This is a genomic window from Pseudomonas sp. L5B5 (genome assembly GCF_020520285.1).
Taxonomy (GTDB): Bacteria; Pseudomonadota; Gammaproteobacteria; order Pseudomonadales; family Pseudomonadaceae; genus Aquipseudomonas.
In genome coordinates this window covers 1,075,645-1,305,206 of sequence record NZ_CP084742.1, presented here as the reverse complement: position 1 = coordinate 1,305,206, position 229,562 = coordinate 1,075,645, and the positions used below count along the sequence as shown (strand labels likewise).

General features: G+C 62.7%; 193 protein-coding genes and 8 pseudogenes (2 of these 201 only partly in view). 107 read left to right on the top strand and 94 right to left on the bottom strand.

Going from position 1 to position 229,562, the window contains the following annotated elements; translation table 11 throughout:
- The 6 genes in view from LGQ10_RS05920 to LGQ10_RS05895 are tightly spaced (at most 49 nt apart) and all read left to right on the top strand, a layout consistent with a single transcriptional unit that may run on beyond the window.
- On the top strand, positions 1–6,360 hold the 3' portion of the coding sequence (locus tag LGQ10_RS05920; protein ID WP_226524936.1) for a type I polyketide synthase. The gene continues 1,008 nt to the left of window position 1, outside the view; 6,360 of the gene's 7,368 nt are visible here — the last part of the coding sequence; its start codon lies off the left edge, out of view; its stop codon occupies positions 6,358–6,360.
- A gap of 49 nt (positions 6,361–6,409) precedes the next feature.
- A complete protein-coding gene (locus LGQ10_RS05915; RefSeq protein WP_226524935.1) occupies positions 6,410–11,749 on the top strand; it encodes a type I polyketide synthase in 5,340 nt (1,779 codons plus the stop codon).
- A gap of 49 nt (positions 11,750–11,798) precedes the next feature.
- Entirely contained in the window at positions 11,799–13,433 is a 1,635-nt protein-coding gene (locus tag LGQ10_RS05910; protein ID WP_058434706.1) for an NAD(P)/FAD-dependent oxidoreductase, read from the top strand.
- 1 nt (position 13,434) lies between these two features.
- A complete protein-coding gene (gene pltE, locus LGQ10_RS05905; protein ID WP_058434705.1) occupies positions 13,435–14,577 on the top strand; it encodes an L-prolyl-[peptidyl-carrier protein] dehydrogenase in 1,143 nt (380 codons plus the stop codon).
- Positions 14,574–16,070, top strand: coding sequence for an amino acid adenylation domain-containing protein (locus LGQ10_RS05900; RefSeq protein WP_226524934.1), 1,497 nt, complete (start codon positions 14,574–14,576; stop codon positions 16,068–16,070). The genes pltE and LGQ10_RS05900 overlap by 4 nt, the downstream gene beginning before the upstream one ends.
- Before the next feature lie 2 nt (positions 16,071–16,072).
- Positions 16,073–16,855, top strand: a complete 783-nt coding sequence (locus LGQ10_RS05895; protein WP_058434532.1) for a thioesterase II family protein — start codon at positions 16,073–16,075, stop codon at positions 16,853–16,855.
- A gap of 5 nt (positions 16,856–16,860) precedes the next feature.
- On the opposite strand, the gene LGQ10_RS05890 is transcribed toward LGQ10_RS05895, so the two are convergent.
- Positions 16,861–17,496: a TetR/AcrR family transcriptional regulator gene (locus tag LGQ10_RS05890; RefSeq protein WP_226524933.1), complete on the bottom strand. Its 636-nt coding sequence runs from the start codon at positions 17,494–17,496 to the stop codon at positions 16,861–16,863.
- Between the two features lie 111 nt (positions 17,497–17,607).
- Between LGQ10_RS05890 and LGQ10_RS05885 the strand changes: the two genes are divergently transcribed.
- The 9 genes from LGQ10_RS05885 to LGQ10_RS05845 all read left to right on the top strand — a co-directional run bounded on the left by LGQ10_RS05885 (position 17,608) and on the right by LGQ10_RS05845 (position 27,657).
- On the top strand, positions 17,608–18,621 hold the full coding sequence (locus tag LGQ10_RS05885; protein ID WP_226524932.1) for an HlyD family efflux transporter periplasmic adaptor subunit: 1,014 nt from the start codon (positions 17,608–17,610) through the stop codon (positions 18,619–18,621).
- Positions 18,618–20,387: an ATP-binding cassette domain-containing protein gene (locus LGQ10_RS05880; protein ID WP_226524931.1), complete on the top strand. Its 1,770-nt coding sequence runs from the start codon at positions 18,618–18,620 to the stop codon at positions 20,385–20,387. The genes LGQ10_RS05885 and LGQ10_RS05880 overlap by 4 nt, the downstream gene beginning before the upstream one ends.
- 9 nt (positions 20,388–20,396) lie before the next feature.
- Positions 20,397–21,539: an ABC transporter permease gene (locus LGQ10_RS05875; protein WP_058434536.1), complete on the top strand. Its 1,143-nt coding sequence runs from the start codon at positions 20,397–20,399 to the stop codon at positions 21,537–21,539.
- Positions 21,540–21,543: 4 nt separating this feature from the next.
- On the top strand, positions 21,544–22,662 hold the full coding sequence (locus LGQ10_RS05870) for an ABC transporter permease (RefSeq protein ID WP_226524930.1): 1,119 nt from the start codon (positions 21,544–21,546) through the stop codon (positions 22,660–22,662).
- A gap of 21 nt (positions 22,663–22,683) precedes the next feature.
- Positions 22,684–24,180 carry an efflux transporter outer membrane subunit gene (locus LGQ10_RS05865; protein ID WP_226524929.1) on the top strand — a complete coding sequence of 499 codons (1,497 nt, stop codon included), beginning with the start codon at positions 22,684–22,686 and terminating at the stop codon, positions 24,178–24,180.
- 64 nt (positions 24,181–24,244) lie between these two features.
- Positions 24,245–24,850 (top strand): LysE family translocator, encoded by a 606-nt coding sequence (locus LGQ10_RS05860; protein ID WP_226524928.1) that lies wholly within the window; start codon positions 24,245–24,247, stop codon positions 24,848–24,850.
- A gap of 148 nt (positions 24,851–24,998) precedes the next feature.
- Positions 24,999–25,436, top strand: a complete 438-nt coding sequence (locus tag LGQ10_RS05855) for an HIT family protein (RefSeq protein WP_058436418.1) — start codon at positions 24,999–25,001, stop codon at positions 25,434–25,436.
- A 129-nt stretch (positions 25,437–25,565) separates the two neighbouring features.
- The gene (locus tag LGQ10_RS05850; protein ID WP_058436419.1) at positions 25,566–26,393 is read left to right on the top strand and encodes an AraC family transcriptional regulator; all 828 of its coding nucleotides are present in this window, start codon (positions 25,566–25,568) and stop codon (positions 26,391–26,393) included.
- A 187-nt stretch (positions 26,394–26,580) separates the two neighbouring features.
- Positions 26,581–27,657 carry a polyamine ABC transporter substrate-binding protein gene (locus LGQ10_RS05845; protein ID WP_058436420.1) on the top strand — a complete coding sequence of 359 codons (1,077 nt, stop codon included), beginning with the start codon at positions 26,581–26,583 and terminating at the stop codon, positions 27,655–27,657.
- A gap of 68 nt (positions 27,658–27,725) precedes the next feature.
- Here LGQ10_RS05845 and LGQ10_RS05840 read toward each other — a convergent pair whose 3' ends face one another.
- From LGQ10_RS05840 to LGQ10_RS05830, 3 genes are read right to left on the bottom strand one after another with little or no spacing between them, the layout of a single operon-like run.
- Positions 27,726–28,157, bottom strand: a complete 432-nt coding sequence (locus LGQ10_RS05840) for a hypothetical protein (RefSeq protein WP_226524927.1) — start codon at positions 28,155–28,157, stop codon at positions 27,726–27,728.
- Positions 28,154–28,624 (bottom strand): DUF6896 domain-containing protein, encoded by a 471-nt coding sequence (locus tag LGQ10_RS05835; protein ID WP_226524926.1) that lies wholly within the window; start codon positions 28,622–28,624, stop codon positions 28,154–28,156. Before LGQ10_RS05835 ends, LGQ10_RS05840 begins: the two co-directional genes overlap by 4 nt.
- Positions 28,614–29,000, bottom strand: a complete 387-nt coding sequence (locus LGQ10_RS05830) for a hypothetical protein (protein WP_058436422.1) — start codon at positions 28,998–29,000, stop codon at positions 28,614–28,616. Before LGQ10_RS05830 ends, LGQ10_RS05835 begins: the two co-directional genes overlap by 11 nt.
- A 432-nt stretch (positions 29,001–29,432) precedes the next feature.
- On the opposite strand from LGQ10_RS05830, the gene LGQ10_RS05825 reads away from it, so the two are divergent.
- From LGQ10_RS05825 to LGQ10_RS05775, 11 genes are all read left to right on the top strand, one after another.
- Complete coding sequence (locus LGQ10_RS05825) at positions 29,433–30,044, top strand: transposase (RefSeq protein ID WP_226524925.1); 612 nt, start codon at positions 29,433–29,435, stop codon at positions 30,042–30,044.
- 32 nt (positions 30,045–30,076) lie between these two features.
- On the top strand, positions 30,077–31,765 hold the full coding sequence (locus LGQ10_RS05820; RefSeq protein WP_226524924.1) for a ShlB/FhaC/HecB family hemolysin secretion/activation protein: 1,689 nt from the start codon (positions 30,077–30,079) through the stop codon (positions 31,763–31,765).
- Between the two features lie 21 nt (positions 31,766–31,786).
- Positions 31,787–33,604 carry a DUF2341 domain-containing protein gene (locus LGQ10_RS05815; protein WP_226524923.1) on the top strand — a complete coding sequence of 606 codons (1,818 nt, stop codon included), beginning with the start codon at positions 31,787–31,789 and terminating at the stop codon, positions 33,602–33,604.
- Positions 33,605–33,615: 11 nt separating this feature from the next.
- Positions 33,616–34,038: an ExbD/TolR family protein gene (locus LGQ10_RS05810; RefSeq protein ID WP_053129146.1), complete on the top strand. Its 423-nt coding sequence runs from the start codon at positions 33,616–33,618 to the stop codon at positions 34,036–34,038.
- A gap of 3 nt (positions 34,039–34,041) precedes the next feature.
- Positions 34,042–34,755 carry an energy transducer TonB gene (locus LGQ10_RS05805; protein ID WP_058433490.1) on the top strand — a complete coding sequence of 238 codons (714 nt, stop codon included), beginning with the start codon at positions 34,042–34,044 and terminating at the stop codon, positions 34,753–34,755.
- 39 nt (positions 34,756–34,794) lie between these two features.
- The gene (locus LGQ10_RS05800) at positions 34,795–36,492 is read left to right on the top strand and encodes a putative porin (protein WP_058433489.1); all 1,698 of its coding nucleotides are present in this window, start codon (positions 34,795–34,797) and stop codon (positions 36,490–36,492) included.
- A gap of 17 nt (positions 36,493–36,509) precedes the next feature.
- Positions 36,510–37,157 carry a DNA repair protein gene (locus LGQ10_RS05795; RefSeq protein WP_226524922.1) on the top strand — a complete coding sequence of 216 codons (648 nt, stop codon included), beginning with the start codon at positions 36,510–36,512 and terminating at the stop codon, positions 37,155–37,157.
- A gap of 20 nt (positions 37,158–37,177) precedes the next feature.
- Positions 37,178–37,654 (top strand): YbjN domain-containing protein, encoded by a 477-nt coding sequence (locus tag LGQ10_RS05790; protein WP_226524921.1) that lies wholly within the window; start codon positions 37,178–37,180, stop codon positions 37,652–37,654.
- Positions 37,651–38,607, top strand: coding sequence for a peptidylprolyl isomerase (locus LGQ10_RS05785; RefSeq protein WP_226524920.1), 957 nt, complete (start codon positions 37,651–37,653; stop codon positions 38,605–38,607). The genes LGQ10_RS05790 and LGQ10_RS05785 overlap by 4 nt, the downstream gene beginning before the upstream one ends.
- Before the next feature lie 178 nt (positions 38,608–38,785).
- Entirely contained in the window at positions 38,786–39,763 is a 978-nt protein-coding gene (locus LGQ10_RS05780) for a LysR family transcriptional regulator (RefSeq protein WP_058433485.1), read from the top strand.
- 72 nt (positions 39,764–39,835) lie between these two features.
- Complete coding sequence (locus LGQ10_RS05775) at positions 39,836–40,348, top strand: GNAT family N-acetyltransferase (RefSeq protein ID WP_226524919.1); 513 nt, start codon at positions 39,836–39,838, stop codon at positions 40,346–40,348.
- A 155-nt stretch (positions 40,349–40,503) separates the two neighbouring features.
- Here the strand turns inward: LGQ10_RS05775 and LGQ10_RS05770 are convergent, their stop codons facing one another.
- Positions 40,504–43,596, bottom strand: a complete 3,093-nt coding sequence (locus LGQ10_RS05770) for an efflux RND transporter permease subunit (protein WP_226524918.1) — start codon at positions 43,594–43,596, stop codon at positions 40,504–40,506.
- 9 nt (positions 43,597–43,605) lie between these two features.
- Positions 43,606–44,760 carry an efflux RND transporter periplasmic adaptor subunit gene (locus LGQ10_RS05765; RefSeq protein WP_058436313.1) on the bottom strand — a complete coding sequence of 385 codons (1,155 nt, stop codon included), beginning with the start codon at positions 44,758–44,760 and terminating at the stop codon, positions 43,606–43,608.
- Between the two features lie 205 nt (positions 44,761–44,965).
- Here LGQ10_RS05765 and LGQ10_RS05760 point away from each other — a divergent pair, with 205 nt between their 5' ends.
- The 5 genes from LGQ10_RS05760 to nudC all read left to right on the top strand — a co-directional run bounded on the left by LGQ10_RS05760 (position 44,966) and on the right by nudC (position 49,618).
- Positions 44,966–45,667 carry a response regulator transcription factor gene (locus tag LGQ10_RS05760; protein ID WP_058436312.1) on the top strand — a complete coding sequence of 234 codons (702 nt, stop codon included), beginning with the start codon at positions 44,966–44,968 and terminating at the stop codon, positions 45,665–45,667.
- Positions 45,668–45,671: 4 nt separating this feature from the next.
- Positions 45,672–46,985: an ATP-binding protein gene (locus LGQ10_RS05755; protein ID WP_058436311.1), complete on the top strand. Its 1,314-nt coding sequence runs from the start codon at positions 45,672–45,674 to the stop codon at positions 46,983–46,985.
- A gap of 74 nt (positions 46,986–47,059) precedes the next feature.
- Positions 47,060–47,836 (top strand): class I SAM-dependent methyltransferase, encoded by a 777-nt coding sequence (locus LGQ10_RS05750; RefSeq protein ID WP_226524917.1) that lies wholly within the window; start codon positions 47,060–47,062, stop codon positions 47,834–47,836.
- 131 nt (positions 47,837–47,967) lie between these two features.
- Positions 47,968–48,780 (top strand): crotonase/enoyl-CoA hydratase family protein, encoded by an 813-nt coding sequence (locus tag LGQ10_RS05745; protein WP_226524916.1) that lies wholly within the window; start codon positions 47,968–47,970, stop codon positions 48,778–48,780.
- A gap of 7 nt (positions 48,781–48,787) precedes the next feature.
- Positions 48,788–49,618 (top strand): NAD(+) diphosphatase, encoded by an 831-nt coding sequence (gene nudC, locus LGQ10_RS05740; RefSeq protein WP_226524915.1) that lies wholly within the window; start codon positions 48,788–48,790, stop codon positions 49,616–49,618.
- On the opposite strand, the gene LGQ10_RS05735 is transcribed toward nudC, so the two are convergent.
- Together LGQ10_RS05735 and LGQ10_RS05730 are read right to left on the bottom strand one after the other, a co-directional pair.
- Entirely contained in the window at positions 49,586–50,365 is a 780-nt protein-coding gene (locus LGQ10_RS05735; protein WP_058439113.1) for a TSUP family transporter, read from the bottom strand. The two genes, nudC and LGQ10_RS05735, sit on opposite strands and share 33 nt — an antisense overlap.
- 126 nt (positions 50,366–50,491) lie before the next feature.
- The gene (locus LGQ10_RS05730) at positions 50,492–51,727 is read right to left on the bottom strand and encodes an acyl-CoA dehydrogenase family protein (protein ID WP_226524914.1); all 1,236 of its coding nucleotides are present in this window, start codon (positions 51,725–51,727) and stop codon (positions 50,492–50,494) included.
- A 333-nt stretch (positions 51,728–52,060) separates the two neighbouring features.
- Here LGQ10_RS05730 and sfnG point away from each other — a divergent pair, with 333 nt between their 5' ends.
- Positions 52,061–53,146 carry a dimethylsulfone monooxygenase SfnG gene (sfnG, locus tag LGQ10_RS05725; RefSeq protein WP_226524913.1) on the top strand — a complete coding sequence of 362 codons (1,086 nt, stop codon included), beginning with the start codon at positions 52,061–52,063 and terminating at the stop codon, positions 53,144–53,146.
- Positions 53,147–53,309: 163 nt separating this feature from the next.
- Here the strand turns inward: sfnG and LGQ10_RS05720 are convergent, their stop codons facing one another.
- Together LGQ10_RS05720 and LGQ10_RS05715 are read right to left on the bottom strand one after the other, a co-directional pair.
- Entirely contained in the window at positions 53,310–53,789 is a 480-nt protein-coding gene (locus LGQ10_RS05720; protein ID WP_058439107.1) for a DUF1348 family protein, read from the bottom strand.
- A 59-nt stretch (positions 53,790–53,848) separates the two neighbouring features.
- A complete protein-coding gene (locus LGQ10_RS05715; protein ID WP_058439105.1) occupies positions 53,849–54,412 on the bottom strand; it encodes a TetR/AcrR family transcriptional regulator in 564 nt (187 codons plus the stop codon).
- A gap of 181 nt (positions 54,413–54,593) precedes the next feature.
- Between LGQ10_RS05715 and pssA the strand changes: the two genes are divergently transcribed.
- On the top strand, positions 54,594–55,937 hold the full coding sequence (gene pssA, locus LGQ10_RS05710) for a CDP-diacylglycerol--serine O-phosphatidyltransferase (RefSeq protein ID WP_226524912.1): 1,344 nt from the start codon (positions 54,594–54,596) through the stop codon (positions 55,935–55,937).
- A 183-nt stretch (positions 55,938–56,120) separates the two neighbouring features.
- Here the strand turns inward: pssA and LGQ10_RS05705 are convergent, their stop codons facing one another.
- The 8 genes from LGQ10_RS05705 to LGQ10_RS05670 all read right to left on the bottom strand — a co-directional run bounded on the left by LGQ10_RS05705 (position 56,121) and on the right by LGQ10_RS05670 (position 64,668).
- On the bottom strand, positions 56,121–57,314 hold the full coding sequence (locus LGQ10_RS05705) for an MFS transporter (RefSeq protein WP_226524911.1): 1,194 nt from the start codon (positions 57,312–57,314) through the stop codon (positions 56,121–56,123).
- 149 nt (positions 57,315–57,463) lie between these two features.
- Positions 57,464–58,288 carry an iron uptake system protein EfeO gene (gene efeO / locus LGQ10_RS05700; protein ID WP_058439098.1) on the bottom strand — a complete coding sequence of 275 codons (825 nt, stop codon included), beginning with the start codon at positions 58,286–58,288 and terminating at the stop codon, positions 57,464–57,466.
- 36 nt (positions 58,289–58,324) lie between these two features.
- Entirely contained in the window at positions 58,325–59,638 is a 1,314-nt protein-coding gene (efeB, locus tag LGQ10_RS05695) for an iron uptake transporter deferrochelatase/peroxidase subunit (protein ID WP_226524910.1), read from the bottom strand.
- An 18-nt stretch (positions 59,639–59,656) separates the two neighbouring features.
- Positions 59,657–60,856 carry an iron uptake system protein EfeO gene (gene efeO / locus LGQ10_RS05690; protein ID WP_226524909.1) on the bottom strand — a complete coding sequence of 400 codons (1,200 nt, stop codon included), beginning with the start codon at positions 60,854–60,856 and terminating at the stop codon, positions 59,657–59,659.
- An 8-nt stretch (positions 60,857–60,864) separates the two neighbouring features.
- Positions 60,865–61,713: an iron uptake transporter permease EfeU gene (gene efeU / locus LGQ10_RS05685; RefSeq protein WP_226524908.1), complete on the bottom strand. Its 849-nt coding sequence runs from the start codon at positions 61,711–61,713 to the stop codon at positions 60,865–60,867.
- Positions 61,714–61,972: 259 nt separating this feature from the next.
- Complete coding sequence (locus tag LGQ10_RS05680) at positions 61,973–62,878, bottom strand: AraC family transcriptional regulator (RefSeq protein WP_058439092.1); 906 nt, start codon at positions 62,876–62,878, stop codon at positions 61,973–61,975.
- 65 nt (positions 62,879–62,943) lie between these two features.
- Positions 62,944–64,236, bottom strand: a complete 1,293-nt coding sequence (locus tag LGQ10_RS05675; protein ID WP_226524907.1) for a glycosyltransferase — start codon at positions 64,234–64,236, stop codon at positions 62,944–62,946.
- A gap of 72 nt (positions 64,237–64,308) precedes the next feature.
- Positions 64,309–64,668: a response regulator gene (locus LGQ10_RS05670; protein WP_226524906.1), complete on the bottom strand. Its 360-nt coding sequence runs from the start codon at positions 64,666–64,668 to the stop codon at positions 64,309–64,311.
- 253 nt (positions 64,669–64,921) lie between these two features.
- Between LGQ10_RS05670 and LGQ10_RS05665 the strand changes: the two genes are divergently transcribed.
- The 5 genes from LGQ10_RS05665 (at position 64,922) to LGQ10_RS05645 (ending at position 71,535) form a co-directional block, all read left to right on the top strand.
- A complete protein-coding gene (locus LGQ10_RS05665; protein WP_226524905.1) occupies positions 64,922–68,413 on the top strand; it encodes a response regulator in 3,492 nt (1,163 codons plus the stop codon).
- Positions 68,413–69,228 carry a CheR family methyltransferase gene (locus LGQ10_RS05660; RefSeq protein WP_058439084.1) on the top strand — a complete coding sequence of 272 codons (816 nt, stop codon included), beginning with the start codon at positions 68,413–68,415 and terminating at the stop codon, positions 69,226–69,228. The genes LGQ10_RS05665 and LGQ10_RS05660 overlap by 1 nt, the downstream gene beginning before the upstream one ends.
- On the top strand, positions 69,225–69,830 hold the full coding sequence (locus LGQ10_RS05655; RefSeq protein WP_226524904.1) for a chemotaxis protein CheB: 606 nt from the start codon (positions 69,225–69,227) through the stop codon (positions 69,828–69,830). The genes LGQ10_RS05660 and LGQ10_RS05655 overlap by 4 nt, the downstream gene beginning before the upstream one ends.
- Positions 69,824–71,032 (top strand): hybrid sensor histidine kinase/response regulator, encoded by a 1,209-nt coding sequence (locus tag LGQ10_RS05650; RefSeq protein ID WP_058439082.1) that lies wholly within the window; start codon positions 69,824–69,826, stop codon positions 71,030–71,032. The genes LGQ10_RS05655 and LGQ10_RS05650 overlap by 7 nt, the downstream gene beginning before the upstream one ends.
- 125 nt (positions 71,033–71,157) lie before the next feature.
- Positions 71,158–71,535 carry a response regulator gene (locus tag LGQ10_RS05645; RefSeq protein WP_058439080.1) on the top strand — a complete coding sequence of 126 codons (378 nt, stop codon included), beginning with the start codon at positions 71,158–71,160 and terminating at the stop codon, positions 71,533–71,535.
- 9 nt (positions 71,536–71,544) lie between these two features.
- Here LGQ10_RS05645 and LGQ10_RS05640 read toward each other — a convergent pair whose 3' ends face one another.
- From LGQ10_RS05640 to mexE, 7 genes are all read right to left on the bottom strand, one after another.
- Positions 71,545–73,215: an ATP-binding protein gene (locus tag LGQ10_RS05640; protein ID WP_226524903.1), complete on the bottom strand. Its 1,671-nt coding sequence runs from the start codon at positions 73,213–73,215 to the stop codon at positions 71,545–71,547.
- Positions 73,212–74,714, bottom strand: a complete 1,503-nt coding sequence (locus LGQ10_RS05635) for an ATPase domain-containing protein (protein WP_226524902.1) — start codon at positions 74,712–74,714, stop codon at positions 73,212–73,214. Before LGQ10_RS05635 ends, LGQ10_RS05640 begins: the two co-directional genes overlap by 4 nt.
- Before the next feature lie 270 nt (positions 74,715–74,984).
- Positions 74,985–76,040 carry a tetratricopeptide repeat protein gene (locus LGQ10_RS05630; RefSeq protein ID WP_226524901.1) on the bottom strand — a complete coding sequence of 352 codons (1,056 nt, stop codon included), beginning with the start codon at positions 76,038–76,040 and terminating at the stop codon, positions 74,985–74,987.
- A 72-nt stretch (positions 76,041–76,112) separates the two neighbouring features.
- Complete coding sequence (locus LGQ10_RS05625) at positions 76,113–77,012, bottom strand: bestrophin family protein (protein ID WP_226524900.1); 900 nt, start codon at positions 77,010–77,012, stop codon at positions 76,113–76,115.
- A 361-nt stretch (positions 77,013–77,373) separates the two neighbouring features.
- Positions 77,374–78,795, bottom strand: coding sequence for an efflux transporter outer membrane subunit (locus LGQ10_RS05620; protein ID WP_226524899.1), 1,422 nt, complete (start codon positions 78,793–78,795; stop codon positions 77,374–77,376).
- Entirely contained in the window at positions 78,792–81,971 is a 3,180-nt protein-coding gene (locus tag LGQ10_RS05615; RefSeq protein WP_226524898.1) for an efflux RND transporter permease subunit, read from the bottom strand. Before LGQ10_RS05615 ends, LGQ10_RS05620 begins: the two co-directional genes overlap by 4 nt.
- Positions 81,972–81,986: 15 nt before the next feature.
- Positions 81,987–83,234, bottom strand: a complete 1,248-nt coding sequence (gene mexE / locus LGQ10_RS05610) for a multidrug efflux RND transporter periplasmic adaptor subunit MexE (protein WP_226524897.1) — start codon at positions 83,232–83,234, stop codon at positions 81,987–81,989.
- 313 nt (positions 83,235–83,547) lie between these two features.
- Here mexE and LGQ10_RS05605 point away from each other — a divergent pair, with 313 nt between their 5' ends.
- On the top strand, positions 83,548–83,991 hold the full coding sequence (locus LGQ10_RS05605) for a CopD family copper resistance protein (protein WP_226524896.1): 444 nt from the start codon (positions 83,548–83,550) through the stop codon (positions 83,989–83,991).
- A 105-nt stretch (positions 83,992–84,096) separates the two neighbouring features.
- Positions 84,097–85,440 carry a coproporphyrinogen III oxidase gene (locus LGQ10_RS05600; protein WP_226524895.1) on the top strand — a complete coding sequence of 448 codons (1,344 nt, stop codon included), beginning with the start codon at positions 84,097–84,099 and terminating at the stop codon, positions 85,438–85,440.
- Positions 85,441–85,461: 21 nt separating this feature from the next.
- Here the strand turns inward: LGQ10_RS05600 and LGQ10_RS05595 are convergent, their stop codons facing one another.
- The 11 genes from LGQ10_RS05595 to nirS all read right to left on the bottom strand — a co-directional run bounded on the left by LGQ10_RS05595 (position 85,462) and on the right by nirS (position 94,343).
- The gene (locus LGQ10_RS05595) at positions 85,462–86,949 is read right to left on the bottom strand and encodes a cytochrome D1 domain-containing protein (protein ID WP_226524894.1); all 1,488 of its coding nucleotides are present in this window, start codon (positions 86,947–86,949) and stop codon (positions 85,462–85,464) included.
- On the bottom strand, positions 86,946–87,776 hold the full coding sequence (gene cobA, locus LGQ10_RS05590; protein ID WP_226524893.1) for a uroporphyrinogen-III C-methyltransferase: 831 nt from the start codon (positions 87,774–87,776) through the stop codon (positions 86,946–86,948). The genes LGQ10_RS05595 and cobA overlap by 4 nt, the downstream gene beginning before the upstream one ends.
- 70 nt (positions 87,777–87,846) lie before the next feature.
- Positions 87,847–89,025, bottom strand: coding sequence for a heme d1 biosynthesis radical SAM protein NirJ (nirJ, locus tag LGQ10_RS05585; RefSeq protein WP_226524892.1), 1,179 nt, complete (start codon positions 89,023–89,025; stop codon positions 87,847–87,849).
- A 15-nt stretch (positions 89,026–89,040) separates the two neighbouring features.
- Positions 89,041–89,544 carry an Lrp/AsnC family transcriptional regulator gene (locus LGQ10_RS05580; protein WP_058433173.1) on the bottom strand — a complete coding sequence of 168 codons (504 nt, stop codon included), beginning with the start codon at positions 89,542–89,544 and terminating at the stop codon, positions 89,041–89,043.
- Complete coding sequence (locus tag LGQ10_RS05575) at positions 89,519–89,962, bottom strand: Lrp/AsnC family transcriptional regulator (RefSeq protein WP_226524891.1); 444 nt, start codon at positions 89,960–89,962, stop codon at positions 89,519–89,521. The genes LGQ10_RS05580 and LGQ10_RS05575 overlap by 26 nt, the downstream gene beginning before the upstream one ends.
- Positions 89,955–90,461 carry an AsnC family protein gene (locus LGQ10_RS05570; RefSeq protein WP_226524890.1) on the bottom strand — a complete coding sequence of 169 codons (507 nt, stop codon included), beginning with the start codon at positions 90,459–90,461 and terminating at the stop codon, positions 89,955–89,957. Before LGQ10_RS05570 ends, LGQ10_RS05575 begins: the two co-directional genes overlap by 8 nt.
- A complete protein-coding gene (locus LGQ10_RS05565; protein WP_226524889.1) occupies positions 90,458–90,916 on the bottom strand; it encodes an Lrp/AsnC family transcriptional regulator in 459 nt (152 codons plus the stop codon). Before LGQ10_RS05565 ends, LGQ10_RS05570 begins: the two co-directional genes overlap by 4 nt.
- Before the next feature lies 1 nt (position 90,917).
- Positions 90,918–92,096, bottom strand: a complete 1,179-nt coding sequence (locus LGQ10_RS05560) for a cytochrome D1 domain-containing protein (protein ID WP_226524888.1) — start codon at positions 92,094–92,096, stop codon at positions 90,918–90,920.
- The gene (locus tag LGQ10_RS05555) at positions 92,093–92,416 is read right to left on the bottom strand and encodes a c-type cytochrome (protein ID WP_058437399.1); all 324 of its coding nucleotides are present in this window, start codon (positions 92,414–92,416) and stop codon (positions 92,093–92,095) included. The genes LGQ10_RS05560 and LGQ10_RS05555 overlap by 4 nt, the downstream gene beginning before the upstream one ends.
- Positions 92,417–92,435: 19 nt before the next feature.
- Positions 92,436–92,750: a c-type cytochrome gene (locus LGQ10_RS05550; protein ID WP_058437398.1), complete on the bottom strand. Its 315-nt coding sequence runs from the start codon at positions 92,748–92,750 to the stop codon at positions 92,436–92,438.
- A gap of 24 nt (positions 92,751–92,774) precedes the next feature.
- Positions 92,775–94,343, bottom strand: a complete 1,569-nt coding sequence (nirS, locus tag LGQ10_RS05545) for a nitrite reductase (RefSeq protein ID WP_226526094.1) — start codon at positions 94,341–94,343, stop codon at positions 92,775–92,777.
- Positions 94,344–94,658: 315 nt separating this feature from the next.
- Here nirS and LGQ10_RS05540 point away from each other — a divergent pair, with 315 nt between their 5' ends.
- The 6 genes from LGQ10_RS05540 to LGQ10_RS05515 all read left to right on the top strand — a co-directional run bounded on the left by LGQ10_RS05540 (position 94,659) and on the right by LGQ10_RS05515 (position 100,139).
- Positions 94,659–95,453 carry a CbbQ/NirQ/NorQ/GpvN family protein gene (locus LGQ10_RS05540; RefSeq protein ID WP_058437621.1) on the top strand — a complete coding sequence of 265 codons (795 nt, stop codon included), beginning with the start codon at positions 94,659–94,661 and terminating at the stop codon, positions 95,451–95,453.
- Entirely contained in the window at positions 95,437–96,009 is a 573-nt protein-coding gene (locus tag LGQ10_RS05535; RefSeq protein ID WP_226524887.1) for a cytochrome c oxidase subunit 3, read from the top strand. The genes LGQ10_RS05540 and LGQ10_RS05535 overlap by 17 nt, the downstream gene beginning before the upstream one ends.
- 10 nt (positions 96,010–96,019) lie before the next feature.
- Positions 96,020–96,262, top strand: a complete 243-nt coding sequence (locus LGQ10_RS05530; RefSeq protein WP_226524886.1) for a cytochrome C oxidase subunit IV family protein — start codon at positions 96,020–96,022, stop codon at positions 96,260–96,262.
- A 90-nt stretch (positions 96,263–96,352) separates the two neighbouring features.
- Positions 96,353–96,793, top strand: a complete 441-nt coding sequence (locus LGQ10_RS05525; RefSeq protein ID WP_058437612.1) for a c-type cytochrome — start codon at positions 96,353–96,355, stop codon at positions 96,791–96,793.
- Between the two features lie 3 nt (positions 96,794–96,796).
- Entirely contained in the window at positions 96,797–98,224 is a 1,428-nt protein-coding gene (locus LGQ10_RS05520; RefSeq protein ID WP_226524885.1) for a cbb3-type cytochrome c oxidase subunit I, read from the top strand.
- Positions 98,225–98,300: 76 nt separating this feature from the next.
- Positions 98,301–100,139: a nitric oxide reductase activation protein NorD gene (locus LGQ10_RS05515; protein WP_226524884.1), complete on the top strand. Its 1,839-nt coding sequence runs from the start codon at positions 98,301–98,303 to the stop codon at positions 100,137–100,139.
- A 22-nt stretch (positions 100,140–100,161) separates the two neighbouring features.
- Here the strand turns inward: LGQ10_RS05515 and LGQ10_RS05510 are convergent, their stop codons facing one another.
- Together LGQ10_RS05510 and LGQ10_RS05505 are read right to left on the bottom strand one after the other, a co-directional pair.
- Positions 100,162–100,353 carry a protein DnrP gene (locus LGQ10_RS05510; protein WP_226524883.1) on the bottom strand — a complete coding sequence of 64 codons (192 nt, stop codon included), beginning with the start codon at positions 100,351–100,353 and terminating at the stop codon, positions 100,162–100,164.
- On the bottom strand, positions 100,350–101,033 hold the full coding sequence (locus tag LGQ10_RS05505; protein ID WP_058436880.1) for a Crp/Fnr family transcriptional regulator: 684 nt from the start codon (positions 101,031–101,033) through the stop codon (positions 100,350–100,352). The genes LGQ10_RS05510 and LGQ10_RS05505 overlap by 4 nt, the downstream gene beginning before the upstream one ends.
- Positions 101,034–101,524: 491 nt before the next feature.
- Here LGQ10_RS05505 and LGQ10_RS05500 point away from each other — a divergent pair, with 491 nt between their 5' ends.
- Positions 101,525–102,715 (top strand): NnrS family protein, encoded by a 1,191-nt coding sequence (locus LGQ10_RS05500; protein ID WP_226524882.1) that lies wholly within the window; start codon positions 101,525–101,527, stop codon positions 102,713–102,715.
- 16 nt (positions 102,716–102,731) lie between these two features.
- Positions 102,732–103,169, top strand: a complete 438-nt coding sequence (locus LGQ10_RS05495) for a hypothetical protein (RefSeq protein WP_226524881.1) — start codon at positions 102,732–102,734, stop codon at positions 103,167–103,169.
- Between the two features lie 62 nt (positions 103,170–103,231).
- Here the strand turns inward: LGQ10_RS05495 and LGQ10_RS05490 are convergent.
- A pseudogene (locus LGQ10_RS05490) lies at positions 103,232–103,666 on the bottom strand (hemerythrin domain-containing protein); the annotation flags it as partial.
- Positions 103,667–103,846: 180 nt separating this feature from the next.
- On the opposite strand from LGQ10_RS05490, the gene norR reads away from it, so the two are divergent.
- The 7 genes from norR to ubiT all read left to right on the top strand — a co-directional run bounded on the left by norR (position 103,847) and on the right by ubiT (position 110,496).
- Complete coding sequence (norR, locus tag LGQ10_RS05485) at positions 103,847–105,367, top strand: nitric oxide reductase transcriptional regulator NorR (RefSeq protein ID WP_226524880.1); 1,521 nt, start codon at positions 103,847–103,849, stop codon at positions 105,365–105,367.
- A gap of 80 nt (positions 105,368–105,447) precedes the next feature.
- On the top strand, positions 105,448–106,095 hold the full coding sequence (pdxH, locus tag LGQ10_RS05480; RefSeq protein ID WP_226524879.1) for a pyridoxamine 5'-phosphate oxidase: 648 nt from the start codon (positions 105,448–105,450) through the stop codon (positions 106,093–106,095).
- Between the two features lie 99 nt (positions 106,096–106,194).
- Positions 106,195–106,749: a molybdenum cofactor biosynthesis protein B gene (gene moaB / locus LGQ10_RS05475; protein WP_226524878.1), complete on the top strand. Its 555-nt coding sequence runs from the start codon at positions 106,195–106,197 to the stop codon at positions 106,747–106,749.
- A gap of 29 nt (positions 106,750–106,778) precedes the next feature.
- Positions 106,779–107,981, top strand: a complete 1,203-nt coding sequence (gene glp / locus LGQ10_RS05470) for a gephyrin-like molybdotransferase Glp (protein WP_413247607.1) — start codon at positions 106,779–106,781, stop codon at positions 107,979–107,981.
- 130 nt (positions 107,982–108,111) lie between these two features.
- A complete protein-coding gene (gene ubiU / locus LGQ10_RS05465) occupies positions 108,112–109,107 on the top strand; it encodes a ubiquinone anaerobic biosynthesis protein UbiU (RefSeq protein ID WP_058435903.1) in 996 nt (331 codons plus the stop codon).
- A gap of 10 nt (positions 109,108–109,117) precedes the next feature.
- Positions 109,118–110,008 carry a U32 family peptidase gene (locus LGQ10_RS05460; protein ID WP_226524876.1) on the top strand — a complete coding sequence of 297 codons (891 nt, stop codon included), beginning with the start codon at positions 109,118–109,120 and terminating at the stop codon, positions 110,006–110,008.
- On the top strand, positions 110,002–110,496 hold the full coding sequence (gene ubiT, locus LGQ10_RS05455; RefSeq protein ID WP_058435901.1) for a ubiquinone anaerobic biosynthesis accessory factor UbiT: 495 nt from the start codon (positions 110,002–110,004) through the stop codon (positions 110,494–110,496). Before LGQ10_RS05460 ends, ubiT begins: the two co-directional genes overlap by 7 nt.
- Here ubiT and LGQ10_RS05450 read toward each other — a convergent pair.
- From LGQ10_RS05450 to LGQ10_RS05440, 3 genes are all read right to left on the bottom strand, one after another.
- Positions 110,484–111,161 carry a Crp/Fnr family transcriptional regulator gene (locus LGQ10_RS05450; protein WP_226524875.1) on the bottom strand — a complete coding sequence of 226 codons (678 nt, stop codon included), beginning with the start codon at positions 111,159–111,161 and terminating at the stop codon, positions 110,484–110,486. The two genes, ubiT and LGQ10_RS05450, sit on opposite strands and share 13 nt — an antisense overlap.
- Before the next feature lie 81 nt (positions 111,162–111,242).
- Entirely contained in the window at positions 111,243–111,890 is a 648-nt protein-coding gene (gene narL / locus LGQ10_RS05445; protein WP_226524874.1) for a two-component system response regulator NarL, read from the bottom strand.
- Positions 111,887–113,677, bottom strand: coding sequence for a HAMP domain-containing protein (locus tag LGQ10_RS05440; RefSeq protein WP_058436686.1), 1,791 nt, complete (start codon positions 113,675–113,677; stop codon positions 111,887–111,889). The genes narL and LGQ10_RS05440 overlap by 4 nt, the downstream gene beginning before the upstream one ends.
- 314 nt (positions 113,678–113,991) lie before the next feature.
- Here LGQ10_RS05440 and LGQ10_RS05435 point away from each other — a divergent pair, with 314 nt between their 5' ends.
- From LGQ10_RS05435 to LGQ10_RS05385, 12 genes are all read left to right on the top strand, one after another.
- Positions 113,992–115,287: an MFS transporter gene (locus LGQ10_RS05435; RefSeq protein WP_226524873.1), complete on the top strand. Its 1,296-nt coding sequence runs from the start codon at positions 113,992–113,994 to the stop codon at positions 115,285–115,287.
- Positions 115,274–116,671, top strand: a complete 1,398-nt coding sequence (locus tag LGQ10_RS05430) for a NarK family nitrate/nitrite MFS transporter (RefSeq protein ID WP_226524872.1) — start codon at positions 115,274–115,276, stop codon at positions 116,669–116,671. Before LGQ10_RS05435 ends, LGQ10_RS05430 begins: the two co-directional genes overlap by 14 nt.
- A gap of 70 nt (positions 116,672–116,741) precedes the next feature.
- Complete coding sequence (locus LGQ10_RS05425; protein WP_226524871.1) at positions 116,742–120,509, top strand: nitrate reductase subunit alpha; 3,768 nt, start codon at positions 116,742–116,744, stop codon at positions 120,507–120,509.
- Between the two features lie 11 nt (positions 120,510–120,520).
- Positions 120,521–122,059, top strand: coding sequence for a nitrate reductase subunit beta (gene narH, locus LGQ10_RS05420; RefSeq protein ID WP_058435213.1), 1,539 nt, complete (start codon positions 120,521–120,523; stop codon positions 122,057–122,059).
- 2 nt (positions 122,060–122,061) lie between these two features.
- Complete coding sequence (gene narJ, locus LGQ10_RS05415) at positions 122,062–122,817, top strand: nitrate reductase molybdenum cofactor assembly chaperone (protein WP_226524870.1); 756 nt, start codon at positions 122,062–122,064, stop codon at positions 122,815–122,817.
- A complete protein-coding gene (gene narI / locus LGQ10_RS05410) occupies positions 122,810–123,490 on the top strand; it encodes a respiratory nitrate reductase subunit gamma (protein ID WP_058436504.1) in 681 nt (226 codons plus the stop codon). The genes narJ and narI overlap by 8 nt, the downstream gene beginning before the upstream one ends.
- A gap of 10 nt (positions 123,491–123,500) precedes the next feature.
- The gene (locus LGQ10_RS05405) at positions 123,501–124,424 is read left to right on the top strand and encodes a peptidylprolyl isomerase (RefSeq protein ID WP_058436505.1); all 924 of its coding nucleotides are present in this window, start codon (positions 123,501–123,503) and stop codon (positions 124,422–124,424) included.
- 10 nt (positions 124,425–124,434) lie between these two features.
- A complete protein-coding gene (moaA, locus tag LGQ10_RS05400) occupies positions 124,435–125,427 on the top strand; it encodes a GTP 3',8-cyclase MoaA (protein ID WP_058436506.1) in 993 nt (330 codons plus the stop codon).
- A gap of 341 nt (positions 125,428–125,768) precedes the next feature.
- The gene (locus LGQ10_RS05395) at positions 125,769–127,781 is read left to right on the top strand and encodes a ribonucleoside triphosphate reductase (RefSeq protein ID WP_264194090.1); all 2,013 of its coding nucleotides are present in this window, start codon (positions 125,769–125,771) and stop codon (positions 127,779–127,781) included.
- A gap of 32 nt (positions 127,782–127,813) precedes the next feature.
- Positions 127,814–127,981 (top strand): anaerobic ribonucleoside-triphosphate reductase, encoded by a 168-nt coding sequence (nrdD, locus tag LGQ10_RS31345; RefSeq protein WP_058436837.1) that lies wholly within the window; start codon positions 127,814–127,816, stop codon positions 127,979–127,981.
- Entirely contained in the window at positions 127,978–128,673 is a 696-nt protein-coding gene (locus LGQ10_RS05390; protein WP_058436838.1) for an anaerobic ribonucleoside-triphosphate reductase activating protein, read from the top strand. The genes nrdD and LGQ10_RS05390 overlap by 4 nt, the downstream gene beginning before the upstream one ends.
- 194 nt (positions 128,674–128,867) lie before the next feature.
- Positions 128,868–130,781 (top strand): acetate--CoA ligase, encoded by a 1,914-nt coding sequence (locus tag LGQ10_RS05385; protein ID WP_058436839.1) that lies wholly within the window; start codon positions 128,868–128,870, stop codon positions 130,779–130,781.
- A 133-nt stretch (positions 130,782–130,914) separates the two neighbouring features.
- On the opposite strand, the gene LGQ10_RS05380 is transcribed toward LGQ10_RS05385, so the two are convergent.
- Genes LGQ10_RS05380 through fabG form a run of 3 tightly spaced genes read right to left on the bottom strand, consistent with a single transcriptional unit; the run spans position 130,915 to position 134,611 of the window.
- Entirely contained in the window at positions 130,915–132,246 is a 1,332-nt protein-coding gene (locus LGQ10_RS05380; protein WP_226524869.1) for an aspartate aminotransferase family protein, read from the bottom strand.
- An 11-nt stretch (positions 132,247–132,257) separates the two neighbouring features.
- Positions 132,258–133,808 carry an APC family permease gene (locus LGQ10_RS05375; protein WP_226524868.1) on the bottom strand — a complete coding sequence of 517 codons (1,551 nt, stop codon included), beginning with the start codon at positions 133,806–133,808 and terminating at the stop codon, positions 132,258–132,260.
- A gap of 29 nt (positions 133,809–133,837) precedes the next feature.
- On the bottom strand, positions 133,838–134,611 hold the full coding sequence (gene fabG, locus LGQ10_RS05370; RefSeq protein ID WP_058436770.1) for a 3-oxoacyl-ACP reductase FabG: 774 nt from the start codon (positions 134,609–134,611) through the stop codon (positions 133,838–133,840).
- 214 nt (positions 134,612–134,825) lie between these two features.
- On the opposite strand from fabG, the gene LGQ10_RS05365 reads away from it, so the two are divergent.
- Both LGQ10_RS05365 and LGQ10_RS05360 read left to right on the top strand, forming a co-directional pair.
- Positions 134,826–135,842 (top strand): phosphotransferase enzyme family protein, encoded by a 1,017-nt coding sequence (locus tag LGQ10_RS05365; RefSeq protein WP_226524867.1) that lies wholly within the window; start codon positions 134,826–134,828, stop codon positions 135,840–135,842.
- A gap of 184 nt (positions 135,843–136,026) precedes the next feature.
- Positions 136,027–137,097 (top strand): AraC family transcriptional regulator, encoded by a 1,071-nt coding sequence (locus LGQ10_RS05360; protein WP_226524866.1) that lies wholly within the window; start codon positions 136,027–136,029, stop codon positions 137,095–137,097.
- A 253-nt stretch (positions 137,098–137,350) separates the two neighbouring features.
- Here LGQ10_RS05360 and LGQ10_RS05355 read toward each other — a convergent pair whose 3' ends face one another.
- From LGQ10_RS05355 to LGQ10_RS05345, 3 genes are read right to left on the bottom strand one after another with little or no spacing between them, the layout of a single operon-like run.
- On the bottom strand, positions 137,351–138,805 hold the full coding sequence (locus LGQ10_RS05355; protein WP_226524865.1) for an efflux transporter outer membrane subunit: 1,455 nt from the start codon (positions 138,803–138,805) through the stop codon (positions 137,351–137,353).
- A complete protein-coding gene (locus LGQ10_RS05350; protein ID WP_226524864.1) occupies positions 138,802–141,939 on the bottom strand; it encodes an efflux RND transporter permease subunit in 3,138 nt (1,045 codons plus the stop codon). Before LGQ10_RS05350 ends, LGQ10_RS05355 begins: the two co-directional genes overlap by 4 nt.
- A gap of 14 nt (positions 141,940–141,953) precedes the next feature.
- Entirely contained in the window at positions 141,954–143,102 is a 1,149-nt protein-coding gene (locus LGQ10_RS05345) for an efflux RND transporter periplasmic adaptor subunit (protein WP_058438139.1), read from the bottom strand.
- 196 nt (positions 143,103–143,298) lie between these two features.
- Between LGQ10_RS05345 and LGQ10_RS05340 the strand changes: the two genes are divergently transcribed.
- Positions 143,299–144,081 (top strand): IclR family transcriptional regulator, encoded by a 783-nt coding sequence (locus tag LGQ10_RS05340; RefSeq protein WP_058438141.1) that lies wholly within the window; start codon positions 143,299–143,301, stop codon positions 144,079–144,081.
- 8 nt (positions 144,082–144,089) lie between these two features.
- A complete protein-coding gene (locus LGQ10_RS05335; RefSeq protein ID WP_226524863.1) occupies positions 144,090–144,707 on the top strand; it encodes a TetR family transcriptional regulator in 618 nt (205 codons plus the stop codon).
- 63 nt (positions 144,708–144,770) lie between these two features.
- Here LGQ10_RS05335 and LGQ10_RS05330 read toward each other — a convergent pair whose 3' ends face one another.
- The 6 genes and pseudogenes from LGQ10_RS05330 to LGQ10_RS05305 form a co-directional block, all read right to left on the bottom strand.
- Entirely contained in the window at positions 144,771–146,123 is a 1,353-nt protein-coding gene (locus tag LGQ10_RS05330; RefSeq protein ID WP_226524862.1) for a hypothetical protein, read from the bottom strand.
- The gene (locus LGQ10_RS05325) at positions 146,120–152,467 is read right to left on the bottom strand and encodes an AAA domain-containing protein (RefSeq protein ID WP_226524861.1); all 6,348 of its coding nucleotides are present in this window, start codon (positions 152,465–152,467) and stop codon (positions 146,120–146,122) included. Before LGQ10_RS05325 ends, LGQ10_RS05330 begins: the two co-directional genes overlap by 4 nt.
- 14 nt (positions 152,468–152,481) lie before the next feature.
- Entirely contained in the window at positions 152,482–153,117 is a 636-nt protein-coding gene (locus tag LGQ10_RS05320; protein ID WP_058438661.1) for a 4Fe-4S single cluster domain-containing protein, read from the bottom strand.
- A gap of 2 nt (positions 153,118–153,119) precedes the next feature.
- Positions 153,120–154,993, bottom strand: a pseudogene (locus LGQ10_RS05315) (AAA family ATPase).
- Between the two features lie 400 nt (positions 154,994–155,393).
- Positions 155,394–155,750 (bottom strand): type II toxin-antitoxin system RelE/ParE family toxin, encoded by a 357-nt coding sequence (locus LGQ10_RS05310; RefSeq protein ID WP_226524859.1) that lies wholly within the window; start codon positions 155,748–155,750, stop codon positions 155,394–155,396.
- 2 nt (positions 155,751–155,752) lie between these two features.
- A complete protein-coding gene (locus LGQ10_RS05305; protein WP_058438655.1) occupies positions 155,753–156,043 on the bottom strand; it encodes a type II toxin-antitoxin system ParD family antitoxin in 291 nt (96 codons plus the stop codon).
- Positions 156,044–156,734: 691 nt separating this feature from the next.
- Here LGQ10_RS05305 and LGQ10_RS05300 point away from each other — a divergent pair.
- Positions 156,735–157,130: pseudogene (locus LGQ10_RS05300) on the top strand (TrbI/VirB10 family protein); the annotation flags it as partial.
- Positions 157,131–157,139: 9 nt separating this feature from the next.
- Positions 157,140–157,361, top strand: coding sequence for a DUF2274 domain-containing protein (locus LGQ10_RS05295; protein WP_226526092.1), 222 nt, complete (start codon positions 157,140–157,142; stop codon positions 157,359–157,361).
- 122 nt (positions 157,362–157,483) lie between these two features.
- Here LGQ10_RS05295 and LGQ10_RS05290 read toward each other — a convergent pair whose 3' ends face one another.
- From LGQ10_RS05290 to LGQ10_RS05275, 4 genes are read right to left on the bottom strand one after another with little or no spacing between them, the layout of a single operon-like run.
- Positions 157,484–158,002 (bottom strand): hypothetical protein, encoded by a 519-nt coding sequence (locus LGQ10_RS05290; RefSeq protein WP_226524858.1) that lies wholly within the window; start codon positions 158,000–158,002, stop codon positions 157,484–157,486.
- Positions 158,003–158,005: 3 nt separating this feature from the next.
- Positions 158,006–158,509: a GIY-YIG nuclease family protein gene (locus LGQ10_RS05285; protein WP_226524857.1), complete on the bottom strand. Its 504-nt coding sequence runs from the start codon at positions 158,507–158,509 to the stop codon at positions 158,006–158,008.
- Between the two features lie 18 nt (positions 158,510–158,527).
- Positions 158,528–159,451: a phage exclusion protein Lit family protein gene (locus LGQ10_RS05280; protein WP_226524856.1), complete on the bottom strand. Its 924-nt coding sequence runs from the start codon at positions 159,449–159,451 to the stop codon at positions 158,528–158,530.
- A complete protein-coding gene (locus tag LGQ10_RS05275; protein WP_226524855.1) occupies positions 159,441–160,877 on the bottom strand; it encodes a hypothetical protein in 1,437 nt (478 codons plus the stop codon). The genes LGQ10_RS05280 and LGQ10_RS05275 overlap by 11 nt, the downstream gene beginning before the upstream one ends.
- 246 nt (positions 160,878–161,123) lie before the next feature.
- Here LGQ10_RS05275 and LGQ10_RS05270 point away from each other — a divergent pair, with 246 nt between their 5' ends.
- Complete coding sequence (locus LGQ10_RS05270) at positions 161,124–162,215, top strand: DUF3800 domain-containing protein (protein ID WP_226524854.1); 1,092 nt, start codon at positions 161,124–161,126, stop codon at positions 162,213–162,215.
- Between the two features lie 72 nt (positions 162,216–162,287).
- Here the strand turns inward: LGQ10_RS05270 and LGQ10_RS05265 are convergent, their stop codons facing one another.
- Positions 162,288–163,889, bottom strand: coding sequence for a hypothetical protein (locus LGQ10_RS05265; protein WP_226524853.1), 1,602 nt, complete (start codon positions 163,887–163,889; stop codon positions 162,288–162,290).
- 153 nt (positions 163,890–164,042) lie between these two features.
- A complete protein-coding gene (locus tag LGQ10_RS05260) occupies positions 164,043–167,027 on the bottom strand; it encodes a TrlF family AAA-like ATPase (protein ID WP_413247606.1) in 2,985 nt (994 codons plus the stop codon).
- Between the two features lie 598 nt (positions 167,028–167,625).
- On the opposite strand from LGQ10_RS05260, the gene LGQ10_RS05255 reads away from it, so the two are divergent.
- The 4 genes from LGQ10_RS05255 to LGQ10_RS05240 all read left to right on the top strand — a co-directional run bounded on the left by LGQ10_RS05255 (position 167,626) and on the right by LGQ10_RS05240 (position 170,980).
- Positions 167,626–168,021: a hypothetical protein gene (locus LGQ10_RS05255; protein WP_226524851.1), complete on the top strand. Its 396-nt coding sequence runs from the start codon at positions 167,626–167,628 to the stop codon at positions 168,019–168,021.
- Positions 168,022–168,035: 14 nt separating this feature from the next.
- The gene (locus tag LGQ10_RS05250) at positions 168,036–168,995 is read left to right on the top strand and encodes a hypothetical protein (RefSeq protein WP_226524850.1); all 960 of its coding nucleotides are present in this window, start codon (positions 168,036–168,038) and stop codon (positions 168,993–168,995) included.
- On the top strand, positions 168,982–169,662 hold the full coding sequence (locus tag LGQ10_RS05245) for a hypothetical protein (RefSeq protein ID WP_226524849.1): 681 nt from the start codon (positions 168,982–168,984) through the stop codon (positions 169,660–169,662). The genes LGQ10_RS05250 and LGQ10_RS05245 overlap by 14 nt, the downstream gene beginning before the upstream one ends.
- A 103-nt stretch (positions 169,663–169,765) precedes the next feature.
- Positions 169,766–170,980 (top strand): HEPN-associated N-terminal domain-containing protein, encoded by a 1,215-nt coding sequence (locus LGQ10_RS05240; RefSeq protein ID WP_226524848.1) that lies wholly within the window; start codon positions 169,766–169,768, stop codon positions 170,978–170,980.
- A 50-nt stretch (positions 170,981–171,030) separates the two neighbouring features.
- Here LGQ10_RS05240 and LGQ10_RS05235 read toward each other — a convergent pair whose 3' ends face one another.
- Positions 171,031–172,149 (bottom strand): XRE family transcriptional regulator, encoded by a 1,119-nt coding sequence (locus LGQ10_RS05235; protein WP_074909455.1) that lies wholly within the window; start codon positions 172,147–172,149, stop codon positions 171,031–171,033.
- Entirely contained in the window at positions 172,142–172,762 is a 621-nt protein-coding gene (locus tag LGQ10_RS05230; protein WP_005737903.1) for a hypothetical protein, read from the bottom strand. Before LGQ10_RS05230 ends, LGQ10_RS05235 begins: the two co-directional genes overlap by 8 nt.
- Before the next feature lie 127 nt (positions 172,763–172,889).
- Between LGQ10_RS05230 and LGQ10_RS05225 the strand changes: the two genes are divergently transcribed.
- On the top strand, positions 172,890–173,990 hold the full coding sequence (locus LGQ10_RS05225; protein ID WP_226524847.1) for a DUF4062 domain-containing protein: 1,101 nt from the start codon (positions 172,890–172,892) through the stop codon (positions 173,988–173,990).
- Positions 173,991–174,036: 46 nt separating this feature from the next.
- Here LGQ10_RS05225 and LGQ10_RS05220 read toward each other — a convergent pair whose 3' ends face one another.
- The 5 genes and pseudogenes from LGQ10_RS05220 to LGQ10_RS05200 form a co-directional block, all read right to left on the bottom strand.
- Entirely contained in the window at positions 174,037–174,417 is a 381-nt protein-coding gene (locus tag LGQ10_RS05220; RefSeq protein WP_226524846.1) for a hypothetical protein, read from the bottom strand.
- A gap of 1,206 nt (positions 174,418–175,623) precedes the next feature.
- The gene (locus LGQ10_RS05215; RefSeq protein WP_053139068.1) at positions 175,624–175,980 is read right to left on the bottom strand and encodes a type II toxin-antitoxin system RelE/ParE family toxin; all 357 of its coding nucleotides are present in this window, start codon (positions 175,978–175,980) and stop codon (positions 175,624–175,626) included.
- 2 nt (positions 175,981–175,982) lie between these two features.
- The gene (locus LGQ10_RS05210; RefSeq protein WP_027616368.1) at positions 175,983–176,273 is read right to left on the bottom strand and encodes a type II toxin-antitoxin system ParD family antitoxin; all 291 of its coding nucleotides are present in this window, start codon (positions 176,271–176,273) and stop codon (positions 175,983–175,985) included.
- A 91-nt stretch (positions 176,274–176,364) separates the two neighbouring features.
- Positions 176,365–176,650, bottom strand: a pseudogene (locus LGQ10_RS05205) (DUF6124 family protein).
- 662 nt (positions 176,651–177,312) lie between these two features.
- A complete protein-coding gene (locus tag LGQ10_RS05200) occupies positions 177,313–177,750 on the bottom strand; it encodes a hypothetical protein (RefSeq protein WP_174395348.1) in 438 nt (145 codons plus the stop codon).
- Between the two features lie 415 nt (positions 177,751–178,165).
- Here LGQ10_RS05200 and LGQ10_RS05195 point away from each other — a divergent pair, with 415 nt between their 5' ends.
- Complete coding sequence (locus LGQ10_RS05195; protein ID WP_319003944.1) at positions 178,166–178,528, top strand: DUF1652 domain-containing protein; 363 nt, start codon at positions 178,166–178,168, stop codon at positions 178,526–178,528.
- Positions 178,529–178,952: 424 nt separating this feature from the next.
- On the opposite strand, the gene LGQ10_RS05190 is transcribed toward LGQ10_RS05195, so the two are convergent.
- Together LGQ10_RS05190 and LGQ10_RS05185 are read right to left on the bottom strand one after the other, a co-directional pair.
- Entirely contained in the window at positions 178,953–179,366 is a 414-nt protein-coding gene (locus tag LGQ10_RS05190) for a CBS domain-containing protein (protein ID WP_027616370.1), read from the bottom strand.
- Between the two features lie 1,231 nt (positions 179,367–180,597).
- Positions 180,598–181,107, bottom strand: coding sequence for a DUF4142 domain-containing protein (locus LGQ10_RS05185; RefSeq protein WP_174395349.1), 510 nt, complete (start codon positions 181,105–181,107; stop codon positions 180,598–180,600).
- Positions 181,108–182,930: 1,823 nt separating this feature from the next.
- On the opposite strand from LGQ10_RS05185, the gene tnpA reads away from it, so the two are divergent.
- The 3 genes from tnpA to tnpC all read left to right on the top strand — a co-directional run bounded on the left by tnpA (position 182,931) and on the right by tnpC (position 185,269).
- Positions 182,931–183,263 (top strand): IS66-like element accessory protein TnpA, encoded by a 333-nt coding sequence (tnpA, locus tag LGQ10_RS05180; protein ID WP_217438409.1) that lies wholly within the window; start codon positions 182,931–182,933, stop codon positions 183,261–183,263.
- Positions 183,260–183,595, top strand: coding sequence for an IS66 family insertion sequence element accessory protein TnpB (gene tnpB, locus LGQ10_RS05175; RefSeq protein ID WP_174395351.1), 336 nt, complete (start codon positions 183,260–183,262; stop codon positions 183,593–183,595). Before tnpA ends, tnpB begins: the two co-directional genes overlap by 4 nt.
- 81 nt (positions 183,596–183,676) lie before the next feature.
- Positions 183,677–185,269: an IS66 family transposase gene (tnpC, locus tag LGQ10_RS05170; RefSeq protein WP_226526091.1), complete on the top strand. Its 1,593-nt coding sequence runs from the start codon at positions 183,677–183,679 to the stop codon at positions 185,267–185,269.
- Here the strand turns inward: tnpC and LGQ10_RS05165 are convergent.
- Positions 185,250–185,873: a TetR/AcrR family transcriptional regulator gene (locus LGQ10_RS05165; RefSeq protein WP_174395466.1), complete on the bottom strand. Its 624-nt coding sequence runs from the start codon at positions 185,871–185,873 to the stop codon at positions 185,250–185,252. The genes tnpC and LGQ10_RS05165 overlap by 20 nt on opposite strands.
- A gap of 127 nt (positions 185,874–186,000) precedes the next feature.
- On the opposite strand from LGQ10_RS05165, the gene LGQ10_RS05160 reads away from it, so the two are divergent.
- Both LGQ10_RS05160 and LGQ10_RS05155 read left to right on the top strand, forming a co-directional pair.
- Complete coding sequence (locus LGQ10_RS05160; protein WP_174395352.1) at positions 186,001–186,441, top strand: hotdog fold domain-containing protein; 441 nt, start codon at positions 186,001–186,003, stop codon at positions 186,439–186,441.
- Between the two features lie 122 nt (positions 186,442–186,563).
- A complete protein-coding gene (locus tag LGQ10_RS05155) occupies positions 186,564–187,121 on the top strand; it encodes a thioesterase family protein (RefSeq protein ID WP_174395353.1) in 558 nt (185 codons plus the stop codon).
- 306 nt (positions 187,122–187,427) lie between these two features.
- On the opposite strand, the gene LGQ10_RS05150 is transcribed toward LGQ10_RS05155, so the two are convergent.
- The 3 genes and pseudogenes from LGQ10_RS05150 to xth all read right to left on the bottom strand — a co-directional run bounded on the left by LGQ10_RS05150 (position 187,428) and on the right by xth (position 189,367).
- Positions 187,428–187,652 carry a hypothetical protein gene (locus LGQ10_RS05150; protein WP_174395354.1) on the bottom strand — a complete coding sequence of 75 codons (225 nt, stop codon included), beginning with the start codon at positions 187,650–187,652 and terminating at the stop codon, positions 187,428–187,430.
- Positions 187,653–188,124: 472 nt separating this feature from the next.
- A pseudogene (locus LGQ10_RS05145) lies at positions 188,125–188,530 on the bottom strand (DNA polymerase ligase N-terminal domain-containing protein); the annotation flags it as partial.
- A 24-nt stretch (positions 188,531–188,554) separates the two neighbouring features.
- Positions 188,555–189,367: an exodeoxyribonuclease III gene (gene xth, locus LGQ10_RS05140; RefSeq protein WP_174395355.1), complete on the bottom strand. Its 813-nt coding sequence runs from the start codon at positions 189,365–189,367 to the stop codon at positions 188,555–188,557.
- Positions 189,368–189,598: 231 nt separating this feature from the next.
- Here xth and LGQ10_RS05135 point away from each other — a divergent pair, with 231 nt between their 5' ends.
- On the top strand, positions 189,599–190,231 hold the full coding sequence (locus LGQ10_RS05135; RefSeq protein WP_078828202.1) for a LysE family translocator: 633 nt from the start codon (positions 189,599–189,601) through the stop codon (positions 190,229–190,231).
- 81 nt (positions 190,232–190,312) lie between these two features.
- Here LGQ10_RS05135 and LGQ10_RS05130 read toward each other — a convergent pair whose 3' ends face one another.
- The 4 genes and pseudogenes from LGQ10_RS05130 to LGQ10_RS05115 form a co-directional block, all read right to left on the bottom strand.
- The gene (locus LGQ10_RS05130; RefSeq protein WP_226526243.1) at positions 190,313–190,732 is read right to left on the bottom strand and encodes a hypothetical protein; all 420 of its coding nucleotides are present in this window, start codon (positions 190,730–190,732) and stop codon (positions 190,313–190,315) included.
- 65 nt (positions 190,733–190,797) lie between these two features.
- A pseudogene (locus tag LGQ10_RS05125) lies at positions 190,798–191,001 on the bottom strand (Gfo/Idh/MocA family oxidoreductase); the annotation flags it as partial.
- 30 nt (positions 191,002–191,031) lie between these two features.
- Positions 191,032–191,418 (bottom strand): Gfo/Idh/MocA family protein, encoded by a 387-nt coding sequence (locus tag LGQ10_RS05120; RefSeq protein ID WP_226524845.1) that lies wholly within the window; start codon positions 191,416–191,418, stop codon positions 191,032–191,034.
- Between the two features lie 105 nt (positions 191,419–191,523).
- On the bottom strand, positions 191,524–191,949 hold the full coding sequence (locus LGQ10_RS05115; protein ID WP_226524844.1) for a low affinity iron permease family protein: 426 nt from the start codon (positions 191,947–191,949) through the stop codon (positions 191,524–191,526).
- A 203-nt stretch (positions 191,950–192,152) separates the two neighbouring features.
- Here LGQ10_RS05115 and LGQ10_RS05110 point away from each other — a divergent pair, with 203 nt between their 5' ends.
- The 10 genes from LGQ10_RS05110 (at position 192,153) to LGQ10_RS05065 (ending at position 201,255) form a co-directional block, all read left to right on the top strand.
- Positions 192,153–192,659 carry a CinA family protein gene (locus LGQ10_RS05110; RefSeq protein WP_174395356.1) on the top strand — a complete coding sequence of 169 codons (507 nt, stop codon included), beginning with the start codon at positions 192,153–192,155 and terminating at the stop codon, positions 192,657–192,659.
- On the top strand, positions 192,659–193,177 hold the full coding sequence (locus tag LGQ10_RS05105; protein WP_174395357.1) for a hypothetical protein: 519 nt from the start codon (positions 192,659–192,661) through the stop codon (positions 193,175–193,177). The genes LGQ10_RS05110 and LGQ10_RS05105 overlap by 1 nt, the downstream gene beginning before the upstream one ends.
- 7 nt (positions 193,178–193,184) lie before the next feature.
- Complete coding sequence (locus LGQ10_RS05100; protein ID WP_174395358.1) at positions 193,185–193,631, top strand: DUF421 domain-containing protein; 447 nt, start codon at positions 193,185–193,187, stop codon at positions 193,629–193,631.
- Positions 193,632–193,727: 96 nt separating this feature from the next.
- Positions 193,728–193,955 (top strand): PLD nuclease N-terminal domain-containing protein, encoded by a 228-nt coding sequence (locus tag LGQ10_RS05095; RefSeq protein WP_174395359.1) that lies wholly within the window; start codon positions 193,728–193,730, stop codon positions 193,953–193,955.
- A gap of 98 nt (positions 193,956–194,053) precedes the next feature.
- Positions 194,054–194,983 carry a ZIP family metal transporter gene (locus LGQ10_RS05090; RefSeq protein WP_174395360.1) on the top strand — a complete coding sequence of 310 codons (930 nt, stop codon included), beginning with the start codon at positions 194,054–194,056 and terminating at the stop codon, positions 194,981–194,983.
- Between the two features lie 153 nt (positions 194,984–195,136).
- Entirely contained in the window at positions 195,137–195,637 is a 501-nt protein-coding gene (locus tag LGQ10_RS05085) for a ferritin-like domain-containing protein (RefSeq protein ID WP_078828204.1), read from the top strand.
- A 157-nt stretch (positions 195,638–195,794) separates the two neighbouring features.
- Positions 195,795–196,811 carry a M42 family peptidase gene (locus tag LGQ10_RS05080; RefSeq protein ID WP_226526089.1) on the top strand — a complete coding sequence of 339 codons (1,017 nt, stop codon included), beginning with the start codon at positions 195,795–195,797 and terminating at the stop codon, positions 196,809–196,811.
- Between the two features lie 942 nt (positions 196,812–197,753).
- A complete protein-coding gene (locus LGQ10_RS05075; RefSeq protein WP_174395363.1) occupies positions 197,754–199,133 on the top strand; it encodes an iron-containing redox enzyme family protein in 1,380 nt (459 codons plus the stop codon).
- A 19-nt stretch (positions 199,134–199,152) separates the two neighbouring features.
- Positions 199,153–200,130 (top strand): methyltransferase, encoded by a 978-nt coding sequence (locus LGQ10_RS05070; protein WP_174395364.1) that lies wholly within the window; start codon positions 199,153–199,155, stop codon positions 200,128–200,130.
- Positions 200,131–200,136: 6 nt separating this feature from the next.
- On the top strand, positions 200,137–201,255 hold the full coding sequence (locus tag LGQ10_RS05065) for a carboxylate-amine ligase (protein ID WP_413247586.1): 1,119 nt from the start codon (positions 200,137–200,139) through the stop codon (positions 201,253–201,255).
- Positions 201,256–201,293: 38 nt separating this feature from the next.
- Here LGQ10_RS05065 and LGQ10_RS05060 read toward each other — a convergent pair whose 3' ends face one another.
- Together LGQ10_RS05060 and LGQ10_RS05055 are read right to left on the bottom strand one after the other, a co-directional pair.
- Entirely contained in the window at positions 201,294–201,548 is a 255-nt protein-coding gene (locus tag LGQ10_RS05060; protein ID WP_174395366.1) for a metallothionein family protein, read from the bottom strand.
- 204 nt (positions 201,549–201,752) lie between these two features.
- Positions 201,753–201,926 (bottom strand): annotated as a pseudogene (locus tag LGQ10_RS05055) (general stress protein); the annotation flags it as partial.
- Between the two features lie 269 nt (positions 201,927–202,195).
- Between LGQ10_RS05055 and LGQ10_RS05050 the strand changes: the two are divergent.
- From LGQ10_RS05050 to LGQ10_RS05035, 4 genes and pseudogenes are all read left to right on the top strand, one after another.
- A complete protein-coding gene (locus tag LGQ10_RS05050) occupies positions 202,196–202,456 on the top strand; it encodes a hypothetical protein (protein WP_174395368.1) in 261 nt (86 codons plus the stop codon).
- Positions 202,457–202,622: 166 nt separating this feature from the next.
- Complete coding sequence (locus LGQ10_RS05045) at positions 202,623–203,507, top strand: manganese catalase family protein (protein WP_174395369.1); 885 nt, start codon at positions 202,623–202,625, stop codon at positions 203,505–203,507.
- Between the two features lie 65 nt (positions 203,508–203,572).
- On the top strand, positions 203,573–204,082 hold the full coding sequence (locus LGQ10_RS05040) for a ferritin-like domain-containing protein (RefSeq protein WP_174395370.1): 510 nt from the start codon (positions 203,573–203,575) through the stop codon (positions 204,080–204,082).
- Between the two features lie 132 nt (positions 204,083–204,214).
- A pseudogene (locus tag LGQ10_RS05035) lies at positions 204,215–205,711 on the top strand (histidine kinase famiy protein); the annotation flags it as partial.
- Here the strand turns inward: LGQ10_RS05035 and cyoE are convergent.
- Genes cyoE through cyoA form a run of 5 tightly spaced genes read right to left on the bottom strand, consistent with a single transcriptional unit; the run spans position 205,644 to position 210,478 of the window.
- Positions 205,644–206,663: a heme o synthase gene (gene cyoE, locus LGQ10_RS05030; protein ID WP_413247585.1), complete on the bottom strand. Its 1,020-nt coding sequence runs from the start codon at positions 206,661–206,663 to the stop codon at positions 205,644–205,646. The pseudogene LGQ10_RS05035 and the gene cyoE overlap by 68 nt on opposite strands.
- On the bottom strand, positions 206,621–206,959 hold the full coding sequence (gene cyoD, locus LGQ10_RS05025; RefSeq protein WP_138449684.1) for a cytochrome o ubiquinol oxidase subunit IV: 339 nt from the start codon (positions 206,957–206,959) through the stop codon (positions 206,621–206,623). Before cyoD ends, cyoE begins: the two co-directional genes overlap by 43 nt.
- A gap of 1 nt (position 206,960) precedes the next feature.
- A complete protein-coding gene (gene cyoC, locus LGQ10_RS05020; RefSeq protein WP_174395372.1) occupies positions 206,961–207,575 on the bottom strand; it encodes a cytochrome o ubiquinol oxidase subunit III in 615 nt (204 codons plus the stop codon).
- Positions 207,576–207,578: 3 nt separating this feature from the next.
- Complete coding sequence (gene cyoB / locus LGQ10_RS05015; RefSeq protein WP_174395373.1) at positions 207,579–209,552, bottom strand: cytochrome o ubiquinol oxidase subunit I; 1,974 nt, start codon at positions 209,550–209,552, stop codon at positions 207,579–207,581.
- 2 nt (positions 209,553–209,554) lie between these two features.
- Positions 209,555–210,478, bottom strand: coding sequence for a ubiquinol oxidase subunit II (gene cyoA, locus LGQ10_RS05010; protein WP_174395374.1), 924 nt, complete (start codon positions 210,476–210,478; stop codon positions 209,555–209,557).
- A 418-nt stretch (positions 210,479–210,896) separates the two neighbouring features.
- On the opposite strand from cyoA, the gene LGQ10_RS05005 reads away from it, so the two are divergent.
- Together LGQ10_RS05005 and LGQ10_RS05000 are read left to right on the top strand one after the other, a co-directional pair.
- Positions 210,897–211,211, top strand: a complete 315-nt coding sequence (locus LGQ10_RS05005) for a hypothetical protein (protein ID WP_174395375.1) — start codon at positions 210,897–210,899, stop codon at positions 211,209–211,211.
- A 133-nt stretch (positions 211,212–211,344) separates the two neighbouring features.
- Positions 211,345–212,676, top strand: a complete 1,332-nt coding sequence (locus LGQ10_RS05000) for an APC family permease (protein WP_217438410.1) — start codon at positions 211,345–211,347, stop codon at positions 212,674–212,676.
- Positions 212,677–212,766: 90 nt separating this feature from the next.
- Here the strand turns inward: LGQ10_RS05000 and LGQ10_RS04995 are convergent, their stop codons facing one another.
- Positions 212,767–213,936 (bottom strand): zinc-dependent alcohol dehydrogenase, encoded by a 1,170-nt coding sequence (locus tag LGQ10_RS04995; RefSeq protein ID WP_174395376.1) that lies wholly within the window; start codon positions 213,934–213,936, stop codon positions 212,767–212,769.
- The gene (locus tag LGQ10_RS04990) at positions 213,936–214,769 is read right to left on the bottom strand and encodes an SRPBCC family protein (RefSeq protein WP_174395377.1); all 834 of its coding nucleotides are present in this window, start codon (positions 214,767–214,769) and stop codon (positions 213,936–213,938) included. The genes LGQ10_RS04995 and LGQ10_RS04990 overlap by 1 nt, the downstream gene beginning before the upstream one ends.
- A gap of 449 nt (positions 214,770–215,218) precedes the next feature.
- Between LGQ10_RS04990 and LGQ10_RS04985 the strand changes: the two genes are divergently transcribed.
- Positions 215,219–215,488, top strand: coding sequence for a DUF6555 family protein (locus tag LGQ10_RS04985; protein ID WP_174395378.1), 270 nt, complete (start codon positions 215,219–215,221; stop codon positions 215,486–215,488).
- Between the two features lie 48 nt (positions 215,489–215,536).
- Here LGQ10_RS04985 and LGQ10_RS04980 read toward each other — a convergent pair whose 3' ends face one another.
- The 8 genes from LGQ10_RS04980 to LGQ10_RS04945 all read right to left on the bottom strand — a co-directional run bounded on the left by LGQ10_RS04980 (position 215,537) and on the right by LGQ10_RS04945 (position 223,106).
- Positions 215,537–215,752, bottom strand: a complete 216-nt coding sequence (locus LGQ10_RS04980; RefSeq protein WP_174395379.1) for a hypothetical protein — start codon at positions 215,750–215,752, stop codon at positions 215,537–215,539.
- Between the two features lie 196 nt (positions 215,753–215,948).
- The gene (locus LGQ10_RS04975; protein ID WP_174395380.1) at positions 215,949–216,188 is read right to left on the bottom strand and encodes a DUF2934 domain-containing protein; all 240 of its coding nucleotides are present in this window, start codon (positions 216,186–216,188) and stop codon (positions 215,949–215,951) included.
- Between the two features lie 29 nt (positions 216,189–216,217).
- Positions 216,218–216,769 carry an ATP-dependent Clp protease proteolytic subunit gene (locus LGQ10_RS04970; RefSeq protein WP_174395381.1) on the bottom strand — a complete coding sequence of 184 codons (552 nt, stop codon included), beginning with the start codon at positions 216,767–216,769 and terminating at the stop codon, positions 216,218–216,220.
- Positions 216,770–216,822: 53 nt separating this feature from the next.
- The gene (locus tag LGQ10_RS04965; RefSeq protein ID WP_174395382.1) at positions 216,823–217,107 is read right to left on the bottom strand and encodes a general stress protein; all 285 of its coding nucleotides are present in this window, start codon (positions 217,105–217,107) and stop codon (positions 216,823–216,825) included.
- A 331-nt stretch (positions 217,108–217,438) separates the two neighbouring features.
- Complete coding sequence (locus tag LGQ10_RS04960) at positions 217,439–217,612, bottom strand: general stress protein (protein WP_027616405.1); 174 nt, start codon at positions 217,610–217,612, stop codon at positions 217,439–217,441.
- Between the two features lie 572 nt (positions 217,613–218,184).
- Positions 218,185–218,388 carry a hypothetical protein gene (locus LGQ10_RS04955; RefSeq protein ID WP_174395383.1) on the bottom strand — a complete coding sequence of 68 codons (204 nt, stop codon included), beginning with the start codon at positions 218,386–218,388 and terminating at the stop codon, positions 218,185–218,187.
- Positions 218,388–218,687 (bottom strand): hypothetical protein, encoded by a 300-nt coding sequence (locus LGQ10_RS04950; protein WP_174395384.1) that lies wholly within the window; start codon positions 218,685–218,687, stop codon positions 218,388–218,390. Before LGQ10_RS04950 ends, LGQ10_RS04955 begins: the two co-directional genes overlap by 1 nt.
- 273 nt (positions 218,688–218,960) lie before the next feature.
- Positions 218,961–223,106, bottom strand: a complete 4,146-nt coding sequence (locus LGQ10_RS04945; protein WP_174395385.1) for a CheR family methyltransferase — start codon at positions 223,104–223,106, stop codon at positions 218,961–218,963.
- Between the two features lie 300 nt (positions 223,107–223,406).
- On the opposite strand from LGQ10_RS04945, the gene LGQ10_RS04940 reads away from it, so the two are divergent.
- The 4 genes in view from LGQ10_RS04940 to LGQ10_RS04925 are tightly spaced (at most 59 nt apart) and all read left to right on the top strand, a layout consistent with a single transcriptional unit that may run on beyond the window.
- Positions 223,407–224,264, top strand: a complete 858-nt coding sequence (locus LGQ10_RS04940) for an SDR family oxidoreductase (RefSeq protein ID WP_174395386.1) — start codon at positions 223,407–223,409, stop codon at positions 224,262–224,264.
- Positions 224,265–224,281: 17 nt separating this feature from the next.
- On the top strand, positions 224,282–226,075 hold the full coding sequence (locus LGQ10_RS04935; protein WP_174395387.1) for a thiamine pyrophosphate-requiring protein: 1,794 nt from the start codon (positions 224,282–224,284) through the stop codon (positions 226,073–226,075).
- Positions 226,076–226,134: 59 nt separating this feature from the next.
- The gene (locus LGQ10_RS04930; protein ID WP_226524842.1) at positions 226,135–226,791 is read left to right on the top strand and encodes a cytochrome c3 family protein; all 657 of its coding nucleotides are present in this window, start codon (positions 226,135–226,137) and stop codon (positions 226,789–226,791) included.
- Positions 226,788–229,562 carry the 5' portion of a TAT-variant-translocated molybdopterin oxidoreductase gene (locus LGQ10_RS04925; protein ID WP_226524841.1) on the top strand. Its footprint extends 99 nt past the window's final position, so the window shows 2,775 of its 2,874 coding nt (coding positions 1–2,775); its start codon is at positions 226,788–226,790; the stop codon falls past the right edge of the window. Before LGQ10_RS04930 ends, LGQ10_RS04925 begins: the two co-directional genes overlap by 4 nt.

The following is a 229,562-nucleotide window of genomic DNA, read 5'->3' as shown; positions in this document are numbered from 1 at the left end:
TTCCAGGCGCGCGAGCGATCGCTGCTGGTCGGTTCGGTCAAGGCCAACATGGGCCACCTGGATGCGGCAGCCGGCATGGCCAGCGTGATCAAGGCCATGATGGTCCTGGAGCATGCCGAGGTGCCGCCGCAACTGCACCTCACACGACTGAATGAACTGGTGGACTGGAAGCGATCCAGGCTGTCCATTCCCACGGCGCTCGAAGCCTTGCCCGGGCGTACGCGCCTGGCCGGGGTCAGTGGCTTCGGGCTCAGCGGCACCAATGTGCACCTGATCCTCGAGGATGCCAGCGCCTATCGCCAGGCCTCGGCGCAACAGGTACCCGCGATGGGCCACCGTCCCTGGATCCTCCCGGTGTCGGCCAAATCGGCCCAGGGCCTGGTCGACCAGGGCCGCGCCTATGCCGAACACCTGCCGGAACAGGATGACGGGCAACTGCAGGCTTTCGTTGCCAGTGCCCTGCATCGTCGTGGTCATTTTGCCTGGCGCCAGGCGGTGGTGGGCACCAGTGGCCCGCAGTTGAAATCCCGCCTGGCGCAACTGACAGCGCCTCGCGCGGCTTGCGTGACAGACGAGGACGTCGAGCTTACACCGGTCTTCGTGTTCACCGGCCAGGGCGCCCAATGGGTCGGGATGGCCCAGGACCTGCTGGAGCGCGAACCGGCGTTCCTGTCGATGATCAGGCGTTGCGATGAGGCCATGGCCGCCTGGGCGTCCTGGTCGATCGAGGCCGAATTGCGCAGCCCCCAGGAGGTTTCCCGGTTGCACCTCACCGAGGTGGCCCAGCCGTGCATCTTCGCGATCCAGGTGGCGCTCGCCGAGTGCCTGCGCCAGTGGGGCGTGACCCCGGCCGCAGTGGTCGGGCACTCGATGGGTGAGGTGGCTGCGGCCTACTGTGCCGGGGCGCTGGACCTGGAGTCGGCCGTGCGGGTGATCCACCACCGGGCCCAGGCCATGCAACATACCCGGGGCCAGGGCCGCATGCTGGTGGTGGGCTTGCCTGCACAGACGCTCCAGTCACGCTTGGCGGCCGAACCGCAGCTGGAGCTGTCGGTGGTCAACAGTCACAGCAGTTGCGCGGTGTCCGGCAGCCCGCAGGCGGTGCTGGAACTGGATCGACAGCTGCGCAACGAAGACATCTTCACGTACCTGATGCCAGCCGAGTATGCCTTCCACTCCTATCAGATGGATGCCTGCCTGGAGGCCATCCACGCGGGGCTCGAGGGCCTGCAGGCCTTGCCGGCCGCAACGCCGTGGGTGTCCACCAGCGCGATGCCCGATGCCCAGGTGACGGCGGATGCCCAGTACTGGCTCGACAACGCTCGGGGGGCCGTGCGCTTCGACCGCGCCATCGACTATCTGGTCGACCAGGGCCACCGGCTGTTCGTCGAGCTGGGCCCGCACCCGGTGCTGGCGTCGTCGATCAATCAGGCCCTGGCCGACAAGGGGGTCGAGGGGCTGGTGTGTGCAGCCCTGCACAAGCAGGGCGACGCCACCACCGGGCTGGCCGAGGTGCTCGCCCGGCTGTATGAGCAGGGTGTGAATCCGGATTGGCAGGGCTACCAGCCCAGGGAGCAGGCGTTCGACCTGCCGGCCTATCCTTGGCAGCGTGAGCGTTTCTGGTTCACCCCTGCATCGCCCTCTGCGCTGGCCCAGCCACTGTCACAGCTGCGTGCGCAAGTGCTGGTGTACGACGCACAGGGCAACCTCCGGGCCCAGGCCAACGATGTGCTGCTGAGCCAGGCCGGACAGCCGGCGCCCGTTTTGCAGGCCAGGGTGCAGGAGCCGGCCAGGGCACGGGCCAGCATTGATGTGCGCGGCCAGATCCAGGCGTCGCTGACGCAGATCATCGGTGCGAGCTGTGTCGACCCGGACCCGGACCGCGGGTTTTTCGAGCTGGGCCTGGATTCCATTTCCCTGGTGGAGTTCAAGCGCAAGCTCGAGCAGCAGCTGGGCCTCAAACTGTCGGCGACCGTGGGCTTCGACCATCCCACGGTCAACCGGTTGAGCCATTACCTGGAGGGGTTGCTGTCCAGCGAACCGCTGGCCGCGCCGCCGTTGGCCCAGGTTCAGGCCCCAACCGAGACCGCGACACAGATCGCCGTCGTGGCCATGGCCTGCCGGTTTCCCCAGGCCGACACTCCCGAAGCATTGTGGACGCTGATGCTCGAACAGACCCCGACGGTGGTGCCGGTGCCCCCGTCGCGCCTGGCCGGTGCGACGGCCGCCGATGAGGGCGCGCGTTTCGCCAGCCTGATCGAGCGTCCCTCGGGTTTTGACGAAGGTTTCTTCCGTATCTCCCCCAAGGAGGCCCGGAGCATGGACCCCCAGCAGCGCCTGTTGCTGATGGTGGCCTGGGAGGCCCTGGAGCGGGCGGGCCTGAGCCAGGAAAAACTGCTGGATCGGCGGGTCGGCGTGTTCGTCGGGGCCAACTCCCACGATTACGAAACCCGGGTCCTGAACGGCCCCGACGGGGTGGATGCCCATTACGGCACGGGCAGTTCGTTTTCGGCAATCTGCGGGCGTCTTTCGCATTTTCTTGGCGTCCGCGGCCCCAGCCTGACCGTCGATACCGCCTGTTCGTCATCGCTGACCGCCATTCACCTGGCTTGCAACAGCTTACGGTCGGGGGAGTGCGACGTTGCCATCGTCGGCGGCGTGAACGTCATCGCCTCGGCATCGATTTTCCAATCCATGGGGCAGGCCGGTGCATTGTCGGCGGATGGCATCAGCAAGACTTTCGATGACAGCGCCGACGGTTATGGCCGGGGCGAAGGCTGCGGCGTGGTCATTCTCAAGCGCCAGGCGGCTGCCGAACAGGACCGGGACAGGATCGTGGCGACGATCCTGGGGTCGGCGGTCAACCACGATGGCGCCTGTGCCGGCCTGACCGTTCCCAACGGACCGGCACAAGAAGCCCTGATCATCGATGCGCTGGCCAACGCCGGCGTGGACGCGGCACAAGTCGGCTATGTGGAGGCCCATGGCACCGGGACCGTGCTGGGCGATCCCATCGAGCTCAATGCCTTGCACAATGCCTACCGCCAAGGCCGTGCCGAGAGTGCGCCGGCGCTGACTGTCGCCTCGATCAAGGCCAATATCGGCCACCTCGAGGCCGCCGCCGGCATCGCCTCACTGATCAAGGCCTGCCTGGTGGTGGAACACGGCCTGATCCCGCCGCAACCTCACCTGCACACCGCCAACACCCGCGTGGCCTGGGACACCATGAACCTCCGGCTGGCGCGCCAGGCGGTGACCTGGCCCGAGGCCGTCGAGGCGCGTATCGCCGGGGTCAGTGCCTTCGGCTTTACCGGGACCAACGTGCATGTGCTGCTCAAGGGCCATCGGCCATTGGCGGCCACGTCGCTGTCGGACAGCGCCGGGCCAGTGGCCTTGTGCCTGTCTGCGGCGAGCCCGGCAGCCTTGTCGGCATTGGCCAGTCGTTATGTCGCATTCCTCGACACGACCGGGCACTGCCCCGAGGTGATCTGCTACAACGCGCTGGTGCGCCGCACCTGGTTCAAGGAGCGCCTGGTGGTCCACGGCCACACTTGCCGCGACCTGGGCGAAGCGTTGCAGGCCTGGCTTGCCGGTACTGCGGTTGATGCCGGCCAGGCACCGGCCGGCGATGGGCCCTGGTCACGGCTGGGCACGGCCTTCATGGACGGGGACCGGGCGTCCTGCCCGGATCGCTTGCCGGCAGGTTGCCAGGCCATCGAGCTGCCCACCTATCCCTGGCAGCTCAATGACTACTGGATCGACGTAGCCAGCCCGGCACTGCCCGGCCAGGCGTCCCGCCTGCGCCCCGGCCATCCTTGCCTGCAATCGCTGGCCCGGCCGGCGGACGACACCTGGTACTGGTCCGGTGTACTGGAGCCCCAGGCGAGCTGCTTCACGCCACTGGATGCCCAAGGGCACGGGGTCAAGCCCGGCTGGCTGCTCGACGGCGTGCTCCAGGCCATGGGGGAAACCCCGCGGGGCCTGCAACAGATCCGCGATGTGCAGATTGCCCAGGTGCGCTTGGGCGCCGGGCAGCTTGTGACCTCGCACCTGACCTTCCAGGCACAAGGGCACGGCGCTCGGTTCGAGCTGGCACTGCAAGGCGCCGATGACCCGGTTCGCCATGTCTGCATGAGCGGCACGCTGGTCGACTGCCAGGGGCAAGCACCGGAAGACCTGGCGGTGCCTGGCGAGGGCCTGCAGGAACTGGCGGACGCCGACGTGTCCAGCCTGTCCGGGTTGTCGGCCACGGACGCTCGACAAGCCTTGAGCAGCTTTGCGGCGCAGCTCACGCCGGAGCAACGCCAGGGCGAACTGCTGGAGCACGTGGTGGCGCTGTTTGAGGGCGCCCATGCCGCCGCGTTGCTCGGGTTCGCCCGGGTCCAGGTCCTTGGCGACCTGCCGACCCGCTTCAGGGTCGTGCTGTCCGATGACGACCATGGCAAGCCGGGCTGCCTGCAGGTGCTTGATCTGCAGGGATGCCAGGTTGCGCTGTTCGACGGGCCGCAGCTGGCAGAACCTGGTTCGTTGTACCTGCCCGATGCCAACGATCAAGCCTTCGACTTACCGATGATTGGCCAGGAGTGGCGCAGCTATCCGCTGCCGGAGCTCGCCGCGCAGGTTCCGGGCCACTGGACGGTACTGGCCTGGCAGGCCGAGGACGCACACGGGCTGCAAGCGGTGTTCGCCGCCGGGCATTGCCCGGTCAAGGTCATCGAGTTGCAGTCCGGCGCCGAGCCGTTGTCGCAGTCACTCACCCAGGCGTTGCGTCTGGCGAGCACCGACGATGCCTGTCGTGGGGTCTTGGTGCTCGGTACCGATCGAGCCACAGCGGCGAGTGACGCGGGTATCGGCCCATCGCTCATGGCGTGTTCCGGGTTCATGCAGGCCCTGGCCACTGCGGTCTCGAGTATCGCAACAGCGCCCCGGCCGGTCTGGTTCGTCGTGCCGACAGGGCAGGGCTCGCCGCTGTCGGCAGTTGCCGCCCAGGCGGCCTGGCAGGGCGCTGCGCACACCTTCGCCCTGGAACAGCCTGCCTGGTGGGGCGGCCTGGTCCGTCTCGATGACCGTGACCGCCGAAGCTACGCCAGCCTCTGCCAACTGCTGCAGGGGCAACCGACCCATGACCACTTCGCGATCAACGGGACTCGGCTCGAGGCCCAGTATCTGGTCGAGGCCCAGGCCCCTGGCGCGCGGTTGCTGAACCCGCCGCCGCTGCAAGGGACGGTGCTGGTCCATGCCTGTCCCGGAAGCGACCTGGAGCCTGTCTTGCTGGCCCTGGCCCAGCGTGGCGCTCAACGGGTGCTGCTGCTCAGCGAGGCGCCGGAAACGCTGCACAGGCCGTCGTCACTGCCGTTGGCATTGTCGGTCAGCCGCCTGCAAGGGGAGGGGCGCGCGGCCCTGGCAGAGCTGCTCGGAACATTGCGGGCAGAAGGCCCCATCAGCGGGTTTGTCCACCTGGGCAGCGACTGGCACACGGCAGCCCTGGCCGAGCCGGAATTCACGCTCCAGGTCCAGGCGCTCACCCGCCATCTGGAAGTCCTGGAGCAGGTTCACCAGGCGCTCGACGACCCCCGGGCGTTCTTCCTGATCATGGGCAGTGTCACCTCATTGTTGGGTGGGGCGGGTTTTGCTGCCTGCGCCATCGCCGATGCCTTTGCCGCCCGGATCCAGGCCCAGCGTCGCCATCAGGGCTTGAGCTGCCAGCTGCTGCACGTGACCCAAAACGAACGCGAGCTGGAGCACGATCCTTCCGCCAGGGCGGGGCTGCAAGCCAGCGGCCTGCAGCCGTTGCGCTTGGCCCAGGTCGAGCAGGCCATCGTGCACCTGCTCGGGCGTGGCCAGGAATCGTGTGGGCTGCTCAACGTCGACTGGCCGCAACTCAAGCGCCTGTACCTGAGCGTGCTGCCCTGGCCACTGCTCGACCACATCGGCACCCAGGACACCGGGCAGGGACAGCGCCTGGACGAGCTGCGCGGCCTGCCGCCGGTACGGCAACGGCGGGCCATGCAGGCCCTGGTGTGCGAGGTGGTAGGGCAGGTGTTCGGTGTCGTCGATGACCAGGACCTGGATGTGCGCAAGGGGTTCTTCGACATGGGCATGTCCTCGGTCATGTCGCTGGACCTGCGCTCAAGGCTCAACCGTGCGCTGGGTATCGACCTGCCGTCGACCTTCGGCTTCGAGTACACCTCTATCGAGCAAGTGACGAACTACCTGATGGACCAGTTGCTGGAGCCCGCAACGGCCGTTGCACCCGATCACGGGGTGCCGGCGTCGGCGCCGCAGAACCTGAATGAACTGTCACGGGCCGAGCTGATCGGCGCACTCGAGGACGAGTTGCGCGATCTCGCCAACTACTAGCCCGGCAGGTGGGCGACCACTGCCGGAGAATCACCGATCGAGGCCTTTTATGGATAACGATATCCGCGATGTAAGCAAGGATCAGCTGCAGGAAAGCCTGGCTCAGGCCATCACCACCATCCGTGCGCTCAAGGACAAGGTTGCGGGCAAGTCCCAGGCATCCAGCGAACCCATCGCCATCGTTGGCCTGGGATGCAGGCTGCCGGGCAATGCCGACACCCCCAAGCGCTTGTGGAATCTGCTGAAGAACGCCACCGATGCGGTGGGCGACATGCCCAGCGATCGCCTGTACGGCACCGATTACTACGACCCCGACCCGCAAGCGCCCGGCAAGGCCTATGTCATGCGTGGCGGGTTCATCGACGCGGTGGACCAGTTCGACCCGACCTTCTTCGGAATCTCGCCGAAGGAAGCGCAAGGCATGGACCCGCAGCAGCGGCTGGCCCTGGAAGTCGCCTGGGAGGCCCTGGAGCATGCCGCGATTGCCCCCGACAGCCTGCATGGCAAGAAAATGGGCGTGTTCATGGGCGTCAGCACCAACGACTACGTGCGCCTGCGCCAGCAGCTGGGGGCTGCCGAGGACGTCAACGCCTACCAGTTCTATGGCGAGACCAGCTTCGTCGCCGGGCGCATCGCCTACACCCTGGGTTCCAGAGGCCCGGCGGTGGTGCTCGACACTTCATGTTCATCGTCCCTGGTGGCCTTGCACCAGGCGTGCGCCAGCCTGCGCAATCGCGAGAGCGACGTGGCGCTGGCCGGCGGGGTCAACCTGATCCTGTCCCCCTACGGCTTCATCCTGGTCAGCAAGCTGCGGGCGGTGGCGCCCGACGGGCGCTGCAAGACCTTCGATGCGGCGGCGGACGGCTATGGGCGTGCCGAAGGTTGCGTGATCCTGGCCCTCAAGCGCTTGAGCGATGCGGTGCGTGATCAGGACCCGGTCATGGCGGTCATCGAGGGCAGTGCGGTCAACAACGACGGGGCCAGCAGCGGGATCACCGTGCCCAATATCCATGCCCAGGAGGACGTCATCCGGCTGGCACTGGGCCAGGCCGGCATCGCGGGGCACGAGGTGGATTATGTCGAGGCCCACGGCACCGGGACGGCACTGGGCGATCCGATCGAGTTGCGCGCCCTGCATGCGGCCCTGGGTACGCAGCGCGAGGCCGATGCCCCACTGCTGGTCGGTTCGATCAAGGCCAACATGGGGCACCTGGAGCCTGTCGCCGGCATCACCGGGCTGGCGAAGATCCTGTTGTGCATGCAGCAGGAAACCCTGGTGCCCCAGGTGCACTTCCATACCCCCAACCCGCGAGTGGAGTGGGATCGCCTGGCCCTGAAGGTCGTGACCGAGGCGACCGCCTGGCCCCGCCAGGGCAAGGCGCGGCATGCCGGTGTCAGCTCGTTCGGCGTTACCGGCACCAATGCCCACGTGGTGGTGGGCGATCCGCCGCCCAGGGCGCGTGGCCAGGGGCGTGGCAATCCCTGGCAACTGCTCACCCTCTCGGCCAAGGGCGAGACCCCGAGGCGGCAGATTGCCGGCCGCTACGAACGCTTCATCGCCGACAACAGCCAGCTCGAACTGCGGGACCTGTGCTACACGGCGAATGTCGGTCGCTCGCACTTCGGCCATCGTTTCGCGGCCGTTGCCGACAGCCGCGAAGGGCTGCGAGAGCAACTGGCGGCCTATGCCTCGCGCAAGGTGATTGGCCAGGTATTCGACGGACGCTGCCAGGGGGCACCCGAGGCGCTGGTGATGCTGTTCCCGGGGCAGGGCTGCCAGTACCGGGGCATGGCCCAGGCGCTGTATGAGCACGAGCCGTTCTTCAAGGCCCGGATCGACGAATGCCGAGCCCTGTTGAGCCCGATGATGGAGGTGGACCTGCTCACCCTGGTCCTGGATGGCGACCCTGCCAGCGAAGGTTACCTGGAGCAGACCCGCTACGCGCAACCGGCCATATTCGCTGTCGAGTACGCGCTGGCCCGGCTCTGGATGCACTGGGGAATCACCCCCGACGCCGTGTTCGGCCACAGTTTCGGTGAAATCAGCGCGATCTGCGTGGCCGGGGCGATCTCCCTGGCCGATGCCTTGCGCATGGTGGAGGCCCGTGGTCGGCTGGCGCAGCAACTGATGACCGCAGGCGGGGCGATGTATGCCCTGGGCATCAGCGAGGAGCGGCTCAAGGCCGAGCTGCAAAACCTGCCGGGCACCTGCATCGAGCTGGCTGCGGTCAACAGCCCGCAGGATGTGGTGATCGCCGGCCCAGAGGCCGAGGTCCAGGCGCTGGCCGAGCAACTGCGCGCCAGCGGCAGCAAGGTTCGCCAGCTGGCCGTGTCCCATGCCTTCCATACCGCTGCCACCGAGCCGATGCTCGAGGCCTTTCGCCAGGTGGTGGCGCAGTTGTCGTTCAATGAACCGAACCTGCCGGTCATCGCCAGTGCCACGGGGCAGGTGCATACGCTGTCGAGCCTGAGCTCGCCGGACTACTGGTGCCTGCACACCCGGCAGGCCGTCCGGTTCAGCGACGGGGTCGCGACCTTGCGCAAGGAGCTGGCGGTGAAGACCTTCTTCGAAGTCGCTTGCGATGCGGTACTGACGCCCCTGATCGGGCGCCACGAGGAGACGGATGACGTCGTCGCCATTGCCTCCATGCGGCGTGCCGGCGACCCGTGCCGGGACCTGCGCCTGGCGGCCGCGCAGCTGTATGTCGCCGGGCATGATCTTGACTGGGCGCGGATGCACGAGCACGACGGTGCGTTGCGCCAACCCCTGCCCAGCTATGCGTTCCAGCGCCAGCGCTACTGGTTCGATGCACCCTCTGGAGCATCGGGCAAGGGTGCTTCGGCCCCGCACAGTGCTGGCACAGAAGGGGGGGCGCTGCTGGGCCATCCGGTCAATGCGCCAACCCCGGCATTCGAAGCAACGCTGGACAGCGCACAGTTGCAGGCACTGGGCGCCGAATCCCTCGACGATCAGGTGGTGTTGCGTCCGGCCCGGCTGCTGGCGGTCCTGGCCGAGGAACTCACCGGTCAACTGCAGTTGGCGTCCTACACGATGAGCCTGGCCAGCCTGCCGCGTTCCCTGGCCATGCATCCAGAGGATCGGCTCAACCTGTTCACCGAGCTCAAGCCATTGCCTGGCGCTGGCTGGGAGGTGCGCTGCTTCGCCTTGAGCGATGCGGCAAGAGCGGCCGGCGCCGAATGGCAAGCGGTCTTGTCGATGGCCCTGGATGCGCTCCCCGCAGCCAATGACGAGCAGTTGGCGGCGGTGGACCCGGCAGCGATGCAGGATCGGGCCTTCGTCTATCACATGCAGTTGCCGGCTGAGGCTGACCGTCACGGCAACCGGCTGGCCCAGGTCCTGGAGTACCTCGGGCAGGCCGTGCCGGACCAGGCGGGCGGGACGGTGACGGGCATCCGCCGCTGGAGTGCCGACCGCGCTGCCATGGACGAAGTGCAAAGCCTGGCCTTGGCCGTCAGCCAGGTGGACCCGCAGCAGTTCGATTGCACTTTGTACAGTGGCGCTGGCCAGCCTGTGGGCCGGCTGGAGGGCGTGAGCCTGGGGGCCTCTCCCGATGACGCGGCCTCGGGTGGCACGCTGTACCAGCCGAACGTGCTGTACAGCCTCGATTGGCTGGAGCGTCCCCGCAAGCCTGCCGATGTGCCACGCTCGGATCGGCTGTTCACCCTGGTCAGCGGTTCGCAGGAACTGGCTCGTCCACTGGTCGAGCAGTTGCAGCGGGCCGGGCATCGGGCGCAGGTCCTGAGTCCGCAGGCGCTGCTCGAGGCCGCGCGGATCGCATTGGCCCAGGCCCCGGGGCAGCCGCTGTCGGCGCAAGGGCAGGCGCTGGCCGCCGATATCATCGTGCTCGATGGCATGGACGTCATGGATGCCAGCGCCACCACCTTGCAGGGCCTGTCGAGCTTGCCGGGACAACTGTTCCACCCGTTGCTGGAGATGATCCGGGCAGTCATCGCCCTGGGCGGACGCGGCGGCCGGTTGTGGCTGGTCACCCGGGGGGCGAATGCGGTGGGCCTGGACCCTGGCCAGCCCATGCAGGTTGCGACCGTGCCCCTGTGGGGGATCGGCAAGACCATTGCCCTGGAACACCCCGAGCACTGGGGCGCCCTGGTCGACCTGGCTCCCGGCGACAGTGACTGGGCCCGCGCGCTGGCCGAAGAAATCATCGACCCGGACGCAGAGGACAAGATCTGCCTGCGCCCTGGCAAGCGGTATGTCCAGCGCCTGAACGCCTTCAGCGAGACGCGCCTGCCCACCCGTGCCTATGCCCCTTGCGCCCGGGGCAGCTACCTGATCACCGGCGGCATGGGCGGAATCGGCCTGGCCATGGCCCAGTGGCTGCTCGACAAGGGCGCGGCCCAGGTGGTCATCACTGGCCGCCGCCCGCTGGAGCGGGTCGGTGCCGAGCTGCAGCGGTTCGGCGAGTTCGCCTCGCAGGTCCGCTACGTCCAGGCGGACATCACCTCGCGCCAGGACATGCAGCGGGTATTCGCCGACCTGGCAGCCGCGGGCCACAGGCTGAAGGGGATCTTCCACGCGGCGGGCATCTCCATCCCGCAAGACCTCGAGGAAGTCGACAACGACAGCTTCGACCAGGTCATGCGCCCGAAGGTCGAAGGCACCTGGCTGCTGCACGAACTCTCCCTGGGCCTGGACCTGGACTTCTTCGTCATGTGCTCGACCATCGCCAGTGTCTGGGGCTCGCAGCACGTGGCCAGCTACGCCGCAGCCAACCAGTTCCTCGATGGCCTGGCCTGGCATCGCCAGCGCCTGGGGTTGAGCGCGCTGGTGATCGACTGGGGGCTCTGGGCGGGAGGCAGCCACCTGTTCGACGAGCAGGTGCTGGATTTCCTCACCAGTGTCGGCCTGAAGCAGATCGCCCCGGCGCAGAACATCGGCCTGTTGTCACGGGTCCTGGCCAGCGACCTGACCCAGCTAGTGGTGTCGGGCGTGGACTGGAACCGCTTCAAGCCGCTGCTGGAATCGCGCGGCCCCCAGCCGCTGCTGGAATACATCCGCACCCAGGCGCCGGCAGCCAGGCCTGCCGACAGCATGAACGTCGACATCCTGGAGCAACTCTCGGCCGTCGATGAAGCCGGCGCGCTGGCCTTGCTCGATGACTACGTCTGGGAACAGTACGCCCAGCTGCTGGGGGTCAAGACCGAGCAAGTGCGCGCCAAGCTCGAAGATGGCGGCAGCCTGATGGACTACGGCCTGGATTCATTGCTGGTCATGGACATGGTTGCCCGCTGTCGCCGCGATCTGAAGCTGGAGATCAAGGCTCGCGAGTTTCTCGAATGCCCGGGCCTGATGTGGCCGGATTTCCTGGCCCGCTCGATAAGGGAGCAGGGCTGCCTGGCCGAGGCCTGACCGGCCTGTGACCCGGATACCTGACGAATGATCTGCCATTGAGGTGGTTATGAATGATGTGCTGTTTGGCCAGGTGCCAAACCATTACGACGTGCTTCTGGCAGGCAACAGCATCAGCGTGACGATGCTCGCCGCCTGCCTGGCCAGAAACGATGTGCGTGTCGGCTTGCTGCGCAACCGCCACATGCCGCCCGACCTGACGGGGGAGGCGACGATTCCCTACACCTCGATGATCTTCGAGTTGATTGCCGACCGGTATTCGGTGCCGGAAATAAAGAACATTGCCCGTACCCGCGATATCCACCAGAAGGTCATGCCCTCATCCGGGGTGAAGAAGAACCTGGGTTTCATCTACCACCAGTGCACTCGGGCCGTGGACATGGGCAAGGCGTTGCAGTTCAACGTGCCCTCCGAACATGGCGAGAACCACTTGTTCAGGCCGGACATCGACGCCTACCTGCTGGCGGCGGCGGTGCGTTACGGGGTGCAACTGGTGGAGATCGAGGATGCCCCCCGGGTCGTGCTCGATGATGCCGGGGTCAAGGTGGCAGTGGCACAGGGGGGATGGGTCAGTGCCGATTTCATCGTCGATGGCAGCCTTGCCGGCCAGGTGATCGCCCGCCAGGCAGGGCTGGAGTCGCTGGCCTGCCCGCTGCAGACCCGGACCCGGGAGTTCTCCACCCACATGCTCGGGGTGGTGCCGTTCGACGAGTGCGTGGACGACGATTTCCCCGGCCGGTGGCATGACGGCACGCTGCATCACGTCTTCGCGGAGGGCTGGGTCGGCATCATTCCTTTCGACAACCACGCGCATTCGCGCAACCCGCTGGCCAGCGTGCTGGTGTCATTGCGCGAGGACGCCTGCCAGGGCAAGGACGGCGATCAGGTGCTGGCCGGGCTGATCGACAAGTACCCGGGGCTGGGCAAGCACCTGTCCGGCGCCAGGCGAGTACGCGAATGGACGGTTCGCGAGCCGCTGAACCAGGTCTATCCCTCGGTGCTCGAGCGCCGCTGCCTGATGTTCGATGAAGGGGCGGCGACCAACGACCTGCTGTTCTCGCGCAAGCTCTCCAACGGAGCGGAGCTGGTCCTGGGGCTGGCCCATCGCTTGATCGATGCCGTGCGCAGCGGTGATTACCGCAGCCGTGCCCTCAACGAGTTCATCGTGACCCAGGACAGCATCATCACCCTGAGCGATCGCATCGCCGCAGGAGCCTATGTCGCCTTTCGCGACCCCGAACTGTGGAATGCCTTTGCCCGGGTCTGGCTGTTGCAGTCGATCGCCGCCACGATCACCGCGCGCAAAGTCAACGATGCCTTTGCCAAGTCCCTGGATCCACATGCGTTCGATGAGATCGATCGACTCGCCGAGGATGGTTTCTGGATGCCCCTGTACCAGGGGTACAAGGATATTCTCAACACCACGCTGGGGCTTTGCGATGACGTCAAGAACACCCAGGTTTCTGCTGCGCAAGCAGCAGCCAGCATTTTTGCGGAGCTGGCCAAGGCCAGTTTTGTGCCGCCTATTTTTGATTTTGCTAATCCTCACGCTCGTGTCTATCAGCTGACCACCTTGCGCAAGCTCAAGGCCCTCTGGTGGGGCCTCATGCAGGTGCCTTCAGAGGTCGGGCGGCTGATCTTCTATCGATCCTTCAGAAAACCTTCCATGCGCAAGGAGAGTTGAAATGGACTTCAGCTATGACGTCGCCCAGACCCAACATGCAGCAATGATTGCCCAGGTGTGCGCCGGCCCGCTGGCCGAGGCCCGCAACCGGCATTCGAACTATTTCACGGCTCAGCAGTGGGCGATCTGCGGTGAGGCCGGACTGCTGGGGCTGTCGATTCCCCGGGAATACGGCGGCCAGGGCCTCGGGGCCCTGTCGACGGCCATTGCGATGCATGCATTCGGCCTGGGCTGCAGCGACATGGGGCTGGTGTTTGCGGCGGCGGCGCATCAGTTCGCCTGCGCCATGCCCATCGCCGAGTTCGCCTCGGAGCAGATCAAGCGCGAAGTCCTGCCCAAGCTGGCCAGTGGCGAGTTCATCGGTTCCAACGCGATCACCGAGCCCGAGGCCGGGTCGGATTCGAGCAACCTGAAAACCCGGGCCTGGCTACAGGCCGACGGCAGTTATCGCCTCAGCGGGCACAAGAGTTTTGCCGGCAATGCGCCGATCGCCGACATCTTCGTGACCTATGCCACCAGCAACCCCGAGTACGGCGCGCTGGGTGTCAGCGGTTTCGTGGTGCAGCGCCATACGGCGGGCATCCGCGTCAGCGATCCGCTGAGCAAGGTGTGCCTGAAGAGCTGTCCGGCCGGTGAAGTGTTCTTCGATGATTGCCCGGTACCTGCAATCAATCGCCTGGGCGAGGAAGGGCAAGGCAGGCAGGTATTCCAGAGTTCGATGGGGTGGGAGCGTGCCTGCCTGTTCGCGGCATTCCTCGGAATGATGGAGCGCCAGTTGGCCCAGACCATCGAACACGCCCGTACCCGTCGCCAGTTCGGCAAGCCAATTGGCGACAACCAGGCGGTTTCCCATCGCATCGCCCAGATGAAGCTGCGCCTGGAATCGGCCCGACTGCTGCTGTTCAGGGCGTGCTGGGGCATGGACCAGGGTGAACCGGGGCAACTGAACATCGCCCTGTCGAAGCTGGCGATCAGCGAAGGGGCACTGGCATCGAGCATCGATGCGATCCGGGTCTTCGGCGGCAAGGGCTGCCTGGATGCCTTTGGCATCGAGTCGATGCTGCGCGACTCCATCGGCACCACGATCTTTTCCGGCACCACCGACATGCAGCACGAGATCATCGCCCGGGAGCTCAAGCTATGAAGCTGATACATGAACGGGTAATGCACAGCATTGCCCGCTATCCCCAGCATCTGGCGGTGGTGGACGAGCAGCACGGGCTGAGCTACGAAGCACTGGAAGCGCGGACCAGGGAATTCGTCGCGATGTTCTGTGCCCTGGGGGTGAAGCAGGGGCAGCGGGTCCTGCTGTGGGCGCACAAGTCGGCGGAACTGGTGGCGGTGATGCAGGCGGCCCTGCGGCTGGGCGTGGTGTACGTTCCCATCGATCCGATGAGCCCGGTGGCGCGCCTGGAAAAGATTGCCCATGACTGCCAGGGCGTGCTGGTCATCTGCACCGCCGCGCGGCTGCCGGAACTGGCCACTCCCGAGCTGCAACCGCTTCGCTGCGTGGTGCTGGACGACCCGACCTGCACGCACCACTGGCGCAACATCGATGTCGCTGCCAGCCCGGTGCCGCAGGTGCGGATCCAGCCGGATGACCTGGCCTACATCCTCTACACATCGGGGTCCACGGGGGTGCCCAAGGGGGTGGCGCTCAGCCATGGCAACGCCCTGGCGTTTGTCGACTGGGCGTGCCAGCGCTACGCCTTCGCGCCTGGCGATCGTTTCGCCAACCACGCGCCGTTTCATTTCGACCTGTCGGTGCTGGACCTCTATGGCGCGCTCAGTTGCGGCGGCACGGTCTACCTGGTGCCCGAGTCCATCGCGTACTCGCCCCGGTTGTTGACCGACTTTGTCAGGTCCCATGAAATCACGGTCTGGTACTCGGTCCCGTCGGTACTCATGATGATGATGCAAGACGGCGGCTTGCTGGCGGATCGGCAAGCGACCCTGCGGGTCCTGCTGTTTGCCGGCGAGCCGTTCCCGATCAAGCATCTGCGGGAACTGCGTGGGGCCTACCCCGACGTGCGCCTGGCCAATCTTTTCGGGCCTACCGAAACCAACGTGTGCACCGCGTTCGACGTGGTTGCCGTCGATCCCCAGCGCCTGCTGCCGGTGCCGATCGGCACGGCGGCATCGGGCAACCGCGTCTGGGCGCAAAAGGACGATGGCCGTCGCTGCGGGATCGATGAAGAGGGCGAGCTGATCGTCGAGGGACCCACGGTCATGCTGGGTTACTTCGGCAAGTCGCCGCAGCAGGGCCCGTACCGGACCGGTGACATGGTCAGGCAACTGGCCGACGGCAACTACGAATACCTGGGGCGGCGCGACGATATGCTCAAGCTGCGCGGCAACCGCATTGAGCGTGGGGAAGTCGAAGCGGCCTTGCTCGCCCACCCGCTGATCAGCGAGGCCGCGGTCCTGGTGACGGGGGAGGGAATGAACGCCCAGTTGTGGGCCGTGCTGGTTCCCCAGGGCGAGGCCACGTTGTCGATCATCGATCTCAAGCGCCACTGCGCACAACGCCTGCCGCGCTACATGATCATCGACAAGATGCTGTGCCTGGACGCGCTGCCGCGCAATGCCAATGGCAAGGTCGATCGTTTTGCCCTGGCTCGGCGAGTGGAGGAATGAACATGCAGACGCCGTCACGCCTGGATCAGGACCTGTGGTTTCCCTATGCCAGCCGACCACGGGGCAAGATGCGGCTGTTCACCTTTCCCTATGCCGGAAGCGGGGCGTCGGTGTTCCATCGCTGGTTCCTGCCGCTCTACGACCAGGTCGACCTGTATGCCTTGCAGTTGCCAGGCCGGGAAGGGCGCAGCCGGGAAACCCCGTATGTCGACCTGCAGGTCGCGGCCAATGCCGTAGCCGATTGCCTGGAGCCGTTCAGCGATGACATTCCCTGCTGTTTCTTCGGACACAGCATGGGGGCACTGCTGGCGTTTGCGGTCGCCGAGGTGCTGCAGCAGCGCCAGCGCCGCCTGCCCTTGCAGCTGGTGCTGTCGGGCATGGTCGCGCCCCATGTGCCGCAACGGGTTGCCCCGCTGCATCGGATGCCGGCGCAGCAGGCCACGGCCGTCCTGCAAGCGATGGGGGGCGTGCCTGCGGTGGTGCTGGCCGAGGAGGACCTGATGCAGATGTACCTGCCCATCATCCAGGCGGATATCGCGATGGTTCATTCCCATGTCGGCGCGCGCGTCAGCGCCCTGGACACCGACATCACCTGCCTGAGCGGCACCGATGACCTGATCGCGCCGCCCGAATTCATGCAGCCGTGGCGCAACTACACCCGCTGCGGTTTCGAGCAGTTCGTGTTTCCCGGCGGGCATTTCTTCCTCGACGGGCCTGTCATGTCCCGGGTCAAGTCCGTGCTGGGTGCTGCCATGCGCCAGCGGGCCGGCAGCCTGGCAAGTTGAGGGGGTTATCGGGCAATGGCCGCGAGCCCGGATCTGGCAAACAGCTTGAAATGGGTCTTCAGGGCATCCGCATCGTGCTGCAGCACGGCCTGGAGCGGGCTGGCTTGCTGGCGGTCGATCACCGCGAGCATGAGGCAGGGCGCAATGATGCTGATAACGCAGCGCGCCAGTGCCGGATCGCCCGGTGCGAAGCCGGTGATCTCGCTGATGATCGCCCCCAGCAGGCGAAACTTGGGCATGACTTCTTCCTGGACAAGGCTGGAAAAATGGATCGTAGGCGACAGGATTTCCCGTGCACAGACCTTGCTTTGCCAGCTTTGCTCATCGAGCACCCGGCTGACGATGGTATCGATGAACACATCGAGCTTGGTCTGCGCCGGTTCATCGCTGCCAGCGAGCTGCGCCAGGGTGTCGACGTTGACCAACTGCTGGTGTCCTTCGATCAGCACGGCCTTGTACAGCTCTTCCCGGCTGCCGAAGTGATAGTTGATGGCCGCGAGATCGGCGCCGGCTTCCTCACAGATGAGCTTGCTCGCGGTGGCGGCATAGCCATGCAGGGCAAACAGCCGGGCAGCCACCTCGAGGATGCGGATTCTGGTGTGTTCGCCGTCGCTTCTGCTGGTTCTGCGTCGAGTGCTCATGGGGTTCCTCGTTCTCGGGCCTAGGGGTTGCTTCATGGCCAGTATCTGTTATTTTCCAATTTCAATTCAAATTGAATTTTAATTAGGATCTGGCAAACAAAGGACTCATGGATGAAGAAGCAGTTGATTGCAGGGGTTGTCGTGTTGCTGGCGGTAACGGCAGGGGCTTGCTGGTGGTTCCTCGGTCCCGAGGAAGAGGACGATCGCCTGAAGCTGTATGGCAACGTCGATATCCGCCAGGTCTCCCTGGCTTTTGAAGGGAGCGAGCGCATTGCCGCGCTGCATGCCGAGGAGGGCGACCTGGTGCAGGCCGGACAGGTGCTGGCCGAGCTCGACACGCGCACGTTGCGCCTGGAAATAGCCCGCTCCAAGGCCCGGATCAGCGCCCAGGAACAGGCGCTGCTGCGCCTGAAGAATGGCTCCCGGCCCCAGGAGGTCGAACAGGCCAGGTCGCGCTTCGATGCCGCCCAGGCCGAAGCGCAACTGGCCCAGCTGGAACAGCAGCGCCTGCGTCGAATCGCCGACGAGACCCAAGGCAAGGGCGTGAGCCAGCAACGCCTGGACCAGGCCGCTGCCCGTCTGCGGGTGGCCAAGGCCCAGGTCCAGGAGCAGCGCGAGTCCTGGAACCTGGCCAAGATCGGGCCGCGGGACGAGGACATCGCCCAGGCGACGGCCGACCTGCAAGTCTCCAGCGCCGATCTCGACCTGTTGGAGCATTACCTCGCACGGGCCCAGCTCAAGGCCCCGACCCAGGCGCGGGTACGCTCGCGCCTGCTCGAGCCTGGCGACATGGCCTCTCCTGCGCGTGCGGTATTCGCCCTGGCGCTGACCGATCCCAAATGGGTCCGGGCCTATGTCAATGAGCGTCAGCTGGGCCAGGTGCGGCCGGATCAGCCCGCGCGGGTATTCACCGACAGCTTTCCCGACCAGGCCATCGACGGCAAGGTCGGGTACATCTCCTCGGTGGCCGAGTTCACCCCGAAATCGGTCGAGACGCAGGACTTGCGCACCAGCCTGGTCTACGAGATCCGGGTGCTGGTCAAGGACCCTGACGACCGTCTGCGGCTTGGCATGCCGGCCACCGTCTACCTCGACCAGGCGCCTGGCGCGGGGGCCACGCCATGAATGCCGCAGTCGCCACGGTCCGGGCCGCCGACGTGGTCAAGCACTTCCAGGCTGGCGCCCGGCAGCAGCTGGCCCTGGACCGGATTTCCCTGGAGGTACCCAGTGGCCGGTTGAGTGCGCTGGTCGGCCCCGATGGCGCCGGAAAGACCACCTTGCTGCGGCTGATCGCCGGGTTGATGAAGGCCGATGCCGGACAACTGAGCGTACTGGGCCTGGATGTCGGCGCACAGCCACAGCAGGTGCAGGATCGCATCAGCTACATGCCCCAGAAGTTCGGGCTGTACGAAGACCTGACTGTCCAGGAGAACCTGGAGCTTTATGCCGACCTGCACGGTGTCTGCGGTCCGCAGCGTGACGAGCGGTTTTCCCGACTGCTGCAGATGATGGACCTCGAGCGATTCCGCAGCCGGTTGGCCGGGCAACTTTCCGGCGGCATGAAGCAGAAACTGGGGCTGGCCTGCACGCTGGTCCGTTCTCCGCAGCTGTTGCTGCTGGACGAACCCACGGTAGGGGTGGACCCTCTGTCGCGCCGGGAACTGTGGAGCATCATCGAGCAACTGATCGAACAGGAAAACCTGACGGTGCTGATCAGCACCGCCTACATGGACGAAGCCCAGCGTTGCGCCCAGGTGTTCGTGCTGTACCAGGGACGGTTGATCGCCCAGGGCCCACCGGCCCATCTGTGCGAGCTGGCGCAAGGCATGTGCTACGGGGTCGTCCCGCGCCACGGCACACCGGCCAGGTCGCTGCAGGCACGTTTGCTCGATGACCGCGAGCACGTCATCGACGCGGTGCCTGAAGGTGGCAAGGTTCGTTTCATTCGCGATGCCCGCGCTTCATTAGCGCAGATCGAGCCCCTGGCCGACCTGGCCGAGCCCCGGGCCCTGGCAGCACGCCTGGAAGATGGTTTCATGGTGCTGCTCAGGCAACAGGTCAAAGACGCCGTCGTGGTGACTGCAGAACCGCCGCCGGCGGCCAACGACAGCGCGGATGACATCGCAGAGGAGCGTGCGGTGGTGATCGAGGTCCGTGACCTGGTGCGCAAGTTCGGCGACTTCACCGCGGTTGCCAACACCTCGTTCCAGGTCCTGAAGGGCGAGATCTTCGGTTTGCTGGGCCCCAACGGCGCCGGCAAGACCACGACATTCCGCATGCTCTGCGGTTTGCTTCCAGCCTCCAGTGGCTACCTGGAAGTCGCCGGCGTCAACCTGCGTACCGCGCGGGCGGCCGCGCGACGCAAGATTGGCTACGTATCGCAGAAGTTCGCCCTGTACGCCAACCTGTCGGCCGTGGAAAACCTGCGTTTCTTCGGCGGCGCCTATGGCCTGCATGGGGCCCGGTTGCACGAGAGGATGGCGCTGATGCTCGAGCAGTTCGACCTCGACGAGCACAAGCATGCCCGCAGCGGCGAGTTGCCCGGTGGCTACAAGCAGCGCCTGGCCATGGCGGTCGCACTACTGCACGAACCGCAGATCCTGTTCCTCGACGAGCCCACCAGCGGCATCGATCCCCTGGCCCGCAGGGCCTTCTGGCGACGGATCACCGCCCTGGCACAAAGCGGCACCACGATCGTCATCACCACCCATTTCATGGAAGAGGCCGAGTACTGCGATCGCATCGTCATCCAGGATGCCGGACGCCTGTTGGCCCTGGGCACTCCTGAGCAAGTGCGCCAGCAGGGCAGCGAGGCGCTGGCCGACATGGACAGTGCGTTCATTGCCGTTGTCGAGCGAGCCCGGGCACAAGCCCGTGCCACAGGGCAGTAAGGAGCCGCCATGTCCGAACTCAATGGATCTGCATCAGGTTTCAGGCGCCGCTTGGTGGCGCTGACCAAGAAGGAGTTCCGCCAGTTGTTGCGGGACAAGAGCAACATGGCCATAGGCGTGATCCTGCCCATCGTGCTCATCCTGATATTTGGCTACGGCCTGTCGCTGGATATTCGCAATACGCCACTGGCCGTGGTCCTGGAAGACAGTTCGCCCGTCGCCAGGGAGGTGGTGGCCAAGCTCGAAAGCTCCGCCTACTTCGCGGTCACCCGAGTCACCAGCATGGCCGAGGCGCAGGCACTGATGGACAAGCGCCGGGTCGATGGCATCGTGCGGGTGCCGGCCGACTTTTCCAGGCGGCTCGAACAGCATGACGCGCGCTTGCAGTTGTTGCTGCATGGCGCCGATGCCAACAGCGCGGCGACGTTGGGGCGCTATGTCAGAGGCGCACTGGCGGTCTGGCAACAGCAGCGGCTGGATCGGACTCTGCAGGCACCCGCCTCGGGGCGGGTGGTGATCGTGGAACGCATGTGGTTCAACGCGGCCAACAGCAGTACCTGGTATCTGGTTCCCGGGCTGATCGCCCTGATCATGACGCTGGTGGGGGCGTTCCTGACGTCACTGGTGCTGGCTCGCGAGTGGGAGCGGGGCACGCTTGAGTCGCTGTTCGTCACCCCGGTCAAGTCGATCGAGATCCTGCTGGCCAAGATCATTCCCTACTTCGTGGTCGGCCTGCTGGGATTGCTGATGTGCCTGGTCTCGGCGCGGCTGCTGTTCCAGGTACCGATCCAGGGCTCGCTGGTGCTCTTGCTGTTCAGCTCGATGCTGTACCTGCTGGTAACCCTGGGAATCGGCCTGCTGATCTCGGCGAAGACCCGCAACCAGTTCCTGGCGAGCCAGATCGCGATCATCTTCAGCTTCCTGCCGGCGTTGATGCTGTCGGGGTTCCTGTTCGATCTGCGCAACGTGCCGACATTCATCCGCGTGGTCGGCTCGATCCTGCCGGCGACCTATTTCATGGAGCTGGTGAAGACCCTGTTCCTGGCGGGCAACAACGGGCCGCTGGTGCTGAAGAACCTGGCGATCCTCACAGCCTATGCAGTGTTGCTCCTGAATGCGGCACGTCTTTGCACGCGCAAGAAGCTGGATTGAAGCCATGGAAAAGTTGATGAATTTCGTGCGTGAACTGCTGTTCCTGTTCCAGAAGGAATGCCTGGCCATCGTCAAGGACCCGGCCAACCGAGTGATCCTGATCGCCCCGGCGATCGTCCAGTCGCTGCTGTTCGGTTATGGCGCGACCTATGACCTGAACCATGTGCCCTATGCCGTGCTGGACCAGAGCCAGGGACGTGCTTCACGGGAACTGGTGGCCCGCTTCGATGCCTCCGGGGTCTTTGCCCGGGCAGCCACGCTGACCAGTGTCGACGAGATCGCCCCGGCGATCGACCAGGGCGAGGCCTTGCTGGTGCTGCACATTCCCGCCGACTTCGAGGAACGCCTGGGGCGCCATGAAGAGGCGGGCCTGCAGTTGGTGCTGGACGGGCGCAACTCCACGACGGCGGGAATGGCTGCCGGGCACATCGCCAACCTGGTGGGCGACTTCAACCAGCAGTTCCTGGGGGCTGCCAATGCTCCCGTGCGGCTGGAGACCCGCGCCTGGTTCAATCCCAACCTGCAGACGCGCTGGAACATCGTGCCTGGCTTGATCGCGGCCTTGAGCATGATCCAGACCTTGATGATGGCGGCCCTGTCGGTGGCCAGGGAGCGCGAGCAGGGCACGTTCGACCAGTTGCTGGTCACGCCGCTCACGCCCTTCGTGATCCTGCTGGGCAAGGCCATGCCCTCGGTGCTGATCGGCTTGCTGCAATCGAGCCTGATCCTGTTGGTCGGGTTGTTCTGGTTCGAGATTCCCATGATCGGCTCCGTGCTCGACCTGTACCTGGGGTTGTTCGTCTTCACCAGCGCTTGCGTGGGCATCGGTCTGTCCATCTCGGCGCTCTCGGCCAACATGCAGCAAGCGATGGTGTACACCTTCGTGCTGATGATGCCGCTGATCCTGCTGTCCGGGCTGATCACTCCAGTGCACAGCATGCCGCAGGCCCTGCAGCTTTTGACCTACCTCGACCCGCTGCGCTTCGCCATCGACCTGGTCAGGAGGATCTACCTGGAAGGGGCGACCCTGGCCGATGTCTCCTGGAACCTGGTGCCCATGTTTGCCGTCGCGCTAGTGACCCTGCCTCTGGCGGCCTGGCTGTTTCGCAATCGTTTGGTTTGAATTGGCTTGATAAGGAATGTCATGAAAACGACTCATTCTGGATACCTGCTCGGTGGACTGGCAGCGGCATTGATGATGGCGCTCTCGGCCTGCACCGTTGGCCCCGACTTCAAGGCGCCCGAGGTGCAAAGCCCGCAGCGATGGGAGGACTGGCACAGCGGCCCGACGGCCACACCGGGGCCCGGGCAACCCTCCGTGGCGACGTCAAAGGGGGTCGCCGGTCACTGGTGGCAGGTTTTCAACGATCCGGTGCTGGACCGGCTGCAGGCCCAGGTGCAGGCGGACAACCCGGACCTGCAGACGGCCTTGCTGCGATTTGCCCAGGTGCGCCTGCAACGCCGGATCGTCGCGTCCCTGGAGACACCCGAGGTGTCTTTCTCGGCGGCGGCTACGAGAAACCGGCAAAGCCGCTATGCGCCGAACAATCGGATGCTCGAAGCCCTGGGGGGCGACCGCGATGCCCTGGAAAAGGCCCTGACCGACCCCTACAGCCTGTACCAGGCCGGTTTCGACGTTTCCTGGGAGCTGGATATCTGGGGCCGGGTGTCGCGCCTTGGCGAAGCGGCCCAGGCCGACGTCGATGGCGCCGCCGCAACCCTTGACGATGTGCTGCTGAGCGTGTCCAGCGAGCTGGCCAGGAACTACCTTGAAGTGCGCACGGCTCAACGCCAGACCAGCCTGCTGGAACAGGAGGCGCGGATTCTCGAGGCCCATCTGCAAGTGGTTGCGGTACAGGCCCGCGAGGGCGAGGAGGACGGGTTCGCGGTGGAGCGCCAGCAAGCGCGCCTGGCGGCGCTCAATGCCCAGATTCCGGGCTGGAAGACCTTGCACACCCAGGCGGCCAACCGGATCGCTCTGCTGCTGGGCCAGCATCCGGGCAGCCTGGACACCTTGCTGGCCGATACAGCCGATAACGCCCTGGGCAGCCCGCTACCCAACCTGCAGCTGGGGGTGCCTGCCGAGCTGGCGCGCGAGCGCCCGGATATCCGCGCCGCTCAAGCCCGGTTGCACCGGGCCACGGCCGGTATCGGCGTGGCCGAGGCGCAGCTTTATCCCAGCGTGATGCTGGGGGCCGACGTGGGTTTCGAGTCCTACAAGAGTGGCCAGTTCGCCGACTGGAGCAGCCGAAGCTGGTCCGTGGGGCCTCGCCTGGACCTGCCGCTGTTCGACCGCGGGCGGCGCAGCAATACCGTGGTCTTGCGCAAGCTCGAACAGCAGGAGGCGGCCGTGGCGTTCCACCAGACCGTGCTGGCAGCCTGGCAAGAGGTGGACGACGCCTTGAGCCGTTATCACAACGAGTACCAGCGTGCCGAGCATCTCAAGGACAGCTACGACAGCAAGGCCCGCACCTACGAGTGGACTCGCGCCAGGTACGCCGCCGGCGATGCCAGCTACCTGGACGAACTGGATGCCCAGCGCACGTTGCTCGAGGCCCAGCGTGACCTGGTCAACAGCGCCAGCCAGCTCAGGACGCACTTGATCAGCATCTACAAATCCGTGGGCGGGCACTCCACCTGACCCCGGGCCATACAGCGACCCAACCTCAGCCTCCAGACCGACTTTCCTGACGGAATAGGAAAACATGCAAATGGACGACTTCTACAAGATCGCGTTGTTCTCATCCCTGATACTGATCGTTCCGGGGCCTTCGAATACGCTGCTGCTGGCTTCGGGCTTCAAGTTCGGCGTGCTGCGGTCCTTGCCCCTGGCGCTGGTCGAGATGCTCGGCTACACCGTTTCGATCTGTACCTGGGGCTGGGGGCTGGTGCTGCTGTCCCAGGACCATCCGTGGCTGATCCACCTGATCAAGCTCTGCTGTGCGTGCTACATCGCGGCGCTGGCCCTCAAGACCTGGAAGACCTCGGGTATCGATGCCCACCAGGCGGATCGGTTTGAAAACTGGCCGCGTCATCTGCTGATCGCGACCCTGCTCAATCCCAAGGGGTTGATCTTCGCCAGCGTGATCTTCCCGGCCAGCTCGTTTGCCAGTGTCCCGGGGTTCGCGGGGTCATTGGGCGCATTCTTCGTGGCACTGGCGCCCATCGCCTTGCTGTGGATTTCGCTGGGGGCGGGCATCCGGGCGCAATACTTCGGACGAGTGTCTGGCCCGTTGTTCTCAAGAGTCACGGCCATCGTGCTGGCGCTGTTCTCGGCAACGCTCACCTACACCGTCGTTCGGGCGGTATAGGACCATCGGCGCACAGCGACCCTGGAGCATCGCCCGCTGCGTTGGCAAACCCCGTGCTTGCAGGTGATAGAGTGGCCGCGGTGCCGACCGGCACCTGGACACTGTCTGCCTGGCAGCGCTTGCCGGGCACGCCATCAAGGGATAATGAATGTCGCTGATTTCGCAACGTGTCGAGCTGGCCCGCCAGGGTGCCAACGACAAGGTGATTTGCCGCATGGCCTCGGGCTGGGCGGTCATGGGGGATGTGCAGTTCCTGCCGGGCTACTGCCTGCTGCTGCCTGATCCTGTGGTACCGAGCCTGAACGATCTGGATGCCCAGGCCAGGGCGGCCTACCTGCTGGACATGGCCCGTATCGGCGACGCCGTACTGCAGGCCACCGGGGCCCTGCGCATGAACTATGAAATCCTCGGCAATTCGGAACCGGAACTGCATTGCCACCTCTTTCCCCGTTATGCCAGCGAGCCTGAAGACAAGCGCCGGATGCCCGTCTGGTTCTACGACTGGAAGACCGCGGTGGCCTACACGGAGTCCGAACACGGGGAGTTGCGCAAGCGCATCGCGCAGTTGCTCGAAGCCGCTCGCTGATCCTTTGGGGCGGCCAGGTCAATGCAATCAGGCCCAACAGGCGTGAGCTTGGCCGCCTCGCGCCAGTGGCTGGGTCGAGGCCAGGTTTCGGTTATCCTCTGAGCCTGTTCGAGTTGTGGAGTGGCGCGCATGACCCTCGACCCTCTTCTGCCTGATGATCAGGCACAGGCTGAGCACACCCGCCGGACCATCCTGCTCTATCACCAGGCCTGGAAGCAGCGTGACCTGGAGGCGGTGATGAGGCTGTATCACCCGGATGTGGAGTACCACGACTTCTCGAGCCATCAGGTGGTGCGCCTGCCCGAGCTTCGAGACTTCGTGCAGTCCAGCCTGCCGCACCTGAGCGGTGAACTGCTGGAGCATACCGATCGGATTCGCATCGACGGCCATACGGCATTCATCCAGTACCGCATCTGCCTGCGCGGTGGCAACGATCTGCTTTCGTTTCGGGCCAGTGAAGCGATCACCGTGCTCGACGGCCTGGTCTGGAGGGTCAATGAGTACGCCAACCTGGAGCGGGCCGGTGAAGTGGCCTCGACGGTTGGCCGCCCCGCACTCAGCCGCTTGGGCCTGTCAACGCGCCAGATAGGGATTCTGGCGGGCGACCTGGAAGACTATTTCCAACGCCAGCGGCCCTACCTTGACCCCGAGCTGAACCTGCAGCAGGTGGCCGATGCCACGGGTTATACCCGTAACCAGGTATCCCATTTGCTCAATCAGGTGCTGGGGCAAAGCTTCTATCGCTACGTCAATCAAGCCCGCCTGAAACACTTGCTCAATGCCCTGGAGCAGGACTGCGATAGTGCGCGGGTGGATGGGCTGGCCTTCGCTGCCGGGTTCAACTCCATTTCGGCCTTCTACAAGTGCTTCCGCGAGCATCTGGGAATGACGCCCAAGGCTTATCTGAAGCAGTTTTCTACGCGGGCCCGCAGGCAAGACACACCTCGCAGCAGTTGATTAACCTCATTCCCGTCGTTGTCGAGCCGTGTCGGCAAGTTCCTCGAACCCGGGCCCGGGAGTCGCGGGATCCCTGCACCGAAAGACGCTGCGCATGAAGCTCCCAAGGGCAATAGGGAGGTCGCCTGCAATCGGCATCCTCAAGTTTTCAGTGGTTACCTAAAACAATAATCAAAGAGGTGATGTCATGCTGAAAAAGCTATTTCCCCTTTTATTGATCGCGTCCGCGAGTCACGCAGCTGGAGAGCTCAGGGTCTACAACTGGAGTGGTTATGTGGCCGACGACACCCTGTCCGGTTTCAAGGCGCAAACTTCCATCCAGGCGCACTACGACGTCTACGACAGCAACGAGATACTGGATGCCAAGTTGATGACCGGCCGCTCCGGCTACGACGTGGTATTTCCTTCGAGTCACTTCATGGCGCGGCAAATCGAAGGCGGCGCATTGAAAAAACTCGACAAGAGCAAACTCCCCAACTGGAAGAATCTTGACCCCGAACTGCTTCAGGCCACCGCGGTGAATGATCCGGGCAACCAGTACGGATATCCGTATGTATGGGGCACGACCGGAATCGGTTACAACGTCGAGAAAGTGCGTGCGGTCCTTGGCCCGGATCAACCGATGGACAGCTGGGACCTGATCTTCAAGCCGGAGCTTTTGCAGAAGCTGGCCAAGTGTGGGGTCGCGGTATTGGACAATGCCCCGGAGATGTTGCCGATCGCGCTCCATTACCTGGGCCTTCCCCACCACAGCACCAACGTCGAGGACTACAAGAAGGCCAAGCTGTTGTTGGAGCAGATGCGCAAGAACGTCACCTACTTTCATTCCGGCAAGTATGTTTCCGACCTGGCCAATGGCGATATCTGCCTGGTGCTGGGTTTTTCCGGTGATGTGCTGCAGGCTGCCGACAGCGCTCGCGAGGCGAAGAATGGTATCCAGATCGATTATGTCGTTCCCAGGGAGGGCGCGCCGACCTGGTTCGACATGGTGGCCATGCCTGCCGATGCACCCAATGAAGAGGCTGCCTACGCCTTCATGAACTACCTGTTGCAACCTGAAGTCATGGCGGCGGTGACCAACTCGATCAAGTACGCCAACGGTAACCAGGCGGCCGGGGCGTGGGTTCATCCGGATATAAGGTCGGACAACAAGGTATATCCGTCGCCGCAGATATTCGGCAAGTTGTATGCGTTGCAAGCCGTTCCACCGAAAATCGATCGATTGCGCACGCGGATCTGGAACAGTGTCGTGACTGGCAACTGACCGCGACTATCTGCGATCGAACGTTGGTCTTGGTGTAGCCGGGTGATATCGGCCTGCACGTTCCCCGGTCATGTGCGCCTGGCACGAAATGTCTGGCCCGTGATTATCATCGCGGTGCCTGTGACATGGACGCTGGCGATGTCGTTTATAACGATCTCAAGTCCGCTGATGCTGGCAAACAGGTAAAAGAACAGCTCGAAGTAGAGATAGTCACGGATCAGGCTGGCGGCCAGGTCCGGTTCGTTCTTGAGCAATTGCCTGAAACCCGGGTAATCCAGCTGTTGCAGTGGCGCAATGTCTGCATACCCCTGCGCCTTGTCATCAATCCGGCATTCGCTGATGAATCCGTCGGCGCATTCGAGAAAGCGTGCAGGAAGTTCATCGTGGTCTATTTCCAGCGTGTAGGGGGTCGTTTCAAGGATCGAGGTCTCCCCGAAGCCCAGGCTTCTATAGCTGACGGTGCCGGGTTCGACGCGCTTGCCTGCCGAAGTGAACTTCATGGGGTGGTTCCATTTCCTGCGCGGGGTGGATTGTCGTGGTGATCTTCCAGCGGGGCCTGCCAGTCGCTGTTGTCGGCAACGTAATACAGCATGTAGTTGGAATGGACCACTGATCCTGTCGTCACTGCCTGGTCGAAACATGCCTGGAGCGCCTGCTGATCGGCAAACCCGTAGTCTGCAAGCCCAGGTCCGGCAAAACCGGCCAGCCTCGAGACGGTCACTCCGTCGATCTGTGCATGCTCGCCAAAATCGAAGTCCACGATGCCTGACGGCAGGTGAACGGCGCAGCCGTAGCCATGCTTGAAGTAACGAATACCTCCGGCAAGTTCGCCCTGGTCCGCAATATCGCTTGCCAACCAGTCGACGTTGCTGACGGGCAAGGCAATGCCGGACTGGCGGATCAGCTCGACGGCGCTACGGACCCTGGCCTGGTAGTCGTGAATCAGTCGGGCGAGGTCAGGGTGCATGTCGAGGCTCCAGGCGCCCGTGCCCGTGATAGTCGAGCATTTCCCGCATGGCCGGGCAGAGCTGTTCTTGTGAGGCCATTTGCCAGAATGTTTTTTCCCCCAGCAGTGACTCGAAGCCTTCGATCAATGCCTGGGCTGCGTTGTGGTGGCCCGCGCGTAGCCATGTTCGGCATAGCTGCCGGTTCTCTTCCCTGGACAACCTGGCGCCCTGCAACAGGATCAGGGTGTAGCGCACGTTCAGCGGCCACAGCTCCTTGAGAAAATCGATTCGCTGTGCACTTGGCAAACTCGCCAGCCACTGTCGTACCGGCTTGTCGAGCTGGCTTGTGCCTGTTCGGCAGGCCAGTTGTGCGGGAGTGAACTGAAGGTGGTCCATGTTGCTTGATGCCCTGCAAAGCTGGAGGAGGGTAGGTCGATGCCTTCAAAAATATACCAGGCAGCAGCCCGATGCCGATCGGTTACCCCATAAATGCGCGTTACCGTTCACGACCATCGCGAGCAAGCTTCGCTCCTACAGTGGATCACTTTTTCTTAACTGACTGGCATTGAGGCAGCAGCCTGCCTTGGTGCTCCACCTGGCCCACCACGGCGAGCCTGCGAGGCTGCGCCCGGTCGCGCAGCGGCCGCAGAACCTCGACCCTGCGCGCCCCCTGGCGGGCGGCTTCAGGCCGTTGCTCAATTTGTGAATGAAGCTTTTATGACAAAAGTTCGGTAGCACATCGCCACGCACGTCTTGGGTATGTAACGCGCTTGAGGGGGCCGCCAGGCCACTTTTCTTAAGCCGAGGCGGGACGCCGGGAGTGAGGCTATGGGGACTATGGAACGCTACTCGAAAGTGGGCATGCAGGAGCTGGACCAGAGGCTGTCGAAGATCGTCGAGGCGGCGCGCAAGAAGCCGGTATCGGTCTATCGCTATGGGGCGCCGTGGGTCTGGATCGTGTCCCAGGATGACTGGCAGGGCGCCTTGAAGGAGGTCTCCAGCTATATCCCCGCGGGGCATTCGCTGGTGTTGCTGCGCCCGCAGATCGAGGAATTGCTGGATCGGCATGCCGAGCTGTTCGAGGCCCTCAATGCCGAGGCCGGCCTGCTCATCGCGCCACGCACGGTGATGCACATCCTGTTGTTGCAGCTCCTGTACTCGGTGCCCAGCGAACAGCAGCTCTACGAGCAGTTGAACTACAACCTGCTGTTTCGCTGGTTCGTCGGCCTGGGCCTGAACCAGAAAGTCTGGAGCTTCAGCGTCCTGAGCCGCGATATCGCCGCCCTGCTGAACAACCCGCGGGCAGTGCACTTGATCCACCAGATCATCGGTGACGTGTTCTGCAAGGCCTTGCTGCAGATGCCGGAGTTCTCGCTGAACTTCGCGTTGCTGCACACCTGGCTGGCACGCCACGACAACACCTCGATCACCAGCAATTGAATCAGCCAAACGCTGTACAGACGGCGACGGCAATGCGCGTGCGCGCGCCAATTTTCAGACTTCTAGGGGGCGGTGTGGAGCATTCGGGCAAATCAGGACGACCGGGCAGTAGCGGGCGCTGGTGGCCGTTGTGCGGCTGGTTGGCATGGCTGGCGCTGGCGCCGGCGGTGCAGGCCGAGGAGGGCGGGCCAGTGCCTGCCGAGGTAGCGCAGGAGGCCCAGGCCCCGACGCGCCTGGTGGACGTCAACGAGTACTTCGTGCGTGGCAACACGGTGCTCGATGCCCGGGCCATCGAGGAGGCGGTGTACCCGTTCCTCGGGCCGCAAAAGGCCCTGGCCGATATCGAGGGCGCCCGCGATGCCTTGCAGAAGGTCTACCAGGCCCGGGGCTACCAGTCGGTGTACGTCGAGTTGCCGGAACAGAAGGTCGAGGATGGCATCGTCTACCTGCAAGTCAGCGAGACCAAGGTCGGTCGGGTGCGAGTGGTAGGGGCCAAGCACTATTCGCCGCTGGAGATCCGCGAACAGGTGCCGGCGCTGCAGGAAGGCCAGGTGCCGGACTTCGCCACGGTGCAGAGCCAGCTGGCGGGGCTCAACCGCGGTGCCGGACGCCAGGTCATGCCCTTGGTACGCGAGGGCCAGCGCCCGGGAACCATGGATGTGGACTTGCAGGTGGAGGACAAGAACCCCTGGCGTGCCAGCGTCGGCCTGAACAACGACTACAGCGCCGACACCGAGAAGCTGCGCACCGTGGTCAGCGTCGGCTACGACAACCTCTGGCAGCTGGGCCACAGCGTGTCCCTGACCTATTTCACTGCCCCCCAGGACACTTCCAACGCCAAGGTCTGGTCCGGTTCCTACACCGCGCCCCTGAGCGATCGCTGGAGCTTGCAGTTCTCCGGTTACCAGTCCGACAGCAACATCGCCACCATCGGTGGCAGCAACGTGCTGGGCAAGGGCCACTCCTATGGGGTCTCGGCAATCTATGCCTTGCCAGCCAGCGACCAGTGGGCCAACTCGCTGTCGGTGGGCGTGGACTTCAAGGACTTCGAGGAGGAGATGCGCTTTGGCCGCAGCAGCGACCAGATCCCGCTCAAGTACGCCCCACTGACCTTTGGCTACAACGGCTACCGCTACAGCGAGAAGTCGCAGTTGGGCCTGGGCCTGAACCTGGTGATCGGCACCCGGCGCTTCTTCGGCTACGGCAGCGACGCCCGGGAGTTCCAGTACAAGCGCGACGAGGCCAGTGCCAGCTTCTCGGTACTCAAGGGCGACGCCAGCTTCACCTACACCTTCGCCAACGACTGGCAGTCGGCGTCCAAGGCGGCGTTCCAGCTGGCCTCGGGGCCCCTGGTCTCCAACGAACAGTATTCCGCTGGCGGCGCCACCTCGGTGCGCGGCTACCTGGCTGCCGAGCGTACCGGGGACGAGGGTTACCTGTTTTCCCAGGAGCTGCGCACGCCGTCCCTGGCCAAGTTCCTTGGCAGCTACGTGCAGGAGTGGCGCTTCTATGCCTTTGCCGAAGGCGCACGTCTGCGCCTGCACGAACCGCTGGTGGAGCAGGAAGACGAATACAGCCTGGCCAGCGTCGGCCTGGGCACCCGCGCCAGCTTGAGCAAGTGGCTGTCCGGCAGCCTGGACTGGGGCTACCCGCTCAAAGACGGGCCCAACACCCAGAAATACGACCCCCGCCTGCACTTCAGTGTGCAAGCCACGTTCTGATTTTTTACGGAGAACCCTTCCATGCAACGCTTATTCCTGAGCCTGTTGATCTGCCTGGGCTTCGTGCTCCCGGCCACGGCCCATGCCTGGTGGCAGGACGACTGGCACTACCGCAAGCAGATCACCGTCGACACCACCCCCCAGGGAGCGGCCATCAACGAGGCCTTGGGGCGCACTGCACTTCTGGTGCGCCTGCACACCGGCAACTTCACCTTCGACGGGGTCAAGGAAGACGGCGCCGACCTGCGTTTCGTCGCGGCCGATGACAAGACCGTGTTCAACCACCAGGTCGAGAGCTTCGACCCGTTGATGGGCATGGCGCTGATCTGGGTCGACGTACCCAAGGTCGAAGGCGGCCAGCGCCAGGACATCTGGATGTACTACGGCAACCAGAAGGCGCCGGCCACCGCCAACGGCCAGCTGACTTTCGACCCTGGCTACACAGCGATCTATCACTTCGACGGTGGCAACGGCATCCCGGCCAAGGACACCACCGCCTATGGCAACACCGCGCAGGGCGCCACCGGAGCCAGCATCGACGGAGTGATCGGTCGTGCCTTGCAGTTCAGTGGCCAGCCATTGCTGCTGCCCGCCAGCCCGTCGTTGCAGCACAACGCCGGCGGCGCCTTCACCTTCAGCGCCTGGGTGCGCCTGGACCAGGCCAGTGGCGAACAGCTGCTGCTGGCCCGCCGCGAAGGTGCCGGCAGCCTGCTGATCGGGGTCAACCAGGGCATGCCGTTCGTGGAAGTGGACGGCCAGCGTGCGGTGTCTACCCAGCCGTTGAACCCGGGTCAGTGGCAGCACCTGGCCCTGAGCGGCGAGGGCAGCCGCCTGGCGCTTTACGTCAATGGCCGGGAAACCGCGAGCCTGGCCCAGGCCATCCCGTCCTTCAATTTGCCGCTGGCCATCGGCGCCGACCTGCCGGTTGCAGCAGGGGCCGAGGCCGGCCATTTCCTGCCGTTCACCGGGGCCATGGACGAACTGCGCCTGTCCAAGGTGGCGCGTACCGCAGCGCTGATCCTGGCCGACGCCAGCGCCCAGGGCGCCGAGTCGAAGCTGGTGGCCTACGGGGTCGATGAAGAGCAGTCGGGCTTCGGTTTCGGCAGCCTGGGTTTCCTGCTCAAGGCTGTGCCCGTGGATGCCTGGGTGATCATCTTGGTACTGGTGGCGATGATGCTCCAGTCATGGGTGATCATGCTGCGCAAGAACCGCATGGTCAGCCGGGTCAGCGCCGCAAATACGCTGTTTCGCGAGCAGTTCGCCAAGGTGGGTACGCGCCTTGAGATGTTCGCCGACGACCAGGCCCTGGCCGATCGCCTGGAGCACTCCTCGCTGTGGCGCCTGTACCTGGTGGCGGTGAAGGAGATCCGTACCCGGCGCGAGCAGGGCGCCGACACCTCGTCGGTGTCGGCAGCCACCATCGAGGCCATCCGCTGCTCCATGGACGGGGTGCGCACCCGGGAAAACCAGCAACTGAGCGCCAAGCTCTCGACCCTGTCCAACGCCATCGCCGGCGGCCCGTACATCGGCCTGCTGGGCACGGTGCTGGGGATCATGGTGGTGTTCCTCGGTACCGCCATGGCCGGCGACGTCAACATCAACGCCATCGCCCCGGGCATGGCCGCGGCCCTGCTGGCCACCGCCATGGGCCTGTTCGTCGCGATCCCGGCGCTGTTCGGCTACAACCGCCTGATCACCCGCAACAAGGAAGTGGGGGCCGACATGCGGGTGTTCGTCGACGAATTCATCACCCGCCTGGCGGAGCTGCATGGCGAGAGCCAGCAGCATGAGAACGCCCATTGGCGGGTCAGCCACAGCAACGCATCCGTGCCTGCCTGAGGAGAATTGCCATGGCTTCCGTGAACGCCTCCCATGACGACGAAGACGATGCCGCTGTCGACAGCATCAACATCACGCCCCTGGTGGACGTGCTGATGGTGGTGCTGGTGATGTTCATCCTCACCGCCACGGCCCAGGTCTCGGGCATCCAGATCCACCTGCCCAAGGCCAGCGCCTCGGTGTCGTTGTCCGAGGCCAAGACCAAGGCCATTTCGGTGAACGACGGCGGCCAGGTATTCCTCGATGCCTACCCGGTGACCCTGGGCGAGCTGGAAGAGCGCCTGCGTATCGAGAAAGCCCAGAACCCGGACTTCCCGATCATCGTGCGCGGCGACGCCACGGTGCAGTACCAGAAGGTGATTGAAGTCCTCGACCTGCTGCGCCGCCTGGAGTTGTCCCAGGTCGGGCTGGTCACCGGCAAACCCCAGGGCTGAGTCATGACTGCACAACAACCTATCCAGCTCCCGCCCGTCCGGCACAAACCCGGGGTCGTGCGCCTGCTCAAGTGGGGCCTCGGGCTGCTGCTGGCCGGCGTGGCGGCCTGGCTGCTGTGGCAGTGGGCCAACGACATGGCCGGGGTACGCCGGGAAGCGCCCAAGGTGCCGACCATCATCCCGTTGCCGCCACCACCGCCACCTCCACCGCCGCCGGAAAAGCCCAAGGAACCTGAGCCAGTGGAAGAGAAGGTGCCGGAACCCGAGCCCACGCCAACCCCCGAGGAGGTCAAGCCCGAGGAAGAGGCGCCGCCATCGCCGGCGGACGATCTGGCCAACCCGATGCAGATCGACGGCGACGCCCAGGCGGGTGGCGACGCGTTCAATATCGGCGCCGGCAAGGGCGGTGGCATGGCCGGCTCCGGTGGCGGTGGCCTGGGCACCGGGACCTACAAGCAATACCTGGCAGCGACGTTCCAGCGCGCGCTGCGCGAGGACCCGGAGCTGCGCAAGAAGGCCTACGGGCTGCAGGTGGACCTGTGGCTGGGCGCCGATGGCCAGGTCACCCGAGTACTGCTGGCCAGCTCCAGCGGCGATGCCCAGACCGACGAGCAAGTACTGGCGGCGCTGCGGGCCACGCCACGCTTGAAGGAGCGCATGCCGGCTTCCCTGACCTTGCCTGTGCGCTTGTCCCTCAAGGGCCGGCGTCCGGATTGATCGAACCCCTTTTGCAGTTTCTACAGGAGTTGTGTGCAGATGATTTCCACCCTGAATCGATTGACCCTGGCGCTCGGCATGGTCGCCCTGACCCTGGCCGGCCAGGCCACGGCCGCAGCGGCCGCGCCCTCGGAGAACGCCACGATCAACCTGATCCGTCTGTTGGTGCAGCAGGGGGTTTTGAAGCAGGAGCAGGCCGACGGCCTGATCGCCCAGGCCGAGAAAGAAGCCCAGCAGGCTCGCCAGGCCAACGCTGCAGTGGCCGCCAGCGGGCCTGCGGCGGCGCCGGGGGATGTGCGGGTGCAATACGTGCCGGCCATCGTTCGCGACCAGATCCGCGACCAGGTCAAGGCCGAGGTCATGGCCACCGCCAAGCAGGAGAACTGGGCACAGCCCAACACCTTCCCGGATTGGGTGTCACGCATCACCTTCGACGGCGACATCCGCCTGCGCAGCGAGTCGCGGTTCTTCGCCGACAACAACAGCAACGAGATCGTCGACTACGCCAAGCTCAACGACAGTGGCCCCTATGACGTCAACAAGGACACCAACAGCAAGCTGCCGCCGCTGCTCAACACCCGTGAAGATCGCGACAACCTGTTCCGCCTGCGCGCACGCCTGGGGATGAAGGCGGTGATCTCGCCGGAATGGACCGCCGGAATCCGCATCGGCACCGGTTCGGACAACAATCCGGTGTCCACCACCCAGACCCTGGGCGGCGGCTTTGGCAAGAAGGACATCTGGCTCGACCAGGGCTACCTGACCTGGAAAGCCACCCAGGACCTGACCCTGACTGGCGGGCGGATCGCCAACCCGTTCTATTCCACCGATATGCTGTATTCCAACGACCTGAACTTCGACGGCGTGGCGGCCATCTTCAACCACAAGCTCAACAACGACTGGGGCCTGTTCGGCACCGTCGGCGCCTTCCCGGTGGAGTACACCAACGACACGGCCACCAGCAACGGCTTCGACAAGAACGAGAGCGACACCAAGTGGCTGTTCGGCGGGCAGATCGGCGCCAACTGGAAGATCAACCGCAGCAACAGCCTCAAGGGAGCCCTGGCCTACTACCGCTTCGACGACATCGAGGGCCAGCGCTCCAGCCCCTGCACGCCCTGGGCCGGGTCCCCGGGCTGTGACACCGACGGCTCGCGCGTGGCCTTCATGCAGAAAGGCAACAGCGTGTTCCTGCTGCGCAACATCACGCCCAACCCGGCAACCCCTGGCCTGACCCCGCAACCGCAATACACGGGCCTGGCCTCCAAGTTCGACGTGCTGGACCTGAACCTGGCCTGGGATACCGAGCTGCCGGAGGACCTGCGCCTGCGCACCCAGGGCAACTACATCCGCAACCTGGCCTATGACAAGGCCGAGATGATCAAGCGCAGCGAAGGCCAGATCGTCAACAACATCAACCGCAACGGCGAGTTCGAGAGCGGCGGCAATGCGCTGATGGTCCAGTTCACCCTGGGCAACGCCCTGGAAATGAAGAAGGCCGGGGACTGGAACCTGCTGGCCGGCTACAAGTACATCCAGCCCGATGCCTTGCCCGACGGCTTCAACGATTCGTCGTTCCATCTGGGGGGCACCAACGCCAAGGGCTACTTCCTGGGCGGCAACTACGGCATCGACAAGAACATCTACGCCACGGCCCGCTACATGAGCGCCTCGGAAGTCTACGGGCCGCGCTATGAAGTCGACGTCATGCAGCTTGAACTCAACACGCGCTTCTAAGCGCAGGGAGAAAGGTTATGAACAGTCGGACGAGGGCAGGGGCCGCAGGCCTGTTGCTGGCCTGGGGCGTGCTGGCCAGCGCGCCCGCCGCGGCCGAGGGCATGGAGGAGCGGCTGCGCACCCAGTTGCGCAGCACCACCCAGCAGTTGCAGGCCCTGCAGAGCGAGCAGGCCCAGGCTGGCGCCGCGCGGGTCGCTGCGGAGAACGCGGCCAAGGAGGCCCAGGCCCAGGTCAAGCAGCTCACCGCCGAGTTGGCCAGGGCCCGTGGCGTGGCCGAGCAACTGGCTGGCCAGCAGCAGAACCTGCAGAGCCAGGCCCAGGCCCAGGCAGCTGCCAATAGCGAACAGCTGGGCAAGTTCAAGAAGGCCTACGACGAATTGCTGGTGCTGGCCCGGGGCAAGGAGGCCGAGCGCACCCGGTTGCAGGCGCAATTGAGCGAACGTGACACACAAGTGCAGCAATGTGCGGTCAAGAATCAGCAGATGTATGGCATCGCCAAGGAAATCCTCAGCGCCTACGAGAAAATCGACGTGGCCGAGGTGGTCAAGATCCGCCAGCCTTTCGCAGGCAGTGCTAGGGTCAAGTTCGAGGAACTGGCCCAGGGCTTCGGAGATGACCTGTACCAGACCCAGTTCGACGCCCCGCGGGCGGCGAGCGCCCATTGATTACCAGGGAAGACTTACACATGACTCAAGCAACCTTGATCACCAGCGTCACCACCGACAGCCTGACCGACCTGCTGCAAGGCGCCGGTTACCGGGTCAACCAGACCGAACAGAACGGCATCGTGCAGTTGCTCAGCGCCAGCCAGGGCATCGGCTACGCCGTGCGTTTCGGCAATCCGGCGGATGAGGCCGGGCACTACGTGGATTTCACCTACAGCTGCGCGCTGCGGGTGCAGGGCGAATTGCCGGCCGGCCTGGCGGAGCTGTGGAACGCCTCGCGGCGCTTTGCCCGGCTGTCGTTACAGGGCGAGTTCCTGGTGATGGAGATGGATGTGGTGGTGGCCGGGGTCAGTGATAGCTACCTGCGCGGCCAACTGGAGCTGTGGGACCGCCTGCTCCAGGAGTTCATTGTCTACCTGCGTGAATACAGCCAGCAGGCCGCTCGCCTGCAGGCCGGAGCGCCCGAGGCGGCCAGCGCCGAAGAGGCGCTGCTGTGAAGAAGCCGACCCTGGTGATCGGTGCCGGGGCACTGACCCTGCTGGGCCTGGCAGTGGGTCTGGCCTTGCGTCCGGGGAGCGATCCGGTGGCGGCCCAGCAGCCCGCCCCGGCGGCGCTGCAGCAACTGGCCAATGCCCCGGCTGTGGCGCGCCTGGGCAACCAGCAGGTCGCGGTGCCGGAACTCCAGGACCTGTTCGCCAGCCTGCCCGAGGAGGCCCGTGAGCAACTGCGGGGCAATCGCCCGGCCCTGGAAACCTGGATTCGCTCGCGCCTGGCCCAGAAGGCCGTGCTGGAGCAGGCCGACGCCCAGGGCTGGCGACAGCGCCCGGAAGTGGAGCAGCAGACTCGCGCCGCCACCGAGCAGATCGTCTTTCGCGACTACATGCAGTCCGTCAGCCAGGTACCGGCGGATTACCCCAGCGCCGCCGAGTTGCAGCAGGCCTATGACAGTGGCAAGTCGGCCTGGCTGACCCCGCCGTTGTACCGGGTCAGCCAGATCTTCCTTGCGGTGGCCGAGCCCCAGATGCTGGAGTCGGTGCGGCGCCAGGCCCAGGAGATCGGGCGTAAGGCCCAGGCCGCTCCGGGTGACTTCGCCGCCCTGGCCGCGCAGTACTCCCAGGACCCGGACAGTGCCCGGCGGGGCGGGGACTCGGGCCTGCAGCCCCTGCAGCAACTGGTGCCGGAGGTGCGCGGGGCGGTAGCTCGGCTCAAGGTGGGGGCGGTGTCCGAGGTGGTACAGAGCGCGGCAGGTTTTCATGTGCTCAAGCTGACCGAGCAGCAGCCGGCGCGTACCGCCAGCCTGGACGAGGTGCGCGAGCGCCTGACCCAGGCCTTGCGTGCCCAGCGCCAGGAGCAGATCGCCAAGGCCTACCTGGAGGGCATGCTCAATACCGCGACCCTGAGCATCGATGGTGCGGTGCTCAACCAGGTCCTGGAGGAAAAAACCAAGTAACCGGCCCACGTGGGGCGCGAACACCGGGCGGTTCCCTCCTGCGGGGCACGGCTGCGGCCCGCTCCACGTGGTTTCTGGACAGGGCGGGGCGGGTCATGGCGCGTGCAGCCGTGGCCAGCCGGACGCCAGCAACGGCGCAAGCCAAGGAAGCAACACTCAACAAGACAGGGAGTCACCGATGTCATTTCTCGAACCTGCTCCACTCCAGGGCGTTGTCCCCTACAGCGTTCCCCAGGAACCCCGGGAAGCCTGGCTGGCACTGGCGGCCGGGATCGATCCGGAGGTCGCCCAGTACTTTCTGGTGAGTGCTCGCTGCGGGTGCTTCATGCAGGCGGCCCGCAGCCTGAACATCAAGGCCACCCTGTTGCGCAAGCAACTGGCCCTGCTGGAGGAGCACCTGCGGCGCTCATTGTTCTGCTATCAGGGCAATGCCTTGAGCCTGAGCCGCGAAGGCCTGCAATTGCAGGCCCAACTGATCGCCCTGGCCCATCAGCGGCGCTTGCCGGTGATCGAGCAGCCGCTGATTCGCCTGGCGGTGGCCGAGACCCTCCTGCACGACATCCTCGGTCGCGACCTGATCGCCTTGCTGCGGCGCAACGCCAGTGCGCGCCTGGAAATCATCTCCATCGACAGCGACCTGTCGCTGCAGGCCCTGAGCGCTGACCTGGTGCTGTGGCTGGCGGCCGAGGATTCGCCCTTGCCGGGGCCCAGCTTCGCCATCCGCGAGCCCTTGCCCCTGGCGCGCATCGACTACCTGCCGCACATCGCCAAGCGCTATTCGCGGGTGGCGGCGCGTCCCGACAGCGTCGACGACCTGGCCGACTACATGCTGGTGCAGTGGCAGCACGACCGCCAGATCGAACCCTTCCGCCCGTGGAACAGCCTGGTGGATTCGCGCCTGGCCGGCGTGGTGCACGTGCATTCCTATGAACTGATGCTGGAAATGATCCGCTGCAGCGCCTGCATCGGCCTGTTGCCGCAGTACATCAGCCGCTTCGACCGGGGCCTGACCGCCTTGCCCGGCCTGTTCGGCGAAAGCATGCAGCGCCGCGCCTGGCTGGCGATGAGTGCCCAGGTACAGCACGAGGCCGAGGTGCAGCAACTGGTGGAATTGATCATGCACACCTTCACCGAGCGTGAGGACTGGTTTGCCTGAAGGGCGGCCTCGCCAGGGCCGGGTTTGACGTCTTACACTCGGTGGCCATTCCATCGACAAGGACGACCCGCCATGCCCAGCTCACCCGCTACCATTGTCATCGAGCGTTTCAACGACATTCACCTTGATGGGGTGACGGCGCTGTACAGCGAGCCGACAGTGGCCAGCCAGACCCTGCAGATGCCTTACCAGTCCCGCGAGTTGTGGCGCAAGCGCCTGGGGCAGGACAACGAGCGGCTGGTGTCCCTGGTGGCGTTGCACCAGGGGACGGTGATTGGCAGTTGCAGCCTGGAGCAGTTCTCGCGGGTGCGGCGTTCCCACTGCGCAAGTTTCGGCATGGGGGTGGCGTCGGCCTGGCAGCGCCAGGGCATCGGCAGTCGCCTGCTGGCGGCAGTGCTGGAGGTGGCGGACAACTGGATGAACCTGCGCCGGGTCGAGCTGACGGTGTATGCCGACAACCTGCCGGCCATCGGCCTGTATCACAAGTTCGGTTTCGAGACCGAAGGCCAGTTGCGTGACTACGCCATCCGTGATGGCCGGTACATCGACGTGCTGAGCATGGCCCGCCTGCGTCACCAGGCCTGACCTGTAGCCGCTGCCGAGCCCGCGAGGCTGCGACCGGTCGCGCAGCGGCCGTGGCATCGCGGTCTGCCTGGCTCACCGCTGGCGCCCGCTGCGCGGTCGTGCGCAGCCTGCGGCAGCGGCGACACGAGGCGAGGCAGCGGCCGGTCGCTTAGCGGCTACCGCGAGCCGCGTTTCACCAGTTTCATCACCACCACGAAGAATACCGGGACGAAGATCACTGCCAGGGTCGCGGTGATCATGCCGCCGATCACCCCGGTGCCGATGGCCTGCTGGCTGGCGGAGCTGGCGCCGGTGGCGATGGCCAGGGGCACCACGCCGAGGATGAATGCCAGGGAGGTCATGACGATCGGCCGCAAGCGCAGGCGGGCGGCCTGCAGGGTCGCGTCCAGCAGGTCGTGGCCTTCGTCGTGCAGGCTCTTGGCGAACTCGATGATCAGGATCGCGTTCTTCGCCGACAGGCCGATGATGGTGATCAGGCCCACCTTGAAGAACACGTCGTTGGGCATGCCGCGCAAGCTCACCGCCAGCACTGCGCCCAGCACGCCCAATGGCACCACCAGCAGCACCGAGGCCGGGATCGACCAGCTCTCGTAGAGCGCCGCCAGGCACAGGAACACGATCAGCAGCGACAGCCCCAGCAGCAGTGGGGCCTGGCTGCCCGACAAGCGTTCCTGCAACGACAGGCCGGTCCACTCCAGGCCCAGGCCGTTCGGCAGCTGGGCCACCAGGCGCTCGACCTCCTGCATGGCTTGGCCGGTGCTGTGACCCGGTGCCGGCTCGCCCGACACGCTGATCGCCGGGTAGCCGTTGTAGCGGGTCAATTGCGCAGGCCCCAGTTTCCAGCTGGCGCTGACGAACGCCGACAGCGGCACCATCTTGCCTTCCTTGTTGCGCACGTTCAGGCGCAGGAGGTCCTCGACCTGGCTGCGCTGGTCGCCCTCGGCCTGGATCACCACCCGCTGCATCCTTCCCTGGTTGGGGAAGTCATTGATGTAGGCCGAGCCCAGGGCGGTGGACAGCAGGCTGCCGATGTCGGCGAAGGACACGCCCAGGGCATTGGCTTGCTTGCGGTCGACCGCCAGTTGCACCTGGGGCGCCTCGGCCAGGGCGTTCTCCCGGACGTTGGCCAGGATCGGGCTCTTTTCAGCCGCCAGCAGCAGATCGCTACGGGCCTGCATCAGCGTTGCATGGCCGACGCCGCCCCGGTCCTGCAGGCGGAACTCGAAGCCGCTGGATGTCCCGAGGCCGTCGATCGGTGGCGGCAGGATGGCGTAGGCCACGGCGTCCTTGATCTGGCTGAAGGCTGCGGTCGCGCGGTCGGCGATGCTCATCGCCGAGTCGTCGCGGCCCCGTTGTGACCAGTCCTTGAGCGTGGTGAAGGCCAGTGCCGCGTTCTGCCCGTTACCCGAGAAGCTGAAGCCCAGGATGATGGTGCTGTCGCCCACGCCCGGTTCCGAGGCGTTGTGTGCCTCGATCTGTTCCACCACGCCGATGGTGCGGTTCTGGCTGGCACCCGGGGGCAGCTGGATATCGGTGATGGTGTAGCCCTGGTCTTCGACCGGCAGGAACGAGGAGGGCAGGCGGGCGAACAGCAGCGCCATGACCACCAGCAGCGCCAGGTAGATCAGCAGGTAGCGTCCGCTGCGCTTGAGGGCATAGGCCACGCCGCCCTGGTAGCGGTCGGTCAGGCGCTCGAAGCGCCGGTTGAACCAGCCGAAGAAACCACTGCGTTCGTGGTGCTCGCCGGCAGCGACGGGCTTGAGCAGGGTCGCGCACAGGGCTGGGGTCAGTGTCAGGGCCAGGAACGCCGAGAACAGGATCGAGGTGGCCATGGACAGCGAGAACTGCTGGTAGATCACCCCGACGGAGCCGGGCATGAAGGCCATGGGAATGAACACCGCCACCAGCACCAGGGTGATGCCGATGATTGCACCGGTGATCTGCTTCATCGCCTTGCGTGTGGCCTCCTTGGGCGGCAGGCCTTCGTTGGCCATGATCCGCTCGACGTTCTCCACCACCACGATGGCATCGTCCACCAGGATGCCGATGGCCAGCACCATGCCGAACATGGTCAGCACGTTGATGGAGAAACCCAGGGCCAGCATGGTGGCGAAGGTGCCCATCAGCGCCACTGGCACCACCAGGGTCGGGATCAGGGTGTAGCGGATGTTCTGCAGGAACAGCAGCATCACCAGGAACACCAGGACCATGGCCTCGAGCAGGGTGTAGAGCACCTTGGTGATCGAGACCTTGACGAACGGCGAGGTGTCGTAGGGGATCTTGTATTCCACGCCCGCGGGGAAGTAGCGCGACAGCTCATCCATCTTTGCCCGGATCAGAGTCGCGGTACTCAGCGCGTTGGCGCCCGGGGACAGTTGCACGCCGACGGCGGTGGACTGCTTGCCGTTCAGGCGCGTACCGAACTGGTATTCCTGGCTGCCCACTTCCACCCGCGCCACGTCGCCGATGCGCACGGTGGAGCCATCCGGGTTGGCCTTCAGGACGATGTCGGCGAATTCTTCCGGATTGCTCAGCTGGCCCTTGACCAGGACGGTGGCAGTGATTTCCTGGCTGGAGGGGCCTGGCAGGTCGCCGATGCTACCGGCCGGCACCTGGGCATTCTGGGCGGCGACGGCAGCGTTGACGTCGGCCGGGGTCAGGTTGAAGCCGATCAGTTTCTGCGGGTCGAGCCAGATTCGCATGGCCCGTTCGGCGCCATACAACTGGGCCTTGCCGACGCCATCCACGCGGCGGATTTCGTTCAGCACGCTGCGCGCCATGTAGTCGCTGAGCGCGACCTCGTCCAGGCGCCCGTCATTGGAGCTCAAGGTGATCAGCAGCAGGAAGCCGGCGGACACCTTCTCCACTTGCAGGCCTTGCTGGGTCACGGCCTGGGGCAGGCGTGGCTCGACGGCCTTGAGGCGGTTCTGCACATCCACCTGGGCCAGTTCCGGGTTGGTGCCCGGTTGGAAGGTGGCGGTGATGGTGGCGCTGCCCAGGCTGCTCTGGGACGAGAAGTACAGCAGGTGGTCGGCCCCGTTGAGCTCCTGCTCGATCAGGCTGACCACCGACTCGTCCATCGTCTGGGCCGAGGCGCCCGGGTAGGTGGCGGACAGTTCGATCTGCGGCGGAGCGACGTTGGGGTACTGCGCCACGGGCAATTGGGGAATCGCCAGGGCGCCGCCGAGCAGGATGAAGAAGGCCACCACCCAGGCGAACACCGGGCGGTCAATGAAGAATTGCGGCATCTGTACTACCTACTGGCCTGGGTTCTGGACGTGGGCGAGGGGGGCGTCATCGATTTCCACTTGTTCGCCCGGACGGGCGTGCTGCAAGCCCTCGACGATGATCCGGTCACCGGGCTTGAGGCCATCGGTGACGATCCAGCGGTCCTGTTGCACGCCACCCAGGTGGACGGCGTGCTGCACGACGCGGTTGTCGGTATCCACCAGCAGCACCTGGGCAATGCCGGCGCCGTCGCGCTGGATGGCCCGCTGCGGCACGCTGATGCCTTGGCGGTTGACCGCCTGCTCCAGGCGGACCCGGACGAAGCTGCCGGGCAGCAGGTCCAGTTCGGGGTTGGGGAACTCGCTGCGCAGGGTGATCTGGCCGGTGCCCGGATCGACGCTGATATCGGTGAACAGCAGCTTGCCCGGCAACGGGTAGAGGCTGCCGTCGTCCTGGATCAGGGTGGCCTTGGCCTGGTCCTTGCCGACCTGTTGCAACTGCCCGGCGCGCAAGGCCCGGCGCAGCTCGTTGAGCTCGCGGGTGGACTGGGTCAGGTCGGCGTGGATCGGGTCCAGCTGCTGGATCAGCGCCAGGGGCGTGCTTTCGCCTTGGCCCACCAGGGCGCCTTCGGTGACCAGGGCACGGCCGACCCGGCCGGAGATCGGCGCGGTGACGGTGGCATAGCCGAGGTTGAGCTTGGCGCGCTGCACCGCCGCCTGATTGGCGGCGACTTCGGCGGTGGCCTGGCGCGCCGTGGCCCGGGCGTTGTCGTATTCCTGGCCGCTGATGGCCTGGTCGGCGATCAGCTTGGAGTAGCGCTGCTCCTGCAGCTGCGCCTGGAACGCCGTGGCCTCGGCCTTGCGCAGGCTGGCCACGGCGCTGTCCAGGTCGGCCTTGAATGGCGCCGGGTCGATGCGAAACAGTACGTCGCCCTGCTTGACGTCCGAGCCTTCGCGGAAAGTCCGCTGCAGCACCACGCCGGCTACTCGGGCACGGACTTCGGCGATGCGCGGCGCGGCGATCCGTCCGCTCAGCTCGCTGGTGATGGACAAGGCCTGGCTGCGCACGATTTCGGTCCGGACCTTGGCCGGTGCCGGTTTCTGCTCGCCGCTGGACTGGCCGCAGGCGCTCAGCGCCGCGGCCATGACCAGCAGGCAAAGCGGCGCAAAGAGTGTGTTCGACATACTGATACCCCAATGATGAACCCCGCATGCTAAGGGCAGGGGGGTTAAGGCGCTGTGAAGCTATGTAGCCGCTGTGTGAAAAAATGTGAAGCGCACGAGCCGGCCGGGGCTCTGTTGTATATGCTTGGCTGCCTTGCTGCTTTTACCCGGCGTATCCATTGATAACGCCGGCCTTTGGTATTTCTTCAACAAAGATTTTTCTTCCATGGCCAATATCCTGCTTGTCGAAGACGACTGCGCGCTCTCCGAACTGATTGCCAGCTACCTGGAGCGCAACGGCTACCAGGTCAGCGTCATCAGTCGCGGCGACCAGGTCCGGGAGCGAGCCCGGACCAACCCCCCGGACCTGGTGATCCTCGACCTGATGCTGCCGGGCCTCGATGGCCTGCAGGTGTGCCGGCTGCTGCGGGCCGACTCGGCCAGCTTGCCGATCCTGATGCTGACCGCCCGCGATGACAGCCATGACCAGGTGCTGGGCCTGGAAATGGGCGCCGACGACTATGTGACAAAACCCTGCGAGCCGCGAGTGTTGTTGGCCCGGGTACGCACCCTGTTGCGCCGCAGCAGCCTCAGCGAACCGCAGACCGCCAGTGACCGGATTCTCATGGGCAACCTGTGCATCGATCTGTCGGAGCGCACCGTGACCTGGCGTGAGCAACTGGTGGAGCTGTCCAGCGGCGAATACAACCTGTTGGTGGTCCTGGCCCGGCATGCCGGTGAAGTCCTGAGTCGCGACCAGATTCTCCAGCGACTGCGGGGCATCGAGTTCAACGGCACCGATCGTTCGGTGGACGTGGCCATTTCCAAGCTGCGGCGCAAGTTCGACGACCATGCGGGCGAAGCCCGCAAGATCAAGACGGTATGGGGCAAGGGTTACCTGTTCAGCCGTTCCGAGTGGGAATGCTGATTCCATGCTGCGCATCCTGGTCCGGCTGTACCTGATCACCATCGTGGCTTTCAGTGCGGCGATGTACCTGATCCCTGACCTGGTGATCAAGGTCTTTCACGAACGATTCATCGACTACAGCCTGGAACAGTCCCGTGGCTTGCAGAGGCTGATCCAGGAGCAGTTCCGCTCGGTGCCAGCGCCGCAGTGGCCTGCGCTGGCCAAGCAGCTGGACGAGGACTTCCATCCGCTGCAGGTGGCCCTGGTGCGCATCGACGATCCGGACTTCAGCCGCGACGAGCGCGCGCTCCTGCGTGCTGGCGAGAAGGCGGTGCGGGTGGGCGACTGGGGTTCGCTGACCCTGGCGGTCTCGCCGCTGGACGAGCAGTGGGCGGTCAAGCTGGTGGTGCCGCCGGACCCGCTGGACGTCAACCTGCTGTACTGGAGCATGAACGTCCTGATCGTCGCGGTACTGCTGGCCTGCCTGCTGCTGTGGGTCAGACCCCACTGGCGTGACCTGGAGCGCCTCAAGCGCACTGCCGAGCGTTTCGGCAAGGGCCACCTGGACGAACGTACGCGATTGCCCGCCAGTTCCAACATCGGCAGCCTGGCCCATGTGTTCGACACCATGGCCGGCGACATCGAAAAGCTCTTGAACCAGCAGCGCGACCTGCTCAATGCGGTGTCCCACGAGTTGCGCACGCCCCTGACCCGGCTGGACTTCGGCCTGGCCCTGGTGCTCTCCGATGAATTGCCTGCGGCCAGTCGCGAGCGTCTGCAAGGGCTGGTGGCGCACATCCGCGAGCTGGATGAACTGGTGCTCGAGCTGCTGTCCTACAGTCGCCTGCAGAACCCGGCCAGCTTGCCGGAACAGATTGAGGTGGCGCTGGACGAGTTCATCGACAGCATCCTGGGCAGCGTCGACGACGAGCTCGAATCGGACGTGGTCATCGACGTCCTGCTGCACGGCACCCTGGAGCGTTTCACCCTGGATCCGCGGCTGACGGCCCGGGCCCTGCAGAACCTGTTGCGCAATGCCACCCGCTATTGCGAGAAACGCATCCAGGTGGGGGTGCTGGTGAGTGATGCAGGCTGCGAGATCTGGGTCGACGACGATGGCATCGGCATCCCCGACGACGAGCGCGAACGGGTGTTCGAACCCTTCTATCGCCTGGATCGCAGCCGCGATCGCTCCACCGGTGGTTTCGGCCTGGGCCTGGCCATCAGTCGCCGGGCCCTGGAGGCCCAGGACGGCACGCTGACCGTGGAAGCCTCGCCGCTGGGCGGGGCGCGCTTTCGCCTGAGCCTGCCGGCGCCGTGGTCCGCAGGGCGCAACTGACAGTAATTTCATCTTGCCCCTGACCGGCACCGGTTTATCCTCGGTGGCCCAGATCCATGACCGGGAGGTGCTCCATGAACGATCAGCCCATTCATCACGCTGCGGCCGATGGCTACACGCTGGCGGCCGACACCTACGTTCGCGGTCGTCCCGGTTATCCGCCGGAACTGGCCCCCTGGCTACACCAGGTGCTGGGCCTGCAAGCGGGCAGGGTCGTGGTGGACCTGGGCGCTGGTACGGGCAAGTTCACCAGCCGGCTGTTGGCCACCGGCGCCCAGGTGATCGCGGTAGAGCCTGTGGCGCCGATGCGCGCCCGGCTCGCTCAAGCCCAGCCCCAGGTGCAGGTGCTTGATGGCAGTGCCCAGGCGTTGCCGCTGCGTGACGCTTCGGTGGATGTGGTGGTCTGTGCCCAGGCTTTTCACTGGTTTGCCACCCATGAGGCCCTGGATGAAATCCACCGCGTGCTCAAGCCGGGCGGCCAGTTGGCGCTGGTATGGAACCAGCGTGATGCGCGAGTGCCCTGGGTGGAGCGTCTGGATGGCATCGTCAATGCACTGCAAGGCGACACGCCGCGCTACTACACCGGGGCCTGGCGCGAGGTCTTTCCCCACCCCGGTTTCGGCCCCTTGCAGGAAGAGCATTTCAGCCATGGACACCACGGCCCGGTGGAGGATGTGATCTTCAATCGCGTGCGGTCCACCAGCTTCATTGCCGCCTTGCCCCAGGCCGGGCGTGAGGCCGTGGACCGGCAGATTGCCGCGCTGATCGCCAGCGAACCCCAATTGCGGGACAAGGCCGAAGTCACGGTGCCCTACGAGACTGCGGCGTTTCATGCGTTGAAGCTGGGCTGACCCGCCTCGGCACTATCCGCGGGCCAGGGCGGGCGCCAGTCCCGCTTTTGGCCAATGCGCTGCCTTACGGGGCGCGCTTGCCGCTTGCTATAGTTCGGCCCTCATTTGCTGACCAGAAAAGGATCGCTGCCATGTCCGAATACCAAGCCTTTCGCGTCGAACTTGCCGACAACATCGCCCATGTGCAGATCAACCTCCCGGAAAAGATCAACGCCATGAACGCAGCGTTCTGGCGTGAGATCGTCGATATCTTCCAGTGGATCGACGAGACCGACGCGGTGCGGGTGGTGGTGCTCAGCGGTGCCGGCAAGCATTTTTCCTCGGGCATCGACCTCATGATGCTGGCCGGGTTCGCCAACGAACTGGGCAAGGACGTGGGCCGCAATGCCCGCCTGCTGCGGCGCAAGATCCTCGAGCTGCAGGCCTCGTTCACTGCCGTGGACCAGTGCCGCAAGCCGGTGCTGGCGGCTATCCAGGGCTATTGCCTGGGCGGTGCCATCGACCTGATCAGCGCTTGCGACATGCGATATGCCGCCGCCGATGCGCAATTCTCGATCAAGGAAATCGATATCGGCATGGCCGCCGATGTCGGCACACTGCAACGTTTGCCACGTATCATCGGTGACGGCATGCTGCGTGAGCTGGCCTATACCGGCCGCACGTTCGGCGCTGACGAGGCGCGCGCCATCGGCCTGGTCAATCGCACCTACGGCGATGCTTCGAGCCTGCTGGACGGGGTCATGGAGGTTGCCCGGGAGATCGCCGCCAAGTCGCCGATCGCCGTGACCGGCACCAAGGAAATGCTCAGCTACATGCGTGACCATCGTATCGACGATGGCCTGGAATACGTGGCCACCTGGAACGCCGCGATGCTCCAGTCCAACGACCTGCGCGTGGCCATCGCCGCCCACATGAGCAAACAGAAACCCGAATTTCTGGATTGAATTGACGATGATTGCACGCTGGACCACCGCAGTACTGGATACCGACCTTCCCGGCGGCTGGGCCGTGGCCCGTGGCCCGGAAGGTTTTCTCTACGACGACAACGGCGTGCTGTTCCCTCGCCACTGGCTCAAGAACCAGGACCTGCCGGTGCTGGGCGAGCATGGCATCGGTCACCTCGATGGCGAGCCGGTGTACCTGCTCGAACTTGCGTCCCGCGCCCAGGTCCAGGGCTGCGCCTGGAAAGGCCTGCGGGCCTTCATGCTCGAGGATGACCACACCCTGTACAAGGTGCTCGGTTATGCCGCGCAGATTGGCACCTGGGCCCGGGAGCATCGGTTCTGCGGCTGTTGCGGTCGGGCCACGGTGCAGGTGCCGGGGGAGCGGGCGATGTATTGCGAACCCTGCGATCTGCGGGCCTACCCGCGGATCTCGCCGAGCATGATCGTGCTGATCACCCGGGGCGACGAGATCCTGCTGGCCCGTTCGCCGCGCTTCGTCACTGGGGTCTACAGCACCCTTGCAGGTTTTGCCGAGCCCGGCGAGTCGGCGGAGGACTGCCTGGTCCGCGAGGTGCGCGAAGAGGTGAGCATCGAGGTCAGGAACATCCAGTACATGGGCAGCCAGTGCTGGCCGTTCCCGCACTCGATGATGCTGGGCTTCCATGCCGAGTACGCCAGTGGCGAGATTGTCCCCCAGGAAGACGAGATCGAGGATGCCCAGTGGTTCAATGTGCATGCGCTACCGCCGTTGCCGGCCTCGCGCTCGATCGCCCGCTACCTGATCGACCTCTATGTGGCGCGGCGCCTAGGCCACGCTGAACCAGTGCTGCCAGGCTAGGCGCACGGTCAGGCCCAGGACCACGGTGATGAACACCGGGCGAATGAACTTGGCACCACCGCTGATGGCGGTGCGTGCCCCGAAGAAGGCCCCGACCATCACCGACAGGCCCATGCTCAGGCCGATGATCCAGTCCACCTGCCCGGAGAAGATGAACACCGCCAGCGCCGCGATGTTGCTGACGAAGTTCATGCTGCGGGCCACGCCGCTGGCCTTGACCAGGTCGATGGGGTAGAGCAGCAGGCTGCTGACGGTCCAGAACGCCCCGGTGCCCGGGCCGGCCACGCCGTCGTAGAAGCCCAGGCTGAAGCCCTGGCTCGATTGCCACTTCTTCTTGATGGGCGCGTTGCTGTCCAGCGGCGCCTTGGGCGTGCCCCCGAACAGCAGGTACAGGCCGCAGGCGAAGACGATCACCGGCAGCATCTTGTTCAGCCACTCCGCCGGCAGGTAGTGGGCGACGATGGCGCCGGCCAGCGCGCCCACCAGGGTGCCGACGATCGCATGGGTCCACTGCCGGGGATGGAACAGCTTGCGCCGATAGAAGGTGAAGCTGGCGGTGGCCGAGCCGAAGGTCGAGCTGAGCTTGTTGGTGCCCAGTACCAGGTGTGGCGGCAACCCGGCGGTGAGCAGGGCCGGGGTGGTGAGCAAGCCGCCACCGCCGGCAATGGCATCGATGAAGCCGGCGATGAAGGCCACGAGGGCGAGAACGGCGAGGGTGGTCAGGTCAACGCTGAGATCGAAGGGCATGGAGTCGGCTTATTTCGGCGGGAGCGCAAGGGGCTGCGCGAACGTCCGCCATCTTACCTGCATCCCAGGCTGCTGTGCGACTGCGACCAAGGTCCTGGCGGCCGCTGTTGCGAGCAGCGCCACGCCTCAGGTTTTCGGTCCGTTGCCGACCTTCCAGGCGAACGGCGGTTCGCTGCCGTTGATGTGCCAGTCGCCAACGATTCGCGCCTTGTAGATTGCCGGGTTGTGCGAGGACACCGTCCGCGCATTGCGCCAGTGCCGGTCCAGGGCCTTGCCCTGGCGGATGTCCGAGGCCCCGAGGGCATTGAACAGTTCGCTGGTGGCGCGCTGGATCAGCTCGGTGACCGCCACCTGGGCCGTGGCTGACTCGAGCTCCGCCGCCACGTTGGCTGCATGTTCCTGCGCCGGGGCAGCGGCAAACCGAGCCAGGTAGGCCCGCTGTGCCGGCAGGGCGGCGCGCAGCGTGGCGGCTTCGGCGATGTACACCAGGGCGGCGACTTCACCCACCACCTGCTGCACCTGGGCGTCGGCGCTGGCTTGTGGCGCGTTGCCGTGGCTGTAGACGCGCTGGCGCCCCCGGACTTCCCGGGCCACATCGCGCAGCGCCGCGCGGCCGATCCCGGCCAGGGTCGCCAGCAGTACCAGCTGATAGAAGGCGGTCTGGTACTTGAAGCGGGTGATGAAGTCGATGACGTTGCCGGCCTCGACTTGCGCCTGGGTGAAGCGCGTTGTACCGCTGCCGGTGGTGCGCTGGCCGAAACCGTCCCAGTCGTCGCTTCGCTCGACTCCCGGCTGGCGGGTGCGCACGGCGGCGATCACGTGGTCGCCCGTGTCGCTGCGCTGGGCGTAGACATCGATCCAGTTGGAGAAGAGGCTCCCGGTGCTGTAGAACTTCTCGCCGTCGAGTCGCCAGTCATCGCCGTCGGGGCTGACCTTGGTCTGCACCTGGCCGATCTCCACCGCACCGATCTCGGTCCAGGCGCAGCCGACGATATCGCCCTCGACGAACCGCTTGAACCACAGGTCGCGTCCCGGTCCCGGGGCGGCGTTGAGGCGGTCCTCGGCAAAGGCGAAATGCCCGCGCAGGGCCTGGGGGACGTTGGCATCCGCCTCGGCCAATTCGATCAGCAGCTGGAACAGCTGGGGCAGGGACGCGCCCCCGCCGCCGTACTCGATCGGCACCCGCACCGCGCCGAACCCGGCCTCCTTGAGCCAGCGGATGGGCTCGTAGGGCAGCTCGCGCTGCTGCTCGCGCTGTACCGCGCCCTCGGCGATACGCCGGAAGATCGGTCGGAAGCGTTCGGCCAGGGGTTCGTAGTCGACCCCCACGGACAATGGATTGATCACCTGGTGTTCGGTCATGGCGTGGCTCCGCAATCGGCAGGAAAAGACAAAAGGTCCCGCAGGTGATTGCACACAGCATGCCGACTGTCATGGCTCCGGTTTTGCTGGCCGGGCCCGTGCCCAGTCCGTCGGCAACTGTTGCACTGGCAACAGCCCTGCAACAAATCGTTGTCCGCGGTACTTCCCACGCGCTGTGCTGATCCGTGAAAACCACCCGTAGAGCGCGGGCTCGTGTAGCCGCTGCCGCAGGCTGCGCACGGGCGCGCAGCGGCCGCCATGCGAGGTCGTGGCGGGGTTGGCACATATGCTGCTCGAGGCCTGGATACCTTTCCCAGTCCCGAGGACCGAACCATGAGTCAGCAAGCCGTGAAATTTGCCTATTGGGTGCCCAACGTCAGTGGCGGACTGGTGGTCAGCAAGATCGTCCAGCGCACCCACTGGGATATCGACTACAACCGCAAGTTGGCGCAGATCGCCGAGGCGGCCGGTTTCGAGTACGCCCTGACGCAGATCCGTTTCACCGCCGGCTATGGTGCCGAGTACCAGCATGAGTCGGTGGCGTTCAGTCATGCGCTGCTGGCTGCCACCAGCACGCTCAAGGTGATCGCGGCGATCCTGCCCGGACCCTGGCAGCCAGCCCTGGCGGCCAAGCAACTGGCGACCATTGATCAACTGACGCAAGGCCGCATCGCGGTGAACATTGTCAGTGGCTGGTTCAAGGGCGAATTCCAGGCCATTGGCGAGCATTGGCTGGAGCACGACGAGCGCTATCGCCGCTCCGAGGAGTTCATCCGCTGCCTGCGCGGGGTCTGGAGCGAAGATCATTTCACCTTCAGGGGCGACTTCTACCGTTTCGACAACTACAGCCTCAAGCCCAAGCCCCTGGGTCGGCCGGAGATCTTCCAGGGCGGCAGCTCCCGGGCAGCCCGAGACATGGCCGCACGGGTTTCGGACTGGTACTTCACCAACGGCAACAACCCCCAGGGGATCAAGGCCCAGGTCGACGACATTCGCGCCAAGGCCGCGGCCAACCAGCATCAGGTGAAGATCGGAGTGAATGCCTTTGTGATCGCGCGGGATACCGAGCAAGAGGCGCGTGCGGTGTTGCAGCAGATCATCGACCAGGCCGATCCGGACGCGGTCAAGGCCTTCGGCGATGCGGCAAAGCAAGCCGGCAAGGCTTCGCCGGAAGGCGAGGGCAACTGGGCCGGATCGAGCTTCGAAGACCTGGTGCAGTATAACGACGGCTTCAAGACCAACCTGATCGGTACCCCGGATCAGATTGCCCAGCGCATTGTCGAGCTCAAGGCCGTGGGGGTGGACCTGGTGCTGGCGGGGTTCCTGCATTTCCAGGAAGAGGTGGAGTATTTCGGCCGGCGCGTGTTGCCCCTGGTGCGCGAGCTGGAGGCGCGTCTCGGCCAGGAAGTCGCGGCCTGAGGCGTTGGCGGCCCTGCTGGCCAGCGACCACCAATCGTGCTGGGTGTAGCCGCTGCCGCAGGCTGCGCATGGCCCGGAGGGCCACGGGGTGCGCTGGATCATTGAAGGCCTGGCGGCCTTGTCGCAGCCTCGCAGGCTCGTCAGCGGCTACAGATCGTAGCGGTTACAGGCCCAGTTCGGTCAGGCCCGGATGATCGTCCGGGCGGCGTCCCAGGGGCCAGTGGAATTTGCGTTCGCCGGCCTTGATCGGCATGTCGTTGATGCAGGCGAAGCGCCTGGCCATCAGGCCTTGCTCGTCGAACTCCCAGTTCTCGTTGCCGTAGGAGCGGAACCAGTTCCCCGAGTCGTCGTGCCACTCGTAGGCATAACGCACGGCGATGCGGTTATCGGTGAAGGCCCAGAGTTCCTTGATCAAACGGTAATCCAGTTCCCTGGCCCATTTGCGGGTAAGGAAGGCCTTGGCTTCCTCGCGGTTGTGGGCGAACTCGGCGCGGTTGCGCCACTGGGTATCCAGGGTATAGGCCAGGGATACCCGTTCCGGGTCCCGAGAGTTCCAGCCGTCCTCGGCCAGGCGGATCTTGTCGATCGCCGACTCGCGGGTAAAGGGAGGAAGGGGCGGACGCACTTGCGGGTTAGATGACATGAGCTGTCTCCAATGAAAGTTGCTGTTCCAACTAAATAAGTTGCACTTGCCTCGGGCAATCAGAGGTCCAATAACTTTCGCGCCATGCATTGCGCATTATCAGCAGCACTGTGATCGCCCATGACAAGGGCAACGGTGATGGCGCCATCGATCAGCACCAGCAGCTGTGCCGCCAGTTCTGCAGGATGCTGCACGCCATGTTCCTGGCAAAGCTCGAGCAAGTAGTCGAGCAGCTTCTGTTTGTGCCGCCTGGCCACCTGGCGCACCGGGTCCTGCGGGTCGCCGGTTTCACCGCTGGTGTTGATGAAGGCGCAGCCGCGAAAACCCTCCGAACCGAACCAGTCCTTGAGTACGCTGAACAGCGCCAGCAGGCGCTGGGCGGGGTCCCGGGCCTTGCCCACCTCGCTGCGGTACCAGTGCATCCAGCGTTCGTCGCGCCGCTCGAGGGCGGCCACCACCAATTGCTCCTTGTTGTCGAAGTAGCGGTAGATGCTCTTGCGCGAGACGCCTGCGGTCTTGACCAGAAGATCCATGCCAGTGGCGGCGATGCCACTTTTATAGATCAACTTCTCAGTGACATCGAGAATGATGTCGCGTGTTTCCGATTGGGTGATTTCGTTCATGCGGCAGAGAGTAGAACGATCGTTCTCCTTGGTCAATATTATTTTTTTGACATTCTCTGGCGGTTGTTGGCAGGCGCCTGTCGCCCCGTCGATGCCGACCTTATATGGGTCAGGCAGGGGACTGCGACCTGAGCATGGTGTAAGCTCTTGCGCTCTTTGGATCTGAGCCACCGCGAGTCCTATGCCGTTGCTTTTCAAGCGTTCCCTGCTACCCAAGCTGCGCAGCTTCCCACTGGCCGCCGAGGCCTTCACTACCCTGCGGGGTGCCGCGCAATTTCGTCATGTGCTGCTGGAGCAGATTGCCCAGGCCACCCGGCGTATCTATATCGTCGCGTTGTACCTGCAACAGGATGAGGCCGGCCAGGAAATCCTCGAGGCCCTGCATGCCGCCAAGGCAGCTCGTCCGGAGCTGGATGTGGTGGTCGTGGTGGACTGGATGCGCGCCCAGCGCGGCCTGATCGGCGCCGGCAAGCAGCCGGGCAATTCGGCCTGGTACCAGCACATGACCCGCACCCATGCCAGCGTGGTACCGATCTATGGCGTGCCGGTGCAGACTCGGGAACTGTTCGGTGTCCTGCACCTCAAGGGCTTCGTGATCGACGACTCGGTGCTCTACAGCGGCGCCAGCCTGAACAACGTGTACCTGCACAAGCTCGACAAGTACCGTTTCGATCGTTATCACCTGCTGCGCAACCGCGCCCTGGCCGACTCCATGCACCACCTGGTGCAGCATGGCCTGGTGGAGTCACGGGCCGTGCATCGCCTGGACTTGCCCAAGCTGCCGACCACCCGCAGCCTGCGCAACGACATCGGCGACCTGCGCAGCCGCCTCAAGCATGCGACCTACGACACCACCGCCGGCAGCCTGGACAAGAGCGGCCTGACAGTCAGTCCGTTGCTGGGGGTGGGCAAGGGCAACCCGTTGAACCGGGTGATCTGCGAGCTGATGGCCGGGGCCGAGCGGCAACTGACCATCTGCACCCCGTATTTCAACCTGCCGTTGCCGGTGGTCCGCGAGCTCAATCGCGCCCTGGAACGTGGGGTGACGGTGGACATCATCGTCGGCGACAAGACCGCCAATGACTTCTTCATCCCGCCCAGTGAACCGTTCAAGGTCATCGCGGCGCTGCCTTACCTGTACGAGATCAGCCTGCGGCGCTTTGCCAAGCGCCACCAGAAGTTCATCGACAATGGCCAGCTGAACCTGCACCTGTGGTGCGATGGTGACAACACCTACCACCTCAAGGGGCTGTGGATCGACGAGCGCCATACCTTGCTCACGGGCAACAACCTCAACCCACGGGCCTTCCGCCTGGACCTGGAAAATGCCCTGTTGCTGGACGACCCCAAGGGCGAGCTGCTCGAGCAGCGCCGTGCCGAGCTGGAGGACATCTATCGCCATACCCGGCGCATCGATCATTTCCAGCACCTGGACAGCCTGGTGGACTACCCCGAGGCCGTGGGCAAGTTCCTGCGTCGAGTCAGCCGGGTGCGCATCGAGCGGTTGCTGTACCGCATCCTCTGATCCGTTGCCGGGCCAAAGGCCCGCAGGTGCGCGATATCATCGCGCCCCTGTAGCCGCTGCCGAGCGGGCGAGGCTGCGCCAAGGCCCGCAGGGCCTTCAGCGTTCGGCCAGCCTGGCGTGTTGCCGGGTCGATCATGGCGACCGCTGCGCGCGCGTACGCAGCCTGCGGTAGCGGCCAGAGGATCAGCTTTTCCTGGATGGGTATGGCCACACCGCTACCAGCACCAGCAGCAACGCCGCCAGTAGGTACGGCAGGCGCGGTTCCTGGGCGTAGATCAGGGTCCCTGCCAGCGGGCCGACGACCGCGCCCAGGCCCTGGGCAGCGCCGATGCTGCCAGCGGTAGCGCCTTGTTCCGAGGCTTGCACCGAATTGGCCGCCAGGGCCGAGAACGAAGGGAATATCCCGCCCATGCCCACGGCAGACACGAAGAATGCCAGCCACAGGCTCCAGGCGCTGTCCACCAGCATGGTCCCGACAAACCCCACGGCCGAGAGCAGGGCCCCGGCCCGAATCATCCGCAGCGGTGGCCATTCCAGCTTGCGCACCACCAACTGGGCGCAGATCAGCGCCACGCCGACCATGGCCAGGGCTATCCCGGCGGTCTGCGCGGCATCGGCCGGGTTCATGTGCAGCCGGTCCATGGCATAAAAACTGACGGTGATCTGCGCGATGGTCACGCAGAGCATGGCGACGAAGGCGACGATCATCGGGCGGACCAGCCGCGGGTCGTTCAGGCGCACCCGGCCAGGGGGCTGCGCCAGGTGCAGCTCCTGGCGTGGCAACCGGTAGCGCAATACCAGGAAGGCCAGCAGCGGCAGGACTGCCATGGCATAGAAGGGCAGGCTCAGGCTGTAGCGGGCCAGTAGTGCAGCCGCTGCCGGGCCTACCACCAGGCCCACGGCATTGGCTGCACCGAGGGTGGCCATGGCCCGGGCCCGATGCCGGGGCTCGACGTTGTCGGCAATCAGGGCGAAACCGCCAACCGGCACTGCCGCATAGAAGGCTCCGATCAACCCGCGCAGCAGCACCAGGCCGGCAAAGGCCACGGCGACGCTGGGCAGGGTCTGCAGGGAAAAGTCGATGAACAGGCACAGGGCCCAGTAGGCCAGGGTGAACCCCGCCGTTCCGGCCAGCAGCACCCGGCGACGTCCATAACGATCGCTGGCCTGGCCCCAGGGGCGTGCCAGGAGGACCCAGATCACTCCGGCGACGGTCACGGCCACTCCGGCATGCCAGGTTTGCAGATGCAGTGCACGGGAGATCGGGCCGATCAGCGAGACGAACGCCATCATCGACATGGTGCAGGCTATGTAGGCGGCCATCAGTGGCAGCAGCGAGAAGGGCTTGGCGGCCAGCGGCGCCGAGGGTTGGGACATACAGGGTCTTCCATGAGGGCCATCGGGCCGTGCACGTTATCGGGATAACGCGCAACTGCCCAGGCCTATCTGCGCCAGGAGGGCGTGAGCAGGCTGGGCGGAGGCAGGAGCCGGCAAGCCGGTACCTGCCGGGCAGCAGTGCCGCCGAATCAGTTCAGGCCGAGCTTGCCACGCAGGGTGGAGAGGTCCTCGGCCAGGGTGTTGACCGGGCCGACCAGCGCCTTGCGGTCATTGTCCTTGACCTTGTCATAGGTCATGAAGCCGCCATCGGCGGTCTTGTACTTGGCCAGGATCTTGTTCACGGTGGCGAAATTCTTGTCTACCTTGGCGACGAAGGCCTGGTCCTGCTTCTCGATCTGCGGGCGGAACAGGTCGACGATCTTCTTCGCGCCATCGATGTTGCCCTGGAAGTCATAGAGGTCGGTGTGGCTGTAGCGATCTTCCTCGCCCGAGATCTTGGTCGCGGCCACTTCCTCGAGGAGGGCGGCGGCGCCACCGACGACCTTCTCCGGCGGGAAGGTCAGGCCGGCCACGCGGGTTTGCAGGTCCTTGACATCCTTGTTCAGGCCGTCGGCCAGTTCGCCCAGGCCTTCGGTGCTGTTCTGCGAGAACAGCGAGTATTCCAGGCGGTGGAAGCCGGTGAAGTCCTCCGCCTTGACGCCTTTCTCGTGATCGTCGACCCGCGAGTCGATGGACGCGTCCAGGTCACTGAAGAGCTCGGCGATCGGTTCGATCGACTCGTAGTAGACCCGGGTCGGTGCGTAGAGCTGCTTGGCCGTTGCCAGGTCGCCCTTTTTTACTGCGTCGGTGAACTGCTGGGTATGGCTGGCCAGTTCGTCCAGTTGTTCGGTGACGTAGATCTTGTAGTCCGAGATCGGCCCCACCAGCTCCAGCGGCGCAGGGGCGGCCAAGGCCGACAGCGGAACGTGGAGCAAGCCAAGGGTCAGCAACACAGCGAGAGGCGACTTTTTCATGGGACTTTTCCGTGGGGGTTATTGTGTCGGGTCAGGTCAGGCATGGGGCGTGGGTGTCGTGGCGGCGAGCAGCGAACGGCCGATGAAGTCCTGCTTGCCGGTCACCCCCGGCAGGGTGAAGAAGTACCCGCCGCCAGTGGGCTTGAGGTATTCCTCCAGGGGTTCGCCGTTGAGCCGCGTCTGCACCGTGATGAAGCCTTTTTCCAGGTCCGCCTGGTAGCAGATGAACAGCAGGCCCATGTCCAGCTGGCCATTCTTGTTCACGCCGTTGGAGTAGTTGAATGGCCGGCGCAGGATCAGGTTCTGCTGGGTCTTGGCGGTGCGCGGGTTGGCCAGGCGGATGTGGGCATCCAGCTTGGTTACCTTGCCGTGGGGGTCCTTGGCGTAGTCGGGGACCTGGCTTTCCCGGTGGCCGTCCATGGGTGCGCCGGTGGCCTTGATCCGGCCCAGGATGCTCTCCTGTTCCTGCAGCGGGGTGCGGTCCCAGCGTTCGACGAAGTTGCGGATGATGCGCACCGCTTGATAGCTGCCGTGGGTGGCCCAGGCGGGTTCGTCGCTGCCGGGCTGGACCCAGACGATCTGTTGCATGGCCTTCTGGTCGTTGGAGTCGGGGTTGGCCGAGCCATCGCGAAAACCCAGGAAGTTGCGTGCGCTCTGTGCAGGTTCACCGGGCTTGGCCGGGGCCTGGGGCGGTACGCTGCCTTCCTGTTTCCAGCGCACCAGCAACAGATCCGGCAGGTTCTTCACGATGTCGCGCAAGGCATGGATGTTGGTGTCGGCGGTGTTGGAGCAGAACTGCAGGCTCAGGTCGCCATGGCAACAGGCCGGTTCCAGGGCGTCGTTGGGAAACCCCACCATGCGAACCAGGCGCTTGGGCTTGGCCGGTGCCAGGCCGAAACGCTCGTCGAACAACGATTCGCCCACCGAGACGGTGATGGTCAGGTTGTCCGGGGTTACCACCGGGCCGAGGATGCCCGAGTCCAGCGGCGGCAGCTTCGGGTCGACATTGGGCACCGGGCCGCCCTGCATGAGGAAGGCGATGCGCTCGTCGAGGGTGCGAAACAGCCGCTCCAGGTCGTCGCGGTCGCTGGCCAGCACGTCGAAGGCCACCATCATCCCGGCAGCCGGGCGGGGAGTGACGATGCCGCTCTGGTGCTGGCCGTGGAAAGCGTTGTGCTCCTGGGTCTGGTCGCTGCTGGGGGCCACGGTGACCTGGGCCGGCGCCTGGCCGGCCAGGGCAGGGGTCGCCAGGCTGCTGCCCGCCAGGGCCATGCCGGCAGCGCCCATGCCCAGCAATACGCGCCGGCGCTGGGCGTTGAAGGAAGGGTTGGATTGATCTGAATCGTTCATTGCACAGGACTCGTGTCGTTACAGGCCCGAAAGGCCCAGGGCGGGATCGATGCCATCCAGAGCGTCAGCCAGGGCCTTGGCCTTGTCGGCGAGCTCCTTGCGTTGCCCGGCGTTGACCTGGTCGTAGTCCAGGTAACCGAAACCGTCGCGCAGGTTGTCCAGGCGTGTGCCCAGGGCATTGGCGGCGTCATCCACCCGGGCCAGCAGGGGGGCGGCGGACTTGGCCAGCAGCGGGCGCAGCAGGTCGACGACCTTGCGGGTGGTTTCCAGGTTGGCGGCAAAACCGCCCAGGTCGCTATGGCTGTAGCGTTCCTCTTCGCCGCTGCTGGCTCGCAGGTCGGCCAGGCTGCGCATGTTGCGCGCGACGCTGCTGACCAGTTGCTCCGGGGGCAGGGTCTGGGCCAGCAACTGCTGCTTGAGGCTGCTGACATCCTGCGCCAGGCGCTGGGCCACGGGGGCCAGGCCGGCCAGGTCACGATGCTGGAAGAGGCCGTATTCCAGGCGGTGGAAACCGCTGAAGCCGGGGTCTTGCTCGCGTTGTTCGAAATAATCGGCGCGAGCATTGATGGCGTTGTCCAGTTCGGCCAGGCGCTGGGCAGCAGGGGCCAGGCGCTGGTAGGCGGCGCGAGCCGGCACGTACAGGGCTTGGGCCTGCTTCAGGTCGCCGGCCTCGATGGCCTGCTGCAACCCTGCGACAGCCTTGACCAGGGCGGTGCCCTGGGTGCTCAGGTAGACGCGAAATTCCGACAACGGGCCAACAAAGGCCACCAGTGAAGGCCGGGCCTTGGCCTGAGCGTCGGACTCGGCGGTCGGCGTCACGTGCAGGGTACCGCGCGGATTGCTCAGTAGGCCGCAGGTGATGGCGTAGTCCCCGGGTTGCAGGTTGGCGTTGATCACCTGGCTCAGGCCCGGTGCGATGTTTTCCCGCTCCTCGACCACCAGTACGCCATCGAGGATTTCCCATTCCACGGCGCGTTCGGAGCGGTTGACGATGCGGAAGCTGGCGCGTCCGGCCGGCACGGTCAGGGCATTGGGTTCGCAACTGTGGGGGTGGATGGTCACGGTGATCTCGCCCTGATGGGCCTGGCGCTTGCTGGCGGCCAGCTGCGCGGCGTAGTAGAACAGCCCGCCGGCAGCGATCATCACGATCACCGAGCCGGCTACCGCCCAACGCAGAGCGCGAGGCGGCGAGGCCTGGGGAGAGGCTTGCTGGGTCATGGGGAGCCTTACTGACTGGAAACTGAGGACGACGGCCCGGGCGCCTTGGTGGGGGCGGCACCGGGCAGGAAGAACAGCACGAGGGTCACGGCCAGGTACAGCACGTAGGCACCCAGGGTGCTGAGGGTGGGGGCATCCTGGTAGCCGAACATGCCGGCCAGTACCGAGCCCAGCGGGCCATCCATGGGCAGGGCTGCGCTGAAATCGAACAGCACGGTCTGCAGGTGGTTCCACAGTCCGGCTTCATGCAGGGCCTGTACCGAGTTGGCCAGGATGCCGGCGGCGACCACCAGGATGAACAGCCCGGTCCAGCGAAAGAACGCAGCGAGGTTCAGGCGCATGCTGCCGGTGTAGATCAGCCAGCCGACGATGATCGCCACCACCAGCCCCAGCAGTGCACCGATGGGCGCACCCCGGCCTTCGCTCTGCTGGAACACGGCGAGCAGGAAAAACACGGTTTCCAGGCCTTCGCGGGCGACGGCGAAGAACACCATGGCGATCAGCGCGATGACCTGGTTGCGCGAACCGGCCAGGGCCTGGTCCAGGGAGGCTTGCAGCGAATGCTTGATGGAGCGCGCCACCTTGCGCATCCAGAACACCATGGAACTGAGGATGCCCACGGCGACGAGGCCCACGATGCCTTCGAACAGTTCCTGCTGTTTTTGCGGAAACTCGGCGCTCATCAGTTCCAGGCCGCCGCCGACCAGCAGGGCCAGGGCTGCGGCGAGAAACACACCGATCCACACGGCTGGCATCCACTGGCCCCGGCCGGTCTGTTGCAGGTAGCTGGCGATGATGCCAACGATGAGCGCGGCTTCGATCCCTTCGCGCAGCATGATCAGAAATGGAACGAGCATTCAGCACCCGCGGGCAAAATAAGATAGGGAGCTAAGTTGTAACATAATGATACTCATTACTAAATGAAGATTATTGACAACTGCTGAATGAAAGCTGAACGAGATTGTTTCTCAGCATAGCCACCTCTGCCGTCTTGCCCAGGCCGTTGGGAAGACTCTCGACAGCCGGCGCCCGGCCCGGGGAGGGGTTGCAGGTATGCCTGTAAATGGCCGGCGCCAGGGTGTCGCGTGGGGTGGTCGGGCGGGGTGGCGCGCTGGTTCAGCCGAGGTTCTGTTCGGTCAGGCGCTGTACCGCCAGGCGGCGGTAGTGGGAGGGGGTCATGCCCTTGAGTTGCTGGAAGCGTCGGTTGAAATTGGAGATGTTGTTGAAGCCCGACTCGAAGCACACCTCGGTCACGGGTTTGTCGCCATCGGCCAGCAATTCGCAGGACTTGCTGATCCGCAGGCGGTTGACGAATTCGATGAAGCAGCGCCCGGTGGCCTGCTTGAATACCCGGGAGAAGTAACTGGGCTTCATGCCCAGGTAATCGGCGACTTCCTCCAGGGGCAACTCCCGGGCGTAGTGGGCAAAGATGTAGTCCACTGCGCGGTTGGTGCGGTCGACACTGTGCTCGTCCGCCAGCTGCACGTGGGTAGCGCCGGACAGCAGCTGGTAGTCATCGCACGCCGCGAGCAGTTCCATGAGGATGAAGAAGTGGCCCAGGCGGGTGATGCCCCGGGTGTCGGCGATGCGCTGCATCAGGGGCAGCGCCTGGGTGATGGTGTGCTTGCAGCGGAACTCGATGCCGTATTGCGCCCGCTCCAGCAGCGGGCTCAGGTTCTTCAGCTCGGTGAACACCTGGCTGCCTGCGTCGAACAGCTCGTCGGTGAAGTTCACCAGCATGTCGCGCTTGGCCACCACTTCATCGACGGCTACCTGGCTGATCCAGTTGTGGGGCAGGTTGGGGCCGGTGAGGAACAGCGTCTGCGGATGGAAGTTGCCGATGTAGTCGCCGATGAATACCTTGCCCGAGCTGGCGACGATCAGGTGCAGTTCGTATTCCTTGTGAAAGTGCCAGCGCACCAGCGGGCAGGGGAAACCGTGCTGGCGATAGATGATGGACAGGCCGTTGTGGTCGTCCATCAGTTCGTAGGACGGGTCGGTGATCTTGCCGGCTCGACTCATGGCACGGGACCGTTCTGGTTGTGGGCCGGCCGATAATGCCTCGGGCAGCCCCCATGTGCCAGCGGCTATGGCCGGTTCTTGGCCTCGATCCATTGCGCCATGTACTGGGTGCTCTTGTGGTGATGGTGGCGCAGCATGGTGCCGGTGAAATTGTCCCGGCGCTCCCGGGCCAGGTGCTCGTGGCATTGCTGCAGGCGCTGGATCAGCGCCTGCCCATGGACCTCGCGCCGGTAGCGGGCCGCCAGCAAGCGGGCGCCGTCGGCCTGGGCCTGTTGCCACAAGGCCTGGTCCTGGTACAGGCGCACCGCCGCGGCGGCCAGGGCCGTAGCGGATTCAGCCACGGTGCCGGGCCAGGGCAGGCCGGGCTCGGTCATGGATTCGCTGCCGATGGGCGTGGTCACGCTGGGGGTGCCGCACAGCATGGCGTCCAGCAGCTTGCCCTTGATGCCGGCACCAAAGCGCAAGGGCGCCAGGCAGATACGTGCGGCGCTCATCACCTGCAACGCGTCCTCGGCCCAGTTCATGATGTGAAAGCCCTGGGCCGGGTTGTGCAGGGCCGCAGCCTTGGGCGGGGTATAGGCGCCATACAGGTGCAGTTGCGCGGTGGGCAGTTGCTGGCGGATCAGCGGCCACACGCGGTTTTTCATCCACAGCACGGCATCCCAGTTCGGTGCATGGCGGAAGTTGCCGATGCTCAGGAAATGCGCGCGCTGCTCGAATGGCACGAAGGTCTCGGGCCACGGGTCCAGCATCAGCGGACACCAGTGCAGCAGCGCCGGTGGCAGGCGGAACTGCTCCTGCAGCAGCTCGATCTCGACCTGGGAAATCATCAGGTTCAGGTCGCAACGGTAGAGGGCCGCGATCTCGCGCTTGGCCAGGTCGGTCTCGGCCATGTGGCAGAACTCATCCGCCCGGGCCTGGGCGAACAGCGGACTGAAATCGTCGTCATCGGCCGTGCGCTTCAGATGGTCCTTGAGCCGCTGGTGCCGGGCATGGCGCAGGCATTGCAGGTCCGAGGTCTCCAGGACGCGCAAGGCACCAGGGCAATGTTGCTCCACGCGCCAACCGAACTGTTCCTCCATCATGAACTGGTCGAACAGCACGATGTCCGGCGCCAGCTCGGCGACGAAACGGTCGAAACTGGCGTTGTTCAGTTCGATCGGGCATTCGCAGATGCCCAGGGCCGCGAGGTCTTCCTTGTGCTCGCCGGGGTTGGCCGGGCTGCTGAAGGTCAGGTCCCAGCCCTGGTCCAGAAAGCACTGCAGTATCTGCATCACGTGGCCGCTGGCGGCCGAGGAGCGGGGTTCGGGCCAGACGTAACCAATGATCAGGACCTTGGTCGCGGCGGTGAGGGGCATGGGGCGGAATTCCTGGCAGGCTGGGCAAAAAGGCCGCCATTAAACCACAGCACCCGGCGGCGGGGGCCGGCTTCAGCCGAGGATGCCGCGGACCTTGTCGCGCAGTTGATCGATGGAGAACGGCTTGCCGATCACTGACATGCCCTCGGGGACTTCGAGGGATTCGGCGTAGCCGCTGGCGAACAGCACCGGTAACCGGGGACGCAACTGGCGCGCTCGTTCGGCCAGTTCCTGGCCGTTCATGCCCGGCAAGCCGACATCGGTCATCAGCAAGTCGATGGAGGTGTCCAGGTGCTGCAAATGTTCCAGCGCTGCCTCACTGCCATCGGCCTCCAGGACTGCGAATTCCAGTTCTTCGAGCACATCGACGATCAGCATGCGCACGATGGCATCGTCTTCGACGACTAGGATGGTGGGGACGCTAGCGGGCATAGGGACACTCTCAAGGTTTGGATTGGGCGGGGCGGCGAAAGGCGGCCCTGTGCATCAGTAAGTGGCGCCTGGCCACAAGTTCCCGAAGCTGTACAAGAAAAACCGGTTGTACAAGTACCGGCAAGAATAACCGCTTCTATTGTCCTACGGCAGGTCAGATCGCGGATTCTCGATATGCAAGTTATAAAAAATAGCGGCGATAGCCGAATGTGGGGCAAACTTCCTTCTTTTTACCCGTGCCAAGGTCTACCCAATGATTCGTCCGTCCTCGGTTGATGAACAGAGTTTTCGCAAGCTGCTGACCCGCAACATCAGTCTGCCCCTTGGCGTGGGCGTGCTCAGTGCAGTTTTTTTCGTGTCCCTGATTACCTACCTGCTGTCGGTGATCCAGTGGGTGCAGCACTCTGATCGGGTGATCAACAACTTCAACGAGGCGGCGCGCCTGACCATCGACCTGGAAACCGGCATGCGCGGGTTCCTGATCACCGGCAACGAACATTTCCTCGATCCCTACGAGGTGGCCAAGCCGCGCATCATCAATGAATTGCACGGCTTGCAGGAACTGGTGGCGGACAATCCGCAGCAGGTGGAACGGCTCAAGCGCATCGAAGCCCTGCAGTTGGCCTGGAACAACTACGCCCAGGGCATGGTCGAGCTGCGTCGCCAGAACGGCGATTACCGCGAGGCGGTGCAGGCCGGGCGCGGCAAGCGCCTGAGCGATGAGGTGCGCAAGGAATACGACGATGCGGTGGCCATGGAGCAGCAACTGCGCCAGCAGCGCAACGAAAGCGTCAGCCGCACCACCATTTTCAGCGTGGCCCTGTACCTGCTGTTCGTAGTGGGCATCAGCGGCTTGCTGGCCTATGTCGGGCGCCGGGACCTGCTGGCCCTGTCCCGCAGCTACAGCGACAATCTCGAGGCCCAGTTGCGCAGTGCGCAGAGCCTGGAACGCCAGGCCTGGCTGCGTAACGGCCAGACTGAACTGGCCGAGCAGATGCTGGGCCAGCTGAACCTGAACCTGCTGGGGCGCAACATCCTGCAGTTCTGTGCCCAGTACCTGGGGTCACCGGTGGCCGCGCTGTATGTCCGCGAAGAACATGGTGGGCTCAAGCGGGTGGCGTCCTATGGTTTCTCCCGCGAGCTGGAAGATCAGGGCCAATCGTTGTACGGCGATGAAGGCCTGGTGGGGCAGGCGGCCCAGTACAAGCGCCTGATTCGCCTGGACGACGTGCCGGTCGATTACTTCAAGGTCAGCTCCGGTCTCGGCGAGGGCGCGCCGCGCAGCGTGCTGGTGGTGCCCACCCGTGACGATGATCGAGTCAACGGGGTGGTCGAGATCGGCTTCCTGCGGGCGCTGGATGAACGTGACGTCGAGTTCCTGGAGCTGATTGCCAGCAACATCGGCACTTCGATCGAGGCCGCGCGTTATCGCCAGCGCTTGCAGGAAGTGCTGGCCGAGACCCAGCAGCTCAATGAGGAGTTGCAGGTGCAGCAGGAAGAGCTCAAGACCGCCAACGAGGAGCTGGAAGAACAGTCGCGGATCCTCAAGGAGTCCCAGACGCACCTGGAGACCCAGCAGGTGGAGCTGGAGCAGACCAACGAGCAGTTGGCCGAGCAGGCCCAGGTGCTGGTCGAGCAGCGCGACGCCATGGACCTCAAGAACAGCGAGCTCAATGACGCGCAAGCCCAGCTCCAGGAGCGTGCCGAAGAACTGCAGCGCTCGAGCAAGTACAAGTCCGAATTCCTTGCCAACATGTCCCATGAACTGCGCACGCCGCTCAACAGTTCGCTGATCCTGGCCAAGCTGCTGGCCGAGAATGCCCAGGAGAACCTCAGCGACGAGCAGGTCAAGTTCGCCGAGTCGATCTACTCCGCCGGCAACGACCTGCTGAACCTGATCAACGACATCCTGGATATTTCCAAGGTCGAGGCCGGCAAGCTCGAGGTGCGGCCGGAAAACGCCAGCGTGTCGCGCCTGGTGGAGGGGCTGAGCAACCTGTTCCAGCCGCTGACGTCGCAGAAGGGCCTGGACTTCCGGGTGGAACTGCAGCCGGGGGCGCCGCAGATGCTGTTCACCGACCGCCAGCGGGTCGAGCAGGTGCTCAAGAACCTGCTGTCCAACGCGGTGAAGTTCACCGAGCAGGGCCAGGTCAGCCTGGTGGTATCCGCCCATCCGGGCTCCGGCATCGCCTTTGCCGTGCAGGACTCCGGGATCGGCATCGCCCAGGACCAGCAGGAGAGCATCTTCGAGGCCTTCCGCCAGGCCGACGGCACCACCAACCGGCGATATGGCGGTACCGGCCTGGGCCTGTCCATTTCCCGCGACCTGGCCAACCTGCTGGGCGGCTCCATCAGTGTCAGCAGCGAGCCGGGACGAGGCAGCATCTTCACCCTGGTCCTGCCGGAGCATTACGACGACACCTCGCCCGCGCTGCCTGTAGTGCCCGCCATGGCGCCGCCGGTGGCTGCGCCGCAGCTGCCGGCGGCGCAGCCCCAGGTGCCGATGGAGACCCTCGAGATCGCTCGTTTCGCCGACGATCGGGAGCAGGCGCCGTTCAGTGGCCGCTGCATCCTGGTGGTGGAGGACGAGCCCAACTTCGCCCATATCCTCTTCGACCTGGCCCATGAGCTGGGTTATCAGTGCCTGGTCGCCCACGGCGCCGACGAGGGCTACAGCCTGGCCGAACAGTTCATTCCCGATGCGATCCTGCTGGACATGCGCCTGCCCGATCATTCCGGCCTGACCGTGTTGCAGCGCCTCAAGGAGCATCCGCAGACCCGGCACATTCCGGTGCATGTGATCTCGGTGGAGGACCGGGTGGAAGCCGCGATGCACATGGGCGCCGTGGGGTATGCGGTCAAGCCCACCACTCGCGAGGAGCTCAAGGACGTCTTCGCTCGCCTGGAAGCCAAGCTGACGCAAAAGGTCAAGCGCGTGCTGCTGGTGGAGGATGACGATCTGCAACGCGACAGCATCGCGCGGCTGATCGGCGACGACGATATCGAGATCACCGCCGTGGGCCTGGCCCAGGATGCCCTGCAACTGCTGCGCGAGAACGTCTTCGACTGCATGATCATCGACCTCAAGCTGCCGGACATGCTCGGCAACGACCTGCTCAAGCGCATGTCCACCGAGGACATCTGCTCGTTCCCGCCGGTGATCGTCTACACCGGGCGCAACCTGACCCGCGATGAAGAGGCCGAGCTGCGCAAGTATTCGCGCTCGATCATCATCAAGGGCGCGCGTTCGCCAGAGCGCCTGCTGGATGAAGTGACGCTCTTTCTGCACAAAGTCGAATCCCAGTTGTCCCATGAACGGCAGAAGATGCTCAAGACCGCCCGCAGCCGCGACAAGGTGTTCGAGGGGCGCAAGGTCCTCCTGGTGGATGACGACGTGCGCAACATCTTCGCCCTGACCAGCGCCCTGGAACACAAGGGGGCGGTGGTGGTGATCGGGCGTAACGGCCTGGAAGCCATTGCAAGACTCAACGAGGTCGAGGACATCGATTTGGTGCTGATGGACGTGATGATGCCGGAAATGGACGGTTTCGAGGCCACGGCGCAGATCCGCAAGGACCCGCGCTGGCGCAAGCTGCCGATCATCGCCGTCACCGCCAAGGCCATGAAGGATGACCAGGAGCGCTGCCTGCAGGCGGGCGCCAATGACTACCTGGCCAAGCCCATCGATCTCGACCGGCTGTTTTCACTTATCCGTGTCTGGTTACCGAAGATGGAAAGAATTTAGTGGAGCGCAATACCGAGATCGAGCTGCGTCTGTTGATCGAAGCTATCTACCTTAAATACAGCTACGACTTTCGCGACTACTCCGGCGCCTCGATCAAGCGCCGGGTCAACCATGCCCTGCGCCAGTTCGAATGCAACACCATCTCCGCATTGCAGGAGCGGGTGCTGCACGACCCGACGGCCTTCATGCAGCTGTTGCAGTTCCTGACCATTCCGGTCAGCGAGATGTTTCGCGACCCCTCGCACTTCCTGGCCATCCGCCAGGAAGTGGTGCCGCTGCTCAAGACCTATCCGTCGCTGAAGATCTGGATCGCCGGTTGCAGTACCGGCGAAGAGGTCTATTCGATGGCCATCCTGCTGCGTGAGGAGGGGCTGCTGGAGCGCACCATCATCTACGCCACGGACATCAATCCCAGTTCCCTGGAAAAAGCCAAGCAGGGGATCTTTTCCCTGGAGAACGTGCGCGCCTACACCCACAACTACCAGCAGGCCGGTGGCAAGTGTTCCTTTGCCGACTACTACACCGCGGCCTATGACTATGCGATCTTCGACAAGAGCCTGCGGGAAAACGTGACCTTTGCCGATCACAGCCTGGCCACCGACAGCGTATTTTCCGAGACGCATTTGATTTCTTGTCGTAACGTGTTGATTTATTTCAATAAAAAACTTCAGGATCGGGCTTTCGGGCTGTTTCATGAGTCCCTTTGCCACCGTGGTTTCCTGGTGCTGGGCAGCAAGGAAACCCTGGATTTCTCCGCCTACGGCAAGCATTTCGAGCCCCTGGTCAAACAAGAACGGATCTACCGCAAGTCATGAACCCGGCCCTCCTCAGTTCCAGCGCCTTGCCCCGGATCGACGCCGTGGTGGTGGGAGCCTCCGCGGGTGGCGTCGAGGCCTTGCTGAGCCTGTTCGGCGGTTTCGGCCGCAGCTTCCGGCTGCCGGTGATCGTGGTCCTGCATCTGCCCGAGGAGCGTCGCAGCCAACTGGCCGAGGTGTTCGACCGGCGCCTGGCGTTGCAGGTCAAGGAGGCTGACGACAAGGAGCAGATCGTGGCGGGCACCCTGTACTTCGCCGCTCCTGGTTACCACCTGTCGGTGGAGCAGGACCGCAGCCTGTCCCTGAGCCAGGAAGACCGGCTTCACCATTCGCGTCCGTCCATCGACTACCTGTTCGAGTCAGCCGCCGATGCCTACGGCGAGCGCCTGGCCGCGGTGCTGCTGACGGGCGCCAACCAGGACGGGGCCAGGGGACTGGCCGAGGTCAAGCGCCAGGGGGGGCTGACCATTGTCCAGGACCCTGACGAGGCCCACGTCTCGACCATGCCCGATGCGGCCCTGGCCTTGCATCAACCGGACCATATCCTCCCTTTGTGCGGTATCAGCCTGCTGCTGGCCGAACTGGAACGAATCGCATGTTAAGTAATATCCAAGCCAAGCTGCTGATCGTCGACGATCTGCCGGAAAACCTGCTGGCCCTGGAGGCGCTGATCAAGCGCGAGGACCGCCAGGTGTACAAGGCGTTGTCGGCCGACGAGGCCTTGTCGCTGTTGCTCCAGCATGAGTTCGCCATGGCCATCCTCGATGTGCAGATGCCCGGCATGAACGGTTTCGAGCTGGCGGAACTGATGCGCGGCACGGAAAAGACCAAGAACATTCCCATTGTCTTCGTCAGTGCCGCCGGGCGCGAGCTCAACTATGCCTTCAAGGGCTACGAGAGCGGCGCGGTGGACTTCCTGCACAAGCCGCTGGACATCCACGCGGTCAAGAGCAAGGTCAACGTGTTCGTCGACCTGTTCCGCCAGAGCAAGGCCATGAAACAGCAGGTCGAGGCCCTGGAGCACAGCCGGCGCGAGCAGGAGGCCCTGCTCCAGCAGTTGCAGGCCACCCAGAACGAGCTGGAGCAGGCGGTACGCATGCGTGACGACTTCATGTCGATCGTCGCGCACGAGGTGCGTACGCCGCTCAACGGCCTGATCCTGGAGACTCAGTTGCGCAAGATGCACCTGGCCCGGGGAAATGCCGCGGCCTTCAGCCTGGACAAGATGCACGCGATGGTCGACCGCGACGAGCGGCAGATCAAGAGCTTGATCCGCTTGATCGAGGACATGCTGGACATCTCGCGGATCCGCACCGGCAAGCTGTCGATCCGTCCGTCGCGTTTCGACCTGGCGCAGCTGGTGCGCGGCCTGGTGGAAAACTTCGCGCCCCAGGTGGAGGCGGCGCAGTCGTCCCTGACCCTGGAGGCCGACGAGCCGGTGGAAGGCAACTGGGACGAGTTTCGCATCGAGCAGGTGGTCTCCAACCTGTTGACCAACGCCTTGCGCTACGGCGCCCGGAGTCCGGTTCATGTGCGGGTCTATACCTGCGATGGCGAGGCGCGGGTCGAGGTCCGGGATCACGGGATCGGCATCAGCGAAGACAACCAGAGGCGCATCTTTCAGCAGTTCGAGCGGGTCAGCGCCAGCCATGTGGCGGCAGGCCTGGGCCTGGGGCTGTTCATTTCCGAGCAGATCGTCACCGCCCACGGAGGCTCGATCAGCGTCGACAGCCGTATTGGCGAGGGCGCGTTGTTTCGTGTCGGGCTGCCCCTGGCGGACCCGATTTTGCCGGCCGGCGCGTAAAAGCGTCATGCACACGCAACCTCTGCGTGCGCCAATGGTCGTACAGTGGCTGCTGACATTTGCCTGCGGGTGGGTCGGCAAACGTCAACAGCCCCTTGCAGTAATTGACCGAACAAAGGTTTTCCATGAGTGAAGATGCACAAGACGTCGTCCTGATCGTCGAAGATGAACCGGTGATCCTGATGCTGCTGGCCGACTATCTGTCGGGCCTGGGCTATCGGGTGCTGCAGGCCGAGAACGGCGAACAGGCGTTCGAGATCCTTGCCAGCAAGCCGAACCTGGACCTGATGATTACCGACTACCGGCTACCGGGCGGCATCACCGGGGTGATGATCGCCGAGCCGGCCGTGAAGCTGCGTCCGGACCTGAAGGTGATCTTCATCAGCGGCTACCCCAACGAAATCCTCGAATGCGCCAGCCCCATCACCCGCAAGGCGCCGATCCTGGCCAAGCCGTTCGACCTCAACAGCCTGCACGAGCAGATCCAGCAACTGCTGGCCTGAGCCGGGGCATCAGTCCCGGAGCATCTCCTGCACCTTGGCGGTCAGCAGGTCGAAGGTGAAGGGCTTGGTGATCAGTTGCATGCCCGGGTCGAGAAAGCCGCTGCGGGCCGTCGCATGCTCGGCGTAGCCGGTGATGAACAGTACCTTGAGCTGCGGACGCAACTGCCGGCCGATTTCCGCCAACTGCCGGCCGTTCATGCCCGGCAAGCCCACATCGCTGATCAGCAGATCGATGTGTTGCGCCGAGTCGAGGATCGGCATGGCGCCCTGGGCGTCACCGGCCTCGAGGAAGTTGTACCCCAGTTCGCCGAGCACGGTGCTGACCAGCACCCGCACTGCCGGGTCGTCCTCGACGATCAGCACCGTCTCGCCGTTTTGCGCAGTGACTGCTTGCTGCTCTTCGGGGAGTTCCTCTGCCGCCGAATCACCTTGAAAACGCGGCAGGTACAGGGACACCTGGGTGCCGCGACCCGGTGTGCTGTCCAGGCTCACGTGACCGTGGGACTGCTTGCTGAAGCCATAGATCATCGACAGCCCCAGGCCGGTGCCCTGGCCGATGGGCTTGGTGGTGAAAAAGGGGTCGAATACCCGGTTGATGATGGCTTCGGGCATGCCGCAGCCGTTGTCGCTGACCCGCAGGACCACGTAGTCGCCGGGGGCAAGGTTGTCATGGGCCTGGGTGAAGTCCGGGTCCAGCGACCGGTTGAGGGTCTCCACCAGCAGGCGGCCACCGTTGGGCATGGCGTCCCGGGCGTTGAGCGCCAGGTTGAGCAGGGCACTCTCGAGCTGGTTGGGATCGGCCTCGGCCACCCACAGCTGCTCGCACAGGCGCAGCTCCAGCTGGATGTTCTCGCTGAGGCTGCGCTGCAGCAGCTCGCCCATGGCGCTGACCAGGGCGTTCATTTCCACGGGCTTGGCATCCAGCGACTGGCGCCGGGAGAAGGCGAGCAGGCGATGGGTCAGGCCCGCAGCGCGGTTGGCCGAGGTCACTCCCAGCTCGATCAGGCTGTCCAGGTCCTCGGTGCGCCCGCGAGCCAGGCGCCGGCGCAGCAACTCCAGGCTGCCGATGATGCCGGTCAGCATGTTGTTGAAGTCATGGGCGATACCGCCCGTGAGCTGGCCCACGGCTTCCATCTTCTGCGACTGGCGCAGGGCTTCCTCGTTGTGCCGCAGTTGGGCAGTGCGCTCTTGCACCTGCTGTTCGAGCGTTTCCAGGGTGCGTTGCAGGCGCAGTTCGCTCTGGCTCAGGTCGATCAGCCGGTCCCGCGCCTCGTATTGCCGGCGCCGGCCGCGCAAGGCGGTGCTGACCAGGCTGACCAGGGTGGTGGGATGGAAGGGGCGTTCAAGGAAACTGACGTTGCCCAGGGGCGCGCTGAAGCTGGCAAGCGGGTTCTGTTCCGGGCCGCCATGGCGAGTCAGCAGCACAATGGGCAGGTCCGACCAGGCCGGTTGCTGCTCCAGGTGGCGCAGCAGGGGTTCCAGATCGACTCCGAGCAAGGCCTCGGCGGCGATGATCGCCAGTCCGGCACCTCGCTCCAGCTCCTCGCACAAGGCCGCCAGGTTCAGGGTGACCAGGCTGCTGACGCCTGCCTCGTTCAGCATCATCTGCGCCAGTTGGCTATCGCGGCCATGGGGTGTGAGCACCAGCGCTCGTTCGGAAAAGGCCGGGCCCCGGCTCATGGGACCTCGTCCTTGAGCAGTGGCTTGCCTTCGCCCTGGTACTTGGGCACGCCGCGCAATACACCCTGGAACGCTTCCAGCGGCTCGCCAATGGTCAGGCCGTGGCTATTGATGCGGTATTCGCGAATGGTCGACTCGTGGCTGCCGGTGCGTTTCTTGATGATCGAGATGGCCCGGCGCACCTTGCCCAGGGCTTCGAAATAGCGCAGCAGGATCACGGTGTCGGCCAGGTAGGTGATGTCCACCGGGGCCTGCATGTCGCCCACCAGGCCATGCTGGGCGACGGTCATGAACGTCGCCGCGCCCCGGCGGTTGAGGTACAGCAGCAGTTCGTGCATGTGCAGCACCAAGGCCTTCTCTTCGGGCATGGCCGCCTGGTAGCCATTGATACTGTCGATGACCACGGTCTTGATCTGACCCTGGTCGACGAGGCGCCGGACCCGGTGCGACAGCTCGCCGGGTGTCAGTTCGGCGGCGTCCACCTGTTCGATCACCAGGTTGCCGCTGTCTTGCAACGCTTGCAGGTCGATGCCGAGCTGCTCCATGCGCTCGAACAACAGACCCAGTTCTTCGTCGAAGATGAACAGCGCGGCCTTCTCGCCCCGGGCGACGGCTGCGGCGGCGAAGCTCAGCGCCAGCAGCGACTTGCCGGTGCCGGCCGGTCCGAGGATCAGGGTGCTGGAACCGCTGGCGATGCCGCCGCCCAGCAGCGCATCCAGCTCCTGGATGCCGCTGGTCAGGGTGTCGCGTTTGTAGCGGTTGCGGTGCTCGGCAGCCACCAGGCGTGGAAACACATGCACGCCATCGCCAAGGATGGTGAAGTCGTGGAAACCACCGCGGTACTTCTGGCCACGGTACTTCATCACCCGGATGCGCCGGCGTTCGGCGCCATATCCCGGAGTGAGTTCCTCCAGGCGGATCACCCCATGGGCCACGCTGTGCACGGTCTTGTCCAGGGTGTCGCTGGTCAGGTCGTCCAGCAGCAGGACGGTGGCATCGTAGCGCACGAAATAATGCTTGATCGCCAGGATCTGCCGCCGGTAGCGCAGGGAGTTCTGGGCCAGCAGGCGGATCTCCGAAAGGCTGTCGAGCACCACCCGGGTGGGCTTGACCCGCTCCACCGCCTCGAAGATCTGCCGGGTGGCTTCCCCCAACTCCAGGTCGGAGGAGTACAGCAGGCTCTGCTGGTGCTGGGCGTCGAGCACGCTCTCCGGCGGAGTCAGTTCGAAGATGTGGATGTGGTCGTCCAGTTCCCAGCCATGGGATCGCGCGCCCTGGCGCAGTTCGCGCTCGGTTTCCGACAGGGTGATGTACAGGCAGCGCTCGCCGGCCATGGCCCCGGCCTGCAGGAACTGCAGGGCGATGGTGGTTTTGCCGGTACCGGGTTCACCTTCCAGCAGGAACACGTGGCTGCGCGACAGGCCGCCACTGAGGATATCGTCCAGGCCGTCGATGCCGGTGCTGGCCTTTTCGCTGAGCAACGCAGATGAAGTGGTCAAACAGTGCCCTCGCACAATGGATCTTGATCACTTGACCGCCTAGCGTCAGCGCGGTTCAACCTTTTGTCGCCGCCATGGGGGGGGGCCGCTGCCGATGGCGGTTGTCTGGTCGATCGCTGAAGGCCCTGCGGGCCTTGGCGCAGCCTCGCAGGCTCGACAGCGGCTACAAGGTGAAGCGGGTTCTGCGTGTAGCCGCTGCCGCAGGCTGCGCACGGGCGCGTAGCGGCCGCAATAGGTGGGGCCTGGTCGATCGCTTGGCAGCGGTTGCCGTCAGAGGCCTTGCTGCAGGGCCGGGTCGTCGGGGTTCTGCTGTTCCAGCTGGGCCAGCAGCACCTGGACGTTCTGCAGTTGGCCGCTTTCCTTCCAGTAGTTGATCAGCAGTACCCGTGCCTTGCGGTTGTAGGGCTGGCGCTGGACGATTTCCTCCAGCTGTTTCTGCGCCGCTTCCAGCTCCTGTTCGCTGTGCAGGGTGGTGGCCAGGTCGTAGCGATAGGCCGCGTTGTTGGGCTCCAGTTCCACGGCCCGGGACAGGCCGAGCAGGGCGAACTCGCCCTGGCCGTGGTGCAGCAGCCAGAGCCCCAGGGCATGTTGCAGATAGGCCGAATCCTGCTGGGCCTGCAACTGCTTGGCCAGCAACTGGCGCGCGGCGTCGCTCTGGCCCTGCTTGTCCAGGACCTCGATCTGCAGGACCACCGCCTGCAGGTTGTCCGGCGCCAGGCGCAGGGCCTGTTCCAGGGTCTGCTGGGCCTTGACCAGGTCGGCGTTGTGCAGGTACAGGCGAGCCAGCTGGTACTGGGCCTCGACGTTGTCGCCGCGGGTCTTGAGCACCTGGGTGTATTCGTCGATCACCTGTTGCAGCGGACCGAAGTACAGGCCCTGGTCATCCGGGGACAGGCCGAGCAGGGCGTCCACCGCGGCAAAGCGCACGCTTTGCTCCTGGTCGTCCAGCAATGGCCCCAGGAGCAGGCTGCGCTGGCCACTGGGCACCAGGCCCAGGACGCTCTTGATCGCTGCCTTGCGCACTTCGGCAGACGGGTGGTAGAGGTCGGCATCCGCCAGTTTCAGGGCCTGCGGGCTGGGGTAGTTGGCCAGTACCGCCAGCAGGCGGATGCGCTGCGAGTCGTCGAGGTCCGGGCGTCCCAGTTGCTGGTAGAGCGTGCGTGCTGCGCCGGGCTGGCCATTGCGGGCTTTCTCCAGGGCCTGGCTGTAGCCGTGCCTGATGGCTTCGGGCACCGCCGGCGGAGCGCTGCGCCAGAACGACCAGCCCAGGGCCAGGAGGATGACGATGGGCAGGCTGATCAGCAGGGAACGGCGGGCTTTGGTCATGGGCATGGGCAAGATGACGACGGGAAGAGGGAGCAAGCTTCGGCCAGGAACCGGCTCGAGTCAAACCCGGCTTCAGGTCAGTACATATTCCCGGGGTTCGAGCCGTGGCGGCAGCTCGGCTTGGCCCAGCGCGGCCAGTACCTCGCGCTCCAGGCCGCGCAACAGAGCGCTGCACGGCAGGTCGTTGTCGTCATAGCCGAAAGGGTCTTCGAGGTCGTCGCCGATCTCGTCTAGGCCCAGGAAGGTGTAGCTGACGATGGCGGTGAAGATCGGCGTCAGCCAGCCCAGGGGCTCGGCCATGGCAAACGGCAGGAGGATGCAGAACAGGTAGATGGTGCGGTGCAACAGCAGCGTGTAGGGGAAGGGCAGCGGGGTGTTCTGGATCCGTTCGCAGGCCGCCTGGACCAGGCTCAGGCTGACCAGGCGGGTTTCCAGCTGGGTATAGCGCCATTCGCTGATCATGCCCTGCTGGGCCCAGTGCGAACAGCGCCGGCCGATGTTCTGCAACTGGGCATCGGTGAGGTTCGGATGCGCTGGGTCCAGGGGGGCCTGGGCCCAGGGACGCAGGGCGTCGGCCTCGTCTTCATGGCGCAGGCGGGCGATCAGGCTGTGGGCGAAGCCGCACAGGTCGCGCAGCATGCTCTCGCGCTCGGGGTTGGCCTCGATCACCAGGCTCTCGCGGATCAGCGAGCGCACCTCGACAATCAGCTGCCCCAACTGCTTGCGGCCTTCCCACCAGCGGTCGTAGCAGGCGTTGTTGCGAAAGCTCATGAAGATCGACAGCGACAGCCCCAGCAGGGTGAAGGGCGTGGCGTTGACCTTGGAGAAGTAGCTCGGTTGCAGGGTTTCCACCAGCACGATGACCGAGGCCAGCAGGGTGACCAGGGCGCAGCGCAGGGCAATGCGCTTGGCGATCGAGCCCTTGAGGGCGAAGAGCAGGGCGAACAGGTTCGGTTTGGGGCGGACAATCATGAGGGACCAGGCCAGGGCTATTACGCGGCGAGCGCAGATTAGGAGCGTACCGATGGGCTGTCCAATCGCTACGATCAACCGGGTGATCGAACGCCTCTATCGTCGCCCCGTGCCCGTGCCCGTGCCCGTGCCCGTGCCTGTAGCCGCTGTCGAGCCATCGGCGAGGCTGCGCAAAGGTCCGCAGGACCTTGCTTGGCAATCTCCAGCGGTTGCAAGAGCCTGCGTCCATGGCATCGCCGCACGCAGCCTGCGGCAGCGGCTGCAGGCCGGTATCTGGGCAAAAAAAGGCCCCGCGACCGAATGATCCACGGGGCCAAACATTGGTTGGTTGCGGCCAACCAAAGGAGCTCGTTGCAAATCCTTAGTTGCTGGCCACCGTCTCGGGTTGCCAGCCACCGCCCAGGGCCTTGTAGATGGCGACGATGCCGCGGTACAGGTCGACTTCGGCCTGGGCCTGGGAGTCTTCGGCCGCCAGGCGTTCACGCTGGGCGTCCAGCAGTACCAGGAAGTCCACGGTGCCCTCGCGGTAGCGGATCTCGGCCAGGTTGGCAGCGGTGCGACTGGATTCGCTCTGGCGGATCAGCGACACCAGGCGCTGCTGGCGCTTGCCGTAGTCGCTGAAGGCGTTTTCCGATTCTTCCAGGGCCAGCAGCACCTGCTGTTCATAGTTGGCCAGGGCGCCGTCGGCATTGGCATCGGCGCCGCGCAGGCGGGCGCGCACGCTGCCCAGGTCGAAGGCCGCCCAGGTAATGCTCGGGCCCAGGGCCCAGGCGTTGGCCGCCGAGGAGCCGATCTGCGAGCCGCGTCCGGCGGTGAAGCCAAGGAAGCCGCTGAGGCTGACCCGTGGGAACAGGTCGGCCTTGGCCATGCCGATCCTGGCGGTGGCCGCGGCCAGCTTGCGTTCGGCGCTGAGGATGTCCGGTCGACGTTGCAGCAGCTCGCCCGGATCACCGATCGGCAGGGCCTTGGCAATGGCCGGCAGTTGCGCGGGCGCAAGGTCGACGCTGAGCTTGTCCGGGCGTTCGCCCAGCAAGGTGGCGATGCGGTTGCGCTGGCGCACCTGCTCGGCCTGCAGTTGCGGCACGCTGGCCTCCACTGCCGCCAGGCGGGCATCGGCGCGGACCACGTCGAGCTGGTCGCCGACGCCGGCGTCACGCAGGCTCTCGGTGATCTTGCGCGAGGCTTGCTGGTTGTCCAGGTTGGCCAGGGCGATTTTTTCCCGCAGCTGCGCGCCGCGCAGCTGGCCGTAGGCATCCACCAGCTCGGCGATCATGGTCACCTGCAGCTGGTACAGGTCGGCCTCGGCGGCCTGCTGGTCGGCGTCGGTGGCTTCCAGGTTGCGCTGGATGCGACCGAACAGGTCCAGCTCCCAGGCCATGTCCAGGCCCAGGTCGTAACGCTCGCTGTTGACCCGCTTGGTGGTCTGGCCGGGGATCTGGCCCTTGCCCAGGTTGCTGCTGGCGCGGCTGGTGATGGTCGGCATGGCGTCGTTGCTGGCGTCATCGCGGATCGCCCGGGCAGCCCGCAGGCGGGCGAAAGCCACCCGCAATTCACGGTTGCCCTTGAGCGACTGGCTCACCAGCTGGTTGAGCGTCGGGTCGTCGAACTGTTGCCACCAGATGCCTTCGAAGCGCGCCCGGTCGAAGTTCTTCTGGCCGGCCGTGGTGTCGCCGGCGGCGCTGATATGCGCCGCCTCGGTGCTCGGTGTCTGGTAGTCCGGGCCCACGGCACAGGCGCTCAAGGCCAGTACCAGCAGGCTCGGCAGGAACACTTTGGAACTCATTGTTGCGCCTCCAGTTGCAGGGCGCGGGCAGCCTTGCGGGCCTCGCTGCGCTCCACGTAATTGCGGATCAGGACATAGAACACCGGGGTCAGCAGCAGGCCGAAGAAGGTCACCCCGAGCATCCCGGAGAACACCGCGACACCCATGGCATGACGCATTTCCGCACCCGCGCCGCTGGAGATCACCAGGGGCACCACGCCCATGATGAAGGCGAAGGAGGTCATCAGGATCGGCCGCAGGCGCAGGCGGCAGGCTTCCAGTACCGCGGCCAGGGGGGCCAGGCCTTCCTCTTGCTTGTCCTTGGCGAACTCGACGATCAGGATCGCGTTCTTGCACGCCAGGCCCACCAGTACGATCAGGCCGATCTGGGTGAAGATGTTGTTGTCACCTCCGGAGATGATCACCCCGGCAATGGCCGACAGCAGGGTCATGGGCACGATCAGGATCACCGCCAGTGGCAGGCTCCAGCTTTCGTACTGGGCGGCCAGCACCAGGAAGGCCAGCAGGACGCACAGCGGGAACACGAACAGCGCGGTGTTGCCGGCCAGGATCTGCTGGTAGGTCAGCTCGGTCCATTCATAGGTCATGCCGTTGGGCAGTTCTTCCTTGAGCAGTTTCTCGATCGCCGCTTCCGCTTGCCCGGAGCTGTAGCCCGGGGCTGCCGCGCCGTTGATCTCGGCAGTGACGAAGCCGTTGTAGTGCATGACGCGGTCAGGGCCTGCGGTGTCGCTGACCTTGATGAAGGTCGCCAGCGGGATCATCTCGCCCTTGTTGTTGCGCACCTTGAGCTGGCCGATCTGCTCGGCCTCCAGGCGGAACTGCTGCTCGGCCTGGACGTTGACCTGGTAGGTGCGTCCGAAGCGGTTGAAGTCGTTGGCGTACAGCGAGCCCAGGTAGATCTGCAGGGTGTCGAAGATGTCCGAGATCGCCACGCCGTGGGTCTTGGCCTTTTCCCGGTCGATGGCGGCATCGACCTGGGGCACGTTGACCTGGTAGCTGGTGAACAGCCCGGCCAGTTCCGGTACGCCGCGGCTCTTGGCGATCACGTTCTGCACTTCTTTGTACAGTTCGTCGTAGCCCAGGCCGCTGCGGTCCTCGACTTGCAGGCGGAACCCGCCGATGGTGCCCAGGCCCTGTACCGGCGGCGGTGGGAAGATCGCCATGTAGGCATCCTGGATGTCAGCGTACTTGCCGTTCAGGGCTCCGGCGATGGCCCCAGCCGACATGCTCGGGTCCTTGCGCTCGTCGAAGGGCTTCAAGGTGACGAAGACGATGCCGTTGTTCGGGCTGTTGGTGAAACCGTTGATCGACAGGCCGGGGAAGGCCACGGCGCTTTCCACGCCAGGCTGCTTCAGGGCGATGTCGGACATGCGCTTGATCACGTCCTCGGTACGATCCAGGCTCGCCGCATCCGGCAGTTGGGCAAAGGCCACCAGGTACTGCTTGTCCTGGGCCGGAACGAAGCCGGTCGGGGTGTGGGCGAAACCGAACCAGGTCAGCACCATCAGGCCGGCATACAGGAACAGGGCGATGCCGCTGCCACGGATGACCCGGCGCACGGTGCCCACGTAGCCATTGCTGGCACGCTCGAAGAAACGGTTGAACGGCTTGAACAACCAGCCACCCAGCAGCTTGTCGAGGATCTTCGAGAAGCGGTCCTTGGGCGCGTGGTGTTCCTTGAGCAGGACCGCGGCCAGGGCTGGGGACAGGGTCAGGGAGTTGAAGGCCGAGATCACCGTGGAGATAGCGATGGTCAGGGCGAACTGCTTGTAGAACTGCCCGGTCAGGCCGCTGATGAAGGCCGCGGGCACGAATACCGCACACAGCACCAGGGCCGTGGCGATGATCGGGCCGGTCACTTCACGCATGGCGCGCTTGGTCGCTTCGATCGGGCTCAGGCCCAGGCCGATGTTGCGCTCGACGTTCTCCACCACCACGATGGCGTCGTCCACCACGATCCCGATGGCCAGTACCAGGCCGAACAGCGACAGGGCGTTGAGTGAAAAACCGAACAGGTGCATGACCGCGAAGGTGCCGATCAGCGAGACCGGTACGGCCACCAGCGGGATGATCGAGGCACGCCAGGTCTGCAGGAACAGGATCACTACCAGCACGACCAGGATCAGGGCTTCGAACAGGGTGTGCACCACCGCTTCGATGGAGCCACGGACGAAGATGGTCGGGTCGTAGACGATGCTGAAGTCCATGCCCTCGGGGAAGCTCTGCTTGAGCTCGGCCATCTTGGCCCGCACTTCATTGGAGATCTCGATGGCGTTGGAGCCTGGGCGCTGGAAGATCGGGATCGCCACGGCCGGCTGGTTGTCGAGCAGGGAACGCAGGGCGTACTGGCTCGATCCCAGCTCCACCCGGGCAATGTCCTTCAGGCGGGTGATCTCGCCGTTGTCGCCGGAGCGAATGATGATGTTCTCGAACTCGTCCTCGGTGACCAGGCGTCCCTGGGTGTTGACCGACAGCTGGAAGCTGGTGGCGTTGGGCGCAGGTGGCGCGCCCAGGGCACCGGCGGCTACCTGGCGGTTCTGTTCACGGATCGCGGCGACCACGTCGGTGGCGGTGAGGTTGCGCGAAGCGGTCTTGTTCGGATCCAGCCACACCCGCAGCGAGTAGTCGCCCATGCCGAACAGCTGCACATCGCCGACGCCGCCCAGGCGCGCCAGCTCATCCTTGATGTTGAGGATGGCGTAGTTGGACAGGTACAGCATGTCGTAGCGTTTGTCCGGCGAGGTCAGGTGCACCACCATGGTCAGGTCGGGAGAGGCCTTGTCCACGGTGATGCCGATGCGCGTCACTTCTTCCGGCAGCTTGGGCTGGGTCCGGGTCACGCGGTTCTGTACCTGGACCTGGGCGTTGTCCAGGTCGGTGCCCAGGGCGAAGGTCACGGTCAGGGTGATCTTGCCGTCGGCGGTGGATTGCGAGGACATGTAGAGCATGTTCTCGACCCCGGTGATGGCCTGTTCCAGGGGAGCGGCCACGGTTTCACCGATCACCTTGGGGTTGGCCCCCGGGAAGTTGGCGCGTACCACCACGGTCGGCGGCACCACTTCCGGGTATTCGCTGATGGGCAGCTGGAACAGCGAGATGGCGCCGGCGATCAGGATCAGCAGCGACAGCACCGCGGCGAAGATCGGCCTTGATATGAAGAACTGGGAAAAATTCATCTTGAGAGTCGTCCCTTAACCGCGCGCAGATGCAGCGGCGAGTTTCACGGCCGGAGCCGCCTTGGCAGGGGAGACCTGCGGCAGGTTGCTGGCTTCCAGTGCTTGACGTTGTTGGGCCAGGGCGGCGAGGGTTTCCTTGCTGGCCATCGGAATCAGTTCAGGGGTGACCGGTGCTCCCGGACGTGCCCGCTGCAAGCCCTTGACGATGATGGTGTCGTCCTTGCTCAGGCCGTTGCGCACGATGCGCAGGCCCTCGATCTTCGGCCCCAGCTCGACGGTGCGGTAGGCCGGCTTGTTGTCGGCATCCATCACCAGCACGAACTTCTTGCCCAGGTCGGTGCCCACGGCCTCGTCGTTGATCAGCATGGCGGAGTAGGTGCCGCTGCCCACCAGCTTCAGGCGTGCATAGAGGCCGGGGGTGTAGCTGCCGTCGCCGTTGTCGAACACCGCACGGCCACGGATGGTGCCGGTCTTGGGGTTGACCTGGTTGTCGACGAAGTTCATCTGGCCCAGGTGCGGGTGGCCATCCTCGTTGGACAAGCCCAGGTACACCGGGGTGGTCTGGCCGCGCTGGCCCTGGCGGGCGAGCTGGGTGTACTTGAGGTACACGCGCTCATCGGCGTCGAAGTAGGCATAGACCTTGTCGGTGGAGACCACGCTGGTGAGCGGAGTGACATCGGCGGTCACCAGGTTGCCGGCGGTGATCTGCGCGCGGCTGACGCGGCCGCTGATGGGCGCGATGACCCGGGTGAAGCTCAGGTTGAGCTTGGCCACGTCCAGCTGGGCCTGGATCGCATCGACCCCGGCCCGGGCTTCCTGGGCGGCGCTGGTGCGGGTGTCGGCCAGCTCGGCGGAAATCGCGTTGCTGGTCAGGAGGCGCTGGCCACGCTGGGCTTCGTTGGCGCTTCGGGTCGCGGTGGCCCGTGCCTGTTGCAGCTGGGCTTCCAGGCGTCGTACTTCGGCCTGGAACGGCCGCGGATCGATCTGGAACAGCAGGTCGCCTTTTTTCACCAGGGCGCCTTCGATGAAGGCCACCTGGTCGATCTGGCCGGAGACCCGTGGACGGATTTCCACGGTTTCCGGAGCTTCCAGGCGTCCGGTGAATTCATCCCACTCGTTGACGGGCTGCTCCAGCACCTTGGCCACGCTGACCTTGGCCGCAGGTGGGGCAGAGGCGGTTTCAGGAGCCTTGCCGCAGGCGCTCAACACCAGCACGGCAAGCGCGGCTAGTGGAAAACTTAAGAGTTTGACTGACTGGTCCATGGGTACATCCGCCAAGGTAATTTGAGATGGGCGGATGATGCTCGGCGGGTTTGTATCTCACGAATCGAATGAAGCAAAGGTGACTATCATTCGGAATGATATAAGCAGCAGGCAAGCCCTCTAGCATGCGCCTTTCGTTAGGTGGCTATCAATTCCTCCAGGCGCAATTAATTGTTGTCGCCAATGCAATATTGCCTGGGGCAAGACGGCGGGCGGTAGAGGAGCGCAACGCGGATTTGCTTGATTGGCATCAAGCGGGCCCGCGGACTTGAGCGCTAGGCTGGATTCCATACCGGCCATTCACGAGGGGATGATGATCTATCCCATGCTGCTGACCCTGCACCTGTTCGCTGCGCTGGTCTTCATCGGCACGGTGTTCTTCGAAGTGCTGTTCCTGGAGAGTATCCGCCGGCAGTTGCCGGCCAAGGTCATGGTGTTGCTGGAGCAGGCCATCGGCCGGCGGGCGCGGCAATTGATGCCCTGGGTATTGCTGGTGCTGTTCGGTGCCGGCGTCGGCATGGTCTGGCAGCGCTACCTGCCATCGCTGGAGGCGCCCCTGGCATCGTCGTTCGGCACCTTGCTGTTGTTCAAGGTCGTGCTGGCCGCCAGCGTCCTGGTGCATTTCATCGGCGCCATGCTGCTGTTCCGTACCGAGCGCATGACCGCCCGCTGGGTGAGCTTCATCCACACCAGCGTGTTCATCCACCTGCTGGCCATCGTGTTGCTGGCCAAGGGCATGTTCTACCTCACCTGGTAGCCGCGCCTTGTGCAGGCCACCCGGGGCGGGTTTGATACAGGTCAAGGCCTCGGCGCGGTTGTCGGTCGACACTGAAGTTTTGCAGCCCGTCTCGGAGCTTCTGTCATGTTCGATGTCATTCACTCTCGCAGCAGACGGGGCTCGCAGGGTCATCAGGGAGCACTCGACCCGCACTGCCATGTCGAGGCTGGCAAGTTCCACGAAGGCGTCGGTTCCCTGGATGTACTGCGGGCCTTGCGCGCCAGCCGCAACAAGCCCCGGCCCCTGGCCCTGAACCTGCAGCTGCCCGCCAGGCTGCGTGCTGCCGGCCAGCCGATCGCGGCCTATCTCGATGCCCTGTGCCGGGAAATCCAGCTGGTGGCCTGCCACCTGGGCAATGCCCAGCGGGTCGAGCAGTTCCACTTCGCCGGTGGCACTCCCGACCCCGCGCACCTGCAACGGCTGATGAGCCTGCTGCGCCAGCGCTTCAACTTCCTCGACCACGACAGCGGCGACTACGGTGTCGATGTCGACTTGCCCACCACCGACTGGGCCAGCATGGGCCTGCTCCGCGACCAGGGTTTCAATCACGTGAGCATCGGCGTACCCGACGGTGGTCATGCCTGCGAACGCGCGCCGGCCTGGCGCCAGGACCCGGCGCCGATCCAGTCGCTGCTCGATGCAGCGCGCACCTTCGGTTATCGCACGGTGAGCGTCGACCTGGGCTATGGCCATGCCTGGCAGACCCCGGACAGCTTTGCCCTGAAGCTCGATTCCCTGGTCGAACTGGAGCCCGACCGGTTGCAGGTATTCGACTACGCCCGGCCGCCACGGCGTTATGCCCATGCACCTCGGCAGGCGACGAGCAGTCCCCTGGACAAGGCCCTGATGCGCCGCTTGTGCTTCGAACGCCTGCCCCAGGCCGGTTACCTGCACATCGGCCTGGGGCTGTTCGTACGTCCCGATGATGACCTGGCCATGGCCCAGGAGCGTGGAGCCCTGAGCCGCAACTATCAGGGCTTCACCCGGCACGGCTACTGCGACCAGGTGGGCCTGGGGCTGGGCGCGATCAGCCAGTTCGATGGGCTGCATGTGCAGAACACCGAGGTGCTGGGCGACTACCTCGAACAGTTGCAGCAGAGCCAGCTGGCCACGTGGCGCGGCTGGCGCTGCGAGGCGGGAGCACAGATCCGCCAGCAGGTCATGGAGCGCCTGGCCTGCGACCTGGAACTGGATGTGCGGGCCATCGAACGGCGCCACGGCCTGATCTTCCGCCAGTTCTTCCCCGGCGCCTGGCGAGCGCTCGAAGCCATGAGCCGGGCGGGCCTGGTGGAGTTGAGCGAGGATTTCATCAGCATCCTGCCGGCCGGTCGCCTCGAAGTGGATGCCATCTGCCAGCTGTTCGAGCACCTGGCGCAGCCGGGGCCGGCCTCCAGCCTCGACTGGCTGGACCACGACGCCCGCCCTTGACGGCGGGCGACCGGGCCGACGCTAGTGCGAGGTGCCTTCGGCGAATTCGATCTTGTTGCCCACGTTGTACTTGCCCGAGGGCTTGTTCATCGGGATGCGCTTGATCTCCTTCAGCGTCTGGCTGTCGTAGACGATCAGCGCGCCGTCGTTGGCCCAGATGCTCAGCAACAGGTAGCGTCCGTCATGGCTGAACTCCACATGGGCGGCGGTCTTGCCCGGCACGGGGCGCAGGGTATGGGCGATTTCCAGGCTCTGCTTGTCGATGAGGTGGATGGCGTCGTTGTCCGGGCCGAAGAACACGTCGGTCCAGGCATAGGCCGAGTTGGCGTGGCTGCGCATGAAGAAGCCGGGGCCCAGGGTGGGGATTTCCTTGATCAGCTTCCAGGTCTTGAGGTCGATCACCGAGACCAGGCCCTTGCTGATGTTCGGCGTGGCGAACACCCATTCGCCGTTGCGCTGCCAGTAGGTGCCCGAGCCCAGGTGCGGCATGCCGGGCAGGGCGATGCTGGCCACCACCTGGCCGCTGTCCAGGTCCAGCACTTGGCCACCCTGGGCCTGGCGCGAGGTGGCCAGCAACTGGCGGTAGTCGGGTGAGAAGGAAAAGTCATCGAGCATGTCCTGGGCCAGGATCCGCCGGGGAGTGAAATCCGGGCTGCTGCCGGCACTGGACAGCTCCCAGACCTCCTTCACGTCCTTGAGGGCAACGATGAAGCTGTCACGGGGCGGGGCGGTGTACACCGCGCTGACCCGCGACGGCGTGCCGTCCTGGCCGACGGCCGGGATGCGCTTGACCGGGGTCAGGTCGCGGGCGTCCAGCAGCACCAGGTTGCCCGGCAGGTAGTTGCCCACCAGCACCCAGCGTCCGTCCTTGCTCACCGCCAGGTTGCGGGTGTTGAGCCCGGCCCGCACTTCGGCCACCAGCTTGAGGTTGTGCAGGTCGTACTGGCTGACCCAGCCATCGCGGGAGGCGAGGTAGACGAAGCGCCCGTCGGGGGAGAACTTCGGCCCGCCGTGCACGGCGAAATGGGTGGCGAAACGCGCCAGCACGGTGAAACGGTCGCCATCGAGGATGCTGATGTGATGGTCACCGGCTTCCACCACCACGAACAGGTTCAGCGGGTCGGCGCCGTGTTGAGGCGTGGCGGGCAACTGGTCGACGGGATTGAGCACCTGGTGGCTGGCGCGAATCTGCTCATCGCTCCAGGTCGGCGCGGTGGCCGGCGGTTGCTGCAGGTAGGCGGCCAGACCATCGATGCGTTGCGCGCTGAGCACCTGGGCGAAGCCGGCCATCTGGCTGGCCGGACGCCCGGCGCTGATCACCTGGCGGATCTCGGCCGGCTTGATCCGCCCCAGGCTTTCCGGCAGCAAGGCCGGCCCGGTCCCACCAAAGCGGTTGGCGGCGTGGCATTGCTGGCAATGCTCCTGGTAATCCAGGGCGGCCTGGTCAAGGACCGGGCTGCCATGGGCCGAGCTGATCCATAACAACGGCAGCAGCCACAGGGCCCTCATGGCGTCACCTCCAGTTCGAGCGCGGCGCCGGCAAAATGCGCCGGGTAGCGCACGGCATGCTGGGCGAACAATCCCACTACCTTGCCGATCACCGTCAGGGTCGGGGTGGCCAGGGAGCATTGGCTGGCAAGGACCGGCAGTTGCGCCAGGTGGCCGCGCAGCACCTGCTGGTCGCGGCAAGTGCCCCGGCTGATCAGCGCTGCCGGGGTGTCGGCGGCCAGCCCGGCGGCCATCAGGCGCTGGGTGATCAGCTCCAGGTTGGCCAGCCCCATGTAGAACACCAGGGTCTGGCTGCTGTCGGCCAGGCTCTGCCAGGGCAGGTCGAGGGCGCCATCGTGTTGCAAATGGCCGGTGATGAAGCGGCAGGAACTGACCAGGTCGCGGTGGGTCAGGGGGATTCCGGCATAGGCGCTGCAGCCGGCCGCGGCGGTGATGCCCGGCACCACCTGGCAATCGATGCCCTGTTGCAGCAGGTAGTCCAGCTCCTCGGCACCCCGGCCGAAGATGAACGGATCGCCCCCCTTGAGCCGCAACACTCGCAAGCCCTGTTGGGCCAGCTCGGCCAGCAGCCGGTTGATCCGTGGTTGCGGCAAGCTGTGGTGGCCGCTGCTCTTGCCCACGTAGTGACGCTGGCAACGACTGGGGATCAGCGCCAGCAGTTCGGCGCTGATCAGCCGGTCATGGACCACGGCGTCGGCCTGCATCAGCAGGCTCCAGGCACGCAGGGTCAGCAGGCGCGGATCGCCGGGGCCGGCACCGACCAGGGCGACTTCCCCCGGGCTGAACGGCGAATGCAGGGCGGCAGGTAGGGTGAGGGCTGAATGCATGTGGGCGATCCTTGATCCATCATCAGGGTGGCCGGCCCCGCCTGTGTCGACGGTTGCCCCGGCCAGGTTCTCAACAGGTGACGCAGGGAATGCGGGTAACCGGCGGCAGGCCGATCTCTTCGTCGCTCAGGTGGCAGCCCGGGTCCTGGCCCCAGAGGTCGCCGGCGGCCCAGGCACGGGTGCGGGTGTTGCCGTTGCAGATGTCCAGCCAGCGGCAGCTGGCGCAGCGCCCGGTGACGGCGCGCGGATGCTGGCGCAACTGGCGCAGCAGGGCGTCGGGTTGTTCCAGCCACAGGGTACGAAACGGCGTGCGCCGCACGTTGCCCACCGAGTGCTGCCACCAGTAGGTGTCGGGATGCACCTCACCGGTGTTGTCGATGTTGGCGATGCCGCTGCCCGAGGCGTTGCCGCCCCAGGCCCGGAGCATCAACTCCAGCTGGCGGTACTGGCCCGGCAGGTGGCGCCTTGCCCAGTGCAGCAGCAGGATGGCATCGGCGTCGTTGTTGCCGCTGACGAAGTCGCTGTCACGGCCCTGGACGATGTCGTCCCAGGCCCGGTCGAACAGCAGCGCCATGGTCTCGCGGCTCATCTGCAAATGGGCATCCAGGCCGCGGCTGCGCTTGCCTCGGCCACTGTAGTTGAGGTGCGAGAGGTAGAACTTCTGCACGTCGAGGTCGCGCATCAGGGCCAGCAGTTCAGGCAATTGGGTGTGATTGTCCCGGGTCAGGGTGGTGCGCATGCCCACGCGGATGCCCTGTTCGCGGCACAGGCGCATGGCCTTGAGCGAGCGGGCGAAGCTGCCCTTGAGCTGGCGAAAGCTGTCGTGGGTGGCTTCCAGGCCGTCGATGCTGATGCCCACGTAGTCGAAGTCGGCGGCGCGGATCTGCTCGATGTTGCTCTCGTCGATCAGCGTGCCGTTGCTCGACAGGGCGACGAACATGCCATGGGTCCGGGCATGGGCGCTGAGCTGGAACAGATCGTCGCGCAGCAGCGGCTCGCCGCCCGAGAGAATCAGCACCTTGACCCCAGCCTCGGCCAGGTCGTCGATCACCCGCAACGCCGCCTGGGTGTCGAGTTCGTCGCGAAACACGCTGTCGGCCGAGGTGGCATAGCAGTGCTTGCACGTCAGGTTGCATCGGCGCAGCAGGTTCCAGATCACCACCGGCGGTCGGGTACTGCCCGGTGGGCTGGTGCGCGGGGCCGGACTCTGGCCGGCCAGGGCGCGCAAGTAGTGGCTGATCCTCAACATGCAACTCTCCTTGTCTCAGTGCCGATCGGCGTGCAGGCGCAGGCCGGTCTTCTTCAGGATGCGGCTGCTCACCAGCATCTCGTCGGCTTGGCAGGCATCCCCCAGCAGGTAGCGCAGGTGCTCGCGGTAGCTGTCGATCTCCATGGCGCTGCGGCCGTGGACCATGGCGAACAGGTTGTAGCGCCAGTGCTCGCGGCGCGGACGCCGGTAGCAATGGCTGACGAAGGGCTGGGCGCCGATCAGTTGGCCCAGGCGCGGCATCTGCTCGTCGTCGACGTCCCAGACGGTCATGCCGTTGAAGCGATAACCCAGGCGATAGTGGTTGGGCACCGCGGCGACTCGACGGATGGCGCCTTCGGCCTGCAGGCGCTGGAGCAGTTCCAGGGTCGCCTCGCGGCTCAGCTGCAGCTGCTCGGCCAGCCAGCCCCAGGGGTCGTCAACCAGCGGCAGGCCGGCCTGGGTCAGGGCCACCAGGCGCAGTTCCAGCGCGCGTTCAGACCGGGAAGTACAGGCCGACATGGTAGGTCTCCTCCTTGGGCAGGTTGAGCGGCACCAGGCCGGTCTCCAGCTCGATGCGCCGCAGGGTCTCGTCCAGCGCCCGGTCGCTGGCGCAGCCGAGCACGAACCACATGTTCCAGGCGTGCTCGCGACGGTAGTTGTGGGCGACTTCGGGCATGGCCTCCAGCAGCGCCGCGACCGCCTCGAAGCGTTCCTCGGGCACGCGCAGCGCCGCCAGGGTGAACGCGCCGCCCAGGCGCTCGATGTCGAACATCGGGCCGAAGCGGGTCAGGGTGCCGTCGTCCAGCAGCCGCTGCACACGCTGGCGCAACGCCTGGCTGTCGCTACCCAGTTCCAGGGCCAGCGCCTGCCAGGGCTCGGGCACCAGGGGCAGGCCCAGTTGCAGGCGGTTGACCAGGCGCCGGTCGAGTTCATCCATGGGCCGGTGCTCCCGGGGCGAAGCGTCCGCCGCATTGCTTGAAGGCCTGGGTGCTGAACAGCACCTCGCGGGGCAGGTCGCTGAGCAAATGGCGTTCCAGCAGGTCGCGGATCTGCGCCTCGACCCGCTGGCGCTGGCGGCCGTGGATCATGCAGAACAGGTTGTAGCGCCATTGCGGCAAGCGCCGTGGCCGCTGGTAGCACAAGCTGACTGCCGGCTCGCTGCCCAGGCGCTGGCCGACTTCATCGATCAGCGCATCGGGGACGTCCAGCACCAGCATGGCGTTGGCGGTGAATCCCAGGGCGCGGTGGTTGAGCACCAGGCCCAGGCGGCGGAACAGCCCCTGGTCTTGCCACAGCTCGACCTGGGCCAGCACCTGGGCTTCCTCGGCATCGATCTGCCGGGCCAGGGCCTGGTAGGGGCGCGCCTGCAATGGCAGGCCGGTTTCCAGCAGGCGGCGCAGGGCCAGTGCCCGGCCGGCATCGAGGGTCGTGTTCATGGGGCTTCTCCCAGGGCGAAACCCAGGTCGATGCGGTAGGCCGTGAGCATCGGCAGGTCCAGCGGCACCAGGCCGGTGTCGGCCTGCAGCTCGGCGAGGATGTTCTGCAGGTGCAGGTGGTCGGGGCCGGTCAGCACGAACCACAGGTTGTAGTGATGCTCGCGGGCGTAGTTGTGATTGACCTCGGGGTAGTGGCTGATGCGCTCGGCCACCTGCTGCAGGCGCTCGTGGGGCACGGCCAGGGCCGCCAGGGTACTGGCCCCGGCGCGGCGGTGCTCGAACACCGGGCCAATGCGCGACAGGCGCCCGTGCTCGGCCATTCGTTGCAGACAGGCGATCACTTGCTCCTGGCTGCAATCCAGGGCCAGGGCCATTTCCAGGTAGGGTTCGGCGCAGACTGGCATGCCGTGCTGGAAGTGTTCGATCAGGCGCTGTTCCAGGGTGTCGAAGGGCATGTCAGTACCCCATCTGCTGGGCGCGACTGCTGAAGAAGATCCCGCTGGGCGCGGCGGCCGGCAGGCTGTGCAGCAGCTTGAGGCGGTAGGGGTCCCAGACCTGCAACTGATTGCCATCGCGCACCGACAGCCACAGCTGATCGCCCCGGGCGGTGAATTCCATGTGTAGCACCCCGGGGCCGGGCCGCAGGTCGGCGACGATCTGGTGGCTCTCGGTATCGATGACCTGCACCCGGTCGTTGTCCGGGTAGGCGAAGTTGACCCACAGCTGGCGCCCATCGGGGCGGGCGGTGACGAATACCGGCTGGCCGGCCACGGCGATGGCGGCGCTCTGCTGCCAGCTGCGGGCACCCATCACCAGTACCTGGTGGCGGCCCACGGCCGGGACGAACGCCTGGTCGCCGGCCACGGCCCAGCCTTCCAGGTGCGGCATCTTGTAGACCGGCAGTTTCTCCTGGCCACGGCCATAGTCGCCGAGTACCCGCTTGACCCCGCGCTCCGGGTGCCAGAGGTCGAGCTGGGCCATGCCGTCCTCGCCGAACAGGCCGGCCATGTAATAACGGCCGTCGGTGGTGATCAGCGCGTCGTAGGGCTGCTGGCCGATGCCGGTGTAGCGGGTGATGCGTGGCGTGGTGCCCTGGCTGAAGTCGGCGCTCCAGATTTCCCCGGTGTCGAACAGGCTGAATACGAAGCGCTGGCCGGGAGCGTCCACCAGGCCCACCACCCGTGAGCGCTTCTGGCCGTCGGCCAGCAAGGTGGCGGGGATGTCGGCCACAAGCTCCAGGGTGGCGGCGTCGAATACCTTGACCCCGCCCGGCACATAGTTGGAGACCGCGATCAGCCGGCCGTCCTGGCTGATCGCGCCGCCAATGCTGTTGCCGCCCTGGATCACCCGTCGCTCGATGCGCTGCGCGAGCAGGTCGACCTGGGTCAGGCCGCCATCGCGGCCGAACACATAGGCATAACGCTGGTCGCGGGAGAACACCGCCGAGGCGTGAGACAAATCCCCCAGCCCCTCGATGCGGGCCAGGGCCTGGCCCTGGCTGCTCTCGACGATCTGCACGCTGCCGGTGGCGCGCTCCACCACCAGGCCCAGATCGCCGCTGCCACGCAGCGGGGCCTGGGCACAGGCAGACAACAGCAGTGCGCAAGCGGCGCTGCACATCAGGGGACGGATCATGGTTGAGAGGTTCCTTGCAAGAGATGATCGACCAGCCAGCCGATGTCGTCGGCGCTCAGCAGCGCCTCCCAGGGCGGCATGGCGGTGCCGGGACGACCCAGGCGCACGGTGGCGACCAGGCCGTCCCGAGGTTTGCCGGCCAGGGCCGCGGGAGTCAGTTCCGGGCCCAGGCCGCCGGTCAGGTGCAGGCCATGGCAGGCGCCGCAGTCCTGTTCCAGCAAATGTTGCAGCTGCGCCTGGCGCTGGGCGTCAGGCGCGGCGTGAAGAGGGGGACAGAGCAGGAGGGTCGCCAGAATCACAGTACGGGGGTAGCGGTGCATGACGCCCTCCTGGGTGGTTTCATTTCAGGCTCAGGACCCACTTGGCCAACTGTGCCGCTTCTTCATCACTGACTGCGTTGGCCGGCATCGGGATCGGCCCCCAGTTGCCCTGGGTGCCGTTCTTGATGTGCCCGGCCAGGGTCTGGGCCGCGTCCGCGACGCCGGCATTCTTGGCCGCAACGTCCTTGAGCGCCGGGCCCACCAGCTTGTTGTCCACGCTATGGCAGGCCACGCAGGACTTGCTCTGGAACAGGGCCAGGCCATCGTCGGCCAGGGCGGTTTGCAGGTTCAACGCGGCGCCCAGGACGACGAGTGAAAGCAGAGTATTTTTCATGGCGATTCCTTGCGTTGATAAAACTCAATAAATGTCGTTCTGGGTGTTGTAGACATTGAACTTGCCGGTGGGAGTGATCAGCCGCTTGTCCTTGATCACCTGCTTGAGGGCCAGGGTCTTGTCATCGATCACCACCAGCGCCGACTCTTCGGTCTGGCCGTTCCACACCGAGAACCACACCTCGTCACCGGCCTTGTTGTACTCGGGCTGCACCACCCGCAGCGCGCCTTGCTTGATGCCGGAGTATTCGGCGATCGGCAGGACCTTGTAGCCGGCGTCGAGCTTGTCGATGTCGAACACCGCCACCGACTGGCTGAGCTTGGCGTCGGGGTTGAGCGTGGTGTCCACGTACAGGTGGCGCGAGGCGGGGTGGGTCTTGATGAACAGCGAGCCGCCGCCCTGGCCCTTGAGCGAGCCCACCTGCTTCCAGGCGTACTGCGGATGCTTGACCGGGTCGGTGCCGATCATCGAGATACCGGCGTCGCCCAGGTGGCTGGTGGCCCACACCGGGCCGAACTGCGGATGCTCGAAGTTGGCGCCACGGCCCGGGTGCGGGGTCTTGCCGACGTCCACCAGGGCGGTCAGGCGGCGTTCCTTGGAGTCGATCACCGCCACCTTGTTGGCGTTGTTGGCCGCGGTCATGAAGTAGCGATGGCTGCTGTCCCAGCCACCGTCGTGGAGGAACGGCGCGGCATCGATGCTGGTGATGGTGAGGTTCTTGATGTCCTCGTAGTTGACCAGCATGACCTTGCCGGTTTCCTTGACGTTGACGATGAACTCCGGCCATTCGTGGGAGGCAATGATCGCCGCGACCCGGGGCTCGGGATGGTATTCCTGCTTGTCGACGGTCATGCCTCGGGTGGAGACGATCTGCTTGGGCTCCAGGGTCTCGCCGTCCATGATGGTGAACTGCGGCGGCCAGTAGGAACCGGCGACGGTGTACTTGTCTTCATAACCCTTGAACTTCGAGGTCTCCACCGAACGGGCCTCGATGCCCACCTTGATCTCCGCGACCTTGGTCGGCTCCTTGGGCCACAGGTCGATCATGTCGATGCGCGCGTCGCGACCGATCACCAGCAGGTAGCGCCCGGAGGCCGAGATTCGCGAGATGTGCACCGCGTAGCCGGTTTCGATGAGCTTGATGATCTGCTTGCTGTCACCATCGATCAGGGCGATCTTGCCGTCGTCACGCAAGGTCACCGAGAACAGGTTCTGCAGGTTGAGCGTGTTCATCTGGCGGGTCGGGCGATCCTCGGGCTTGACCAGCAGCTTCCAGGTGTTGCGGGTCTCGGCCATGCCCCATTCCGGTGGGGTGGGCGGGGTGTGCTGGATGAAATTGGCCATGGTGGTGATCTGCGCCTTGGTCAGGGCGTTGGAGGTGCCCCAGTTGGGCATGCCCGCCGGCGAGCCGTAGGTGATCAGCGCTTCGAGGTAGGCCTGGCCACGGGCCTGGGTGATGTCCGGGGTCAGCGGCTTGCCGGTGGCGCCTTTGCGCAGCACGCCGTGGCAACCGGCGCAGCGCTGGAAGTAGATCTCCTTGGCGGCGTCGAAGTCGGCCTGGCTCATGTCCGGCGCGCCGGCGCTGGTGACCATGGCCGGTTGCGCCGCACCCGGGCCCTTGGGCTCGGCGGCGTTGGCGGGAAGGGCCAGCGCCAGCGCCGAACACAGGCTGGCGACGGACAGGGCAAAGGTTTTTCGATTACTGATCAGCATCCTTCTCTCCTCAGGCGTGACCTTTGCGATGTGCTGGGGGCCCAGGACAGAGCGCAGGTTCTTGGTGCCGCCAAGGCTATGCCGGAGCAGGGCCTGACTCGCTTGATCGCGATCAAGTTTGCGTGCCACGACGCTTGCCAGGTTGTCGCAGGGACTCTTAGCGTGATCGCGAACCCGTCGCTATCCAGGTATCCCATGGACCTCTCCGAACCCCGCTGCGAACCCTTCTACCAGGCCCAGGGCAATGAGCCGGCGCTGTTCGAACAGGCCTGGCGCCACGGCTTGCCGGTGCTGATCAAGGGCCCCACCGGCTGTGGCAAGACCCGCTTCGTCCAGCACATGGCCCAGCGCCTGCAACTGCCGCTGCACACCATCGCCTGCCACGATGACCTGAGCGCCGCCGACCTGGTGGGCCGGCACCTGATCGGCGCCCAGGGCACCTGGTGGCAGGACGGGCCGCTGACCCGAGCCGTGCGCGAGGGCGGTATCTGCTACCTCGACGAAGTAGTGGAGGCGCGCCAGGACACCGTGGTGGTGCTGCACCCACTGGCCGACGATCGTCGCGAGCTGTTCCTGGAACGCACCGGCGAAGTACTCAAGGCGCCGCCCTCGTTCATGCTGGTGGTGTCCTACAACCCCGGTTACCAGAACCTGCTCAAGGGCATGAAGCCCAGTACCCGCCAGCGCTTCGTGGCCATGCGCCTGGGCTACCCGGACGCGGCGCAGGAGGAGCGCATCGTGCGCCGCGAGGCCGGGGTCGATGCGGCCCTGGCCAGCCAGGTGGTCAAGCTCGGCCAGGCCCTGCGCCGGCTCGACCAGCATGACCTGGAAGAAGTGGCCTCGACCCGCCTGCTGATCTTCACCGCGCGCATGATCGGCGCCGGCATGGCCCCGCGCCAGGCCTGCCTGGCGTGCCTGGCCGAACCGCTGAGCGATGACCCGGTGACCGTTGCGGCGCTGATGGACGTGGTCGATGTGCACTTCCCCTGAACCGGACGCCCGCCGCTTGCCGGGGGACCTGGCGATGTGGCTGTTCATCCTCGTCGAGCTGTCGGTGTTCGCCCTGTTGATCCTGGCGTTCGCCGTGACCGCGCAGCTCAAGCCGCAACTGTTCGCCAGTAGCCGCGTCTTGCTCGACACCTCCACCGGCCTGGCCATGACCCTGAGCCTGCTCGGTACCGGGCTGCTGGCCGCCCTGGCCCTGGAGCAGCTGCGCCAGCTTCGGCCGCGGCGGGCTGCCGGCCTGCTGGGCGTGGCCTGGTGCGTGGCGTGTGTCTACGTCTGGATCAAGCTCGGCGAGTACCGGCACCTGGCGAGCCTGGGCCTGGGGCTGGAGCACGACACCTTCTTCACCCTGTACTGGCTGCTTACCGGCTTTCACTTTCTGCATGTGCTGCCGGGCATGCTGATCCTTGCCTGGCTGGCGTACCGCGCCTGGACCCAGGCTCCAGGCGCCGGCAGCGGCTTCGAGTCCGGGGTGCTGTATTGGCACATGGTGGACCTGGTGTGGGTGGTGCTGTTTCCGTTGGTCTACGTCCTGGATTGAGGAGAACCCCATGACGGCATCTCGCTTCCTGCTGCTGTGCGGGCTGGCCCTGGCCGTGCTCAGCCTGGGCACGGTGCTGCTGGGCCAGGGCGGGCTGGTCATGGCCCTGGCGGTGGCCAAGGCCTGGCTGATCACCGAAGGCTTCATGGAGTTGCGCCACGGCCCTTGGCGCTGGCGCTTGCCATTGCTGGCCTGGGCCCTGGTGGTGATGACCCTGGTGGGGCTGGTATCGCACCTGCTTGGCAAAGCCTGAGTAAAACAATCGGTCTTTCTTGATTGCCATCAAGCGGTTTCGGACCTCGCGCTTTCTATCATGGCCACGCCAAGCAATGAGGACGCAACCATGTCAGAGACCTTCACCAAGGGCATGGCCAGGAACATCTATTTCGGGGGGAGCGTGTTCTTCTTCCTGATATTCCTGGCCTTGACCTATCACACCGAACAGACCTTTCCCAAACGTAGCAACCAGGCGCAACTGACCGAGGCAGTGGTGCGCGGCAAGACGGTCTGGGAGCAGAACAACTGCGTCGGCTGCCACACGCTGCTGGGCGAGGGCGCGTACTTCGCGCCGGAGCTGGGCAACGTCTACAAGCGCCGTGGCGGCGAGGACGGGTTCAAGCCCTTCATGCAGGCCTGGATGAAGATGCAACCCCTGGGTGTGCCCGGCCGCCGGGCCATGCCGCAGTTCCACCTGAGCGAGCAAGAGGTGGACGACATCGCCGAGTTCCTCAAGTGGAGCTCGAACATCGACACCAACGGCTGGCCGCCCAACAAGGAGGGCTGAGTGATGAGCATTGCCAATCCCCATCTGAAATTCGCCTCGCAAGCCGTGGCCAAACCCTACTTCGTGTTTGCCTTGATGCTGTTCCTCGGCCAGGTGCTGTTCGGCCTGATCATGGGCCTGCAATACGTGGTCGGCGACTTCCTGTTCCCGACCATTCCCTTCAACGTGGCCCGCATGGTCCACACCAACCTGCTGATCGTCTGGCTGCTGTTCGGCTTCATGGGCGCGGCCTACTACCTGGTGCCCGAGGAGGCCGACCGCGAACTGCATAGCCCGAGACTGGCGATCGTGCTGTTCTGGGTATTCGCCACGGCCGGGGTGCTGACCATCCTCGGCTACCTGCTGGTGCCCTATGCGGGCCTGGCCAGGCTGACCCACAACGAGCTGCTGCCAACCATGGGCCGCGAGTTCCTGGAACAGCCGACCATCACCAAGCTGGGCATCGTCCTGGTGTGCCTGGGGTTCCTCTACAACATCGGCATGACCCTGCTCAAGGGGCGCAAGACCACGGTCAGCATGGTGATGATGACCGGCCTGATCGGCCTGGCGGTGTTCTTCCTGTTCTCGTTCTACAACCCCGGCAACCTGGCCCGCGACAAGTTCTACTGGTGGTGGGTGGTGCACCTCTGGGTGGAAGGCGTGTGGGAATTGATCATGGGCTCGATGCTGGCCTTCGTGCTGATCAAGATCACCGGCGTCGACCGTGAGGTGGTGGAGAAATGGCTGTACGTGATCGTCGCCATGGCGTTGATCACCGGGATCATCGGCACCGGCCACCACTTCTTCTGGATTGGTGCGCCCGAGGTCTGGCTGTGGGTCGGCTCGATCTTCTCGGCGCTGGAGCCGCTGCCGTTCATGGCCATGGTGATGTTCGCCTTCACCATGGTGCGCAACCGCCGGCGCCAGCACCCCAACCGCGCCGCCACGCTGTGGGCCAAGGGCACCACGGTCACCGCGTTCTTCGGGGCCGGCGTCTGGGGTTTCCTGCACACCCTGGCGCCGGTCAACTTCTACACCCATGGCACGCAACTCACCGCGGCCCACGGCCATCTGTCGTTCTACGGGGCCTACGCGATGATCGTCATGACCTTGATCAGCTACGCCATGCCCCGTTTGCGCGGTCTGGGCGAGGCGCCCGACGAGCGTGCACAGACGCTGGAAATCTGGGGCTTCTGGCTGATGACCTTGTCGATGGTGATGATCACCCTGTTGCTCACCGCCGCCGGGGTGGTCCAGGTCTTGCTGCAACGCTGGGCCGAGGACGGCAGCGCCTTGCCGTTCATGTCCACCACCGAGCACCTGCGCGGATTGTTCTGGGCACGGCTGGTCAGCGGGCTGGGGTTCATGGCCGGCCTGATCTGCTACTTGCTGAGCTTTCGCCAGCGGGGCCGCGCCGCCCTGGCGGCGCCGGCCCCGGTCGTAGCGTCCTGATGCCGGCCGGAGCTTGAAACCATGCGGCCCGGCTGGCACGGCGGGCCGCTTTTTTGCGTTCAGAGGAGGTGCCGCAATGGCCATCACGGTTGAACTGGAAGAATGGGTCGGCAGTCTCTGGCATCGCTTCATCACCCGCCGGGCCAGCAGTGATTTTCCCGAAGCCAGGGTCGAACTGGCGTCCCGGCAGCGGGCACTGGGCGTGCTCTATCGAGCCATGGGCGGTGCGCCCGGCAAGACCCTCGAGGCGGCCAGCGAGCGTGACTTGCTGCTGCGTCGCAACCTGCTGCAGCAGATCGCCGGTACTTGCCGGCAAGCGCCGTTGGCCTGTTGCGACGAGCAGCACCTGCGCTTGCCGGCGAGCCTGGCGGTGTTTCCCGATCCGCAGCTCAATGAAGAACTCTATCGCTGGCTGGTGCTGCTGGCGGCCCAGGCCGGGCCCATGGGCCACTGGGGCCGGGACAACCAGCGCTGGACCCAGGCACTGCTGCAGGGGTATCCGGGGCTGGCCGCTCGCTACCGGCGCCTGGTGGAGGCGCACTTGCAGCTGCGCCCCGATCCGGCCGCGCTGAAGCCGGACGAGGCGGCCCTGGAGCGCGCCCTGCGCCAGGCCCTGCGCGAGCCGGGGAGTGTGCGCGAGTTTCCCCGCAGTGAGCGGGCGGCCTGGCCGCTGCCGCTGTGGCTATACCCGCCATTGCACCTGGCCAGTCCGCAGGCGGCGGACCTTGCAGAGGCCGACGGCGACTTGCCGACCGGCACCGGTGAGCAGCAGGGTGGGCGCAAGCGAGCCACGCGCATCGACGACGCTCCGGCCAAGGGCGGGTTGCTGATCGTGCGCCTGGAAAACCTGTTCAGCTGGACCGAGCACGTCGAACTCGATCGCTGGGAGGATGACAGCCAGGACCCGGACGCCGCCCGGGTCGCCGAGGATCTCGACCACCTGACTCTGTCGCGCACCCGCATTCGCAAGGGGGGCGGCCTCAAGCTGCACCTGGACCTGCCGCCGGCGGACATCGACGATCTGCCCCTGGGCGAGGGCATCAAGCTGCCGGAATGGGACTATCGCCAGGGGCGATTGCAGGAGGGCTTCGTCAACCTGCAGCTGTTCGAGCCCCGGGAGTCCACGCCGCAACCGCTGCCGGAGCATCTGCGGGTTGCGGCGCGGCGCCTGCGTCGTCAATTCGAGCAACTGCGCGATCAGCGTCAGTGGTTGCGCCAGCAACCCCAGGGCAGCGAACTGGATCTGCAAGCCTGGCTGGATTTTCATGTCGAGCGCCAACACGGTCAGAGCGCCGCGCGCGGCCTGTTCCTGGAGCGGCGCCAGACCCGGCGCGACCTGGCGTGCCTGCTGCTGGCGGATGTGTCGATGTCCACCGATGCGCACCTGAACGACCAGCACCGAGTGATCGAGGTGATCCGCGACAGCCTGCTGCTGTTCGGCGAGACCCTGTCGGTGCTCGGTGACGATTTCGCCTTGTACGGTTTTTCTTCGTTGCGCCGCCAGCAGGTGCGAATGCAGGAGCTCAAGGGTTTCGACCAGGCCTACGACGACCGCATCCGGGGCCGGATCCAGGGCCTCAGGCCGGGCTACTACACCCGCATGGGCGCGGCGATCCGCCAGGCCACGTGCCTGCTGCAAGGACGCAAGCACCAGCGCCAGCTGCTGTTGCTGCTCACCGATGGCAAGCCCAACGACCTGGACCTGTACGAAGGGCGCTATGGCGTCGAGGACACCCGCGAGGCGTTGCGCGAAGCCCGGCGCCAGGGGTTGACCCCGTTCTGCATCACCATCGATCGCGAGGCCGGGGCCTACCTGCCGTACCTGTTCGGCAGCAACGGCTACAGCCTGATCCATCAGCCTGAACAATTGCCCCTGCGCCTGCCACAGCTGTACCGCCAACTGACCCAGCCCTGAGGCCAGGCCAGGGCCGCTCCACTTAGCGCGGCAACCACAGCACCATCGCCAGGCAGAACAGTGTCAGGGCAAGGCAGAACCCCATGAAGCGCCGTTGCCGGCGAATGCCGGCCTGTGCCGCCTTGGCCGGCAGCGGCATGCCGCAGTGCTGGCAGTGGCTGGCCTGCAGCGCATTGGGCTGCTGGCAGTACAGGCACTGGGGCAGGGCGCTCATTCGAATTGCTCCAGCCGTGGCCGGTCGAGGATGACGATGCGCCGGCCATCCTGGCTGATGATCTTGTCGTCGATCAGGCGCCGGATGATCCGCGAGAAGGTTTCCGGCTGGATCGCCAGGTGCCCGGCGATCAGTTGCTTGGCCATCGGCAGGTCGAACTGGCGCTCCACCGGTTCGCTCTGCATCAGCTGGGTGAGCAGGTAGCGCACGACCCGGTGGGTGGCGTTCTTCAGCGACAGCGTCTCGATCTCGTTGACCCGCTGGTGCAGGCGCACGCTGAGCTTGCCCAGGAGGGCGAAGGTCAGCCGGCTGTTGCTCTGCAGCAGGCGGATGTAGGTGGCATTGGACAACCGGTAGAGCTGCGCCGGGCCGACCGCCTCGGCCGAGGCCACGTAGTTGCTGGTGTCCATCAGCATCATTGCCTCGGCGAAGGTCTGGCGCGGGCCGATCACCTCGAAGACCTTTTCCTGGCCGTCGGGGGTCAGGCGGTAGATCTTCACCGCCCCGGCAATCACGAAATAGAAAGCCTCGGCCGGCTCGCCCTGGTGGAACAGCGGTTCGCCCTTGTCGATGCTGAGCAGTTGGCTGCTGGCCATCAGCTCGTCGAGTTGCTCGTCGTTCAAGGGCTCGAACAGGTGATGGCTGCGCAGGATCTGGTGATGGACTCGGTGAAGCACCATGGCTATTCATCCTCATGCGGGAAAGGGAAGGGAACGGGTTCAGACCAGGCTCAGCGAGATGCCGCTGGCGGTGGCCACCAGCGCGCCGAGGACCAGGAACCAGGCGAGGGGCTGGACGATGTTTTTCATGGGGACTCCGGGAACGAGGGACAGCACTGCCGAGCAAGACCCGGACCAGCCCCCGGCCCCCGCAATGCCTGGGGTGGGAGGGCGGCAGGGTTTAAATGACCCTGATGCAATGGGTTTTAATGACCCTGATCGGGTTGTTTTTACCCTGTTTCCGGCCCCTGGCTGCCAGCCGGCCGGTGCCGGGCGCGGGGCACGACCCTTGCAGAGTCCGATTCGACCGCCATGGGGTGTTCGCCGCTGCTTCGTCCATCCACCGCTTCATTGATGTGCAGCAGCGGCAACAGCCGGAAAAAATGGCAGAAGGTAGCGCCGGGATTCGATTCGCCGTACACGGCACCGGCAACAAGGGAAGGAGTGGTTTGATGCAAGTACTCGATCGTCGAAAGGCCCTGGCCATGGTGCCATTGCTGCGCCTGGCGTTTCGTCCGATGTTCCTCGGCGGCTGTGTCCTGGCCCTGCTCGCGGTGCCGCTGTGGCTGGCAGCGCTGCAGGGCAGGCTGGGCAACTGGCAGCCGGCCGGTGGCTGGCTGGCCTGGCACCGCCATGAACTGCTGTTCGGTTTCGGCCTGGCGATCATCGCCGGCTTCCTGCTGACCGCGGTGCAGACCTGGACCGGCCAGCCGGGGGTATCCGGCAAGCCGCTGGCGGCCCTGGCGCTGCTCTGGCTGGCCGCCCGCCTGGCGTGGCTGGTGAACCTGCCCTGGCCGCTGCTGGCCGTGCTGGAACTGGGCTTCCCATTGATGGTGGCGGTGGTCATGGCCCGGACCCTGTGGCGAGTGCGCCAGCAGCGCAACTACCCGTTGGTGCTGGTCCTGCTGTTGCTGACCGTGGTCGATGGCCTGGCCGTGTACGGCCTGGCCCGGGGCGACGATGGCTGGCAACGCCAGGCCGTGCTTGCCGGCATCTGGCTGGTGGCGGCGATCATGGGGCTGATCGGCGGTCGGGTGATTCCCTTCTTCACCCAGCGTGGGCTGGGTCGAACCGAAGCCGTCGTGCCCTGGCCGTGGCTGGACTGGCTGTTGCTGGCGGGGTCGGCCCTGGTGGCACTGCTGTATGCCAGCGGGCTGGCGCTGTCCCCGAGCCCCTGGCTCGGCGTGCTGTTCGCGGTCCTGGCAGCCGGGCACCTGGTGCGCCTGTGGCGCTGGCATGATCGCGGCCTGTGGCACGTGCCGCTGCTGTGGTCGCTGCACCTGGCTTATGGATGGCTGGCGCTGGCCTGCCTGGGCATGGCCCTGTGGCATGGCGGGGTGGCGCTGAACCCGAGCCTGGCGGTGCATTGCCTGACCATCGGCGCCATGGCCGGGTTGATCCTGGCGATGATTGCCCGGGTCAGCCTGGGTCATACCGGACGGCCGCTGCAGCCGCCGGCGGGGATGACCCTGGCGTTCATCCTGATCAACCTGGCCGGCGTCTGCCGGGTGCTGCTGGTGCCGTGGCTGCCGCTGGCCGGCCTGTGGCTGGCGGGCGTGTGCTGGGCCCTGGCCTTCGCCCTGTATGCCTGGCGCTACGGGCCGATGCTGTGGCAACCGCGGGTCGACGGCCACCCAGGTTAAGGTCCGGGAGACGCAGATGTTCTATCCCTATCTGTTGGTCATTCACCTGCTGGCGGCCATTGCCTTCATCGGCACGCTGTTCTTCGAACTGCTCATCTGGCCGGCGGTTCGCCGCCAGGTCCCCGCCACCGCCCAGGGCGGGGTCGACCAGGCGTTGTCGGTGCGCTCGCGCAAGGTCCTGCATGGGGTAGTGCTGTTGCTCTATGGCGCCGGGCTCGGCCTGGCCTGGCACCATCGCCTGGCCCTGGGGCATCCGTTCGGCAGCGCCTTCGCCAGCCTGCTCGGGCTGAAGATCGTCCTGGCCCTGAGCATCATCGGCCATTACCTGCTGCTGGCGTTCTGGTTGCTTGGCGGGCGCCTGAGCGAAGGCCGGGCGCTGGGCATCCGCCGCAGCATCCTCGGGCACATGGTGTTGATCGTGATCCTGGCCAAGGCCATGTTCTATTGGCACTGAGCGCTGTAGCCGACCCGTTCCCCGAGGGTGGGTCGGCGCTGGAGGGGGCTTGAAGGGCGGGGTTACTGCAGGGCCTGGGTGAACAGCACGTCGTTTTCCAGCTGGATGTGCTCCAGCAAGTCCTCGCGAAACTCCTGCAGGCCGCTGTACAGGGTGCGCCAGGTGTTGCAGGCAGCCTGAGGTGTGGTGATGTCCTGGGTCAGGTGCATCAGTCGCGCCAGGGCCTCGCCATGCTGGTCATGCTCCAGGCGCATCACGTGGATCGGCGCGCCGGCCTGGCGGCCCATGCCCCGTTGCAGCATCGGGAACAGCACCTGTTCCTCCTTGAGCATGTGGCTTTCCAGTTCTTGCTGCATGTCCTGCAAGTGGTCGGCCAGGCCCTCGGGGCAGTGGCTGTCGCCGGCATGCACCTGTTCGACCCGGCGCGCCAGGCGAATCAGCTCCGGCAGTTGCTGGCGGTGACGGTCGTGATAACGCGAGAGAATGTGCTCGATGAGCTCGTTCGGGGAGAGTGTCTGGTTCATCAGGGGATTCCTGGTCGGGTGCGGGGGTTTTCCTGGTGATTGCATCGCCCATGCCAGTTTTGATTGCCCGGAATCAATGGCTGTTGCCCGGCGTGTGGTGAAATCCACCTCGATACTTCAGGGTAGATATGACCATAGAGGGTGAGGACCACCATGTTGCGAGAAAGCCTGGCCGCCGACCTGATCGTCGAGTTGCCCAATGCCGTGCGGTTGCAACGACTGGTGCAGACCCTGCGCGAATACTTCAAGTGCGGTGCGGTCGGCCTGTTGCGCCTGGAGGACGACAGCCTGCGGCCGGTGGCCACCGTCGGCCTGGTGCATGAGGCCCTCGGGCGGCGTTTCGTGATTGCCCAGCACCCGCGGCTGGCGGCGATCATGGCCTCGCGCGAGCCGACCTGGTTCGAGCCCGACAGCCGCCTGCCGGACCCTTACGACGGCCTGCTCGACACGGCCCTCAGCGAGCCGCTGGCGGTGCATGACTGCATGGGCGTGAGCCTGTACGTGGAAGGTCGGATCTGGGGGGCGATCACCCTGGATGCCTTGCAGGCCGGGACGTTCGGGCTCGATGCCCGGGATGAGCTCAAGCGCTGCACCCTGCAGATCGAGGCGGCCGTGCGGGTCACCCGCCTGGAGCAGGAGAACCGCAGCCTGCGCCTGTCGCGCAGCGAGCCCCAGGATCTGCGCCGGCCGCTGGAGGAGGGCGAGATCCTGGGACGCAGCGACGTGCTGCACCAGCTGCTCAACGAGCTGGATGTCCTGGCCGACTCGGAGCTGCCGGTGCTGCTATTGGGCGAGACCGGGGTCGGCAAGGAACTGTTCGCCCGGCGCCTGCATCGCCTGTCGCGCCGCAGCCACAAGCCGCTGGTGCAGGTCAATTGCGCGGCGTTGCCCGAGTCCCTGGCCGAGAGCGAGCTGTTCGGCCATGTCAAAGGCGCTTTTTCCGGGGCCACCAGTGATCGCGCCGGGCGCTTCGACGCGGCCAATGGCGGCACGCTGTTTCTCGACGAAGTGGGCGAATTGCCCCTGAGTGTCCAGGCCAAGCTGCTCAGGACCTTGCAAAATGGCGAGATCCAGCGATTGGGGGCGGACAAGCCGCTGCATGTCGATGTGCGCATCATTGCCGCCACCAACCGCCACTTGCCCGACAGCATCCGCGACGGCCTGTTTCGCGCCGATCTCTACCACCGGTTGTCGGTGTACCCGGTGCCGATCCCGCCGCTGCGCGAACGCGGCAACGATGTGCTGATGATTGCCGGGCATTTCCTCGAGCTCAATCGCACCCGCCTGGGCCTGCGCGGGTTGCGCCTGTCGGCGGCCGCCGAGCGGGCACTGCTGGGCTACCGCTGGCCGGGCAACGTGCGCGAACTCGAACATGTGATTGGCCGCGCCGCGCTCAAGCAGCTCAGCCGCGATGGCAGCCGCAGCCGGATCATCACCCTGGAACCCGAGATACTGGACCTGGACAGCAGCCCGGCACCGCCGGTGCCGCCGGAACTGCCGGCCGAACCCGGGTTGCCTTTCACGTCCCTGGGCGATGCGGTGGATGCCTGCCAGCGCCAGTGCATCGTCCAGGCGCTGCGCCTGAGCGGCGACAGCTGGGCGGGCGCCGCGCGACTGCTGGCGGTGGACCCGAGCAACCTGCACAAGCTGGCCAGGCGCTTGCGGCTCAAGTAGCTGCGCGGCATTGATGGGGGTCAAGGTGGGCAGGTGGCGGTCCTTACAGACTGCGCATCACTTCCCAGGAGATCACCGCCATGCCGCTGTCCCTCGCCCAGATGCGCCGCAACTACACCCTCGGGGGCCTGCACGAAGCGCAGGCACTGGATGATCCGCTGATGATGTTCGGCCAGTGGCTGGAGCAGGCCCGGGAGACCGAGACCGCCCCGGTGGAGGCCAACAGCATGCACCTGGCGACCGTGGACAGTCAGGGCCGACCCCATTGCCGGGTCCTGCTGCTCAAGGGCGTGAGCGAGGAGGGGTTCACCTTCTTTGGCAATTACCAGAGCGCCAAGGGCCAGGAACTGGCCGCCAACCCCCAGGCCGCCATGACCTTCTTCTGGCCGGCCCTGGAGCGCCAGGTACGGGTCGAGGGCACGGTGGTGCGCCTGGCGCCGGCATTGTCCGATGCCTATTTCGACTCCCGGCCGGTGGCCAGTCGCCTTGGGGCCTGGGCCTCGCCACAGAGCCGGCCGCTGGCCGACCGTGATGAACTCCAGGCCATGCTCGCGCAGACCATCCGCCGTTTCGTCGAAGAACCCATGCAGCGGCCCGAACATTGGGGCGGCTATTGCTTGCGTCCCGAGCGCCTGGAGTTCTGGCAGGGCCGCGCGGACCGCCTGCACGACCGTCTCGACTACCGCTGCCAGGACGGCCGCTGGCGGCGTCAGCGCCTGGCGCCCTGAATCGCCTCCGGAGGTACCTCCAAGGAGGGATAGGTTCGCCGGGGCTTTGGGTCCAGGCTTGGGCCCATCCCCAACTCCAGACCACAGGATGCCCAAGCCATGGCCCATTTGGCGCAACGCACTTTCGAACCCTTGAACATCGCGGTGCTGACCATCAGCGATACCCGCACCTTCGATACCGACAGTTCCGGACAGACCCTGGTCGACCTGCTGCAGGCCGCCGGGCATGCGCTGGTGGACCGCGACCTGGTCCGGGACGACATCTACCAGATCCGTGCCACGCTTTCGCGCTGGATCGCCGACCCTGCGGTGCAGGTGGTACTGACCACCGGCGGCACCGGCTTCACCGCCCGGGACAACACGCCCCAGGCGGTCCTGCCGTTGCTGGACAAGCACGTGGAAGGCTTCGGCGAAGTGTTCCGCCAGGTGTCCCTGGCCGAGATCGGCCTGTCGACCCTGCAATCCCGGGCCCTGGCCGGGATGAGCAACGGCGTGCTGGTGTGCTGCGTGCCCGGCTCGCCCGGGGCCTGCCGCACCGCCTGGACGCAGATCCTGCATAACCAGCTGGACAGCCGCACCGGCCCGTGCAACTTCGCCCCGCACCTCAAGCCCCAGCCCGGACAGGCCGTCGAGGCCTGCGAGGCCCGGCCGTGAGCGCCGGACCCTGTGGTAGCGGCGCACTGATGCCGGTGGACGTGGCCATCGCCCACTTGCTCGAGCGCGCGCCACGTCCTCCGGAACTGCATTGCGTGGCCCTGGACCAGGCCCTGGGCCGGGTGCTCGGGACGGACATCCACGCCCCGCGTGCCCTGCCGGGCTGGGACAACAGCGCCATGGACGGTTATGCCCTGCGCGCGGCCGACCTGCCGGCCGCTGGCGGCAGCCTGGTCCTGTCCGGTCGCGTCGCCGCGGGCCAGGCGGCGACCACCGTCCTGCTGCCCGGACAGGCCGTGCGCATCTTCACCGGCGCGCCCTTGCCACCGGGTGCCGACACGGTAGTGCCCCAGGAGCTGTGCCGAGTCGAAGGCGCACACCTGTGGCTGCCCTCGGTGAAGGTCGGCGAGCATGTGCGCAAGGCCGGCGAAGAGGTGCGCGAAGGTCATCTGCTGCTGCAGGCCGGCAAGCGCCTGCGGGCCCAGGAGCTGGGCCTGCTGGCGGCGTGCGGGGTCAGCTGGGTCGAGGTCTACCGACCGTTGCGGGTCGGCCTGCTGAGCAGTGGCGACGAGCTGCGCGAGCCCGGCCAGCCCCTGGCGCCGGGGCAGATCTACAACAGCAACCGCTATTGCCTGTCGGCACTGCTCCAGGGCTGGGGCGTGGCTGTGCATGACTATGGGGCGATGGCCGACGAGCTGCAGGCCAGCAAGCAGACCCTGCACCTGGCGGCCCAGGAATGCGATCTGCTGCTGACCTCAGGCGGGGTCTCGGTGGGCGAGGAGGATCACCTCAAGCAGGCGATCCGGGAGTTGGGACAGGTGGACTTCTGGCGCCTGGCCATCCAGCCGGGCAAGCCCCTGGCATTTGGCGAAGTGGCGGGTAAGCCCTGGCTCGGCCTGCCGGGCAACCCGGCCGCGGCGCTGATCACCGCGCTGGTGGTGCTGCGTCCGTTCCTGCTGCGCAGCCAGGGCGTGCGCGATGTCATGCCGCAGCCGCTGGCGCTGCCGGCCGGTTTCGACTGGCGGCAACCCAACCGTCGACGTCAGTACCTGCGCGCCCGGCTGGTGCCCGAAGGCGATGGCCGCTGCAGCGTGCAACTGCACCCGCAGCAAAGCTCGGCGATGCTCAGCGCCGCTTGCTGGGCCGATGGCCTGGCGCTGGTGGAGTGCGAGCAACGGCTGCATCGCCACGACAATGTGCAGTTCCTGTCGTTCGCCGACCTGATGCAGTGAGCGCTCTTGATTATCGTCAAGGTCCTGGCGGGAGCGCTGGCTAGACTGGCAGCGCTTTTTCCAGCGCTCCGGGCCTGCTCGCGGTCTGTACGAAAGGTGGGTGGAGCAGGTTCTTTGAAGAGGAATGCCCATGCAACTGGTCTGCCCGGCAGGCAACCTGCCTGCACTCAAGGCCGCGGTACGCCAAGGCGCCGATGCGGTCTACGTCGGTTTTCGCGATGACACCAATGCCCGCAGCTTCGCCGGGCTGAACATGGACGACAAGCAGTTCGACGCCGCCGTCGCCCATATCCGCCAGCACCAGCGCCAGCTCTACGTGGCGGTCAATACCTATCCCCAGCCCCAGGGCTGGCAGCGCTGGCAGCGAGCGGTGGATCGCGCCGCGGACCATGGCGTGGATGCCTTGATCGCCGCCGATCCCGGCGTGCTCGGTTATGCCACCGAGCGCCACCCACACCTGAGCCTGCACCTGTCGGTGCAAGGCTCGGCCACCAACGCCAGCGCCCTGGCGTTCTACTCCCAGCACTACAACATTCGCCGCGCGGTGCTGCCCAGGGTGCTGTCCCTGGCCCAGGTGCGCCAGGTGGCGGTCAACAGCGCGGTGCCCATCGAGGTGTTCGCCTTCGGCAGCCTGTGCATCATGGCCGAGGGCCGTTGCCACCTGTCGTCCTACATCACCGGTGAGTCACCGAACCTGTGCGGCGTCTGCTCGCCGGCCAAGGCGGTGCGCTGGAGCGAGGATGCCGAGGGCTTGAGCGCACGCCTGAGCGAGGTGCTGATCGACCGCTACGGTCCCGACGAGCCAGCCGGCTACCCGACCCTGTGCAAGGGCCGGTTCATGGTCGAGGGCAAGCGTTTTCATGCCCTGGAAGAACCCACCAGCCTGGACACCCTCGACCTGCTGCCGGAGCTGGCGGCGATCGGCGTGCAGGCGGTGAAGATCGAAGGGCGCCAGCGCAGCCCGGCCTATGTCGAGCAGGTCACCCGGGTCTGGCGCGCGGCGCTGGACGCCCATCGCCTGGCGCCCGATCACTTTGCGGTCAAGGACCAGTGGCGGCAGGTACTGGCTGGCCTTTCCGAAGGCAGCCAGACCACCCTGGGCGCCTACCACCGTTCATGGCAATGAGGGACTTGAAATGAAGCTCAGCCTGGGACCCGTCCTCTACTACTGGGACAAGGAACGCTTGGCACGATTCTACGAACAGATGGCGGCCCTGCCGCTGGATGTGATCTACCTGGGGGAAACCGTGTGCTCCAAGCGCCGGGCGCTGAACCTCGACCAGTGGCTGGGCCTGGGGCGCGAGCTGCAGCAGGCCGGTACGGCGCAGGTCGTGCTGTCGGGCCTGACCCTGATCGAGGCCGCCTCCGAGCTGTCGAGCCTGCGGCGCCTGTGTGACAACGGCGAGTTCCTGGTGGAGGCCAACGACATGGGCGCGGTGCAGTTCCTGGTCGAGCGCCAGTTGCCGTTCGTGGCCGGCCCGGCGCTGAACCTGTACAACGGCCACGCCCTGGCCAAGCTGCAGGACTGCGGGATGATCCGCTGGGTGCCGCCGGTGGAGTGCTCGGCCACGCTGATCCGTGCGGTGCTCGAGCAGGTGGCCGGGCTGGACCGGGCGTTGCCTGAGGTCGAGGTATTCGCCTACGGACATCTGCCGCTGGCCTATTCGGCCCGCTGCTTTACCGCCCGGGCGCAAAACCGGCCCAAGGACGATTGCCAGTTCTGCTGCATCAGCTACCCCGACGGCATGGCCCTGAGCAGCCAGGAGGGCCAGGCGCTGTTCACCCTCAATGGCATCCAGACCATGTCGGCCGAGGTCACCAACCTGCTGGCCGACTATCCCGGGCTGGTGGCCTGCGGCGCCGACCTGCTGCGCCTGAGCCCCCGGGCCGAAGGCATGGTCGAGGTGGTGCAAGCCTTCGCCGGGGTCTGCCGGGGCCAGACGCCGCCGGTATTCGTCGAGGGTTGCAACGGCTACTGGCATGGCCAGGCAGGCATGCTGCGAGTAGAGGAGGCGGGCTTGTGCTGATCCCTGCGCAATGGCTGCTCAAGGGCGCGGACCGGGTGCTGCCGCTGGTGCGCCGGGTGCCGTTCGCCCTTCAGCGGCTGACCCTGGAACAGGCGCTCAACCGCTGCCTGGCCGAGCCCCTGGGCGATGGCGAATTCGACCTGCTGCGCGGACGCTGGCTGTGCCTGCGCATCGCCGACCTGGACCTGACCTGGTACCTGACCCGTCACCGCGACGGCCTGGGCATCGCCCAGCGGGCCCGGGCCGACGTCACCATCCGTGGCAACTGGCGCGAGTTCCTGCTGCTGGCCAGCCGCCAGGAAGATCCCGATACCCTGTTCTTTCGTCGGCGCCTGGTGATCGAGGGCGATACCGAACTGGGGCTGACCCTGAAGAACCTGATCGACAGCCTCGACCCGCAGGTACTGCCGGCCTGGTTGTGGCGCCACCTGGAGCGCGCCGGCAAGGGCCTGGCTGGCGCCCGCGGGCCAGAGGCTCAGCCCGGATAGTCGGCCAGGCGCTGGGCAGCGAGGATCTGGATGCTGCCGCGCTGCATGCTGATCAGGCCCTCATCCACCAGCCGGTGCAGGGTGCGCGAGAAGGTCTCCGGCTGAATGCCGAGCTTGGAGGCCACCAGGCGCTTGGACACTTGCAGCTCGACCCGACCGTCCCGGGGGTCGCATTCCTGCAGCAGAAAGTTGATCACCCGGCGGCAGGCACTGGGCAGGATCAGGGTGTCGATGTCCCGCAGGCGCTGGTGCAGATGCAGGCTCATGCTGGCCATGACCGCCAGGCACACCTGGGGCTGGTCCTGCAGGGCGTGGCGGTAGTGGGCGCCGTCGATGCTCACCAGCACGCAGTCCTTGAGGGCGCTGGCACTGACCGGAAAGCTGTGGGCCTGGCTGAACTGCAAGGCCTCGGCAAAGGTCTGGCCCGGCTGGATCACCTCCACCAGGTGTTCCTGACCCTCGACGTTGAGCCGATAGAGCTTGATCTGGCCACTGACCAGCAGGAAAAAGCGCGTGGCCGGTTCGCCCTGGCGCACCAGGGTGTCGTGGCAGGCCAGGCGCTTGAGGGTGGCCAGGGTGCAGACATCCTCGAAGACCTTGCCCGGCAGCTTGGCGAACAGGTAGTGGCGACGCAGGAGCAGGACAGTGGATGGGTGATTGAGCATGGCGTACCTCCGCTGCCGCCCATGGTAGGGCGGCGGCCGTCGGCGGCCCATGCCTCCGCCGGCCTACCTCCAAAGGAGCAGTCAGGCGTTGTGGCGCAGGTGCTCCATGGCCCAGACGGCCGCTTCGACCCGCGAGCGCAGGCCCAGCTTGTGCAGCAGGTTCTTCACATGCACCTTGACCGTGCCCTCGGTGATGCCCAGCTTGTGACCGATGACCTTGTTGCTGTAGCCGCTGGCGATGGTCCGCAGGACCTGGCGTTCGCGCTCGGTGAGTTCGACCTCGTTCTGCCGCGGTGGCGAGCGCAGCGCCTGGGCCATGACCCGGGTCAGCCCCGGACTGATCACCAGGGCACCGCCCAGGGCGTCGCGGATGTACTGGATCAGCAGTTCCGGTTCCATGTCCTTGAGCAGGTAGCCATCGGCGTCCAGGCGCAGGGCATCGCGAATGTCGTCCTCGCTGTCGGACACGGTGAACAGCAGGATCTTGCCGGCGAACTGGTTTGCCCGCAGGTGGCGCAAGGTCTCGATGCCGTTCATCTGCGGCATGTTGTTGTCCAGCAGGATCAGGTCCGGCTGCAGCGTCTGCACCAGGTCCAGGGCTTCGGCGCCATGATTGGCTTCGCCGACGATGGCGAAGTCGTCTTCCAGTTCGAGCATCTGGCGGATGCCGCGACGCATCATCGGATGGTCGTCCACCAGCAGGATGCGGTGGCGCGGGGAGGGGGTCATGAGGGATTACCTTCTGTCAGGCGCCCGAGGAACTCCGGGCGAAATTCCATCTTCACCAGGGTGCCCTGGGGCTCCCGGGAGAAAATCTGCAACTGGCCGCGCAGGCTGCGGGCCCGCTCGTCCATGATGTTCAGGCCGTGGTGCTCGCGCAGGTCGTGGTTGCCGCTGAACCCGCGACCATCGTCCTCGATCGACAGGCACACCCGCTCGCCGTGCTGGCGCAGCTGCAGCCAGGCGTTTTCTGCGTGGGCATGGCGCAGGCAGTTGGACAGCGCTTCGCGGGTGATCTGCAGGATGTGGATCTGTTCACTGGCGGACAGCTCGAAGGCCAGGCTGTCGATGTGCAAGTGCACCTGGAATTCGCCCCGGCGGGAGAACTCGTCGGCGGTGTCCTTGAGCTCCTGCACCAGCCCGGCGTCGTGGATGCGCAGGCGGAAGGTGGTCAGCAGCTCGCGCAACTGGCGGTAGGCGGTATTCAGGCCTTCGCGCAGCTCGCTGGTGACGTTCTCCAGGGTGGCCACCGGTTCGCCGCGGCGCATCAGGGTCTGCATGCGGCTGACCTGCAGCTTCATGTACGACAGCGCCTGGGCCAGGGAATCGTGCAGTTCGCGGGCGATGATCGCGCGTTCTTCCAGCAGCACCAGGCGGTGATCCTGCTCGCGCTGGCGCTTGAGTTGCAGCGACGTGCCGATCAGGTTGGCCAGGGCCTGGATCAGCTCTATTTCCCAAGGCTGGGGTTCCAGGCCGTTGTGAAAGTGCGCCTTGAGTTCACCGAAGGTGCCGCCCTGGTTGCTGATGGCGAAGGTCACGCTGTCGCTGCGCTGTTGGCAACTGGCGCAGTCGCTGCTGGCACAGATCTGCCGGTTGTCGCTGCCATGCAGGGCCAGTAGCTGCCGGGCCTGGGCCTGGCCTTGCAGGCACAGCGACAGGCGCAGGCCCGGCAGGCGTTCCTGGAAACGCCGGATCAATTCATCCAGGCCTTCGGCGTTGGCCTGGCGGGTGGCCAGGCTGCGGCTGCTCTGGTACAGCAGCTCCAGTGCGGCGTTGGCCTGTTGCAGGTGCAGGGTCTTCTGCCGGACCTGGGTTTCCAGGGTGCGGTGGGACTGCTCGATGGTCTCGGCCATGGCATTGAAGCTGGTGGCCAGTTGGCCCAGTTCGTCCTCGGACTGGTGGTTGACCCGGGCCTTGAAATCACCGCAGCGAAAGCGCTGGGTTGCGTCCACCAGCTCCTTGAGCGGGCTGATCACGTTCGACTGCAGTTCGTACAGGCCAAACAGCAGCACGATCATGGTGGTGAACAACGCGGTGCCCTGGATCAACTGCTGCCAGCCCTGCTTGTGCTCGTTCTCATGCTGCAACAGGCTGACGAACTGGTTGAGCCGCTCGACGAAAGGCTGGGTGCTGGCCTGGAACAGTACGGCGTCGCCACTCTCCAGCGCCGGTTGCAGGACCTGCCGCCAATCGTCCTGCAACTGCCGGTAGCTGAGCTGCAGGTCCAGGTTGTTGCCGTCTTCCAGCACGCCCTTGAGCGCCGGGCTGTTGAGGCGCTGCTGCAGACTCTGGCTGATGCGCTCGACTTCGTCGGCGCCGGCCCCGGCGGCCAGTTTCCAGCTCAGGTGGTAGGTCTCCATGCGCACCGAGCCTGCGGTGTTGATCGCCGCCGCGTCACCCTGGCTGAACCAGGCGATCAGGCCGGCGCTCAGGGAGCTGGCCAGGGCCAGCACGCTGATCAGGATCACCGCCAGCCCGGCGCGCGCCGGCAGCGAACTGCGCAGCCAGGCGATCATCGATGGCCGCCGAGGGGCAGGGGGGCAAAAGGGTGCATGTAGCGCTCCAGGAAGGCAAAAGGTCGTTTCGCAGCCTGTCCCTGGCGCTCTACCTCTAAAGAGTTGGTCGCTTGAGGTCATCCCGCACAGGTTGCGAGAAAACCCTCAAGGCCCTGATAAACAAAGGGTTCAGAGGTTTTTCGGCGCTACCTCCTTGGAGGTAGGCGGCGCAAGCATAGACATTCAGGCGCCTGGGCTTCTTTGATCGGAGTCAAGTTTTTGCGGGGTTTGTCTCCCTAGTCTGCAGCCATGGATCAATGGCTGGAGACTCCAAGATGACTCAACCACGATTACGCCAAGGCCTGGTGCTGGGCATGAGTACCCTGGCCTTCACCGTCTGTTTCATGGTCTGGATGATGTTTGCCGTGCTCGGCGTGCCGATCAAGGACCTGCTGCAACTCAACGAAACCCAGTTCGGCCTGCTGACCGCTACCCCGGTGCTGACTGGCTCCCTGGTGCGCCTGCCGCTGGGCATGCTCACCGACCGTTTTGGCGGGCGCAGCGTGTTCTTCCTGCTGATGCTGGCCTGCGTGCTGCCGCTGTACCTGATCAGCTACGCCACCACCTACTGGCAGTTCCTGGTGCTGGGGCTGTTCGTCGGCCTGGCCGGAGGCTCGTTCTCCGTGGGTATCGCCTATGTCGCCAAATGGTTCGAACAGGAGAACCAGGGCCTGGCCATGGGCATCTTCGGCGCTGGCAATGCCGGCTCCGCCGTCACCAAGTTCCTGGCCCCGGCGCTGATCGCCGCCGGCAGCTGGCAGCTGGTGCCCAAGGTGTTCAGCGCCATCTTGTTCATCACCGCGCTGCTGTTCTGGTTCTTCAGCGCCGACAACAAGGCCCATCGCCGGGTCTCGACGGTCGGCCTGGGCGAGCAGCTCAAGGCCTTGGCCGAGCCTGCCGTATGGCGCTACTGCCAGTACTACTCGATCGTCTTCGGCGGTTATGTGGCCCTGGCATTGTGGATGACCAAGTACTACGTGCAGGAGTACGGCTTCAGCCTGCAAAGCGCCGCGCTGCTGGCCGCCTGCTTCTCCCTGCCGGGCGGCGTGCTGCGCGCCGTGGGTGGCTGGATGTCGGACCGCTGGGGAGCCCAGAGCGTGACCTGGTGGGTGCTGTGGGTCAGCTGGGTCTGCCTGTTCCTGCTGTCGTACCCGCAGACCCAGTTGCAGGTGCAGACCGTCAACGGCCCGCTGGATTTCCATATCGGCCTGAACCCTGCGCTGTTCACCGTGCTGCTGTTTGTCATGGGCATCGCCTTCGCCTTCGGCAAGGCCTCGGTCTTCAAGTACATCGCCAACGACTACCCGCAGAACATGGGTGCGGTCTCGGGCATCGTCGGCCTGGCCGGTGGCCTGGGCGGCTTCATCCTGCCGATCCTGTTCGGCGCCCTGGTGGACCTCACCGGCGTGCGCTCTTCCTGCTTCATGTTGATGTATGGCGTGGTCTGGGTATCGCTGATCTGGATGTACTTCAGCGAGATCCGCCGGCGCCCGCTACTGGGCAAGCAGCCCCCCGTCATTCAGGCACCGTTTTCGAGCATTTCCCAAGGAGAAGAACATGTCGGTTCTTAACACGCCCGGCACAGGCCCGGTGATTCACGACTGGCGCCCGGAGGACCCGGCCTTCTGGGGCCAGAGTGGCAAGCGCACGGCTACCCGCAACCTGTGGATCTCGATCCCCGCGCTGTTGCTGGCCTTCGCCGTGTGGATGGTCTGGAGCACGGTGATCGTGCGCCTGAATGCCATCGGTTTCAGCTTCAGCACCGACCAGCTGTTCTGGCTGGCGGCCTTGCCGGGGCTCTCGGGAGCAGCGCTGCGGGTGTTCTACTCGTTCATGGTGCCGATCTTCGGTGGCCGGCGCTGGACCGCCCTGAGCACGGCTTCGTTGCTGGCACCGTCGCTGTGGATGGGTTTTGCCGTGCAGGACCTGGCCACGCCCTACAGCGTGTTCGTGCTGATCGCGCTGCTGTGCGGTTTTGGCGGCGGCAACTTCGCCTCGAGCATGGCCAACATCAGCTTCTTCTACCCCAAGTCGCAGCAGGGCACGGCCCTGGGCCTGAACGCCGGGCTGGGCAACCTCGGGGTGTCGGTGATGCAGTTCTGCGTGCCGCTGGTGATCACCTTCGGCCTGTTCGGTGTGCTGGGCGGCCAGCCCCAGGTGCTGGCCGACGGTGGTCGGCTGTGGTTGCAGAACGCCGGTTTCATCTGGGTGCCGTTCATCCTGCTGGTGACCCTGGCGGCCTGGTTCGGCATGAACGACCTGTCCAGCGCCAGGGCCTCGTTCAGCGAGCAGGCGGTGATCTTCAAGCGCAAGCACAACTGGCTGATGTGCTGGCTGTACCTGGCCACCTTCGGTTCGTTCATCGGCTTCTCGGCGGCGTTCCCGCTGCTGATCAAGACTGCCTTCCCCCAGGTCAATGCCCTGACGTTCGCCTTCCTTGGCCCCCTGGTGGGCGCCCTGGTCCGGCCGCTGGGCGGCTGGCTGGCGGACAAGCTGGGCGGTGCGCGGGTGACCCTGTGGAACTTCGTGCTGATGATCCTGATGGTCTTCGGGGTGCTGGCGTTCATCCCGCAGCCGGGGCAGGGCGGCAACTTCTACGGTTTCCTCGGCCTGTTCATGCTGTTGTTCATCACCACCGGCATCGGCAACGGTTCGACCTTTCGCATGATCCCGGTGATCTTCCGCACGCTGCACGAGCGCGCCGCCAGCGGCAAGGACAGCGCCGCCCGGGAGCAGGCGCTCAAGGACGCCGGCAAGGAGTCCGCCGCCGTGCTGGGCTTCAGCTCGGCCATGGGGGCCTTTGGCGCCTTCTTCATTCCCAAGACCTTCGGCACCTCGATGACCATGACCGGCAGCCCGGCGCTGGCCTTCTACATGTTCGTGGGGTTCTACCTGAGCTGCATCGTCGTGACCTGGTGGTGGTACGCCCGCAAGGGCGCCCAGATCCCTTGCTGACATGCCCGCCCATTCCACCTTTGCCGAGTCGGGGCACAGAACCCCGCAGCACGCCTGAGAGGACAGCATCATGAGCCATCTGCTGGATCAACTGCGGTTTTTCAACCGCAAGCAAGGCGAGTTTTCCGCCGGTCACGGGGAAACTCGCAAGGAATCGCGCGACTGGGAGAACGTCTACCGTTCGCGCTGGCAGTACGACAAGATCGTGCGTTCCACCCACGGGGTGAACTGCACCGGTTCCTGCTCGTGGAAGATCTACGTGAAGAACGGCCTGATCACCTGGGAAACCCAGCAGACCGACTACCCGCGCACCCGCACCGACCTGCCCAACCACGAACCCCGCGGTTGCCCCCGGGGCGCCAGCTACAGCTGGTACATCTACAGCGCCAACCGCCTGAAGTACCCCAAGGTGCGCAAGGCCCTGCTCAAGCTGTGGCGCGAGGCGCGCCAGACCCTGCTACCGGTAGAGGCCTGGGCCAGCATCGTCGAGGACCCGGCCAAGGCCGATGCCTACAAGAGCAAGCGCGGCATGGGCGGTTTCATCCGTTCCAGCTGGGACGAGGTGACCCAGATCATCGCCGCCGCCAACGTCTACACCGTCAAGCAGTACGGCCCCGACCGGGTGGTGGGTTTCTCGCCGATCCCGGCCATGTCGATGATCAGCTACGCCGCCGGCGCCCGTTACCTGTCGCTGATCGGTGGCACCTGCCTGAGCTTCTACGACTGGTACTGCGACCTGCCGCCGGCCTCGCCGATGGTCTGGGGCGAGCAGACCGACGTGCCGGAATCGGCCGACTGGTACAACTCCAACTACATCATCGCCTGGGGCTCCAACGTCCCCCAGACCCGCACCCCCGATGCGCACTTCTTCACCGAGGTGCGCTACAAGGGCACCAAGACCGTGGCCATCACCCCGGACTATTCGGAGGTGGCCAAGCTCACCGATCTGTGGCTCAACCCCAAGCAGGGCACCGACGCCGCGCTGGCCCAGGCCTTCAACCATGTGATCTTCAAGGAATTTCACCTGGATCGGCCCAGCACCTATTTCACCGAATACGCCAAGCGCTACACCGACCTGCCCGTGCTGGTGCTGCTCAAGCCGATGCTCGGCACCGCGCCGGGTGCCGGCTATCAGCCGGACCGCTTCCTGCGGGCCTCGGACCTGGCCGACAACCTGGGCCAGGACAACAACCCCGAATGGAAGACCATCGCCCTCGACGCCGATGGCCAGCTGGTTTCACCCCAGGGCTCGATCGGCTATCGCTGGGGCGAGCAGGGCAAGTGGAACATCCTGCCCCGTGAAGGCACCGACGGCCGCGAGATCGACCTGCGCCTGAGCCTGATCGGCGGCGACGTCGCCGAAGTGGCATTTCCCTACTTCGCCGGTGAGTCCCAGGAACACTTCCAGCATGTGGCCGGTGACGCCGTGCAGTTTCGCCGGGTGCCGGTGCACAACCTGACCCTGGCCGATGGCAGCCAGGTCAAGGTGGCCACGGTGTTCGACCTGTCGGCGGCCAACCTGGCCATCGACCGTGGCCTGGGCGGCGCCAACGTTGCCCGCGACTACGACGATGCCAGCGTGCCCGGGACCCCGGCCTGGCAAGAGCAGATCACCGGCGTCAGCCGCGAGAAGGCGATCCAGATCGCCCGGGAGTTCGCCGAGAACGCCGACAAGACCCGTGGCCGTTCGATGATCATCCTCGGCGCGGCGCTCAACCACTGGTACCACATGGACATGAGCTACCGCGGGCTGATCAACATGCTCATGCTCTGCGGCTGCATCGGCCAGACCGGTGGCGGCTGGGCCCACTACGTCGGCCAGGAAAAACTGCGCCCGCAATGCGGCTGGCTGCCCCTGACCTTCGGCCTGGACTGGAGCCGGCCGCCACGGCAGATGAACGGCACCAGCTTCTTCTATGCCCACAGCTCGCAGTGGCGCCACGAGAAGATGAACATGCACGACGTGCTCTCGCCGCTGGCCGACAAGAGCCAGTTCCCCGAGCACGCCCTGGACTACAACATCCGCGCCGAGCGCGCCGGCTGGCTGCCCAGCTCGCCGCAGTTCAGCGTCAACCCGCTGCACATCTGCCGCGACGCCGCCGCGGCCGGCATGGCGCCCAAGGATTACGTGGTCAAGGGCTGGCAGGACGGCAGCCTGCGCTTTGCCTGCGAACAGCCCGACAACCCGGCCAACTTCCCGCGCAACATGTTCATCTGGCGCTCCAACCTGCTGGGCTCCTCCGGCAAGGGCCACGAGTACATGCTCAAGTACCTGCTGGGCACCCGCAACGGCGTGATGAACGAGGACATCGGCCAGTCCGGCGACTGCAAGCCCGGGGAAGCCGAATGGGTCGAGCAGGGCCCGACCGGCAAGCTGGACCTGGTCACCACCCTGGATTTCCGCATGTCCTCGACCTGCGTGTACTCCGACATCGTCCTGCCGACCGCGACCTGGTACGAGAAGGACGACATGAACACCTCGGACATGCACCCCTTCATCCACCCGCTGTCGGCGGCCATCGACCCGGCCTGGGAGTCGCGTACCGACTGGGAAATCTACAAGAGCATCGCCAAGGCCTTCTCCGAGATGAGCGAAGGTCACCTGGGGGTCGAACAGGACCTGGTCACCGTGCCGCTGCTGCATGACAGCGTCGGCGAGCTGGCCCAGCCCTTCGGCGGCAGCGACTGGAAAACCGCCGGGGTGGCACCGCAGCCGGGCAGGAACGCGCCGAACCTGCAAGTGGTGGAGCGCAACTACCCGAACATCTACAAGCAGTTCACCTCCCTGGGCCCGTTGCTGGAAAAATTCGGCAACGGCGGCAAGGGCATCAACTGGAACACCGAGGAGGAAGTGCAGCTGCTCGGCGACTTGAACTACCGCGAGCAGGAGGCGGGCATCAGCCAGGGCCGGCCGAAGATCGACACCGCCATCGACGCCGCCGAAGTGGTGCTGTCCCTGGCGCCGGAAACCAACGGCCGCGTGGCGCTCAAGGCCTGGGAAGCCCTGTCGCGGTTCACCGGTATCGACCACAGCCACCTGGCGCAATCCAAGGCCCATGAGGCGATCCGCTTCCGCGATATCCAGGCCCAGCCGCGCAAGATCATCTCCAGCCCGACCTGGTCCGGCCTGGAAGACGATCACGTGAGCTACAACGCCGGCTACACCAACGTCCACGAGAACATCCCGTGGCGCACCATCACCGGTCGCCAGCAGTTCTACCAGGACCACCCCTGGATGCAGGCCTTCGGCGAGCAGTTGATGAGCTACCGGCCACCGGTGGACACCCGGACCATCGAGGCGGTGAAGGGCAAGCGCGCCAACGGCAACCCGGAGATCGTCCTCAACTGGATCACCCCGCACCAGAAGTGGGGGATCCACAGCACCTACAGCGACAACCTGCTGATGCTCACCCTGAGCCGCGGCGGGCCGATCGTCTGGCTCTCGGAGATCGACGCCAAGCGTGCCGGCATCGAGGACAACGACTGGATCGAGTGCTTCAACGCCAACGGTGCGGCGACTGCCCGGGCGGTGGTCAGCCAGCGGGTCAAGGAGGGCATGGTGATGATGTACCACGCCCAGGAGAGGATCGTGAACGTGCCCGGTTCCGAGACCACCGGCACCCGTGGCGGCCACCACAACTCGGTGACCCGGGTGGTGCTCAAGCCTACCCACATGATCGGCGGCTATGCCCAGCAGGCCTACGGTTTCAACTATTACGGCACGGTCGGTTGCAACCGCGACGAGTTCGTCGTGGTGCGCAAGATGGCCGAGGTCGACTGGCTCGACGGTTCCCGTGGCGATGAGCTGCCACAACCGTTGCCCACCGAGATGGAATGAGGAGTGCAGTCATGAAGATCCGTTCGCAAATCGGCATGGTCCTGAACCTGGACAAATGCATCGGCTGCCACACCTGCTCGGTCACCTGCAAGAACGTCTGGACCAGCCGCGAAGGCATGGAGTACGCCTGGTTCAACAACGTCGAGACCAAGCCCGGGATCGGCTACCCCAAGGAATGGGAGAACCAGGACAAGTGGAAGGGCGGCTGGGTGCGCAACGCCAATGGCTCGATCAACCCGCGCATCGGTGGCAAGTTCCGGGTGCTGGCGAATATCTTCGCCAACCCCGAGCTGCCTGGCCTGGACGACTACTACGAGCCGTTCGACTTCGACTACCAGCACCTGCACACCGCGCCTTCGGGCAACCACCAGCCCACCGCGCGTCCGCGTTCGCTGGTGTCGGGCAAGCGCATGGAAAAGATCGAGTGGGGCCCCAACTGGGAGGAAATCCTGGGCAGCGAGTTCGCCAAGCGCCGCAAGGACCGCAACTTCGACCAGATCCAGGCGGACATCTACGGCGAGTATGAAAACACTTTCATGATGTACCTGCCGCGCCTGTGCGAGCACTGCCTGAACCCGGCCTGCGCGGCGTCCTGCCCGAGCGGGGCGATCTACAAGCGTGAAGAAGACGGGATCGTCCTGATCGACCAGGAAAAGTGCCGCGGTTGGCGCATGTGCATCAGCGGCTGCCCGTACAAGAAGATCTATTTCAACTGGAAGAGCGGCAAGTCCGAGAAGTGCATCTTCTGCTACCCGCGGATCGAAGCCGGCATGCCCACCGTCTGCGCCGAGACCTGCGTCGGGCGCATTCGCTACCTGGGCGTGCTGCTGTACGACGCCGACCGCATCAGCGAAGTGGCCAGCACTGCCAACGAGCAGGACCTGTACCAGAAGCAGCTGGAGATCTTCCTCGATCCCCATGACCCGGCGGTGATCCGCCAGGCCCTGGCCGATGGCGTGCCGCAATCGGTGCTCGACGCCGCGCAGCGCTCGCCGGTGTACAAGATGGCCGTGGACTGGCAGCTGGCGCTGCCCTTGCATCCGGAGTACCGCACCTTGCCGATGGTCTGGTACGTGCCGCCGCTGTCGCCGATCCAGAACGCTGCCGCAGCCGGCACCGTGGGCATGAGCGGGGTGATCCCGGATGTCGACAGCCTGCGCATCCCGCTGCGCTACCTGGCCAACCTGCTGACCGCCGGTGACGAACAACCGGTCAGGCGCGCGCTCAAGCGCCTGCTGGCCATGCGCGCCTACAAGCGCTCGGAACAGGTGGAGGGCACGCCGGACTTGCAGGTCCTGGCCGACGTCGGCCTGAGCGTGGCCCAGGTGGAGGAGATGTACCGCTACCTGGCCATTGCCAACTACGAAGACCGCTACGTGGTGCCCAGTGCCCATCGCGAGGAGGCGATGAGTGACGCCTTCGCCGAACGTTCGGGCTGCGGCTTCAGTTTCGGCAGCGGTTGCAGCGGCAGTTCGGACACCAACCTGTTCGGCGCGAAGAAGGCCAACCGCCGCGACATCATCAAGACCGTCCAGTTGTGGGAGGACTGACCATGCGCATTCTCAAGGTGATTTCACTGCTGCTCGACTACCCGACCCAGGAGCTGGTCGACGGCCGTGACGAGCTGGAACAAGCGATCATCCAGGCCCGGGAAATCAGCCCGCGCCAGCGCGGGGGGTTGTTCGAGCTGCTGGAACTGATCAGCAACAACGACCTGATGGACCGCCAGGAACACTACGGCGCCCTGTTCGGCCGGGGCCGCTCGCTGTCGCTGCTGCTGTTCGAGCATGTGCATGGCGAATCCCGCGACCGTGGCCAGGCCATGGTCGACCTGCTGGCCCAGTACGAGGCGGCGGGTTTCGCCCTGGGCGTCAAGGAGCTGCCGGACTACATCCCGCTGTACCTGGAATACCTGTCGACCCGCGATGAGCTGGAAGCGCGCGAGGGCCTGGCCGATGTCGCGCACCTGCTGGCACTGCTGGCGGCCCGCCTGGAGGAACGCGAGAGCCTGTATGCCAGCTGCTTCCGTGCGTTGTTGCAGATTGCCGGCGCCGAACCGCACCAGGCCGTGGCCGACTTGCGCGAGCAGGTGGCGGCGGAGCAGCGCGACGATTCCCTGGAGGCCCTGGACAAGATCTGGGAGGAAGAGGCGGTGGACTTTCTCCAGGCCGAACAGCAGGACCGTTGTGCCGGGCAGGCCAGTGCGCCGGGCAAGCCCCGGGAGGAAAGCGCGGTGCCGCTGCACTGGGTGGATTTTCAGGATCAAGGGCTGGCCCGCAAGCCGGCCGGGGAGGTGGGTAATGTCTAAGTGGAACCTGTTGCTGTTCGGGGTGTACCCCTATGTGGCCCTGGCGATCTGCCTGCTGGGCAGCTGGGCGCGGTTCGACCTGTCCCAGTACACCTGGAAGGCCGGCTCCAGCCAGATGCTCTCCAGCCGTGGCATGCGGCTGGCGAGCAACCTGTTTCACATCGGCGTGCTGTTCGTCCTGGCTGGGCATTTCGTCGGCCTGCTGACCCCGGCCTCGGTCTATCACCATGTGATCAGCACCGAGCACAAGCAGTTGCTGGCGATGGTCTCCGGCGGCTTCTTCGGCCTCCTGTGCCTGCTGGGCCTGGTGCTGCTGATCAAGCGGCGCCTGAGCGATCCGCGGGTGCGGGCGACTTCCAGCCCTTCGGACATCCTGATCCTGCTGGTGCTGCTGGCCCAATTGGTGCTGGGCTTGCTGACCATCGTCGCCTCCACCGGACACATGGACGGTTCGGTGATGGTGATGCTCGCCGACTGGGCACAGCACACCGTGCTGCTGCGGCCGGTGGAAGCGGCGGCGGCCATCGCCCCGGTGAGCCTGGTGTACAAGCTGCATGTGCTGCTGGGCCTGACCCTGTTCGTGCTGTTCCCCTTCACCCGCCTGGTGCACATCGTCAGTGCGCCGGTGTGGTACCTGGGGCGGCGTTATCAAATCGTGCGGCAGAAAGCCTGAGGAGGCGACCATGACCAGTGGATGCGGATGTGGCGGTAATGGTGGTGGTAATGGCGGCTGTTCCTCCTCGGCGGTGCACCCGCCCCAGGCGGCTAGCCAGGACCCGGAGCTGGCGGTGGAGATCACACCGCAGCTGATTGCCAGCAGTGAGCAGGAATGGCCGGTGGTCAGTGTCAATGGCACCCTGATCGAGCCCCAGGCCATGGCCCAGGAGCTGCAATATCACCCGGCGGCCGACCGCCAGGAGGCGGTGTTCATGGCCGCCAGGGCCCTGGTGATCCGCGAGCTGTTGCAGCAGCGGATCGCCGAGCTGGGCCTGCAGGCCCGGCTCGGTGCCGGCGAGAACCAGGAGGAGGCGGCCACCCGCCTGCTGCTGGAACATGAGGTGCAGGTGCCCGAGTGCGACGAGGCCAGCTGCCAGCGCTACTTCACCAGCAACCGTGGACGCTTTCACAGCGCGCCGCTGCTGGCCGTGCGCCACATCCTGCTCGAATGTGCCCCGGACGATGCCCAGGCGCGCAGCCAGGCGTTGGACCAGGCGCAGATCCTCTGCGAAAGACTGGCGCAGTTCCCCGAGCAGTTCGCAGAACTGGCGCGCAAGTATTCGGCCTGCCCGTCCAAGGAACAGGGGGGCGAGCTGGGGCAGATCAGCAAGGGCCAGACCGTGCCTGAGCTGGAGCGCCAGTTGTTCACCCTGGCCCCGGGGTTGTCGGCCAAGCCACTGGAAAGTCGTTATGGCTGGCACGTGCTGAGCGTCGACCAGCGCATCGAGGGCCAGCCCTTGCCTTACGAGGCGGTGGCCACGGCGATCCGCACCCAACTGCAGCAAGGGGTGTGGCAGAAGGCGGTGGTGCAGTACCTGCAGACCCTGGTCGGCGCCGCGGATATCCGCGGCATTCGCCTGCAGGGTGCCGATTCGCCGCTGGTGCAATAGGAGCAGGACCATGGGCAAGCTGATGCAGGACGGCTTCGGGCGGCAGATCGACTACCTGCGCCTGTCGGTGACCGATCGCTGCGATTTGCGTTGTGTCTACTGCATGGCCAGCGACATGACCTTCCTGCCGCGCCAGCAGGTGCTGACCCTGGAGGAATTGCTGCGCCTGGCCACGCTGTTCGTCGGCCAGGGCGTGCGCAAGATCCGCCTGACCGGCGGCGAGCCGCTGGTGCGTCCGGGAATCGTCGGGCTGTGCCGGCAGATCGCTGCCTTGCCAGGGCTGCGCGAACTGGTGATGACCACCAACGGCACGCAGTTGCAGCGCCTGGCCCGGCCGCTGGCCGACGCCGGGGTGCGCCGGCTGAACATCAGCCTGGACAGCCTGGACGGCCAGCGCTTCCGGGCCATCACCCGCAACGGTGACCTGGACCAGGTGCTGCGTGGTATCGAGGCGGCGCGCGAGGCCGGGTTCGAGGGGATCAAGCTCAACTGCGTGGTAATGCAGGGGCGCAATTTCGATGAGGTACCGGCGCTGGTGCAGTACGCCATCGACCAGGGCATCGACATCACCTTCATCGAGGAAATGCCCCTGGGCGAGGTGGGGCGCTCGCGGGGCGAGGCGTTCTGTTCCAGCGACCAGGTGCGCCGCGTGATCGCCAGCCGCCATGCCTTGCTCGACAGCGCCGAGAACAGCGGCGGACCGGCGCGCTACCTGCGTCTGGTGGAGCATCCGCGAACCCGCATCGGTTTCATTTCACCCAACAGCCATAACTTCTGCGCCACCTGCAACCGGGTCCGCCTGACCGTCGAAGGCAAGCTGTTGCTGTGCCTGGGCCAGGACGACTCGCTGGACTTGCGTGGCCTGCTGCGCCGTTATCCGCTGGACGACGCGCCGCTGATCGACGCCCTGCAACAGGCGTTGCGGCGCAAGCCGCTGCGCCATGACTTCGACCCGCAAGGCGCGGTGCAACTGGTGCGTTTCATGAACATGAGCGGGGGTTGACGCGCCACGTACGCAGCCTCGGGGTGCGGGGCGGCGGCTACAGGTGGCAAATGTCTTGTAGCCGCTGCCAAGCGCAGCGAGGCTGCGACCGGCCCGCAGGGCCGTCAAGCCTGACACCTCGCAGCACCTGCAGAATCGCGTTGCCGGCCTGGCGAGTCCTGCGGCCTCGTACGCAGCCTCGCGGTGCGGGGCGGCGGCTACGGAAGGGCCTTGAGCCAGAGATAAACCAACCCGGAAAATACTTGATCACGATCAAGGGCAATCCTCCTTATGCTTCGTAAGATCACTGCATATTGTGTTTTCAATATTTAAAACATCTATATGTAGTGCCAGGAGGATGAATGCACAGCACACTGATCGAAGTGGGGCACAACCGGCTGCACAAGCGCGATGGCAGCCTGGTGGCGTTTGACGCGGACAAGATCCGCCAGGCGCTGATCGCTGCCGGCAAGGCTACCGGCGAGTACGCCGAAGCCGAGAGCGAAGGCCTTCTGGCGGCGGTCCTGGCCCATCTGGAAGGCTGTCCGCGGCTGCACGTGGAACAGATCCAGGACCGGGTCGAACGGGTGCTGATGGACGCTGGGCACTTCCTCTCGCTGCGTGCCTACATCGTCTACCGCGAACAGCATGGACGCTTGCGCCGCGATCGCAAGACCCTGGTGGAGGTGGCGGCCTCGATGAACGAGTACCTCGACCGCCAGGACTGGCGGGTACAGGCCAATGCCAACCAGGGTTATTCCCTGGGTGGGCTGATCCTCAACGTGTCGGGCAAGGTCACCGCCAACTACTGGCTCGACGAGGTCTACAGCGAAGCCATCGGCCGCGCCCACCGCGAGGCCGACCTGCATATCCACGACCTGGACATGCTCGCTGGCTACTGCGCCGGCTGGTCCCTGCGCACCCTCTTGCACGAGGGCCTCAACGGCGTGCCCGGGCGGGTCGAGGCCGGGCCGCCCAGGCACCTGGGCAGCGCCCTGGGGCAGATGGTCAATTTTCTCGGCACCCTGCAGAACGAATGGGCCGGGGCCCAGGCCTTCAGTTCCTTCGACACGTACCTGGCACCCTATGTGCGCAAGGACCAGCTGGGCTTCGAGGAGGTGCGCCAGGCCATCCAGGAATTCATCTACAACCTCAACGTGCCGTCGCGCTGGGGCACCCAGACGCCGTTCACCAACCTGACCTTCGACTGGGTCTGCCCGCAGGATTTGCGCGAGCAGATCCCGCTGATCGGCGGTGAAGAGATGCCCTTCGCCTATGGCGAGTTGCAAGCCGAAATGGACCTGATCAACCGCGCCTACATCGAGGTGATGCAGGCCGGCGACGCCAAGGGCCGGGTGTTCACCTTTCCGATTCCCACCTACAACATCACCCATGACTTCCCCTGGGACAGCGACAACGCCGAGCGGCTGTTCGAGATGACGGCCCGCTATGGGCTGCCGTACTTCCAGAACTTCCTCAACTCGGACATGCAGCCCAACCAGGTGCGCTCCATGTGCTGCCGCCTGCAACTGGACGTGCGCGAGTTGCTCAAGCGCGGTGGCGGGCTGTTCGGCTCGGCGGAGCAGACGGGCTCCCTGGGCGTGGTGACCCTCAACTGCGCGCGCCTGGGCTACCTGTACAAGGGCGACGTCGGTGGCCTGCTGCAACGCCTGGACCAGCTGATGGAACTGGCCATGGAGAGCCTGGAGGTCAAGCGCAAGGTGATCCAGCACCACATGGACGCTGGCCTGTACCCCTACACCAAGCGTTACCTGGGGACTTTGCGCAATCACTTCTCCACCATCGGCGTCAACGGCCTGCACGAGATGCTGCGCAACTTCAGCGACGACCAGATGGGCCTGCACACCGCCCAGGGCCGGCGTTTTGCCCTGAACCTGCTGGACCACGTGCGGGCCACCCTGGTGCGCTTCCAGGAAGAGACCGGGCACTTGTACAACCTCGAGGCCACGCCAGCCGAGGGCACCACCTACCGTTTCGCCAAGGAAGACCGCAAGCGCTTTCCCGGCATCCTCCAGGCCGGCTGCCATGAGGCGCCGTACTACACCAATTCCTCGCAGCTGCCGGTGGGCTACACCGACGATCCGTTCGAGGCCCTGGAACTGCAGGACGAGCTGCAGTGCAAGTACACCGGCGGCACCGTGCTGCACCTGTACATGGCCGAGCGGATTTCCTCGGCCCAGGCCTGCAAGCAACTGGTGCGCCGGGCCCTGGAGCGGTTCCGCCTGCCGTACCTGACCGTGACCCCGACGTTCTCCATCTGCCCGGTACACGGCTACCTGGATGGCGAGCATGAGTTCTGTCCGAAATGCGACGAGGCCCTGTTGCTGGCGCAGCAGCAGGGCAGCCTGCACTGATTTTTTTCCCTGAAGACCAAGGAGTTTCTCCCATGACTGCACAAGCCAACTTGCCTACCGCACAACGCCAGCGCTGCGAAGTCTGGACCCGGGTGATGGGTTATCACCGCCCCGTCGCCGCGTTCAACCCCGGCAAACAGTCCGAGCATCGCGAGCGGCAGCACTTCAATGAACGTGCGGCCATGGCCGGGCATTCGTGAACCGAACGCTGCGGGTCGGGGGCCTGGTGCCCCTGACCACCCTCGACTACCCCGGGCGGCTGGCCTGCGTGCTGTTCTGCCAGGGCTGCGCCTGGCGCTGCCGCTATTGTCACAACCCGCAGCTGATCCCGCCCCGAGGCGCCGATGAGCATCCCTGGGAGCAGGTCCTGGCGTTCCTCCAGCGGCGCCAGGGGTTGCTGGAGGCGGTGGTGTTCAGCGGCGGCGAGCCGACCTTGCAGGAGGGCCTGCCGGACGCCATGGCCCAGGTCCGGGAGCTGGGTTTCGCCGTGGGCCTGCACAGCGCCGGGATCAAGCCCGAAGCCCTGGCCCGGGCCTTGCCATTGGCCGACTGGGTGGGCTTCGACGTCAAGTCCCTGGCCGCGGACTGCCAGGCCATCACCGGTGTGCGCGGCAGCGGCGCGGCCAACTGGCGCAGCCTGGAGTACCTGCTGCAAAGCGGTGTGGACCATGAGTGCCGGACCACGGTGCACTGGCACCTGATCGATCCTTCGCGGCTCATGCTCCTGGGGCGGCGGCTGCAGGCTTACGGCGTGCGGCGCTTCGTGGTGCAGCTGGTACGCACCACCCGCATGCTCGATGTCGACTTGCCGGTGGCGGCGCCCCGGGGCTCGTTGCCCGAGTTGTGGGCGGGCCTGGGTGAACTGTTCGCCGATTTCGAACTGCGCGGTTGATCGGCCCCACGCTGGCCTGGCCCGGGGCAGCGGATCGGCTAGGCTGCCAGGAGGCTCGCGGCGCAGAGTCAAAAAACTGTGGTGCAAGGTCAAGCAGGGAAGGGGTCGCCTGCCCAGGATAGGGGCAGGCCTGCGACTGACCGGCACGGCGAGCGCGGCCTATCGAACCTCCAACAAGAACAGGACATCGCGCAATGAATGCCTACCTGACTGCCTTGGCCCACGCCCAGGCCGATCCCGTCGATTTCTGGCGCCAGCAGGCCCAGCTGCTGGACTGGACGCACTTCCCCCGGCAGATCTTCGAACAGCAAAGCCCCGAGCAGTATCAATGGTTCGCCGATGGACAGCTCAATACCTGCCAGCTGGCCCTGGACCGGCACGTCGAAGCCGGCCGTGGCGAGCGCCTGGCACTGATCTACGACTCCCCGGTCACCGGCCAGCAACGGCGCCTGAGCTACGCGCAACTGCTGGAACAGGTGGCCCGCTGCGCCGGCATGCTGCGGGCGCTGGGGGTGGAGCAGGGTGATCGGGTGGTGCTCTACATGCCGATGGTGCCCGAGGCGGTGATTGGCATGCTCGCCTGTGCCCGGTTGGGGGCGGTGCATTCGGTGGTGTTCGGCGGTTTCTCGGCGGCAGAGCTGGCGGTACGCATCGATGACGCCCAGCCCAAGGTCCTGCTGACCGCCAGCTGCGGCATCGAATACGAGCGTGTGGTGCCCTACAAGCCGCTGGTGGACAAGGCCCTGGAGCTGGTGGCCCAGCCACCGGCCCGGGTGGTGGTGCTGGCCCGGCCCCAGGCCGGCGCCGAACTGCGCGAAGGCCGGGATGCCGACTGGGCAACGCTGATGGCCGATGCCCAGGCAGTGCCGCCGGTGCCCTTGCTGGCCGGCGAGCCGCTGTACGTGCTGCATACCTCGGGCACCACGGGCAAACCCAAGGGTGTGGTGCGTGACAACGGCGGTCATGCGGTGGCCCTCAACTACAGCATGCAGGCGGTCTACGACGCCCAGCCTGGCGAGGTGTTCTGGGCCGCCTCGGACATCGGCTGGGTGGTGGGGCATTCCTATATCGTCTACGGACCCTTGATCCGTGGTTGCACCACCTTGCTCTACGAGGGCAAGCCGGTGCGCACCCCCGATGCCGGGGCGTTCTGGCGGGTGATCGCCGAGCATCGGGTCAATGTGTTCTTCACGGCGCCCACTGCCTTTCGCGCGATCAAGCGCGAAGACCCCCAGGGCCGGCTGCGCCAGGAACACGATTTGTCCTGCCTGAAGGCGGTGTACGTGGCCGGCGAGCGCCTGGACCCGGCCACCTACGACTGGCTGCGCGAATCGTTGCCGTGCCCGGTGATCGATCACTGGTGGCAGACCGAGACCGGCTGGCCGGTGGTCAGCACGCCGCGCGCCACCGGTGGCTACCCGGTCAAGACCGGTTCGGCCGGGCTGCCGGTGCCCGGCTACCAGCTGGCGGTCCTCGATGACCAGGGCGAGCCGGTGCCCTGTGGCGAGCCGGGCAACATCGTGCTGCGCCTGCCCTTGCCGCCCGGGGTGCTCAATACCTTGTGGCAGGACCGCCAGCGTTTCGTCGACAGCTACCTGGGGACCTTTCCCGGCTACTACCTGAGCGGCGACGGCGGCTATGTGGACGCCGAGGGATATGTGTTCGTCATGGGCCGCATCGACGATGTGATCAACGTGGCCGGGCATCGGTTGTCCAGCGGGAGTCTGGAGCAGGCCCTGGGCGACCACCCGGCCGTGGCCGAGTGCGCCGTGGTAGCCCTGGACGATGCCCTCAAGGGCGAGGTGCCGGTGGGCTTCGTGGTGCTCAAGCAGGATGCCCGGGTGGACCCCGGGCAACTGGAGCAGGAGCTGGTGCAGCGGGTACGCGAGCAGGTTGGGGCCCTGGCCTCGCTGCGTCGGGTACTGGTGCTCAAGCGCTTGCCCAAGACCCGTTCGGGCAAGATCCTGCGCAAGACCATCCGCAGCCTGGCCCGTGGCCCTGAAGTGGCGGTGCCGGCGACCATCGAGGATGCCCTGGTGCTCGATGAATTGCGCCAGCTGTTCGCCGAGCAGGGCTTCTACGGAGCAGGGCCGGGCCAGGTTGTTTGAGGAAATTGTAGGAGCGAGCGGGCGGCGCTCCGACTTGCCCGCGATGGGCGTCGGAGCGCGGCGTTGATCCAGTCAATACGCGCTACCGTTCACGGCCGTCGCGAGCAAGCTTCGCTCCTACATGGCGGGTTCTTCAATGCTGGCGTGGCCCTTGGAGGCGCCGCAGGACTCGTTCCAGGGCGTCGAGAAACTGCCCGGCCTGGTCCTGGCTGAAGCACAGCGGCGGACGGATCTTCAGGGTGCTGGTGGCCGCCCCGGCAACCCCGATCAACATGCCTTCGTCACGCAGCAGGTTGACGATGCGCCGTGCCGTGGCCGGGTCCATCTCGCCACTGGCCGGTTGCCGGACATCGACCCCCAGGAACAGCCCGGCCCCGCGCACCTCGGCCAGTTGCGGATGATCCGCCGCCAGGCTCTGCAGGCCTTGCATGAGCAGGCCGCCCACCCGCAGGGCATTGGCTTGCAAGCCTTCCTCCTCGATCACCTGCAGCACGGCCAGGCCCACGGCGGCCGACACCGGGTTGCCGCCGAAGGTGTTGAAGTAGCTGGCGTGCTGGCCGAAGCGCTGGACGATGTGCGGGCGCACGGCCAGGCCCGCGAGCGGGTGGCCGTTGCCCATCGGCTTGCCCATGGTCACCAGGTCCGGCACCAGGCCGTGGCGCTCGAAGCCCCACATGTGGCTGCCCGTGCGGGCGAACCCCGGTTGCACTTCGTCGGCGATGAACAGGCCACCGGCCTCGCGGATGGCCTCGACCGCCGGGGCGAGGAAACCCGGTGGATCGGCGAACACCCCGTCGCTGGTGAACAGGGTGTCCACCAGCAAGGCCGCCGGGCGGATGCCATGGCGCTGCAGGTCGGCGATGGCCGCGCGCACCTGGGCGGCGAACGCCAGGCCCACCCGTTCCGGATGCAGCGGATCGTGCAGCGGCGCATCCACCACCCGGCAGTCCCGGGACAGCGGCACGTAGTCGCCCACCGAGGGCGACAGCTCGGCAATGGCCAGGGTCATGCCGTGGTAGGCATAGCGGGTGACGATCACCCCGGTGCCGCCGCTGTAGTCGCGGGCGATGCGCAGGGCCAGGTCGTTGGCCTCGCTGCCGGTGCAGGTGAACATCGCCTGGCTCAATGCCGTGGGCAGGGTCGCCAGCAGCTTCTCGGCGTAATCCAGCACGCCCTCGTGCAGGTAGCGGGTGTGGGTGTTGAGTTGGGCGGCCTGCTCGGCCAGGGCCCGGACCACCCGGGGGTGGCAGTGGCCGACCGAGGCGACGTTGTTGTACAGGTCCAGGTAGGTGCGCCCGCTGGCGTCCTGCAGGCAGGCGCCGCTGCCGCTCACCAGGTGCAGGGGTTGTTCGTAGAACAGCTGGTAGGCCGGGCCCAGCAGGCGCTGGCGCCGTTCGACCATGGCGCGCTGGGCGCTGTCGAGGGCGTCGGCGTGTTCGGCTTGGAAGGCGTTGACTTTCAACATGGCAAGGCTCCTCAGGGCTCTTGGCGTTCATCGTCCATGACGATGCTGCCGATGATGTGGTACTTGCGCCGGTCGAAGTGCCGGAAGTACAGGGCGATGGCCGCGCCCAGGGCAAAGCTGGCGGCGACGATCCACGGGATCAGTTTGAACAGCAGCGATTGCGCGGCGCTGCCGGCGGCGAAGCTGAGGTTGGCGAACAGTAGGTAGACCACATACAGCATGCCCAGCCCCCCCAGCAGCGGTGCGAGGAAGGTCTTGAACCAGTGGCGCTGGGCCACGTGGCGAGTGCCCAGGTGGAAGTAGCAGATCACCGCGAAGGCGCAGAGGGCCTGGACGATCAGGATGCCCATGGTGCCCAGGATCGCCAGCAGGGCGTAGAGGTCGGCGTAGGGGTCCTTGCCCATGACCAGGAAGGCCAGGACGATGGCCGTGGCGATCAGGCTCTGCACGGTGGACGCCACATGGGGCGAGCCGTGGCGCGGATGGGTGCGGCCCACGCTGCGGCCGAGGCAGTCGAACAGGTTCTCCCGGCCCAGGGCATAGAGGTAACGCGAGGCGCAGTTGTGAAAGGCCATGCCGCAGGCGAACGAGCCGGTCACCACCAGCAGCTTGAACAGGCTCACCGCCCATTCGCCCAGGTACAGGCGCGTGGGACCGTAGAACACCTCGGCGGCCTGGGCCGGGTCCTGGGCCAGGCGGATGGCTTCGCTGGGGCCGGAACCGGCGATGGCCATCCACGACACGAACACGTAGAACACGCCGATGCCGATCACCGCCAGCAGGGTGGCCAGGGGAATGATCTTCTTCGGGTTGCGCGATTCTTCGCCGTACATGGCCGAGGACTCGAAGCCGACCCAGGACCAGAAGGCGAAGAACAGGCCGATGCCGGCGTTGGCGCCGATCACGCCCTGGGCCGGGGTGAAGGCCTTGAGCGGATTGATCGATTCCACCGCTAGCCCCTGGGGACCGCCACCGTGCCAGAGCACGGCGAAGGCCATCATCGCCAGCATCAGGATCTCCAGGACCAGGCAGACGCCCAGTACCTTGGCGGTCAGCGAGATGTCGAAGTAGCTGAGGATGCCGTTGGCCGCCAGCATGGCCAGGGCGAACAGGATCCAGGGCAGCTGGATGCCGCTGACGCTGGCCAGCAGGTCGACGCAGAAGAAGGCGAAGATGCCCACCAGGGCCGCTTCGAACACAATGTAGGTCAGGGTCACGGCGATGCCGGCGGCCATGCCCACCACTCGCCCGAGCCCATGGGAAATGAACCCGTAGAACGCCCCCGTGGCGGTGATGTGCTTGGCCATCTGTGCGTAGCCGATGGCGAACAGCGCCAGGATGATGGTCGCCACCAGGTAGCCGGCAGGCGCGTACTGGCCGTTGCCGCTGCCGATGGCGATCGGCACGTTGCCGAGCATCGCGGTGATGGGCGCCGCCGTGGCCACCGTCATGAACAGTACCCCCATCAGCCCCACGGCGTCCTTGCGCAAGCGCTGGACTTCCCGGGGCCGGGTCGAGTCATCGAGTTGCTGGGTCAGCTTGTCCGCGTAGATCTCGCTCATGGGGGCACTCCGTCAGGAAGGGTGAAGCCTCAGGCAAGGGCCTGGAGGGATTCGGGCAGGATCTGGCCGCCGTCGACGATCAGGCTCTGTCCGGTGATGTAGCCGGCTTCGCGGGAGGCGAAGAACAGGGCGGCGCTGGCGATGTCCTCGACACTGCCCAGGCGCCGCAGCGGCACCGAGGCGGCCATGCTGTCCTGGTACTCCTGGCCCATGCCCTGCAGGCCCTCGGTGAGGATGTTGCCCGGCAGCACCGCGTTGATGGTGATGCCATCGCGGGCCAGTTCGATCGCTGCGGTACGCATGAAGCCCAGTTGCGCGGCCTTGCTTGCGCCGTAGTGGGCCCAGCCGGGAAAACCGGTCACGGGGCCGGTGATCGACGAGGTCAGGATCACCCGCCCGTACTCCGCCTGGCGCAGGTAGGGCAGGGCCGCCTGGACGCAGAGGAAGCTGCCCTTGGCGTTGGTGGCCAGGACCGTGTCCCAGTCGTCTTCGCTCATCTGTTCGAGGCTGGCCGAGGGGAACACTCCGGCATTGCAGCACAGCACGTCCAGCCCGCCCTGGCTGGCGGCGACGTCGGCCAGCAGTTGGCGCACGGCGTCGCCCTGGGCCACGTCGGCGACGAAACCGCTGACCTGCAAGCCTTCATCGCGCAGGCGCCGGGCCACGGCTTCGACCTTGTCGGCATGGCGGGCGGTGATGGCGACCCGGGCGCCCTGGCGAGCGAAGCCATAGGCGATGCCCAGGCCGATGCCGCTGGTGGCGCCGGTGACCAGGACGCTTTTACCTTGAAGTGAAGTGAGCATGGATAAGTCCTTTTTCGTGGATTGATCTGGATGGTGGGGCGCGGACGGTGGGTTGCACTTGACCGCGCGGCACAACTTTTACCCTGAAATATCAAATCTGTGGCGACGGCCGTGCGCCTTGTGTCCTGGAGTCAAGATTTCGCCCTGGGCGGTCAAGCGATGCGCGCCGGCCGCCTCGCATCCTGTGGTGGCCTATCTACCCTGGAGCGCGCTGATGATGACTGCCTCGAACCCCGCCAACGACCTGGACGCCATTGCCCCCCTGGCCAGCCTGGCCGCCTTGCGTTATGACCCGTCGCTGCGCGGAGAACTGCGCCTGCTCAGCCATTCGGAGAACGCCACCTACCTGTTGCATAACAGCCGTCGGCGCTCGGTGATGCGGGTGCATCGCCAGGCCTATCACTCGTACCAGGAGATCGCCAGTGAACTGGCCTGGCTGCAAGCGTTGCGCGAGGAAGGCCTGCAAGTACCCAGCCCGATTGCCGGCCTGGATGGCCAGTTGATCCAGCAGGTCGAGCTGGCCGGGCTAGGCAGCCGGCATGTGGTGCTGTTCGACTGGATCGAGGGCAGCGAGCCGGCACCCCACGGCCTCAATGCCTCGTTCCGCCGGCTGGGGGCGATCAATGCCCGCCTGCACCAGCAGGCGCGGCGCTGGCACCAGCCGCAGGGCTTCACCCGCATGAGCTGGAGCCACCAGAACATGCTTGGCCCCGAGGGCTATTGGGGGCCCTGGCAGCAAGGGCCCTACCTGGACGAGGGGGCCCGGGCCCTGATCGGCGAGGTGGTCGACGTGCTCGGCCTGCGCCTGGCCGACTATGGCCAGGACCCCAGCCGCTTCGGCCTGATCCATGCCGACCTGCGCCTGGCCAACTTGCTGGTGCAGGGCGAACAGACGCGGATCATCGACTTCGACGATTGCGGGCTGGGCTGGTACTTGCATGATCTGGCGGCGGCCCTGAGCTTCTTCGAGCATCACCCCGAGCTGGCGCAGTGGATCGACAACTGGCTGCAGGGCTACAGCCGCGAGCTGCACCTGGCGACCGAGGACCTGGCCATGGTGCCGACCCTGATCATGCAGCGGCGCCTGCAATTGCTGGCCTGGGCCGGCAGCCATCGGGGCACGGCTCAGGTCGAGTGCCTGGGCCGCGAATGGGTTGAGCAGACCCTGGGGCTGTGCCGGCGCTACCTGGACGACGGCTTGCAGGGTGTCCTGGCGCACGCGAGGCATTGAGGCGATGTTACAAACCGCTACGCCCCGTCCCGGTGCAGTGCCGGTCGCTGCGACGCCGGCCGTAGCGCCGGCAGGGGCAGGCTTGAGGCCACGGAGTGGGGGCAGGCACGACAACGGGGGGATCTGGAATGGAACTTGCGTGGATCAGCTACCTGTCCATGGTGACTGTGCTAGGAGGTTCCAGGTGCCCCTCATCACGACGTCCACGACCCGCCCCCCGGAAAGCCAGATCGGCATCCTGGCTTCGGCCGCCACGGGCCTGAGCGATTTCATCCAGCTGCACGGCGGCAACCCCGAGCGCATCCTGGGCATGGCGGGCATCGACCCGGAGCAGTTGCTGCACCCGACCCTGAGCCTGGACCTGAACCAGTATTGCTCGGTGTTCGAGGAGGCCGCCCGGCAGACCGGCAACCACAACTTCGGCCTGCGCTATGGCCAGCAGTTCCGCCCCGATTCCCTGGGGCTGCTGGGGTATGTGGGGATGTGCTCGGCCACCCTGGGCGAGGGCCTGCGCAACATTGTCCGGACCTTTCCTGTGCACCAGCAGGGCAGCCTGCTGCGGCTGGTGGAGGACGGCGAACTGTGTCGGCTCGACTACCAGGTGCAGTACGGGGCCATCGTGCGCAAGCGCCAGGACGCCGAGTTGTCCCTGGGCATGTTCGCCAACCTGATGCGCCATGCCCTGGGCCAGAACTGGGCGCCGGAGCGGGTGCATTTCGAACATCCGCAGCCAGAGGCCTGGCATGAGCACTGCAAGGTGTTCGATGCCCCGGTGCTGTTCGGCCAGCGCTGCAATGCCCTGGTGTTTCGCCGCAGCGTGCTGCAGCGGCCGATGCCCGGGCACGATCCGAAACTGCTGGCGATCTTGCTCGAAAGCCTGCACCAGCTCGCCGCCGCGGACGGTGGCCAGGTGCGCCCGGGCATCGTTGCCCAGGTCCGGGCCCAGGTTCGTGACCTGCTCAGCGAGGGTTACCCGTGCCTGGAGCAAGTGGCGCAGCAACTGCGGACCCCCAGCTGGACCATCCAGCGGCGGCTGGGCGAAAGCGGCCTGACCTTCTCGGCCCTGGTGGACACCGTGCGCCAGGAGTTGGCGCTGTACTACCTGCAGCAGTCGACCCTGCCGATCTCCGAACTGGCCCTGGCCCTGGGCTACTCGGAAATCAGCGCGTTCTCCCGGGCGTTCCGCCGTTGGTGCGGCGTCAGCCCGATCCAGTGGCGCCAGGCCCATCGCGGGCCGCAGGCGCAACAGTCCTGAGCGCCAGCCCTGAAGCGTAAGCCCTGTAGGGTGGCGACCCTCCTGCTGGGTGGTGATGCCTGTGCGGAAATCTGCTCCAGCGTTACTTGAAGAGTCTCGGCGGCGCGAGTTGGCTGGGGCGGGCAATAAAAAAGACCAGTCATGCAGTGGCGACACTGCATGAACTGGCCAAGCGGGAAGAAACCTCTGGTGTCACCTGGTTCCGGGCTGCAGATGAGCGGGGCGTAGTCGCTCATCTGGCAAGCCCGCTCAACTATCTGCTGTTCGCATCCCTGGCGGTGAGTGCCAGGGGCTGCTGGCTGTCCCAGCCACCGCCCAGGGCCTTGAACAGCTTCACTTCGCTGCTGAGCTGGTTCAGCCGATCGCGGATCAGCTGTTGTTGCGCGCCGAACAGTTCACGCTGGGCGTCGAGTACCGCCAGGTAGCTGTCGACGCCTTCGTCGTAGCGTTGGTTGGCCAGTGCGTAGTACGCCTGGTCGTTGCTCACCAGGTCGCGCTGGGCCTGCAACTGTTCGCCGAAGGTGCCCCGGGCCGCGAGGCCGTCGGCCACCTCGCGAAAGGCGGTCTGGATGCTTTGCTCGTAGGCGGCGACGTTGACGTCCTTGAGCACCTTGCGGTAGTCGAGGGTGCCGCGCAGGCGCCCGGCCGTGAAGATCGGCAGGTTGATCTGCGGTGCGAAGCTCCACAGTCCCGAGCCCCCCTCGAACAGACGGTCCAGCTCGCGGCTGGTGGTACCGGCCGTCGCGGTCAGGCTGATGCTGGGGAAGAACGCCGCGCGTGCTGCGCCGATGTCGGCATTGGCGGCCAGCAAGCGGTGCTCGGCGGCGCGGATATCCGGGCGCCGCAGCAGCAGGTCGGCCGGCAGGCCCGGGGTTGGCGCGGCCAGCGGCTGTTCGAAGGCCGTGGTCCGCGACAAACCGGCGGGCAACGCGGTGCCCAGCAGCAACTGCAAGGCATTGACGTCCTGGGCGACCTGGCGGGTGTACAGCGCTTGCTGCACTCGCGCGGTTTCCACCAGGCTGCGGGCCTGGCGCACATCGAGCGCCGAGGCGGTGCCGACTTCGCGGCTCGACTGGATCAGCCCCAGGCTCTGTCGGTAGCTGGCCAGGGTCGAGCGGGCCAGCTCCAGTTGTTCCTGGTCGCTGCGCCAGGTCAGGTAGGCGATGGCCACATCGCCCACCAGGGCGATCTGCACGCCGCGTTGCGCTTCGGCGCTGGCCAGGTATTGCTCCAGCGCCGCCCGTTCCAGGCTGCGCAAGCGGCCGAACAGGTCGACTTCATAGGACAGCCCCAGGGCCATGCTGTACTGGCTCTGGATCCCGGCCTTGCCGCTGGGCGACAGGTCGGCGGGCTGGCGTTGGCGGCTGCCGCCGGCGCTGGCATCGACGCTGGGGAACAGTGCCGAACGCTCGATCCGGTGCAGGGCGCGGTAGGCCTCGACATTCAAGGCGGCCTGGCGCAGGTCGCGGTTGTTGTCCAGGGCCGTGGCCAGTACTTGACGCAGCGACGGGTCACGGAAGAACAGTTGCCAGCTCAAGGCCGCATCGCGGGCCTCGGCGGTGGCCTGATCGCCCCTGGCGGCTTGCTCGTAGGCCGGACCCTGGGGCCAGTCCGGTTGCACGGGCGCGGTGGGGCGCTGGTAGTCCGGGGTCAGGCTGCACCCGGCCAGGACCATGCCCAGCGCAATCGAAAGGCTGGTGCGCTTCATGCTGTTTCTCCTGCTGTGGCCGCCGCTGGCCTGTTGCGTTCGAACACCTTCACCACCAGTACGTAGAACAACGGCACGAAGAACAGCGCCAGCACCGTGGCGGTGATCATCCCGCCCACCACGCCGGTGGCGATGGAGTGCTGGCTGCCGGCACCGGCACCCGAGGCCAGGGCCATGGGCAACACGCCGAAGGTGAAGGCCAGGGAGGTCATGATGATCGGGCGCAGGCGCAGCCTGGCGGCCGCGATGGCGGCCTTGGCCAGGGGCATGCCTTCCTTCTCGTAGAGCTCCTTGGCGAACTCGATGATCAGGATCGCGTTCTTGGCCGACAGGCCGACCGTGGTCATCAGGCCGATCTGGAAATACACATCGGCCTCCAACCCGCGCCCCAGGGTGGCCAGCACCGCGCCGAGGATGCCCAGTGGCACCACCAGCATCACCGACACCGGCACCGACCAGCTTTCGTATAGCGCCGCCAGGCACAGGAACACGATCAGCACGGTCAGGGCGTAGAGCATGGGCGCCTGGTCGCCGGTCTGGATTTCCTCGTAGGACAAGCCGTTGTAGCTCAGGCCGATGCCCGGCGGCAGTTGCTGGAGGATCTGGGCAATGGCGACCATCGCATCGCCGGTGCTGTAGCCGGGCGCCGGTTCACCGAGGATCTGCACCGCCGGAATGCCACCGTAGCGTTCCAGTTTGGGCGAGCCGTAGATCCACGCGCCGGTGGCGAACGCGGAGAACGGCACCATCTGCCCCAGGTTGTTGCGCACGTACCATTTGTCGAAGTCTTCCGGGGCGATCCGCGAGGTGTCCACGCCCTGCAGGTACACCCGCTTGACCCGGCCCAGGTCGATGAAGTCGTTGACGTACATCGAGCCCCAGGCCGCGCTCATGGTTTCGTTGATCGCGGCGATGCTGACCTGCAGCGCACGGGCTTTCTCATCGTCGATGCGTACCTGGAACTGCGGTTCGTCGTCCTTGCCGTTGGGGCGGACCGAGCGCAACCTGGGGTCCTGCGCGGCCAGCTCGAGGAACTGGTTGCGCGCGGCCATCAGCGCTTCGTGGCCGACGCCGGAGTTGTCCTGGAGGTAGAAGTCGAAGCCCATGGCGTTGCCCATTTCGAGGATTGCCGGCGGGACGAAGGCCATCACCGTGGCATCCTTGATCCGGGCAAAGTGCTCGTTGGCACGTCGAGCCACGCTGAACACGTCGTCACCGACCGCCTTGCGCACGGACCAGTCCTTGAGCACCACCAGCACCAGGCCGGAGTTCTGGCCGCGACCTGCGAAGTTGAAGCCATTGACGGTCATCACATGCTCGACCCGATCGCCTTCCTCGTTGACCAGGTAGTCCTTGACCTCATTGAGCACCTCCTCGGTGCGCTCGGCCGTTGCGTTCAGTGGCATGCGCACCTCGGCCATCATCAGGCCCTGGTCCTCGTTGGGCAGGAACGCCTTGGGGATCTGGGTGAACAGATAGCCGGTGCCAGCGGTAATCAGCACGAATGCCAGCAAGTAGCGCCCGCGATGCTTGAGCATGCCTCCCACGCCCCGCTCGAAGCGCTGGGTGCTGCGCTCGAAGGTGCGATTGAACCAGCCGAAGAAACCTTTCTTCTCGTGGTGCGCATCGCCCTGGGGCGCCTTGAGGATGGTGGCGCACAGCGCCGGGGTGAAGATCAGGGCCACCAGCACCGACAGGCCCATGCACAGGACGACGGTGACCGCGAACTGCTTGTAGATGATGCCGGCCGAGCCACCGAAGAACGCCATGGGCACGAACACCGCCGAGAGCACCATGCCGATGCCCATCAGTGCACCGGAGATCTGCTGCATGGACTTGCGTGTCGCCTCCAGCGGCGACAGGCCTTCCTCATGCATCAGGCGCTCGACGTTCTCCACCACGACGATGGCATCGTCCACCAGCAGGCCGATCGCCAGGACCATGGCGTACATGGTCAGCACATTGATGCTCAGGCCGAACCAGGGCAGCAGGGCAAAGGCCGCCAGCAGCACCACCGGCACCGCCAGGGTCGGGATCAGGGTGGCGCGGATGCTCTGCAGGAACAGCAGCATCACCAGGAAGACCAGGGCCACGGCTTCGAAAATGGTGTGCACCACCGACTCGATCGACGCCTCGACCACCGGGGTGGTGTCGTAGGGGTAGATGATCTCCACGCCCTCGGGCAGGTAGGCCTTCTGCTTCTCCAGCACCGCCTTGACCGCCTTGACCGTCTCCAGCAGGTTGCCACCGCTGGCCAGGCGCAGGGCCAGGCCTGCCGACTCCTTGCCCTTGTACTTGGAGGAAATCGCGAAGTTGTCGGAGGACAGGCTGACGTCGCCCAGGTCCTTGACCCGCACTTGCGAGCCATCGGCCTTGACCTTGACCAGGATCTCCTGGAACTCGGCGACGCTGGTCATGCGTGTCTTGCCCAGCACCGTGGCGTTGAGCTGCACGTGGGAACGAGTCGGCAGGCCGCCGAGCTGGCCGGCGGAGACTTGTACGTTCTGCTCGCGAATGGCCTGGGCCACGTCGCCCGGGGTCAGCTGGTAGCTGTTGAGCTTGCCGGGGTCGAGCCAGATGCGCATCGCGTAGGGCGAGCCGAACAGCTGGAAGTCGCCGACGCCGTTGATCCGCGAGATCGGGTCTTGCAGCTGCGAGGCGATCAGGTTGCCGAGGTCGAAGTTGTCCAGCTTGCCGGTCTTGTCCACCAGGCCGACGATCAGGAAGAAGTTCATCTGGTACTTGACCACCCGCAGGCCCTGGCGCTGGACCTCCTCGGGCAGGCGCGGGGTGGCCAGTTGCAGCTTGTTCTGCACCTGGACCTGGGCGATGTCGGGGTTGGTGCCCTGCTCGAAGGTAACGATGATGTTCATGCTGCCATCGGCGTTGCTTTCGGCGGACATGTAGCGAAAGCCGTCAAGCCCGGCCAGTTGCTGCTCGATCACCTGGACCACGGTGTCTTGCACAGTCTTGGCCGAGGCGCCGGGGTAGCTGACCTGGATCGAGACTGCGGGCGCGGCGATGTTGGGGTACTGGCTGACGGGCATCTTGAGCAGCGACAGGGCGCCGGCGAGCATCGCGACGATGGCCAGCACCCAGGCGAAGATCGGCCGGTCGATGAAGAAACGGGACATGGATCAGTGACTCCTCAATTGGCCAGGGGGCCAGCGCCGGCGCCGAATTCGGTCACCAGTTCGACGTTGCCCGCCGCCACCGGCTTGACGGCCAGGCCGCTGCGCACGCGCTGCACACCTTCGGTGACCACGCGCTCGCCATCGGCGATGCCGGCGCCGATCAACCAGGCGTTGCCCACGGTGCGTAGCGTCTGCAGTTCACGTTGCTCGACGGTGTCGTCGGCCTTGACCACCCAGGCAGTAGGTACGCCACGGGCATCACGGCCGACCGCCTGCTGGGGAATCAGGATGGCAGCCTGTTGCTCGCCTTCCTTGAGCTGGGCATGGACGAACATTCCCGGCAGCAGCTTGCGGTTCGGGTTGGGAAACTCGGCGCGCAGGGTCACCGAACCGGTGGTGGGATCGACGCTGACTTCGGAGAACTTCAAGGTGCCCTTGAGCGGGTAGGGCGTGCCGTCGTCCAGGGTCAGGCTGACTTGCGCCTGGTCCGGGCCGCTGGCCTGCAGGCGTCCGGATTCCAGGGCCTGCTTGAGTCCCAGCAGCTTGGTGATGGGCTGGTTGACGTCGACATAGATCGGGTCGAGCTGGGTCACGGTGGCCAGGGCCTGCTGCTGGCCGTTGGTCACCAGTGCGCCCTCGGTGACGGCCGAGCGCCCAATGCGCCCGGAGATCGGTGCCAGGACCTTGGTGTACTGCACGTCGATCCGGGCCATCTGGGCGTCGGCTTGGGCCTGTTTCCAGGTGGCCAGGGCATCGTCGTATTGCTGCTGGCTGACGGCGTTGGTCTTGAGCAGGCGCTCATAGCGCCGGGCCAGGTTCTGCGCGGTCAGCAGGCTGGCCTCGGCCCGGGCCAGGCGTGCCTGGTAGGTGCGCGGATCGATCTGGTACAGCGGCTGGCCGTCCTTGACCTCGGCGCCCTCGGCGAACAGCCGGCGCTGGAGAATTCCGGACACCTGGGGCCGGACCTCGGACACGCGGTAGGCCGAAGTCCGGCCCGGCAGGTCGGTGGTCAGGGTCAGCACTTGGGCCTTGGCGGTATAGACACCGACTTGCGGCGCGGGGGCGGCGGCCATGTCCGCCTCCTTGGCGCCGCAACCGGCCAGCAGGCACAAGGCCGCCAGGGGAATGAATGGTCGCGCACACAAAGCTTGCTTGAGTCTCACGCTCGTCTCCTGTTGTGGGAGTGAATATTCAAAATCACGACTTGTGGTTCGTATTGCGGTACAGTGTACCACCATGAGATTCAGCTAATGCAAGCCGAGATTTGCCCGGCTGGCCTGATCGGCCGCTTGCCACTAGAGTGGCGGCCAATCCACAGAACCCGGCACCACGGCCTAGCGGCCGGCCCCAAGGAGTCGTATGAATGATTCGCAAGAAAGCAGCGCCAAGCACGGCGGGATACAGGTCATCGCGCGGGCTGCGTCGGTCATGCGGGCCCTGGGCAGCAACCCGCAGGGGCTGAGCCTGGGGGCCATTGCCCAGGTGGTGGACCTGCCGCGCTCGACGGTGCAGCGCATCATCAACGCCCTGTGCGTGGAGCACCTGGTCGAGACCCTGGGCCCGGCTGGCGGCTTTCGCCTGGGCCCGGCCTTCGGCCAACTGGTGACCCAGGCCCAGGTCGATATCATTTCCCTGGTCAGGCCGTACCTGAGCGCCCTGTCCGAGCAAGTGCTGGAGTCGACCTGCCTGGCGTCGCTGTCCGGCGACAAGCTCTATGTGCTGGATCGCATCGTCGCCGAGCGCGAGTTGCGCGTGGTGTTTCCCATCGGCATCCATGTACCGGCCACGGTCACCTCCGGCGGCAAGGTGCTATTGGCCGAGTTGTCGAGCGAAGCGCAGCAGGCGCTGCTGCCCGATCCATTGCCCGCCTGCACGCCCAAGAGCCTGGGGCGCGCGGCGCTGCTGGAGCAACTGCGGACCATCAGGGTCAGCGGCGCGGCCAATGACCAGGATGAGTACATCGAAGGCTTGTGTTCCTACGCGATCCTGCTGGACACCTACCTAGGTCACTATTCGATCTCCATCGTCGCCCCCAATGCCCGGGCGGCGGCCAGGGGCGAAGCCTTCCAACAGGCCTTGCAGGCGTGCAAGCAGAGCATCGAGGAGGTGATCGGTCGCGCCCCTCGCGTGGTCCAGGACTAGCCCCGGCCATGGCCAGGAAGACTGCGGCAGAGGCCGCGCGCACCCGTCGCAGGATCCTGGACGCGGCCGGCGAACTGTTCTCTCGGGAAGGTGTGTCCAGCACCACCCTGGAGCAGATCGCCCGGCAGGCCGGGGTGACGCGGGGAGCGATCTACTGGCATTTCAAGGGCAAGCAGGACCTGCTCGATGCGCTGTTCAGCGAACAGACCCTGCCCTTGGAGAACCACCGGCCGCAAGCTGTGGATTTCCACCGTGGATGGCAACGACTGCACGACGACCTGGTGGCCACCGTCAGCGGCGAGGCGCCGCGCCGTCTTTCGGAAATCATGCTCCACCAGGGCGCCTGCGGCGGCGACCCCAGTACCCATCAGCGGCGTCTGGACGGGGTCCGGGGGCTGCTCCAGCATCATTTGCGGCGGCTGCTGGAAACCGCCGTGTCCCGTCAGGAGCTGCCGCCCACACTCGATGTGCCGGGGATGCTGGAGTTCTGTTGCATCACCATCACCGGCCTGTTGTATGAATGCCTGCATGACAACCCGCACCCGCAGAAGGCGATCTGCACGACCCTGGCGGTGCTGCAGCACGTGGCCAAGGCCCCGCCCCGGCATCTGTTGCTGGAGGGGTAGGGGCTAGAGCGCCAGGAGGCGGGATACCCAGAGGCGCGCTGCAAGCGCTGCTGGGCGGTAGGCTCAAAGCGTTCTTTGCTGGAGGCTCGCTGCCTCTCGTTCCTCGCCCATGACCGTCGCTTCCTTGAGCGGCACTTCTCCCACGCCCAGGGCCCGTTCGATCAGCAGTTCGCCGCCGCTGTCCTTGAGCAGTGCTTGCAGGCGCTGGAACTCGTTGCACCAGATCGTTTCGATGTCCCGATCGCGGCCCTTGTCCCGCTGCGGGTCGAGGGCCACGGCGCGGACCTGCAGGCGGCCGTTGTCAGCCTTGCCGCCGACCTCGACGCCATATCCGGGGGTGGCGCTCTTGCGCAGCACCACCTTGCCTGATTCGGCCCAGGCGGTGGCCATGCCTTCGCGGACTTCGTAGCCAAGGCGGGCCAGGCCCTCAAGCATGGCCTGGCGCCGGGCCTGCGCAGCCTGGGCCTGCAGCAGGGCGGTGAGCGCGGCTTCGCACTCGGTCTTCAGCGTTTGCAGCATGGCCAGGTCGCTGTGCTCGTTGCACTCGGCAGCCTGGCGCAGCAGCTCCACGTGATCGGCCGCGGCGAGGGTCTGGACCTCGCTGGCCAGGTCCTGCACCTGAACAAGCAGCTCGCGCCGCTGCTGGAAGTCGCGCGCAGCCTCGGCCAGTTCGATCACCAGGCTGTCGAGCAACAGGTTGCGCTGTTGCGCCTGCTCCTGGGCTTCGGCCCGGGCCAGCCGTTGCAGGAAGGGCATGGCGGCGGGCTCGCCTTGCAGCAGTTGCAGCTCGGCGATATGCCGGTCGATCCGCTGCAGGCGTGCATCGCGGTCGGTTTGCGACGGGTGCGTGGCGATCCACTGGGCGAGGGTGGGCTCGCAGGGCTCTTCCCGCAGTTGCCGGGCTAGTTCGCGCTGGCGCTCGCTCAGGGTGTCTGCCGCGCTGGCCTTGGCCAGCTGGCTGAAGCCCCGGGCCAGGATCTGTTGCGCGTGCGCCAGGTCTGCGCCTTCGGCCAGGCGGGCGATGTCTTGCAACAGGTCGGGCGCGGCACCCGCCGGGGCGGCGCGCAGGGCGGCGAGCAGGGTCGCGGCATTTTCCCGCTGGCGTCGATCGCGCTGGCGGTGCTCGGCCGCGCGCACCACCGCGCGTTCCTCGCGCTCGTGCTGGTCGCGGCGCAGGTACTCGATCTCGATCGGCACGGCTTTTTGCAGTTCAGCGAACTGCTCCTGGCCGAGCAGGGCGCGCAGGCGTTCAGCGCGGGCGCAGGTTGCGCTGCGCTCCTCCTTGCTCAACTCGCCCAGCCTTGCGGCCTGGGCTTCCCAGCGGGCCAAGGCCTGTTCCAGTCGTCGCAGGTGCCCCTCGCACAGGGCGATGATTTCTTCGCGGGTGACGATCCGCACCACCTTCGGACCACTCATGGGCAGATCTCCGTATCGCTGGCAATGGGGGTGGCCGGTTCCGGCCGGGCGACCGACATGGCGCGTTCGATGGCCTCGCGCAGGCGTGCGCGCTCGTTGTCGCCGTCGTGATACCAGGCTTGCGACGACACCCGATGCAGGTGCGGGATGGCCCGGCGTAGCACCGAGGGGCGCCAGATTTCGCGGGCGCGGGCACGCTCGAGCAGGGTGTGGCTGGGCGCATCGCATTCGATGCCGATGGCGTAGGTGCCGGTGCCGGGGCTTTCGATGGCGAAGTCCAGGCCAAAGGCGTCGCCTTCGCTGGCTGGCGCGGCCTGCCAGCCGAGGGCCTGGATGTACTGGCCGACGATCCTGGCGAACCCGTCATGGTCCTGGCCCTGGCCACGCTGCAGGTTGCCGCGGTCGGTCTGCAGGCGGTCGAGCAGCTTGCCGGTGTAGTCGAACTCGCCAGCGCACAGCGCCCGGGCGTACTCCAGGTAACCTTGCAGGTAGTCCCTGGGGCTGGCCGGCGCGCGGTGGGTATTGAGCATGTCGGAGATATCGCCGATGGGCATGGAGGTGATCATCGCCACCTTGCGTCGTGCACGGGTGACCGCCACGTTCAGGCGCCGTTCGCCGCCGGTCTGGCCGAGCACGCCGAAGCTGCGGCGGAAGGTGCCCTGGCTGTTGCGGCCGAACGTCGAGGAGAACACGATCACGTCGCGTTCGTCGCCCTGGACGTTCTCCACGTTCTTGACGAACACCGACATGTCCTCGCCGTCTTCGCTGCGCTCGCGTTCCTGAGCGTAGGCACTGCGGAACACCTCGTCCTGCTCGGCGCGGGCTTCCAGGTGTTCCTCGATCAGCTCGGCCTGCTTGCGGTTGAAGGTCACCACCCCGACCGAGGGGCGCTGGTCGTAGGGTTGGCGCCACAGTTCGGCCAGGTACTGCACGACGCGCTCGGCTTCCTGGGCGTTGCTCTGGTTCTGGTAGAGACCGTCGACCTGGATCAGCTCCAGCGGCTTGAGTCGCTCGATGCTCGCCTGGGGGTGGCGAACCGGGACGTTCAGGCGGCTGCCATAGAACGACGCATTGGAGAAACCGATCAGCTCGCGGTAGGCGGAGCGATAGTGAATCTGCAAGGTGGTGCTGGGCAGGGCGTTGCGCGCCAGTTGCAGCAGGTCGGGGCAGTCCTTGATTTCGCGACGGTTCCAAGTGTCTTCGAAGGCGTCGCGCTGCTCCTGGTCGGTCTCCTCGTCGGGTTCGTCGCCATCGAACAGCTCGGCCTCGTCGCTTTCCACCCTACTTGAGAAGAATGCCGTCGGCGGCATCTGCTTCTCGTCGCCACTGACCACCGTGACCTGGCCACGGAACAGGGTCGGCAGGGCGAACTCCACGGGCATCTGCGAGGCCTCGTCGTAGATCACGGTATCGAACAGGCCAGCCTTGAGGGGCAGCACGCGACTGGCCACATCGGGGTTCATCAGCCATATCGGGCGCAGGTTCATCAGCCCCAGCGGGCCGCCCAGCTCGATGAATTCGCGCAGGCGCCGCGAGCGTTTGCCGGTGAGCCGGGTCACGTCTTCCCACTGTTTGCGGTTGCCCAGGCGGGCAGGATCAATGCCCCTGGCCAGCAGCTCGCGGTTGAGTTCGCGCATTCGCGCATCGGCCTGGGCCAGGCTGGCGACCTTGGCCTGGGCTTCGTCCTGGCTGTACAGCAGTTCGGGGTTGGCGTGTTCGATACGGTGCTTCCAGCCCAGCCGGGCCTCGCGGTTCAGCAGCCGGCGCACGGCAGCCTCGAGTTGCGCTGGCGCCAGGGTGTCGAGTTGCGCTTCGCGCTGGCGCAGCAGGGCCAGCAACTCCAGGTCCGCAGGGGCCAACTGGCCGGCCCGGCCACGGAAGCTCTGGTAGGCACCAAGGCATGGCAAGGCTTCCTGCAACCGGGCGAGGGGCAACTCGTTGCTCAGGTTGTGTTCGACGGCCTGTTGCAGCTGCTGGACAAGCGGCTCGCCCAGCCAGTCGCCCAGCAGCTTGAGCTGGTCGAGGCTGGATTGGCGGACACCCTGGCGCACCAGCGAGGCGTCCAGGTCGCTGAGCAATGCCTGGAGCTGCTGCTTGTCGCCCGTGAGGGCGGCGTCGTCTGCCTGGCGGGCACGGGGCGATTGCGCCAGGGCCTGGGCCAGGACCTGGATCTCCAGCAACTGGCGCAGGTCGCTGTTGACCGTCGCATTCAGCTCCGGGCCGGCCTGGGGGCTGAGTGCCTCCAGTTCCAGCTCCCGGTGCAGGGCGGCGAGTTCGCTGCGCAGCGGGCGCCATTGCCGTTCCAGGTTGATGGCCGCGTGCAGGCCGGGCAGCGCTTCTTCGACTTGGCTCTCGCCGTGTGCTTGCAGGAAGCCGCGCAGCCGACCCCGTCGCAGCAGATGCAGGGGGTTGATCCGTGACCACCACGAGCGGGCCGCCATGACCTGGCTGCAGTCCTGTGCCAGCCTGCCCAGTGCCTTGCCGTCGGCCAGGCTCAAGGCGGGCGACAGGGCTGCGAGGTAGTGGTCTTGCGGCAATGGGCGCAGTTGCAGGTCGAGCTGGCGCAACTCGCTCAGGATCGCCTCGGCGCGCGGCAGTGATTGATGTTCGTGCGAGCGGAACAGCGGCAGCCAGCGCGCCAGGCGCAACCGCTGCTCCGGGGCCAGGCCGAGCAAGGTCGCCACGTGGGTCGCCATCCACGCCCGGAAGGGCGCCGGGTCGTCGATTTCGAAGCTGGCCGGGTGCGCCTGCAGCGTGGCCAGGCGCTCGCCCTCGGCCCGGGCGAAGCTTTGCAGGCTGTCGGTGAAGGCCTGCAGGGTGGAGCGATCCGCGGCGAAGGCTTGCAACTGCGCCAATGGGCTGCCTTCGTAGCGAGCGGGCAACCAGAGGCGGATCAGGGGCGCGCAGGCTTCTTCCAGACGAGCCAGGCCGGCCAGGTCGAGGGCCGCCAGGCGCTGGCGCAGGGCCGGGAATTCCAGTGGCGCGGGACCGGTTTCCAGCTCGATCAGTTCACCCAGCAGGCGCCGATAACTCAGGCCGGTGGCATCGTCCAGGCGGTGCAGGCTGCGGTGGTAGCGGTCCAGTTCGCCTTCCAGGGTCTCGATACGCGCCGCCACCTGTTCGCGCTGGCGCAGCCAGCCCTGGTTGTCGTCGCCACCGGCGAACAGGGCCTCCAGCTGTTCGCGGATGCCACGGATGACCGGCTCGCGGTCGCGGTTGACGTCGTTGAGCATGACGATGCGCTGGCCCAGCCCTTCGGCCACCAGGCGCTTGTACACCACCTCCAGCGCCGCGTGTTTCTGGCAGACGATCAGCAGGCTGCGCTGGCGGCCAATGGCGTCGGCCACCATGTTGACGATGGTCTGGCTCTTGCCGGTGCCGGGCGGGCCCTCCACCAGCAGGCCCGGACCTTGCCGGGCTTGGAGCACCGCGGCCTCCTGGGACGGGTCGCTGGCCACGGTGAAGTAGCGTTGCAACTCGCCGGGAGCGCCGGGCGGCGACTCCGGTTCGTCGGACCTGAGCCGCAACGCCGTCTCCAGGCCCGTGCCATTGGGCGACAGCGACTTGAGTTGGCGCAGGTCCTCGCCGATGGCCTGGCCCATGAAGGTGACGTGGAACAGCACCGCGGCACTGGTCAGTTCGTCCTGGTAGGGCGCGACCTCCACGGTGCTGGCCGGCAGGCCGGCGAAGGTGCGCGAGCGTACGCTGGCGAGCATGCCGAATGCATCCATCACGTCACTGGCGCGGATGGACGAACGGCCGAGCAGTTCGTCGGCGGTCTTGCGCCAGCGTTTGCAGGTATCGGCGCCGAGCACGCTTTCCAGCGCGGGGTTCAGGCGCACTTCTTCGCGGTCGCTGTCGAACGCCACGCTGGCATTGCCACGGCTGCCCAGCTCCAGCAGCAGCTTCACCGGCCACAGCAGCAACGGGATGATGCGGGTGCGGCTGGTGCCGCGCGGATCACGGCTGAGCAGGAAGGGGAACCCCAGGTACAGGCCGTCGATGCCGGTGTCGCGCTTGTACAGGGCGCTCTGGCGGTACAGCGCGTGCAGGCGCGATTCGAGCCGGGAGTCGAGCTGGAAGCATTCCGGGTCCAGGCTCACCGCACGTTCGTTGCGCTGCAACAGGTGATCGAGCAGCGCGGCGGCGGGGCGCTGTTCGCTGTGCAATTCATGCAGGTCGACGCGGGCGGTGGTCTTGCCGATGTTCATGCGCACCAGGGGGCCACGCATCACGGCGGTGACCACCTTCTTCTCGAAGAATTCGAGGATCTGCGACACGTATTGCTGTTTCTGCGGTTCCAGCCACTGGCTCTCGGGGATGGCCAGCAGCACCAGCGCCCTGGCCAGGGGCATGCGCCGCTCCAGGCGGAACTGCTCGGCCCATTCGTCCACCGCAGTGACCCCACTGCGGGCGAAACCGCGAATGCGCTCGTCGACACTGCGGTACAGCTCCTGGCGCGGGTGCTGCAGCAGGGCGGTCGCTTCTTCGCTGCCGAACCAGCCCACCTCGATGCGGGCGGCCAGTTCGGCGGCCTCCTGGATGATCGAGTCGACCGAGCGGAACTGGTCGGTGGAGGCGCTGAGCAGCACGATCAGGTCTTCTTCGGCGATCACGCGCCGCTCCGCCAGCGATGCCAGGCCCGGGTGCTCGGTGTCCGGCAGCAGGCGCTGGCGCTCCTGCCACTCGCTGGCCAGCCTGGCCCGGGAGGTGGACAGCAGGTAGATGCGCAGCGTTTCTTCCACCAGCTCGATCTGCTGGTGCAGGGCGCGCTGGCGTACCTGTTCGGCGCGCAGCTTCAGGCGTGACAGCCAGTTGTCGGTCTGCAACTGTTCCAGCAGGTCCGGGGCCGAGCCGCTGATCAAGCGGTAGCCCTCCAGGGGGTGCTCCAGCAACCAGCCTGGGGTGACGATGTCGCCGCGATGGATCAGCGGCACTTCGGGGTTGAGCAGTTTCAAGGCGAGCATCAGGCGCCAGTCGTCTTCCAGTCCGTCGTGTTGGACCACCTGGCGCAGGCCGGCGAGCAGCGAGGAGGGCAGGCCGATCTGTTCGGCCCAGGTCACGATCACCCCGCGCAGCAGGTGGTCCAGCGCTTGCGCCCAGTGTTCGGCGTGGGCCGCGGCCAGGGCGAACACCGCCGGCTTGTGATAGCGCCGCTCACCCAACTGCACGGTGGCGCCTTCGCCGTCGTCCCGTTCCTGGAACGCCGAGGCCGGGGCCTGCACGGGGCGACCATCGAGCCAGGCCTCGACTTCGGGCCACTGCCAGCGCTGGTGCCGGTCCCGGGCCAGCAGCCCGCGCAGCAGCAGGTTGAGCCCTGGATCGAGGTGATCGGGGATCGGCACCCCGTTGGCCAGGACATGGATGAGGAAGGCGTTGGCATGGACGCCTTCGAAGCAGGCGCCCTGGGTCAACTGCTCGAGCAGGATCATGCCCAGGCTCCACCAGTCCGAGGCGGCCGCCACGCCGCCGGCGATGGCCTCCGGAGCCATGTAGCGGCTGGTCTCCAGCGGCGACACGATGTCCAGGTCGAACTCCGACAGGCGTGCCGAACCGAAGCCGCTGATCACCAGGTCCAGCGGCTCGCGAGCGCGGACCAGCAGGCTGGCGGGGCGCAGGTCGCGGTGGCGCAGGCCGGCTTCATTGAAGGCGTGCAGCGCCTGGCCCAATTCGCGGACCACATGGCGCACGCTGTCGGCGTTGTGGATGATGCTGCCCAGGTCCGCCAGGGTACCGCCGGTGAGTTCTTCGATGACCTCGTAGGCCCGGTCGTCCCAGCGCCCGGTGGCGATGATCTCGGGCACGTGCGCGCGGGGCAGGCGACGGATCACGTCGTAGATCGCCGGGTCGGGTTCGGCGCCGGGGCGGTAGAGGGTCAGTACCGCCTGGCGAGCGGTTTCCCGGTGGCTGGCCAGGTAGCGTTCGCGTACGCCGTCGGTGCTGCTGATCTGGCGGATCAGCGCCCAGCCGTCGATCAGGGTTTCCTGGGTGGCTGTGGCGGCGGGAGGCGTGACGGCAGCGGTATCGGCCGGCGGGGCATCGGGCGCTATCGCCCCGGCCGGTGGCGCGTCGCACTCGAGGCACATCAGGTCGCCGGCATCCATCGGATGGCCGTTCGTGCAAAGCAGGCCCTGGGGGGTGTTATCGGCCGGGGCACTGGTGGCCTGTGGCAGGCCATCCTGAGCCATGGTGTCTTGAGTGACGATGGCCTGGGGCCGCCAGCCGTCGGCACGGATCGGCTCGCCGGCAAGGTCCCAGTTGCAAGGATGCTGGTCGACGGTGCCTTCGCAGAACAGTTCCTGGAGCGGGCGCTCGGTCTTGCAATGGGGGCAGAAGCGAATCATGGGGCGAATTCCATTCAGTGGCGATGGGCACTGGTCTGTATTTGGTGGCCTTGCTCCTGCAGCAGGTCGCGCAGGCGCAGCAGGTCGTCACGCCGGGGGATGCCGGCCATCCAGACGCTGCCGTTGTCGTCGAACATCAGGTCCAGGGCCTTGTCGGCAGGTTCCAGGGCGCGTTCGTAGGGCGCCAGGCGCGAGCGGCCGAGTGCGGTCAGCAGGGTCAGGCGCTGGTTGTCGCTGCCGCGCAGCGCCAGGGATTGGTCGAGGTGTTCCTCGTAGGGGTCGCTGATCAGCCCGTCGATCAGGCCCGCAGCCTGGTGCAACCGGGGTTGCAGGTGTTCCAGGGGGTAGCCGCTGTAGACCAGGATGTCCACGCAGCTGAGCCGGCGCAGCCCTTTGAGCAGGAGCAGCAGGGCCTCGAACTGGTCGAACGGCTCGCCGCCGGAGAGCGTGATGCCGTCGGCTTCCTGCAACCAGGGCGCCAGTTGTGCCAGCAGCTGATCGACCTCCAGGCGTCGCTGGCCCGGTCCCCAGGTATCGGCGGAGATGCAGCCAGGGCAGCGGATGCTGCAGCCCTGGAACCAGATGCCCAGGCGCCGTCCGGGCCCCAGAGTGGTGACCGGGAAATGCACCCTCGACAGGCTCAGCTCCATGTTCAGCGGCGTTCCATGACCAGCCCGGTGGCATCCAGCGCGATGATCGCAAAGTGCTCGCCCGGCTGCGCGTCCTGGTCGAACAGCGCCCGGGACAATGGGTTGAGCAGGCGTGCCTCGAGCTGGTTGCGAATGCCCCGGCCGCCATTGGACAGGTCATGCAGGCACAGCGTGCGCAGTGCCTGGCGCGCCTGGGGGGCCAGTTCGACGAGCAGCGTCTGCTGCTGTTGCAGGTCCTTGAAGGTGGCATCGACCATCTGCTCGAAGATCTGGATCGCCACGTCCTCGCGGATGAAGTCGAAGACGATGATGTTCTCGCCGATGCGGTTGAGGATCTCCGGGCGGTTCAGCACCAGCTTGAAATAGCGGTCGATCTCACTGTGGACCTTCTCCTGCACCTGTTCGAAGGGTTCGCCGGGCAGCACATTGGCGACGCGTTCGCCGTTTTCGCCCTGGCGATAGATGCCCAGGTTGGAAGTGAACACGATCAGGGCCTCGGAGAAGTACACGCGGTCGCCGCGCCCGGAGGTCAGCACACCGTCGTCGAGGATTTGCAGGAACTTGTCGAGAATGCGCGGGTGGGCCTTCTCGATCTCGTCGAACAGCACCACGCTGAAGGGTTTTTCGCGGATTGCGTTGGTCAGTTCGCCACCCACGTCGTAGCCGACATAACCGGGCGGTGCGCCGATCAGTCGCTGGTCGGCGTGCTCGGCGCTGAACTCCGACATGTCGAAGCGGATATAGGCGCTCTCATCACCGAACAGCAGGCTGGTGATGGTCTTGGCCAGTTCGGTCTTGCCCACGCCAGTGGGGCCGGCGAGGAAGGCCACGCCGCGGGGCCGGTTGCCCTTGCGGCTGGCGCCGACCCCGGTCATGGCCCGCTTGACGATGTCGAGCATGTGGGTCACGGCGTGGTCCTGGCCCTTGACCCGCTGGTGGACCCGTTCATCGGCCTGGCGGATGAGCTGGCGGTCGATGCGCAGCCAGGGGTCCTCGGTGACGCCGATCTTGTAGCGGCGCACGGCATCGGCCACCTGTTCCATGGCCACGCCTTCGACGCGCGCCAGCTGCGCGATGGCGCTGAGGTCGAGCAGCAGCAAGCCTTCGGTGTTCTGCACGAAGGCATCCACGGCCTGGCGGGTGCTCTCTTCACTGGCGTCCTGGCTGCCGGCCAGGCTCTTGAGCAGGGCCGGGGCCAGGGCGCGACGGGTCATCTGGTCGGGCCGGGATACCGGAATGTGGCGCAGCCGCGGGTTGTCCACCAGCAGCCAGTCGGGCAGGTCGCCTTCCTTTTCCACCAGCCACAACAGGGTATTGAAGAACGGTTTGCGCAGTTCGGGGACTGGCCGGCTGCGGGCCTGGTGGGAGTGCACCAGGGCCTGGGTGAACAACTGGTGCTCGGCGGCGCTGAGCGAGTCGTTGCGCACCACCAGGCGCGATGCGAAATCGATGATCAGGGCAATGGGCGCGCCGGCGCGATTGACCAGGCGCTGCACGGTGGCGGCCAGCAGGTCGGGGCCTGCCGGCGCTGCGCCATCCACCGGGGTCAGGCCCAGCTCCTTGAGCAGGGTCTGGCCCGCTGCCGGGTCGCTGTCCGGCTTGCCGATGGCGCGCATGCCGGTCACCGGGTCCCAGCTCAGCACATGGGCATAGCCGGCATCGAGCAGGGTGTCGCAGAGGGTCTGGTTGAAGCTCAGGGCCGTGACGGTTCCCGGGGCCACTTCGCTGGCCTGCAGGTCGCGGATGTTGCCGGACAGGACAAACTGGCTCTTGAGCGGCAGGAAGCGGACCAGGTCACGCATCCAACGTGGGCTTTCAAACGGTGTATTCCCTGACATGTTTCAGCTCGTAACCTTGGGCGGTGGTGGCAGGGTATTGCCCCATGCTCAGGTTTTCCAGCTTCGGCTTAGGAAATTTCCAGTTCCTTATGGCATGCCGACCGGTGGCTGGCAGGTTCGGCTGGCCAAGCCTTGGGATGAGCAACCCGAATTTGGCAAATCCGTGGTCGTTTGGAGGAGGACATGGGGCAGGAACTGATATCCCTGGGCAACTGAAGCGTAATGCCAGGTGCCAGGCGGAGGAAAACGCCCAAGAAGCGGTTGTTCAGTATTGGAAACGGTACGCAGCATTGAACATCGTGTTTCTGGTCGTAGGTCTCGATGGTCGGTCAGACCCAGAATCTCACGCGTTGATTGGCGGCCGAGACTACTGACCGCGAGGCCCTTCGAGCTGCAATGCAGGCGGGCGTTCTTCAGTGGTAATGGCCAGTTAGCCGATCATTCATCAGGCAAGTGCACCTGCACGTCCATGGCGTCATGAAGGAGTCTGACGACCTCGATCACGCCGTCGTTTGCCACCCGATAGAACACGATATGGCGTGGACTCTTGACCGTCCTATGAGGGTGCTTGGCCTGCTGGCGTGAATAGATGAGGTGATAGCTGCGAAGGCCCGGAGTGAGTTCATCGCGGTCGTGGCTGCCAATGCGATAAGGCGTGCCGGCAAGAGCTTGCAGCGCCGCGAGGATCAGCGCCTGGTAGCGCTGGCGTGCTTGATCGCCGAACTGCGTCTGGGAGAGCCTGAGGATGTCGACAATGTCGGCGCGCGCCGCGTTGGTAATCCGATACTGCGGCATGTTCAGTGATTATCTCTCTCGGGGATAGTGGCCTCCAGGCTCAAGCCCTCAAGGTAGTGCTCCAGATCCCCTTCGTTCAACTGAGTAAAGCGCCCGTGCTCAAGATCCATGATGCCGATCGAGGTCGCCCGGCGCAGTGCCTCGATTTTGGCGTCGTCTTCGGCGATGCGCTGTTCCAATAAACGCAAACCTTCTCGCATTACTTCACTGGCATTCTGATAACGGCCGGACTGTACTAGGTCATGGATAACCTGTTCCTGGTGAGGGGTGAGCACAACGTTTCGCGTCGCCATAATGAGCTCCAGCTTTCGGCAAACAGTCTGTTTCCATCATTGGCATATTATGCCATTTTGCCGGCGAGCCCATCGTTTGGGATTTGCATCTGACGAACTGTGTCGTACCGGTCCACTGGAAGTGAATGGAGCTCCATGGTTTGTGGAAAGGCAAAAATGATCAGATAAACAGCCTGGCCGACGACCCCTAGAGACTGTCGGGGTCGCCAAAAAACATTTTGACTCCGCTCTAGCACGGTATTTACAACCAGAAAAAAACTAATTATGCCCCCAATTGTGCCCCCATTCGAACCGGGTGCGCGAGCGATCGAGAATGGCGATTTCTGATGCGGAGCATGATGGACTTCCACGGTTTTCAGTGTACGCCAGTCGGCTTGTTCGGAGCATGCCTGATGATTGGTTGCCCAGGGCAGGGCATCAAGCGCACTTTAGGACCGTACAGCGTCCTTGCGCATCTATCATTTTCAACTTGATCGCTGCTCGGCAAACCCAGGCGGCTGGTCTACGTGAGCCGTAGCTAGGCGAGCTGTGCGTCGCGCTCGTGACAGTGATGGCACCGGCTACGAATGCCGCGACAGTCATGCCGGTTGAGTGGGAATGAATCAGGCCATGCTCGGACTACGGCTCGTCACGCGGATGGCCACGGCCTTGGTGATCGTGCCTTCTGACTCGCTACATTCCGAGTTGGTCGAGCCGCGTGCAGATGGTATGGAGTCGCATCATTTTGCCGGACACTTCTTCGCTCGCGCTCGACAACCTAGCGGTCACTGATCCGGCTGGTTACGCTGGCCTTGAGGATGGTGTCGATTGGCACTGGGATCGTATCTTTGCAGGTGCCGCGTTGACGACATTGCTGGGTGTTGGCGCGGAGTTGGCCGCACTGGAGAATCGCCAAAACGGTGATCGCGTCATCGTCGCAGGGCGTGACAGCATGCAGGACAGCGTGAATGAGGTCGGGCAGGAGATGACCCGACGCAACCTCAGCATCCAGCCAACGCTGACTGAGCGTCCCGGATTGCCGGTCCGCGTCATCGTCAATCGCGATCTGATTCTGAGGCCGTATCAGCCTCTGTTCTTCGATCGGGGGGATATCAAGATGACCACATCGCGCAAGCTGCGGCTGGGGCCGCTCCCCAAGACCGAGAGCGTCAAGCTGACCATCATGTGCCCAGCGAGATTGAAAGCCGACTTGGACCGCTATGCGGCATTATACGGTCAAGCGTATGGCGAGACCGTCGATGCGGCGACTCTCATTCCGTACATGCTGGAGGCCTTTATGGCAGGGGACAGGGGATTTAAGAAGGGCGACCCGAAATAGCCGCGTAGGCCACACTAGGCTTACGGTTCCCCATTGCGCATTCGGGAATTCTGAAGCCTGGATCGAGCGCGAGGGACCGGTTCAACTTGGCTAGGGAACGGTCTTCAAGGGCGGCTGGACTGTTAGCCGAGCCGGCCATGGCGTTCGAGTATTCGCATCAAAACGCTGTTCGCATGACTGAAGTTCTCGCGCTGATCGCGAAGCTCATAGGCCCATTTTTCGCCGTGGAAGAGATTGTTGCGTAGGCGCCAGACGATCATCAGGAGAGCTAACATTCGGTCGCGTGGGGTGTCGTTCACCCCTTCAACAACCTCCTGAACGAGACCAAGGTGGTCTGAGGGCCGGAGTTTCAAGTGCGGGAAATGGTGAGTCAATTCACCGTCGGCATAGTAACGATTCCGAAAATAGGCAAGCTCCCCCTCGTAGAGCTCAGCTCCTAGCGTTCCGTCCAAAGTCCAGGCATCGATTCGATCGCGGATGCGATCAGTCCGGGCGTGGTTCTCCATGATCTGTGCCTCGAAAAGACTCCAAAGAAAGGCGAAGTCGAATATGACGCGGCGATCAAGATCTGGTAGGCGCCGAAAGCCGGGGGCTCGGGCTTCAAGCCATTGTTCACTTGCACTAAGTTCCTTGTCAGTCATGGCTCAGTCGTCCAAGTCTTCGTTGCGTGGGTCCAAGTCCGAAAAGTCCGTTAGCGTGTCGCAGTTCAGACAGTGGTACATCTGTGATGCATCTTGAAAGTGCATGCCGCACAGGCAGCCGCAGTAGGGGCAACATTCATAGATCTCAAGGTCGCCCCATTCCCATACCCCAAGATACTCCGGCACAGCGTCACGGTCATAGCCAATGACCTGGAACGCATCAGCGTTCTTGGCGACAAATCCGTCTAGGCCAGCGCGCATGAGAATGGGCAAGATCTCTGCAGGCTCGATTGCGAACCACTCGCCGCGCACATGGGTCGACTCGAAATGCTGATGAAGCTGGCGTTCAAGCTGAAAGGCATCGGCTACTTCGATCCATCCAAGCAGTTTCAGATCAAGAGGGTTACCAGTCTGGAGATTGCGCTTACGCTCCTCGATGTTCTTCGCGACCCCGATCTTGATAGGAGAGCATCCGTTTTCATCTTCACCAATGAAATAGACCGGCATCTTATTTCCCCTAGGCCTTCAACCGAGCCGGTCGAGCAGCATTTCGACCATTTCTTTGTTCGAGTAGGCGACAATGTCGAGCGGACGGTTTTCCTGCCGCATTAGCGCGATTAGGACACAGGCCGTGAAGGCCCAGAATGATGAATCGGCTGGCAAAGTGTAGCCACGGATCATTGCTGTCAGCCGTTCGTTGATCGGTGGGTATTCGCTATCGCCCCAACGTGCATGGGGCGGCGTCATCGCATGAACGACAACGGCGGCGAGCGTGATGCCCATCGCGCGCTTGTTCTGGACCTGGGCGAAATCGTGTCCGTGTACCTTCGCATAGGCGGCGAGCTCGCTTGTCATGAAAGTTCGGGCATAGGTGTCGCAGGCGATTTCCTCTTCAGGTCGCGTAGAGGGCGCGCGTTTGTCGGCGCAGAACATTACGTGCTGGAATTCGTGTAGCAGGGCGAAGGCCAAGGCGAGCGCAACAAGGTCGAATGCCGCCATGTGCTGAATGTTGCCCAGGCCATCACGGTCGGCGCTCGGCAGGGGGATGTCCATCGGCCAGGATACGTCTGAGGTCTGTTCGGCTGTGATGAGCGACTGGGCGGCGGCGATGCGCTGCTTGTAGTCGAATTCATATTGGCCGCGTTCTTCATCGACACTGAGGGCTTGGTCGAGCGGTAACCCGTTGGATGTCGCGACAACTAAGGCTGGTGCGTACACTTCGATGGCCCGCCACGAGCTGAAACCAAGTAGCCAGAACAAGTCGATCGTCTTAGTGTCGAACTGGATACGTTTCTCGTTGGCATTCATCGTCACGCCCTTTTTACTTGGCGCGATCTCGACGGCATGGCCGTATTGGCTCCAAAGACCGCTTATTTCATCGGCTCGCTCGGGCACGGCGCCGCGGAGGAGATGTAGGATGATCGTCCGGTCAGATGGCTCATTCGTCATTGTCGTTGTCTATTCTGTGCTCGTGGGGGGCAGGTGGTTGGCGACGGTCACGCGGCTTGCTCGTCACAGCGGGTTTGCCGTCCATCTGTAGATGAGTGACCGATGAGATGACTGAGTTCGCCCAAATCGTGCTGCATTCGATGTCGCCATCGCGTTCAAACCAGTGGGTCGCGCCGGGGATGAGATCAAACGGGATGGGATGTGTTGCCAATGGGTTGTGAAACACTTCCAGTTCCTGACACCAAGCTTCGCCCCACGGCCAGAGTGCTTGGTATTCGGCACTGTCGACGGCAAGGTTGAAATCGATAGGCTCTAGTGCGCCCGGAGTTCGGTCGAAGAGAATGCCGCGCCTGATCATCGTCAGCCCGGGCGGTCGCCATCCTGCCAAGAAACCCATGCGGTTGAATTTGGCAAGCGTTGCAGAATTACTGAAGATGACGGCCGAGAGGTGTGCGAAATTTGGGTCGCGGAAGAGCCCAGCAGGAATGCTGTGTTGGCCCGTCAGATTTGAGATCGGCACTCCAATCGAGCGACGATCAGTGCCATCTCCGGTGACGTCCGCGCGTAAGCCGTAAAGGTAGGTGGGAAGAGCCTCGCGGCTCCAAACCATGGAGCCGAAATCATGGAAGTCGGCGATCGCTAAGGCGAACGGCTGTCCTTTTACATGGCCCAGTTCATGATAGTTACGCTGGAGCTTGCCGCGCAGCGTCTTTGCGAATCGTTCTGCCGGGTTGCCTGTGAGCCGTTCAATGCGATCCTTTGGGGCATGAACCCATTTCCCTATGCCGCCGGCGCGTGGAAGCTCGGAGTTTGCTGTAACTGCCTCAATCCAGCATGCGTTACCTTCCTTCTCGATCAAGAAGTCGGGAGAGACATGGTCTTGTCGGACGTTCAAACCCTGCTCACGAAAGCAGCTGAAAAGGTAGAGCTCGAACAGACGGGACGCGAAGTTGTTGGTTTGAAAATCTGAGGCGAAATTGGCGTCGGGGTTGGGAAGCGCGAGGTAGCATTCGCCGACCGCCATGAGCGCCGGCAGATGGTTGATCGTGGTTGTCAGCAGCTGGAACTCTGGAGAAGTCCCACGCGGCCCCGGTTTCAGCAAATGCGGGCGACGCCTGACTCCTGGCGGCAATGGTTCCGGTGGATCACTGGCACGCATAGCGACGGTGAGTCGCTCTAGTGCAGCCTCGGGTGTGGAGTAGGGCCCGCTTTCATCTACTTTGATCCAACAGTGGTCGATGCGGCGGCGCATGGCCAGATATGTGAAAGCTCCTGTGTCCGGATCAAGAAGAATGCAGCCGGTTACGCCACCAGTTCCGGCCTGATAGGCACTGAAAATATGCGCGGGGTCGAAATTGGGACCGTGTTCGAGCGACAGGGCATAGAGCTCGAATTGGCGCTGGCTGATTGGGGAGATTTCTAGCATTGGCAGCGCACCGACCTCATGGTCAAAGACAGTTGAATCAACGGATCAGCAGGCACTTTGGCGCACTTTGATCAAAGAGTCGTTCTTCCCTGCAACGGGACATTGACGTTCTGCAGAGGTGGCAGGAAGACACCCAAAGCCGCCAGCTCAAAGGAAGGCGCAGACGCGCCCGATCCTTAACACTAGGTCGAGCGCGCGTTCAGAATGCGCTATATATCTAAAGGCGAATCATTTTAGGGACAGAAAATGACCACCGTCTATATTGATGAAAGCGGCCACAGCGGGGACATGATCAACAGCGGCAATGCTTACGACTTCAAGGGCCAGCCCTACTTTGCCCTGGCCGGCATTGGTCTTGAGGACGGTCATGACTGGGACGATCGCATCAATGAGCTGCGAAGCCGTCACCGCATTTCTGCCGGCGAACTCAAGTCTAAGTCGCTGACAGCCAAGCCAAGATTTTCGGCCGAAGTCATCCATGGATTGCTTGATCAGCGCGCTCCGCTTTTCATCGAGGTGGTCGACAAGCGTTTTTTTATCTGCACCAGCATCACCTCGTTCCAACTCTTGCCAGCATGCCTTGGCTATACCGAGTCGGTAAAGCTCCACTTCATCAAGAACACGGTGGCAGACTTCCTGTACTTTCACGCGTCCGAACGCGTCCTCGATACATTCGTCGCCTCGTGCCTGGCGCCGGGTGACACGACGCTCCGCGCCTCATTCGCCGTGCTGCGCGACATGGCTACAGATCTGGGCTACACCGGATCGGCCATGCAAATCGCGGAAGGCATTGCCCACATGGTGCAGGAGGCTGAAGCCGAATACGGCGAGCAACGTGATAACGGTAGCGAGGCTTGGTCGCGGTTTCTTCCGCCCCCCGATCTCAACAAACATGCGAAACAGGTCTGGATGTTGCCGAACCTGACGTCATTTACGAGTATCTATGCCAGGATGAATCGCTATTACAGCAAGCGCTTGGCCGGCATCCGCTTGGTACACGACCAGCAATTGGAGGTGGAGAACATTCTGCGCCAGGGAAAAATGACGGCCGAAAACCTGAGCCGCTCCGTGGATCTGCCCTACACCCCGCAGTCTGACTACCGGTTCGAGGAAGAAGCCAGCATCGAGTTTGCGCAATCGCATGAGGCCATCGGCGTGCAGCTGGCCGACATCGTTGCGGGCACCGTGATGCGCTACTTTCGCGACACGGACGCCAGCACACCCGTGTCGAGCGAACTGCGCGAGGCCATGATGCGACTCATTGACGAGGGCGATGAGCGAAGAGGCTATGGCCTCAATCAAGTAGTAGCTACAGCCAACGTCCGACATGCCGAATGAGTGATTCAACTCTGGTGTCATCCACCATCACGGCCCACCCCCGTGCGGCGGACACCTGAGCGCAGTAGAGGGTCAAGGCAGGGAGGCATCCAGCGCTGTTTCGAAGGCAGATGCGTTGCCCCTCAGAACGTGATCTAAACTTCCGAATACATTCCGAAGCTCTTGCCGGTAGGCGACCTTCGTTGGCAAGTTGGCCCCCTGGATCACGGCGGTCAGGAATGACGCCGCAACATCTGCCATCTTCGGATCGCTCTGGAGTTGCACATGGCTGCGAATGGCGACTTCTAGCAGATACGTCTTGAAGGAAGCAGATAGCTTCTCACTCGGAATGATGTCTTGCAGCATTGCGCCAAGCACCTTAGTAGCTTCTTTGGAGATGTAGTGGCGATCAAAATTACCGGCAGAAAGCGTTGCCTGCGGGATTTCAGAGTCATCCATCCGCGCGCACTGCTCAGCCCAATCCGTGGCGATGCTGACGAGGCGATAGAGGATGTAGTGAAAGGGCGTCGGCCACTCCTGATAGGCATCTTCGTCGGGTGGCCCGGACATTTGCTTGAGGATCTTTTCGGCGAAGTCGTCAAAGTAGTGCAGCCACATATGGTCTTGGAGTCCCTGATGGATGCCTTCGTGCACCATGATCTCAAAGAGCGTGATGCCGGAATTGATTGGACAGCGAAACCGCCCACTCTGCTGGTAGGAGCCCAGCGGCTGGTTAAGCTTCTCGGCCAAATTCCGGTCTTCATCCAAGCGGCGGCATACTGAGTCACCTATTGCCGCCTCCAAGCCGTTCTTCACCGCCCTGGCTGCATCAGCGAAGAAAAAGCGAAGTAACCGATTGCTTTCCGGCAGATACAAGCGGCTTCCACCATTTAGATTTTGATTGTTTTTCAGCTCGACATAGAGACGGCTTCCCGGCGCGTCCAGCAATGCTTCGATGTAATGCGCTATGAAGTCGGAGCGTATTGCTTCGTCAGTCTTCAGCAGTTTTAGGCAGAAATGTGGGTGCGCCTGTGCCAAGTGAACGATCAAGTCAGGTGAGGTGAGCAGATTCAACAGGATCTCCCGGGCATGTAGGCTGGCCTGGTCTCGCTCCGCGCATCTTGATTTCAATGTTTGAAACACGCGGCGCCACTGTTTGCGCCAGGCTGAAGGGGACTTAGGGGCTTCCCCACGCAGGAGCGCAGCCAGTTCACTCTTGGAATTGCCCCGGTTTTCGATCCAGCACACCAGCCAAGACTGTTGCTGGGTCAGGGAAATGAGTGTCGGCAGTTGGGGTTCGACCAGCAGCACCAGCTCGTCGTAGCGTTTCGTCAGGTGCAGATTTTCGATCAGCTCACGAAAGACGTGAACTCGCCCTCGGGCCAGTGTCGGAAAGCGTGTTCGCCAAAAGAAGTAGAGCGCCACCGAGAGCAGCAGCAGATACACCGCACTGGAACTGTCGAGCCCCCATTTCCAAGGCCCCAAGCTGTAGTACAGCCCAAGTTGCACCAAGGCCGGGGCGAACACCAAGTAGTGGACAAGACAAAGCACTGACCCACCCACGACCCAATCCACCCAGGTCGTGCAGAAGCGAAGCCGGAGTCGGTTAGTGGGAGAGATGAGCGCCCACACCGCGGCGATGACTCCCAATATGGTGAGCAGGCCCGTAGTGTCTATAGGAGCGGAGGCCGTCATTGGAGCTGTTGCATCCTTCCGTTGGTCGATGGGATCACACCCAGGTGCAATTTGCGTCCATACCGGTGCGCAGCATCAAGGTGAGGAAAACCGATGTTTGTTCCGAAACATCGGACAATCAATCTACGCATCGAGAGCTCAATGCCGCAGCCGTTAGCGATCCAGCCTAACCCTCAATCGACGTGCGCGTTCGCGGAAGGCCTCTTCGCCGCCCTCCAGAATGTCGCAAACCGCCTTGCGAATAGCAGTGTTCTCAAGGCCGCCAGAAGTGTATTTGAATGGGGGCAAACCACCAGCAGGATGCGGACCGGCGTCGGCGACAATGATTTGGTCCGCATCGGTGTTGATGACGAGGTTGGCATTGTGCGTGACCATGATTACCTGGCGTTTGGCCTTGGCCGCGATAAACAGGGCGACCAACTCCTCGAACACAGATTTGGGGTCCAAGTTCTCCTCTGGCTGATCGATGATGAGTGGCCGATCGTCAGCATCGTCCAGTGCCAAGTAGAGAAGGAGAAGTACGATTCCCCGCGTTCCAGGCGACAGTTTGCGGATATCCATTCCGTCATAGACTATTTCGTATCGCACCGAGATGTGATCGGTGGCGAAAAGCCAGTGCGCGAACTGCTTCAACCAGCCACGAAACTCTGCTTGTTGATTCTGGCCAAAGGGGGCCTGGCTCAGAAGGTCGCGCATGTATAGCGAAATGAAGTTCGCCATCGCTGCCTGTACGTCGGCAGCCGACCCTGTTTCCCATGCTGATCGTAGGGTTGTGTCCGCCAGAGCGATTAGTGCACCGCGTCCTTGGAATGGCCCGGCCTTCCGTCGGTCGAGAAGGTCTTCTTCAGCCACAGCTCCCCAGGTGGCAACGTCGACGACGCGGCGAACCGAGAACCCGAGCTTGCGAAGTGTGCCGGTGGACGCATTCAAGCGCGCCATCAGCGGTCCATAAAGATCGGAGAGCGAATTCTGCTCATTGATGATCGCCTGAAATACTCGGCCATAAGCCTCATCGCGCTCGCTTTGGAGTTCCTTACGACGCGCGCCAGCTCCTTGAGCGTCGGCTAGGCGTGATTGAAGGGTAATGAGCGCTGCGTTCTCTTGGGCGATGCGCTTTGACAGGGTGGAGTACTGACCGCGAATGATATTGTCGGCGCTTAGTAGGACCTCCAGCCGGGCCATTTCAGCCAACAGCGTATTGAGGGTTAATTTGGAGAGGTCAGTAGTATCTGGGAAGAGCGGCGTGTTCGGGTCGCTGGTTGGAGTGGCCGGAATGGCCGGACCTGTGAGCGCTGCGATTTGCTGATCGGACCATGTGACATAGCTGGTCAAACTCGTATCGACATCGCCTTTATAGATCAGCAGGAATTCATCCCATTGCTCCTGACTGAGGCCGCTGAGAACATGCCGCTCCTTGGCTTGGCGAAGCAGCTCGGGGGCCTTGGTATTGCGAGTGCTGACGACCTCATCCTGCAGGGCAACGAATGTCCGGCGCTGATTGCCGTAGGCCTGGATCGTGCCGCGCAGCGTCTGCACGGCCTGTCCGAGCTGGGTGTGGCGAATGGCCTGCGCCTCAGTTCCCTTTACGACAAGCTTGGCGAGATCTTCGTTGTAACTCTTGATCTGGCCGGTCTTTTGCGTGACTTGCAGCGCTAGGCCTGTGACAGCAGCTTCCTTTTCAATCTCCGTGGCAATGCGCTCGGATAAATCGGCGATTGCCTCAGCCTCCCGTTCTCTGGCCTGCTGGAAACGGGCGGTGCGAAAATCCCTTAATTCGGCAAAGTCGATAGCGCCGTCAAGATCATCGTGCGGGTGGGCATCAAAGATCACACGCTCTATCTCCGCAATAAGTCCATCGGAGACGCCAGCAGAGGAGCAAAGCTCCTCTACGAATTGCTGCGACAAGTAGCGCGCTCGGGGAAAGGCTAAATGACCGTTTGCATCGCGACCGTCGAGGAAGCGTGTGACTGAAGCACCTCCACCCCATGTCAGCGTCGCAGTCGCGTGGCCAAGCAACTGGCGGGCACGGACGAGAAATGACGGGCTGATATTTGCGCTCGCACTCCAAGTGCCTGGCGTGATTGCGTCACAGCCGGCGGCAATCATGTCAGCAAGCGCGGTCTTGCCTGAGCCGCGCGGGCCTATGATTGCGACGAGCCCAGGATTAACTGGTATGTCCGGAGTTGCTGCCCAACTGGCATCTCCAATAGTTATGTTCGAGATAACTTGGGAAGGCATGGCCGTGGACGGCGATTCGCTGCCGACATAAGCCCGACCTTCGGGGTCGATACAAGCCTGGCGGAGGGCATCGAACTCTAGACCACCCTTGATCCACGAATAACGCTCTTCAACCGGCTGGCCTACGGTTTTCTGGTCGTGGGCGTCGCTGCCGTGGAGGCAGGGCTTGCAACCGCCATATCGCTCCTTCAGTTGGTCGAGCGTCACGCCCTTACGACCAGACCAGAACTCGCGCTGTGCCGTACTACTTGAGAAGATGATGTGGGCGAACTTTTCGATCTCCTGACGCATGGTTGCGTCTGCGGCTTGGCGCAACCCCGACGTTCCGTCGCCCGTCGCGCCTGCAACCGCGATGAGGATGTTGGTCTTCGCCCAATCGCTCTCTCGCATAACGCGGCGAAGCTGGTCAAAATTTACCTTGAATTGCGTGGCACCGTGCGAAAGCGCCGCACGATCATCGAGAATGCTAGTGTCGGCTTTTTTCCCGAGCGAAATCAGATCTTGGCGGGTGCAGTTGAAGGTATCGCCATGCGCCTGGAACTGAAGGCGCTGAAGGATGCGGTGCAGTTCTGCGATGTGGTTCGGGTCTTCAGGACTGACTAGGAGATGCAAATTGACGAAGCCAGACTTTGCAGCGACATCTAAACGCAATTCGACATTGGGAAAAATGAGCTGCACATCTTGTAAACGGCCAGCCGCCTTTTGCCTTAGCACCTCTTCGTAAGTGTCAGTAAGGTAATAGTCAGTCACCGCCAGCGCCTCAATTTTCGGCGCGACTGTCTCAAGTTTTTTGAGGTAGACATCCCAAGGGGAGTCGCTGCCAAACTGATTATTTAGGACAGTTCCCGGCGCATGGATGTGCGGTTCCCAGCGACGCCATTCAGACCCACGACCAATCACTTGCTCATCCTTGGCGGCCATAGACCGTCCTTGTGACCATCTTTGAAGACCTGCTCAGCGTGACCGAAGCAGACGTATTTCTAACACGTTATAAGATTTCTGATGGGATGAGCACTTAGCTAGGCACAGCAATGCCGGCTCTCCAAGAACTAAGCCGATCTTCTGGAAGGAGGGATGAGGTATTCGTACTTCGCTTCCCGATGAAAATCAGTAGTTCTAGGCCTCGCTTACGGTGCTCCAGAATGAGGAGGTCGGTACGTCCCTTGAGCTGTCCCTCCATGTGGGGGGTGTCGTCCTCAAGCATATCAACGTCTGGGTTCTGTCGGGCGTTTTCCGCGCCGTTACAAATAGCCAAACGGATTCATGTTCTCATGGCGATGTTTATCGGCTGCCCCAGATCCTAAATCCTGATGGCTTTTGTTGCTAGCAGATTGCTATGAATCTGGTATTGTCCGGGCATTGTCGCCTTTCGCGACTCGCCGGCACAGGAGACGCCAGCTTGGGAGCTCTGCAGAAATCGTCGCCCTTTCTATCGAGATTTGCGACGCCTAGAACAGGAGAGGACAGTATCCCGGGCTTCTATTCCCCGGAGCTCCAGATGTGGGCCGTTGAGGCTCCTGATGGAGTAGTTCCAATCATCGCTGACGGGGCGCTGAATGAGCTGATGACCAAGACCAAGGTCAACGCTGAGCAGGATGACGAGGCGTGCTGGCAGGTCGAGCTGTTGACCAAAACCTACCAGAGAGTCGAAAGCGATGACGACGATCCCAGTCCTTACCGAGGCCAATCGGCTGATTCAGGCTCCCCGCATCGATTCGACTCGAGCAATCACCTGCTGCAGCTGGTTACCAAAACCGATGCGGCGACTGAGCGCGATGATCAATGCAGTGCCAATCACATCCTGGAGCTGATCACCAAGACTAATGTCGAGCTGGAGCGGGACGACAATGGTGATCCTACCTTTGGGCTAGATGCTCGTTACTACACGGACTGAACTGGAAGCGCTTCATGTTGTTGTTGGTTACAAATTGTCGTGACATCACGATGGACTACGTGGTTGGTGAGCTCCGTCGACGTGGCCAGCCTTTTTTTCGGCTGAATACCGAACAGTTGCCCCAAGCGTTGTGCTCGATGGCAGGGTTTCCCCGGGACGCGTGGTCTATTTCGCTAGACGGGGTAGTAGTCCGCGGGGCAGCGATAACAGGAGCTTATTTCCGTAGGCCGGGAGCTCCAGTTGTACCGGACACGGCAATGGATCCTGGAGAGCGGGCCTACATCGAAGCGGAGTGGAGTAGCTTCCTCAAAAGCCTTTACTCCCGTTTAGAAGGCCGGTGGCTGAACTCTCCCACCAAGATCTTCATGGCTGAGGACAAGCCGATGCAGCTCCTTCTCGCGCAGGAGATCGGCTTCCATGTACCACAGGCATTTGTGACGAACGACATCTTATGCGCTAGGGCTATCTCTGCTCGTGGCCAGGCCATTGGCAAGCCTCTTCGACAAGCGGTGTTAGCAGGCGAAACGGAGCGAGTCATCTTCACCTCTCGACTCGCTGAGATTGAGGATGAACAGGCGGAAGCCATCAGGCTGACCCCCTTCATTGTGCAATCAGAGATCTTGAAGCAATACGATGTCCGAGTGACCGTCGTGGGCGAGCGGGTTTTTGCGACGGCGATCTGGTCACAAGATAACGAGGAAACGATAACTGACTGGCGCAAGGGCAGTCGTCCTGATCTTCGCCACGAAAAGATTGTTCTTGATCGACGCGTTGAACGTCAGTGCGTGAATCTCGTCCAGCGCCTAGGTCTTCGTTACGGGGCAATCGATTTGGTTTGCGATCAATCGGGCAAATTGTGGTTCTTGGAGATAAATCCGAACGGGCAGTGGGCCTGGATCGAGAATCTCACGGGTTACCCAATCGCTGCTGCAATCGTAGACGAGCTGACGGTGAACGCCATTGCTCAAACTTAAAGACTGGCTTCATTGGGTATGGCCGACCCTCATCCCGTTGTCGCCTACTCAGCAGGCTGAAGATGTGGAATGGAAGCAGGGCATTGCTGCGTCTGTTCAGGCGGGGGATTGGTCGACAGACAGCGACGTGGTGTTGGACGAGTCACGCCGTCTTTTCGATGCAGAGGTTGACCGCCGGAAGGGAGCTGACGCGAAAGCCGGTATCTACCTAGCCGCCATTACGGCGCTGATACCCGTCCTAGTCTCACTGCTGCCCGCTCTGTGGAGCGACAAGTCGAGCAAATGGCTAGGCTGCATTGGTCTCGTCCTGTTCGGATTGGCAGTAGCCTTTCTGCTACGCGCAGGGGCGTGGGCATTCAGAACGTTGAAAGTCGCAGGGTTCGCTCAGCTTGGCCCAGGAGAGCTAGCCAATACCTGGAAAGAAAGCTCGCCTAAAGCGGGCTTAGCTAAACAGCTCGCCCGCGCCGTTCTGCATAACTACTCGCTAGTCAACGAAAAAGTGACCGGCATCAAAATGACCCATGAGTATCTGCTTCGGGCCTTTTTGACCTTCACTATTCTCCTTGTGCTTCAGGTGATGTGGCCGTTTGGCGCGTGGGTAGTCGAGAAAAGCGCCAGGTTGATCGAGGCTCCCGTCCCAGTTCCATTGATCATGTGCTACTCATGACGGTACGAATCCGAACGATCTATCTCTGAAGATGCTACGTATCCAGTACTTTTGAGATGTTTGAGCATGCATCTGAGGCGTTGCTATGGGCGGAGTCAAGAGAATGATGGAAGAGGACATGGAGCGAGGTTTCTCGCGATTCGAGGACACGTTCGTGTGCTTACGCTGCGTCGAAGATGACGGCCTCAAAGCTTTCATCAAGGATAATTCGGTGAGAGGAATCTGCAGCTATTGCGATGGAAGCCGACGCGTCGCTGACATGAATGACGTGATTGAGCACGTTTTCAACAGCCTCTCAATAGAGTGGGGCGAAGCTACGAATGAGGGGCTCGCTTACGAAACCCGTGAAGGAGGCTGGCAGGGCCGCGTATGCGGCACTTGGGAGCTTCTCTACTACCACGGCCCCGAGTGTTCGGAAGAAGTGTTCGACACTATCGCCGGATCCATACACGACGTGGCATGGTGCGAGAGAGATCCGTATTCGTTACCCATAGATCGAACGCTGGTCTACGGATGGCAGAGCTTCAGTCATTTCATCATTCACACAGCACGATTCGTGTTTTACAAAGCTGTGAACACCTCATATGCGGCTGATCAGCACGATGAGATGAACCCGGTCGACATTCTTGAAACGCTGGGGAGCGTGGCGAAAAAGCTCGACCTAATTGATACAGTGCCTACAGGACAGTCAATCTTCCGCGTTCGCATCGTCGATCCTGAGGTTCACCTCAGCCGAGCTAGTGAGCTTGGGCCGCCACCAGCCGCGCATGCGAACATGCCGAACCGGATGAGCCCCGTGGGAATCCCTATGTTCTATGGGGCGTTCGATCAAGACACCGCCATTCGTGAAACCTACGATCCTGCTGAGGGAGCCCTTAAGAAGGCAGCCACCGGCGAGTTTTCGCCTATCAGGGATCTGCGAGTGGTTGATCTGTCCCGCTCGTTTTATGTGCCGAGCCTTTTCGATCCTGAACTGCAAACGCTAAGGCCATACTTCAGCTTCATGTGTGACTTCGTCGAGGATTTCACCAAACCGATCGAGCGAAGCGATCGAGCTCACGCGGACTATGTTCCGACCCAGGTGGTGACCGAGTATTTCAGGCACGTCTACCGTACCGATGACGATCATCAAATTGATGGGATCATCTACCCGAGCTCGAAGACTGGGAACAAGGCGATCGTTATTTTTGCTGATGCTTCAGGCTGTATCGACGCTGGCGATACGTCTAGTGATCGAACGCTGTTGCGGCTCGACAGAGCATTCGACGTTGATCTGGCCGACTTCGCGGCGGGCGAAGATGACGATGAGATCTTCTGACTATCTGCAGATGCCCTGGGGAAGCAGGGCATCTGTTGAGTGGCTTGGGATTACCCCTGGGAATCGCCAGTCTTTATAAGCCTCAACGGAGAAGCAGGCACCTTGAGCATGAACTGGTTCTCGACCATCTGACTGGTCAGTCCAGCCCCTGCGAGAACCCGGCTCCAAGTAGAAAAATCCAGGAGATCGATTGCTCGTTGCACAAGCAGGGGAGACTCCATTGGGATGAGCTCGTCGAACTCCTCGTGCTTAGTAAACCCTTTCCGAGCGAGATAAGTGAAGCCGCTCTTGGCTTGGTCAGCGGTGAGAAGATCCAAAGCCCGTGCACGATAAATCAGCGCCTTGAAACTCACCTTCCAGCGAAGCTTCAAGTCTTTCAGCGCTGGCCAGTTGAGATACTTACCTCGCATTGCTGGGAACTCAGCGGCGAAGCTAGCCCTTGGCATGAGTAAAGCGCTGGCGAATTGATTAGCTTGCTCTTCCGTTTCCCGGCAGCCGGTTTCCACCCCTTGATGCATCACAAGATGACCTAGCTCGTGGGCCAGATCGAAGCGCTGCCGTCCAGGGTTCACCTTTGAGGTATTCCGGACGATCAATGGACGTTTGTTGAACAATGAAAAGGCGTCAACGCGATCGTCCGCGTCCGCCAGGTTGACGACGAGCACCCCAATCTTTTCCGCAAGCTTGGTAACGCTCGAAAGTGGGCCCAAACCTATTCCTTGCTCTCTCCTAAAACGCTCGGCCACCTGTTCAATTTTTCCGGCACCGGTGACTGGCTCCTCGATGGCATGGAAATCGACGGAGGGAAAAGCTACCTCCTTGTCCAGCTCATCAACGAGAAGCTCGAAGATCTCCACTTGGGCTGCGATTGTTTTCTTGAGCGTTTGGGTCGAGGCTCGCACGCTACGAAAGTGGCATTGTTCAAGCTCAACACCACTTTTGCGCGGAACGAAGAAGAAGCTCTCCTTGACGTTCAGGATTTCGCATAGCTGCTTCAACTGTCCAGGATTGGGAATTGAGTTGATCTCAAGCTTGTGTGCGTATTGTCTGGTCACGCCAAGGAGCTCGCCGATTTCAGCAAGGGATCGCCCCGAGGCGCACCTTGCAAGGCGGAGCTTGTCGGGTGAGAACTCATCACCCAGAGGCAGAAGGCCTGTTGTGTCATTCATCTTTCAAGTCAGCGTCTTTCGTTTCTTTCTGCGCAGCGTCCTTATCGCGACGAACTGGCAGAGAATCATCAATTTCAACAATAGGGGAAAGCTCGGTGACGCGGACAGAAACCAGAGGTTCGTAGTTATGTGTCCACTTGCTAACGACATTTCGGTTGGTGTCGAAGCCCAGGACAGACACGGTGAGAGTCGGGCCATCTGGATTTCGATCGCTGTCTACGTACAGCCGCCACGTTACGTTCCCGTCAGTAGCCGGCCCTAGAAGGCTGTCGTGGTAAAGCTCAACGACGTTCTTCTCCACTCGATAGCCTTTTTTGCGAGTGTCGGGATCATCCGTGACCACCTGCATCAAAACCCCATCAATGCTGACCGTGAAATCCAGCGTGTTGTTGACGAGCTTGAACCAAGGGAGGTCACCCTGGAGATGTAAACGCTTGAAGCGGCCATGAATGCGACCGTAAGGGAAGATCCCTCGAGTCCAGTTAGTGTCATCGTCAGTGGAGGTAGCCTCGAGCGCCTTGTAAGCAGCATCCAAGAGGTTGTTGCAGACGACATCAAGGTGAGCGCGGCTGAGCTTCGGCTCAAGCTCGCTTGGATGCTGGTAATCAGGCATGCATTTCTCCGAAAAGCGTGCAAATAATCTGTAGTGTCAACCGGGATTTTTGTGCATAATTCTGAGAATGTCAACCTCTGGCATAGTGGTCAGAGTGATCAGTAGCCATGCTAACAAGGCGTGCGCTTTGGCTGCTCAAACTCATGCGAGCTTGGCGAATCTTGGGGTGATTGGGGGTTTTATGAACGTTTTCATCAGCTCTGTCGTTCGAAACTTTGAGAGCTATCGGGCGGCAGCCAAGAAAGCTGTCACGCTGCTGGGGCATGTGCCAGTGATGTGCGAGGATTTTGGGGCGCGGCCTTATTCCTCTCAAGAAGCTTGCATGACTGAGGTCGAGCAGGCAGATGTGGTGGTGCTGGTGCTAGGTGCAGATTTCGGATTCAGAACTGCATCTGGGGAGTCAGTGACACAGCAAGAGTTCCGGCGCGCTCGTGCTGCAGACAAGCCCATCCTCGCGTTCCTGCACGATGTGGACGTGGAGGGGCCTCAGCAGGAGTTTCGCTGGGAAGTATCGGATTATGTCGACGGCCTTTTCCGCGCGACATTCGCCAATGAGCAGGAGCTTTCGGATGGTATCGTCCGGGCATTAAACCAGCTGAATACGAACCGAAGTGCAGTTAGTGAGGAGGAATTTGAGAAACAACTTCAGATTCGGAACGCCACCGGTCGGTGGGGTGGCAGAGACCACGAAACACGGATCGAGCTGGCCTTCCTCCCTCAGCCTGCTAGCCCTGGCAGTCTGCGTGCCATCCACGCGGAGCATGAATCGTATTTCTTGAAGTTTTGCCAAGCTGGACTCAGCACGGTCAAAGCCGGCTATGTGGACTTCGACAGGGATGAGCTTACTGGAATTGATGCTCCGGGCTTGATTTGGCGGCATCACGATCGTGGACTGTCCTGGTTGTCGATGTCCTTGGCAAACCCAGTCCGCACGTCTAACCACTTTGACGGGTACTACATATCGCCAACTCAAGTGAGACGCTTGGCAGAGGCTGCGCATGAGATTCTTTGCCAGGGCCGAGGAGGGTGGTTTCAACTGTCTCTCTATGGCGTTTCATACAAGGTATTTGCTGAGCCGCCTGCGGTTGCCACCAGCAGTTTCACTATGTCGCACCGGTCGGAGCAAGAGGTGGAGGAACGCCGGCTGCTCGTCCCAGCTACCCCTGCGGCTTATGGGCGATGGCTTGATGACGTGATGTTCAAGTTCAAGCGTAAACTGTCGTCATAGTCTGTCTTTGCGCCTGGCATAGGGCTGCCAGGCGCGCCTCGCGTACTTAGCTGGAAGAAATATGAAGGATCATCCCGCTCTCAGCCACCTCTTCAAGTTTGAAGAAACGGCCAGCCACCTTGAGGGCGGGGAAAACAACACAAGCGGCGTAGGGGTCACTGTATTGAGTGGATATTCCTTGGACGTCGAACACTATCTGGCCGGGTGGAAAGCCTAGGTTTTGGGCGCGCGTCAGGTTGTGAAGTGCTCCCTCCCTCTCTCCATTTGCCTCTGCAACCTCAATCACTTTCTGGCGGAGAGTGTCCACTTCGTCGTCAATCACTTCGGTGAAAAACTGCTGCCTGCGATGCCTTCCGAAGCCGAATCCTGCTGAGTTGGCAGAGCCAATACGATTGAGCACGATGCATGCAACGGTAACCAGTTCCATACCACTTCCTTGGTTTGCCTACGGTACTCATTTCATAGATGAAAAATGGTTGGAACGCCAGGAAGCTCAAGAGGTTAAGCGGAACCTTCCAATTTCTTGGCTAGCCCGCCGAACTGCTGTGCGGGCTCCACGTACCTCAACGCCGATTTCAGATCGCCCCAACCTATGAATGATTGCTATTGAGTTAGTACTTGTTGGTCGTTTGGATTTTCAATCTTCGGGGGTAGAAGGGCCCTTACGGGCTTTTGAAAACCGGCGTGATCGTGGGGCGACGGTTGTCCTGCAAGCGATGCCTGTGTCAGCCACTGCGACATCAACCCAGCAAGCGCTCAGACTGCTCCAACGGCAATGAGCACTCTGCGTATTTGAGCTGAGGTGATCCGATAGCATTCAACGGCGATAGGGAACTGTCGCAGGTGATTTTTCGAGAAGAAGATTGTTGAGCCTTAGGCTGGGGGCATCCTTTTCGAACCATCCAAAGCATGCCCTCAGATATGCCCCCAATGTAGCAATGCACTGGAGGTGGATGGATCTCCATGGTCTATGAAAAGGCAGAAATGATCAGCCGCACAGCCTGCCCAGCGACGCCTAGAGACTTTCAGGATCGCCAAAAAACATTTTGACATAGCTCTAGAACAGTACTTTCAGATTGAAAAAATAGAATTATGCCCCCAGTTATGCCCCCAATTGCACAGGGTGTACGAGCGATCGCGAATGGCGATTTCTGACATGGATCTGGCTATCCGTGGCTGGTATTCAGTGCGCCTCCGTATACTGGATGACCAACCCGAATCTGGCAAATTCTTGGTCGTTAGATGAATCGATATCCTTAATTGGAGTTGTCCGGGCTGTCTTTCAGCACCTGTCCTGAAATTGTTATCGTGAGATGCTCATGCTCTGCGAGATGTTGCAATGGCGCTGGTCGCCAGGGAGATCGATCCGCGTGTGCACCGGCAGCTGGAGGGGAATGCTAGGCGCTTGGCCACGGAAAACGCCTAGGAAGCGGTTGTTCAGCATTCAACGTGGTACGCAACGCTGAGCATCGTGCCTCTGATCATGGGTCTCAATAGTCCGGTCGGCCCCAGCACTTCTCGCTTCAACGGGGCACGGAGCCGGATGGCAGCGAGGGCGCTCAGGTTGCATATAGATGCGGGCGCCTTACCTTCGCTGTTCATTGCCAGCTAAGCCTTTGAGCTCGGTTGGCGATCAGTCGTTGGGCAGGTGCAGTTGCCCTTCCATGGCGTCATGAAGAAGTCGGACGACCTCGATCACGTCGGCGCTTGCTACACGATAAAACACGATATGGCGAGGACTCTTGACCGCCCCATGGGGCTGTTTGGCCTGCTGTCGTGAATAGATGAGGTGATAGCTGCGAAGGCCCGGTGCCAGCTCATCGCGTTCGTAGCTGCCAATGCGATAAGGCGTGTCGGCGATCGCTCGCAGCGCCGCGAGGATCAGCGCCTGATACCGCTGGCGTGCTTGATCGCCGAACTGCGCTTGGGAGAGCCTGAGGATGTCGACAATGTCGGCCCGCGCCGCGTTGGAAATCCGATACTGCGGCATGTTCAGCGTTTCTCGCGCGCGGGGAGGGTGGCCTCCAGGCTCAGGCCCTCGAGGTAGTGCTCCAGACCCCGTTCGTTCAACTGAGTAAAGCGCCCTTGCTCAAGGTCCATGATGCCGATAGAGGTCGCCAGACGCAGGGCCTCAATTTTGGCGGTGTCTTCGGCGACACGCTGTTCCAATAGTCGCAAACCTTCCCGCATCACTTCGCTGGCATTCTGATAACGGCCAGACTGCACAAGGTCTTGGATAACCTGTTCCTGGTGTGAGGTAAGCACAACGTTTCGCGTCGCCATCATCAGCTCCAACTCTGAGCAAGCATGTTTTTTCGATCGTTGGCATATTATGCCAGTTTATGTGTTGGCGTCATCCTAATCACACTGCGATTTATCGGGCTGGCGAGTTGGAGGGCTGATCATCTGCCAGGGCCGGCGCTTCGCAGTCGAGGAGATTAGCGGTGAAGAGTACGCCCCAGTTCGCTCAGTTGGTGGATGGCCAGGGAGATGTCACGGTGTTTGCCGTTGAGGTCTTCGGACAGGTCGAGCAGGAGTTTGCTGACGCTGGTGAAGATTTCGTAGCTGTTGGTGATGAGGGGGTCGTAGCTGGCGTTGAGGGCGACGATGAAGAGGGTGGCTGAATCGTTAGCCGTGGTTAAGTTCCTTGCTTGGGCCACTTTCCCATCGTTACTAAACAATAGGGGCGGTAGCTGTACGCAGGTTTATAGACCGGTGGGACCTAACAAGCCCGGGGCGTGCGAGGGCACCCTACGCATAGTCACGATTAAAAACAGACGTGAGCGTCTGATGGATGAAGCGTGTCACTTGTTAGGTCTAAAGGTGAGCTACTAGACCCGATCACTGAACAATTCAGCGACCGAACTAACTTAGATACGGCCACCCCAGCGCACAAGCCGGCTGATTCTGAGGCAGGCGTAGGCAATGGAGCAAGGTGCGGCGAGGGGATCGGATTTTGCCTTGAGGCGTTGCGTGATCGTTTGGGGTTTTCGCGAGCAAGCTCGCGCCTACAGGCGTGAGATGTCGGGGGGACGTATGCATAGCGCCAGGTCAGCGCCTTTCCAGCCAGGCAAGCCTGAGCATTTCATTTGTCCTAGTCGGTTACGAGGCCCATGGTAGCTCCCTTCAGCCATCGATATCCTGAGGCAACGCCAAGTAGAACGATCAGGCACCCAAATATACTTGCGAGCGTCTGCTTCTGGCCGAAGCACCGCCTCCGATTCAGGCGTGTTTGACCCCGTTGGGTAACATCAGCAGGCAAGCATCAGCAACGGCATGGGCAAACGGGGCGAAGTCCTCGGTATTAGCGGCTATGATGTGATCAGTCGCGTGGAATGATTTCTACAGCCTGGAAAAACTGGCCGCGCTTATTTCGGTCGGCGGGTTCCATACGTCGCAGCGCTTCAAGGCCTTGAACACTGGTTGCCCTGTCTACCTGGCCATGCACTCGATCGATGGTTTGGCTGTGCTGGAGGGCGATGAGTATCGTTAGAAGGGCGGTGGGAGCTTCGCACGTTGGCAGCAGCACATCACCGATTGGCATCGCAATCTTTACGACGGCCTTGAGCGTGCACCTGCCATCGGTGAAGGCGAGAATTTGATTGTGAGCGCAGTCGGTCCCGAGCCTCTCATCGAGATGGGGTTCACGCCTGAGCCGATGTGGGCCGTCGCATTGGAGAAATGTCCTGAAAACAGGTGGCTGGCGAAGCTGGATAGCTCCACCAGTGTCGGTTTGGGTGCGCTTGCCAAGAACGTGCAACTTTATGCTCCGATGACCGTGCAATTGACGAGTCACGGTACTGCGGACGCAGGGACAGAGTCATACCTAACCTGACGAAGCCTAGCCGGTGCCAGGTAGCGCTCTCCCAGCAACCCCGGCGCTGTGATTCTGGGCGCTACTGGCTGGCTATGAAGCCATAGGCCTGCGTGGCCGTTCTTGATCGGTTTGGGACATTGCGAGTCGTGGTGGCGTATCCGATGAAGGATGAGCGGCGATACCCAGCATTTGCATCACTTCTTTGGACCCGACCAGCACTCATCCTGTAGTTGAGCTTTCTTTTTTTCATGGGCTTCTTTTCAAAAAGTCCTTTCATAATTGAGATGGCAATATTGCCCTTAGTGGCATGCGGCCATCATTGGCGCATTCGTAGTAACGATGTGGCATACATCGGAAAATGCACAAGGTTGAACGACGTCCGTTCATGGTTTGGCTAAATTTATTAGACAGGTATGGGGGGCGGACAAACACCAAAACGTCAAACAGTACGGAGGAACGAGCGATGATTTCTCTCCTCGAGTTACGTCATATCATCGAGACAGCATTTCTCCCCACGCAGTGTGTCTGCACAATCGATGCGGACAACCGGCTTATGGTCCAGCTGATCAACCCAGTTACCCAAGTAGAGGAACTGACGGTTGCAGGAATCGATCCTGTTGACCTGTCCTCCAGTCGCGCAATAGCGAAGTTTGTAGTTGAGATCAAGGAAGAGGCAAGACTGCGGCGCGACGCGTCTGTGCGGTCTTATCGACGCGGTTAGCCTGGGCGGAGGGATAGAAAGGGGCCCGCATGTGCGGACCTGGGTCGTGGGTATTTAAGAACAGCCAGCCACGCCATGTGAGCAAGACCCTTTCGGCAGAGTCATAATAAATCCAAGGGGGTCAACCACCTGGACATGTTCGAAGTCTCCCGTGATTATTTTCCACTCTATGAGGTCACGCAGGCCTATCAAACTATCAGCGGCATTGTCAGCCAGGGAGACGGAGGACTCGGCGCAACGACCGAGAGCTGAGATATTTCGTTCTTGAGAAGGGCTGAGTGTTCCTGAATAAGCATGGCTGAGGCCTGCAGGCTGTGCATCGAAGATGTCTGGGGTGATCCAATGGTTCAGTCATACGTTCATCCAGATTGTATTAGTAGAGACAAGAAGCCCGGCGCTGGCCGGGCTTTGCAACCTATGATTGTTATCGGGGTTGTGCCACACCTTCAAGAACTGTAGCGGATGCGTTTTGAGATCTAGCGCTGGCAATATTACCGAGGGAAACCACGCCCACTAGTCGCTTCTCACGACTGAGCACAGGTAAGCGACGAAGTTGAATGTCGGCCATATTTTGAGCTACATGGTCAACTTCTTCATCCTCGAAGCAATACCGGATGTCTCCGCTCATAATTTCACTGACAGGGGTATCCGAAGCCAAATCCTTCGCGACGCCTCTAAGGGCGATGTCTCGGTCAGTAACCATGCCAATTAGGCGATCTTGATCTTCGATCAAAATGGCGCCGCTATCGATACTCTCCATCAGTCGTGCTGCGTACTTGATTGTATCGGTAGATTTAACTGTTCGTACGCCAGTTGTCATTACCTCTGAAATTTTCATAGAGAAATCCTCTTTCGGGACGGTGAAATGGGAAGCTCTCCCAATCTTTTCCGACTGTTTGAGGCGGACGGGGGTTCAGACTGGATCATGCCATCTGTCGGCGCAGATAAAACGAAGCGGTACCGGTCGTCCAAGCACCGCTGGGATAGCTGGTGTGATTGATTTGCTTCAGAAACAAAAGCCGGGCGCTAGGTTAGCTTAGCGATTGTAAAACCGTAATGGTCGAACGTGCCGCGCTGGCACGCTAGAAAGCGGCTCTTATATCCGGTTTTTCGTAGCTGTCGATCCATCCATAGCGAGTTTGCTAATACTCTTGGAAGTTGTTTCAGCTTTGCACTTATACATCGTCCATCCGGATGCATCGAGCATCTGACGCAAAAATCACCTCAACAGTCCGACTATACGTCCCAGCAGAAGCACGCCAATTTGTGTTGTAGAGCCTGTTCAAGTCTCGACGTATTTGCAGCATCACATTTTATTTTTCGGCCGTGATGGATGTAGATTGGATTGATCCGGCATTAATGGCGCAAAGCTCTGCAGCCAGGCGGGCACACTCAAGCACCTTCCTCGGGTGCGCCCGCTTTCGCTTTGTTAGTCGGCATTTGAAATTGTCCACATAACCTGCAAGCGGATCCTGAACCTAGGAAACTTTGACGTGCTTGCAATTCGCGGGTTTTATGTTCTAGCGAACTATTTGATAGTTTTACGGAAAAATGCGTCAAGTCTGCGCCCCATAAGTTGAGCGGGGCCGCAGCCTCTTTCAGGTCACGGCGCAGTTGTTGGGTTTGGCGAGAGTGGACATCCAGTCAATCCGGGGTGATTGTTTGGATACGGGATCAGGCTAGCTCAGGCTGAGTGCGTGCTCAACGAGTTAAGGCATCACAGCCGAAGGTGATTACGGATTGGTCTGCTGCGGCGTGTCAGATGTAGGCCCACAGGTTCAAAATGTCCAGCCAGTAGACTACTAGCGTAGGTCCGGGATCTGATATCCAACGCATTTTACGCAGAAGTAAGAAGTGACCGGGCAGTGCACGTTGACATCTGCCCGGTCTCCTTTCCACACACATCGCTCCTGTAAGGCCAGCCACCACGTGCACTGCATAAGTGCTCGGCAAGAGACGTATCAATAACTCATGTGGCGTAATTATCTTATACATTTCTGCCTTTATTATGGCATCTGAATTTCGCCCTCGTGTTAAACGAGGGAGGCGTTTAGAAGGCTTCCCTTCTATTAATTCGTATCGGCACCGTGAGCCTCGGACAGCGTCTTGGCATGCTCCAGATGAATCTTCAGTTTAGGAAGTGTTTCAGTGGCAAACGCTTTAATTTCAGCGTCCTTGCCCTCAGAGACTTCTTTCTCGAAGAGTGCAATCGTGGCCTCATGCTCCTTAACCTGATTGTTGGCATAGGCTTGATCGAAAGATTTAGCACTGCGCAGTTCCAAGATTGCCGCCTTAGCCTTATCCATCAACTCCGCGCTGTCTGACACTTTTAAGTTCTTCGCGTCTGCTATGGATTTTAGCTTTGCATTGGCCGCCGTGTGATCTTGGACCATCATCTCGGCAAAGCTCTTAACATCGGTGGCACTGCCTTTTTCTTGGGCGAGCTTGCCAGCCTCGACTTCAGCGACCCCCTTGGCGGAAGCTTCTTCCACAAAGTCATCATCCTGAGCTGCGAATGCACCTTGGGTGGCTACGCTGACAAATAGGGTAAGTGCGCAAGTTTTTAGTACGTTTGCCATGTTAATTTCCTCTTCATAGTTTGATGGACAGTAGCGCCCATAAACTTATGAGCGATAGCTCCGGTTTACGTTCAACGTTTCTTACGGAACGCGGCAAATAAGGTATCGCTAGCGGAACGCAGCTCGCGTCATGATGAAAAATCTGAGGTATGTATCCGCCCAAGTCATCCACCCAACCCCGCAAAGCCCGGCTAGCGAAGTCGCGCTCCCTACTCGCCCATACGGATGCACTACTATCCACCCAGCGTTTTTGTGTAGTTCTTCCGTAGTGCAGGACAGCGACGGCGACTCGATGGCCAGTTTGAAAAAGGTACGGATAAGAGGCGTTTCAAACCATTGACAGCCCGTCTTCTATGCATGCTGGTGGCCGAGATCTGAGCCGCTTGGGTCATGCTTCGGCAGCTCCAATGAGGCTCACCGATGCGTGGTTGAGTGACCTGCTCAAGGACATGGTGCACAGCGTCAAGTACGAATTTGGCTTGCGGTCCCGACTTGCTTTATCGAGCAGACCGTCGAACCGCGGATCTTGGAAACGCCGACATCACACGTGATCACAGGGATCGAAAATCTAGGCAACCGAGTAATCTTTACCCGCGTGCAGCCTTGGGCTGCCAACAGAATCATCTTAGCCCCGCGAAGATTTTTTGGTTGTTCACCGACGCGTCTCTAAATGTGGGATGACACAGAACGTGTAGCCAAGGTCGCATGAGTTAAGTCGAGACAAGCACATAGGGGAGGTTCGACACGAAGTCATTTATGACGCCGATTTAGGACGGCGGTAAAAAGCCACAGCGGAATATGCGGAAAAAGTCATCGACTCGGTCAGTGACACTCGTAGGTGGAGACTGCCCCTAGGGTAGAGCGGGTGACAGCTTTCTGGTATATCCGTTCATCGCCGTGCTTGAACCGTTTAATAGCTCTCGCCTCTACTGTTAACATTGTGGAGATGTTCATTATGTATGAAGACAGAAAAGCACAAGCGTTGACGACCTGGTACGAGCTCCTTGAGCACCCTGAGGTTCGAATGAGCGCTCCTGAACAGTATGACGAATTACTGCGCCTTGCAGAGGAGTATTGCGAGGAAGGGTTTATCACCCGTGAAGATCGTAGACGGATGATTGAGAAGGCTACTGCAAACTATAGGCGGGCAGTGGAGGGTCTAGGCCAAGGTACTTAACGTCATTTCGGGCGCGTTCGTGTCGCACGCACGTACCCGTGGAAGATTGCGCAGTCGCGTCTTTTTGACTTTCGCCTCGCAAGCTGAAATTTAGCTCAGCTCCTTGACAGGATTGTTCTTTGCAAAGCGAAGGTCTTTGACTGAATCTAGTAACCGGTAAGAGACTAGACCTTCAAGGGGGGATCATGAGGCGGAGAAAATTTGCCTGCCGAGGGCTTAAGTTTTTCCTGAAGGCTCCTAGCCGTTTGCTCTTGCCTGAGCACCTCCGGTAACTCGCTTGCGGCGAATTTTCTTCAGCTCTGGATTTTCGGGGACAGCGTCTCTTTCAGGAATAGAACACTTTCTGTTCAAGAGTCCCTGCCTCACCATCGACAGAATTGCGATCAAAGGAACCGTCCTGCGATTTAAGACGCATCTGCTTTGCTTCGCCTAGTAGAGAGAGCTCTGTGTGTAAGTCCATGCGCAGTCTGTCGCCAAGCGCCTTGAGCTTATCCTGTAGCTGCGCGTTGTTGCTGATCGTCCGATGAGCGAAGTCTTTTATTCGTATCCGTCCGGCGAAGTCATCTACCCAGCCCCGCAAAGCCAAGACAAGGTGTGCACTTAAATTTTAGTGGACACCATTTCTAGCCTTTTAAGCGGGTCTTTCATGCAGCCACAACGCCGTTCCTACTCCAAATCCTTCAAGGCCCAGGTCATTCAAGAGTGCGCCCATCCCGGGGCCTCGATTGCCAATGTTGCGCTGAGCCACAGCCTTAACGCGAACCTCGTCCATAAATGGATTCGAGTGCAAACGCAGAAAGCCATGGCGCTGCAACCTGCGTTCATTCCGTTGCCCTTCCAGCCTGCCGGAGCAAATTCACAGGCTGCGTTATCGACTATCTGTCTCGAAATCCCACATCCGCGCGGCACCGTCAAAGTGAACTGGCCGACCGAAAGCGCTGCCGCCTGCGCCACTTTTCTGCGAGACCTGTTGAGATGATTCGCATCGACACCATCTGGCTCGCCACCGAGCCCATGGACATGCGCGCCGGTACCGATACTGCTCTGTCGCGGGTGGTCGCGGTGTTCGGTGCGGCGCAGCCGCACTGTGCTTATCTGTTTGCCAACCGCCGCGCCAATCGAATGAAAGTGCTGGTGCACGATGGGTTGGGTATCTGGCTGGCGGCTCGCCGCCTACATCAGGGCAAGTTCTTCTGGCCGGCTTCTCGACACGGCTCTCAGATGGAATTAGGTGCCGAACAACTGCATGCCTTGGTGCTGGGTTTGCCTTGGAAAAGAGTCGGCCCAGGCAGCGTAATTTCCATCATATAACGCCTGCCACGACCAGCCAGGCCGTGCAATTGTCCGATGAGCCTATCGTCGATTTTAGGCTGTTCTGGCAAAATCGGCGGCATGCCTTCGCTTCCTGATCTCGACCACTTAAACCCTGAACAACTGCGTGCTCTCGCGGCGCAGTTGATGCAGCGTGTCGAGAATCTCGATCAGAAAGTCGAGACTATGGGTAAGCAAATCCACCATCACAAAACGGTAAACGAGAAACTGGCCCACGAGATCGCGCAGCTCAAGCGCTTCAAGTTTGCCAAGCGCAGCGAGCAACTAAGCCCGGATCAGGCCAGCCTGCTTGATGACCTGATCGACACCAACATCGCGGCCATCGAAGCCGAGCTTGAAGCGCTGCAACCCCCGCTAGTTTCGACCGAGGCTCGGCAAAAACCTAAACGTACCGCTTTGCCGCCGCAGTTTCCGCGCACCCTGATCCACCACGAACCCGATAACAGCCATTGCCAGTGCGGCTGCGTCCTCAAGCGCATCGGCGAGGATGTCAGCGAGAAGCTCGACTACACGCCCGGCGTGTTCACCGTTGAGCGTCACATCCGTGGCAAATGGGTCTGCGATCAGTGCGAAACCCTGATCCAGGCACCGGTTCCGGCGCAGGTCATCGACAAGGGCATCCCGACCGCCGGCCTGCTAGCCCACGTGATGATCGCAAAGTTCGCCGACCATTTACCGCTCTATCGTCAGGAGTCGATTTTTGGTCGGGCCGGTCTGGCCATTGCCCGCTCGACCTTGGCGCAATGGGTCGGCAGTTGTGGCGCGCAGTTGCAGCCGCTGGTCGATGCCATGCACGATGCTGTTCTTGAGCATGGCGTAATCCACGCCGATGAAACGCCAGTGCAGATGCTTACGCCGGGCGCAAAGAAAACCCATCGCGCGTATGTCTGGGCCTATGCCACCAGCCAGTTCTCGGACTTGGCAGCGGTCGTTTACGATTTCAGTCCGAGCCGCGCCGGAGAGAATGCACGCGACTTCCTGCAAGGCTGGAAAGGCAAGCTGGTCTGTGATGATTTTGGCGGCTACAAGGCTAGCTTCGAACTGGGCGTCACCGAGATTGGCTGCATGGCCCATGCACGGCGCAAGTTCTTCGAGCTACACGCCACGAACAAGAGCCAGCTCGCCGAACAGGCCTTGCGTTACATCCAGTTGCTTTACGAAATCGAGAGTGAAGTCCGCCACATGGAACCGGAATTACACCGCCGAGTACGCCAAGAAAAAGCCGTGCCGGTGATGGATGCCTTGCATGCCTGGATGATCTTCCAGCGTCAACTTGTGCACGATGGCTCGGCTATCGCCAAAGCATTGGATTACAGCCTGAAACGCTGGACGGCGCTGTCGCGTTATCTTGATGATGGGGCTGTACCCATTGACAATAATTGGTGCGAGAACCAGATCCGACCATGGGCCTTGGGTCGCAAGAACTGGCTATTTGCCGGTTCACTGCGCAGCGGCAAACGGGCAGCGGCGATCATGAGTTTGATCCAGTCGGCGCGACTAAATGGGCATGATCCGTATGTCTATTTGAAGGACGTCCTCACTCGCCTGCCAACACAGCGAGCTAGCAAAATAGCCGATCTTCTTCCGCATCGCTGGAGCCCGCTAATTGTCTCCGCAGGGAACTGGGATAAGCTTATACGCCAGGCTTCTTGATGGAGGCCCAAGCTGCGTTACCAAGGTGATCACGATAATCCCTAGGGCTTTTCTCCACCCGCTTCGAAAGCCAAGCTCTTGAATAACTCTCGGACTGCCCGATTATCAGTGAAGGTAAAAGCTCCGCAGGGATATGGGAAAGGAGTTCTTCTCCACCAAGATTGCTCATCCAGACGAGCAGTTTTTTGTTCCTCTGTTTGTTTCGCGCTGCCAGATCTTCCCTGAACGGCCCGGTCGCTACGGAGGAGCGTGCTTGCAGAACGAAGCGGGCCCATTCTGGTTGGCCATCCACCCAGTCGACGTAGCTGTAAACAAGCGCCCGAATGCCCCCTTCCACTGATACTGCATTTCGCAAGTATTCGTCCCTAAGGCTTTCCTGATCATCCAAAGCAGCATAGAACAACGCAGCCACCAACCCCTCCTTGCTTTTGAAGTGGTGGTAGACGGCCCCCACGCTCGCACCGCATTCAGATCGAATACTCTCAATCGTGGTGGAATCGATGCCTTCTAGGTTGAACGAGTGCAGGGCTTGGCGAAGGATGGCGCGTTTAAGATCAGCCCGCCTTCCGGGAATAACGCGATCTAGGAGGTCTGTAGCGTGCATTCTGATGCCCAAAAATTGAATGGTACGGCCCCTGCCTTGAACTAGGAAGCCGGTTGACATGTCCACTTTAGCAGAATAATGTTCTGTAACCGAATAAGGTTCTGTTTACTAATAAAAGGGTGATGTCATGAGTCAAGCTCTCAGCATGTTCAACAGCGTAGGTTCTTCTGCATTCACCAACATGGTGTGCCAGATGGCACCTTACTTCAGTACGATCAGCCCGGAAATCACTGAGTTGAAGCCAACGTATGCTGTGGTGACAGTGCCGTTTCGAAAAGAGATCACAAACCACTTGGCATCCGTGCACGCCATTGCGCTTTGCAACGCTGCGGAGCTGGCAGGAGGCATGATGACTGACGCGTCTGTTCCGACAGGTGCGAAATGGATTCCTAAAGGGATGGTCGTGGAATATCTAGCGAAGGCAAAAACCAACATCCGAGCCATCGCAGATGGCAGCACGGTTGACTGGGCCACGGCAGGGGACAAAATCGTGTCTGTCGACATTTTTGATGAGGCCGATGTGAAGGTTTTCACGGCTAAGATCACTATGGGTGTGAAGCTGGCTTGATATGCCCTCCCGATGCCCGCCTAAAGGCGGGCTGTGCGATCTTGCATCTCTCTCTGCCTGAATTACATCCACGGAAGTGACGTGTAGCACGACCGCATTGGTCTCTGAACAATGGCATCATTATGAATCTCTGGTTTCGACTCATTCTCACCCTCATACGCCGCCCCTGGCGCACTCCCATCAACGCGTTAGAAGCATCAGTCACAAGGATGCGGGTATGGCCATTGGATTTAGACCTAAACCGACATGTTACTAATGGACGATATTTCACAATGGCCGACGTCGGGCGCATGGATTTCGTCTTACGCAGTGGTGCATTCCGTGTCGCTTTTCGAGAAAAAGCAGTACCAATCGTGGGTGATGCTTGGGGTAAATTTCGCCGTGAACTGAAGCTATTTCAAACATTTGAAATCCACACCAGGCTGCTGGGGTGGGATGACAAGTGGATTTTCATGGAACATCGTTTTGTGAGCGATGGCAGGGTCGCAGGGATCGTGGTTATTCGGGGGCTGTTTCGGTCATCCAGGGGAACGGTCGCACCTACCGTGTTCGCTAGGGAACTGGGTTTAGGGGAGAAATCACCAGAGATGTCAGAATGGGTGACATCTTGGGCGGACGGCTGCGACAGCATGAGCGCCCAATTGCGAGCAGAGGAGGAGATGATCAATCCACGGACTTGAGTACATCTGTAATGACGAGCACGAAGCGTTCTGACGACGTTGCTCTAAGTACATTTGGAATGAGCGATGCAGTATCACTTTCAAGATGCCTTGGCCATACGCTTACTTTTATTCTGTATTTCTGCCATCTGGCTCTTACCCAAAGCCACTTTCGCGCTTCCGGATCTGGAGTACGCACTATTGGAGGCATCCTCCAGAAAGGCATTCAGAGTCACAGCTTGTACCACTGACCCAAAGACTGAACTCTATGTGACAAACCACTTCGCTCTGACCGGGTTCATTCTCAACGTCCTCTCCGCACGAAATTCAGGGCTGTTGATAATGCCCTGGAACATTGTCGCTTTCGTAAGGTTTGATTCTTTTTTGAACCTGTACATCAGTCATGGAGGCGCCCTTCAGTTCAGGAAAGGTTTGTTTGACCAGTGCTTCTGCTTCAACGGGCGCAAGGGTTTCGCTGTCATGCTCCAGCGTCCGGCTTTGTGGCTGATTGCCGAGAATGAAACTGATGATGAATCGTGGTTTATCAAACATGGGAGCTTCCTTTTGAAGTCATTAATAAGCGAACTATCGCCGCATTGTTTGACGTTTTTGATCTGCAGGCCCAGGCGTAACGCGCGCTCCGATCTGACTATCGGAATCTTCTCGACTTACCCGCTGGTCGTCCGTCAAGCCGATGCCTTCGTCTACGGTATGCAGCTGTTCATCCGGAGGGACGTCCAAGGGCTGAACAGAACGATTGTGTTTTTTTTCAGACATGCATTCACCGTGTGTACGTGATTTTCGAGCTAGCTGCCAAGCTGTGCCTCAAAAGAGTGACGACCTTAGAGGAAGGTTGTTCCTTTGACTTGATGAACGGTTTGCACACCATCGCCTCGTTCTTCGTACCACCATCTATGCTCTCTGCAAATGGTTTTGCTTCACCGCCTACGACTTGATTTACTGGCCCGTGCCGTCTAGATACGGTTATTTAAATTTGTTATTTGCTGTAACGTGGCGGCACATCTAATCGACCTTTAGCGTAAGCCTCAGCTGGATCCGATATGGGTATTCCAGATACCGCGGTCCCACACAATGACGTCGCCAGCACCGTACTGCCCTTCCGGTATCGTGCATTCAAAGGTTGCGTAGTCGAGAGGGTGGTCTTCGACATGCACGGCCAGGCGTTTGGATTTTGGATCGAGCGACGGCCCCTTGGGTACCGCCCAGCTTTTGATGGTACCGTCGAGCTCTAGGCGAAAGTCGTAGTGCAGCCGTGTTGCGTCGTGCTTCTGGATGCAAAACTGCAGCGCAACCGGTTCAACGGTTTTATTCTTTGCTGCCTTAGGCTTTATTGCGGCGCCCGATGGCTCTGAGGTCGCGTCGAAATCACGCTTACGATTGTACTGATCAAGGGTGTTAGTGGTGTGTATTGCTGCTTGCGCGTCGCTTGCGTTTCACTTTGACTTCCTTTTTGACTTGGTTTGTCGGGGTGAGATCTCAATCCATGTCGGGGCGTGATCACTGGCGTGCTCTTCGCCCCGAACCCATGCGTCCACGCCGGCGTCTTTCAGGTGGGGAGCAAGCACCGGGTTCAGCAGAAGATGGTCGATGCGCAAGCCAGAGTTCTTCTGCCAGTGCTGACGGAAATAGTCCCAGAACGTGTACACACGCTCTTCCGGATACAGGTGCCTCACCGAGTCAATCCAACCTTGGCTCAACAACCTTTGAAAGCACTCGCGGCTCTCAGGCTGAAGGAGTGCATCCTTGAGCCACGAGCGGGTGTTGTAGATATCAAAGTCGGTGAGCACAACGTTGTAGTCACCCGCGAGGACAACCGGGTGTTCGCTGGCTTGTAGTGTTTCGGCATGCGCTATCAGATGCTCAAACCACTTGAGCTTGTAATCAAATTTAGGCCCGGGTTGCGGATTTCCATTTGGAAGATACAGGCACCCGACGATCACACCATGGACAGCTGCTTCCAGGTATCGAGACTGCGTGTCGTCTTCAGTACCAGGCAGGCCTTTATGAATCAGGAGCGGTTCGGAATCGCGCGCAAGAATGGCCACTCCGTTCCAGGCGGCTTGGCCATGGTGCAGTGAGCCGTAGCCGGCCGCCTCTAGATCGCCTGCGGGAAAAGCTTTGTCCTGTGCCTTCAACTCCTGAAGGCATACGATGTCCGGGCGCTCTTTTTCAAGCCAATGCAGAAGGTTGGGCAGGCGCGCGCCTATGCCGTTGACGTTAAATGTGGCGATCTTGAGGTTTTGCATTACCTCTATCCTTCTATGTACCTGAGTCGTCTCATCCGATTAGTTAAGGGGGATGAGTGCTAAATTCATTCTGAAAGCACTGCAGTAGGACGCGGTTGTACAAAACATCGCTGCAGCTCAGTAGATTTTTGATCTCGTTCTTTTGGAACTGGCGGGGTGATTGAACGTTCAAGAAATGTAGCTGTGAACAATTGATGGGAAGTATCGCAAATGCTAGCCGGAGGCATAGTCATGACCCTGAACCAGCTCCTATTGTTTCTCCCCTCTGCCTTGATCGTTGCCTCGTCGCCTGGGGCGAACAATCTATTGGCATTCGCCAATGGGAGCAGGGAAGGGTTGAGGCCCGCAATCCTCGCCTTGGTAGGTCGGTGTTTAGCGTTCGTGCTCCTCGTCGGAATAGTCATTAGCGGGTTAGGGGCGGTACTCGAAGCATCCGAAACTGCTTTCCAGATCATCAAGTGGGCAGGGGTTCTTTACCTCGCCTTTCTCGGTATGAAAATGATGATGGGTGGCGAAAGATCCGAAAGTAAGGAGCCAAGTACCGTCGGCCTCGCCGGAACCTATAGCTTGGGGCGTCGTGAGTTCATCACGGCGATGATGAACCCGAAGGCCATCCTTCTCTTCACAGCGTTCGTCCCTCAGTTTGTCGTGGCTGATTCAAGTGTCTCGATAACCAACCAACTGCTTATTCTCAGTGCTATCTACATATCCGTTGAACTCATGGCTGCCACCGGTTGGGCGCTGGCGGGCAGCATTGTCCGATCCCTTCACGCTACGGCCAGGCAGCTCGCGATCTGCAATCACATAACGGGTGTCATCCTGTTGGGAGCGGCGGTGATATTAGCAACCGCCAGACGCACTTAGCGCTGGTCTTCCAACAGCTCGCCTGAGCGGCTATTCGTTTGGGCACCCTCTTTCGCCTCACCGGCAGAAGAGGGCATGCCCTTATTCGGTCGGCGACTCTGTAGCTATGTAATCGGGAACTTTAGCGAGCGCGTACCGGCGTGTTTGGTTTGCGCCTGGCACCGCCTTTGCGGGTAGTGCGTCCAGTTTTTGAGGTTGACCAGTCGCCAACGCTCGTTCTACGGCGAGCAGCACTCGAACGTCCCTGAAGCCTTCTTCCCCGCCTGGTTCTGGCATTGAGTCGCTCAAAATGCAATCTGAGAAGTACGCCGTCTCGCCTGCAAACTGGTCGAGAACAGGATGCGAGTGCTCTTTAGTCTGGTCACCGACAGTAGCGCGGTAGGTAATACCCACACCCTCGCCGTAACCGAAACAGGGAGAGGCTTCGATTTCGCCCTTGGTGCCAATGAGCTGGAAACGCTCGCTGCTTGGAAGGGTGTAGCTGATGGTGAACTGTGCCATGCGATCTCCGGAAACCTAAGGCACACGCTTACCGTATCGGGGGTTCCCAGTGTGCTGTCGGGTGCGGTCGTGCCCACCGCGCTGACCTCGATGGGCTCCTCACCCAATAGCTGTCGCACCATATTCAGCGGGTACGGCCCCATATCGAGTACAGGGCCTGCTGCAAAGCCGTTCTGCATCCGATGGTTGGTTGGTTTGACCGTCTGTGTGAATGTCGACGTGAACAGGCGGGGTTGCCCAAAGTCTCCGGCATGCACGCGCTCGATCATTTCGAGGGTGCCTGGCTCAAAATGCAGGCGTTAAGCAATCATGAACTTTGCATTCGAGCGATGCGCCGCTGCCTGCATTGCCTTGCAATCATCCTCATTGGAGGCCATGGGCTTTTCCAACAGCACATGTATGCCTGCTTCCAGGGCGGGCACTACAAATTCGCGGTGCATGAAGTTGGGCGTTGCGACATAGACGGCATCGATCTCACCGGACGCCAACAATTCGCCGTATTGCGTGTAGCTGTAGCTTTTCAGGGCGTAGCGTTTGGCTAGCTTGTCTGCCTTGATTGGATCGCTCGTTACCAGGGCTGTCAGGATGGAATTCTCGGTCTGTCCAACCCCTGGCATAAAGGCGCCTTGGGATATCGATCCGCCCCCGACCACTGCGTAACGAATTTTGCCGTTCAAATCGGGCATGTGAGCCTCCTTGTGCTTAGGCAATCAACGTGTCGCCTGCTAGATGTCGTCCATGTCGATCACCAAAGAGTTCCATTTAGATAGAGGCGAAAGCGGGCAAGAATCTCATCCGCTCAGTTCAGAATGAGGGCGAACCTCAAGCTCATGTGGGGCATCGGTATCGGACGGCTCGAGATTGCCCTGATCACTTTTACCTAGAGAACTGTACTGGTCACGAAGCTTTCTGAGCTCTTTTGAACTCATGCTTTCTAAGCAGAGACTCGCGTTTTGTGCCTCCTTGGTGGCTCGAATCAGCTCGTCAATTTTGAGATGCAAAATGTCATTGTCGCGGTTTTGCGTATTTTGGATAAGAAATACCATCAGGAACGTGATGATGGTCGTCGACGTGTTAATGATGAGTTGCCAGGTGTCGTTGTAATGGAAGTACGGCCCTGTGATCCCCCAGACGCCTATCAAAACGATAGCCAAAAGAAAGGTTTTTGAGCTGCCTGCCCAGTTGGAAAGTGCTTGGCAGAACCCTGCGAATTTCATGATTGTGGACTCCTGCTGTGTGTACGGATAGACCGCCCAAAAGCTTGAAATTCTTTCTTACATTTTAACCGTTCGTCGGCTACCGAAGTTACCGCATAAGAGGTGGGCATCCCATGGCGCCCTAAATTTTATTTGTTGGAAATCTTTGGAATGTTCGGCTTCTGTAGTGGTCGATCGAACAATACTCCCGTTGAGTTCGGCTCATGCCCATAGCAGATGAGATAGTCCAATACTTGCGTGAGCACGCCTTGGTCGTGACCACGGCTGAGTCCTGCACCGCAGGCAAAATCGTCACGCTATTGTCTGAAGTGGAAGGCAGCGGCGAATTCATCGAATGTGGTTATGTGGTCTATTCGCCACAGGCCAAGCAACGATTGCTCCATGTTAGTCCCCAGACTATCGAGAGGTTCAACCTGACGAGCGTCGAGGTCGCTAAGGAAATGGCGAAGGGGGCTTTACGAGACAGCACTGCAAATGCCGCCATTGCGACTACGGGGATACTCGGCCCCGACGATGTGGACGGTATTCCTGCGGGCACAATTTGTTTTGCCTGGGCGTTTCAGTCCGATGATGAGTGCTATCTGTTCAGTCACGAACACCGATTCTTCGGCGGACGTTGTCAGGTTCAAGAGGAAGCCACGGAATACGCATTACGCCAGCTTCCTCACTTTCATCGCCGCGCACGGCTCGGCGATACAGGTGAAGCCTGATGAGCGAAGACACCGATCATCCAGACTTGAAAAGCCGAAACCGTCCCCTTCGTGAGGACATGGCCTATCAATTGAAAGTTTGGCGTTTCGAGCGGGTCGGCTGGTACGTGTTGGTTCTAATTTTGGTGATGGCGCTCGGGGGCGTGTTTTCCAGAGGACTGCTCAGTTCGAGAGATGTGCGTAGCGACGATGGGAAGGTGAGGGTCGAATATGAAATGTTTCATCGAAACGGCTCTACCAATTCGATGAAAATCACGCTAACAGAAAGGCCAAACTCACCCGTTGAGCTGGAGCTGGCTGGGCAGTTGCTGGAAGGTTTCAGCATTGAAACATTACAACCTGAACCGTTGCGCTCACGAAGCTCCTCTCAAGGCATGAAACTCTGGATGCAAACTGATGCTGATGGACAGGCGACGCTGTACATCACTTTGCGCGGCGACGTGGTCGGTCTCTTCCGCAGCCAAATCACCTCAGCTGGCACTCGCAGCGTAAGGCTTGTTCAATTCATTTTTCCTTAGGTGTCCTATGGACTCTGTCTTGCGTGCAGGAGCAATGTATTTAGCCCTTATGGTGCTCTTCAAGATTGCTGGGCGTCGCTCATTGGCAGAGCTGACGACCTTCGATTTCGTCTTGCTGATGATGATCGGCGAAGCCACCCAGCAAGCGCTGCTGGGCGATGATTTTTCCATTACCAACGGCATGCTCGTCATCGTGACGCTGATCGCCATTGATGTTGGTCTATCGCTGCTTAAACAGCGTTCTGGCTGGGTATCAAGGCTGATCGATGGTGAGCCAACGATCATCGTCGAGAATGGCAAGCTCCTGCACAGACGCCTGCGGCACGCTCGATTAATCGAAGCTGATGTAATGGAGGCTGCGCGCTCCAGCCAAGGTATCGAGAGGCTGGAAGAGATCAAGTTCGCGATAATTGAGCGCAACGGAAAAATCTCCATCATTGCCAAAGAAAATTAAAAAATCAGATCCGTGCTTGCTGGAGGCCTGTGATTTTCTTGGAACGTCCGTATTCGAGCGGGGCCTAAGCGTTAACACCCTAAGGAGGGCTAAACCATGACTGAAGCCACCAGCTATTTTGCGATTGCTGTCGCCGTGTTCATTCTGCTTGTCGATCTATGGGCCATTGTCAGCGTGTTTCGGAGCGACAAAACCGTAGGGATCAAAGCCGCGTGGGCGCTCGGTCTGATCATTTTCCCGGTATTGGGTTTGGTCGTCTGGGGAGTCGCCGGACCACGGGGGATCAAGGAGGGGCCATCTTCGCCCGAGCACAGTAAAGGCTGACTGCAATCTTTGCGAATCAGAGCCTCTGCATTTAACGCGAAAGGTGGTTTCCCATTGCTGCGTTTCATGCTCATAACGCAGAAAGCTGTGGAGGAAAAATGTCAGAGCCCTCTCCATCGTTTGGAGCGCCTTTGCGCGCTTGGTTCGTACATATTTCCCGCTCGGGGTGGGAAGGATTGTCCTTCTGGATACTCTTGTTGTGTGTAGCTGTTTTCCTGGTCATCTCCGGTTATGGCGCATTCGTCGGTGCCAATAAGGCGAATCTCCACTTTGCTTTTCTGGGCGGACTTTCCGGTTTCGCTGCGACAGCTATCGGCGCAGCCGCAGCCATAGCATTGCGAGATATCGCCGCCCGTACGCAAGACATCATGCTTGGCTTTGCCGCCGGCATGATGCTGGCCGCCAGTTCCTTCTCGCTCATTCTCCCTGGTATTGAAGCAGCACAGGCCCTTTGCGCAAACCAGTTGCTCGCAGCATGCGTTGTTGTTGCGGGATTGGGATTGGGCGTAGCGCTGATGGTTGGCCTTGATCGTTTCGTCCCTCACGAACACGAGAAAAGCGGACGCAGGGGACCGGACGCGCAGCGTATCAATCGGGTTTGGTTGTTCGTCCTGGCAATCACGCTGCATAACCTGCCAGAAGGCATGGCTATTGGGGTGAGCTTCGCCCACGGCGATATGAAGGTGGGGCTGCCTCTGACAACCGCAATTGCCATACAGGACATTCCGGAGGGGTTAGCAGTCGCCCTGGCATTACGAGTGACAGGCATCAGCGCGCTTCGATCCGCGCTGATTGCGGTTGGTTCGGGGCTGATGGAACCCTTGGGGGCAATTGTCGGTTTAGGGATTTCCAGTAGCTTTGCCTTGGGGTATCCCATCGCTCTCGGCTTGGCAGCTGGTGCCATGATTTTTGTAGTGTCCCATGAGGTCATTCCCGAGACACATCGCAATGGTCATGAGACACCAGCGACCTTAGGCCTGATGCTGGGTTTCGGCGTCATGATGTTTCTTGATACAGCCCTGGGCTAGTTCTGAACCTTTTATCAGTCACCCCGAAAATTTTCGGAACACCTCTTAAATTGAGCAGGTCAGTTTTCATGCACGGCAAATATTGCTTGCCGGTGAATCCCATACGGACGCCGCGATTAGGCGACGCCCGACTGACCAGAAGGAAGTCTCGAAATGGCTAGAAAAACTGTCGAAGATTTGTTTATCCACGAACTCTCTGATGTTTACAGCGCGGAAAAGCAAATCACCAAAGCCTTGCCGCGCTTGGCGAAAGCGGCGACCAACCCGCTGTTGGCGGAGGCCTTTACCTCACACCTGGAAGAAACCCAGGGCCAGATCGAGCGCATTGATCAATTGGTGGAACTGACCGGGATAAAATTGAAGCGCATGAAATGCGTGGCGATGGAGGGGTTGGTTGAAGAGTCGAAAGAGCTCTTGGAAGAGATCGAGAAGGGCGCCGTTCTTGATGCAGCGTTGATTGGCGCGGCGCAGAAGGTGGAACACTATGAAATAGCCGCCTATGGCACCCTTATAGCGATGGCCAAACACCTCAAATATGACGACGCTGCAAAGTTGTTGGCTGCGACGCTCGCCGAGGAAAAAGGCGCCGATGAAAAGCTGACAAAGATCGCGGAGCAGGGTGGCAATCAGGCTGCAACGTTGGAATCCAAGTGACAGCAGTGATTTGAAACCAGGCGGCGTCGCAATGGCGCCGCTTGCCACTTATAAGTGCCTGCGCGAGAGACCGAAAATGTCTGATGCACAACGTGGAGCTATTTCCAGAGCCTCAAACCCGCAAAACACGCTTTCCGAGTTGTTAGCTCAACTCCTGATGGCTCGCGGGCCAGGTGGGCAGGAAGATGAGGTTCGCGAAATATGCTTGCAAACCATTACTCCTCTCTGCGACGAAACATGGGTTGATACCGCAGGTAACGTCATAGGACTTATTAAGGGTAAGCGGAAGGCTACCGAATCGCGCGGAGCTGTAAGGGTCATGGCGCACATGGATGAAATCGCGATGGTGGTTAAGAGCGTCAATGAAGATGGCACATTGAGAGTTATCGCCCTGGGAGGCGCGAACCCGGTGAATTTCGGTATGTGTCCGGTTGATATTCTGGGTGATAACAAAATTATTCCAGGCGTTTTGTCTTTCGGCTCAATGCATGCGACGCAGAATGCGCCTCAAGGCGCTGATGTGTTATCGGGAGATGTGCATTGGAATGACGTTCATGTGATTACGCGATCTTCACCCCCGGTCCTGCGCACTCAAGGCGTACGTCCAGGTACGCGGGTCGTGTTGAGTCGCCATTGGCGTGAACCGTTTCGAGTGGGTGACGCCATCGCGGCGCATTTTCTGGATGACCGTGCACCCTTGGCGGCCATAATTGATGCCGCGCATCAATTGAGCCATCGCCGAGATGAGCTGGCATGTGATGTATATTTTGTATTTACGACGTCGGAAGAAGAATCCAATGCAGGGGCGATGTTCGCATCCGTGTCCCTACCAGGTGAAACCACCATCGCTGTAGAGGTCGGGCCAGTGATGGATGAGTATGGAACGAAGCTGAGCGTCGATCCAATCATCAATACCGGCGACGAAAAGGGTTATTACACACGCGACATCGTGATGGCCTTAGCCGCAGCAGCAGAGCGCTGTGGTTACAGCCCTCAATATGCGTTACTCGTCGATTTTGCCTCAGATGCGAGCGCCGTATTAAGCAATGGCTCGTCGGCTAGAGCGGGGTGCGTAGCAATACCTACCGACAACACTCATGGTTATGAGCTGATCTTAGACGGCGCAGTTTGGGCTTGTTCGGCGACGCTTTGCGAGTACTTGATGACTTGCTAAAGGCAGGAAATGAACCCGGTGTGCGCTTAGATAGATTTGGTTTATCTACACAAATTCTATGCGTTTATCTTAAAGCATCGACTTACCATATGATTTACGCTTCGTTTGTTGATCGCGTCTTTCGTCGCCTTTCGTTGAAAAAATAAACCGCTGCATAGTTTTTGGTTTCTCAATACTGAGCCTGTTCACTCAGACAGCCTCTAGGTATAACTCCTTTTTGCCCGTACTCAGTGCGGGCTTTTTTTCTATGGGTTTTATATGGCTAAAGAGTTACCAGCTAATGGCGAGCGCCCATCGAGCGGTTGTAACCACCCTTATATACGTAAAGGTTATTATCTTGGCTTAAGCCCAGATGTTTATGTGTGTATGTATTGCGCAGAGCAACGAAAACCTGAGCAATGGGACAATTTTGAGCTCCGACGTCGGCCAACTACAGGAATGCTTAATGATGTGGAGCGATAATAAGCTTTCGCTGGCCGGACCCTGTATTTGATCGTTCTGTGATGGTCAACTGCGCAACGATGCCGGGGTTGCCTGCCAGCGTGTGACAGCGTCAGCCTTGGCTCAATGACGATGATCGCGTACCCCTGAGTAGATGAGGGCAAACCGATTCAGCAACTGGTGGCGCACGCTTCAGCCACCGCTTGAAGCCTTCCAGAATTGGCCGTCAAGGGTTAACCCATCACTTTGTCAGATCTTAGCGCATGCCGATGGAATTATTGCGTCGTGTGCGGCTCTTTCTGAATAGGACGCGCAAAAAAGCGCCCCCCGTAATAGGTACCGGCAGTCGCTGGCGCTTGAAAAAAACAAGCGGATGGAGCCAGTCATGCGTGCGTTCCCCGGTTACTTAGTTTTTCTGTTTTGTCCCGTTGCTCTCGGGGTGTATTTGCCTGCCGGTGGCCGTTGGCGGATATGCCTTGCATGCGACCAAAGGAGTCTCTCATGACTGTCTTTCAATCCCTGCTTAGTAGTTCTGACCAGAGGCTACGGGAAGGCCCATTGCGCAGCCAGTACCTGCGTCTCCTCACAGATTGGAACACTGAATCTTCCCAATGGGCGGCCGAGTTTTTGCAAGCGCAGTTGGAATGCCTCGGTCCCGTTGAAGACAATCCACTGCCTACGTCGCCCGACCAACTTATGGATTGGGTGGTGCTCAACTGCTCTAGCGTTGCTCAGGAGTATGCGCGTTACTTGCATGGTCGGATGCAAGGAGGCGGCCGCCGGTATTTTCTAAACAAAGCTCATGCCTTGTACTTTTTGCAATGCGTGGCACCCACCAAACAAGTGGACGGTGCCTGGCTATACGGTGTACTTGCGCACTGGCGGGACTACCGCTACGACGGGCTTTTGACCACTTATTTTGAAGAGCTCGGCGATGGTGAACCAACGCAAAATCATGTCGCGATATACCAGCGTCTGCTGGCCGAGCAAGGCTGCGACGGCGATTTCGCATGGCAAGACCAGCACTTTCACCAAGGCACCATCCAGCTGGCATTGGGTCAAAGCGCCGAGTCGCACTTGCCGGAGATCCTGGGGTATAACCTGGGTTATGAGCAACTGCCGTTGCACTTGCTCATCTGCGCCTACGAGCTCAAGGAATTGGGCATCGACCCCTATTATTTCAGTTTGCATGTGACCATCGACAACGCCAGCAGCGGCCATGCTCGCCGGGCCGTGCAAGCGGTCCTGGCATTGATGCCGCGCGGGATGGACGCAGAGGAATATTGGCAACGGATACGGCGGGGTTATCAACTGAACGACCTCGGACTGGGTTCTACGGCAGTGATCCAGGCGTTCGACTTGGAAAACGAGTTGGTGGCAATGCTTGAGCGCAAGCGACTGTTCGGCCAGCACATGCATTCGGATTACTGCCGCTTTGAAGGTAAGAGTGTCAACCAATGGCTGGCACAGCCCGGGCAGGTTCGCGGGTTCTTGCAGGCCCTTCAGGACAAAGGCTGGATCAAGCGCAACCGCGCCCCCGAAGACAGTCGTTTCTGGCAGTTGATCGAAGGCGCGGGTGCCGCCATGTTCGGCGTGTTCAGCGGTTATGAAAAACAGTTGCTGCGGGACTGGATCGCCGGTGACTGGCGCGATGCAAAAAGTACTGCGCGCACCCGCCCGGCGCGGCCCGTATCGCTGGACGCAAGCACGCAAATGTTGGATGACCCTGAAACTCAGGCACTCCGTAAGGCACTGCAGGAGCCCGACGGCGAGCAAGTGCTCTCCCTGTTATTACCGTGGCTGGGCCCCGACCGCCATCATCGGCCCGCCGGCTTGTTTGCCACCCGCCGTTTTATTGAATTACGCGCAGTTCTGCGCTGACTGACAAGGAGCCCTGCCTATGGAAGACACACTGTCCGTCACGCCTCCCGGGGCATCGGCCCAATCGCATGCCGATCGGGGTCTGCTCAATCTGGGCCGCCGCCTACAGGCGAAGGGGTATCACTTTATAACGCCCACGCCGCTGACCCATCAACGGGTCATGGCGCGTTGGGATAACGCACCGGCCAGCGATACGCGCGGGATATTCGGTTGGTCACGGCCCTTCGATGCTGAGGTTTTCGAGGCTGAAGAACGGCAGGAACTGCAACAGGCCGGAATCATCTTCAAGGCGCATGGCCGCTGGCGGAGCCGGGTGCGCTGGTCGAGCCTGGGTCCGTTGCTGCTGGCGCATTCGGCGTTTCCGACAGAAGACGCTGATGCGGTTTTTTTCGGCCCCGACACTTACCGCTTCGCCAGCGTAATCGAAGAGAGCCTGCGCCAACGCTTTGCGCCGATCCGCCGTGCCGTGGATGTGGGCTGCGGTTCGGGCGCCGGTGCCTTGCTGGTGGCGCGCGCCCGGCCTGACGCAGAGGTGCTCGCGGTGGACATCAACCCAAAGGCGTTGCGCATGAGTGCGGTCAACGCCGAACTCGCCCAAGCACCGAACGTCAGCGTATACCACAGTGATGTGCTCGACGGCGTTGATGGTCGCTTTGACCTGATCCTCGCCAATCCGCCCTACATGAAGGACAGTCAGCAGCGCTCCTACCGCCACGGGGGCGGTGAATTGGGCGAAGCGCTGTCGCTGCGTATTTTGCGCGAAGCGCTGCCACGTTTGGAGCGCGATGGCACTTTATTGCTCTACACCGGGGTCGCGATGGTCGATGGCCGCGATTTGTTCCTTGAATCCGCTCGCGCCATGTTGAGTAGCGATGCTTTTGGCTGGACCTACCACGAACTTGACCCGGACGTGTTTGGCGAAGAGCTGGAACAGCCAGGCTACGAGCGCGTCGAACGCATCGCAGCGGTGGTTCTATCCGTTACTCGACTGAGCTGAATGCCTATGGATCGTGCACAGCGCTTTGGCATTGAAGAAGAATATTTCATTACAGATTTGCGCAGTCGGTGCATGCTCGCCGAGCCGCCAGCTCAGGTGCTTGCGGCGTGCCGCGAGGTCATCGGCGATGGCTTCTCTTGTGAGATGTTCCAGGGCCAGATCGAAGTGGCGTCTCCAGTGTTTGACGACGCCGCAGAAGCGGCCACTTACCTGGGCCGGGTGCGCCGCGAGTTGAGCCAGGCGTTGGCCGGATATGGACTGGGGTTTATATGCAGCGGCGTACACCCATTGGCTGATTGGCGGGCGCAACGTGCTACGCCTCAGGTCCATTTTCAGCGCTTGTTCGAGGAGTTCCAGATCGTCGCGCAGCGCAGCGTGCTCAGTGGCCTGCATGTTCACGCAGAGATCCCGGAGGGTGTTGATCGAATCGCAGTGCTGAACGAGGTGTTGCCCTGGTTGCCGATGCTGCTGGCTCTTAGCGTTTCATCGCCGTTGTGGCAGGGGCAGCCCAGTGGGTATTGCAGTTATCGGCAAGTACTCTGCGACGAATGGCCGCGCATGGGTATCCCTGAATACCTACCGGATGAGCAGAGCTTCGAGCAATACCTGGGCTTACTGAAACGTAGCGGTGCGCTGGCTGAGGATGCAAATGTCTGGTGGGGTTGCCGGCCCTCGTTGAGCTACCCGACGCTGGAGTTGCGCATGACCGACGCATGCCCGCGATTGAGCGACGCGCTGGCTCTTGCCGGACTGTTCCGGATCATGATCAAACACGCCTGCCAGTTGCCGGCACCCGGCAGCCAATACAGCCTTGGACGTCATTGGCTGCTCAAGGAAAATCGCATTCACGCTCGTCGTTGCGGACATCATGGACGCTTCACGCTGGCGCCGGACACCGCGGCAATATCCCTTGAACAGTGGCTGGTTGTGGCAGAGCAGCAATTCGGCGAAACCGCGCGTGCGTTGGGAGAAGAGGGCGTGTTCGACCAAGCACGGCAAATGCTGCGCGACGGCAGCAGCGCCGAGCGTCAACTACGCGTCTTCAGTGCACAGTCTTCGCCCGGACTGCGAGGCGGGCAAGCAGTGATTGACCGGTTGTTGGAAGAAAGCCGGGAGAACCCATGAAAGTGCTATCCGGCGAATGAAATCTGCGCTCAAAAAAACTAAGGGGAAATAGGATCACTGGCGGGGAACGTTTCTTCGATAGCTTCATCGAGCTGGCTGTCGCTGATGGCACGCTCACGGAGGGTGACGCCCGATTCACAATGGCAGTCAGCGGCCGGGCAAGGTTGCCCGTGTGGGTGCAGGTTGGCACACGCTTGACTGCAGTAGTGCCTTCCGTCCCGTTGATGATGTGCAAGAGCGTCGCACTTACAGGCAGCGCAAGCGCATTGACCGAGATGGGTAGTGTTTGACATGGACTCTCCTTATTGCCGATCTCCTGGGTTTAAGGTGTCTGATTTTTATCAGCATCAAGTAAGTTTTAATATAAAGATTGGTCAGTAGGCATGGCCATATTATTGGTCTTGCTGTCGACGGCGCCGGTTTATCCGGTTACGCCGCTGTAATGAACACGCCGAAACGAGCCCGACAGGGCGGCGAGGCCGCCCTCTGTAAGAGCACTAAGATTCCGATTTCCGGCCGCCGCCATGGCTGTGTTGACCGCCTTTGCGTCTTGCTTCAGACGCTTTCTCGCGGTCATTGGCAAAATTTCCGCCCGATGATTGGCCGCCTTTTTTCCCGGCTTCGGAAGCTTTCTCGCGGTCATTAGCAAAGTTGCCCGGGTTTTTGTTTCCTGTAGTCATGAGAGTTCTCCATTCACTAAGGTAGCGCTTCGTTAGTTGCCCATTTTCTGCAATGGACATTTACTGGGATGTCGGCCGGCGAAAAAATGTTTTAAGAGTTTTATCGTAAGGCGACAAACGGTAGTTAGTCATGCATACCTTTGAATCTTGCACGCTTAAGTCGGCGGTCGGGAATACCTGGCCGTTCGTCTTCTACATGGCACCGCAAACTTATAGGCGATTCCAAATGGTTTCATCCATGTACACAGGAGATGCCTGCTATGAACCACGACACATCCAATGGTCAAGACCTGCCGCTGGAAAAATCGCCTGAGCCGAACGAGGACGGTTGCGTCCTGGGAACGGCCGGGCGCAACGAAGATCCGAACGCAACAACTGACTGGGACCACCCCGATGACACATCACCTGAACGGGCGCTTGAGCCGCCAACCAGCGGCAAAAATCCGTGTGTCACGCTGCCGCCCAACGGCACTCCCGGAATAGACACCGTTCCTGGCCCGCAGAACGACGACGGGAAGTGAGCCTCCAAATGCTCTGCGCCGCGGTTTCGCTTGATGCGTAACCCCCGACCGCTGGTCGCACTGCAAAGGTTTATTTTGAAATTTATCAACAGGGAAGCGCCTCACAAAAAGGTAGGCAGCGCTCCAAGCGGGCGCCGCCCCTTCTTAAGCCTGAGGAGATTTGTTCATGTTTCTACATAACAAGCGACTTCAATACACCGTACGCGTGGCCGAGCCTAATCCGGGCCTGGCCAACCTGCTGCTGGAACAGTTTGGCGGCGCTCAAGGGGAACTGGCGGCAGCGTCCCGCTACTTCACCCAGGCCTTGGCTGAAGACGATCCGGGCCGCAAGGATCTGCTGATGGACATCGCCACCGAAGAGCTCAGCCATCTGGAGATCGTCGGGTCCATCATCGTGATGCTCAACAAGGGCGCCAAGGGGCGCATGGCCGAAGGTGTGGAAGAGGAGGGCGAGTTGTATCGCTCCCTTAACGGTGCCGGCAATGACTCTCACATTACCAGCCTGCTGTACGGTGCCGGTTCGCCGTTGACCAACTCCGCCGGCGTGCCCTGGACAGCGGCCTATATCGACACCATCGGTGAGCCCACCGCAGACATGCGCTCCAATATCGCGGCCGAAGCCCGCGCCAAAATAGTCTACGAGCGGCTGATGAACGTCACGGATGATCCGGGCGTAAAAGAGGCGCTGGGCTTTTTGATGACGCGGGAAATCGCGCATCAATTGTCTTTTGAAAAGGCGCTGCATTCGATCCAGCCGAACTTCCCTCAAGGCAAGCTGCCGGGCATGCAGGAATTCACGCAGGTTTACTACAACATGTCCCAAGGCGCGGAAAGTATGCGTGGCCCGTGGAACCAGGGCGAAGAGTGGGAGTTCGTGGAAAGCCCGCAACCGGCGGTCGATGGTGGTGATGGCTTGGCCACTGTGCAACTGGATGCCGATGACGAAGCGACATTGAGCGCGATGAAAATCCGCACGGCCTCGGACGCGACGAGCGATCCCGTTACCGGCGCTGACCTGGGCTCGGGAATGCAACCTAAACCCGAAATTTGAAGCTGGGCAGCCGCACGCTTTCGGGCGTGCGGCGCCTGCCATTTTTTATCAAGAGGACTAACGACATGGCGACTCCACAGGAAAACCTGCTCGATTGGCTACGTGATGCCCATGCGATGGAGCAGCAGGCCGAAAAAATGCTCAAGGCGCAATCCGAGCGCCTGGAGCATTACCCCCAGCTCAAGGCACGGATCGACCAGCACATTGAGGAAACCCTCGGCCAGCAGCAACTTATTGACCAGTGCCTGGCGCGTCTAGGCGGCAGCTCATCGACCCTGAAAGACATGGGGGGCAAGCTGATGGCGTTCGGCCAGGCAGTCGGTGGCTCACTGATGAGTGACGAAGTCATCAAGGGCGCGATGGCCGGTTACGTCTTCGAAAACATGGAAATTGCCAGCTACACGGCGCTTATCGCCGCTGCGAAAGAGACCGGTGATTCTGAAACTCTAGCGGCCTGCGAAAAGATCCTGCCGCAGGAAATCGCCATGGCCGAGTGGCTGCTGGAGCACTTACCGGAACTGACGCAAGCGTTCCTGCGTCGCTCAGCCGACCCCGACAAAGCAGCCAAGCGCTGACGTAATGCACGGCGCCCGACCGCCTGCGGCGGGCGCCTGTTCAGCGCAGGGTGGCACTGCGCGACGTTTTCACGGTCCATGGAACACGCACCACGTAACTGGAGGTGAACCTTGGCAAGCAAGAAAAAGCCCGTGGTCGACCGTATCGATCCGGCGCGGCTCTCTTCCAGCCGCAAAGACCTGTTTTTCGCGGCGATGGAAACCAGCCAAAGCGCGATGATCGTTTGCGACCCCGCACAAGCCGACAACCCGATCATCTTCGCCAATCAGGCGTTCCTGAGGCTGACGGGGTATGAACAGGATGAAGTGATCGGGCGCAATTGCAGGCTTCTGCAAGGACCTGAAACCGATAAGCGTGCGTTGCGGCAAGTGCAGCATGCGATGACATGCCGCCATGAGGTATGTGTGGAAGTACTCAACTACCGCAAGGACGGTTCGACGTTCTGGAATGAACTGTTCATTTCGCCGTTGTTCAACGAGAGCGGCCAATTGGTGTACTTTTTTGCCTCTCAGCTTGACGTGAGCCGGCGCCACGACGCAGAACTGCGCGTGCGCCGCGTTCAGGACCTGGAGGCCCTAGGGCAACTGACCGGCGGCATCGCCCATGACTTCAATAACCTGCTGCAGGTGATGGTCGGTTATCTCGAACTGATCCAGCAGAGCGCCAAGCGCCCCGGCACCGACCCGCAGCGCATTCTCAACAGCGCCAGCCGCGCCAGGGCCGCCGCCGAAAAAGCTCAAACCTTGACCCAACAGCTACTCGCGTTCTCGCGCAAGCAACGTCTCGACAGTCGCGTAATCAACCTGAACACCTTGCTGAGCCGCACCGATTTTTTGGCGCAGACACTGCAGGATGTCCAGCTGCATGTGGATCTGGCTGAGGACCTGTGGAACTGTCGTATTGACCCTGCGCAGGCGGAGCTGGCGGTGCAGCATTTGTTATCCAACGCCCAGGATGCGCTAGGAGGACATGGCGAGCCGACCGTGACAATCAAGACGTGCAACGTTCAGGTTCCGGGCGATGCCAATGCGCAACGCGACGGGCTGGCCGAAGGCCGCTACGTGGGCCTCTCGATCAGCGATAACGGCAACGGCATCGATGAGAGCGTCCAGGAGAAAGTCATGCAGCCGTTCTTCACCACCAAGGAAGAGGGCAAGGGTTCGGGGCTGGGATTGTCGATGGTGTATGGCTTTGTCAAGCAATCGGGCGGTACTGCACGCATCCATTCCTACCCAGGCGTTGGCACGACGGTATGCCTGTATTTTCCGGCGAACGACAGCCAGCTCTGGGTCGAGCAAACGCCCGCGACTACTTCGCTTCAAGGCGACGAGCACATCTTGATTGTGGAGGACCGGCCCGAAGTGGCCGAGCTCGCGCAGGAGGTTCTGTCTGACTACGGTTATAGCACCGACATTGCACACACTGCCGCCGAGGCGCTGGATCGGCTCGCCGGCGCGACCTATGACCTGGTGTTCAGTGACTTGATCATGCCCGGCCAGATGAATGGCGCGGAACTCGCGCGCGAGATAGCGCACTTGTATCCGCATACCAGGGTGCTGCTTACGACGGGCTATGCGAAAGACTCGCTGGAGCGCGCGGATATACAGGTGCATGACTTCGAGTTGATTGCCAAACCCTACCAGCCCGCTGATTTGCCCAGGAAGATTCGCAGCTTGCTCGACACAGCGTGGACAGCGCCAGCATCAGGTTGAGGATCATCACCAACAGAATCGAGAAGCCGAAGATCGAGCGCGCCCAGCGCGCTGGATCGACCCGGCGCACGCTGCTGTTGGCCAGCGCCAGCCAGTAACCGCCTAAGGCGCTGATCACGGCGAAATACAGTATGCCCATCTGGGCCACCACTCCCAGCAGCAGGGTGCTGGCGAAGAAAGCCAGGGTGTACGCCTGTATTTGCCGGTGGGCTTGGTTCAGGGTCAGCAGCGGCAGGCGCGCCGCGCGGAAGTCCTCGCGGCGCATCACGGTGATGGCCTGTGAATGGGGCATCTGCCAGCAGCAGAACACCAGCACTAACATCATCGCCGTGGCGTCGAACCTTGCGGTGACCGCGCAATAACCGATCACCGGCGGCATTGCCCCGGAGAGGCTGCCGACCAAGGTGCCCCAGTGTGAACGGCGCTTGAGCCAGAAGGTGTAGACCCCCGCATAGATCACCAGCCCGACCAGCGCCAGGCAGCACGCCAGCAGGTTGCTGCCCGCCCAGAGCAGGCCGAAACCACTGACGCCCAGTGCGATGGCATAGCTGGCGGCGGTGGGCACCGCGATGGTTCGCAGCGCCAGTGCGCGATGGCAGGTTCGCACCATGCGCCGATCAATGTCTCGATCGGCGCAGTTGTTAATGACACAACCGCAACCGATCACCAATGCAGTGCCGAGCAGGGTGGCAACTAGGTGCGCAGGGTCTGCCAGGCGCCCGCCGCCAGCGAGGAAATAACCCCCCAGCACCGATGTGAGATTGCCAAAAATGATCCCTGGCTTGGTCAGTTGAATTCCTGCATTGAGCAGCCCCAGCCAGTACCTCAGTGCGCCAGCATGTTGTGGTGAATACTGTCCATGATCCATAGCGAGAGCCCTACCAGCAAAAGAATGATGACCGCCGAAAAAATCAGTGCAATCAGGTTCCAGCGTTGTTCCTCGGCCGTATCCAGATGCAGGAAGAACTTGAGGTGGACCACGATCTGGATAACCCCCAGCACCACCACCAGCCAGGCGGTGATGGTGCGCGGCAGCGAAGGGAACATCACCAGGGCGAAAGGGATCAGGGTCAGCAGCACCGACAGCAGGAACCCGACCAGGTAGGAACGGCTGCTGCCATGGCTGGTACCGGCGCTGCTGTGAATCGAACTTTGCTTGTACATGTCACACCACTCCCAACAGATAGATCACGGTAAACACGCAGATCCACACTACGTCCAGGAAGTGCCAGAACAGGCTCAGGCAACTTAGCCGGGTGGCGGTGGTGTTGGTCTGGCCTTTCTGGCGAATCTGCACCATCAGCACAGCCATCCAGATCAACCCCGTCAACACGTGCGCGCCGTGGGTGCCGACAAGGGTGAAAAACGCGGTCAGAAACGCGCTGCGGTCCGGTCCGTAGCCTTCTGCAATCAGATGGTGGAACTCGTTGATTTCCATGGCAATGAAGCCGGCGCCGAGCACGAACGTAAGTCCCAGCCAACGCAGCACCTGGCTTTGCTGGCCACGGTTCATCGCGAGCATCGCGTAGCCGTAGGTGATGCTGCTCAACAGCAGCAGCATGGTTTCAGCGAGCACATAGGACAGTTCGAAAATATCCACGCTCGAAGGACCGCCGGCCACGCTGTCGCGCAACACCGCATAGCCGGCGAACAAGCTCGCGAACAGGATGCAGTCGGTCATCAGGTAGATCCAGAACCCGAAGACGCTCAGCGAACCCGCGTCTTCATGTCCGTGTTCCTGAATATGAGCGACGTCTTTTTCAATCACGATATTGGACATGGATCAAGCCTCTGCCAGGTCTTTGAGACGTGCCGTTTCGATGCGCGCCACCTCTTGCGCGGACACGAAGTAATCAGTGTCTTCGTCGTAGCTGCGCACCACGAACGCGACCACCGAAGCCACCAGGCCGAACGCCGCCAGCCACCAGATGTGCCAGACCAGGGCGAAGCTGCAGATCAGCGCGAACAGGCTGATCAACAGGCCCGAGGCGGTGTTGCGCGGCATGTGAATGCTTCGGTAGTCGGTGTGGCTGAGGGTGCTCACGCCGCGCTCCTTCATGCCCCAATAAGCGTCCAGGTCATTGACCTTGGGTTGCTCGGCGAAGTTGTACAGCGGTGGCGGAGAGGCGGTGGCCCATTCCAGGGTGCGCCCGTCCCACGGGTCGCCAGTGAGGTCGCGGTATTGGTGGCGGTTGCGGATGCTGACGAACAGCTGCAGAGCCTGGGAAATTACGCCGCAGAGGATGATGAGCACGCCCAGCACTTCCAGCAGCAGCCACGGCCGCCATTCCGGGTTGTCGAAATGGTTTAGGCGCCGGGTCATGCCCATAAAGCCCAGTACATACGACGGCATGAACGCGAAATAAAAGCCGATCAGCCAGCACCAGAAGGCGATGCGGCCCAGCTTGTCGTTCAAGCGGAAGCCAAAGGCCTTGGGGAACCAGTAGGTCAGGCCGGCCATGTAGCCGAACACCGCGCCGCCGATGATCACGTTGTGAAAATGCGCGATCAGGAACAGGCTGTTGTGCAGCATGAAGTCAGCGCCCGGCACTGCCAGCAATACCCCGGTCATCCCGCCGATGCTGAAGGTCACGATAAAGCCCAGGGTCCACAGCATGGGGGTCTCGAAGCGCACCCGGCCACGGTACATGGTGAACAGCCAGGTGAAGATTTTCACCCCGGTCGGCACAGCGATAATCATGGTCATGATGCCGAAGAACGCGTTGACGTTACCCCCTGCGCCCATGGTGAAGAAGTGGTGCAGCCACACGATGAACGACAACACGGTAATCGCAATCGTCGCCCATACCAGCGACACGTAACCGAAGAGCCGCTTACTGCTGAAGGTCGCGGCAATCTCGGAAAACACTCCGAACGCCGGCAGGATCAGGATGTACACCTCCGGATGCCCCCAGGCCCAGATCAAGTTCACGTACATCATCGGGTTGCCGCCGGCTTCGTTGGTAAAGAAATGCATGCCCAGGTAACGGTCCAGGGACAGCATCAGCAGGGTGGCGGTGAGAATTGGAAACGACGCCAGGATCAGCACCGAGGTGCACAGCGCATTCCAGGTGAACACCGGCATTTTGAACAACGTCATGCCTTCGGTGCGCATCTTCAAGATTGTGACGAAGAAATTCAGCCCCGTCAGTAACGTGCCGACGCCGGATATCTGCAGTGACCATATGTAGTAGTCCACCCCGACCCCGGGGCTGTATGCCAATCCGGATAACGGCGGATAGGCGACCCAACCGGTTCGCGCAAACTCACCGATCCCCAGTGAGACGTTGACCAGCGCGGCACCGGCCACGAACAGCCAGAAGCTCAGCGCGTTGAGAAACGGATAGGCCACGTCGCGTGCGCCGATCTGCAACGGCACCACAACGTTCATCAGGCCGACCACGAAGGGCATGGCCACGAAGAAAATCATGATCACGCCATGGGCAGTGAAGATCTGGTCGTAGTGTTCCGGCGGCAGATAACCCGGCCCGCCACTGGCGGCCATGGCTTGCTGGGTGCGCATCATGATTGCGTCGGAAAAACCGCGTAGCAGCATCACCAGCGCGACGATGATATACATACATCCGATCTTTTTGTGGTCCACCGACGTGAACCACTCGCGCCACAAATAGCCCCATTTGCGTTTCCAGGTAATGGTGCCCACCATCGCCGCGCCGATCAGCCCGATGAAGGCCAGCGTGTACATCACAATCGGTTCAGTGGTTGGAATCGCATCCCATGACAGTTTTCCGAACATTGTTATTGCTCCTCGGCCAGTAAACTGGGGTGTTGATCGACGCGCTTTTCAGTACCGCTCAATGGCGCTCGCCTGGTTTTATTGGCCTTGTTCATGCCTTCGTATTTATCGACGATGTCCAGAAACAGCCGCTCCTGCACTGCCGAGTAATAGGTCACGGGGTGCTTGATGGTGGGCTTGGCCAAGTGCGCATAGCTCGTTTGGTCAAGGGCTGTGGAGGCGCCCTTGACCTTGTTCACCCAGGTCTGGAAGTCGGTGGGGCTCAATGACAGCGTGGTGAAATGCATGTCGGAAAAACCGGGGCCGTTGTAGTTGGCGGCGATTCCCTTGAACTCGCCGGTTTCGTTGGCGATCAGGTGCAGCTTGGTCTGCATGCCTGCCATCGCATAGATCTGCCCTCCCAGCGCCGGGATGAAGAAGGACGTCATGGCTGCGTCGGAGGTGATGGTGAAACTCACCGGCGTGTGCACCGGCAAGGCCAGTTCGTTGACGCTGGCGATACCCAGGTCGGGGTAGATGAACAGCCACTTCCAGTCGGTGGCCACCACCTGGACGTTGATCGGTGGCGTGTCCGAGTCGAGCGGGCGATAGGGGTCGAGGGCGTGGGTGGTTTTCCACGTCACCCAGCCCAAGGCGATGATGATCAGCAGCGGCACGCCCCACACTACCGCTTCGATTTTGTGGGAACTGGCCCAGCGCGGTGAGTAACGGGCCTTTTTATTGGTGGCGCGGTAGCGGTAGGCGAATACGAACATCAGCACGATCACCGGCACCACAACCAACAGCATCAGGCCCGTGGCGAGGATAATCAGGTCGCGCTCATCGGTTGCAATCTGCCCCTTGGGGTTGAACACCACTAAGTTGCAGCCGCTTAACAAGAAGACGCTGGCGAGATATGCCAGGCAATAGCCAATCGCTCGTTTCATGCCTTGCTCCTGTATTGAAAACGTCCGTTGTTACGGCGCCGAAAGTCCGGCGACAGTGGTCGAAAATTACTTAAGCGAAACGCTGGCGCTGCGCTTTTTAGTGCGTGGCGCAGTCAAGTGCCTGACGCCAGGCAATACAGCGCCATCAATGGACAAAACCCATCAACTGCCCGGATCTGTTGGCTTTCGCTGCTGCTCTGGGGTGCGTGTTTCACCGCGCTGCCGAATATTTTGAATAGACGTCACGGGGTTGGTTTAACAATTTGTTACTTCGCCTGACGAACGGCTTAACAAGCGAAACGGCACTAGAGCTTTATAGGTGCATGATGCAATTTCCCTTGTAAAAAAGACGGAATCCCTCTTAAGGCATTCAGGTCTTACTTGAAGACCAACCCACTAACGGTCCGGGAGAACAGTTATGTTTATTCGTGGTAATACTTATAAGGCATGGGCCCAAAAGGCATTGGAAGAAGAGTGCTTTACTCAGGAAGTGGAAAACGGGTGCCATATCGAAGTCAGGGCCCGGGAGCGCGAAGACGCCGATATCGAAGTGATGGTCAGCGTCTATACCGCGACGGGGCAATGCGTGATTGAACGCACCAGCCAGTTGCCGGGCGCCGAATGGACCGTGCACGACGCGCTCAAGCGCGGCATTGATCAGGCGGAACGGATTGCGGGCGGCGAATCGGGGCGTTTGCCCTGCGCTGACGCGCACCTGCACGAGGACGATTGACGGGGCGCCTGCGCCGGGGTTGCAGCGGAAAACGGAACTTTGGCGGCGCGTGGATTTTCCATTGTAGAGAGCCCCGCGTCAGCCGGCCCGCGCCCGCTGATTGCTGATAACAACCCCGCCGCCCGAACCGCCCATGTCCGAGTTCAGCTTCAGCCAAGCCGCACCCACAAAACCGTCCTTGCGCCGCGCCGTGACGGGCCCGATGTTGTTTCTGTTCATTCTCGGCGATGTGCTCGGTGTCGGCGTATACGCGCTGGCCGGCACCATCGCTGGCGAGGTGGGTGGGGCGATCTGGGTGCCGCTGCTGGTGGCGTTGTTCTTCGCCATGCTCACGGCAGGTTCGTACGCGGAGCTGGTGACCAAGTACCCCTATGCCGGCGCTGCTTCGGTGTTCGCCGAGAAGGCATTCAAGTCACCGCTGATTTCGTTCCTGGTCGGCTTTTGCATGCTGGCGGCCGCCGTCACCAGTGCGGCCGGGCTGTCCCTCGCATTTGCCGGCGATTACCTGGCGGCGTTCGTCGACGTATCACCGCACCTGGCCGCGCTGATATTCCTGATGGTGATAGCGCTGCTCAATGCTCGCGGTATCAAGGAGTCGTTGGGCGGCAACATGGTCATGACCTGCATCGAACTGTCCGGGCTGCTATTGGTGGTGGTGGCCGCGGCCTGGTGCATCCAGTCGGGCGAAACCAACCTCGGCCGCGCGCTGGAGTTCAAGGCCGGCGTCAACACTATGCCTGCGGTGCTGAGCGCTGCATTGCTGGCGTTCTATTCGTTTGTCGGTTTTGAAACGTCGGCTAACCTGGCCGAAGAAATACGCGGGGTGCGCAAGGTGTATCCGCGTGCGCTGTTTGCCGCGTTGGTGACGGCCGGCATCGTGTATACGGCGGTTGGTGTCGCTGCTTCAGTGGTGCTGCCGATGGACAAACTGACGGCCACCTCGGCGCCGTTGCTCGAAGTGGTACGCGCCTCGGGCTTGAGTATCCCGCCCCAGCTCTTCGCATTCATTGCACTGGTGGCGGTCGCCAACGGTGCGCTGTTGACCATGGTCATGGCCAGCCGCCTGACCTATGGCATGGCCCGCATGGGCCTGTTGCCGGGGCCGCTTTCGCGTGTGCTGCCCAAGCGGCGTACGCCTTGGGTCGCGATCATCGCCAGCACCCTGGTGGCCATCTCCTTGACGTTGACCGGCACGCTCGCAGCGTTGGCCGATACGGTCGTGCTGTTGCTGCTTTTCGTGTTCCTCAGCACCAACCTGGCGGTGCTGGTATTGCGCCGCGACCTCGTCGCAGAACACCATTTTCGTGTGCCGACCTGGGTGCCGGTGCTGGCGATTGTTTCCTGCCTGATCCTGCTCAGCCAGCAAGGCCTCGACACTTGGCTGCGAGGCGGCGCGATGATGCTGCTGGGGAGTGCGCTGTACGCGTGCAACCGCCTGGCGACGCCGGTCGCGGAGCCTGGCTAAATCGCTTATCGGAGCATGGGTATCGGCATCTACGGCTCACACATCCCCCGCTGTTCGGCGTGCCAGGCATTGAAACCACACGCACGACCCTCAGGGCTTAAACACCACCCGCAGGCAATTATCGGTTTTTTCCTTGAACAGCTTGTAGCCTTGCGCCCCGTCTTCCAGGCTCATGGGATGGGTCAGCAAGTAGGCAGGGTCAAGCTCGCCTTTGCGAATATGCTCGAACAGGGTCGGTGCGTAACGCTGCCCCGGTTGCTGTCCGGATCTTAGCGTCAACGCCTTGTTGACGATCGCGCCCATCGGGAACTTGTCGAGCAACCCACCGTACACGCCGACCACCGATACCGTGCCGCCTTTACGGCAGGCACGTATGGCCTGCCTTAGCACGCTGCCGCGTTCGGTGTGCAGCCTGAGCAACTGCTTGGCCTTGTCATAGGCATAGTCGATCTCGGTGCCATGCGCCTCCATGCCCACACAGTCGATGCAGCGATCCGGGCCGCGTCCGCCAGTCAACTCCAGCAAGGCTTCGTGCACGTTGGTTTTCTCGTAGTTGATAGGGATCGCCTTGCCGCGTTCTTCGGCCAGGCGCAGCCGGTCGGGGTAACGATCAATCGCGATCACCCGCTCGGCGCCCAACAGGTAAGCACTGCAGATCGCCATCTGGCCAACGCCGCCGCAGCCCCACACTGCCACGGTGTCGCCGGGCTGGATATCGGCATTGTCCGCCGCGAAGTAACCGGTGGGCGCCGCATCCGAGACAAACAGCGCCTGCTCATCGCTCACGCCTTCGGGCACCTTGAACAGGTTGACGTCGGCGAACGGCACCCGCACGTAGGTTGCGTGACTGCCCGGGTAACCGCCAAAGGCGTGGCTGTAGCCGATGATGCCGCAGCATGGCTGGCCATACATCAGGTCCGTCGCCGACGGGTTTGGGTTGGAGTTGTCGCAGCAGGAGAAATCGCTGCGCTGGCACGGCTCGCAGTTGCCGCAGCCGATGATTGAGATGGTGATCACTTTGTCACCCTTGCGCAGGTCGGTGACGCCTTTGCCGACCTCAACCACTTCGCCCATGGATTCGTGGCCAATGATATCGCCGGGCTTCATGGCCGGTACGTAGCCGCCGAGCAAGTGCAGGTCCGAACCGCAGACAGAGGAGAGGGTGACGCGAATGATCGCGTCCCGTGGGTTAAGGATCGCAGGGTCGGCGACATTGTCGAGTTGCAGTAGATTAGGTGCTTGCCAAGTGAGTGCGCGCATCAGTGGGGTTCTCCTTCGATAACAACGCCGGTTTTGGCTGACGGGTGATCGGTTGCGACCTGGTCAGCGCCGGCGTGTACGTAAAAAAAATCGTCGTCCTGTTCCGGCCTGGAGCGGTTGTTGCTGACCTCGCCGGTCTCCAGTTGCTGCTTCACTGCCTGCAGGGCGTTGAGCAAGGCTTTGTCGCTGAACAGGCTGATCGCACGCGCCAAGCCATAGCCCAACTTGGCCATTGCCGGCTTGCACACCACCACCGCCTTGACCTGGGTTCCACGGCCGGCCGGGGCGGGGCTCAGCGAGACGGTAATGTCGTGCGCCCATCGCGCGTCGCCTGGAGTTTTCCAATGCACTACATGGCGATCCTGTGTATCGATCTGCACAAGCGCGCACTGCAGGCGCCGGCCGGCCGGTGCGCGGAGCTTCCAGAGCGCGGTGTCCGGGGTCAGTTGCTCGACACTGTCGACCCAGCGCAGCAACGGGCCGATGTTCTCGGGCCTGGCGATGAGGGCAGACACCTCATCCGATGGGCGCAAGATCGTGATACTGCGCGTGATTGCCTCGCTGATCGGCCACTGATGTTCGCGGCTGAATTGTGTTTCGTAGGGGGTTGGTGTCAACACCCGCTTCAGTGCGCAGTGCCCGGCTGCACCGCGAATTACACCGTAGGCGCCCGCCGCAACCTGGAGTGCACCACTCAACCCACCCTTGCGACAGCCATGCAGTAATAGGGCAGCGCCAGCGGCCAGCGAAAGTGTGCGCTCAGCCTTGGTCATCGTGCCGCTTCGGTGCGCGTCAGGAGGGGTGTGGGTGGATATTAGTGGCTGGTCAGTCATGGTCAATCCTCCGATGGATGTGTCTGCGATAGAAAAACCTGCGCAGCTTGAGTTCCACCGCATTTCACGATTAGAGATGAAAGGTTTCCCGCCCTTGAAGTTCAAGTTAGTCATGGCAGCGTATTGGGGCGCGGCGAAACAAGCCGGCGTTGTGTATATAAGTGCGGCGCACTAGTCACCGGCTCGCCGAACACCGTCACGGCTCTATGAACTGCTCAAAAAAAAGCCCGCACGGAGTACGGGCAAGACAGGAGTTTTACCAGAGCCTGGAGGGAGCAGGCTCAATAGTAAGAAGCGATAAAGCGATAACGGTTTGGTTTTTTTTAGAAGGCGCCGACGAATGGTCATGTCCCGATAGTGTCGCAAGTTGGCGCAACTAAAAATACACCTCAAGAGGGAAAATCTGAACCTTCGCGCTGCTCCAATAACAAAAATCAGAAGGAGGATATATGAAAAATTCTTTATATATTATCGAGTACGAATACCATCATAAGCCGAGATCTTTTATTATAAGAGCGGATGTCATGAATAATGCAGCGGCGTGGCATTGGGCATCTTGCGATGCTGGGATCGGTATAATTCCTCGGTCACGCCATGAAAAGATCAAACGGGTCAGCAGACCCCTTGCAGAACGCTACGGCCTGGAGAACGTCAGGTGGCGTCCTTCTGGAAGTATTCCGTTTATTGCGCAGCCCTATGTACCACCGCCCCCTGAATGAGTGTAACTTTTAACAAATACGCACATTTGAATAGAGTGTTGGTTTGAGTCAAGCCTTATTGTTTTTTCGACGTTCCTGCAGCATGCATAACTTGAGGGCGCTGCGTTGAAGTGCATCTATCATCAAGTCCGCCAGATACTGTTGCCTGCATGGCGGGCAGAGCATCTCGGCGGCGGTGGACACCAGATAGGAGGGTTCGTCCGTCGTCGGCTCGAAGGGCTGTTTACATTGGGCGCACTGGCCGTTCGCTTGTAGACCAGACATCTTCGATTCCTCCCTGAATTAAAAGCTCACTCACGATCCATGATGAGGTAAATGATTTCAACAAAAAAAAGGAGGAGTTTCAAACAAGCGATTAATTGATATTAAAGTGCCAATATTCGAGTTTCAAAGGGAAGGCGTGCGCATGACTGTCGGCGGGTGTCACGACAGACGCGTCCGCACGCCTGATCTGGCCCGCTCAGGCTTCGAGCTTTTTGCTGCGTGTTTTTCGCGTTGTGGATGATGGCGCCGCCTGGCGCTTTGATCGGGCCGGTACAGGCCGCGTAACATTGCTTTCGATCGTGCCCGAAGAGCTATCTATTTGCCCGGGCGTCAGTTCGTCTCTGGCTTGCAGCCAATGCACAAAATCCTGGCCGTCAGGCTTACCTTGTTGTTCCCAAATACGGTAGGCGGTGAGTCGAATCGTTTCTTCGTCCATCGTGGTGCTCCTGTTCCAGTTTAAAAGCGCTAGGAGTGAATGAAGCTGCTTACAAACTCAGCCTTGATGACCGGTAGTTCGATCCCATGGATCAAGCCGGCTGTCATGGCTTGTTGCGGGTCGAGAATGCGCGGTGCCGCTATCAGGTACTTTTCTGTTTCGAGTTTTTCCCTTGCATCCTTGGTACGCTCTTCGACGATGCGTGCATACAACTGCAAGTCGTAGTCAAGGCTCATGGCGTATTCGGACATGCGCGAATGGTCGACGGCGCCTTGCACATGCCAATGAAACGGATGAAACAGAAATTTACTGTGCTTGCACGCCGTCCTGCGCTCACCGGCCAGAAAGATGATATTGCCCATCGACTCCACGGTGCCCAGATTATGGGTGTGCACCGCGATCGGCAGCGCCAGCAGGAAGTTGTACATGGTAAAACCGTAGCTGCATTCGCCGCCCATAGTGGCGATGTTCACTACCAGCCCCGAAGCCTCTTGCTGAACGGCCAACGAGGCTTTTTCGATAAGTTGGCTGCAGGTAGAGGCGGTGACCGGCCCGGTAAAGTTAATGACGTGTAAAGGCATGGTGTCCCCCGTCCATCAAGGCAGGGGAGCACCGCTCCCCTGCATAAAGCACGTTAACCGTTGCGTCCGCCACCATGGCTGTTTTGGCCGCCTTTACGGCCAGCTTCCGAGGCTTTCTCACGGTCGTTGGCAAAGTTGCCGCCACTGTTCTGGCCGCCTTTGCTACCGGCTTCGGCGGCGCGCTCGGGATCATTTTTGAAATTGCCGCCGCTGTTTTGGCCACCCTTGCTTCCGATCTCCTGATAGAACTCTTTGTCATGGGAAGCCGAAGTTGCATCGCCACCTTTTTTACCGGCTTCGTTGACGCTCATTTGGTTTTGCTTGTCGTTAGTAGTCATCTCAGTAATCTCGTCGTTATGTCGTTGATATATCTTTCATCTCGATCTACAGGCACTTAAATACTGACGGTCGCTCAGGTTATAAATGCCTTTCGCACAGCGGAAGTGTTTGCGACGCATCGACAGTCGCTTCAGCCAGTTCCACGACGCGGAGATGTTCGTAACATGGCAATGTGTTCGCGCGTAGGCTTGCCCCTGCGTCAGTTCGCACTTGCGTGCGTGGCTTAGGAGGCAAAACGCTTCGCTGATAGTCTGCTGATGCACGCATGCTTAGTTCTCCTTTGCTATTAATAGAAGGGGCAGCATTGCTGCCCCCATGTGACCACGCTTACTACTTGCGGCCGCCGCCATGGCTATTCTGGCCACCTTTACGGCCAGCTTCCGAAGCCTTTTCGCGGTCATTGGCAAAGTTGCCGCCAGATGCCTGGCCGCCTTTCTTTCCCGCCTCGGAGGCTTTTTCGTGATCGTTGGCGAAATTACCTGGGTTTTTATTACTGGTCGTCATAATGCTACTCCAACTGTAATTGAGGTTTCGCTTACGCCCGTTTATTGCAACGGACATAGTTTCCGATAAGGGCGGTCGTCTAAATGTTTCGAGATTTTTTAAAAAGGACGATGAACGGTCTTTGGTTGAAAGAAACTTGTACGGACACGCGGTGTTCGCGCCGCTTCGTATAAGTTTTTACTTCAAGCGAGGCGGGAGTGCTATTAAATTAATGGCATTGGCTGCCGCTTCGCTTAGTGTCGAAAATGCTTTTAATTGAGGACTCTTGTACGGGGCGACTACCGAACATGCATCATGGAGTTTCAGACGCTTTATGCCAAATATATAGGTCTGAAACAGACTGATCGTAGGGCGGGGCTGACCAGGAAAACGGAGGCTGGCAAATGACCTGAAGCCCGCACCAACCCCTCGAACCGCCAATGATGGATTTGATTAAAGAGTGCGCCCCGTCAGCTCAATTTACCCGCCGACGCGCAGCATTCCGCCAGAGCGTGTTGAGCTCTTTTTAGCGGCCAGATACTGTCCCTTGACGATGGTCAATCGGCACCTACCAAGGCACGGCTGCGGCCGACTTATTTTTGCAGGCAACGCTGACCCAGATTTTCGGCAAGCGAGGTTTCGGCCAAAATCGCCTCTTCACGAAGTGCTGTCTCCAGCGCCTCCAAATGCCGCGAAAGTATTTTTACCGATCCGCTCAAATTGTCGGGATCGAAAGGAATTTTACCATTTGCGATCAGAACCATCGCCAGGTCCCAGGCGCGCTGAGAATTTTTCATCACGCAATCTCCTTTTCGCGCTTGGCAGCTTTTCCCCCGTCGGCGACCACGCTTACGGTGGGCAATGGAAAATGCTTGTTGAGCACGCCAAGATGCTCAATCGCTTCACGGAAAAGCGCTTCGGCTTTGCCGCGAAGGCGCAGATATTCATCAAACATTTCGCTATCGAAATCAGGTTGCTCCAGCAGGTCGAATGCGCTGCGGCTTAGGGCATTGGCCTCGTTGAAAAGCTTCTGATTCTGCTCCATGGCCAACTGGCGGCAGGCCATCATTTTTGCGTCGATGTCGTTGTGTTGCATGGCTTAAATCCTTCATCAGCAGGTCTCTGTATAACTGTGTGACCCGCTTGCAAAGCCCGTGTATCAAAATGGTTTTCTCTGAAATATCGATTAATTCAACGATTCAGTTTGCTTGAAATTATCGTCTTTTTAGATGGAGCTACTCGCTAAAAATCCGCGCCCCGTCGCTGTAACCGAATGACCTCTAACCAATATCCGTGAGATGTCCAGAAGGAAACCCCGATCCGTGAGCAGAACGGGAAAATCTCCTTATCCCTACTGAGAAAGTCCCAACTAACGACGTAAGCAACACAATTTTTCGATGAGATCAATCAACGACTCGTGGGCGACCGGTTTGCTGAGATGGGTACTAAAGCCCGACTCAGCCGCCTTTTTCTGGTCACTGCCGGCCCCGTAACCTGTGAGGGCGATAGCGGGCACCCGGCGCAGATGAGCTATCGCGCGCAGCTTCTGCATCAGCTCATGGCCGTTCATTTTCGGCATGCCAATGTCGGAAATGATCAAGTCGTACTGAGCAGCGCGGGCTGTTTCCAGCGCACTCTGTGGGTCATCGAACGCGCTGACTTGCGCGCCTTCCATCTCCAGCAATACATTCAGCACTTCGAGCACCTCGGCAGAGTCCTCCACCAGCAACACCTTCACGCCGTGGAGGCGTTCATCCTCCTCCTGTTCAGCGTCAGAACGTTGTAGATGATCCTGTTGTTCGCACAGCGGCAGCCATATCGAGAAGGTGCAGCCAAAACCCAGCCCTTTGGAATGGACGCTGACCGAGCCTTCGTGAGCCTCCACCAACTGGCGTACCAAGGACAAGCCTATGCCAAGGCCCTCGCGTTGATGCGTCTGATGCTGGTTTTCTGCCTGCCCGAACAGATCAAAGATCTTCTCCAGGCTGTCATCGGCTAGGCCGATGCCACTGTCGATCACGTCCAGCTGGGCGCCCCCCTCCGAGCGGCTGAGCACCAACTGAACCTCACCGCCCTCCGGGGTGAATTTCAGGGCGTTGTTGACCAGGTTCCAGATCACTTGCTCAATGCGCGTGGGGTCCACGTCGACTATCAGGGGGCCATGATCCGAAGGTGTTTGCAGCGTTACATGACGACGATGCCCGTCGGCGAGCACTACGCTATGGATATCCTGCAGCGTGCGAATCAGATCAATCGGTTGTTTTTTCAGCTTGAGCTTGCCCGTGCGTACCCGGGCAACATCCAGCAGGTCATCAATGATCCGCGCCTGGCTGGATACGGCCTCGCAGATTGTGTTCACGGCTTTGATCGCCGGGACCGCCGCCTTGGTGGCGGGCAAGCGACGCAGTAGTTCCGCGTTCAGTTGGATCAGGTTCAGTGGATGTTTGAGTTCGTGCGACATCACCGCGAAAAACTCGTCCTTGAGATGGCTCTTCGTCTGAGTTTCGATCAGGCGCTGCCTCTGCTCATCCTGGGTGCGTTTGTGGCCAGTGAGGTCGCGGGCGATCTTGACGTAGCCCTGCAAGCTGTCGCTCTGGAGCTGAGTGATCTCACCACTGCAGTAGAACCGACTGCCATCCTTGCGCACATGCCAGCGCTCATCTTCACCGCGACCGTGTTCGCGGGCCGCGCGCAGTTCGCTCTCCGGCATGCCGGAGGAGCGGTCCTCCGGTGAAAAAATAAAGTCGTAATAAGCGCCCAGCACTTCGTCCTTGGTGTAGCCGAAGATCAGTTCTGCACCCGTGTTCCAATCGGTGATGGCACCATGGTCATCAAGGATGATGATTGCAAAGTCATGGGTACTCTCGGCGACTAGGCGCATGCGCTCCTCGCCCAGGCGCAGTTCTTCCTCGGCTTGGCGCCGCTTGGTGATATCGATGAAGGTAAGCACCGTGCCATCGATATGGTCCTCGCTGGAGCGGTAGGGCAACAACCGTGCAATGTACCAGCGGTCGTTCTTACCGCCGATTTCCCGCTCAATTGTACCGAGTGACTCAAAGACGGTCGTGGCGTCTTCGGTAATTTCCGGGTAATCGAGGCGGTGGGTGATGTCCATCAGCGAGCGTCCAGTGTCCACCGGAAGCATGCTGAAAATATCGGTGGCGCGTGGCGTGAACCAACGGATGCGCATGTTGCGGTCAACGAACACGGTGGCGATGTCGGTGGAGGCGATCAGGTTGGTCAGATAGTCATTGACCTTGTCCGTTTCTTCTACCTTGGTTTTGAGTTCATAGTTGACGGTCAGCAGTTCTTCGTTGATCGACTGCAGCTCTTCCTTGCTGGTTTCCAGCTCTTCGGTAGCCGAGCGTAACTCTTCATTGACCGCCTGCATTTCCTCATTGGAGGCCTTGAGCTCTTCGCTTGAGACTTCCGACTGCTCGATGGCGTCCTGCAAGTGCAGCTTGGTGCGTTGTAGCTCGCGTTCCAGGTTCCCCATGAGGGCGTTTTCGGCATGGCTGACAGTCGTGGTATCGACCTGTTGTGGGTCGATTGCGCTTTCCTGGAAGATCACCAGCACATAGTCGCTTTCGGTCGCGTCATCGCGATAGGGGTGGGCGGTGATGTCCACCATGAAGGGGCCCTGTTCGCGCTGAACGCGGATCTTGCGAGAGATCACAGGCATATTCGATTGCTGAACCTGGAAGAGTGTAGTGCGGATGTCGAGGCGCAGGTCCGGATGAACCAGGGCCAACAGATTGTGGGTGACTTCCCCGGCGACATAGCACAGGAACCGCCCGGCACCTTCGCTCATGTGCAGGATGTTGGCTTGGATATCGACGATCACGCTGGGCGGCGCAGCTTTTTCCAGGGCGCGCAGATGGATATCCGCGAACGCAACTTTGCTGGGCGCCTTGATTTCAGTCGTAATCGACGCTGTGCTTGGGCGCAAGTAGCCGCCTCGCGGGATGGTTGGGGCGCGGCGCATAGCGGAGGAGCCGGCACGTACCCGAAAAATGCGGTTTCGTTTGTCCACCGGCACAAACAGGTCCAGGCAGCCGTCGGCCGACTCCGAGGAACCGAGGAACAAATAGCCTCCGGGGCGCAGCGCAAAGTGGAACATCTGCAAGATGTCGCGCTGCACTTCGCGGTCCAGGTAGATCAACAGGTTGCGGCACACGATCAGGTCGATCTGCGAGAACGGCGGATCAGCGAGCAAACTGTGTTTGGCGAACAAGACCTTCTCGCGAATTTCCTTGCGCACTCGATAGTGTTGGTTTTTCTCTTTGGCAAAATATTGGCGCAACCGCGGTGGCGGTACGTCGGTGATGATCGCCTCGGGATACACGCCGTTGCGGCCGTGGGTGACTGCGCGCTCGTCAATATCAGTGGCAAATACCTGCATCTTCGCGCCGCTGGCATCCAGCGCCAGTTGCTCGGCCAGCAGCATCGCGAGGCTGTAAGCTTCTTCGCCGGTGGAACAGCCGGCCGACCAGATGCGCACCTCTTCGCGGTGCGGCACAGTTTCTTCGAGTGACTTCACTAGGTTAGGTATCACGTCACGTTCAAGCGCTTCAAAGGCCTCGCGGTCGCGGAAGAAGTTAGTCACGCCGATCAGCATATCGCCGAGCAGGGCCTTGGTTTCGTCTGGGTGCTCCTGGAGGAAATTGTAATAGGTCGCCAGGTCCGGCTGGGCGGTTACTTGCAAGCGTCGCTCAATACGGCGCAACACTGTGGCGCGCTTGTAATGCTTGAAGTCGTGCCCGGTACTGGCGCGCAACTGAATCAGGATGTCCAGCAATAACTGCTCCGCCACGGCTGCATCGCGTTCGGTTGCAGGTGGGGTGGTTTTAATTTCGGGATCGTCGGCAGTGGGTAGGATGATTGACTGAGCATTGCGCCATAGCTCCAGCAGCTTCTGCGGCATTTCCACAACGGGAAGCACGAGATCGACCATTTGCGTTTCGATGGCAGCCCGCGGCATGCCATCGAACTCAGCATCTTCTGGTGTTTGTACCAGAGTGATCCCACCTTGCTCCTTGATTCGAGAAAGGCCAACCGCCCCGTCCGCTCCGGTCCCTGAAAGGATCACACAAAACGCCCGTTCTTTATGCGCGTCTGCCAAGTCGCGAAAAAACAGGTCGATGGCTATGTGCGAGCCGCCCTGGCGGGTTGATGGGGATACCGCTAAATAGCCATCATTCATTTTCAGATGGTGTGCAGGCGAGATGACATACACATGATTCCTTTCGATGGGCGTGGTGTCATTGACCTGCGAGACCGGAATACGGGTCGACTCCTGGATGATCTTATCCGCCACGCTTTGATGATCGGACGACAGGTGCAGAATCACCACGAACGCCATGCCGCAATCTTTGGGCATGTGCTCAAAAAACGCCTTGACTGCTTGCAGCCCGCCCGCAGACGCGCCAATCCCCACCACCGGAAAGTCCAAGTTGCTGGGAATAAGGTCCTTGCGTTGCGGAACGTTAGGGGACCGCTGGGGGGCAGACTTCATAAAATACCAACCTTGGTTAACTGCGCACGAGAAGAGCGTGGAGGGAGCAACTAAAGCGAGGGCAAGTGCTGAACCGAAAGCGAAATATAGCCGAAAAGCTGCGTAGAGCAGAATGCCTCGAATGTTGCTAACCCTGCAAACCTTTGCCTCCCGGTTGAGGCACGCAACGTTCAGAAGGTTTATTCAGACTGACCAATGGCACTGCTGTGCCTGAACGGTTATCTGATTTTTTCAAAATCTGTCTGAACTTACCCTCCCGGCCAACCCTCGCAAAAGTAATCACAGCCAGGAGGAAGACCGATGAACAGTTATCCAAAACCACCATTCAAGGCGCAACAGCAGCCCGTACCCGGTCAACAGCGCAAGATGGATCCAATGCCTGATTGCGGTGAGCAGACCTACACAGGCTCGGGCCGCCTCGCCAACAAAATAGCCTTAATCACCGGGGCCGACAGCGGCATTGGGCGTGCGGTGGCCATCGCCTTTGCACGCGAAGGCGCGGATGTGGCGGTCTCCTATCTGGATGAGCATGAAGACGCCAAGGAAACCGCGCGGTGGGTCGAGGCGGCGGGTCGTCAATGCCTGTTGCTACCCGGTGATCTGGGCAACGCGGATCAGTGCACGGCGATCGTCAGTGACACCGTGGAGAAGTTCGGACGCATTGATGTGCTGGTCAATAACGCGGCGTTCCAGATGACCTACGAAAGTCTGGAAGACATCCCCGATGAAGATTGGCTAAAGACCTTTAACGTTAACGTCACCGCGATGTTTCGCATCTGCAAAGCCGCGCTGCCGCACATGGCCGAGGGCAGTTCGATCATCAACACCAGCTCGGTCAATTCCGATGCGCCCAACCCCACGCTGTTGCCCTATGCGGCGAGCAAAGGCGCGATCGCCAACTTCACTGCGGGACTGGCGCAGATGCTCGGCAAGCGCGGTATTCGCGTCAACAGTGTGGCGCCCGGGCCAATCTGGACGCCATTGATCGTATCAACGATGACCGAGGACTCCGTGAAAAATTTCGGTGGCAATACACCGCTGGGGCGCCCCGGCCAGCCAGTCGAAGTCTCGCCCATCTACGTACTGCTGGCGTCGGATGAGGGCAGTTATATCTCCGGTGAACGCTACGGCGTAACAGGTGGCAAACCCATTCTTTGAATGAAGCGAGGCATTCGATGACGACGACAGTAGGCGACTTTCTGGTTGAGCGGCTCAGCCAATGGGGCGTTACCCGAATCTTTGGTTACCCGGGTGACGGTATCAATGGTGTATTCGGCGCGTTGAGCCGGGCGCAGGGCAAGATCGAATTCATTCAGGCCCGTCATGAGGAAATGGCCGCGTTCATGGCGTCGGCTCACGCCAAATTCACGGGGGAGCTGGGCGTGTGTATCGCGACTTCAGGGCCAGGAGCCTCGCACCTGATTACCGGGCTCTATGACGCGCGGATGGACCATATGCCGGTGCTGGCGATTGTCGGGCAGCAGGCGCGTGCTGCGCTTGGGGGGCATTACCAGCAGGAGCTGGACCTGGTGTCGATGTTCAAGGATGTGGCAGGGGCATTTGTGCAGCAGGCTATGGTGTCATCCCAGGTGCGTCACTTGGTGGACCGGGCCGTCCGCACGGCGGTCGGTGAGCGCCGAGTGACGGCGATCATCCTGCCCAACGATTTGCAGGAGGCGGCCTACGAGCCGCCCGTCAGGGCCCACGGCACAGTGCACTCGGGGGTGGGTTATTCAAAACCGCGAGTGGTGCCGTATGAGGCAGATCTACAGCACGCCGCAGACGTGCTGAATGCCGGTGAGAAAGTTGCGATTCTCGTCGGCGCAGGGGCGCTGGCGGCCACCGATGAAGTCATCGCCGTCGCCGAAGCGCTTGGCGCCGGGGTGGCCAAGGCGCTACTCGGCAAGGCTGCAGTCGCTGACGATTTGCCCTGGGTTACCGGCAGCATCGGCCTGTTGGGCACCGAGCCCAGCTACAAGCTGATGACCGAATGCGACACCTTGTTGATGATCGGCTCGGGTTTTCCTTACTCAGAGTTCCTGCCCAAGGAAGGCCAGGCCCGTGGCGTGCAGATTGACCTGCAACCCGACATGTTGAGCCTGCGTTATCCCATGGAGGTGAATCTGGTGGGTGATGCCGCCGAGACCCTGGCTGCGCTGTTGCCGTTGCTCACCCGCAAGACTCAGCGTAAATGGCGCAAGAAAGTCGAGGGTTGGCGTGCTAGCTGGGAGAAAACCCTGGAGAAACGCGCCCTGGCAAAAGCCAAACCGATCAACCCGCAACGCGTGGTGTACGAGCTGTCTCCACGCTTGCCCGACCACGCCATCATCACCAGCGATTCCGGCTCCTGTGCCAACTGGTATGCCCGCGACTTGAAGATCCGCCGTGGCATGCAATGTTCCCTGTCCGGTGGCTTGGCGTCCATGGGGGCCGCCGTGCCGTACGCCATCGCCGCCAAGCTTGCGCACCCGCAGAACACCGTGATCGCGCTGGTGGGCGACGGCGCGATGCAGATGAACAACATGGCCGAACTGATCACCGTGGCCAAATACTGGCGGCAGTGGCAGAGCCCTAAATGGATCTGTGCGGTGTTCAACAATGAAGACCTGAACCAGGTCACTTGGGAGCAGCGCGTGATGGAAGGCGACCCCAAGTTTGAGGCTTCGCAAACCATTCCTGACGTGCCGTATCACCTGTTTGCGATTTCGCTGGGGCTGAAGGGGATTTTCGTTGAGCGCGAGGAGGATGTGGCTGGGGCCTGGGAACAGGCGTTGGCCTCGGATGTACCGGTGCTGATCGAGTTCAAGACCGACCCCGACGTGGCGCCACTTCCCCCGCATATCAAACTGGAACAGGCCAAAAAGTTCGCCACCACGTTGCTCAAAGGCGACCCGGATGAAGCCGGGGTGATTGTGCAAACCGCCAAGCAAGTGTTGGCCAGCGTACTGCCAGGAGGCGCAAAAAAATAACGAACGCCTGCGCACCCGCGCAGCCAAAGCGGTAAGAACATGGATATGAGAATCCGGCAATGACGCAGATTTTCAGGCGCTCGGCCGACACCTGGCTGCGCGTAGGACTGTTGCTGCTGATCGCCGGGCTCTCGGGAGGTTTGCTTGTGGCGTTGACTCTGGACAGCACCGACTACCGCACCGGCCGTAACTGGGCGGTCGAGCAGCCATTGCCCTTCAGCCACGCCCACCATGCGGGCGAACTCAAGATCGACTGCCGTTATTGCCACAGCGCGGTGCAGTCCTCCGCGATGGCCAGCATGCCGCCCACTGAAACCTGCATGAGTTGTCATTCCCAGGTATGGACACAAGCCGATGTGCTGGAGCCGTTGCGCAAGAGCCTGCGTGAGCTTGAGCCCTTGCATTGGCAACGCGTCGCCAAGCTGCCGGACTACGTGTATTTCCATCACGGCGTACATGTGAACGTCGGCGTCGGCTGCAGTGAATGCCATGGTCAGGTCGACCGCATGCAACTGATGTTCAAGGCGCAACCGCTGAACATGGGCCAGTGCCTGGCCTGTCACCGTGACCCGGCGCCCCATCTGCGTCCCTTGGGGCAGGTCACCAATATGCAGTGGAAGCCTTCCGAGGACCGTCGCCAATTGGGTGAGCGCCTGATGACCGCGCGGCACATCGATACCCGGGGCCTTACCGACTGCGGGACGTGCCACCGATGAGTAAGCCGCTGGACTTCTCCGTTTTGCGTGAACAACTGGCCGGACTTGAGGGGCAGGCTTATTGGCGCGGGCTTGAGGCGCTTGCCGAGTCCCCTGACGCTCAAGCACTGATAGAAGCGGAATTTGCAGGTGTGGCGCCTCTGATGGATCGACGGCGTTTCCTGCAGTTGATGGCGGCGTCTATCGCCATGGCGGGACTGGCCGCCTGTGGCAAGACCCCGGAACAGGCGGTGACGGCGGTCAGTCAGCCGGTCAACCTGACGCCAGGCGTGCCGGCCTGGTACGCCACCGCCATCCCGTTTGTCGGTGTTGCCCAGCCCGTGTTGGGCAAGACCGTTGCAGGCAGACCGATCAAGCTTGAAGGCAACCCGGACCATCCCGTCTCGAGCGGCGCCTGCGATGCTTTTACTCAAGCGGCGATCCTGCAACTCTATGATCCGGACCGTTCCCAGGCGCCGCGTTTCAAAGGCCGCGAAGCCAGTTGGCCGGATGTGCGCGCGGCGTTGGCCCATGAGCAGCAGGTGTTGGACAGCGCTCGTGGCAAGGGCTTGCACATCGTCTGCGGGGCCAGCAGTTCACCGACCCTCAAGCGCCAGCTCGACCAGTTGCAACAACGCTGGCCTGAGGCGCGCCTGTACCATGGCGAAGCCTTTGCCGAGACGGCCGCCCTGCGAGCCAGCGAACGCGCGTTCGGTCAGCCATTGGCCGCGCAGGTTCATCTGGAACAGGCCGAGGTTCTGGTGTGCCTGGAATATGACCCGCTGGGCAGCGGTCCGTATCAGACGGTGCTCCAGCGCGGCTGGGCTGAACGCCGCCGCCAGGCAGCGAACGGTGAGGGCGCCGCGTTGGTGTTCGTGGCTGAAAGTGTTCCGAGCCTCACCGGCGCTGCCGCCACCGCGCGCTTGCCCACGGCGCCGTCGCAGTTGCCCGGCCTGCTGCTTGCGCTGGGCCAGGCGCTGGGCCAGGACCTGCCCGGAACGCCGCGCCTGAACTCGGCGCAACGGCAGTGGGTGCAGGACGCCGTCGCTGCGCTCAAGGCCCACCCTGGGCGCGGCCTGATCGGTATCAGCCAGCAGGCGTCCGAGGCGTTGCAGGCGCAGGTCATGCAGCTTAACCAGCGCTTGGGGCACGCAGGCCGAGCGTTGGACTGGCAGGTGCCGAGGTTATTGGGTTACGAGCCGAATCAATCGTGGGGTTCGCTTGCGCAACTGAGTCAGGAAGCAGTGACTCATTTGCTGATACTCGACTGCAACCCAGTGCTAAATGCCTACATGCAAGATGTGCTGCCCCAGGCGCCATTTCGCTTGCATGCAGGGCTCTACTACGACGAAAGCGCCGCGCAGTGCCATTGGCACCTGCCGCTCAATCACGCCCTGGACGGTTGGAGCGATGGCCGCGCGGCGGACGGCAGTGTCTGCATCGTCCAGCCGCTGATCGAACCGATGTATTCGACGCGCACCTTGCATCAGGTCCTCGAGTTGCTGATGCACTCAACCGAGGCCGATGCCTTGGCGCTGGTGCGCGCAACCTGGGCGCATATCGCGCAGCAACAATGGCGCGAGGCATTGGCCAATGGCTGGATTGAACCGGCCCCAGCGCCAGTCAAGGTGGAGGAAATGACGCCAATTACCCTCGCGGCGGCCGACGTCGGCGAAGGATTAGAGGCCGTAATCCGCCCCGACCCGACCGTGTGGGACGGGCGTTTCGCCAACTCCGGCTGGCTGCAGGAATTGCCCAAGCCCATCAGCACCCTGACTTGGACCAATGTGATCGGGCTTTCGCCACACCTGGCCGAACAGTTGGGCGTGAGCAACGGCGACGGTATAGAGGTAACACTGGCGGAGCAGACCGTGCGCGGACCGGCCTGGGTTGAACCCGGGCAGGCCGACCAGGTCATTGCCTTATACACCGGCTACGGTCGCAGCCACGCCGGGCGCGTCGGTGATGGCCTGGGTTACGCGGTGAGGCCCACTGAGCAATTCTCCGTCAGTGCCTCCCTACGAAGCACCGGCGAGCACTTTCTCTTGGCGGCCACCCAGTCACATCACCGGTTGCCGGAAGCGCAGGAACCGCCCATCCGTGTGGTCTCACGCGCCAAACCACAACTCGCGACCCAGGCCATTCCCGCGTCGCTCTACAGCCCGGTGGCCGACAGCGGCCCGCAGTGGGGCATGGTCATTGATCTGGACCTGTGCACCGGCTGCAATGCCTGTGTGGTGGCCTGTCAGGCCGAGAACAATATTGCTGTGGTCGGCGCCGAGCAGGTCGGCCAGGGGCGCAGCATGCACTGGCTGCGCATCGACCATTATTACCAGGGGCCGTTGGAGGCCCCGCGTTCGCGCTTCCAGCCATTGCCCTGCATGCACTGCGAGCAGGCGCCCTGCGAAACCGGCTGCCCGGTCAACGCCACCGTGCATAGCCGCGATGGCTTGAACCAGATGGTCTACAACCGCTGCATAGGCACACGCACGTGCGCCTCTTACTGCCCGTACAAAGTGCGACGCTTCAATTGGCTGGACTGGAGCGCCGACGCCGCGCCGTCGATTCAGGCCCAACGCAACCCCGAGGTGACGGTACGCTCCCGCGGCGTGATGGAGAAATGCACGTACTGCATCCAACGCATCAGCAACGCCCGCACGGACGACAAGCAACACGGCGACGATTTCGACCCCTCTGCGGTGATCACCGCTTGCCAGCAAACCTGCCCCAGCCAGGCCATCCAGTTTGGCGACATCAACGCCCCCGCCAGCGCTGTCAGCCTCGCACGCCGT

Excerpts from the sequence above, each read along its gene's own strand:
- LGQ10_RS05135 (WP_078828202.1), top strand. The coding sequence starts at position 189,599 with ATGACCCTGAACCAGCTCCTATTGTTTCTCCCCTCTGCCTTGATCGTT.
- LGQ10_RS05495 (WP_226524881.1), top strand. The coding sequence starts at position 102,732 with ATGTTCTATCCCTATCTGTTGGTCATTCACCTGCTGGCGGCCATTGCC.
- narI (WP_058436504.1), top strand. The coding sequence starts at position 122,810 with ATGTCTAAGTGGAACCTGTTGCTGTTCGGGGTGTACCCCTATGTGGCC.
- LGQ10_RS05355 (WP_226524865.1), bottom strand. The coding sequence starts at position 138,805 with ATGAAGCGCACCAGCCTTTCGATTGCGCTGGGCATGGTCCTGGCCGGG.
- LGQ10_RS05230 (WP_005737903.1), bottom strand. The coding sequence starts at position 172,762 with ATGCCTGATTACCAGCATCCAAGCGAGCTTGAGCCGAAGCTCAGCCGC.
- LGQ10_RS05790 (WP_226524921.1), top strand. The coding sequence starts at position 37,178 with ATGACTCAAGCAACCTTGATCACCAGCGTCACCACCGACAGCCTGACC.
- LGQ10_RS04945 (WP_174395385.1), bottom strand. The coding sequence starts at position 223,106 with ATGAAGTCTGCCCCCCAGCGGTCCCCTAACGTTCCGCAACGCAAGGAC.
- LGQ10_RS05460 (WP_226524876.1), top strand. The coding sequence starts at position 109,118 with ATGAAGCTCAGCCTGGGACCCGTCCTCTACTACTGGGACAAGGAACGC.
- LGQ10_RS05860 (WP_226524928.1), top strand. The coding sequence starts at position 24,245 with ATGCAAATGGACGACTTCTACAAGATCGCGTTGTTCTCATCCCTGATA.
- LGQ10_RS05615 (WP_226524898.1), bottom strand. The coding sequence starts at position 81,971 with ATGAATTTTTCCCAGTTCTTCATATCAAGGCCGATCTTCGCCGCGGTG.
- LGQ10_RS05530 (WP_226524886.1), top strand. The coding sequence starts at position 96,020 with ATGACGGCATCTCGCTTCCTGCTGCTGTGCGGGCTGGCCCTGGCCGTG.
- LGQ10_RS05380 (WP_226524869.1), bottom strand. The coding sequence starts at position 132,246 with ATGTTGAAAGTCAACGCCTTCCAAGCCGAACACGCCGACGCCCTCGAC.
- LGQ10_RS05110 (WP_174395356.1), top strand. The coding sequence starts at position 192,153 with ATGCCCATAGCAGATGAGATAGTCCAATACTTGCGTGAGCACGCCTTG.
- LGQ10_RS05265 (WP_226524853.1), bottom strand. The coding sequence starts at position 163,889 with ATGACGGCCTCCGCTCCTATAGACACTACGGGCCTGCTCACCATATTG.
- LGQ10_RS05885 (WP_226524932.1), top strand. The coding sequence starts at position 17,608 with ATGAAGAAGCAGTTGATTGCAGGGGTTGTCGTGTTGCTGGCGGTAACG.
- LGQ10_RS05100 (WP_174395358.1), top strand. The coding sequence starts at position 193,185 with ATGGACTCTGTCTTGCGTGCAGGAGCAATGTATTTAGCCCTTATGGTG.
- LGQ10_RS05235 (WP_074909455.1), bottom strand. The coding sequence starts at position 172,149 with ATGAATGACACAACAGGCCTTCTGCCTCTGGGTGATGAGTTCTCACCC.
- LGQ10_RS05620 (WP_226524899.1), bottom strand. The coding sequence starts at position 78,795 with ATGAGTTCCAAAGTGTTCCTGCCGAGCCTGCTGGTACTGGCCTTGAGC.
- LGQ10_RS05855 (WP_058436418.1), top strand. The coding sequence starts at position 24,999 with ATGTCGCTGATTTCGCAACGTGTCGAGCTGGCCCGCCAGGGTGCCAAC.
- nudC (WP_226524915.1), top strand. The coding sequence starts at position 48,788 with ATGATTGCACGCTGGACCACCGCAGTACTGGATACCGACCTTCCCGGC.
- LGQ10_RS05580 (WP_058433173.1), bottom strand. The coding sequence starts at position 89,544 with ATGTCGGCCTGTACTTCCCGGTCTGAACGCGCGCTGGAACTGCGCCTG.
- LGQ10_RS05850 (WP_058436419.1), top strand. The coding sequence starts at position 25,566 with ATGACCCTCGACCCTCTTCTGCCTGATGATCAGGCACAGGCTGAGCAC.
- LGQ10_RS05745 (WP_226524916.1), top strand. The coding sequence starts at position 47,968 with ATGTCCGAATACCAAGCCTTTCGCGTCGAACTTGCCGACAACATCGCC.
- LGQ10_RS05605 (WP_226524896.1), top strand. The coding sequence starts at position 83,548 with ATGATCTATCCCATGCTGCTGACCCTGCACCTGTTCGCTGCGCTGGTC.
- LGQ10_RS04975 (WP_174395380.1), bottom strand. The coding sequence starts at position 216,188 with ATGGACGAAGAAACGATTCGACTCACCGCCTACCGTATTTGGGAACAA.
- LGQ10_RS05185 (WP_174395349.1), bottom strand. The coding sequence starts at position 181,107 with ATGGCAAACGTACTAAAAACTTGCGCACTTACCCTATTTGTCAGCGTA.
- LGQ10_RS04965 (WP_174395382.1), bottom strand. The coding sequence starts at position 217,107 with ATGACTACTAACGACAAGCAAAACCAAATGAGCGTCAACGAAGCCGGT.
- LGQ10_RS05040 (WP_174395370.1), top strand. The coding sequence starts at position 203,573 with ATGGCGACTCCACAGGAAAACCTGCTCGATTGGCTACGTGATGCCCAT.
- LGQ10_RS05525 (WP_058437612.1), top strand. The coding sequence starts at position 96,353 with ATGTCAGAGACCTTCACCAAGGGCATGGCCAGGAACATCTATTTCGGG.
- LGQ10_RS04940 (WP_174395386.1), top strand. The coding sequence starts at position 223,407 with ATGAACAGTTATCCAAAACCACCATTCAAGGCGCAACAGCAGCCCGTA.
- LGQ10_RS04930 (WP_226524842.1), top strand. The coding sequence starts at position 226,135 with ATGACGCAGATTTTCAGGCGCTCGGCCGACACCTGGCTGCGCGTAGGA.
- LGQ10_RS05650 (WP_058439082.1), top strand. The coding sequence starts at position 69,824 with ATGTTAAGTAATATCCAAGCCAAGCTGCTGATCGTCGACGATCTGCCG.
- LGQ10_RS05825 (WP_226524925.1), top strand. The coding sequence starts at position 29,433 with ATGGGGACTATGGAACGCTACTCGAAAGTGGGCATGCAGGAGCTGGAC.
- LGQ10_RS05290 (WP_226524858.1), bottom strand. The coding sequence starts at position 158,002 with ATGACTGACAAGGAACTTAGTGCAAGTGAACAATGGCTTGAAGCCCGA.
- LGQ10_RS05775 (WP_226524919.1), top strand. The coding sequence starts at position 39,836 with ATGCCCAGCTCACCCGCTACCATTGTCATCGAGCGTTTCAACGACATT.
- xth (WP_174395355.1), bottom strand. The coding sequence starts at position 189,367 with ATGCAAAACCTCAAGATCGCCACATTTAACGTCAACGGCATAGGCGCG.
- LGQ10_RS05730 (WP_226524914.1), bottom strand. The coding sequence starts at position 51,727 with ATGACCGAACACCAGGTGATCAATCCATTGTCCGTGGGGGTCGACTAC.
- LGQ10_RS04970 (WP_174395381.1), bottom strand. The coding sequence starts at position 216,769 with ATGCCTTTACACGTCATTAACTTTACCGGGCCGGTCACCGCCTCTACC.
- nirS (WP_226526094.1), bottom strand. The coding sequence starts at position 94,343 with ATGGTCACCAGCGCCGGCGCGCCGGACATGAGCCAGGCCGACTTCGAC.
- pltE (WP_058434705.1), top strand. The coding sequence starts at position 13,435 with ATGGACTTCAGCTATGACGTCGCCCAGACCCAACATGCAGCAATGATT.
- nrdD (WP_058436837.1), top strand. The coding sequence starts at position 127,814 with ATGACTGCACAAGCCAACTTGCCTACCGCACAACGCCAGCGCTGCGAA.
- LGQ10_RS05150 (WP_174395354.1), bottom strand. The coding sequence starts at position 187,652 with ATGTTTGATAAACCACGATTCATCATCAGTTTCATTCTCGGCAATCAG.
- efeO (WP_058439098.1), bottom strand. The coding sequence starts at position 58,288 with ATGAAAAAGTCGCCTCTCGCTGTGTTGCTGACCCTTGGCTTGCTCCAC.
- LGQ10_RS05915 (WP_226524935.1), top strand. The coding sequence starts at position 6,410 with ATGGATAACGATATCCGCGATGTAAGCAAGGATCAGCTGCAGGAAAGC.
- LGQ10_RS05540 (WP_058437621.1), top strand. The coding sequence starts at position 94,659 with ATGGACCTCTCCGAACCCCGCTGCGAACCCTTCTACCAGGCCCAGGGC.
- LGQ10_RS05865 (WP_226524929.1), top strand. The coding sequence starts at position 22,684 with ATGAAAACGACTCATTCTGGATACCTGCTCGGTGGACTGGCAGCGGCA.
- LGQ10_RS05760 (WP_058436312.1), top strand. The coding sequence starts at position 44,966 with ATGGCCAATATCCTGCTTGTCGAAGACGACTGCGCGCTCTCCGAACTG.
- tnpA (WP_217438409.1), top strand. The coding sequence starts at position 182,931 with ATGCAGCCACAACGCCGTTCCTACTCCAAATCCTTCAAGGCCCAGGTC.
- LGQ10_RS05600 (WP_226524895.1), top strand. The coding sequence starts at position 84,097 with ATGTTCGATGTCATTCACTCTCGCAGCAGACGGGGCTCGCAGGGTCAT.
- LGQ10_RS05640 (WP_226524903.1), bottom strand. The coding sequence starts at position 73,215 with ATGAGCCGGGGCCCGGCCTTTTCCGAACGAGCGCTGGTGCTCACACCC.
- LGQ10_RS05625 (WP_226524900.1), bottom strand. The coding sequence starts at position 77,012 with ATGATTGTCCGCCCCAAACCGAACCTGTTCGCCCTGCTCTTCGCCCTC.
- LGQ10_RS05115 (WP_226524844.1), bottom strand. The coding sequence starts at position 191,949 with ATGAAATTCGCAGGGTTCTGCCAAGCACTTTCCAACTGGGCAGGCAGC.
- LGQ10_RS05875 (WP_058434536.1), top strand. The coding sequence starts at position 20,397 with ATGTCCGAACTCAATGGATCTGCATCAGGTTTCAGGCGCCGCTTGGTG.
- LGQ10_RS05090 (WP_174395360.1), top strand. The coding sequence starts at position 194,054 with ATGTCAGAGCCCTCTCCATCGTTTGGAGCGCCTTTGCGCGCTTGGTTC.
- LGQ10_RS05285 (WP_226524857.1), bottom strand. The coding sequence starts at position 158,509 with ATGCCGGTCTATTTCATTGGTGAAGATGAAAACGGATGCTCTCCTATC.
- LGQ10_RS05190 (WP_027616370.1), bottom strand. The coding sequence starts at position 179,366 with ATGAAAATTTCAGAGGTAATGACAACTGGCGTACGAACAGTTAAATCT.
- LGQ10_RS05800 (WP_058433489.1), top strand. The coding sequence starts at position 34,795 with ATGATTTCCACCCTGAATCGATTGACCCTGGCGCTCGGCATGGTCGCC.
- LGQ10_RS05075 (WP_174395363.1), top strand. The coding sequence starts at position 197,754 with ATGACTGTCTTTCAATCCCTGCTTAGTAGTTCTGACCAGAGGCTACGG.
- LGQ10_RS05430 (WP_226524872.1), top strand. The coding sequence starts at position 115,274 with ATGTCGGTTCTTAACACGCCCGGCACAGGCCCGGTGATTCACGACTGG.
- LGQ10_RS05720 (WP_058439107.1), bottom strand. The coding sequence starts at position 53,789 with ATGTCATCTAACCCGCAAGTGCGTCCGCCCCTTCCTCCCTTTACCCGC.
- LGQ10_RS05840 (WP_226524927.1), bottom strand. The coding sequence starts at position 28,157 with ATGAAGTTCACTTCGGCAGGCAAGCGCGTCGAACCCGGCACCGTCAGC.
- LGQ10_RS05220 (WP_226524846.1), bottom strand. The coding sequence starts at position 174,417 with ATGGAACTGGTTACCGTTGCATGCATCGTGCTCAATCGTATTGGCTCT.
- LGQ10_RS05385 (WP_058436839.1), top strand. The coding sequence starts at position 128,868 with ATGAATGCCTACCTGACTGCCTTGGCCCACGCCCAGGCCGATCCCGTC.
- LGQ10_RS05240 (WP_226524848.1), top strand. The coding sequence starts at position 169,766 with ATGATGGAAGAGGACATGGAGCGAGGTTTCTCGCGATTCGAGGACACG.
- LGQ10_RS05645 (WP_058439080.1), top strand. The coding sequence starts at position 71,158 with ATGAGTGAAGATGCACAAGACGTCGTCCTGATCGTCGAAGATGAACCG.
- ubiU (WP_058435903.1), top strand. The coding sequence starts at position 108,112 with ATGCAACTGGTCTGCCCGGCAGGCAACCTGCCTGCACTCAAGGCCGCG.
- LGQ10_RS05130 (WP_226526243.1), bottom strand. The coding sequence starts at position 190,732 with ATGGCACAGTTCACCATCAGCTACACCCTTCCAAGCAGCGAGCGTTTC.
- tnpB (WP_174395351.1), top strand. The coding sequence starts at position 183,260 with ATGATTCGCATCGACACCATCTGGCTCGCCACCGAGCCCATGGACATG.
- LGQ10_RS05330 (WP_226524862.1), bottom strand. The coding sequence starts at position 146,123 with ATGAGTGGTCCGAAGGTGGTGCGGATCGTCACCCGCGAAGAAATCATC.
- fabG (WP_058436770.1), bottom strand. The coding sequence starts at position 134,611 with ATGCTCACTTCACTTCAAGGTAAAAGCGTCCTGGTCACCGGCGCCACC.
- LGQ10_RS04955 (WP_174395383.1), bottom strand. The coding sequence starts at position 218,388 with ATGAAAAATTCTCAGCGCGCCTGGGACCTGGCGATGGTTCTGATCGCA.
- LGQ10_RS05045 (WP_174395369.1), top strand. The coding sequence starts at position 202,623 with ATGTTTCTACATAACAAGCGACTTCAATACACCGTACGCGTGGCCGAG.
- LGQ10_RS05595 (WP_226524894.1), bottom strand. The coding sequence starts at position 86,949 with ATGAGGGCCCTGTGGCTGCTGCCGTTGTTATGGATCAGCTCGGCCCAT.
- LGQ10_RS05000 (WP_217438410.1), top strand. The coding sequence starts at position 211,345 with ATGTCCGAGTTCAGCTTCAGCCAAGCCGCACCCACAAAACCGTCCTTG.
- LGQ10_RS05310 (WP_226524859.1), bottom strand. The coding sequence starts at position 155,750 with ATGCCGCAGTATCGGATTACCAACGCGGCGCGCGCCGACATTGTCGAC.
- LGQ10_RS05210 (WP_027616368.1), bottom strand. The coding sequence starts at position 176,273 with ATGGCGACGCGAAACGTTGTGCTTACCTCACACCAGGAACAGGTTATC.
- LGQ10_RS04985 (WP_174395378.1), top strand. The coding sequence starts at position 215,219 with ATGAAAAATTCTTTATATATTATCGAGTACGAATACCATCATAAGCCG.
- sfnG (WP_226524913.1), top strand. The coding sequence starts at position 52,061 with ATGAGTCAGCAAGCCGTGAAATTTGCCTATTGGGTGCCCAACGTCAGT.
- LGQ10_RS05555 (WP_058437399.1), bottom strand. The coding sequence starts at position 92,416 with ATGCACCGCTACCCCCGTACTGTGATTCTGGCGACCCTCCTGCTCTGT.
- cyoA (WP_174395374.1), bottom strand. The coding sequence starts at position 210,478 with ATGAAACGAGCGATTGGCTATTGCCTGGCATATCTCGCCAGCGTCTTC.
- LGQ10_RS05565 (WP_226524889.1), bottom strand. The coding sequence starts at position 90,916 with ATGCCCTTCGACACCCTGGAACAGCGCCTGATCGAACACTTCCAGCAC.
- LGQ10_RS05830 (WP_058436422.1), bottom strand. The coding sequence starts at position 29,000 with ATGGACCACCTTCAGTTCACTCCCGCACAACTGGCCTGCCGAACAGGC.
- narH (WP_058435213.1), top strand. The coding sequence starts at position 120,521 with ATGAAGATCCGTTCGCAAATCGGCATGGTCCTGAACCTGGACAAATGC.
- LGQ10_RS05195 (WP_319003944.1), top strand. The coding sequence starts at position 178,166 with ATGCACAAGGTTGAACGACGTCCGTTCATGGTTTGGCTAAATTTATTA.
- narL (WP_226524874.1), bottom strand. The coding sequence starts at position 111,890 with ATGACCCCCTCCCCGCGCCACCGCATCCTGCTGGTGGACGACCATCCG.
- LGQ10_RS05770 (WP_226524918.1), bottom strand. The coding sequence starts at position 43,596 with ATGCCGCAATTCTTCATTGACCGCCCGGTGTTCGCCTGGGTGGTGGCC.
- cobA (WP_226524893.1), bottom strand. The coding sequence starts at position 87,776 with ATGCATTCAGCCCTCACCCTACCTGCCGCCCTGCATTCGCCGTTCAGC.
- LGQ10_RS05665 (WP_226524905.1), top strand. The coding sequence starts at position 64,922 with ATGATTCGTCCGTCCTCGGTTGATGAACAGAGTTTTCGCAAGCTGCTG.
- LGQ10_RS05155 (WP_174395353.1), top strand. The coding sequence starts at position 186,564 with ATGAATCTCTGGTTTCGACTCATTCTCACCCTCATACGCCGCCCCTGG.
- LGQ10_RS05890 (WP_226524933.1), bottom strand. The coding sequence starts at position 17,496 with ATGAGCACTCGACGCAGAACCAGCAGAAGCGACGGCGAACACACCAGA.
- LGQ10_RS05350 (WP_226524864.1), bottom strand. The coding sequence starts at position 141,939 with ATGTCCCGTTTCTTCATCGACCGGCCGATCTTCGCCTGGGTGCTGGCC.
- LGQ10_RS05820 (WP_226524924.1), top strand. The coding sequence starts at position 30,077 with ATGCGCGTGCGCGCGCCAATTTTCAGACTTCTAGGGGGCGGTGTGGAG.
- LGQ10_RS05280 (WP_226524856.1), bottom strand. The coding sequence starts at position 159,451 with ATGACGAATGAGCCATCTGACCGGACGATCATCCTACATCTCCTCCGC.
- LGQ10_RS05750 (WP_226524917.1), top strand. The coding sequence starts at position 47,060 with ATGAACGATCAGCCCATTCATCACGCTGCGGCCGATGGCTACACGCTG.
- narJ (WP_226524870.1), top strand. The coding sequence starts at position 122,062 with ATGCGCATTCTCAAGGTGATTTCACTGCTGCTCGACTACCCGACCCAG.
- moaA (WP_058436506.1), top strand. The coding sequence starts at position 124,435 with ATGGGCAAGCTGATGCAGGACGGCTTCGGGCGGCAGATCGACTACCTG.
- LGQ10_RS04935 (WP_174395387.1), top strand. The coding sequence starts at position 224,282 with ATGACGACGACAGTAGGCGACTTTCTGGTTGAGCGGCTCAGCCAATGG.
- LGQ10_RS05005 (WP_174395375.1), top strand. The coding sequence starts at position 210,897 with ATGTTTATTCGTGGTAATACTTATAAGGCATGGGCCCAAAAGGCATTG.
- LGQ10_RS05835 (WP_226524926.1), bottom strand. The coding sequence starts at position 28,624 with ATGCACCCTGACCTCGCCCGACTGATTCACGACTACCAGGCCAGGGTC.
- LGQ10_RS05405 (WP_058436505.1), top strand. The coding sequence starts at position 123,501 with ATGACCAGTGGATGCGGATGTGGCGGTAATGGTGGTGGTAATGGCGGC.
- LGQ10_RS05375 (WP_226524868.1), bottom strand. The coding sequence starts at position 133,808 with ATGAGCGAGATCTACGCGGACAAGCTGACCCAGCAACTCGATGACTCG.
- LGQ10_RS05085 (WP_078828204.1), top strand. The coding sequence starts at position 195,137 with ATGGCTAGAAAAACTGTCGAAGATTTGTTTATCCACGAACTCTCTGAT.
- LGQ10_RS05735 (WP_058439113.1), bottom strand. The coding sequence starts at position 50,365 with ATGCCCTTCGATCTCAGCGTTGACCTGACCACCCTCGCCGTTCTCGCC.
- LGQ10_RS05575 (WP_226524891.1), bottom strand. The coding sequence starts at position 89,962 with ATGGATGAACTCGACCGGCGCCTGGTCAACCGCCTGCAACTGGGCCTG.
- LGQ10_RS05815 (WP_226524923.1), top strand. The coding sequence starts at position 31,787 with ATGCAACGCTTATTCCTGAGCCTGTTGATCTGCCTGGGCTTCGTGCTC.
- LGQ10_RS05895 (WP_058434532.1), top strand. The coding sequence starts at position 16,073 with ATGCAGACGCCGTCACGCCTGGATCAGGACCTGTGGTTTCCCTATGCC.
- cyoE (WP_413247585.1), bottom strand. The coding sequence starts at position 206,663 with ATGGATCATGGACAGTATTCACCACAACATGCTGGCGCACTGAGGTAC.
- LGQ10_RS05655 (WP_226524904.1), top strand. The coding sequence starts at position 69,225 with ATGAACCCGGCCCTCCTCAGTTCCAGCGCCTTGCCCCGGATCGACGCC.
- LGQ10_RS05870 (WP_226524930.1), top strand. The coding sequence starts at position 21,544 with ATGGAAAAGTTGATGAATTTCGTGCGTGAACTGCTGTTCCTGTTCCAG.
- pdxH (WP_226524879.1), top strand. The coding sequence starts at position 105,448 with ATGCCGCTGTCCCTCGCCCAGATGCGCCGCAACTACACCCTCGGGGGC.
- LGQ10_RS05215 (WP_053139068.1), bottom strand. The coding sequence starts at position 175,980 with ATGCCGCAGTATCGGATTTCCAACGCGGCGCGGGCCGACATTGTCGAC.
- LGQ10_RS05670 (WP_226524906.1), bottom strand. The coding sequence starts at position 64,668 with ATGCCCGCTAGCGTCCCCACCATCCTAGTCGTCGAAGACGATGCCATC.
- LGQ10_RS05450 (WP_226524875.1), bottom strand. The coding sequence starts at position 111,161 with ATGCTCAATCACCCATCCACTGTCCTGCTCCTGCGTCGCCACTACCTG.
- LGQ10_RS05165 (WP_174395466.1), bottom strand. The coding sequence starts at position 185,873 with ATGCACGCTACAGACCTCCTAGATCGCGTTATTCCCGGAAGGCGGGCT.
- LGQ10_RS04990 (WP_174395377.1), bottom strand. The coding sequence starts at position 214,769 with ATGACTGACCAGCCACTAATATCCACCCACACCCCTCCTGACGCGCAC.
- LGQ10_RS05515 (WP_226524884.1), top strand. The coding sequence starts at position 98,301 with ATGGCCATCACGGTTGAACTGGAAGAATGGGTCGGCAGTCTCTGGCAT.
- LGQ10_RS05105 (WP_174395357.1), top strand. The coding sequence starts at position 192,659 with ATGAGCGAAGACACCGATCATCCAGACTTGAAAAGCCGAAACCGTCCC.
- LGQ10_RS05880 (WP_226524931.1), top strand. The coding sequence starts at position 18,618 with ATGAATGCCGCAGTCGCCACGGTCCGGGCCGCCGACGTGGTCAAGCAC.
- efeO (WP_226524909.1), bottom strand. The coding sequence starts at position 60,856 with ATGACCCAGCAAGCCTCTCCCCAGGCCTCGCCGCCTCGCGCTCTGCGT.
- LGQ10_RS05765 (WP_058436313.1), bottom strand. The coding sequence starts at position 44,760 with ATGTCGAACACACTCTTTGCGCCGCTTTGCCTGCTGGTCATGGCCGCG.
- efeU (WP_226524908.1), bottom strand. The coding sequence starts at position 61,713 with ATGCTCGTTCCATTTCTGATCATGCTGCGCGAAGGGATCGAAGCCGCG.
- LGQ10_RS05255 (WP_226524851.1), top strand. The coding sequence starts at position 167,626 with ATGTGGGCCGTTGAGGCTCCTGATGGAGTAGTTCCAATCATCGCTGAC.
- norR (WP_226524880.1), top strand. The coding sequence starts at position 103,847 with ATGTTGCGAGAAAGCCTGGCCGCCGACCTGATCGTCGAGTTGCCCAAT.
- LGQ10_RS05160 (WP_174395352.1), top strand. The coding sequence starts at position 186,001 with ATGAGTCAAGCTCTCAGCATGTTCAACAGCGTAGGTTCTTCTGCATTC.
- LGQ10_RS05805 (WP_058433490.1), top strand. The coding sequence starts at position 34,042 with ATGACTGCACAACAACCTATCCAGCTCCCGCCCGTCCGGCACAAACCC.
- LGQ10_RS05095 (WP_174395359.1), top strand. The coding sequence starts at position 193,728 with ATGACTGAAGCCACCAGCTATTTTGCGATTGCTGTCGCCGTGTTCATT.
- LGQ10_RS05780 (WP_058433485.1), top strand. The coding sequence starts at position 38,786 with ATGTCATTTCTCGAACCTGCTCCACTCCAGGGCGTTGTCCCCTACAGC.
- LGQ10_RS05340 (WP_058438141.1), top strand. The coding sequence starts at position 143,299 with ATGAATGATTCGCAAGAAAGCAGCGCCAAGCACGGCGGGATACAGGTC.
- tnpC (WP_226526091.1), top strand. The coding sequence starts at position 183,677 with ATGCCTTCGCTTCCTGATCTCGACCACTTAAACCCTGAACAACTGCGT.
- mexE (WP_226524897.1), bottom strand. The coding sequence starts at position 83,234 with ATGGACCAGTCAGTCAAACTCTTAAGTTTTCCACTAGCCGCGCTTGCC.
- LGQ10_RS05275 (WP_226524855.1), bottom strand. The coding sequence starts at position 160,877 with ATGCTAGAAATCTCCCCAATCAGCCAGCGCCAATTCGAGCTCTATGCC.
- LGQ10_RS05755 (WP_058436311.1), top strand. The coding sequence starts at position 45,672 with ATGCTGCGCATCCTGGTCCGGCTGTACCTGATCACCATCGTGGCTTTC.
- LGQ10_RS05320 (WP_058438661.1), bottom strand. The coding sequence starts at position 153,117 with ATGGAGCTGAGCCTGTCGAGGGTGCATTTCCCGGTCACCACTCTGGGG.
- LGQ10_RS05560 (WP_226524888.1), bottom strand. The coding sequence starts at position 92,096 with ATGATCCGTCCCCTGATGTGCAGCGCCGCTTGCGCACTGCTGTTGTCT.
- LGQ10_RS05900 (WP_226524934.1), top strand. The coding sequence starts at position 14,574 with ATGAAGCTGATACATGAACGGGTAATGCACAGCATTGCCCGCTATCCC.
- LGQ10_RS05325 (WP_226524861.1), bottom strand. The coding sequence starts at position 152,467 with ATGATTCGCTTCTGCCCCCATTGCAAGACCGAGCGCCCGCTCCAGGAA.
- LGQ10_RS05395 (WP_264194090.1), top strand. The coding sequence starts at position 125,769 with ATGCACAGCACACTGATCGAAGTGGGGCACAACCGGCTGCACAAGCGC.
- LGQ10_RS05910 (WP_058434706.1), top strand. The coding sequence starts at position 11,799 with ATGAATGATGTGCTGTTTGGCCAGGTGCCAAACCATTACGACGTGCTT.
- LGQ10_RS05080 (WP_226526089.1), top strand. The coding sequence starts at position 195,795 with ATGGCTCGCGGGCCAGGTGGGCAGGAAGATGAGGTTCGCGAAATATGC.
- LGQ10_RS05060 (WP_174395366.1), bottom strand. The coding sequence starts at position 201,548 with ATGTCAAACACTACCCATCTCGGTCAATGCGCTTGCGCTGCCTGTAAG.
- LGQ10_RS05795 (WP_226524922.1), top strand. The coding sequence starts at position 36,510 with ATGAACAGTCGGACGAGGGCAGGGGCCGCAGGCCTGTTGCTGGCCTGG.
- LGQ10_RS05680 (WP_058439092.1), bottom strand. The coding sequence starts at position 62,878 with ATGAGTCGAGCCGGCAAGATCACCGACCCGTCCTACGAACTGATGGAC.
- LGQ10_RS05520 (WP_226524885.1), top strand. The coding sequence starts at position 96,797 with ATGAGCATTGCCAATCCCCATCTGAAATTCGCCTCGCAAGCCGTGGCC.
- LGQ10_RS04950 (WP_174395384.1), bottom strand. The coding sequence starts at position 218,687 with ATGCAACACAACGACATCGACGCAAAAATGATGGCCTGCCGCCAGTTG.
- LGQ10_RS05295 (WP_226526092.1), top strand. The coding sequence starts at position 157,140 with ATGACCACATCGCGCAAGCTGCGGCTGGGGCCGCTCCCCAAGACCGAG.
- LGQ10_RS05705 (WP_226524911.1), bottom strand. The coding sequence starts at position 57,314 with ATGTCCCAACCCTCGGCGCCGCTGGCCGCCAAGCCCTTCTCGCTGCTG.
- LGQ10_RS05270 (WP_226524854.1), top strand. The coding sequence starts at position 161,124 with ATGACCACCGTCTATATTGATGAAAGCGGCCACAGCGGGGACATGATC.
- cyoB (WP_174395373.1), bottom strand. The coding sequence starts at position 209,552 with ATGTTCGGAAAACTGTCATGGGATGCGATTCCAACCACTGAACCGATT.
- LGQ10_RS05505 (WP_058436880.1), bottom strand. The coding sequence starts at position 101,033 with ATGGTGCTTCACCGAGTCCATCACCAGATCCTGCGCAGCCATCACCTG.
- glp (WP_413247607.1), top strand. The coding sequence starts at position 106,779 with ATGCCGGTGGACGTGGCCATCGCCCACTTGCTCGAGCGCGCGCCACGT.
- LGQ10_RS04960 (WP_027616405.1), bottom strand. The coding sequence starts at position 217,612 with ATGACGACCAGTAATAAAAACCCAGGTAATTTCGCCAACGATCACGAA.
- pssA (WP_226524912.1), top strand. The coding sequence starts at position 54,594 with ATGCCGTTGCTTTTCAAGCGTTCCCTGCTACCCAAGCTGCGCAGCTTC.
- LGQ10_RS05070 (WP_174395364.1), top strand. The coding sequence starts at position 199,153 with ATGGAAGACACACTGTCCGTCACGCCTCCCGGGGCATCGGCCCAATCG.
- LGQ10_RS05425 (WP_226524871.1), top strand. The coding sequence starts at position 116,742 with ATGAGCCATCTGCTGGATCAACTGCGGTTTTTCAACCGCAAGCAAGGC.
- LGQ10_RS04995 (WP_174395376.1), bottom strand. The coding sequence starts at position 213,936 with ATGCGCGCACTCACTTGGCAAGCACCTAATCTACTGCAACTCGACAAT.
- LGQ10_RS05440 (WP_058436686.1), bottom strand. The coding sequence starts at position 113,677 with ATGATCGCCTGGCTGCGCAGTTCGCTGCCGGCGCGCGCCGGGCTGGCG.
- LGQ10_RS05550 (WP_058437398.1), bottom strand. The coding sequence starts at position 92,750 with ATGAAAAATACTCTGCTTTCACTCGTCGTCCTGGGCGCCGCGTTGAAC.
- LGQ10_RS05675 (WP_226524907.1), bottom strand. The coding sequence starts at position 64,236 with ATGCCCCTCACCGCCGCGACCAAGGTCCTGATCATTGGTTACGTCTGG.
- LGQ10_RS05335 (WP_226524863.1), top strand. The coding sequence starts at position 144,090 with ATGGCCAGGAAGACTGCGGCAGAGGCCGCGCGCACCCGTCGCAGGATC.
- LGQ10_RS05510 (WP_226524883.1), bottom strand. The coding sequence starts at position 100,353 with ATGAGCGCCCTGCCCCAGTGCCTGTACTGCCAGCAGCCCAATGCGCTG.
- cyoD (WP_138449684.1), bottom strand. The coding sequence starts at position 206,959 with ATGTACAAGCAAAGTTCGATTCACAGCAGCGCCGGTACCAGCCATGGC.
- LGQ10_RS04980 (WP_174395379.1), bottom strand. The coding sequence starts at position 215,752 with ATGTCTGGTCTACAAGCGAACGGCCAGTGCGCCCAATGTAAACAGCCC.
- LGQ10_RS05845 (WP_058436420.1), top strand. The coding sequence starts at position 26,581 with ATGCTGAAAAAGCTATTTCCCCTTTTATTGATCGCGTCCGCGAGTCAC.
- LGQ10_RS05250 (WP_226524850.1), top strand. The coding sequence starts at position 168,036 with ATGTTGTTGTTGGTTACAAATTGTCGTGACATCACGATGGACTACGTG.
- LGQ10_RS05630 (WP_226524901.1), bottom strand. The coding sequence starts at position 76,040 with ATGACCAAAGCCCGCCGTTCCCTGCTGATCAGCCTGCCCATCGTCATC.
- LGQ10_RS05535 (WP_226524887.1), top strand. The coding sequence starts at position 95,437 with ATGTGCACTTCCCCTGAACCGGACGCCCGCCGCTTGCCGGGGGACCTG.
- LGQ10_RS05065 (WP_413247586.1), top strand. The coding sequence starts at position 200,137 with ATGGATCGTGCACAGCGCTTTGGCATTGAAGAAGAATATTTCATTACA.
- LGQ10_RS05810 (WP_053129146.1), top strand. The coding sequence starts at position 33,616 with ATGGCTTCCGTGAACGCCTCCCATGACGACGAAGACGATGCCGCTGTC.
- nirJ (WP_226524892.1), bottom strand. The coding sequence starts at position 89,025 with ATGTTGAGGATCAGCCACTACTTGCGCGCCCTGGCCGGCCAGAGTCCG.
- cyoC (WP_174395372.1), bottom strand. The coding sequence starts at position 207,575 with ATGTCCAATATCGTGATTGAAAAAGACGTCGCTCATATTCAGGAACAC.
- LGQ10_RS05500 (WP_226524882.1), top strand. The coding sequence starts at position 101,525 with ATGCAAGTACTCGATCGTCGAAAGGCCCTGGCCATGGTGCCATTGCTG.
- LGQ10_RS05435 (WP_226524873.1), top strand. The coding sequence starts at position 113,992 with ATGACTCAACCACGATTACGCCAAGGCCTGGTGCTGGGCATGAGTACC.
- LGQ10_RS05715 (WP_058439105.1), bottom strand. The coding sequence starts at position 54,412 with ATGAACGAAATCACCCAATCGGAAACACGCGACATCATTCTCGATGTC.
- LGQ10_RS05050 (WP_174395368.1), top strand. The coding sequence starts at position 202,196 with ATGAACCACGACACATCCAATGGTCAAGACCTGCCGCTGGAAAAATCG.
- LGQ10_RS05365 (WP_226524867.1), top strand. The coding sequence starts at position 134,826 with ATGATGACTGCCTCGAACCCCGCCAACGACCTGGACGCCATTGCCCCC.
- efeB (WP_226524910.1), bottom strand. The coding sequence starts at position 59,638 with ATGAACGATTCAGATCAATCCAACCCTTCCTTCAACGCCCAGCGCCGG.
- moaB (WP_226524878.1), top strand. The coding sequence starts at position 106,195 with ATGGCCCATTTGGCGCAACGCACTTTCGAACCCTTGAACATCGCGGTG.
- LGQ10_RS05120 (WP_226524845.1), bottom strand. The coding sequence starts at position 191,418 with ATGCCCGATTTGAACGGCAAAATTCGTTACGCAGTGGTCGGGGGCGGA.
- LGQ10_RS05570 (WP_226524890.1), bottom strand. The coding sequence starts at position 90,461 with ATGAACACGACCCTCGATGCCGGCCGGGCACTGGCCCTGCGCCGCCTG.
- LGQ10_RS05305 (WP_058438655.1), bottom strand. The coding sequence starts at position 156,043 with ATGGCGACGCGAAACGTTGTGCTCACCCCTCACCAGGAACAGGTTATC.